This window comes from Spongiibacter marinus (genome assembly GCF_016906995.1).
Classification (GTDB): Bacteria; Pseudomonadota; Gammaproteobacteria; order Pseudomonadales; family Spongiibacteraceae; genus Spongiibacter; species Spongiibacter marinus.
Genome location: NZ_JAFBBD010000002.1, coordinates 147,667 through 378,352, shown reverse-complemented (window position 1 = coordinate 378,352; position 230,686 = coordinate 147,667). Strand labels below are relative to the sequence as shown.

Genomic DNA, 230,686 nt, shown 5'->3' with positions numbered 1-230,686 from the left:
GGCTATTGTCACCGACATCGAAGGCACAACCAGCGCCATAGACTTCGTTACCCAAGTGCTGTTCCCTTACGCCCGCAAACATCTGGGTGACTTTGTCGTCGCGCACCATCGCGAGCCGAAAGTCAGCGGAATACTTAAAGAAACCGCCCGCATTGCCAAACTCAATGCAGATGACCACTCGGCCATCATCCGTGTTCTGGAGCAATGGATAGATGAAGACCGAAAAATAACACCTCTGAAAAGCTTACAGGGCCTAATCTGGGAGCACGGCTATGCGAATGGCGACTTCCGCGCCCATGTCTACAGCGACGCTGTCGCCGCCCTGACGCAGTGGCATAAACAGGGCATCGCCCTCTATGTTTACAGCTCGGGCTCGATCCTCGCTCAGAAACTTTTTTTCGGGCACAGCGAGGCAGGTGACCTTCGCAAGCTGTTCAGTGACTACTTCGACACGACCACCGGCCCCAAACGCGATGCCGCCTCCTACCGGGAAATCAGCCGCGCACTGGACATACCAGCCGCGCAAACGCTCTTTTTGTCCGACATTGTTGAAGAGCTCGACGCCGCCGCCCAAGCGGGCATGCGCACGGTCTGGGTTCAGCGCAGCGGTGACCTTGTCGGTCACGCAACACATCAGTGCGTTAGCCACTTTGGCCAAATCCAGTTGAATTAAGGCTAGGTCCCTCGCCGCTGCTTGCGAACAAGCGGCGGCTCCCTCCCCCCCTTTGCTCAGTTCGTTACAGCACAGCGAAAAAGTGACACAAAAAGTTGACGTTAACGTAAACGTAATCTATAACATGCAACACAACCGCCTGAACCCATTTCAAAATGACGCAACAGTACAGCATCTCCGACCTCGCCTCGGAGTTTGACATTACCACCCGCAGTATTCGCTTCTACGAAGAGAAGGGGCTCCTGCGCCCCATACGCAGGGGCCAAACGCGAGTGTATAGCAGCGCTGACCGCACCAAGCTGAAACTGATTCTGCGCGGTAAACGGCTAGGCCTGTCACTGGAGGAGAGCCGCGACATTATTGAAATGTACGCCCCCCAGCGCGACAACAGCCCGCAGTTGCAAAGACTGATCGACAAAATTCGCGAAAAGCGCCAGCAGCTAGAGCAACAACTCAACGATATTCAAACCCTATTACAAGAACTTGATGCCGCAGAGACGCGATGCCTTGACGCTTTAGACAACGCCTCGCCTGACCAGAGCATCACTGCTAAGGAGCCCTGATATGAGCACCGCCTACCCCAGCCTTAACTTCGACCTCGGCGAAGACATCGATATGCTCCGAGAAACGGTTTATCGCTTTGCACAGGCCGAAATTGCCCCGCGGGCAGAGAGCATAGACAAGGACAACCAGTTCCCCTTGGACCTGTGGCGTAAATTCGGCGACCTGGGCCTGCTGGGTATCACCGTCAGCGAAGAATACGGCGGCAGCGATATGGGCTACCTGGCGCACGTTGTGGCGATGGAAGAGATCAGCCGCGCCTCGGCCTCTGTGGGCTTGTCCTACGGCGCGCATTCCAATTTGTGCGTAAACCAGATCTTTAAAAACGGCAACGCGGCTCAGCGCGAGAAGTATCTGCCCAAGCTATGCAGCGGCGAGCATATCGGCGCGCTGGCGATGTCAGAACCCAACGCCGGCTCCGATGTGGTGAGCATGAAACTGCGGGCAGAGAAAAAAGGTGACCGCTATATCCTCAACGGCAACAAAATGTGGATCACCAACGGCCCCGACGCTCACACCTATGTGATCTATGCCAAAACTGACCCACAGGGCGGCTCCAAGGGAATCAGTGCCTTTATTGTCGAGCGCGATTTCCCGGGCTTCTCCCGCTCCCCCAAACTCGACAAGCTGGGTATGCGCGGCTCAAATACCTGCGAGCTGGTATTCCAGGACTGTGAGGTCCCTGCAGAAAACCTCATGGGCAATGAGGGCGACGGCGCGCGCATTTTGATGAGCGGCCTGGACTTCGAGCGCACGGTGCTGTCTGGCGGGCCCACGGGGATTATGCTGGCTTGCATGGACGTCGTGGTGCCCTACTTACACGAGCGCACCCAATTCGGCCAGAGCATTGGCGAGTTTCAGTTAATGCAGGGCAAGGTCGCCGACATGTACTGCGATCTCAATGCCAGCCGGGCCTATTTGTACACTGTCGCAAAAAGCTGTGATCGCGGAGAAGAAACCCGCAAAGACGCCGCCGCCGTCATTCTGTATACCGCTGAAAAGGCCACACAAATGGCTCTGCAAGCCATTCAAACTCTCGGCGGCAACGGCTACATCAACGACTACCCGACAGGCCGCCTACTTCGCGATGCCAAGCTTTACGAGATTGGCGCAGGCACCTCTGAGGTTCGCCGTATGCTGATCGGTCGAGAACTGTTTAACGAAACCCGCTAAGTGATTGGAGACCTGCTATGACCGTGCTTAACACCCGTGTCGACAAACACAGCGCTGAGTTTCAGGAAAACTACCAGGCCCTGGCCAAAGAGGTCGAGGCACTGCGCAACAAGTCGGAAGAAATTGCCCAGGGCGGTGGTGAAAAAGCGCGTGAGCGCCATCACCAACGCGGAAAAATGCTGGCCCGCGAGCGTATCGACGCCCTGCTGGACCCCGGCGCCGCCTTTTTGGAAATCGCTCAGCTGGCGGCTGAAGGAGTCTACGGCGAGTCCGTACCTGCGGCGGGCGTCATCGCCGGTATCGGGCAGGTTTGCGGCATCGAATGTATGATTGTCGCCAATGATGCCACGGTTAAAGGCGGCTCCTATTACCCCCTGTCTGTCAAAAAGCACCTGCGCGCGCAGACGATCGCCGAACAAAACCACTTACCCTGCATCTATCTGGTGGACTCCGGCGGTGCCAACCTGCCCCGCCAGGATGAGGTTTTTCCAGACCGCGAACACTTCGGCCGTATTTTCTATAACCAGGCGAATATGTCGGCGAAGAATATTCCTCAAATCGCCGTGGTGATGGGCTCCTGTACTGCCGGTGGCGCCTATGTGCCTGCCATGGCTGACGAAACCATTATTGTTAAGCAGCAGGGCACCATCTTTCTGGCTGGCCCCCCGCTGGTAAAGGCAGCAACGGGGGAAGTGGTCACGGCCGAAGAGCTTGGCGGCGCCGACGTGCATTGCCGTGAGTCGGGCGTTGCTGATCACTACGCGGAAAACGATGAGCATGCTCTGCAGCTGGCCCGACAGGCCGTCTCAAAGCTGAATCGCCAAAAACCGCAACAGCTAGAGCAATGCGAAACCAAAGCACCGCTCTACGCCGCCGATGAACTCTACGGCGTTATTCCCAACGATAGCCGCAAGCCCTTCGATGTGCGCGAAGTAATCGCGCGTATTGTTGACGGTTCCGACTTCGACGAATTTAAGGCGCTGTTTGGCAGCAGTTTGGTCTGTGGCTTCGCGCGGCTATACGGCTACCCGGTGGGCATCGTCGCGAACAATGGCATTCTGTTCAGTGAATCTGCACAAAAAGGCGCCCACTTTATCGAGCTGTGTGCACAGCGCAAGATCCCGCTGATCTTCCTGCAGAACATCACCGGCTTTATGGTAGGAAAGCAGTACGAAGCCGGCGGCATTGCTCGTCACGGCGCCAAAATGGTGATGGCAGTCGCCTGCGCCCAGGTTCCAAAATTCACCGTCGTTATCGGCGGCTCCTACGGAGCGGGCAATTACGGTATGTGTGGCCGCGCGTATGAGCCGCGCTTTATGTATATGTGGCCCAACGCGCGAATCGGCGTGATGGGCGGCGAACAAGCGGCCGGTGTACTGGCCGACATTAAACGCGCGCAATACCAACGCCAGGGCGAGAGCTGGAGCGATGAACAGGAGCAGGCCTTCAAACAGCCGATCCTGGATAAATTTGCCGAGCAGAGCCATCCCTTCTATGCCTCGGCACGATTGTGGGATGACGGCGTTATCGACCCTGCGGATACCCGCCGTGTGCTGGGCATGAGTTTGTCTGCCAGCTTGAATAAAACCATCGACGACAGCCGCTTCGGCGTCTTCCGGATGTAGGAGTGCAGCCCATGACAGATGCGACCCTTATCTGCGACGTCGACCAACGCGGCGTCGCGACTCTTACGCTTAACCGGCCAGCACTTCACAACGCCTTTGACGATAGCCTTATCGCAGAGATACATGCCGCACTGACGACGCTGGCGGCCAACCCCGCGGTGCGCTTGTTGATATTAGCCGCCAACGGGAAGAGCTTTTCTGCCGGTGCCGATGCCAACTGGATGCGGCGCATGGCCAACTACAGCGTAGAGGAAAATCTGCGCGACGCCCGCGCATTAGCGGCCCTGCTAGATGCGCTGAACGGCTTCCCCCATCCGACCATCGCCCGGGTAAACGGCGCGGCCTTTGGCGGCGGTGTCGGCCTGGTCAGCTGCTGCGATATGGCGATTGGAAATACGCGAGCAAGCTTCTGCCTGAGCGAAGTAAAGATTGGCCTGATCCCCGCGACCATCAGCCCCTACGTGATCAACGCTATCGGTGGGCGCGCCGCGCGCCGCTATTTTCTTAGCGCCGAGCGATTCGACGCCAACACCGCCACCGAACTAGGGCTGCTGAGTGAGTGTGTCGATGACGACCAGCTCGACGCCCGCCTGGAGCAACTGGTTGCACAGCTGCTCGCCAATGGCCCCTCCGCCATGCGGGCGGCGAAACAGCTAGTGTTGGACTATCAAAATTGCGAAACCAATAGCGCGCTGATCGAAGATAGCTGTCAGCGCATCGCCGATATTCGCGTCTCCCCCGAGGGGCAAGAAGGCCTGACCGCCTTCCTGGAAAAACGCCAAGCTGCTTGGCATAGCGGAGAGTAAAATGTTCAATAAAATCCTGATCGCCAACCGCGGCGAAATCGCTTGTCGGGTCATCGCTACAGCCAAACGCCTGGGCGTAGCAACCGTTGCCGTATACAGCGATGCCGACCGCAACGCCCAGCACGTTGCCCAGGCCGATGAGGCCTACTATATCGGCCCTTCAGCCGCGACTGAGTCTTACCTCTGCGCTGACAAAATTCTCGACGTCGCACAGCGCAGCGGCGCCGAAGCCGTCCACCCCGGCTACGGTTTTCTGTCGGAAAACGCTGACTTCTGTCGAGCATGTGATGCCGCTGGCATCGTCTTTATTGGGCCGCCTGTCAGCGCGATTGAGGCCATGGGTTCCAAGTCGGCAGCGAAGGCGATTATGAGCGAGGCCGCCGTGCCGCTGCTGCCAGGCTACCACGGGGACGACCAGGACGACGCACTGCTAAAACAGGCGGCGGCCGATATTGGCTACCCGGTGTTACTCAAGGCCAGCGCCGGTGGCGGCGGTAAAGGCATGCGCATTATCTGGCAAGCCGAGGACTTTGACAGCGCTTTGGCGGCCACCCGCCGCGAGGCCATCAATGCATTTGGCGATGACAAAATGCTGGTGGAAAAATACCTCACCGGCCCTCGCCACGTGGAAATTCAGGTATTTTGTGACGGCCACGGCAATGCCGTTCATGTGTTTGAACGCGACTGCTCGCTGCAACGCCGCCACCAGAAAGTCATTGAAGAGGCGCCGGCCCCGGGCATGAGCGCGTCACTGCGTGAGGCGATGGGCGACGCCGCCGTGCAGGCCGCAAAAGCGATTGGCTACCGCGGCGCAGGTACGGTGGAGTTTCTGCTTAACAGCGACAACGGTTTCTATTTTATGGAAATGAATACCCGCCTGCAGGTAGAACACCCCGTCACTGAAATGATCAGCGGCCAGGACTTGGTGGAGTGGCAGCTTCTGGTCGCCAGCGGCGAGCCACTGCCCTGCCAACAACAGGAGCTGCAAATTCGCGGACACGCCTTTGAAGCCAGGCTCTACGCCGAAGACCCCGAGCAACAGTTCTTGCCGCAGACGGGACGCTTGAACACCCTGCACTTTCCCACTGAAAACCCCCATACTCGCGTCGACTCAGGGGTCATCGCTGGTGATACCATCAGCATGTACTACGACCCCATGATAGCCAAATTGGTCGTGTGGGATGAAGACCGCGAGCGTGCGCTCAAACGCTTACAACGGGCACTGTGTGAATGTCATATTGATGGCCTGACCACGAACAGAGACTTCCTGTATCAACTGGCCAGCCACACTGCCTTTGAAGCCGCGGACTTTGACACCGGCTTCATCGACAAACACTACGACGATATGCGCCGCGACGAGCAACAGCGTCAAGCGGAGCAACAGCCCCAGCTACACGCCCTAGCCGCTCTCCACTACCTGCTTTGCGAAAGCACTCAGTGCAGTAGCGACTCACCCTGGAAACAGGACAGTTGGCGCTTGAACCTATCCCGCTCACGTGAACTCGCGTTAACGATCGACGGGCAGCGAGTCAATGTTGGCGTCAGCCACCTCAGTGCTGGCTGGGCCTTAACCATAGATGGCCAGCGCTTCCACGTGAACGGTAACCTCGATGGCAGCAGTGTGACGGTGGAAATCAATGGTTGTAGAAAACAGCTGCGCCGCAGCACCAAAGACGATTGTCTGTTGTTCACCGAACGTGGCCAGGCATTGCGCTGTGAGCCCCATCGCTATCAAAGTGCCAGCGACGAGCAACATGGCGGGCTGCTAGCGCCGATGAATGGGCGCATCGTCAGTCTGTTGGTAGAGCCCATGCAGTCAGTCCAACAGGGCGATGTACTGATGATTATGGAAGCCATGAAAATGGAGCACAGCGTGACCGCGCCATCAGCCGGCCACGTTGCTAGCTTCCACTTCGGCGAAGGTGACCTGGTTGAAGGCGGCGCCAGCTTACTCAGTTTCGAGGAGGCCTAGCCATGCTCCCCAATAGCGTAAAGCTGGTAGAAGTCGGCCCCCGCGACGGCTTACAGAATGAAAAACACGCCATCAGCGTTGCCAACAAAGTGGCTTTGATTCAGCGGCTTGCAAACGCTGGCGTCAAGCATATTGAAGCCGGTAGCTTCGTGAACCCCAAGTGGGTGCCGCAAATGGCCAACAGCGAAGCGGTGTTTGCCGCCCTTCCCGACGACGGGGTCTGTTACAGCGCATTGACGCCCAACCTGCAGGGACTCGACCGCGCGCTCGCCGCTGGGGTAAAAGAAGTAGCGGTATTTGCCGCCGCGTCGGAGGGCTTCTCGCAAAAGAATATCAATTGCAGTATTGCCGACAGCCTCAAGCGCTTCGAAGCGGTAATGCAAAGCGCCAACGACGCCAAAATACGCGTGCGCGGCTATGTATCCTGCGTGCTCGGCTGTCCTTATGACGGCAGCGTTTCACCACAGAAGGTCCTCGAGGTGAGTCGGGAAATGCTGGCGATGGGCTGCTACGAAATATCGTTGGGCGACACCATTGGCGTGGGCACCCCCGCGTCGATGAACCGTTTACTCGACGGCTTGCTTGCCGAAATATCACCCGAGCAGCTCGCCGTGCATTGTCACGACACCTATGGTCAGGCGCTGGTCAACATTTACGCGGCAATGCTGCGCGGCATTGCGACCATCGATAGTTCGGTTGCCGGCTTAGGGGGCTGCCCCTACGCAAAAGGGGCGTCGGGCAATGTGGCAAGTGAGGATGTTGTGTACCTGCTCAGCGGCCTCGGCATTCACCACGGCATTGACCTGTCTGCGCTTATCGATGCGGGTAACGCTATCTCGGCGACCTTGGGCCGCCCCAACCAATCCCGAACCGCACAAGCGCTGACGGACCAATCAGCGTAGCTGATCAGTAATTGTCAGTGGTGATGGTGCTCCATTGACTGACCAGCACCATCAGTCGCTCCCGAGTGACCACCGTGCGAAGCAAACAGGGTCGACGCAGAAAAGACCGCCCACAGAATCATGAATACCGCAACGGTATTTCGAAAGAAGCTGTTGCGCAGCCATGCCAGCGCACTGCGCTGTGCGGCACTGACTGCCAACATCGCCGGAAGCGTGCCCAGGCCAAAGAAAAACATCAGTGCCGCCGCCTGCGACGCGCTGCCACTGGTACTGGCCCACGCCAGGCTGCTGTATATCAGCCCACAGGGCAAAAAGCCCCACAGTACACCCAGCGCCAGCGCTTTGGGCAAACGATCAGCCGGCAATAGTTTCACGGTAAGCGGCTGGATACGACGCCAAATTTTCGCGCCGCCGCGTTCAATAAGGCCACCACCCCGCCACCAGCCTGCCAGTGCGACGGCGACCATAATCAGTAGCACGCTCGCCAATAATCGCAACGCCTTGCCAACGACCATAAACTCCGCGCCGAGCCACGCGGCAATACCGCCGCCGATCGCGCCAATAAGGGCGTAGCTGCTGATTCGACCAAATTGAAAGCCCAACATTAAGATTGGCGATCGCCCCGCGCTGGACGCCGCGCTAAGCGCGCTGATGGCACCGCACATTCCCAAACAGTGCGGGCTGCCCATCAAGCCGAGCATAAACGCCGCGGTGTAATTGATGTTACTGGGATCAATCATCGTTTTTGTCAGCGCGCTTCTTGCGGCGTTCGTCATCGTAGAGAATCCGCTGCGCCTCGCGGTCAAGATCGTCAAATTGACGATGATTCACCGCCCAAAAAAAGAGCGCGCAAATGGCGACGAAAAACACCAACGCGACCGGAAGTAGAATATATAAACTAGACACTGGCCAACTCCACATGCTGAGTATTCAGCGATCGCTGTTGTTCTTGTCTATCCAAACGCAGGGCATTTAACACCACGACCAGCGAGCTCAACGACATACCGATTGCTGCTAACCACGGCGGCACCAAGCCCGCTGCGGCTGCTGGCAAGGCCGTGCCGTTATACAGCAAGGCCCAGAATATATTTTGCCGAAGAATACGCCCCATCTTGGCGGATTTGGTAAACAACAACTCGATCAAGCTTAAGCGATCGCTCAATAGTGCCACATCTGCACAGGAGCGCGTCAGATCACTCGCCCCCGCCATCGCGACTGAGACATCGGCGGCGGCAATAACCGGCGCATCATTAACGCCGTCACCGACCATAAGCACCGTGCCGCCCATTGCCTGCAGTGAGCTAATACGGGCCAGTTTATCGGCAGCCGTGCAGCCCGCTTGATACTCATCAAAGCCCAAAGCGTTGGCGAGAACGGCGACTTGATCAGAGCTGTCACCGCTTAACAACACACTGCGCACACCGCGCTGCTTTAAAAAGGCCAGCGCCTGCGCAGCGCCTTCACGCAGGGTGTCTTCAAGGAAAAAACGCGCCGCAAGTTTGCCGTTTTTAGCAAGGTACACAGTCATCAACTCATCGCTGTCACCTTGCTCGGCAAAGCCGCAAAACTCACGTCGGCCAATTTTATAGCTGTCGCCATTAATAACGGCGCTAATTCCCTGCCCGGCCTGCAAATCGAGCTGACTGGGCGCCAGCGCTGTCAGTGTATAGCCTGCTGCACCGAGGGCATCGACTGAAAAAGCCTGCGCAATCGGGTGGCTGGATGGGGCTTCAAGTGCGGCGGCAATACTCAGTGCCTGGCATTCGTCTAACTCGCCAGCAAGCTCCACTTTCAACAGGCGAGGACGGCCCTCGGTAAGCGTGCCGGTTTTATCAAAAATAACATGGCTGATGCCTGCCAAATTCTCAAGCACCGCCGCATTGGCAACCAAGGCCCCGCGGCGACGCAGGCCGCTGACCGCCGCAGAATAACTGCTGGGGGTTGCCAGCGACAACGCACAGGGGCAGCTCACCACAAGCACCGCAAGCGCGGTGAGAAAAGCGCTGTGGCCAGGGTTGAAAGACCAATAGGTATAGGCCGCCGCTGCGCAGAACAACACAAACAAGGTGAAGTAGCCACTGATCCGGTCGGCGAGCTCTGCTATCGGGGGTTTAGCAAGGCGCGCACTGTCGAGCAACTGATCAATTTGCGACAAGCGACTTTGCTCTGGGTGGCCCTGAAGGCGAAGACACAAACTGCCATCAATATTGTGGCTACCCGCCAGTACGGTATCGCCGGGCACTTTACTGCGCGGCATAAACTCGCCGGTGAAGGCGCTATCCTCAACACTACTCTGCCCGCTGACGACCACACCATCCACGGGCACCAGCTCACCGGGCTGCACCAGCAGCTCATCGCCATCCTGGAGTGCCGACAGCGCCACCCACTGGTTTGCACCGTCGGGCGCAACTTTCCTGGCGGTGAGGGGAAGTAATGGTCGAATTGAGGATTCGCGGCGCAACTGCACCGCATTTTGCAGGTAGCGGCTGAGCAGCAAGAAAAAGCAAAACATGCTCACCGTATCGAAATAGACGTGACCTTCCCCGCTTACCGTCGCCCTTAGGCTGGCACCATAGGCGGCGAGCATAGCGATGGAAACCGGCACATCCATGCCCGCTCGGCCTGCCTTGATACCCCGCCACGCGCCGGAAAAAAACGGTTGTGCGGAATACAAAATCACTGGCGTGGCAATCGCCAAACTAAACCAACGCAGCAATTGACGGATATCGGTGTCGATGCCCTGAAAGTCGCCAGCGTAAAGTGCGATGGCAGTCATCATTAACTGCATCATCGCCACGCCAGCCAAACCAAGGCGCCTTAACAGGCTTTTCTGTCCTTCTTGCAGTTGCTGGAGATGGGCCTCAGCAGACCAGGGTTGAACGCCGTAGCCGAGCTGATGAACCGACGCAAAAATCTCACTGAGCTGAACCTGGGCGGGACACCACTCTACTGTTGCCATGCCGCGCTGCAAATTGACACGGACTGCGTTGACACCATCGATTGCACCGAGGCGGTTTTCGATCAACCAGGCGCAGGCCGCACAATGCATATCACTGACGCTGAGCTGGCTCTGCCAACATTCGCCATCGGGGTGGGAGAACTGCTCGAATACGGCGGGAGAATCGTATTGCAGATAATCTTCAGCGCTGGCCGCAGGGCGGTTAGCTTGCTGGTCCCGCATGCGGTAGTAGTCGTCCAGACCCGCTCCCAATATGCATTCCGACACTGCGACGCAGGCCGGGCAGCACATCAATCGCTCTTGGCCATCGATAATTAAGCTATAGCGGCCTTTCGCTGGCAACGGCTCACCGCAATGAAAGCAGCTTGTCTCAGCCACCGATACGGCTCACCAATAGGGCTTCCCGCCGGCTATTCAGATCGACCTCTCCCTTTAAGCGCCAACTTTCTGCCTCGGGCAAACCGACACTCTGTAAGGTCAGATACCAACGTCCCTGCACAAGCGTATCGACATCAACGCGATAGCCGCCCTGAGACTCACGAGACAACACCACACTGTGATCAAGCTCCTGGCTGGTCGGGTGTTGTAACAGCAACTGCACATGGTCTGGCCATGACACGGTATTGCCGGAGAGCTCGAGGAGAATACTGCCACCCGAAGCAAAATCGATCGCCGCCGAAATATTACTCTCCGCGGCGCGGCGATCCTGAGACAAGCGCTGGTTAATCGCCAAACCTTCTTTGTAGTAATCGTCGGCAACCAAGTTATCGGCGTGCTTCATCGAAATGGCGACGGTGGACAGCCCCGCCACCACGACAGCGCCTGGCAGTACAATTAAGAACCACGGCCAAAACTGGCGATACCAAGGGGTGTTAGCGGCGGCATTCATAGGCACAATTTAACCTTAACGCTGAGGAACCGGACCAAAGAAACTGCTTTCAACTTCGGCAACACTGCTCTCCTTGTCCATTTGCCGTACGCTGATCGTGATCGGCGAACGACTGGAAGGAAGGCTGTCTGCGCGAGCCTGCAGTCGCATTGGTAAGTCTAAGAGCTCTCCGGATTGTAAACTGATTTCCTGCTTGTGGAAGTTTTCGAAGTTTATCTCACTCTCGACAACGACCTGATAGCGATGCTCCTGCTGTGTTTTATTCGCGATCTTTACGGTGTAGCTATTTTCAATCATGCCGTCCTGCACTTCGGTGAATAGCGCCTGACGGTCGCGCAGCACGCTTAATTCAATCACATCGCGATCAGCAATATTATAGGCTAACAGCCCCACCATCAGCGTCATCGCTACCACATAACCCAGCAGGCGCGGACGCATGATATGGGTCTTCTTGCCCTTTAAGCTATTTTCCGTTGCGTAGCGAATCAGCCCGGGCTCGTAACCCATTTTATCCATTACCGAGTTACAGGCATCCACACACAAGGCACAGCCAATACACTCGTATTGAAGACCATCGCGAATATCGATCCCGGTAGGACAGACTTGCACACACAATTGGCAATCTATGCAATCACCCAGGCCAACGCCCTGGGATTGCGCTTCCCGTTTCCGTGAGCCACGGGGTTCACCGCGCTTACTGTCGTAACTGATGATTAGCGTGTCGGGGTCGAACATCGCTGATTGAAAGCGCGCGTAGGGACACATATACATGCATACTTGCTCACGCATCCAACCGGCATTGAGGTAGGTCGCGGCGGTAAAGAACGCGATCCAGAAGAAAGCCCAGCCATTCGCTGAGAGGTCAATAAAGTCGACGGCAAGCTCTCGAACGGGGGTAAAGTAGCCAACAAAGGTGAAGCCGGTTAAAAATGCAAAGCCCAGCCACATAGAGTGTTTGTACGCCTTCTTGCGCAGCTTTTCGAGGGACCAGGGCGCCGCGTCAAGCTTGATACGCTGGTTCCGCGTTCCCTCAGCCTTCTGTTCCATCCACATAAAGATGCTGGTCCATACGGTCTGCGGGCAGCTGTAGCCGCACCACACTCGACCAGCGAGGTTGGTGACCGCGAAAAGACCGAAGGCAGCGATGATCAATACCCAGGCCAACATCGTCATATCTTGTGGCCAAAAGGTGAGCCCGAGAACATGAAATTGCCGCGCGGGCAGGTCAAACAGGACCGACTGACGGCCATCCCAATTTAACCAAGGTAGAATGATATAGCCCAACAACAGCGGCCAACCGGTGAATACGCGAATGCGCTGATAAAACCCTTCAATTGCGCGAGTGTATATTTTTTCTCGCTTTTGGTAGAGATCGATTTCCCCAACTTCCGCAGGGACTACAATTTCTACCGCTAGGTTTTCTGGCTTTGTTTCACTACCGCCAGCCGGTTGCCGCTCCTGAGTGTTCATAGCAGATTATGGTTCCTCTTCTGCAAGCTGATAAACATAGGCACTGAGTAGGTGGATCTTCGCTGCGCTCAAATTGTCAGCATGAGCGGGCATTTTTCCTGACCGGCCATTGGCGATACTGTGGATAATCTTGCCGGTGTCACCACCGTACAGCCAAATGTCGTCATTCAACCGAGGGGCACCCATAGCAATATTGCCCTCGCCCGATGCACCGTGACAGCCTGCACACAGCATGGTGAACTTCTCGCGCGATTCGGCATGCTCCGCCGAGGCACTCGCCTGAGCATCGCGTAAGCTTTGCACGTAAGCCCCCATCGACTTGACACCCTCGGCGCCGAGTACCGACTGCCAACCAGGCATCATGCCACTACGACCATCGCGAATAGAGTGAGCAATTTGATCCGGACTGCCTCCGTACAACCAGTCGTTGTCGGTCAAGTTCGGAAAGCCGTAGCTCCCTTTTGCATCATTGCCGTGGCAAATCGCACAGTTGTTGGCGAACACCCGTTTGGCAATACGCATCGCTTTGGGGTCGGCAACCAATGCCTCGGCATCTTTCTGCATAAACTCAGCGTAGAGCGCTTCGTTCTTTTGCTTTGCCGCATCCACATTGCCCTGCCACTGCGAAACCGACGTCCAATTCAACAGGCCGGGGAATTTGCCCATGCCAGGGTAGGCCAACAGGTAGCCCGCACCGAACACCATGCTGAGCACAAACATCTTGATCCACCAAGATGGCATAGGATTATCGTATTCCTCGATACCATCGTAAATGTGACCTGTTGTCGCACCGTCTTTATGTTGATTGATCTTGCGATTTGACAGCAGAAGCCATGCCAAAAGCACATAGGAGACTGCCGTTAGGACAATGATCCAGCCACTCCAAAAATCACTCATCTCGGCTCTCCTGCTTTGCTTTACCTTCGTCTACAAATGGCAGCTGAGCTGCTTCGTCATACATCGATTTACGGCTTCTTCTATACACGTTGAAACACACACCCATGAAAGCCAGGAACAGCAACAACGTTGATAAAGCACGTAGATTGTCTTGATCAAACATACATCCTCCTCAACGCTTGTACTTGATAAGTGTTCCCAGCTGCTGCAAGTAGGCAACCATGGCGTCGATCTCTTTCTTACCTTCCACTTGGGAGGCCGCTGTGGCGATGTCGTCGTCGGTGTAGGGCACACCCACTTTGCGCAGCGCTCGCATTTTCTTCCCAACTTCATCGCCATTGATCTCGTTCTTAAACAACCAGGGATACGACGGCATAATGGATTCGGGCACGACATCGCGCGGGTTATACAAGTGAGCACGGTGCCACTCGTCGCTATAACGTCCACCTAAGCGCGCCAAATCGGGCCCTGTTCGCTTGGAGCCCCACAGGAAGGGGTGTTCGTAAACAGATTCACCAGCAACAGAGTAGTGTCCATAGCGCTCTGTTTCAGAGCGCATAGGGCGAACCATTTGCGAATGACATACGTGGCAGCCTTCACGGATATAGATATCTCGGCCGGTTAGCTGCATCGCGTTTAATGGCTTCAAGCCAGCAATCGGCTCTGTCGTTTGCTTTTGGAAGAAAAGCGGCACGATCTCCACCAAGGCTCCAAAACTAATGGCGACAATGATAAAAATAATCATCAAGCCGATATTTTTCTCGACGACGTCGTGATTCATGCTTCAGCCCCCGCAGTATTTGCCACCAGTTCCTTAGTTTCTTTGCTGGAAATGGTTTTCCAAACGTTCCAAGCCATCAACAACATGCCGACCAGGAACAGGAACCCACCAAACAGTCGCACTACGTAGCCAGGGTGGCTGGCGATAACCGATTCAGCAAAGCTGTAGGTCAGGCTGCCATCGGCGTTGTAGGCGCGCCACATCAGGCCCTGAACAATGCCGTTTACCCACATGGATGCGATGTAAAGCACGGTACCGATGGTGGATAGCCAAAAGTGTGTATTGATCATATTGACGCTGTACATTTGCTTGCGGTCAAAGAGCACGGGAATCAAGTGATAAACCATGCCGATGGAGATCATCGCCACCCAGCCCAATGCGCCGGAATGCACATGACCAATCGTCCAGTCAGTGTAATGAGAAAGAGAGTTAACGGTTTTGATCGACATCATCGGACCTTCAAACGTCGACATACCGTAGAAAGAAAGCGACACAATCAGGAAGCGCAGAATGGGGTCAGTGCGCAGTTTGTGCCAGGCACCACTGAGGGTCATCATACCGTTGATCATACCGCCCCATGAGGGTGCCAGCAGGATCAGCGACATCACCATACCCAGGCTCTGTGCCCAGTCAGGCAGCGCGGTATAGTGAAGGTGATGAGGGCCAGCCCAGATGTATACAGAGACCAACGCCCAGAAGTGAACGATCGATAGCCGATATGAGTAGACCGGACGCCCAGCCTGCTTAGGAACGAAGTAGTACATCATTCCCAGGAAGCCTGCCGTCAGGAAGAAGCCCACAGCATTGTGCCCGTACCACCACTGGATCATGGCGTCGACAGCACCGGAGTAGGCCGAATAAGACTTGGACATGCTCACTGGAATCGCGGCGCTATTGACGATGTGAAGCACCGCAATGGTCACGATAAACGCGCCGTAGAACCAGTTCGCCACATAAATATGCGACATCTTCCGACGCATGATCGTGCCGAAAAAGAGTACCGCATAGGCCACCCAAACCACGGCGATAAGCACATCTATCGGCCATTCAAGCTCGGCATACTCCTTAGCGGAGGTAAGCCCCATGGGAAGCGTAATCGCTGCCAGCAAGATGACCAGCTGCCACCCCCAGAAGACGAACGCCGCGAGGCGGTCCGACAGTAGCGCCGTTTGACAGGTGCGCTGCACCACAAACAGCGAAGACCCCATCAGAGCACAGCCACCAAACGCAAATATAACCGCGTTAGTATGCAGGGGTCGCAGTCGCCCAAAACTGAGCCAGGGCGTGTCGAAGTTGAGTTGCGGCCAAACCAATTGCGCTGCGATGAGAACGCCGACGGTCATTCCGACGATGCCCCATACCACAGTCATAATGGTGAATTGCCGCACCACTTTGTAGTTGTAAGTTGGATGTTCTTGCGAAGATGTCATGACAGTTCACGAACCTCAGGTGGACTATGCGCGAACCGGCAACCAGCGCCGTTCGGGCAGACATGATGGAGGTGGGTATTGTCCCAGCAGGTGGGGGCCGCAATGCTGACCCAGATCAACAGAAAGCTAAACAGGCCTGCGACACTATGCCGCAGAAAATTTACCTTCCTACCGACTCATTTATGCCGCTAATCAGTGAACACCGGTGTCATTCCCATATCCCAGAGAATAACCACCGCGCCCATTAGCGCCATAAATATCACCATACAGATTGCGACTACCGCCGAGGCGTACAAAAAGCCGCGCTCTTCAGGAATTCCCATCGCCAGCGGAATACCTAAATACAGCAGGTATACAGACCAACCCAAGGCCAGAATACCCAGGGTCAGATCAAACCAGAAAAGAGGAAAGAAACCGCAAAGCCCCGCAATGAACAGCGGAGTTGCCGTGTATCCAGATAAGACGATGCCCTTGAGCACCGACGAGGAAGCGCCATAGGTCTCGGACATCCAGTGAACGAAATATCCGATCACTGCCAACGAGCCCAACATCGCAAAATAGAAGGCAATGACAATCTGCAGAGCACTCGCCTGAGTCAGGCGCACCACCTCGCCATCGCCCACCGTCCAACCCACTTGGCTGGCACCGTAGTACCACGCAACGCATGGCCCAATGGCAAGAATGATGGGGTAAAGCAGCTTGGCCGCCAAACCCTCATCGCCGGCATCGGCAACCATGCGCCACTGCTTACGGGGACTGAACAAAAAACCTAGGGGATTGCTAATTATTGCACTCACGGCCTACTCACTCTTTCCGGGGAGATTTATTGAAAGTTTACCGCCCAACGGGCGGCTCCGGTTGATCTGAGTCAAGCCTGTGCCACTACGGCACAATGACAGCCACAATTACGGCTGAAGGTTTGCGGCTGCCTTAAGGCCTTCGACATCGAGATCGCTAATTTCCTTATTGTCGATTCGAATTAAGTCTTGTTTTGCAAAACGGCTGAGAACGCGGCTTACGGTCTCGACAGTGAGCCCCAGAAAGCTGGCAATATCCGCACGCGACATTGGCAATCTAAACGCGGATGCCGACAATTTACGGCGCGCCTGGCGAGCAGAGATGCTCACTAACAGCGATGCGACACGCTCGTCAGCCGTATTTTTACTGAGCAAGGTAATGTGTCGCTGATCATCAACGATCTCGCTACTCAACAGCTTGAAAAAGTGTCTTTGGAGATTGGGCAACTGGCCGCTGAGATCTTCGATCTGAGAAAAAGGAATTTCACAAATCGCCGACACCTCTAATGAAACAGCGGAACTCGCGTAGCGGTTTTGACCAATACCATCCAAGCCAACAACTTCACCCGGAAAATAAAAACCGGTGACCTGCTCCTCTCCAGCATCGGTAATGCTATACGTTTTTACAGCACCAGAGCGCACGGCAAATACAGACGTAAACGCATCGCCTTCACGGAATATATGACGGCTCTTTGGCAGGGGGCGACCGCGCTGCACGATATTGTCCAGCTTAACAATTTCATCGCTTTCCAGAGCCAGTGGCAAGCAGATGCCACTTAATCGACAATTGTTACAGCTAACAGCAGGGTTGTGGGGGCAGGCTTTGGAGGCTTCCGCGCGTCGCATGTGGTCTCCTTACACATGTCGGGGGGTGATTACTGCCGCCATTGAACGCCTTATCTCCGGGTGGGTCAAGTCTACTTTCGGCGTAGTCGCGATAAAGTTACTACACAATAAAATAGCGCGCCAAAAGCCTGTAAACCGCTACAAGGTTTTGGAATATGCTCCGCGGTGCAGAGACAAACTTTCATCAAATAGCATGCAAACATTTCGTAAAACTGCCCGCCCCGCTTCCGTTATTTTTATCCCCTCATCGCTGAGTAACAACACGCCTGAATTGTGAAATTCTTCTAGCGACGGCAGGACGGCAGCAAATTTTTCTCTAAAGCTGACCTGATAGCGACCGTGCAACTCCTTAAAGTCCAGCTTTAAGTTACAGGCCAACTGCATAATAACGTAGCGACGAAGCATATCTTCTGCTGAAAGCTCTAACCCGCGAGCCACCGGCAGTCGCCCAGCGTCAATCTCGGCGTAGTAGGCTTCAAGATCCTTCTCATTCTGGGCATAGCAGCGCCCCAGAGAGCTTATCGCGGACACCCCCATCCCCAATACATCGGGTGAATGGCAGGTCGAATAGCCCTGGAAATTTCGTTGCAGACGGCCCTGCTGCTGATAAATGGCCAGCTCGTCATTGGGCTTAACAAAATGATCCATACCAATATGCAAATACCCCGCAGCTTGCAATCGCTGGCTCGCCAGAGCAAAAATTTTCAGTTTCTCTTCGCTATCTGGCATTGGGTATCTATCCACCGACTTTTGCCATTTAAAACGCTGTGGCATATGGGCGTAATGGTAGATGGCAATTCTATCTGGCGACATGGCAATTAATGCGTCCAGCGTCGCTTTAAAACTTTCCTCGGTCTGTAATGGCAGGCCGTATATTAAATCTGCACTCACCGATCTAAATTTAAAACGCCGCGCCAATGACACCAGCTCGGCGATCATATCTTCACTCTGTACGCGATTAATGGCCTGCTGCACATCGGGGTTCGTATCTTGCACACCAAAGCTGACACGGTTAAAACCCAAGCCTTTAAGCAAGGCCAAATAATCCTCATCGACGCAACGCGGATCCAACTCGATGGAAAACTCCCGGTCGTCACTGTCATCGAGATTGAAGTGACTGGCAAGTTGATGCACGAGCTCGGTCATTTCCGCTTTGTCCAGGTAGTTTGGCGTTCCACCCCCCAGGTGAAGCTGACTTACACGGCGGGACACGCCCACATGCCGCGACAGGAGCTGTAGCTCTCTGTTTAAGTGGTCCAGATAACGACGACTTGCTCGCGGGTCTTTGGTAATAATTTTATTGCATGCACAGTAGTAGCAGAGGCTTCGACAAAACGGAATGTGCACATATAAGGACAGCGGCGATGGGCTATTTCTTGCATCGTCAAGAAAGCGCACATAATCGCGATCGGTAAACGCTTCGCTAAAGTTCAGTGCCGTAGGGTACGACGTGTAGCGCGGCCCCTGCACCGCATAGCGGCGCACCATATCAGTGGCGTTATCAAATTCTCTTGCGATCGCAGTCGGCATGGATATTCCCTTCAATACTACTGTTTGAATGCACCAGAGTAAGACGCATGCTCAGGCTTAAATGTCGATAGATAATCATCTCGCTCGTGCTGACCAATCGGCCCGATGACGGCATCTATCTCGCGCTCAATCGCCTGCCAATCAGCGTCGCCAAACAACTCTCCGGCCATCTGAAAGATGCCTCGCTCTTCATGAATGTGCGATATCTGACGACTGTGATAATGCTTACTTAAGCGAATAATTGCCGGCCGGACAGGCTTTTCACTCAGCCGCAATTCAGAAAATATCAGCGACAGCTGATCACTCAAGGCCTCCAGCATGCCGTGGTCTCGCAATACATTTTCCACGGCGTAGTGATTCACTCCGGGCTTGGTGAGCAGCTGTCTAAAAATGATATCTTCAACAGGGTGGTGCCATACTTCGGGGTAGATCTGGATGTAATCCAGGCAACGCATCATTGCGTCGACATCCGCCGGCGCATCATGTAAGCCAAAGTAGCTCTCAATTTGATGATTGAGGTCATACAGCATTCGCTGCATGCGCTGATGATCCGTTTCCAACTGCAAAAAAATGGGATGCATGGCCCGCTCCATATTATTCTAGCCAAGGCATCATAATATGCGGCAACGCCATTCCCATTGACCTGAATCAACAGCAATGAGGGAGATCAGCTTATCGGCGCGACAAGCTCACAGAAAAGCGGAAAAAAGCCGGGCGGTGATACCCGGCGAGGGTGGTTCTAGGCTTGTTTGGGGCCACCATTTTCACCGGGCCAGCGAGAGCCGCCAATGGTGTCGGCAAAGGGCATAAAGCCCTCGGGGTCCAGCGGGCCTTCGAGCGTAATGCGACGGTCGAGGAAAATCGGTGTCCACAGCCATGCCTCGGCCTCCGTTCGCATAGGCAGTTTGCTGGCCAGAGGGTCCCAAGGGCTGTCATTTAGCGTGACCTGGCCCTGCAATTTCTCGATATGCGCCGTGCCGTATTTTGCGTAAACACGCACAACGTGAGGTGGGAAGTCCCAGCTGGGGTTTTCCATATCCACACCGCGCAGGTGCTTTATCCACCACTCATTCGTTTCGTGCTCCGGGGGAATCTCGCCCTCACCGGTCACCTGCCCCTTAAACTCCAGAAAGGTATATCCGCGGTGGCTCACCTTTGCTGATACGTAGTCCATCAAGCGGAAGTACTGGGTCTCCCCATAATACTTCGGCTGCCCCCAGCGCTCGTGACTTCCGTAAATTGCCGCCTCCTGATCGATGGCAATACCCAGAGTGTACTCGCCTTCAATGCCATTGTAGTTAGCGTCAACATTCACCACGCAACCATACTCGGGCTCATTTAATACCGGGAAGTTATAAATAGTAATGGTCACGCCCGGTTCTTTACCTGGCTCAATACCGGGCGGTAAAAGTTTCGCTATCGCCTCAGCGTCCGTTTTATAGCGAATTTTTAGCATCGGCCAGTTGAGAATATCGCCGGGCTTACCCATAGGGGCGTTGGAGTCAGTCATGGTAGTTATTCCTCGTTATTATGGTTTTGGGACGGGTTGAGCACCGCGATCTACGCCGCGTAAAATTGCTCAAACCACTTACGGTATTTTGCGATCGGGCCGTCGCCATCACACAGCGTGGGGTGCTCCAGATACACTTTGTTTTCCCAGATAGGGATATCCTGACCGACTTGGCGAACGATCTCGTCGCGGAAGGCATTGGCGTATAGGGTGTGCTCACCACTCTGCTGTTTTGGCATAGAGAAGTTAAAACGCATGTGAATGTTCTGGTCGTCGATAGGTGTGATGGTGCCCATCATGACAATATCGAACATGCGAGAGAATTTTTGGTAGGTTTGTCCCGGGCCAAATGAATAGGTTTCCAGACGCCCCTGGTCATAGTTCTCGCCACTCAGGTCTACATTACCCTCTTCATCGATGGCGTGCTGTAGGCTGTCCATCAGCGTGCTGCGTTTGTAACCGTCGATGGTGACGTGGCCATCCGGCATTTCCGGAGACTCATGAACGGTCACAAAATGCGCGATGTCCACGGCATTTTCACCGGTCTCCTGAATGATCGAGTTAATCTGCCAATCGAAGACATCCATCTCCGTCCACTCGTCGGAGTGCAACTCGGCGTGGCGCTCAACCTCCCACAGCGGCGCCACCCCTTGGGGGTGATACCAGGCCCAAATCATTTGATTCAGCTCCACCACAGGGTAGTTGCCAATTGCCTGCTTGCCATCGACTTTAGGCGGCATATTTTTCGCGTAGGGCACCTTGGTACAAAAGCCCTCGCCGTTAAATTCCCAGGCGTGGAAGGGACAGGCGATGCTCTCCCCCTTTACCTGACCACCGTGCCCCAGATGAGCACCCAAGTGCGGGCAGTGGGCGTCTAGCAATACTGCCTCACCCGATTCCGTGCGAAACAGCACCAGGTCCCGGCCGAAATACTTCAGCGGCTTCACATCCTTAGGGGCGAGCTCTTTGCTGTACTCAATGGCAAACCAGCCGCATGGGATGGGCTTCTTATATCTATTATTCATTCTCCCTCCTGACCCTTCTCTCAAAAAGGTAACCGTGATGTAAAAAAAGTATACGGTTTCCCTATTTCGGTCAAGCGAGAGCAGCGGAGAAATGATTACTGATTGGTAAGGCGGGAAAAGAAAAGTGCTGACATCGGTCTACCGATGCCAGCACAGCGGCGCTTTCAGGCAAGCATGCTGCTTTTTATAAAGGCGAGTAATTGACGATAACGGGTTTCTGAATCGTAACTTTCATCGTGCACCCAGTTCAGCGTGATGGCATTGAACATGCCCACGGTCATTTCCGCACAGAAAGCCGGACTCAGCTCCGGCTTTAAGGCCTGGCGATTGTGCTCATACAAACGCAGGAAGCTACTGTTAATAAAGGCCAACTGCCCCGCGCCCTGGCTAATATTCGCCGACATTGCGCCGACTGAATAGGCGATCAGCTCACGTTCGATACCGCCCGCCAACTGCTCGCGATTGATAAACACCTCAATGATGTGACCGAGCTGTTGCTCAAAAGATTTACCGCTGGCCAGCACATCGTCAATCAATTGATCGGTGCGTTGCAGCAACTCCTCCTGACACAGCTCCACCATTAAGTCATGTTTGGTCGCGTAGTAGTTGTAAAAGGTTTTCTTGGCGATATCCACGCAATCACAGATCGCGTCGATGGTCAGCCCGTCTACCCCATGGCGGCCGATCAAGCGCAATGTCTCTTTACGAATGGTCTCGCGCACGGCCTTTTTTTTGCGCTCTCGCCGACCAAGCTGGCTCGCTGGCACCGATGATTCTCCCATCTCTGTCAAAGCGTCGAATGGTAGCGTAAGCCGGTCCGTCAAGCGAATGCCTCCTACAGTACGTTTGGCGGCGTTGGCGTTACGCCATTGAGAATGCCCTGGGTGCGCTCAATAAAGGCGGCCCGGGACTTCTCCGACATTGGGGTAATCCAAAACTTGTCTTCGCGCAGCCCGTTGAGCGCAAACGCAGCAACTTCTTCCGGCTCGGTGGTTTTCAACTCCATATCGTATTGCGCCATGATCGCCTTCATATCATCGACCGAGTGAATACCAGAATCGGGCTTATTCGGGTCGACGGGCAAATCCTCAGGACGATTGCGTTCAGAATTAAAGATGCCGGTATTCACCACATGTGGGCCGGGAAACAGGGCATTGACCTTCACCGGCGATTGCTGGGCCTGCAACTGAAAATGCAGGTTTTCCGTAATCGCCTGCGCCGCTGCCTTGGTCGCGGTGTAGATCGGCGTATCCGGTAACATTAAGAACGCGCCATTCCCCGAGCCAGTCACCACAAAGTGCGCCTCTTCGCCCTGCTCCACCAAGCGGGGGACAAAGGCGTTAATGGTGTTGATCAAGCCCCAGGTATTTACCCGGAAGCCCCACTCCCAATCATTGGCGCTGTACTCCCACATATTGCCGCCTTCGCCCGTCCCCACACCGGCGTTGGCAAAAACGAGGTGCACCCCGGAAAAGTGGGTAAACGCCGCCTCGGCAAGAGCAGCCATCGACTCTGGCTGCGTAACATCGGCGCGTTGCGCCAAACACTGGGCTCCGCGCTCCTCCAATTCCGCTTTGCAGCGCTGCAAAGCATTTTCTTCGATGTCGGCAATCACCAGCTTGGCTCCCTCATCGGCCAGCGCGAGCGCCAATGCGCGCCCCACACCACTGGCCCCGCCGGTGATTACCGCTACCTTGTCTGTAAAGTTTTGCATTACCACTCCTTATTGTTATCGCCGCGACGCGCGGTAAATTAAAAATAATGTCACTTGAGAATAAAAATACACGGTAGTATATTTTTTCGCAAACACCGATATTTTTGCGAGCCGTTGCGGCGGTGCAAAACAATAAAGATAAGGAGTGTACGCAATGCAAACCACCGAACAGCGTGAGCTGCCCCCGATCGAATCTATCTTCAATCCCAATTCCATGGAATATGCCTTGGATCCCGGCCCCCAGTGCAAGGCGCTTTCCGAGCGCGGTCGCTTGGTGTGGTATGCCCCCTGGATGTGCTGGGTTATGACCCGCATGCCCGACATTATGGATTGCTGGAAGAATGAGTACCTGAGCTCAGACTTTTACGACTGGGAGTTTGCGCCGCCACGGCCACTGGAAGAAAACTGGAATAACTTCGAGCGCGCCCTGGTGGGCCACAGCCTGCTGGCTGACCCGGACCACCACCGCCTTATTCGCAAAATCACTTCCCCGGCGTTTTCTCGCAATGTTGTTGATAACATCAACCGACGCATCGAGCCCGATATCGTCCGCCTTTTCGAGGGCTTAAAAGACGCCGATGAATTCGACTATATTGAAGATGTCGCGCGGCACATCCCCTTTATCTCCATCACTCGCATGGTGGGTATTCCAGAAAAATACTGGCCCCAGATCAAGCAAACGGTGCTGACCTTTACCGAAACCTGGAACCCGACTATCTCCGACGAGCGCCGGGAAAAAGCCCAGCAAGACAGCAACCTGGCCATCGATATCTTGCTGGAAGTCATCGCCGAGCGCCGCCTGTCACCCGTAGGCGAAGAGGACTTCCTCAGCGCGCTGCTGCAAGTGGAAGCGGAAAACGACGACTTCGACGAGTGGGATATCGTTACCCTGATCCTGGCATTGATTGGCGCTGGCGCCGACACTACGTTGATGGCGCAGCAGTGGTCAGCCTATGCCTTTTTGAAGAACCCAGATCAGATCCCCCTGGCATTGGAGTCTACCGCCACCTTCTCTAACGCCTTTAGCGAAATTATGCGCTGGGCAGGCAACTCGAAAATGGGCTTTGCCCGCTACGTTCCGGAAGACCGTGAACTACTTGGACAACAGGTGAAGAAAGGGCAAATGGTGTTAATGATGCCCCACCTAAAAGATCACGACCCCGATTTTTTCGACGACCCCTATCGCCTGGATGTACGCCGCGAGTTCAATCCAGACGTACTCTTTGGTTATGGCCCTCGCTATTGCATCGGTGCCGCGCTGGCAAAACATCAGTTGTACTTGAGTATGCGCGAGTTTTTCCGCCAGTTCCCCAACGCTACATTAGCAGAGGAGCCCGAGCGCGACCTGGAGGACCACAACTCCATTAGCTTTAAATCCCTGCGGGTAAAAACCAACCGCTAAGCCTCTGCGGTGGTGCCAAAGTGGCGCCACCGCAACGCGCCCGCTATTCTGGCCACTACAAACAAAAAACAGCAATGTGTGGTAGCCAACGCCAATGACCCCAGTCCGCTCTAATCATGTCGGCATAGCCCTCCTCCCGCTATGCTTGGTTCTCGGCCTGCTTGGTCTCAATGTCTATCTCTATGGCGATGCCGGTATAGAAGGCCCCAACCAGCTGGCACTGCTGCTGGGGGGCGGCGTCGCGGCCGTTATCGGCCTGCACCGCGGTCGCCCCTGGCAAACCCTGCAAGACGGCATGCTGAAAGTGATCAGCGTTGCGATCATCCCCATCTTAATGCTGTTTATGATTGGCGCGCTGTCCAGCACCTGGACGGTCGCCGGTATCGTACCCACGCTTATCTACTATGGATTGCAGCTGGCCGACCCCAGCTGGTTTTATGCTGCCGCGGCAATTGTCTGCGCCATTGTGTCAACGGCCATTGGCAGTTCCTGGACCACGGCGGCCACCATCGGCATTGCCATGATGGCAACCGGGGTGGGACTCGGTATGAGTGAAGCCATCACCGCTGGCGCCGTCATCTCTGGCGCCTACTTTGGCGACAAGCTCTCTCCCCTTTCCGATACCACCAACCTGGCCGCAGGTGTGTGCAATGTCGAGTTGTTCAGTCACGTGCGCTACCTCGCCCTCACCACACTACCCTCGTTTGCCATTGCCCTGCTTATTTTTGTTGGGCTGGGTATACACCACAGCAGTGGAAGGGAGGTCGCCGAGACGCAAGCGATTATGAATGCCTTGAGCACCAGCATGACCCTGTCGGGCTGGCTATTGCTTGCGCCGCTGCTCGTCGTTGTCATGATCGTAAAACGCGTTCCGGCGCTGCCCGTGATGTTTATTGCAACGCTCATCGGCACGGTGATCTCCGCCTATGTGCAGCCGGAATTGGTCTATCAAATTGGTGGCGAGCGTTCGGCAAGTGGGCTGTACAAGGGGCTGGTGCAAACCATTGTAGGAAGTAGCGAGATCATCACCGGTCACAGCTTTAGTGATACCTTGCTGGCCAGCAGCGGCATGGCAGGCATGCTCAATACAATATGGCTTATTTTAAGCGCTGTGGTTTTCGGTGGCATGATGGAAGCCTCGGGCTTGCTCGGCGACATTACAAGCGGACTAAAAAGACTGGCGCGCAGCCGGACGTCGCTCGTGGCAACCACGGCTGGCAGCTGTGGGGTGCTCAATCTCACGGCGGCCGAGCAGTATCTGACCATTCTTATTGGCGGGCGAATGTACGGCGACATGTACGCCCAGCAGGGGCTGAGTCAGCGCAACCTCAGCCGCACGCTGGAAGACGCCGGAACCGCCACCTCAGTACTGGTTCCCTGGAACACCTGCGGCGCATTTCATGCCACCGCCCTCGGCGTTGCAACGCTCAGCTACCTGCCCTTTTGCTTTTTTAATTTGATCAGCCCCTTTATGTCGATGCTGTATATGCGCTTCAACATTGCCATAGAAGAGGCTTAGTCGCAGCGCGTGTAACTTAGGCAGCGCTCTCCCAGCCACTGCCAATACACGGTAAATATACAGCCCCTTGGCAAGGCCAAGCCCAGCGCGGAGCGCGGCTTGAACTGGAGCGTGCGCCGCTCCGGATCGACCGCGATAACACGCACTTCGGAAAAGTCGATGTAGCGCTGCAAGCGAGGGAACAGCGCTTTGTACAAGCTCTCTTTGGCAGAAAACAGCAGCGTTAACGCGCGATCGCGAGGCAACATAGAGAGCCGCTGCCATTCCTTGTCATCACCCACCAAGCGCCACAATTCGTCAATAGCATCGCTGGCGACTAATGGCTCAATATCGATCCCCAAATGCCCTCCACGTCCGACCACGCACAGCGCGCTGTCGTCGCAGTGGCTGATGGAGCCGGTAATCCCCTGCGGCCATATGACCTCGCCGGTATCTCGCCTTGCCGGGCTGTGATTCTCTACGTTTTCTATACCCAGCGCATAACAAGCAGCATAACGACCGGCAAGGAATTGCGCCTGGCGCGCGGCCGACACCCGCGCCAAAGAGGCTGGCAAAGCAATTCCCCAAGAGGTCAACAGGTCTGGGGTATAACGGCTTTGTTTAAAACGACAATGCACCGCGTTAACTGCCAATTCGGGCATTGGCAGCAGCGAAACCTGCTCGATAAATCCACCTGCGGGCAGGGGTGATGACAAGCTCAGCGTGTCCGCGCCACTATTGCGCAAGGCTGGGCTCGGTAAGGTCGCGATCAACAGCGGGGCTTGGCTCACTGACGGGGGTCAGGTAACCCCATTTGGACAACTGCGCGATGGCCGCCGCCACGCCATCTTCGGCGCGAATTTGCGCGCCCACCGTGGCTGCGCGCTGACGCAGCGCCGCGTCGGTTGCCGACTCAATGGCCTGCTCAACATCCGCGACATTCAAGCTCTTGCGATCCAGTGAACGGGTGGCTACCCCAAGTTGCTGCAAGCGCCACGACCAAAATGGCTGGTCGCCAAAAAACGGCATAATTATCGACGGAATCCCCGCCCTTGCCGCCGCCGCCGTCGTACCCGCTCCGCCGTGGTGAATGGCCGCCGCCACTCGCGGAAACAGCCAGTCGTGCGGCGCCGATGTCAGGCAGTACACATTGTCGTCGTCGACATCTGCCAAGCCTCCCCAACCGGTGGCAAAAATGGCGCGGCGGCCACTATTTCGCAGCGCCTGTAAAAACACCTCACTGAGCGCCGCACTGTCATCACCGAGCATACTGCCAAAGCCGACATAAATGGGTTTGTCCCCGGCGGCTAAAAAGGCTTCCAGTGATTCCGGCGCCTGCCACGTCTGAGCTTCGTCGAGAAACCAATTACCCGCTACCCGCACCGACTCTGGCCAATGACGCGATGGCGGAATAATGCTCGGGCTAAACCCATACAACACATGGTGAGTCCGACGCCGCCGGTAAAACGGCCCATACCAGGGTAGCGGCGCCAAATCGAGTTTTTGACGAACCTGACGGTAGGCCGGGCTGAGCATCTGCCACGTCAGCACGCGACAGGCGTGATACAAGCCTTGGTTTACCATACCGGGGCGCGGGCGGCGCGGCGGTGGCAACATCATCGGCGGAATATCAGGACACGGTGTCACCGGTTGCAAGTGGGTCTCGACCACCGGAATGTCATAGCGCTCGCCAATAGCGGCGGCCAGCGAGGCCACCATGCCACAGCCCAACAATAAGTCAGCCCCGTTCGCCGCCTGCGTGGCCTGTGTGACCCAGTCTGCAGACATTGCCAACAACTCCCGCCGCGCGGTGCGCAAAAGCGCAACGGGGTTCAGGCCGCGCTGAAGCACCTCCGGGTCCTTGGCCATCAGCTCCAAAAAGTCGGCGGTCAGCGGCGCGTAATCGAGGCCATGACGACGCACCAACTGTTCACAGCTGTCGCCTGTGACAATGGATACTTGATGCCCCTGCGCCTGCAAACCCAAGCCTAGCGCGACAAAAGGGCGGACATCTCCCTGGGTGCCGATGGAGAAGATCGCGATTTTCATGCTTATCAACCTGCCAGCGCGCGCGCAACGAAGGGTCCGATTACTGCCAGCGGTTCCGCGTCCAGCATTTGCTGGTGATGGCATTCCACCGGATAAATATTGAGACCCGCGACGGCGTCCTGCCAGGCATCTGGGCGGTGGTGCAGCTCCTGTGACGTGGCAGTTTGCACCGCTTGAAAAAAGTGCAACTCCACATCTACAGGCCGCGGCTGGAAGTTCTGCAGCAGCTGCAGGTTATTGCTAATCACCGCACTGACATCGTCAATTAAGGCGCTTTGTTTACCCTGCAACTGTTTAACAAATTCCAGGTTAAGCACGTCGTATTCCCGGCACAGGAGTTCACTCAGCTCCTCCATGGTATCGGGCAGCTCGCCCTCCACCGCGATGTCGAGAAATTCCAAGATGCTGCGTACCTGACCGGCCTTGTCGTCACGCTGCTGCGACACGAAGGGGTAGGAATCCAAAGCGCCAAGGAAGCTCACTGACTCGTCCAGCTCACGCAGCTGACGCGCCATTTCCTGAGCGATAACGCCGCCCATCGACCAGCCCAATATACGGTAGGGGCCCTGTGGCTGGCGGTCCCGCATCAATGCAATGTAGTCTGCGGCAATTTCCTCGATGCTCGCAGGAAGCTCCTGCCCGCCAGAGAGGCCACGCGACTGAATGCCAAACAAGGCCGTTCCGTCAGGCAGGTATTGATTTAGCCCCGCAAAGCCCCAGCTCAGGCCGAGTACTGGGTGAATACAAAATAGCGCGTCACCCTCGCCACGCGCGGCTAAAGGATTGAGGGCTTGCACGCCTGCCAGGGGATCTATTTTATCACCGCGCTCCAGCTGCTCCGCCAATTCAGCGATCGTCGTCGCCTCAAAGATGGCCGCGAGGGGTACGTCTTTACCCACGACATCACGCAGACGCGATACCATGCGCGCCGCGGTAATCGAGTCAGCACCGAGGTCGAAAAAGCTATCGTGGATACCGATACGCGGCAGTTTGAAGATCTCACACCACAGCTCTGCCAGCTGCGTTTCCAGCGCGTTACGCGGCGCCGTGTATTCGCTAACAAGTTGCCACTGAGGCTCAGGCAAGGCTTTACGGTCCAGCTTGCCATTCACATTCAGCGGAAAATCATCCAGCACCTGATAGTGAGAGGGCAGCATGTATTCCGGGAGACTGCGCTCGATCTGCTGGCGCAGTGTGGCGGCCTCCAACGCGGTGTGGTGGGCATCGAAGCCCTCCTCACCGAGCAGGAACGCCACCAGCTTTGGTACGCCAGCGGGGTCGTTACGCAACACCACAGCAGCACGACGCACACCCTGACAGCGGATCAACTGCGATTCAATTTCTTCAGTCTCTACACGAAAGCCGCGAATTTTAATCTGGAAGTCGTTGCGCCCCAGGTATTCCAGTGCACCGTCGTCACGCCAGCGCGCAAGGTCACCGGTTTTATACAACAAGCCCTCACCGTGGGGATTGGCAATAAAACGTTCGGCGGTTAAGTCGGGACGTTTGTGGTAACCCAGCGCAAGGCCCTCGCCGCCAATATACAATTCCCCGGCAGCGCCATTTGGCAACAACTGAAGATCGTCACCCAGCACATAGACCTGCGTATTCCAGATTGGACGGCCAATGGCCGGCGTGCCGCCCTCCAGCTTGTCCAGGATCATCATCGTGGACCAAATCGTTGTCTCTGTCGGGCCGTATAAGTTGATAATCGGCGCTCCGAGCTTACGCATTTTGCGCGCCAGCTCCATCGGCAGCGCCTCACCGCCCACCAGTGGTTGAACACCCGTAAAGGCCTCGGCATTATCTTCAAGCAGCGCCTGCCAGTGCGAAGGTGTCGCTTGAATATGCGTGATCGCCTGCTCGTTCACCAGCGCGGCCAGCGCCGCCGGGTCTCTGGCGATGTCGCGGGTAGCGACATGGACTTGAGCACCGGCAAGCAGTGGCAAAAACATCTCTAGCACAGCTATATCAAACGACACGGTCGTTAGCGCCAACATCCGCTGCTCGGGCTGAAGTGCCAAGGCATCCTGCATGGCCAGCAAAAAATTCATCAAGCTGCGATGGCCAATCACCACGCCCTTGGGGCGCCCCGTCGAACCGGAGGTGTAAATGATGTACGCCGGACTGTTTGCGCCAATATCGGCAAGGGGCACATCGTCGCCGGAAAAGGCGTTTAAGTTGAGCTCTTCCCACAGCAGCGTTTGTATTTCACAGTCAGGCAACTTTTCGGCGGTCTCAACGCTGCTGAGCAGCAGGCTGGGCTTGGCGTCGTCCAATATCATGGCCAGGCGCTCAGCGGGGGTTTCCGGATCCAGCGGTAAATACGCCGCTCCGCATTTCATAATCGCCAACAGCGTCATCGGCATTGCCGCGGTGCGCGGCAGGGACACGGCCACCAACTTACCCGGCCCCACGCCCAATACATTCAATGCCCGGGCCAATTGATTGACCTGTTGCCCGAACGCTGAATAACTCAGCGTTTGCCCGGCGTCAGATACCGCGGCGTGGCTTGGGAAAGCGGCGACACTTTTGTCAAACAACGCTGGCAAGTGGCTGTCCGGCAACGGCTGCTTGGTATCGTTCCAGGCCTGCAGCTGCAGGTGCCGCTCCTGCTCGGAGAGCAGGTCAAAGTCACCGATCGCGCCCTCAGGGGCGGCAATCATCGCTTCGATTAATCGCGCCAATCGATCGCGGTGCTCATCGAGCTCTCGCTGACTGTAAAGCGCGGGGTTAGCGTCAATCACCACATTCATGCCCTGCTTCGCACCGCGATCAAACACAAACACTGTCATGTCTTCTACGGTGCCATTCGACAGGTTGTGTGCACTGCACTCGTGGCCACCGAAGCCCAGGTCGTAATCAAAGGGTTCAATATTCACTCCCATCCAGGAGATCTGCTGCCCCTGTGCAAGCAGGCCGAGATCACGCCGCAGCTCCTCATAGCGATACTGCTGGTGGCGAAGCGCATTCCTTACGGTTTTCGCTGTTTGCCCAAGCAGGTCGACAAGGCTAGCATCGTCGGCCATCGCCAGGCGAATCGCCACGGCGTTGGCCATCATTGCCGGGATGCTGCGCAGCGTGCGGTTTGCTCGTGCCGTAACCGGCATACCGAAGACCAAGTCCTGCTGACCCGTCATGCGGTAGGTGTAAACCGCGAGCATGGCAATTAATAACTGCGGTACTGAGCCGCCATATTGCTGGGCGATGTCGCGAATTTTCGCAGAGTGTTCTAGCGACAGGGTAATACCGCTGCGCCGCAGGCCACCACTGCGCTGGGCATTGCGACGCGACAGCGAAATTGCATCGGGCAGGCCACTCAGTTGTTGCTTCCAGTAGTCTCGGTCACGCTCAAAACGTGCAGATTCGCGATAGAGCTTTTCCTGCTCCAACTGGGTTACCAAGGGTAAAAATGGCGACTCACCTGGCTCCTCGCCACTGAGCAGCGCATTATAAATTTCCGCCATTCGGCGCGCGATCAGACCGCCACCAAAACCGTCAATGGTGATGTGGTGGCAGCGGTGGTACCAAAAAAACCGTTCATCCTCGACCTTGATTAGCGCGCTGAACCACAGTGCATCGTCTGCGAGGTCTGCGGGGCGGCGCAACTCATCGTTCATCCACCGCAATGCACGCTGCTCGGCGTCGGCATGGCTACTGAAGTCGACAACCGGCAACTCTCCCATATAGGCCTCTGCCACCAATTGGCGAGGTCCATCGGCGGTTTCAATAATCTGTACTCGCGTTGACTCCGCCTCTTGGGTCAAGATGGAAGTCGCCCGGAGAAATACCGCGGCATCAATATGGCCGCGGATATCGACATACTCGGCAAGTTTATATACCGCATCGGCGGGGCCAATCTTTTCGCCCATCCACATACCGCGCTGCGCTGTTGCAATTGGCAACAGTTGGGGAACCTGCGTCAGAGGCCTGACGGGTGAGGCTGGCAACTCAAGTGCGCCGCCTGTGGCAACTTTACCCCGGCTTATATGCAGCTCGGCTTCAAGGTCCTTTCTCAGGTACGGGTCTCGCGAATTTTGCGAGCGGGGTAACTTTTCCATCTTCTTCGTCTCTCTGGCTAGGTATCGCACTAAACAGGAAACCTACCGACGAATCGGAAGCAGCCCCTGCTTAATTTTTTCATTTTTATTTCGGCTGTTAAGCAGCCGCATTTTTATATGTGTAAATCGCTAAGACACACAGAGATGATAAGGACATCACTAAACGACCAGCGTGACTTAAGTCACACCTAAGAACATGGGGATAAGAATTTTTACTTATATTTCAATACTTTGCAGCACACTGAGACACGAGTGTGACATAGTCAATTCGCGCCTAATGTGTCATAGTGTTTTTTTGAGCAATAAAACACTTGCCATACAGTCGCTTACAAATAGCTATAGGGGTTTATGCGTATATGAGTAAATAACGCCCTGCCGATGGCGCATATTTTTTGTCAATGAGGGGAAATATCTGCGGGAGAATAAGGCCTGTTTCCAGGCCTTGAGGGAATGACGGGGGCACCCCTTATCAAGCGGCGCCCAGTTCTCGCTCCACTAACCTATCCAGATGCTCGGCGTAATCGCGCAAAACCGGATTAACGGGCCGCCCGGCAGTGACCGCTCGCATACTTTCAGCGCTGGCGCTGCGCGACACGGCCAGTAACGGCGCTAGACTCGCCATCACGGCGTCGGGGCTCTCTCGCAACGCGGAATAATCCACCTCGACCGTCTGGTCGCTCGGCATTGCCGCCAACTCGCGACGGTAGGCCGCCACTTGCTTGGCCACCGTTCGCGCCAGCAGCGGCCTTGCCAGGCGGGCAATGGCACGGCGGCCAATCAGCTTGCGTAGCCCCCGCAGTCCGAGCCATACGATATAACCGGCGCGATAACTACGGCGCCCGTCACCACGGTCCAACAGCATTTCAAGATAGTGTTGAGGCCCCTCTAAATAGGAAAGCAGCGCGTTTAGCATGCTATTGAGCACCGCGATAGGCTCACGGCTGATGTAAATAAACCTCGCCTCGGGGAATCGCTCCGCCATCCAGCGCGCATTGCCGGTGTCCCAGGGGTTCTTAAGCAAGACCGCCTCACTACCGGCATGCACGGTCAACAGCTTTCGGCACATTTCCTCAAAAAACGCGGCGCTGTGCTCGTTGAGCTTAAAACTGCCGAAGCGGCGTCTGAGCAGGTAGCCGTACTCTTCAACTTCCTCGGCGGAAACGGGCACCGAGTCGATATTGCGGTCTTTAATCCCGAGCGCGGCGAAGCAGGCATTCAAGCGCTGTGCATCTTGTTTCGCACCGCCCTGCTGATGGTTGCGAAGCAGACGGTCATAGTAAAAAAAATCGTAAAGGGTTAACTGTGCCAGAGGAAAGGCCCTGGCCACACTGTCGTAGAGAAAGGTAGTGCCGGAACGGTGCAAGCCCATAATAAAAATGGGCTTCACCTTTTTCTCAGCAAGATCAGCTTTCAGTGGTGCATCTTCATCGCGTACTGGGAAATGGGGGTCAACGGGATAACGCATGTGGAGTCTCTCGGGCTATTAAACAGCGCTGTTTCACGCTTTGGGCGGCAATGTATAAGAATAGCGGTAAGAAAATCCAAGAACGGATAGACGTTTTTGGGCGCCAACAACAAAAAGCGGGCTTTTTTTACCCGCTATAACACACAGTAATAGTGGCGAGAAGCAGCTCCTATAATTCAGCGCTGCGGCGAAGAAGGTGATAGTAAATACGCACCGCCTCAACATAACTGGCAATAGAGACGCGCTCATCGGTACCGTGAATACCCTTCATTTCTTTCGGGCCAACCTCTACTCCGATAAAACGATAACTGTTTTCCGACACCTCCTCGAAATGTCGGGCATCAGTCGCCGCCACCACTAATCGCGGTGCGACTAGGGTGCCAGGGCTCACTTGTCGGACGAGATCGGCAAGTACGTTGAAGCCTGCCGAGTCGGGCGAGGCCACCGCAGAGGGATTGTTCCCGAAGCCGCCGTAGGTCTCAATGCGAATGCGAGGATCATCAATGATCTCCGCCACCTTCTGCTGCACGCCGTCAATCGTATCGCCCGGTAGAATGCGGAAGTTCACCACGGCATAGGCAATAATCGGCAGCACATTGTCCCGCACACTGCCCTGCAACATGGTAACGGCCGTTGTTGTCCGCATCCCGGCGTTGATCGGCGCTTGACTGCTCAGTACTTTTTCCAGAAGCGGCTCAAACAACCAGTTATTCGCAAACAGCAAGCGTTGGTAAAAAGGTACGCTGTCACCCAAATAACGAATAAAGTCCACCGTATATTGCATATCAGCAGGTAGCGGATTGGATTCAAGGCGCGCCACTGCCGCCGCAACAACGCCTGCCGCACTCTGCTGCGGCGGCATGGAGGAGTGGCCACCGCCACCGTCGGCACTGAGCTTCAAACTGACATAGCCCTTTTCCGCCGGGCCGATCAATGCGACGCGCTCCGCGACACCGGGTAGCATGTCCTTGGCGATCACCCCGCCTTCATCTAATAAGAAGGCCAGCGACTCGCCGCGCTCAGCCAACAGCGCCGCCATGGCCTGCGCGCCCTTACCACCCACCTCTTCGTCGTGACCAAACCCTAAATAAACCGTGCGCGGCGGAACAAAATCCTCTTCAAGCAAACGCTCGGTGGCCTCTAAAATACCGATGACACTGGCTTTATCATCGATTGCTCCCCGCCCCCAAATGTAACCATCGGCGATGGTTCCCGCGAAGGGAGGATAGCTCCACTGATCTTCAGTACCCGGTATCACGGGTACCACGTCTTGGTGGGCGATCAGCATAATGGGCTTTAAGGCTTCACTGTTGCCCGACCAGCGAAACAGCAAGGTACCGCCCGGCAGGCGCTGGTGGGGAATTTGTGCAAACACCCTGGGGAAACGCTGTTTTAAATACGCCTGAAAGTCTTCAAATGCCTGCAGGTCTACGGCATCAGCATCGATATTCGAAATGGTGGGAAAACGCAGCGCTCCGGCAAGCCCCGCCGCCAACTCCGCCTCTGACCAATCAACGTCAGCCAAGGTTTCGCTCGCCTCAAATTGAGGTGGCTCGAATTGCAGTGTGCGAATTACCAGCACCGCGGTCAGTAGCAGCACTGCACCAAGCAACATGCCAAATATACGCTTCATAGTCCCTCGTCCATTTCTCGTGGCCGGCTGTCGGCCGCGTCCATCTTTATCAACGCGAGTGCCCGTAAATGGCCTAACCATCCACGAGCCTGGCGGCATTACGGTTTATTGAAATTGGTAGCTAAACTCTACGCCCACCTCGCGCGGCGTTCCGGGAACGCGATTGGCAACACCGATCACGCTGGTTACTGCGATCCCGCCAACAAAGTAGGGGTCATCTTTTAGGTTATTCACGTAGGCCGATACGCCCATCTGTTCATTGATCTGCCAGCGCGCCCTGGCATTGAAAAGCTCGTACTGACCGATGGTCGAGCTCGCGTATTCACCGCTGAGGTAATCAGTACCGATGAATATTTCATCGGAATAGTAGTACTGCAGCTGTGGAATAATCAGACCAATCGGCGAGTGCCAATCATATTGCACGACAACGCCGCGAACATTTTGCGGCACCTGGGGAAACGCCTCGCCGCTGCGGTCAACAATCGCAAAGCCATCAGCGGTATTGGTACCCAGGTCATAGTCAATAAAGTCGCCGTCGGTATACCCGGCATTGGCATTGATGGTGAAATCACCCAGTAGGGCGGTAATCTCAAATTCAAATCCGTCGACCACGGCCTCGCCCGCATTGCCGGTAAACTGCACCACTTCTGTTTGAGTGGTGCCGCGCTCATAAAGCGCGACCTGTAGATCGGTGTAATCCATCTGGAACACCGCTACATTGAAACGCAGGCGGCTATCCAAGGCGTCTAATTTAAAACCGATCTCTTTGTTGACGACAATCTCAGGCTCAAACTGCTTGATCGACGAGTCGGTCTGCGTCGAGCGCACATCCAAACCACCCGACTTAAAGCCCTTGCTCACTGTGGCATAGGCGATAAAGCTGTCGAGATTCAGGGACTCAAGCAGTTCATCATCAGCCAGGTAATTGAGCGTGACCGCTGGCGTAAATTCCGAGAAGCGCGTATCACCGCGCAGCGGCGCCGCATACAGCAGAGGAACCGAGGGCGCCTCATAGGCAAAATACTGCGCCAGCGGCACCGGCGAAAAAATACCGTCCATCACATGGGTGACGGGAAGCAATATTGCGGGGTTGCTGCCGATCTGGGCATTGAGCCGACTCGCGTATTCATCGTAGTCCGGCGTGCCTTGAATTTGCACCGTACTGCGCTCTTCTTCGGTATAGCGCAAACCCAATGTCAGCTGCAGGGTCTCGGTCATATCCCATGTTCCCTGCGCAAACACTGCCGCAGTGGTGTTTTCGTAGTCGGCCAAGGCAACGGCGTTGGCCTGCACGGGCAACACCAGGGCATTGGGAAGCGGAATGCCCAGATCAACCGCAGCGCCCGGCCCTACCGCCACCAAGCCGTTGTCGCCCACCTCGGTGCCATCAATGCTATTGTCCAAACTCTCCTCGGCGTAGAACACACCAAAGGTGTAGTTCAAGGTATCGTCCCAGGCGGTGCCGTTGAATTTCACCTCCTGACTGAATTGCTCACGCACAGCATCGCCGACCGATGGATCATCAGAGCCATTGAGTACCTGATAACCGGCATCAGGACCAACCGCCACTGCACGAATCGCCGTGCCATCAGAGTCGCCACTAATTCGGATATTGTCCTGCATCGCGTAGCTGGTAATGCTCTCTACATCTATTCCCGCAATCGAGCCGCGCAAGGTGAGTGCCAGCATATGGTTGTCGATCGCATAGACCGCATCCTCCGCGGTTTGACTGACCTTAAAGGTTTTCGCTAATTCAGAGCTCTCGTTACAGGCGGCCTGTAAATCCGAACCATCAGCCCCTCGGTAAATGCCCTGCGCAAGAATGGCACTGCTGTTTTGAAAAACGCAGTTGTAGGGGGAACCGCGCTCATCGATACGACTTAAAAAGCCGAAGACGTCGACTTCGAACTCATCGTTGACATACCAAATCAGCCGCGATGACACCGCCATGCGGTCCTGGTCAAACAGCGCATAGTCAGCGGCGACATTATCGATTGAGCCATCGCTGCGCTTGGCATTCACCGCGACACGCATAGCGATGCTGTCGCTGAGCGGTAGGTTGGCATCGAGCTTGACACTTTTCTGCCCGTAATTCCCCGCGCCAAGTTTTGCGCCAAATTCAAAGCCGTCGGTAAACGGTTTTTTCGAATCAACCAGTATGGCGCCACCAATATTGTTCTTGCCGAACAGCGTGCCCTGAGGGCCGCGCAATACCTGTATCGACGCCACATCAACCGCATCGAGCAGCTGGGCATCAGAGCGTGGCACGTAGACGCCGTTCAAGTACATGCCCACCCCCGGGTCCAGCACGGGATTACCCGAGCGCTGGCCAATGCCGCGAATAAAGACCGCCGGCGCTTTGTAGTTAGTCTGCGAGAACTGCAGACTGGGCGCCAGTGTTTCCACGCCTTCAATATCGCTGATACCCATTTGCTCAAGCATATCCGAGCCCAACGCCGATACCGCCAGCGGGGTATCCTGCAAGCTCTCTTCGCGCCGCCGAGCGGTGACCACCACCTCTTCCAGCATGGCGCGATTTTCAGTTTGCGCAAAACTCGGCGCGACGCACAACGTCGATAGCGCAGACATCGCCAGCGGGAACAACACAGCTTTGTTCGTTTTCATTTACAGCTCTCCAGCATTCCATGGAACATGGTTATATTTTTTTTATTATTGGCAAACCCTGCGTGGCAAATCCCGTGCCATCGCCTATGCAACCGCTTCTACGTTCACCGGCACACCGTTCAGCGCCGCATTTCCCGACAGGCTGTCAATAAACTGCTCGTCAGTAAGGTCGTTAACACTCACCCCGGCATTGGCCTCTGCGCGGCGCCAGGCCGTGCCACTGCGGTGATGGCCCCAACCGTGTGGAATGCTCACCACACCGGGCATCACCTCGTCGCTGACTGATGCCGGTAACTCAACACTGCCAACCCGCGAACTGACTCGCACGGTGTCATCGTCGGCAATATTCAAGCGCCGGGCATCATCGGGGTGAACCAATACCGTGCAGCGCGACTTCCCTTTCACTAAGCGCTGGCTGTTATGCAACCAAGAATTATTGCTGCGCACATCCCGGCGGCCGATAAGTAAGAATGCTGCCGCGCGCTGTTGCTCGAAGAAGCGTTGCTCAACACGGGGCAGGTCAGCCAGGAAAAACGCCGCGCTCAAGTGAATACGCTTATCTTTATGATAAAGCCCCTTCGGCAACTGCTGCTGCAGCGGCCCCAGATCAATACCGTGTGGCGCGGATTTCAGTTTAGACAGCGTCAGTCCCTTAAAGGGATGCAAACCTGCGCCGTAGGGGCCCCGGCGCAATAGGAAGGCCAACAGGCCGCTTGGCCCGAGGCGTTGTTCAACGCGGCGGCTCAGCCGTTCCTTCATCGAGCGAGGCGGTGCCAGACGGTCCCGCAGGCCCAACAAAATTTGCCAATCGTGGCGGGCTTCAGCACCGGGAGGGAATAATGCTGGCGCGTAGCGAACATTGTTGCGCACCGCCAACAGATTGAAAATCACATCGAAATGCTCGCGCTCAAGCGGGCTGACCGGCGGCAAAATAAAATCGGCATGGCGGCTACTTTCATTCAGATAGAAGTCTACCGACACCAGTAAGTCCAAGCTGGCAAAGGCCTTATCTAACTGGTCGCCATTGGGCGTAGACAGTACCGGGTTTCCCGCGATCAGCACCATGCCTTTAATCTGGCCTTCACCGGGGGTGGTAATTTCCTCTGCCAGCGTGGAGACCGGCAGCTCGCCATTAAATTCTGGTAGCTGGCGAACCCGGCTGTGAAAGCGCCCCATGTTTCCGCGCCCGGTCTGGGGCAAAATGTCGGCTGCGGGCGTGGTGAACATCAAGCCGCCGGGGCTATCGAGCGTACCGGTAAGCACGTTGAACAGCATAATCAAGTACTGACACAGCGCGCCAAACTCCTGCACCGACACGCCCATGCGCCCATACAACACCGGCGCCTCGGCCGCACAAAACTCGTCCACCAGTCTGCGAATATCAGCGGCACTGATGCCAATATGTTCCGCCACCCGCTCGGGAGTGTAGGCATCAAAATGCGGTTTGAGCGCCACTGGGTCGCTATCGAGCAAACTGCGATAGTGGCCGGACGTCACCTGCGCTGAGGCAAACAAGTGATTCAACATCGCCAAGAGCAGCAGTACATCGCTACCGGGGCGTATAAAGTGATGCTCATTAGCCAGCTCTGCCGTTTGGCTTCGCCGCGGGTCAATCACCACCACTTTGCCGCGCTGCCTTACCTGCTTTAGCCGTCCGCGCACGTCCGCCACACTCATAATGCTGCCGTTCGACGCCAGCGGGTTACCGCCCATAATGACAAAATAATCACTGCGATCGATGTCGGGAACAGGGATGCGCAATTGATGCCCGAACAGTTTCCAGGCGACCATATGGTGGGGCAGTTGGTCTACCGACGTCGCCGAAAATTTATTGCGCGTTTTCAGCGCGCGCAAAAAGCCGCCGTTGAGCAGGGTTCCACCCAGATTATGCACATTTGGGTTGCCCAAATAGACCCCAAGTGCATCCTTCCCATGCTCCTGCTGAAGACTGCGCATACGCTCGGCAACTTTATCCAGCGCCTCCTCCCACTCCAGCTCATGCCACTGGCCATCGCGCTTTTCCATCGGCTTGCGCAGGCGATCGGGATCTTCATACAGGTCTTTTAGAGCCAGCGCTTTGGGGCAGATATGGCCGCGACTAAAAGGGTCGTTTTCATCCCCTTTTATCGCGATAATCTGCTCCTCTTCCAGCGTTATCGCCACACCGCACATGGCTTCACAGAGGTTACAGGTTCGATAAAACGTACCGGATCGCGGCATAACAGGCCTCTCTTGCACACGCTTATTATTATCTGCGCGCCATCGCGCACAATGTATTCAGTGAATACACTCTAGCAGCAAGCGCCGTAAACTGCACTCACAGGCCACCCAGCGATAGCTGCTGTTGCATAACACGGTCGCGAGAGGACCAGCCCAGCGCGAATTGGTAGTCACCGGCCGCCATGGCCCAGTCTTTGGCGCTGTCATCCCAATAGCTCAAATCCCGTGAGCTAAGCTGATAGCGCAGGCTTGCTGACTCGCCCGGTGCCAACCAATGCTTGGAGAAGTCTTTTAGCGCCCACGGCGGCTGCTCAATACCAGCAGCCGGGCTTGGCAGGCCAACATATAGCTGCGGCACCACCCAACCGGCGCGGTCGCCGATATTGCTCGCCCGCGCCGTTACCACGACCCCACCCTCGTCGCGGATAACTCGCAAGTCCGTCAACGAATACTCGCTATAAGACAAGCCGTAGCCGAAGGGGTAGGCGGGCTCTCGCGATTGCTGATCAAACCAACGATAGCCGATAAAAACGCCTTCACTATGCTCCGCTTGATTGGCAAGGCCCGGGTAGCGCCAAGGGTCTCCGGCAACAGGGTTGTCCAGCTCCTCCTCCGGAAAGCTCAGCGGCAGGCGGCCGCCCGGGTCGGTATCGCCAAACAGCAGCCGGGCAATGGCACTACCGCCCTCCTGCCCTGGGTACCAGACCTGCAATAGCGCGTTAACCTGCTCGCGCCACGGCGTGAGCACCGCCCCCGAATTTTGTAACACCACCACAGAGTCGCTATTTGCTGCCGCCACCGCAGTGATTAATGCATCCTGGTTGTCGTGAGACACCGGCAGCAACGGCGCGCCTAACAGCAGCGGCGCAAACAGTTGATCAAGTACCTCGCGTATTGGCGAACTGGCAAATACCGGATCTATCAGCTGATCCAATAAGGTGGGGGCTCCCCCTTGGAGGTTGTTTAGCAATAGGGAGTCAGGCGCATCGGCGAGTGTGCAGTCGAGTGCCAAACAAAAACGGTCGCTGCCCTCGGTTGCCAAATTGCTGGCAAACACCAATGCGACATCTGCCTCGGCGGCGCCCGCTACTGCGGCAGCGATATCACTACCGTCATAGTAAGAGACCGCTACGTCGTCGCCCGCCCGCTCCGTTAACGCCTCGAGTGGCGTTTTAAAACGAAATGGCGTCACGAAAGAGGAACCACCGCCGCTCGGGCGCGTTTGCGCCGACGCGCCGATCACCGCGATGCGGCGAACATCGTCGTTCAACGGCAACACCCCTTCGTTGCGCAGCAGCACCGCCCCTTGCTCGGCAACATCTTGCGCCAATACCGCATGGGCAGCCTGGTCGATATTGTCGTCGTTGCGCTGATAACGGGGGCGGTCAAAAAAACCGACGCTGAACAAGCGCCGAAATATCTGGGTAAGATTGTCGTTCAGAACCTGCTCAGGCACCGCGCCAGACTGCACAGCCGCCTGCAACAAAGGCTGGGAGAAAAATACGCCGTAGGGCATTTCGATCATGGGCGAGGCATTTGCAGTTTGCACCGTATCTTTCTGGGCAAAGAAGTAATCGGTGACTAAAAAGCCGTCAAAACCCCATTCATCGCGTAATACGCTTTTCAACAAGTACTCTGAAGAACACGCTGGAGCACCGTTCACGTAGTTATAGGCGCACATTACCGAAGCAACATTCGCTTCCTTCACCGCGGCTTCGTAGGGCGGCATATACAACTCGCGCATACTGCGCTCATCCACCACCGCATTCACTACCGAGCGGCCACCCACCACCGCAGCGACGGGCGGCACACTAACGATGCCTTCTTGGGTGTTCATCAAATAGTGTTTGATATTGGCCATCACGCCCTGGGCTTGGCTACCTTTCACCCACTCGACAACCATTCGTGTTGCCAGCAGGGGGTCCTCGCCAAAGGTTTCGAAACTGCGCCCCGCCAGCGGGTTGCGCACTAAATCGGCCACCGGCGCATGCACGAGATCATTACCCTTGTTACGCACTTCATTGGCGATCGCTGCACCGGTTTCATGCGCCAGCGCCGGGTTAAAACTTGCCGCCAAGGCCAGTGGTATCGGCATCGCCGTGGCCGGACTTCCGCGCACGCCAACCGGGCCGTCGCTCATTCTCAGCGGCGGGATGCCCAAGGCATCGATACCATTAACGATGCCGACATAGGGGTCGCCACTGGCCGAGGCCTGGGGATCGTCGCCCGCGAGGTAATCGATTTTTTGCTCCAGGCTCATTGCAGACACCAACAATTCCGCGCGCTGCGCGGCTGATAGCGAGGCGTCACACCACGGTCGTTCACTAAGCTCGCCGCAATGTTGGCTTATTGGGTCTGGCGTTGTTGTTTCAGAGGGTGAAGAACTGCCCCCGCAAGCGACTAACAGGGCGCTCACAGCGGCGAGAATTACTAGCCCATTAACCGGGAAGCCACACTTCATGGGAACACCACCTGGCTGTCGCCCGCTGGCATACTCAATACAAGCTCGCCGTTACGCACCTGCCAGCGACTGCCCTCAACCTCAACGCTCTGGCCATCATCCAGACCGGTGAGGCGAAGCTGGTAGGGACTATCGCTACTGAGCACAAGACGTTTATTGTCGCGCTCAGCAATACCGGCCTCGCGCAAATTGATCGTTAGCGCTGCCACCTGAACTAGGCTGGCCCGCAGCTCTCCGGTCGCCGCCTCTGCACTCCCTCGCTGCCACAACTGACTGTCGCGCACGGCTGGGCTCAAGGTCGTCGCATCGGGAAAAATCAACTCGCCTACGCTGGGCTCCAAAGAAATACTGGGCTCGGGTAAGGCGCCGGACTGGGCGCGAATTTCGGCAAACTCGGCGCCTGCAACGGCCTCAAGTTCTTCCAACCACCACGCCCCAGTAGGCCCGATGCCCCAATCGGCATTCACCTTATCTGGCTCCCAGCGATAAACCAGCTCACCGGGAGCAGCGCGACGCTGACCCTCTGATGCCTGCCAGTCCACCATCCACTGTGCGGCTTTTTCAAAGGCAGAGTAGCCGGCATCTTTCAGGGTCCAGACAATATGGTCCTCCACTAAGTAGTGGTCGAAGACATAGCGATAGCCGAAGTCGCGCATGCCGTCTGCCGTGGCGCGCGCATCCGGAAAGGGCACAAGTTGGTCAAAGGTGCCGTGGGCCTGGTAGTACCCGTTCCATTTCAGGTTCTCCATCAACTCCGGCCCCTTGGGCTCGACGCAGCCGTTATTATCCAGCGAGCACGGCAACAGATTAGCGTTGGCATGGGAGCCGGCAAGGATCACCCCGCCAAAAAACACCTCAGGGTATTTCACCATGAGATTGATCGAGCCAATCGCACCCATCGAGTAGCCGGTGGTAAACACGGCTTCGCTGTCGATATTGAAATGCGCCGCCACATCGCGCCACACCTCCCAGAAATCCAGCTCTGCGGCGGTCTCATAGTAACCGGCTGAACCGCGGCCCAGCGGCGTGACACACACCGACTGGCGAAGATTTTCGCAGGCCGATAACAAGTAGTTCGGGACGCTGGCACTGTATTGGTTGTGGTTCTGCGTAAAGCTGTGCAGCAACCAGGTAAACAGGCTCGGCGACTCAGAAGATGGCGAGTAACTGCTGGGAATATAAATCCCGTAGGGCTGAACAGCATCGTAGTAACCGGGGTCGGCAACCACCCCCGCCTCGCTGCGATCAACACCCGCCGCGAAGTTGCCATCCCCGAGCTCGGTACCCGCTACCGAGGACAGATACCAGCGATTACTGTAGCCATAGCGCAGCGGCTCGGGCTCCGTCTCGCCCATTCGCGCCCAGTCAATTTGCTGGGAAAAGGCGGAAACATCGCCCGTGTTCAGCGCCGTCGACTGACTTTCATCAAACCAGAAATTAAATAACGCCGGCTCATCGTCGTAGTCGCGAAAAGCCAGGTTAAATACCGGCGGCTGATGAGGTAGGCTGCGAAAGCCCGCGTTATCGTTAAGGAAGCCACCTTCGCCATTGTTGATGCCCGAGGCAACGTACAGCGTCCACGGCTGACCCGTCGCCAAGCTGCTCTGCGGCAGCGCCGCAATAAACGATCGCGACGCCATATCCACAGTGACCGGCGCCACAAACTGCGGGCCACTGCCATCTTTATAATCAATAAAGGCCCCATTCGCCGATAACATAAGTAGAGCATCGACCCCGGGGCTGCGCAGGCCTGCAATACCCGGCCACTCGTCGCTACCCCCTTCCTGGTTGTCGATGGCAAAGGCCGCCACCGGCACGCTGTGGTCTATTAGCGTCTGCCAATCTACCCGGAAAAATAATTCGCCATTTTTTCGGCCCAACGCCACAACGAATAAATCGGCGCCGTTACCCGCCATATTTGTCTCAGGGTAATGCAGGCTACCGCCGGTGGGCGTACCAATGCGATAGAACGGCACATTGGGGCCCTTGGCGCCATTGGCGTCGTAAATAAAGTCGGTCCAGTAATAGGCGCCGTGGGCATAGCGGCCCGTGCCGGACGTTCGCGGCGCGCCCTCTTCAAAGGGCCAGCTTGCCGGTGAGTGGAGCTGGGGTATGTCCCCAAACGCCGCCGCGGGCGCGCCACTGGGTACAGCACCACGAGTCAGGGCTGTGTCTAACGCTGACGAAACGGTATTTGATGATGAGGAGGACTGCCCACCGCAAGCGGTTAGGCCGAACAGCAGTGCAGCAAGCACCGACAACTGAGCGCGCATACGCAAAACCTTTTGTCACATTATTGTTATTAATGTGATCTTACGCTGCTCCGCCTGCCGCCAGCAAAACCCAAATGGACGAGTCGCTTAGCTGCTGATGTGCCCCTGCTGCGGTCGCAGCACAATGTCCTCGGTAACGACATTGCGATCCATCGCGTAGAGGTGCCAGAACGCGCGCGCAACATCTTCAGCTGGCATCAGGGCCTGCTCGGCGATACCGCTATTTTCCCACGACGGCGACCATGTTGGTCCCGGCGAAACGCTGCATACACGAATATTTTTACCGCGCATCTCTTCACGCAAGGCCTTGGCAAAACCCAGTACGCCATGTTTGGCTGCACAGTAAGCGGACACGCCTGCATAGCCTTCCAGCCCAGCGGTAGAGGCCATATTAAAAATATCACCGCTTTCTCGCTCCAGCATGGCCGGCAAAAATTGGCGACACATCAAAAAGACACTGCGTAAATTACTGGCGATAATCCGGTCAAAGTCCTCTACGGCCATGTCCGCTACCGGCTCTCCGTGCCAGCTGCCCGCATTATTTATCAGCACATCGACGGCGCCCATATCGCGCTGTAGCTGCTGGCCAAGACGCTGCACAGCCGCCGCATCGCTCACGTCACAGGGGTAGATTTCAACCCGTGCGGAACCGCTACACTGCGCGGCAACCTGTTCCAGTTTATCGGCATTGCGCGCCACTAATGCCAACCGCATAGCGGGCTTCTGGCGGCTAAACTCCCGGGCAATTGCTGCGCCTATACCCTGGGAGGCACCGCTTATCAGCAGCAGTGGCGACTTGTTCTCAGAAACGCTTCCTGTCATGTTATTTCCTGTTTGGCAGTCCTGCCGAGCGCATTTGCCCCCAAGCAGCAGGCCACGAATGATCGACAATATTGTTAATAACAAAGCTATCAAACTCTTCATCTTAATGGCGGGCTTTTTTGTCGCCAATGCATTAATTGCTGAGTTTATTGGCGTTAAAATTTTCTCGCTGGAGCACAGCCTGGGGATTGAACCACTGTCGCTGAGCCTGTTCGGCGTCGACAACCTCTCCTTCAACTTAACCGCCGGGGTGCTGCTGTGGCCCTTTGTGTTTGTGCTCACCGACCTGATCAACGAATACTACGGGCAACGCGGCGTGAAGCTGCTCTCCTACCTCACCGTCGGCCTGATTCTATACGCCTTTGCAATGTTCTACGTGGGCATTGAGCTCACCCCTGCCGACTTTTGGCCCCAGTCTCATATCAGCCCTGCACTACCCAGCGCGGAGCAGCAGGCAATTGCCAGCAAGGTCTCCGATTATGACTACGCCTACCGGCTGGTTTTCGGCCAAGGGCTGTGGATCATTATCGGCTCTTTGGTGGCATTTCTTATCGGCCAAATTATCGACGTCGCGGTATTTCACCGCATCAAAGCCAGTACCGGCGAGCGCTTGATCTGGTTGCGCGCGACGGGCTCCACACTCGTGAGCCAGTTTATCGACAGCTTTGTTGTATTGTTTGTTGCCTTTTATCTCGGCGCCGATTGGGGACTATCGCTGGTGCTCGCCATCGGTGTCGTGAACTACCTGTACAAATTTACCATGGCCATTGCGCTCACCCCGGTAATTTATGCGGCGCACTACGCCATCGACCGCTACCTGGGTGAGCCCCTTGCCACAGAAATGAAAATCGCCGCACAGCGACAAAATTAAACCGCAAACTTTAAATTACTGTTAGATAGATGACAGTGACAACATACTATTGCACACTAGGGTGTCGACGAGTTCTTATTGCTTAGAATTTGTCCACTGCGATCGCAGTGCGCCAGGAAGGCAAAACCATAACAACCCGGGTAATACGTATGAACGCCAAGCTCTCTATCACGCTTCTCGCCGCCGTGCTGCTCGCCGCATGCGGCGGCTCAAGCTCATCATCGAGTAACAACAATAACAACACCAGCCAACGCGGTATTCCCGAAACCCGCTTTGCCATGGCCAACGGCTGCTACTCTCTGCAATCCAATGCGACCAAGCAATACGCTGCTCTCAGCGACAGCACCTTGCGCATGGACAGCGCGAAAACCAGCGCCGAACGCTTCTATATGAGGCCGGCAACTCTCGGCAAATACTTGCTCTATACCAGCGACGAGCGCTTTATTACTGCCAGCGGCGGCAATATCACCGCCGCGACGGAGCCCAGCGACGACGCCATCTGGACCATTGAGCGCGATGCCAGCGCCAAAACCTTTAGCCTGCAAAGCCACAGCGGACAAACACTGAGCGTTGCTGCCGATGGCGCGCTAAGCACAGGCGACGCCGGCGGCGCAGCCAGCCAATTCCTGTTTGCCCCCACAGCAGGTTGCAGTGGCTACCCGGAAATGCCCACCTCGGTGGCTGGCGAAACCTTCAAAGGTCGCGGTATTGACCAACCCGCTATCGGCTTTGCCGACATCCACAATCACATGGGCATGAGCAGCGAGCTGTCCTACGCCGGTGACGTTGGTCCCTCTGCTGGCGGCGTACTCTACGGGGAGGCCTTCCATCGCTTTGGCGTTACTCACGCACTCGAAGACTGCGAAGAACTCCACGGCCCCAACGGTATTCGCGGTCCCGACCTCATCCTGGAAACCGGCGCATCGCCCAACCATGAAACGCAGGGCTGGCCGACCTTTGTCGACTGGCCGCGCAACAAGTCCCTGTCTCATACCGTGCTGTATTACCGCTGGGTGGAGCGCGCCTGGCTGGCCGGATTGCGTTTGATGGTCAACCACGGCACCAATATTGCTGGTTTGTGCACCGTGGGCTCTATTTATTCACTGACGCCCGATGCCGACTGCAACGATATGAGCATCGCCATCAAACAAATCAAATACATGTATGAAATTCAGGACTACGTCGACGCCCAGCACGGCGGCCCTGGTAAAGGGTGGTACCGCATAGTTACAAGCCCCCAGCAGGCACGCGAGGTGATTAACGAGGGTAAGTTAGCAGTGGTACTGGGAATGGAGGCCGCACAGGTCTTCGACTGCGGCATGACCATGATCGCGGGCAATATCGAAATTCCCAAGTGTGATGAAGCACAGATCGACGCCAAGCTACAGGAGCTGTGGGATCTTGGCGTGCGCCATCTCTACGCCTACCACGATATCGACACAGCGCTGGGCGGCACCGGCCTGTTCAGCGACATTATGAACTTCCTCAATTTGTTGGATACCGGCTCTTTCTGGAAAACCTCTGAGTGCCGCGACTACCCCAGCGAAGAACCCACCGTGCGCGATCCCGGCCTCGCCATTGCAACTGCGCTGCCTGGCAGCGGCAATGACCCGCTATCCAGCATGGTACTCGACATCACCGGCGGCGCATTACCAATCTACCCCGAGGGGCTTCGCTGCAACGCCCGCACAGTAACCGAGCTGGGTAACTATGCGCTCAACGCAATGATGGATCGCGGCATGGTGATGGATATCGACCACGCCGCCTACCACAGCAAGGATATTATGCTCGACCTTGCGGAACAGCGAACGCCCGCCTACCCGATGGTATCGTCACACGACGCCCACGGCGGCCTGACCAGTGATCAGGCCGCGCGCATCCTTAAAAATGGCGGCGTAATCTACCCCTACAAGGGCAATGGTGTTAAGCACAAAGAGTTTATGGAAAAGCTGAAATTCTGGCGCGAAAAAGCCGGTGTTAGCGACTCCCTGATGGCACTGGGTTATGGCGCTGACGGCAACGGCTTTGGCGGCCACGCCGGACCACGCGGTGGCGACTCCGAACCAGTGCAATATCCCTTTGTACTGTTCCAGGGTGACGACTGGGGGCCACAGTTCCAAGGCGCCGAGCCCGTCACCGTGCAAATGCTGACCATTCCCGAAAGCGGTAAGTACTGGCATATCGATGAAGTGGGCATGGCCCATTACGGCCTTGTTGCCGACTACGTTGAAGAGGTCCGACTCGAGGGCGGTCAAGAAGCTATCGATGCCCTGTTCAACTCGGCGGAGGCCTATCTACAAACCTGGGAGCGCTCATACAATCCGCGCAATGCGCAGTAGGCTGCCACCATGCGCACAGTTGCATTAGTTCTCAGTAGTGCGGTGGTGCTGGTGGCGCTGTGGTGGGGGCTGAAACCCACCACCTCAGCACCGAGCGAACCACAGTTGCGACAGTATTCACTGGTGTTCAGTGGCCAACAGTACCAAGGCCCGGCAACGCTCACCGCTTATGCCGGCGACACGTTACGTTTGAACGTCGTCAGCGACAGCGACGATGCGATGCACGTACACGGCTACGAAAAACACCTGGTGCTGCCAGCCGGCGAACTGACCACACTGGAGTTCACCGCCGATAGCACCGGTCGTTTTATGCTTGAGCTACATGGTAACGACCTGCAGTTTGGCACCTTGGAAGTGTACCCTCGGCAGTGAAAATTCGACTCGCAACGGCTTTCGCCGTCAGTGTGGGCAGCACCGCCGTGCACGCCCACTCCTTCGCCCAGCCCTACCAGTTACCCATGCCCTACTGGATGTACATCTACGGGGCAATGGCAGCGCTGGCACTTTCCTTTGTTGTGCTGGCGTTTTTCCTGAGAGAAACCCCCAACGCTCAGCAACCGCGACACCTGCTGCTTGGCCAGCTCAAGATGCCGTGGCTGCAGCGGCTGTTTCAGACCGCTATGTTTGCCAGCATCGTGTTGGCCATTGTTGCCGGCCTCATCGGTAATCAGGACAGCTATCGCAATATCAACATGACCTACTTCTGGATCGTGTTTGCCCTGGGCGGCTGCTATTTGAGCGCGCTGGTGGGTGGCTGGTACGACGCCGTAAACCCCTGGAAGGTGTCTGTAGAAGTGCTGTCAAAACGCTGGCCCGTTTTTGGCAGCGGCTACATCGCCTACCCAAAGCGCCTCGCCTACTGGCCGGCACTGGCCCAGTACATGGTGTTTATCATTATCGAGCTGTTCGGCGATACACGGCCGTTTTCACTGTCAGTCATTCTGCTCGCGTACACGGCCTTAACCCTGCTGGGTAGCTGGCTGGTCGGGAGTCGCCAGTGGTTTTACTACGCCGACCTGTTCTCAGTGCTATTTCGTGTGATCGGCCATATGGCACCGCTGCAAAAAAATGCTGAGCAGCGTTGGGTGCTGCAGTGGCCGTTTGCCGGCTTAATCGGCCAGCGCGCCACGCACCCGAGTTTGCTGATCTTCATTCTGTTTATGCTGTCGTCCACCGCCTTCGACGGATTAAAAGAAACGCAGCTGTGGTTCAACCTATTCTGGAAAGACCCTTGGAATATTCTCACCCCGCTGCTCGGCGAGCACCCAATCTACGCCTACCCCTATTTGCGGCCCTGGTTCATCGCGTACGAAGTGTTTTGGTTGCTGCTGTCGCCACTGCTGTATTTGGGATTGTTTCTCGGCTTTTTATGGCTGGGCAAGATGCTCAGCCGCAGCGACCTCCCACTCACTGAGCTTACCGCCCGGTTCAGCTATAGCCTGCTACCCATCGCACTGGTCTATCACATCACCCACTACTACACCTTGCTGCTGAATCAGGGGGTGAAAATTCGCGGGCTGATCTCCGATCCCTTTGGCTGGGGCTGGAACATTTTTGGCAATGCCATTACTGGCCGCCTGCCTATCATTCCCGATATGGGCGTGGTCTGGGATAGCCAGGTTTGGCTGATACTGATCGGTCACGTGGCCAGCGTTTGGTTGGCTCATGTCGAAGCTCTGCGCTGCTTCAATAGCCGCCGCCAGGCCACACTCAGTCAATTCCCGATGCTGGCACTGATGATTGTATTTACCGGCTTCGGCCTGTGGATTCTGGCGCAACCCCTTAAGGGCTAAACGCTGCGGAAATAATGCGCCAAATCGCCCTGGGCGTTCGACCTCGCGCGCTGAAAGGCTTATAGTGCGCGCCTCTCTGCTCATCGATTTACGCACTGCCACGCGCAGGCTCAGGATACTCTGTTGATCTCTACTGCAAACATCACCATGCAATTTGGTGCCAAGCCGCTGTTTGAAAACATCTCAGTGAAGTTTGGCAACGGCAACCGCTACGGGCTTATTGGCGCGAATGGCAGCGGCAAATCCACGTTTATGAAAATCCTCGACGGCAGCCTCAAGCCCACCTCTGGCAATGTGTCGTTAGATCCGAACGAGCGCATCGGCAAGCTGCACCAAGACCAGTTCGCCTTCGAGCAGTATTCAGTGATCGATACCGTGATCATGGGTCACACCGAGCTTTGGGAAGTGAAACAAGAGCGCGACCGCATTTATTCGCAGAGCGAAATGTCAGAAGAAGACGGAATGAAAGTCGCCGAGCTGGAAACCCGTTTCATGGAAATGGATGGCTACAGCGCCGAGAGCCGCGCCGGTGAAATTTTGCTGGGCGCGGGCATCGACCAAAGCCTGCACTTCGGCCCAATGAGTGAAGTCGCCCCCGGCTGGAAATTGCGGGTATTGCTAGCGCAAGCCCTGTTCTCCGACCCCGATATTCTGCTGCTGGACGAGCCCACCAACAACCTCGATATCAACACCATTCGCTGGCTGGAAGAGCTACTGAATGAGCGCAAGAGCACGATGGTGATCATTTCCCACGACCGGCATTTTCTCAATGCCGTTTGCACGCACATGGCGGATATCGACTATGGCGAGCTGCGCGTCTACCCCGGTAACTACGACGACTTTATGATGGCGGCGACCGCGGCGCGCGAGCGCTTACAGGCCCAGAATGCGAAGAAGTCTGCACAAATTGCCGAACTTCAGCAATTTGTAAGCCGCTTCTCCGCCAATGCCTCCAAGGCTAAGCAGGCGACCTCCCGCGCTAAGCAAATTGAAAAAATCCAACTGGATGAAATCAAAGCCTCCAGCAGGGTCTCGCCCTATATCCGCTTCAAGCAGGAGAAGAAGCTGCACCGCCAAGCGCTGACGCTTGAGAGCGTTGGCCACGGCTTCGATGACAAGCTATTTAGCGACGCCACCATGATTATTGAAGCGGGCACTCGCCTGGCAGTCATCGGTGAGAACGGCGCCGGTAAAACGACTTTTTTGCGCTGCTTAATGAAGGAGTTAGCAGCCAACGAAGGCAATATTAAGTGGGCCGAAAATGCCAGCCTGGGCTACTGCCCTCAGGACAGCAGCAATGACTTTGACAACGACCTCAATCTGTTCGACTGGATGGCGCAGTGGCAAAAGCCCAGTCACGACGACCAGATTGTGCGCGCAACGCTTGGGCGCTTACTGTTCTCTTCCGACGACTTCAAAAAGCAGGTTAAGGTCTGTTCAGGCGGTGAGAAGAACCGCCTGCTATTTGGCAAGCTGATGATGATGGACTGCAATGTTCTGATTATGGACGAGCCGACTAACCACTTGGATATGGAGTCGATTGAAGCCCTGAACCTGGCGCTGGAATACTTTGAAGGCACACTAATCTTTGCCAGCCACGACCGCGAATTCGTATCGTCGCTGGCCACCCGTGTTGTTGAAATCAAAGACCAGAAGCTCAACGACTTCCAGGGTAGCTACGAGGAGTACTTGGCCAGTCAGCAGCTCATCGGCTGAGCGAGGACGAGTGCCTACCTCGCCGCGCAGTCCAGCAGTGATGCCATCACTTTGCGGGGCTGCGCGGGCAACATAAACACCTCGTCGAGCAAGCGCTCGTTAATCACCGCCGCAGCACCGCCCTGGGCGACGAGCCGGCCATTGCTTAATACCCAAACCTGATCGGCAAAACGGTGCGCCAGCACCAAGTCATGAATCACACAGGCAATAGCAAAGCCGCGATCTCGCAGCGACTCAAGTAAGGCCATCAGCGCAAATTGGTGATTCAAATCCAAGGCATTGAGCGGCTCATCGAGAAACAGATAAGCGGGGTCACCTGCCTTTAATGATGGCAGCAACTGCAACAGCACCCGCGCTATCTGAACCCGCTGACGCTCGCCGCCAGACAGGGACAAATACTGGCGATTAATAAGCTCAGCGGCCGAAAAGTATTGCAGGCAGTGTTCGATATCCTCGTCGTTGGCAGCGAGTAAACTCCCCATTGCCACAACATCCCTGACCGTGAACGGAAAGAGCAAGCTTTGCTCCTGGGTCAACACTGCCCTGCGCCGCGCTAAAGACGCTGCACTATAGGTGGATAGTAATTGCCCATCTAAACTCACTGTTCCGGTATCCGGCCGTTCACCACCGGCTAACAAATGCAGCAACGACGATTTACCCGCGCCGTTGGGGCCAACAATGGCCAGCAATGTTCCCGGCGCTAACTCGCCGCTGACATCGTTTAGGATATGTTTGCCTTTTTGCGCCCACCCCAGTCTCTCTGCCAGCAAACTCATAGCCGCCTTCCCTGAGAAATCAGCAAATACAGGAAATACGGTGCGCCAAGCAGGCTGGTAATAACGCCCACAGGCAGCTCCGCAGGCGCAACCACCGTCCTCGCCAGCGTGTCGGCAGCCAATAGCAACAATGCACCTAGCAGGGCACTGCCCGGCAATAGCCATCGATGTTGAGGGCCGATAAGCATACGAAGCAGGTGTGGCACCAATAGACCAACAAAACCGATAACGCCGCTCACTGCCACACAACTGCCAACAATTAATGCCGCCAGTATAACGGTGCGACGCTGTAACTGGCGGGGGTCAATACCGAGGTATTCGGCGCTGCGATCACCCAACTGCAAGACATCCAATTGCCGAGCACTTCGTGTTAGCAGCAACAAGGCGGGGATCAATACACTGCAACACACGGCAATTTGCGTCCACAGCGCGCCGCCCAGGCTACCCATTGTCCAGAAGCTGAGGCTGCGCAATTGCTGGTCATCGCTCAAATACGTGAGAAACCCAATAGCTGCACCACAAAGGGCGTTTATCGCCAACCCCGCCAGCAGCAGCGCCGCAACACCGCCGCCGCTGCGACGAGCAAAAAGAAATATAACGATGCAGCAAATCAAACCGCCGCTAAATGCGGCGATGCTTATGCTGTACAGTCCCAGCAAACCCCAGCTGGACGGAATGGCAATTAAACTGATGGCCACGGCGAGCGCCGCACCGTTGGCAATGCCCAGCAGGCCGGGGTCAGCAAGCGGGTTGCGAAACAAGCCCTGCATCGCCGCGCCCGATGCGCCGAGTCCTGCCCCAACGATGGCCGCCAAACACAAGCGCGGTAGCCGGATATGCCAGAGTATGGCGGCCTCTGGATTCTGCCACGCCCGCCACTGCCAGTGCTGCCACTCGACACTGGCCGCACCGACGAAGGCAGCCAGCATCAACGCAGCCAATAAGCAGGCCATTAATAAGCCCAGCACGCGATACGCCGCATTTGGATGACGCGTTTCAGTAATCGCGCTGGGCATCATTTTCGGGTTCGCCGTGTAGTGCATTGAACAGAGTGGTGGCGGCGTCAGCCGTACGCGGACCAAAACCCAGCAATAGCAATGCATCCATGCTGAGAATGCGCCGCGACTCAGCGGCCGGTGTTAACGCCATCCCGGGCTGGCGCAACAAGCCGTCGACACCACCAAACTGCTCCAGTCCCTGGTCAGTCACCACAATCCAGTCTGGCGCTGCACTCACTAACGCCTCTGCCGTCATGGGTTTGTATGCGCGTATCGCGTCGGCAACATTCCGCCCGCCCATCAGTTGAATCATGCTGTCGGCAGCGGTATTACGCCCCGCTATCATCGGTGCGCCACCACCGTGATTCATCACAAACAGCACCCCAGGGCGATGCGATAACCGCTGACGCCGCTCGGCAAGCGCGGCGAAATCCGCTTTGAGCGTTGCAATAATATCCTCGCCGGCGGCCACGGCTCCCAGCAACGATGCTAGCCGGCGAATCTTGTCATACAACTGCTCAGGTGTCGGCGTTGCCTCCACTAGCTCCAGTTGCTGACCAGCGGCCTGGATCTGCTGCTTTACTGCAGGCGGGCCAATGTCGGCATTCGCGATGATACGATCTGCCGACACCGACAATACGCCCTCGGCGGACAGGGCGCGAAGGTAACCCAGCTGGGGTAGCTGACGCACCTTCGGCGGGTAAACGCTGGAGCTATCTACTGCCACCACGCGATCACCGGCGCCGAGCGCAAATACAATTTCTGTTACATCTCCGCCCAAGGTGACCAGGCGCTCACTCGCGTTACCCAGACTGGAGAGCAATGCCGCGCCAAAGGCCAGTGCCACGGCGCGCTTATTTATTCTCATTAAACATTTCCCTTTGGTGCAATAATTGAACGCGCTCGACCTGCGCTTTTTGCAGGGCATCGAGCAGACTGACCAAGGCCTGTAATGGCGCCTGCTGGTCGCCGGCGATGAGCAAGGTGGCATCCGCACTCGCCTGATAACGCGCCAGAAGTTTGGGCATCAGCTCTGCGGTGGTGGAATAGCGGCGCTCGTCCAATACATAAACGCCTGTCGCATCCACGCTTAACTGCAGCGGGCTATCGGGCATCGGCGACGACTCGCTGCCCTCGGCCTCCACCAGTGCTACGGGCATTGGCGCCACTGCAGCGCCGGCAGTAAGTAAGAAAAACAACAGCAGAATGAAGAGAATATCCATCAACGGCATCAGCTCCATCGCTGCGGGCTCTGCAGAGTCAGGCAGTTTGATCATGCAAGCTCCACGCGCAGCGTCGGCGCTGCCACTTTGGCTCCAGCCATATCCAGCGATCGCTGATTGAGTTTTGCGGCCCAGTTCTGCAGTACCACTCGGCAAACACTGTTTTGCAATGCTGCCAGCACGGCGGCAAGCAGTGCGATGGACAAACCCACAGCGGTCGTTGTTAGCGCCTGCCACAGGCCATCGGCAAGCAGTGCGGGATTCACCGCGCCGCGGTGTTCACTAAGGCGGTGAAACGCGGCCATCACACCGATGATGGTGCCCAGCATTCCCAGCAGCGGGCTTACCGTGGCCAGGCCACGCAATACGTTTTGACCGCGCAACCACTGCGTGGAGAGCATTTGTAAATGCAGGGCCAGCACTTCATCGCGCAACGCTTTGTCACACTCGCGGTTACTGTCTAGCAAATTCAGGGCATCACTATAGGTTTGTTGCCGATGCCAAACTGCCCACACCGCAAAACACAGGCGCTCTCCCGCTACAGCGAACAACAGTAAGGCGCAGCAGATTAACGGCCACGCGAGTACGCCGAGAGTATCAATGGAAAACATTGCCATCATCAGTCAGCCAAGGTCTGCAACAATTCGCGCCACAGCGGCAATTCGGGTTGACCGGGTTTGCGGCGCCCAAAGAATGTGACGATCAGTTCACCGCCCGCGCCATAGACCTCCAACGCGGAGACCACACCATCGACGGTGGGCTTGCGAGTAAGCCAGCACGCGGCGACCGCATCTTCCTTAAGGTGAAGATTGAAACGTGGATCCAATACGTTAAACCACCCCGGTGTCGCGCGCAGATTAGTAACCGGGCCACTGTGAATCTGAATGCAGGCGCGGTTGCCTACAAACACCATAATTTCACATTGGCTATCGCGCGCCGCTTCAAGCAGACGACAGGGAGATTCTGTGCTGAGCGGCTTCGCAAGATCGTCGCTGACCAAGCGCAAGGCCTGCTCACGCTGCACCTTGTAGGTCGCGAGTAAGGCGTGAAAATCGTGGGTGTCTTTCAGCGCCCGCCACGCGCTCTCGAGTCCCTGAATATCAATGTCACTGTCAGCGAGAGGCGGCGACGGCTCGGGGTAGGCCTCCAACGCCAGCTCTTCAACCTGAGGGCAGTCAGAAAATTTGCTGACCAGGGCTCGATACGCGGCGGCGTCCGAAGCGTCGGTCAAATAGATTTTGTGGGCCGCGGTTCCCGAACGATCAAAAAACTGCAGACTGTGACGGCCAGATTCCTCGACCGCGAAAATACTCGACCAATGGTGCATGAATAGTCGCAGGTCAATCTCTTCGTTTACAGCAAGGCCCATGCTGCCGTTGAAACCGATTTTTTGGTAGCAGCCTTTGCGTTCATGCACACAGTGTTCATTACGGGTCAGGGCCATTACCTCGCCCAGTGTTTTTACCTCTTTCAGTATCGCCTTCGCATCATTGCGTAAACGTGTGACGCCAAGGCCAATACGACTGGCGACCAACTCCGCCTCTGACACTCCCAGCGATTCAGCGGCATTGCGCGCACGAAGTGTTTTCCCTTGTTGCTGCAGTGCTTCGTAGCGCTGCAGCAAACTCTGGCCGTCCTTTACTAAGGTATCCATACACCCTCCATATCAATTGAGTAAAAATTCGATGGGTACTCGCATCCACTGTCCCTGCATGGGGCCTGGGGCAAAGCGCCACCGAGATACCGCGGCAAGCGCGGCCTTATCCAGCAAACCAAAACCAGAAGACTCAGCCACCTTCACATCGCGCAGCGCACCACCACTGTCGATCAACACATGCAGAACCACCATGCCCTGCATACCCAGCTCAACGGCACGGCGCGGATAGCGCGGCGCTCGTCGCTCAACCACCTCAGCCTCGGCCAACGCGGTGGGCGTCGACGCCTGATTTTGGGTTTGCTGTTGCGCGGCAACGGCATCGGCTACCTCGCTTTCCTGCGGTGAGGCTTGTGATATTGGTTCGCGCTGCTGAGTTTGTTGGGCCTCACGTCGGGTGCGCCGCGGTGCCGGTGGTGATCGATGGCGGGCGGGCTGTGCAAACGATTTTTCTCGCGGGGGCGCAGCGAGCGCTTGTTGAACCGGCGGCGACGCCTGCGATGCTGGCTCGTTTGCTGTTGCGTTATCCGCCGTGTTTTCTGATTCCGGCTGAAATGATGGTGACACCAGATTTACACCCACGGGAACAGCGACGGAAACCGGCGCCGTGTCGGGTAGCAACGCCGGCGCAAGTACGTGCATTAGCCACAACGCCGCAAGTGCGCCAGCGGCACTAAGCCCCTGGCACACCCGCGCTGGGTAGGTGCCCGACGACACTACCATTGATAACTCACTCTCGCCGTTAGGTTACGCTCCGGCGCGGCAGTGAGTGCAACGGGCCGTTGGTAGGTCTCGTCGGTAAGGTTGTTAACGCCGAGATCAACCGTCAGCGACTCCACCGGTGACCAGCGAGCATAAACATCGTGAACCTGGTAGCTATCGCGCCGCAGCTCGTCCTGTGGCACCTTGCTGGTGGAGTCAGCAAAGCGACTACGCAAACCGATCTCGGTGTTAATCGCAGCGACCTCGTAGGCCAGACTGATCGCGGCGGTACGCGGCTGATTGCTAACCAGATACTCGTCGGTTCGGCTGTTCTTACCCGTGCTATATGCCACACTCAAACCCAGTTGCCAGGGCCCAAGTCGGTAGTCGGCAGTGGCATCCCAACCCCGAATAACCGCATCAGAAATATTGCGAGATTGTGTTGTGCCGCAACAGGGTTGACCAGAAAACGGCGGAACGAAGTTCACCTCCAGGTCGATGTAGTCTTCGGCATCAACATTGAAGTAAGCCGCTTTAACATTCAGGGCATCCCCCTCTCGCCAAACATTTTGAAAGCTCAAGCCCATCCCCAGCTCTGCGGTCAAATTGGTTTCCGGCTTTAGGTTTGGGTTAGGCACAAAGCGGTTACAACCGCCCGCACCGGGAATGTTTAAGCAGAAGTGATTTCCCGTCGCGTAAATTTCGGTCATCGTCGGCGCGCGAAATGCCCCGGTATAATTGGCAAACAGCAGCAGCCAGTCCTTTGGCGCAAGGCTGACACCAAACCTTGGCGACCACTTGGACGCATCAATTGAGCTCGCCGGATCCGGATCACTCGCACTGCCCGGCAGAGGAAATGGCAACGGCCAGCCCGCGCCACCCGATACAGCCCCCTCGCCCTGACGTTTGGAGCGGTAGCGGTCGTAGCGAGCACCGGCGAGCAGCAACCACTGCCCCGCCGCATTCTGCCACTGCCACTCTTGCTGGGCGTACACGGCGGCAAAGTCCGCCTTGGCGTCGGGGATACCGTTGGCTTCACCGTTTGCGGAATCTGAACCGCGCTGCTCCTCTCGGTAGGCCTCAATGCCATACACCGTGACGCTGTCACCCGACTGCCACAGCTGTTTGTTTTCCAACTTCACACCATCGGTGATCAATTGACGTCGACGCTCGTCACCCTGCGCACCCATGCCGGTGGCGACGGTCAGTGTTTCCTCCAGGTCCGTGTCTACGCGATAGATCTGAGCGTCGAGATTAACGCCCTCGTGGTCTGGGTTCTCATAGCGATAACCGAGGCGCCACAAGGTCGAGTCAATGCGTTTATCCACCAGCTCCTCACTGTGATCGTCGCCAACTCCCAGCTGGGGATTGTTAGGCTCTTCAGCGTCGCCGCGATAGTGCTGGGCACTGAGTTTCAAGCTGTGAAAATCTGCCAGTGTTATGCCCAGCTTGAACAAGCCGCTGAGCACCTCATCATCGGCCGGCAGTGTGCTGCCGTCAGAAAGATCGACGTCACCCGACTCGCGTCGACTCACTGACAGCAAACCATCCATGGCGGCGGTGCGACCAAATACACTGGCGGTCTGGCTGCGTTCGTTGTCGACAGACTGATAACCCGCCGCCAGCTGACCGCCGACCTGCTCGCCCGGCGCCAGCAAATCCACCGCGTCGACCGTTTCCATCGCCACCACACCGCCGAGCCCGCCGGAGCCATAGAGCATGGAACTCGCTCCGCGTATCACCTCCACCCGCCGCAACAGCGCGGGGTCGACAAAGAAGGCACCGTCGTGCCCGGATTCAAAACGCTGGCGAACACCGTCGAGCAACACGAGCACGCCGTCGCTGTCGTAACCGCGCATCACCAGTGTTTGACCATTGCGGCGCGCACTGCCCGCAACCTCTACCGACGCCAGGCTATCGAAAATATCGGCCACTCGTGAGGCAGAGGCATGCTCAGCCGAACGCGCATCAACAACGTTGCTCATCAGCGGCAAGCGATGGCTGTCGCGCGCTGAGCGGGTGGCGTACACGGTTAATTTATCGGTGCTAAGCAGTGCCGTATCGGCGGGCTCACCTTGACTATCGGCGAGCACAGGAAGAATAGTAAGACTGCCTGCCAGCAGCCCCAGTCGCGCAATTCGCATAGTTGCTCCAAATACGATGGCGTTGCTGGCGACGTGCTGGCTGGCCTAATTTTGAGATGAAATTACTTGGTTAAAATCAATTTTCCCTGACGAGTAATTCGCAGTTGATATTGCTCGCCGGCGTGCAAAATACGCAACGGGCCTTCCTTGCAAAGCAACTGCGAACTCTGCACAACGTTGTCACGAATCGTGACATAGCGCTGGCTTGAGCGGCGATCCGGTTCCACATCAAACTCCCTAAACGTTAATGCGAACTATTATCATTTAATTTGTAAGTGGCGTCAACTCCCCAACCGCGCCCTTGCCTTTTATTTTGGCCGGGCTATGCTGTCAGCTCACTCATCGACTTCCCGGCAACCATGAAACGCAAGCTCAAGACCTGCACAACACCACTCAAATTTCTCTCCTAAGCCGGGGAGTTAGTTCGCTCTCCGGCATGAAGGCAAACACCTTGTTTTCACCATTGGAGGGTCGACATGTCTTCTCGCGAGACTACCCAAACTACCAAGCGCAACATCGCCGACAAACGTGAATCGCTGCTCCCTGTACAACGCTTATCCGGGCTTCTGTCCGACACGCCAATTTTCAGCCAGCCCGCTGAGTTACTGGCAATATTGTGCCGGCTCGAGCAGGCATCTGTGGGAGATAACCGGGTACAACTGGGTGATCACGTTCTACTTGAATGCGGCGAATTTAACGAATTACTGTGCGTCAAATTGGTGTTACCAAAAGACGTGACACTCAGGCACTACCACCTTTCTGTGTTTTCGCCGCTGGGCAGGGCCGTTTACCAACAGCCACTCGGCGCAGAGCTGTCCATCAAGATGGCCCGCCGCTCGGTAACGTTCCGACTGCTGCATTTCTACCGCTAATCATCGATGGAGGGAAACCCGTTATGGAGCGTTTATCGCGCCGCACGCTTTTTTATTCATACATGAATGCGATCAGCAGCGCTCGCAACGCGGCGCAGCATGGCGCTGGATCGTGGGAGAATAAACATGGCCAAAGAAAAGCCGAAAAAAACCGCCCAAAAATCGCTGAAGGATAAACGCCGCGAGAAGCGCGAAAAACGCAGAAACAGCGATTAACTCAGCCATTCGGCGCCGCCCCGCGGCGCCGTTATTAAAGCCGATACTTCAGGCTGACATCTAACTGACGCGGCGCAATTGCCTTTCCAAAATGCGCGCCACTGAGTGTGGGAATATCGCCGCTGCCTTCCAGCGCATGTTTGTCACCGGCATTGCGCAAAAATGCCTGCAATGACCACTGCTCGTCGTCATCGGCGACGCGCAGGCGCAGATTATAGGTACCAAACTCACTTTGAAAATCTATCGGATCCTGGTCGGCCTGCAGGTACTTATCGTCTTCATATAGCACGTCGACGCCAAACAGCACGTTCACCGGCCATTCACCGAGGTCATGAAAATAATTCACGCTGAAATTTGCTTTCCACAACGGCGCATTCGCCAACGGTCGCCCGGTTAGGTCACAGGGCGTGTCTTCACCAGCGGGACAAGGGCCATTTTCATAGTCGGTAAAACTGGCATCAAGATAGGCAACGGCGAGGTTGCCTGAAATACCCCAGGGCGTCACGAAGGCCGATTCCAACTCGGCACCTTTGGAGATCGCCCCCGCTGCATTGGAGATGCGACTGACATTGCCTTCAAAAATAGTAAGCTGAAGGTCTTCGAATTCCGTGTAAAACGTGGCGAAATTGAGTGAAGCTGCGCCACCGAAGAAACGGGCTTTCGCGCCTAGCTCATAGGTCAGCGAGGACTCAGGTTCTACTTCGGTTATTTCAGCGCGAACCGCAGAACCACTGTAGCCACCGCTTTTAAACCCCGCCGCCGCGCTGCCATAAAACGTAATATCGTCACCCGGAATCCAACTGAGCGACAACTTGGGGCTAACATCTTCATCGACGCGTTTATCGATAAGGCGATATTCCTCAGCGGTGACCAGCTGAGTAAAGATGGGGCCATCGATATCGGTGCCCGCGGTGAACATTTGCAGCTGTTGGTCGACGTCCTTCTCTTCACGCGACACACGAATACCACCGGTTAACGTCCACTCCGGCGAAAAATGCCAGCTTGCCTGCGCGTAAGCCGCCGTACTGAGGTTTTCCTGGTAGCCGTCAATCAACAGCCTCTCTCCCGGCCCACCGCCAATCACTGAGGCCAAAATGGGGTCGAGACTCGCCAGCAGTCCACTGGTTGCCGATAGTCCTGTCAACAAATCTTCAGGATTCGGCGCGGCGTCGATAATCACGCGAATACGGGTATCGCTGGTGGCGGCGTAAATACCCGCCACGTAATCAAACTTACCGTCAAACATGCCCAGCGGAGAGACAATGCGCAGCTCGCTGCTCAGCTGTTCATAATCCTCAGCGTTCAAAAAATACAGCAGAGGAATAGGTGAAAAATCCAAGTCGCTATTGGACTCCTCTGCGATGGTGGTCAGCGAATTTATCCAGGCAAATTCATGCCCCCACAGCTGGGCGTTGAACCGGATATCGTATTTATTGCCATTTTGGTAAGTCTCAGCAGGATAGTCCTGCGAGCTCAACTCATTGGAGGGGTCCAATTCAACACGCGGGTCATAGAACTGCATCAGCTGAAACTGCTCGGGCGTTGCGATTTGCACCTGAAAACTACCGAGACGAAACTCCTGATTAGTATCGGCCGCGGCGAAGGTAACATCCAGCCAGTCGGCAATATCCCAGCGCAGCTGCACGCGACCAATACGCGCATCGACACTGCCCTCATCGCGGTCCAGGGTGGTGTTGTACACGGCGCCATCGCGCTGGTTAATTAAGCCAGAGGCGCGTAATGCCAGCCTGTCGTTAATAGGAATGTTCGCGGTTACGCTGTATTTATCGAGGTCTTCTTCGCCCGTTACCAGCTCACCTGAGAATTCCAACTCCTGGCTGGGCTGGTTGGAGCGAATACTGATCGCACCTGAGATCGTATTTTTACCAAAAAGTGTGCCCTGAGGGCCTCGCAGAATTTCCACCGAGGCCACATCGAGAAAGGCCGCATCAAGAAACGCCAGGCGGCCGAGGTAGACCCCATCCAAAAACAGGCCAGCCGATTGTTCAAAGCCTTTATCAAAGGGCGAGCCCAAGCCCCGCACCTGCAGGCTGGTAAAAGGCGCATGACTAAAAACGCTGAGATTAGGCGTGAAGTTGGAGATGTCTTCCATATTGCCAATATTGGCATCTGCCATCATTTCCGCCGACATCGCCACCACCGATATCGGCACCTCCTGGAGGCTTTCTTCACGTTTTTGCGCGGTAATAACGATCTCTTCGAGCACCGGTGAGCGCGCCATCAAGTCTGTGCTCAACAGACAAAATACACTAGCAAGCAATCGCTTCTTCATCATTTATCCACTGGCCTCAGTCTTATCGCGCTGGCGGGCGCATCACCAATACCGGTGTATTGGCTTTGTATTGTTCATAGTCCACTTGACCACCCCACTTATCGTCGGCGCGTTTCTCAAGCAGCGGTACGCCGCTAATACGCGTGAGCAGCACCACGACAAACAACGGCGAAATCATCGTCACCCACTGCCAGCCCTGCAAACTGGGAATCGCCACAATCGCGACACCCAGCCAGAGCACAATCTCGCCGAAGTAATTGGGGTGGCGCGACCAACGCCACAGGCCAACATTTATAAATTTACCGGCGTTCTCTGCTTGCTGGTTAAAACGGGTTTTCTGCGCGTCGGCGATCGCTTCTATCGACAAGCCCGCCAGCCACACCAAGCCACCAGCAATCGCCCAACTATCGATGTCAGGCGCTCGCGAGCTGGTGATCGCCGCGAGCGCTGCCGCCAGAGTGACGAACACCCAAAGTCCCTGCAGCGTCCAGGTAACCAAGAAGCGAGACCAAATAGGTTTAATTTCATCGAAGCGGCCATCTTTACCCGCACGTTTTACTCGGCGAAATAAGAAAGGCCCGAGGCGCAATGCCCAAATGAATACCATTGCACTGAGCAGTATCGACCGGGGAGCGGCCTCTGCCAATGAGGCCGACGACGCCAGCAGCGCAAGCGTAATAACAGCCAGGTAGGTAAGACTGCCGGTAAGGTCGTAGTAGTGCTCGGTTTGGAAAATATACGATGGAACAAAAATCAGCCACTGCACGAAAAACGCCAACCCCGCGCAGGCCAACATCAGCGGAACACCGGCAACCTCCAGGCCACCATCGCCGCCAGCAAGGGCAATTGCCACGGCAATCAGCACCGACACCAGGATCACCGCCAGCGCAATTAATTTCTTCTTCATGGAGCATCTCCTTCAGCTATCCACCGGCTGAGCACCAGACGTTAACTACATGCATACTTCTATGATGAACGATTAAGCTGCCTGCTCCTGGCAGTGACTACGCTGCCAAATGACGCTGCCGAAACATCGCGGTTCAATGGGATATTGAGCGGCTTACCCGTGGGCACAGGCGCACACCGAGCGACCAATTCTCCTGACACCTCGACTTTTATTCTTCGTCATTATTTCTGAAGCAAGGCTCGCACATCATTTGCCAGCGAACCGGCAAATGCAAGTAAGTTACTCAATGCAAGATGCGTGCATTAGGTAAGCCAGCCAAAGAAGGTCTACGTACGCAGCGATAAAATGGATGCGTCCCGCCTAGGGAATAAGCCGATAAAGAGACAGCGCATTGCCGTAGGGCAAGGGGTTAGGAATGAGTAAGCCTTTCTCACTGACGAGTATGTCTGTCGGTTCAAAAAGCGGTGGGCGACCCAGGCGTAACTGGCTGGGGCTATCAAAGCTGAGAGGCTCGCTGCGACTAAGCAAGTCGCCGTCCTGACTGACCAGCGCGACAGCGCCCTCACTGAAAAAACTGAGCAACAGTGCATCGCCTGCGACACTCAAGTCGTCGGGAATGCTGGTGAACTGAAACAGCTCTTCCGGCTCGCCGGCGGAGCCATCAGCGGCAATGTCTACCCGCAGTAGCACACCGAGTGCTGGCGGCAGTAGTCGGCTTGCCGTAATAAACAAACTGCGCCCGACACTCGCAATACCATTGGGTTGATAGCCTGTTAGCGAGATCCAGTCGCTCTGCTCAACAACCTGCATGGCATCACTGGCTGAAAACTGAACCCTAACCACCTTGGGGTCAGGCAGCGTCAAACCCAGTTCAAGCGGCCCGTTAACAACATATAGCTCCCCACTCGGCCCGGCAGCCAAGCCATTGGGCATAGTCAGACCGAGCGGATGGATAAGAGAAAACTCAGGGGCTTCGGTAAGCCGCGCGGCCCACAATCCGCCGTCGTCGAATACGTTGACATAGAGCGTGTCGCCACGCTGAGCCATACCACCAAAACCACTGCCACCGTCTGTACCCACCGAACGAGGCAGCGCGCGAAACTCACCAGACTCTTTTACCACTTCATAGATATTGGCGTTACCCGTGACAAACAAACGGCCACCGTCGGTAAAAAACACATTCTCCGCGCCGGGGATCTCCAATAAACGCTGCTTGCTGCGGCATTGTGCCGTGACACAGCTCGGCGTGAACGTCGTGTTTGCGCTGCCACCGCCAGTGCTACTGTCATTACAGGCGGTCATCATTAGCAAACTTAACAGCAAGAGTGGGCTTTTCATGCGGGCAGCTCTCCTTCCGTTTCCTGTGCAGCTGGGCTGCTGGCGGCAAATTGCACATCCTGTTGTTCGGCAAGCATCTCGCAACTGCCGCACTGCACCTCAATTTTCAGGGCCTGCCCACAAGATTTATGCGTTAGCGTCAGAACCTCGCCCTGTGGCCGCCAGTCCACCGCCCACTGCCGCAAGGCAATGATGATTGGATACAACGACAAGCCTTTTTTGCTCAGTTGGTACTCATAGCGCGGCGGATTGGTCTGGTAACTTTTGCGCTCAAACACATTCACTGCAGACAACAGGTTGAGGCGGTCCGTTAATATATTCGATGCAATACCCAACTGTTTCAGAAAACCGTCGTAGCGGCGCGTGCCGAAAAACGCACAAATCAGTATGAGTAAGGTCCAGCGATCGCCGATCAGATCACTAATCCCCGCCATGGCCAGATCCTCTTCACCGGTAGACTGAGAAACCCGCACACGCCGTTGACCGCTGAGCGACTTAATCGCGGCGATTTGTTGCTCGGTATCTCGCGCCACGGTGGGCAAAGCCATTGAACCCAGGGTTATTGGCTCATGGCAGTGTCCGCACACAGCAACGGGGTGCATCGGCTGCCCACAATGCGTGTGCAGCAATGTGTAAGGCAGGGCATCGCGATACGCAGCCCCGCCCCACTCCAACTCCCATTGCCATGCCAATAGTGAAACGGGAAACAACGCCCGGCCTTTCTCGCTGAGGCGGTATTCAAAGCGGCTGGAGCCTTCGCCGTAGGCATGCTTTTGCAGCACACCCTCTGCAACAAGGGCATTGAGCCGGCGACTCAGGGTCGCTCGGCTGGCTCCGGTGTGACGCCGAAACTCTTCAAACCGCTGGCGCCCCAAAAAGGCATCGCGCAGGATCAACAACGACCAGCGGTCGCCGATCACATCCAAACCCTGCGCAATACTGCTGTTAACAACTAAGTGATTGATATTCATAGATTCTCTATACCCGAGAAGCAGCAGTATAGGGCCAAAGCCACCGTCGCAACAGTCGAAAGCATTGACAGCACAAATTTCAGTATCATAATGCAACTCACTATATCGATTGATTTGGCAAGCCCAACAAGGAATACCGCTGTGACGATAAGCTATAAAAACACCGTCAAACACACGCTCAAACCGAGCCTACACCCCTACCTCAACGGTGCCTGGACACCCAACTTTGACGAACTCACAGCCACCGACCTCGAGGTGATTGGCACCATTCCCAGCGATATCGACGGTGTTTATATTCGAAATACCGAGAATCCCGTCCACGAAGCTATCGGCCACTATCACCCCTTTGACGGCGACGGCATGCTGCACGCGATGGTGTTTAAAGACGGGAAAGCTGAGTACAGGAATCGCTTTGTTCGCACCAAAGGCTTTGACGCGGAAAAAGAAGCTGGCGAGGCCATTTGGGCGGGCATTGCCAATAACCCGAAGGAATCCAAACGCCCTGGCTGGGGCGCCCAGGGCTATTTAAAAGACGCCTCATCGACGGATGTTGTGGTCCATGCCGGCCAGGTTCTATCCACCTTCTGGCAATGCGGCGACGGCTACCGCCTCGATCCTTTTACCCTGGAACAGCACGGTGCAGAGCGATGGACGCCACTGGACGGCATCTCTGCCCACCCAAAAGTGGACGAGCGCAGTGGCGAAATGCTGTTTTTTAATTACTCCACCTATCCGCCTTATCAACACTATGGCGTGGTGGACAGCAACAACAAGTTGGTGCACTACACACCTGTACCAACACCGGGGCCGCGCCTTCCACACGACATGGCGTTCACGGAGAACTACTCCATCCTGGTCGACCTGCCGATGTTCTGGAATCCCACTCTGCTCGAGCAAGGCAAATATCACGCGGAGTACCACCCCGAGCTACCCACGCGCTTTGCCATTTTGCCGCGCTATGGCACTGCCGAAGACGTCATTTGGTTTGAAGCGTCGCCCACCTATGTGCTGCATTGGATGAACGCCTACGAAGACGGCGATGAAATTATTTTGGACGGCTACTTTCAGGATGACCCAGATCCAGCGCCGCTGCCGGGCCTACCGCCGGCTGCGGGTAAAATGATGGCCAACATCGACCTGTGCTCGCTAAAAACACGGCTGCATCGCTGGCGTTTCAACCTGAAAACCGGCGAGGTCAAGGAGCAACATCTGGACGAACGCGCCCTGGAATTCGGTACCTTCAACCAGCGCTATGCCGGCATCAAGTCCCGCTACCTTTACTCCGTATGGAACGAGCCCGGCATGTTCCTATTTTCCGGCCTGGTCAAACACGATCTGGAAACCGGCGACAGTTGGGAGCTGCCCTTTGGCGAACAACGCTACGGCAGCGAAGCGCCGTTCGCGCCCCGGGTAAATGCCAAAGACGAGGACGATGGCTACCTGGTGAGCTTTATCACCGACATGAAAGCCGACCGCTCTGAGTGCGTGTTGATCGACGCCAAAGACATTGAAGCGGGCCCCGTTTGCCGGATTATTCTCCCCCACCGCATTTGCAGCGGCACCCATGCGACTTGGGCCGACGGTAATACCGTGCGTTCATACCAAAACCGCTGAAGCGCTGGTAGTCTGTATGCTCGTGCCGTCATTAGGCGGCCATAACAACCAACAATAAAGAGTGGGGAACATATGGACGCAGCATTCTGGGACGGCCTTCGCGCGCCGGGTATTCCAAATACCGTAGATACTGAAGCCTACAACAACGTGCTGGAAATCATCGAGCAGGCCTTTGCCGAGCACGCCCAGCGCCCTGCTTTTACGGGTATCAATCACACATTGAGTTACGCCGAGATTGATCAACTTAGCGACGCTTTCTGCCGCTACCTTCAGCACCATACCAATCTTAAACCCGGCGACCGCATCGCCATCCAAATGGCCAACCTGTTGCAGTACCCCGTGGTGATTTACGGTGCGCTGCGCGCTGGCTTGGTGGTGGTGAATACCAACCCACTCTACACCGCCAGGGAAATGCGTCATCAATTTAAAGACTCGGGCGCCAAGGCGCTGATCTTCATGAGCACATTTGGTGACAGCGTCGCAGAAGTCATCGCCGACACCGACATTGAAACGGTGATTGTCACCAATCTCGGTGACCTGCTGCCCACCGGTAAACGCCTGCTTTTCAACTTTGTTGCCAAGCACGTGAAGAAGATGGTGCCAAGCTACCACCTGCCACAACAACTGCAGCTGCGCGACGTGTTAGCACAAGGCAAAAAAGCGCCGGCACGCCAACCCGTTTCGCCCAAGCGCGACGACTTGGCCATGCTGCAATACACCGGTGGTACGACCGGCGCCGCAAAAGGTGCAATGCTCAGCCACGGAAATTTGGTGGCCAATATGATACAAATAAATGGCATTCTGGAGCAGCACAACGAACACGGGCAGCCGCTGTTTGATAAAACCAAAAGCGAGAACATCGTTGCGCCGCTGCCGCTGTACCATATATATGCGTTCTCCATGCACCTAATGTCAGCGGCATATAATGGTCAGCACAATATTCTTATCGCTAACCCACGCGACGCAAACACCTTTGTGCGCGCGCTCAAGCCCTGGAAAATCAACATCTTTATTGGCCTGAACACGCTGTTTGTTTCACTGCTCAAACACCCCGAGTTCCGCAAGCTCGACTTCAGCGGGCTGAAGGCCACGAACTCAGGTGGCACAGCATTGGTTCCCGACACGGCGAGCCGCTGGCGCGAACTCACCGGCTGTAATATTGGGGAAGGTTATGGCCTAACAGAGTGCTCGCCGGTCGTTAGCGCCAGTGGCGCAGGCGCCTTCATTAACCCCGAATCAGTGGGGCTACCGGTACCCAACACCGCCCTGAAAACCGTCGATAGCGACGGCAACGAAACGGCACTGGGCGAACCGGGAGAGCTGTGCGTGAAAGGCCCACAAGTCATGCAGGGCTATTGGCAACGCCCGGATGCCACCGCCGAGGTTATCGATGAAGACGGCTGGTTCCACACCGGTGATATCGCCACCATCGACGAGCAGGGTATTGTGCGCATCGTCGACCGCCTCAAAGACATGGTGCTGGTATCAGGCTTTAACGTCTTCCCCAATGAAATCGAGAACGTGGTACTCGAGCACCCTCAGGTGGAACTGGCTGCGGCCATTGGTGTGAAAGACGAAAAAACCGGCGAGGCCGTCAAATTGTTTGTGGTACCCACCGACCCAACGCTGACGAAGGAAACACTGCTGAGCTATTGTCGGGAACAGCTAACCGCCTACAAAATTCCTAAGTACATCGAGTTTCGTGACGAGCTACCGATGACGCCGGTGGGTAAAGTTCTGCGCAAGGAGCTGCGCAAAGAAACGGAAGAGGCCTGACGTTCATGAGCCGCCCACGGGTCTACATTTTAGGGGGAACGCAAAGTGATTTTGCCAACAACCTCTACCGCAGTGGCGGTGATATCGCATCGCTCTTTATCAATACCGTGCGGCAGGGGCTCGATGCCTGCGCGCTCGACCCCGCAGACGTAGAGGTGGGGCACGTAGGCAACTTTGTCTCATCGCTGTTTACCGGCCAGTCTCAACTGGGCGGCTTCTTCGGTCATGTCGATCCCGCTATGGCAACCCTGCCCGCCTCTAGCCACGAGGCGGCCTGCGCCTCCGGCTCTATGGCGCTGCTCGCGGCAATGGCAGACCTGCAGGCTGAGCGCTACGACGTGGCCTGCGTAGTTGGCATCGAAGTTATGCGCAATGTGCCCGGGGACGATGCCGCCAACAATCTGCGCCCCGCCGCCTGGGCGAGCCAGGAATGGCAGGACACACCCTATGTGTGGCCCTGCGCCTTCGACAATATGATTGATGAGTACCAACAGAGATACGGCCTGGATAAACAGCACCTCTACGCCATTGCCCAGCAAAATTTTGACAACGCTAAGCTCAATCCCAATGCCCAAAGCCGGAACTGGCAGTTTGGCCCAGACAGCTTCAGCGACGACGACACCGCTAACCCAAGGATCAGTGGCAATATTCGTCGCCAGGACTGCGGACAAATTACCGATGGGGCGGCGGTGGTGTTTTTGGCCAGCGAACAGCGCGCGAGGGACTATGCCAAGCAGCGCGGTATCGCCCTGGAATCGCTGCCGTATATCAAGGGCTGGGGCCATATCAATGCCCCCATCGCCTTCGCCGAAAAACTGCGCTTGGGCGCAGGCCAGCCGGCCATCTTCCCGCATATACAGCAATTGTTCTCCCAAACCCTGCAACGGGCAGGCATGACAAGTATCAACGACGTCGACGGCCTGGAAGTGCACGACTGCTTCAGCATCACCGAATATATGATTATCGACCACTGCGGTCTGTATTCGCCGGGGGAAGCGTGGAAAGCCATTGAAAATGGCGATATCGCCCCCGGCGGCAAGCTGCCGGTGAACATGAGTGGCGGATTAATCGGCCTTGGGCACCCGGTTGGGGCCACCGGAGTACGCATGGCATTGGACGCCAGCAAACAGGTTCGTCAGACCGCCGGCGGCTACCAAATAGCGGGAGCCAAAAACATCATGACCTTCAACCTCGGCGGCAGCGCAACCACCTGCGCCAGCCTAATTATCGGTCGTGACTAGCGGCTATATTGAGCAGGCGATAGCGCTTTGATATAGTTATTCGCCTCGTCGTTGCCACGCGATTATGCACTCGGAATGTAGCTCAGCTTGGTAGAGCACTGCCTTCGGGAGGCAGGGGTCGGAGGTTCGAATCCTCTCATTCCGACCAATCCCCGAAAGACAAACACGCTTAGTGTGCCAGCCCCCATCTGATTGATTACGGGTGTCATTCCACCCCGAAAGCACCGCCCCTCTTCTGTTTCCTGAACACGACACATCGATGGCTAAGACAGCCACGCCGTTCATCGACGATCGACTCACGGTAACAGTTTGCTAGGGTGCTTCGCGTATATGTTCGTATTGCCATCACCGCCGTACTTGTCAGACTGGCTACACAGTGAAGGCTCTTGTTACAAAATATACGCGAGTAGGAGTTTAGTCTTGGTGGATCACCCAAATAGCGACCCTGCTGTACAACGCTTTTTACAGTCTATGCCCGCCAGTGCGGCGAACAGTTTCAGCACCGAACAGCTGCTCGGGATTCAACAGGCGATTGCCGGTCGGCAAGGGGGAAAACTCCCTGTCGACCTCCGCCTGACACTGAAATTACCGCTGATACCGAGCAGTCTTTTTATCGTGTTGTTGGCGGGGCGAAACCAGCGCACGCTATCGCCGCGCGAGCAAGCCGCGTCGGCAATGGCATTTCTATTCGTGGCGGCGATGGCGCTAACTGTCGCCGTAAGCGTGGGGCTATTGCTGCTGTATATTGCCAAGTCTGCTGTTGGCATCAACATTTTTAGCGAGCAGTCTCTGGGGCTCTGGGACTGGCTTAGCAGTTGGTAAACAACACCATCTGCATGCCGTTGAGGTCGCACAAGGCTATGCCTCATCTTTCTCCCAGGCTTTTATTTTTCGATAGATTGTCGATGCACTCACGCCAAGGCATGCCGCAGCAAGCGGGATATTGCCATCACACTGCTCAATCGCCGATTCTATGGTTTCTTTCTCCACCATCCACAATGGACGAATACCCGGCTTAGCCGCTACGACGCCTGGCGGCATGGAGTCGGTACCCGTTAACGATTGCGGTGCAGGAGACGAAGTCGTCAGTGGCGTTGGCACAACGCTGCTCGTCACCACTCGCAGCATTTCATCATTGACGAATTCTTCATCGTGGACCACAACGATATTTTCGATAACATTTTGTAATTGGCGAATGTTGCCAGGCCACTCGTAGCTGAGTAACAGCTCCATCGCCGCATCGGTAAACCCACGAAATACTTTGTTATTTGCCGCGGACTTCTCTGCCAGAAAATGCGTCGCCAAGGCGATAATATCCCTGCCCCTGTCACGCAAGGGCGGCAACTTAACCGGAATAACATTTAAACGATAGTAGAGGTCTTCCCTGAACTGCCCCTGTCGAACAGCGTCTTCTGGATCGCGGTTTGTGGCGCACACAATGCGTATATCTGAGTGCATCATTTTTTGGCCACCGACTCGACTAAACGTCCCGGTTTGCAAAAAGCGAAGCAGTTTTGCTTGCAAGGCCAAATCCATTTCGCCGATCTCGTCGAGAAACAGGGTGCCACCATTGGCTAATTCGGCCGCACCTTTGCGCTGGGACACCGCGCCGCTGAAGGCGCCTTTTTCATGGCCAAAAATTTCCGACTCGAATAACTCAGCGGGGATCGCCGCGCAGTTAACGGGAATAAACGGCCCAGAAGCGCGCGAGCTGGCATCGTGCAGCGCTTGCGCACACACTTCCTTGCCGGTGCCACTTTCGCCAGTGACAAACACACTCGCCTTACTGCGGGCCGCGCTGTCGAGAAGCTGATAAATGCTCTCCATTACCGAGGACTCGCCGACAAAATGCTCTCTTACAGCTCGGATTGGCCGGGGTTTTGATGCCGCCGTGGCACCAGCAGTGACTTGTCCCTGATCTAAGGTCGACTGCTGCGCGGCATCGGCAACAGCGGCGATCAGTCTGTCCTTGGAAAACGGCTTTTCTATAAAATCGAAGCCGCCATCGCGCATCGCCTCAACGGCGATATCGATGGAGCTGTTAGCGGTAATAATGATCACCGGAATATCGGCACGCGCTTTGGTAAAGCGCATTACCTCCATACCACTGATGTCGGGTAGGCAGACATCCTGCACCAAGATATCTGGCATCTTTTCCTTGATAGCTACCAGGGCGGAATGGCCGTCAATAAAATGCGACACCGCATAACCAGCGGCCTCGAGGTAACTGCTATAAAGGGCCCCGCTGGACACACTGTCTTCCACAACATATACCAGCTTTTGCGATCCCTCAGACATTGAATGCCCTCCGCAGATTTTTAAAAAATAACACGACTACAGCAGCTCTACCTGAACTTTCTGACGTGTTTCATGACACACCGCCAGCAACTGTTCGGCAAGTTCGATGATTTGCTCTCGGCCACTTGGTGGCGCTTCATTGATATAGCGGGCCAGACACGACAGGTGCTTGGCGCCGTACAACTCCGCCGAGTTTTTTAGAATATGCGCCACGGCCATTACTTCAGTCTCTGAATTATGATCGATAGCGGTACTTAAACGCGCCGACAATACTGATAATTCGTCAATAAACAGCCCAAACAAACGCGCAACTGTAGCCGGGTCGAACTGTTCCTGCATATCGCGATGCACTGCTACATCGAGCAACGCTTCGTCACCGCCGAAGCCGGCTATGTCATCGCCCTTGATGGATGACTCACTGTCGCCCGATTCGCTCAGTACGGACACCAGCGCCAGCTTACTGACCGGCTTCGCCAACATCGCGTCAAAGCCCGCTGCGTCCATTACCGCGCGGTGCCCGCTCCCTTGTTCGCCGCTGAGCGAAATAATCATGGCATGCTGGTTAGGGCCCGACTCCCCTCGCAGCGCAACGCATATCGCCGACCCCTGCAGCCCCGGCATGTGCTCGTCTAACAACAGTGCGTCGTAACGCTCGTGTTGCGCTTTTGCCAGTGCGCTGCTTCCATCATTGGCGGTATCGCAGATGATGCCCTCAGCCTCAAGCATGGCCTTTACTGCCAATAAGCCGGGCAAGCTATCATCGGCGACCAAGACTTTGCGTGTCACTAGTGAGTGGCTTTGCGGTCGGGCCATCATTTTTTACCTCTGCGCTGCGGTGGCGAAAATAATTTTCTTCCATGACCACGCAATATCGGCACCAAGTACTTACAACAGCAACTTTGTTATAACTATCATGTTGTTAGCCTGCTTTGCGGCGAACGACAGCCAGAACAGCGACAATTTTTATCACCAACATCCTATATTGCTTTGCAAAATGCAAACTGTTCTGCAACTCAGCAATATGGCCAGCCAGGCGGAAATTGACTGCGCCGACCAGATATCAAATACTCAGATTACCTTTCGCGACTACGTAAATGCTTATGACTGACGATCGTCCCTCAAAGCAGCCGCAGGCTGGCAGCAGAAGTATTGAAAGCTGGGCTGAATTTGAGATCGACCACGAGGGCACCATTACCCGCATTCTGCACCGCGGCCCTATCGATACACTTCGGTCTCTCGCGTCAGTCAGTCCGGGAGACAAACTACGTGACCGCCTGCCCAGTGCTGCGCTGCATTCACTCAAATCCGGGGCGGCGGCTGGCGTCGCATCGCAAAGCTTTGCCGCAACCATGGATGGCGAGCCGCTTATCCTCCACCTTACGGCCTCTGATGAGCCGGCGGGGCGTTTTCTACTGACGATCTACCCCGATCGATTGGGGCTGAGTCGTATTCAACGCCAGCAAAAGCACCTGGAAATCATCTCCCGCTCACTGTACGAGTCCAGCCTCGACGCCATCATTACCATTGATGACAAGAGCGTCATCCATGAATTTGGCAGCTCTGCGGAACAACTCTTTGGCTACACCCGGGAAGAGGTGGTCGGTAAACATGTGGCGGACATCGTCATTCCCCACGGCATGAGAAAATCTCACAACGAGGGCATGGCCAACTTCAATAAGACCCGGCAGGGGCCTGTTCTGAATACGCGGATAGAAGTAGAAGCTATCCGGCGAGATGGCAGCCTCTTCCCCTGCGAGCTAACCGTTGTTCCCACTGCCGAATTCGAAGGGCAAACCTTCTTTACCGCAACCATTCGAGACATTACAACGCGCATCGAGCGGGAAAAAGCGCTTACTCAGGCAAGGGAAACCGCAGTCGCAAGCAGTAAGGCTAAATCCAGCTTTCTCGCGCATATGAGCCACGAGATTCGCTCGCCCCTGAACGCCGTTATTGGCTGTATGGACCTGCTGCTTGAAGGCGATTTATCCACCGAGCAACGCATGCTGGCAGAGACCTCACTTGCGGCAGGCAATAGTTTATTAAGCGTCATAGAAGACGTGCTGGACTTTTCAAAAATCGAGTCCGGGCAACAAGAAATTCACTCCAGCAAGTTCAGTTTATTAGAGCAATGTGAGCGCGTGATGGAGGTATCAACCATTCGCGCGGTAAATAAAGATATCGAGATCTCCGCCTGCATCGACCCCCGCATACCGAAAACGGTAATCAGTGACCTGAGCTTTGTACGGCGTATCGTCACCAACCTTCTCGATAACGCGATTAAGTTCACTGACTCTGGCGGCGTAAATCTAAAAATCTCTCAAACCGATGAAAAACTGGCTGACGGCCGACTCGGACTGGTACTTGAAGTGCGCGACTCTGGGGTTGGGATTTCAGAAGAGGATCAAGAGAAGTTATTTAATGAATTCTCTCAAGTAGATAATAGTGACAGCGCCGTTCACGGCGGCACGGGCCTTGGCTTAGTCATATGTAAAAAACTGACTGAATTGCTCGACGGCAGAATCTCGCTGACGAGCAAAAAAGGCGAAGGCTGCCGGTTCCGCGTTGAGATACCGGTCAATGCAAGTAGCACTAGCCTTCCCAGCCTGGCAAAGCCAAAACGCGCACCAGGCAGGCTGTTTTTGCGGAGCGACAACAAAACACTGCTTGCCAGCATACTGCAACAAGCGGACTGGCTGGGCATAGAAGCCATCGCAATTCGTGCCTTAGAGAACCTTCCGAAATTATCTGCACGCGACATACTGATCGTGGACATGCGCTGCTTTGCCACACCGGAAAAATTGAGCACGTTATTGATGGCGCAGCAGATCCCCATTCAACAAGTGGTGCTGTACAACCGCAATTTTTCGGCGGAACTCTTGCAACACAGTAGCAAGGCCGGCTTCCAACATATGATGTATCGCCCCTTTCGGCCGAGCCAGCTCCTTGCCATTCTCGACGGCGACGCCGAATCGGAGCCCGCCGATGAACACACCACCGACGAAATAAACCCAAGCCGGCACAAGCTCCTACTCGCAGAGGATAACGAAGCAAACCAGTTAGTCGCGAAGACTCTGTTGTTGCGCGCCGGCTATCAAGTCGACATCGTCGCCAACGGCATTGAGGCATTAATGGCCGTAACCAGTGGCCGCTACGACTTGGTGCTAATGGATTTGCGCATGCCTGAAATGGACGGTTTAGAGGCAACCCGACACATCCGCCAATTGCCCGGTAAAGAGCGCAACACCCCAATTATCGCAATGACCGCCAATGCCTTCGATACCGATGTAAAGCGCTGTGAAGACGCGGGCATGGATGGTTTCCTGTCTAAACCGGTAAACCGCGATGAATTGCTGAACACACTTGAGTCCTGGCTGCCTGTTGAACAAACCGCTGCGTCCAGCTCCCAAGATGACGTGGGCAACACCGCAACACTCACTGCAGCCCTGTATGCCGCGGAGATAGACACCACGATCCTTGAACAACTCGTTGTCGATACAGGGTTAGAGACCGCGCTCATTATTTTAAAAATGGTCGTGGAGCAGCTTGATAAGTTGCAGTCTCTGACTGCAGCGATTGCGGACTCCGTCGATCAACCAGCACTCGCCGGGCTTCGCGACGCCGTGCACTCCGCGAAAAGTAATCTTGGTTATTGCGGCGCAACGTCGTTGCAGGACTATTGTTTGCAGATCGAAAAATGCTGCGATGCTGAAAATACCCAGCTTCTTATGGAGCTACTTTCGGTATCCGGCGAGAAATTCTCGTCGGGCAAAGAGGCCCTCAATCATGCGGTCGCTGAGTTAGAAGCGCGGTCATTCTAAGCCTAATGTTTCTCGCAGTGCGGCTTAGCATCACCGGCAAGCCAGTTGCATTGCAAAATGCAAATCATGCTGGCTATCGAACCACTCTCTGCGCCGTTAAAAACCCACCTAATCCTTTGACAAGCACTTATAAATCATAGACTTAAAATAATTTTACGCGTCTGGCACAGGCATTGCCCCTTTAGCTCTAAACAGCCGAGAGGATGCCAGCATGCGCCATCACACCGTTTACAACAAATCGCTCAACGCCCAGCTACGCTGTGTAAAAAAAACAGACCGTATATTGGCAGTGGCAGCCGCGTTAGCCTTCGCTCCGTGGCTTTTCGCTCATACTCTGTTTCGCCTGATTAAAGGCAAAAAAATCGTTGACCGCGTTACCTTGCACAGCGCTGCCGGTGATGGCGTGCCCGCCCTACTGCTGCACGATCAGGCAAACCTCAGTCGCCTGCCGTTGCTCCTAAACGTCATTAAAGGCGAGCTGGCACTGGTCGGTTACCGAGCGCGCACCGAGCAAGAGCCCGCTGCAGCGGGTACCGAAACCCTGAATCCAGGTATGTTTTCACTGTTCGAACTGCGACGAATTTCTGGTATCGACTTTATCGACGAAGAGGCCTGCAATCTCGAATACGCCGACAAGCAGGGATTCAAAACAGACGCTGCCATCATCGGCAAATCGCTGCTAGCAGGCCTGTTGTACAGCGGCGGCAAAACTCTGAAAGACGTCGACAGTTTTACGATTTTTGGCGTAAACATCGCCAACATCTCAATGGAAAACGCACTTTCGGTGATTAATAAGCACGTGACACATCGACATCGTGCGACAGTTTTCTTCGCGAACGCCCACACCTTAAATCTCGCCTACAACAACAGCGAACTGCGATCACAACTGAATCAAGCAGACTATATGCTGCCCGATGGCAGCGGTATCGAAATGGCCTGTCGGCGCAACGGTATTCGCCGTAAGGGCAATGTAAACGGCACCGATATGCTGCCTTTGCTGTGCGAGCAACTCGCCCAACGCGGCCAGCGCCTGTTCATGCTCGGCGGTGAAGACGGAATTGCCGATGCCGCGATGCAGGCAATGTTGAAGCAACAGCCACACTTGCGAAGCGCCGGCACACAGCACGGCTATTTCGACAAACAGCACTGCCAGGACATCGTCGATAAAATTAACGATAGCGGGGCGGACGTGCTGCTGGTCGGCATGGGTCAACCCCTCCAGGAACAGTGGATTATCGCCCACCGGGAGCAACTGAATAGCCCAGTCGTCATCGCCGTTGGCGGCTTATTCGACTTCTATGCCGAGAAGGTATCCCGGGCGCCCCTGTGGCTGCGTGAGCTGGGTATGGAATGGATCTGGCGGCTACTACAAGAACCGGGCCGGATGTGGAAGCGCTACATCATTGGCAACCCTCTGTTTCTACTCAGGCTGCGGCAGGCCAGCTAGAGCTAAGGATCGCACCACATCGTATACCGCCACTGCGGTGGCGCACCCTCCAGCAATATGATTCGCAAAATGCAAACGCAAGGCACGATTTGCATTTTGCAATTTCCCGCCGTCGACAAAAAACACTATCCTACTGTTTTCAAAGCATATTTTTATTCACGCCAGCTGGCACGCCCCCTGCAATATTCAAGATATGCCGTCTCACAATAGCAGTGAGATCAACCCAATCAGCAGCAGGAAAGCGCTATGAACATTGCCAAATGGACCCTATCTGCACACCGCCTTTTCACGCCGCGACGCTACCGCCGCGCCGTCCTCGCCAGTGTCGCATTAACACTGGCGGCCTGTGCGTCGATGCCGGATATTTCGACAAGCCTGCCTGAGCGCGACACGCCAGAGGTGGAACAACGCCACGAGTTTAGCAGTCGCATGGCGGTGAATACCTGCTCGACCGATGGCAGCGGCATGGCGCTGAACAGTGCGGACTATCGTGTCGATGAACCCTTAGCGCAGCAGTGGCGAAATCCCGGTACCCCGCGATCGTTAAACAGCCAAGGCCGGCGCTTGCTGCCACTGTCACCGGGCGACAGAATCGAAATTCGCATCCATGAAGGGGAGGAGTTCAGCGGCGAGTACTTGGTTAACCACGATGGCAATATTGAGCTTCCCTACCTCGCCCCGGTGCAGGTGGTTGGACTGGACACCGAAGAAGTGGAGAACCGCCTGCGCATCATGCTGGTTGCCCAACAGATGTTTCTCGCCCACACCCTTCACATCAGTGTGCGCCCGCTTCAGTGGGCCCCCATTATGGTTTCGGTGTCAGGCGCGGTATTTGAGCCTGGCCGCGTACTCATCAACGACCTGATTCCCGCGCAGACCGACGACAGTAAAATTCGCATCAGCGGCGACTACCCCACCAAACGCTATCTCAGTGAAGCCATACGCGCAGCAGCGGGTGCACGCCCTGACGCGCGTGTAGACAAAGTTTTGCTGATTCGCGACGGCTGGCAGCAAGAAATCAATCTCGCAGGGATATTTTCGGGCCAGCACACCCACGACGTGCCGTTGATTGCAGGCGATCAAGTGATCGTTCCCTCAGCAGGCTGCATGCAAGCCGAGCTGATTCGCCCGAGTCAAATCACGCCAAAGGGAATACGGGTGTTCATTTCAAATTTGACCAATCCAGCAAGCAACAACGCCTCTGCCGCCGTAGGGAAATACAGCAGCAGCATGCCCTACGGCACGCGGCTACACCAGGCTGTGGTATCGGGCAACTGCAGTGGCGGCACGCAATTCACCAATGCCTCACGCTACGTCGTGTTGGTGGGCACTAACCCCATCAGTGGCGAGAGCGAAATTATGAAACGCAATGTCGAAGAACTGCTGCGCAATCCAGATTCCGACGATATCAATCCCTATTTACTACCCAACGACACCGTTAGCTGCTATGACTCTACAATAGGGAATTGGCGTGATATCGCCAGAGCGATTGTCGACGTCGCCACTCCCTTTTCACTCTTTTGATCTGCGCGGCTGAGAAGTGACATGACACCGACGATACAGCCAAATCAAGAGCTGCAACTCTACAAGGCGCCCGCTGACAAACCGCGCTGGACGCGATACATCGTGGTGGGGGTGATCTCCTTTGCAATGATTTGGGGAATGGTATTTCTCTACATTGCCTCGGCGCCCCAGTACGTCAGTAAATTCGCGTTTATGCTGCCGGGCAAGGCAGTATCCACCAAAGTTAATTTGGAAAGCATCGGTGAGGCCAGCAGCAGTAGTAGCTCACCGTTTGGCACCAGGGGTGTTAACCCGAGAGTGAATTACAAGGAAATCCTGCTGAGCACCAGCGTGATTGGTGGCGCGGCGAAAGCCCTGAATATCGACTACGCGGATTTTCGCAAGCCTGTGGTAAAGCTCGTAGACGAGACCACCATTATCCAAGTGGCAACCAAAGCGGGCTCTCCCCGCCTCGCACAGGACCAGGCACAGGCGCTAATTTCGGCGTTTAACACCCGAATAGAAATCCTCCGCGCTGATGAGCTCGACCGCCGCGAGGCAGGTATTGCGCAAGCGCTAAAAAGCTATAAAGAGCGATTGGAAGCCGCGCAACGCGCCTTGGTATTGCACAAGCAAAGCTCTGAATATGTGTCTGGTCGTCAGTATGAAGAGCTCAGCCTGCGCCTAGAGCGTTTGAAAGAAGAGCAAGTACGAGCCGAGGCCGAGCGCGACCGAGTCAGCAATTACGTCGACCAACTTTCTCGCAACTTAGGCATTACTCCGCAGCTGGCAGCGAGCGCGTTTATCCTGAATGCCGACCAACAGTTTCGGGAGCATTTAGAAAATTATCAAAACGCGACAACAACGCTGGCGGTGTATCGCTCAAAGTGGGGACAGGCTCACCCTCAGGTGGTAAAAGAAAGCGCGAGACAAGACAACACGCTCAAAGCCCTGCAACAGCGCAGCTTAGAATTGGTCGGCCACAACGACATGGGCACCATCAAGCTGATCAGCATGAATGATGCCGGCAAACAGAGCGCTCTCTTTCAAGATTTGCTGGTGTCCTTCGCCAAAATTGAAGGCCTCATTGGCAAAATTCAACAGCTCTCAAGTGCTATCACTAAGCATGGTCTGAACTTAAAGCGCTACGCTGAAGAAGCAGCGATCCTTGAGAACCTCGAGCGCGACTATCAAATAGCCGAAGCGGTTTATACCTCGGCGATCACGCAGATCGATACCAGCAAAACCGATATCTTTGCGTCCTACCCGCTAATTCAGGTACTTGCAGCCCCTTCTCTTCCCAGCCAACCGGCGTCACCCAATAAATTACTGGCCATTATTGGCGGTGTGCTGGGTAGCGGCATGGCTTTATTCGGATTATTTCTTCTGTGGAAACGCAAGCAATTGCTCCAGAAAATATTATCGAAAAGTGGATTTGGTACGCTCTAATTCTTACCTATCCCTTTTACGCCCTCGGCGCGGTATACATTATTGCGCCGGTGCTCGGTTGGATTCTGCTCGGCTACTGGGCCTACAACCTGTGGCTACCTGCGCCGATGCGCGCCAGATCGATTCAAGTTGAACCGCACCCCGTGGTTATACTGTGGGTGGTCGCCATGCTGGTGATGGAAGTGGCCTTGATTATGGGGCATTTGGATTTCTATCTCGGCCTGCCCGCGATGATCAAGTCCACGATCGGCTGGGCAAAGGGCTGGGCACTACTGGCCATTTTCATACTAATTGGCGCCACCTTACCTATCCGTGCAGAGCTGGTTTATCGCGCCTGCTGCGTTATTTGCCTGCATACGCTGTTGTTAATTCCGCTATTTGTTATCGCCGCGTATACCCCCATTCCGGGCACTATCTATATTTCGCCACTCAAAGCAATTGGTGGCCCCGGCCCGGAGTTCTTCGAGTTCCAGCTCTATGGCATTAACCCCGAATCCCTCGGCCCCCGCTGGCGCTTTTTCACCCCCTGGGCACCGGCTGCCGGCCTACTGGCCAATTTCTACTTAGTCTTTGCACTGCAGGAAAAAAATATCCGCTGGCGCTGGATCGGCATTATCGGCAGTGTCGCGATGGTGCTTATGTGCCAGTCTCGCGCCGGACTGGTTGCAATGCTTTTCGTATCGCCAGCGGTCTTTTTCATTTCCCGCCTCAACTCACCGGCACTGTGGCTAACTGGCGGTGTGGGCATATCAGCAGTGGCCGTTGTAGCCACCCAACTCATGGCCTTCGCTGAAAGCTCCATTGCGGAATTCAAAGCTGCCCGCGCAGGCTCGAGCCGAGTCCGCTCGGCGCTGGCAAGAATTGCAATACAGCGCTGGCGAGATGAAGCGCCTGTTTGGGGACACGGCGTTGTAGAAAGAGGGCCTCACCTGGTGGAATATATGCCTATTGGCTCCCACCACAGCTGGTACGGCCTACTATTCGTCAAGGGCGCCGTTGGCTTTCTGGCGTTGCTGATTCCCATGCTTGTCACCCTATTACTGTTACTCATGCAGGCCCAGCGGTGCTGCGTATCTCGCGCGGGCTTAGCCTGTATGCTAATACTCATTATGTTCAGCTTTGGTGAAAACCTGGAAATTCTTGCGTATCTGTTTTGGCCGGCGCTGGTGTTAATCGGCATCGCCTTTCGCAATGACACCATCGCACAAAGTATTCTCCGCCAGCGTTCTTCGGCAACGCATCACTGATTAGGAACCAAGAAAATGGCTGCCTTCGACACCCTGCTAATCGGCTATTACGGCATGCAAAATACCGGCGATGATATGCTCATGGCCGCCGCTGCCGAGGGCGCGCGCCGTCGATATCACAGCCGGCATATTGCCGCCACTGGCGCCAGCGGCAGTGAGGCCTTGCAGCAACTGCAGCTAAGCGCCGTGCAGGCAAAAAAGCAACGCTTCAAAGGCCAGGACCGGCTGCTCAAGTATTGGGCCGCGGCGCGCAGCGAGCACATTATCATCGGCGGCGGATCTGTCTTCCATACCGCAAAAGATATTGCGCAAAAAACCCACTATTTAAAACTCGCTACCAGCAACCAGCATTGTGCAGCAGGCGTCGGCCTGGGCCCATTCAATGACGTAGCGGCAGAAAAAGCCTGCGCAACATTCCTAAATGCCTGCACCTTTACCGGGCTGAGAGACAAAACCAGTCTCGATATCGCCCGCAGTATCGCTCCCAACGCCAATACCGCACTGACCTTCGACCTGGCCCCTAGTATGATCAGCCAGCCCGCGTTCCAGCAGGCGCTAATGCCCGAGCGCGACAACGCTATCGGCGTTGCCCTTTGTCCCGTCGAACGGCTCACCGGCGATGAGAACGCTGAACATGTGCGCAACCAGATACTCGCCGACGCCTTGATTCAACATCATCGCGAAACCGGCGCGGAGATACGCTTGATCGACTTCAATGGGCACCCCACATTAGGAGATCAACAAGTACACCGTGATTTATGCGCGCGACTTGGCGAGACGCCCTGCAAGATTATTCCCTACAACCCAACCCCCTATGAGGCCGTTAGGGAAATCAGCAAGCTATCAATGATCGTGGCGATGCGACTCCATGCGGCGGTCTTTGCCTACCTCAGCAATACCCCGTGTATTTCCCTGAACTATCACCGCAAATGCGAAAATTGGTGCCGCGATATTCAGCAATCGACTGACTTTGCCATTGATAGTCGGCATGTCGACAAAGACTCGCTAAGTACCGCAATAGCGACGATACATCGGGGCGACTATGTCCCGCCCCGTTTGCCCCTTGCCGACGCGGAAAAAATGGCCCTCAGTAACTGGACTCACTAGCCATGACGACCTCAAATGTTGACAGCAGCACAGACAAACAACCTCGGTTTTCCGTTCTTATTCCCTTGTACAACAAGGCTGCACACATTGGCGATGCGCTGCGTTCCATACAGGCGCAGAACTACGACAACTTGGAAATTATTGTTGTCGATGACGGCTCCAGCGACGATGGCCCGGAGAAAGTTCGCAGCATGGCGACATCGGACTCGCGTATTCGCCTTATCGAACAAGAGAACGCCGGTGTTTCCGCCGCTCGAAATACTGCCATCAGTGCAGCAACCGCCGACTACCTGTTGTTTCTGGACGCCGATGACCTATGGAAACCCGGGTTAATACAAGAAATCGAGGCGCTTATTCACCTATTCCCCGAATGCGGCGCCTACTCAACGGCCTACTCCCACTATTACGAAAACAGCGGAACAGAGCGCCCCATCCATCCGCGCTTTCCAGCGAGCACAAAAAATCACAGCCAGTTCAGCTATGATTTTTTCGAAGTCGCCAGTCGGGGCGAGCTACCCATTACCCCGTCGAGCTGCTGCATTCCAAAATCCGTATTCGAGGAGATTGGTGCATTTCCTTTGCACGAGCCAATGGGAGAAGATCAGGACCTTTGGGTGAGAATCGCCTATAAATACCCAATGGCCTTTTCCCGGTCATACAAAGCACTCTACCGACAGGATGCCGACAATCGTGCGTGTATTAGTAATCCCCCCGATCAGGAGTGCCCATTCAGCCTGCGCCTGCGAGCCACAGCCGAGGCAAGCAACGATCCGCGAAGCAAGGCAATGCTACGGCTAACCGCTAACCATATTCTTCACATCGCGCAGCTAAACATACAGGCCGGCGAATATGATAAAGCGCGGGCCTTACTACGTGACAAACGTTGCTGGCTACTACCAAAACGGAAATTGAAATGGGAACTTGCCTTGCTACTGAAGCGCTAGCCTGCACCGTCCATTGGCGGGCGCTATTTAGCCACGGCGTTACTTTTTGTGGGGCAAACTATTTTCGCAATAAATGTGCGGCGTAATCCGGGAAGTGGCTGTCGACAGCGCACTGTTGTGGGGAAGGTTTTTGCGGACAGCTTTGCACAACGCTTCCAGCTGCTGCGAGGGAGAGCCGCCCGGTTCAGCCTTTGCGATACTGCGTAACAATCGCATGATTATACGATAGCCATAAAAGCCAATGACTTCGCTTAATCGCGGCTTGAACATATCGCGCAGCGGGCCAGCGCTGTAGTGGCGAATATAGTCATCCATCTGCGGGCAATAATTATTATTCCAGCGCGACGAGATACGCTGAAACCGGCTCTCCGTTTTCAGGAAATGAATAATGTGCCCGTTTTCGCCCCAGCCCACCTCATCCTCTTCTGGCAGTGTCATTGTCATTGCGGCGATTACACGGTTTAGAAACGCCAGTGATTCGGGCCCAGCGCGAAATACCAACACCCCAGAATTAATACGCCCCGAATACCCGTTCGCCGCAAATATCGATTTTCCGACGGACATAGCCTCGCTAAAGTCAGGGGCGTCTGCACGCGGCTGCGCATCGGCATCTATAAACATGACCTCGGCGTAGCCGCAATGCAATGCGTCTCGAATCAAGTACAACTTTAGCCAGGCCACCTCATTGCACAGCGAGTGCACACTTGGCTTGGTAACGGCTAGGTACTCCGCGCCGACACGCTCGGCGTATCGCCGCTGAGCAGCAATGCACTGCCGATAGCGCAAGTGATAACCGTTAAGGGCCAACGTGAAGATTAAGCGTGGTTTATTCATAGTGGTCATCCAGAGGCGGTGGAGTACGACGGCCAATATGTGCCGGCTCGCGAATACTGCGGCTGGAAAGCTCTACACAGAACTGACCCCAGAAAAAAATACCCAGCAGTTTCGCACCCTCCTCTAGCTGCAATAGCGCAACACCATTGCTGATACCACTGTCGATCAGTACATCAACGCTAACGGAAATACCCCAGCACATCGCCGCAGTCAGTGCATAGCGTCGCGACCGGCCGACAACCCCACGAAACAGCCAAAGTAGAAGAAGTGCTAACAAACCCAACGTCGCTTGGAAACAGGCTCGGATAACATCAACCAGAATACTGTCGGTTGTCATCGGCGCAGAGAATAAATCATGCAAAAGCAATAACAGGGTATAACTTGCAAACCAAAAGCTGGCGCTACTGCGACAATGGAAGCGCTCATCCTGCCGCCGTAGATACACGGCAAATAGCAATATGGCGGCACTCATACCCAAGACTATGGTACTGAGTTTCGCCAGCAAACCATCGTACCAATCCGCTTGGCCTCTGCTGCCGGTGCGGCCATCTATGAGCGCCTCTGGCGACACGCCCAGGGTATTCGACAGCATCAGTACCGAGAATAAAATCGCCAGGCTCAATGTCAGTGGCCACAAGGAGGGCAAAGCGAGCCACCGCCGATAATGCGGGGCGCGCCTAACAACAAGCTTTGTTAAGGACTCCATTTGTAGGCGCACCTATGACGGCATTGACGACATAATCAGTCGCTCAACGGTGTCGTATCCGCGAGTGGGAAGAATCAGCAACAGCGATGCGCACCCGGCCGTTAGCACCGTTTTTAAAGGATCCCTAAGCGAGATCGTCCAGTCACTGCGCAGTGATTTCACCAATAACAGCGCCGCATTCTTCGCATCTCTCGATTGAATGGCACGCCGGCAAAGGTAGCGATACTGGTAGGCACGCGCCAAGCCTTCATGGTCGTTAAAAAATGATGGCGACAGTGCGCGATTTTTGTCGACATTGCGCTCCCAGGCGGCCAATTGCTTGACCCAGTTCGCCGATAAGCCGTCTCCATTTACGCGGTAGTTCGTTAAGGCCTCCGCCAGCCCCTCGAATCGCCACGACGTCGAGAGCGCAATCCGTAACCAGCATTCCACATCCTCGGACTGTCTAAAGGATTCATCGAAGAATTGCGGGTCGCGATGGCCAACAGCGGCGTTCGTGAAGGCGATGTCCTTAAATACGCCTGCGCGGAAGACGGGCGCAGAGCCATTGCCCACCGGGTTTCTACAAAATATATCGACTGCCGTGACGCCCGTTGTTTTCGGGTACTGGCCGATCCCCATATCGACACTGGCTTCGTTCATAAACCGCGATGCACTGTAGCTAACACCGATTTCAGGGTCGGACAGGAGATGATCTACGTGCCTGGCAATTTTCGTTGAATGCCAACTGTCGTCAGCGTCTAGCAGGGCAATAAATGCGCCGTGCGCGTGGCGAATACCGGTATTGCGCGCACCGGCCAAGCCCCTGTTTTCTTGCTGAATAACCACAATGCGCGAGTCCTGGTAGCCCCGCACGATGTCGGCACCGTTGTCCGGAGACCCGTCATCCACCGCAATTATCTCCAGGTGTGGATAGCTCTGCGCAATAACAGAGTCAATACATTCGCGAAGATAGGCCGCTGCGTTATACATTGGAATAACAACGCTCACTAAGGGCTGATCGCGGTGTGCTGAGTGATTATTTTTCATCGCTGGTTCCTCATTCGCTATTACTGGCAGTGCCGGGCAGATACCCGACGGCCCGCTCTTCAATACGCCCCGCTTCCCGACAACACCGCAGGTACTGTTTTCAACGCTATTCGCAAATCAGTGGCCAGGCTTTGTTGGCGGATATACTGCAGATCCAGCTCCACCTGCTGATCAAAATTCAAATCCGCTCGGCCAGACACCTGCCATAGGCCTGAAATTCCAGGTAATGCCTTCAAACGTCCGCGCTGATACTCGCTGTATTGAGCCACTTCTGCAGGCAGTGCCGGGCGCGGGCCGATCATCGACATTTCGCCGCGCAGTACATTAATCAGCTGCGGTAACTCATCGATTGAGTATTTGCGAATAAACTGCCCTACCCGTGTCACGCGAGGGTCGTTTACGAATTTCTTGCAGATACCATCCCGGTCACCTGACATTGATTCCACTTGTCTATGCAGTGCTCTGTCAGTACACATCGACCGAAACTTATAAATTGAAAACTGCTCGCCATTCTTTCCGACACGCTGCTGACGGAAGAAAATTGGGCCGCGGCTTTCAAAAAGAATGGCCGCCGCTGTGACGACGAGTAGCGGTGACAGCAGCAATAGCAATCCGCCACTTAATACAATGTCGTAGCTACGCTTATAACCACTGCGTAGAAATTTCCGCAGAGATAACCCGGCGGGCATGAACAGGCTGGAAATAAAAATTAGGTAGGCACTGGAGACCTGATTCTTTATTGCTTGCATATCAATTACCCCGTTGGTGTTCGCTTTCCAGGGAAATTGCAACCGCTATGCCAAACAAAAAAATAAATTAACTTTATGTTTTTATTATATTTTTTAAAAATTATCGCTAAATAGCTTTACCGCTACTGCAAAGCTATTCGCATTTTGCAAGGCAGCTTGCCGACTAAAGCGACGATCATCAGGGGAAAATAAAAAGGGGTAAGCACGCCGAGCGCAGTGGCGCTATGCGGCAGATAAGGGCGCGCGAATAACACCGCGAGGTGCGCGGTGTATCATCACGAGTACCGCCCACGCGCCGCCGAGATAGCAAATAATCATTGCCAGGGCGACGGCTTGCGCTCCCAGAAAACTCGACGCCGCGATCACCGCACAAAACAGCGCGGTGAAGGCCACGGCAATGTGATTTTCACCGCGTAAGTTGTCAGCCGCACGAAAATACATACTGGCAGACTCAAACACCATTCGCGGAACCGCCGACAGACACAAAAGCGCAACAAGCACACTGGCTGGCGCCCATTTCTCGCCGAACAGTAACGGCACGTATAACGGCGCCAATAGTGCCTGGCAAAGAATCACTGGCGCGATGAGTCGCATCGCCGTTTTTAAACTTGAGTAATAACTCAGTTCCAGTGCACCACCCTCGCGACGGGTATCACACAGTTTCGGCAGCAAGGCAGTATTAAAGCTGTTTGTCAGCGACAGACTTATTCCCAGACCGGCATTGCGCGCAAAGGCATAAAGCCCAAACAGGTCAGCTGGTAACAGGCGGCCGAGGATAAATAAGTCAAATTGACCGCGGCCGTTTTTTAAGCACTCTGCGAGCAATACCCCTCCGGAATAGCGTCGCGCGGTCACCAGTTCCTGCAATGAAAATTGCAGCTTCGGCACCCAGCGGATGCGCCGATTAATCACCACTACCCACACCACAGCGGCGAATAACTTCGGCCAAATGACCGACCAGACACCGAATCCGCTCAGCGCCAGTGCGGCACTGATCAAGTTATCCATTGTCACCGTGGCCCCCATAATCAGACCCGCTTCCTTCATCCGGCTATCACGCTGCAAGAGGTTAAATTGAACCATCGCAAAGGGGTAAATTAAGTGACTAAAAGCCAGCGCCTGTAACAGCGAGGCCAAAACGGGAGATTGGTAAAGGTCGGCGATAAGGGGGGCGAGGAAAAACTGCAGCGCAAACATCACAATGCCGATAGACAGGTTAAGCCAAAACACCGTCTGCGAAACCCGCCCCAGTTTGTGCTCCTCGGCTTTGACGATTAGATTGCCAATGCCATTGGCAGCAAGAATTCTCACAATCTCCGCGGTCGCTAGCGCGAGCGCTGCGAGTCCGTAGTCCTGCAAACTCAAGCAGCGAGCCAGGATGAGTGTCGTGATCAATCGCGACACGCGAACCATCAGTTCGCCGGTTGCCAGCCAACTGAGATTACGCCGAAAACTGCTTGCTGATTTCATGCCCTTGCCCTGAAACACCACTAATAAATGACTGGTCCGTTTACTCAGCAAAAACCAGGCCAACCTTTTCCTGATTGAAAATTGGCGCTAAAGGCCATTACCACGGGCGTTGAACCCGAAACGTCCGGCAAAATGCTAGCCAAGCGCGGATAAATCTGGCTTGATTCGCATTTTGCGAAGCAACCTACAACGCGAACAGGGTCGTATCGACGCAAAGCGTGAAAGGCCATTTCGTCTAAGCAGCGATGAGCGCCTGCTAACAGCGTGCTATCCACCCGAGCAAACCTCTATTAGGACGTTCCAATGATTGAAAATACGGCCAATGCATCCAACAAGCTGCCCGCAGATGCCATTTTCATCATCGTTACGCTGTTGGCAGCCATCAGCTGGATCTTCTCCAAGGAAGCCGTCGCTATCATGCCGCCGCTGCTGTTCATGTCGGCACGCTTCCTTATCGCCGCCGTCATTCTGGCGATGGTGGCAAGAGCGGAGTTGCGGGTTCTCAGCCGCGCGCACTTTATTCGCTGCGTGAAGGTCGGGGTGGTCTTTGGCATAGCCATGAGCCTATGGGTCGAAGGGCTCGCGGCCTCCAACCACGTCGGTGAAGCGGCGTTCATCGTCAGTTTGGGCGTCATTCTAGTGCCGGTCATTGCGGCGCTGTTATTCAAGGAGTCGGTTCCGCGCAGCACCTGGGTCGCGCTGCCAGTTGCCTGTGTTGGGCTCGCCCTCCTTTCTCTGAATCAGCAATTGCGGCTAGAGTTATCGCAACTGCTATTACTCTGCGCCGCGGCGCTATTTGCGCTGTATTTCAATTTGAACACGCGCGCGGCCAATCCGATGTCACGCGCCGATAAACACGGACACGCTCAACACGTTCCAAAGGTGCCGGTATTGGCACTAACGACCTTGGTATTGACCACCGTCGCGGCGGTTACCGGACTACTCTCAACACTACTCGAGACCTGGCACATCAGCGTATTGGCCGGGCAACCGATGGTCTGGTTATGGGTCACGCTCTCCGCAACCGTTGGCACGGCGCTGCGCTTTTACCTGCAAACCTACGCACAGAGCCTGTCGCCGTATAGCAACGGCGTTATTATCATGGTGCTTGAGCCTGTGTGGACGGCGCTGATCGCGGCGGCATGGTTTATGGAGCGCCTTAGTGCAACGCAATTGCTAGGCTGCCTGATGATATTCCTCGCGCTGATGATTACTCGCTGGCGAGCACTCCAAGGTTTACTGAAATCTGTTTTTCGCAAACGCCGAAGCCCTTAACCCACTCTGTGTTGAGCCGCATCAAGATACTTCCGGCGAAAATGCGCTAAAGTGCGCGTTTACTCACTTGCCGCTGAAGAGATTGTCTATGTCACGAGGCATGAAGATTTACGCGTTTTTTAGCGCCGCGCTCGCCCTCACCGTAATGGTAAATATCTTTTACGAGCCCTCAGAGGTTCGCGCATTGAATGCGGTGTTGAAGCAAGACGCCAAACTCAATAGCTACCCCTACCGCTTTCGCGTTTTAGCGGTAAAAAATGGCGTCGCGGTAATGACGTCACCTCGCTCAGCAGATGTGCCAGTGCCCGTCATCATTAAGGTTATTGACCCTTCTTTGCAGAACGTCTCTGTCAGCGAAGAGCGTTTTTTTGAGGCTCAGCAAACCTTGGCCGACCTGCAAGCCTACGCCAGAGAGCAGGTTATGGCTCAGGAGGGCATCAGCCGCGTTATCTGGAAGCTTGACGAGGAGTGGCTGCTTAGCCACGGCGTTAAACTGCCCCACTAAAACCCTGCGCATCGAATCGTGCGCACACACCAGTAGCCTGAATATACTCGACTATACTGTTACTCGTTAGCATCGGTGGGCACGCCGTTTTTCCCACCATACCCAGTGACATTTATGCAGAGGAAGACATCATGTCGAAGAAAGCGAAAAAGAAAATCACCAGCCTGAAAAAAGCCATCAAGCAGCGTAAATCGAAAATCGCCAAGCACGAAGGCAAACTCGCCAAACTCAAGAAAAAGCTGAAGAAGGCGGCTTAGCAACAACAGATCAGGGGCGTAAAGCAGCCCCTACCATTGCGCCGTTTATGGCGCTGTCGGCTCGCAACAAAACACGGGGATATCTCGGTCAGTTCGCGCCTGGTATTCATCGAAATCGGGATATAAGCTAACTAAGTGAGGCCAGAGTTCCCGCTTGGTATCAGCGTCCACTTCTCGCGCCGTGTAGGCGAGTCGCTCGCGCCCAACTTGAATCGTAATCGCAGGGTTCGCCTTGATATTGTGATACCACAAAGGGTGCGATGCCATGCCTCCTTGGGAGGCGACCAGTAGCTTCTTGTCACCCAGCGGCAGATGGATCAGTGCGATCTCTCTGGCTTTACCCGTTTTTTTGCCCGTCATACCAACGAGACAAATGGGATAACCGCCGGGAAAGTTTTTCATCAACCTCCCGCCACTTTTCTTATACACCCAGACATTGAAACGGGTGTAGTGACGCATAACGGTCTTTATTGCGCCGGACCAGCTCTCTGGAATACTGGCCACATCCTCGCGCCGTGTTTTTACATAGTCGAATTTCATATTCTGCCTGCCCCTATTTTATTGTTATTGGCCATGGGTCTTTTCACCTCAGAGAGTCATCGGTGCAGCTCTTCCATCAATTGGTCTTTTTCCTTCCACAGTGCGCTAACCCATTGCTGGAACTCATAGCGGAAGTCCTCATCGTCGCTGTAGCTACGACCCAAAAATTCGCTGGGAATCTCTCGTTTCTGCACGCGAACCTTAACGTTATCCACCCGTCCGCAAAGGAAGTCGCCAAAGGACGGCTGTGTATGGCCGGGATAAGCAATGGTAATATCGACCAAGGTTTTGACACTTGAGCCCATTGCTCCCACAACAAAGCCGATGCCACCTGCCTTGGGTTTTAGCAGCCATTTATAAGGGGACTGCTGCGCGTCATGTTTGGCAGGGGTATAGCGCGTACCTTCCAGGAAATTGAAGACCGACACGGGTAAATGCTCAAACTTCTCACAGGCGCGGCGGGTGCTTTCAAAGTCTTGGCCACGCTTTTCTGGGTGCTTCTCCAGGTATTCCTTGCTGTAGCGTTTCATAAACGGGAAGTCCAACGCCCACCAGCACAAGCCTATTACCGGCACCCAGATGAGCTCCTGCTTCAGAAAGAACTTGAGCATTGGAATTTTTCGATTCAGCAAATGCTGAAGAATAAAGATATCGGCCCAGGACTGATGATTAGAGGTCACCAGATACCACTGGTCCTTATCGAGTTGTTCAATACCATCCACTTCCCACTGCATGCGCTGGGTTAAGCGCATCCACTGAGAGTTGATCGCGATCCACAATTCGGCGATCCACACTGCCGCCGCCGTGCAGCGGCGTTGAAAGCCCACTAGCGGCACAAGAAAGCGAAGTAGCGATACCGCCATCAAAAACGGCGCCAGTACAACGGTATTCATGGCCAACAGGCACGCAGCGAGAAATCCCTTTACCACAGGCGGTAAAAAACCGAGCATCCGTCCTTCCCCTCTATTGTTGTCATCACCCCAGCTATCACCCTAGTTGTCACTGGGTCGCGGCCGTATTTTAGGGTATCCCCGCGGGGGAAGGTAGCGCTGCTAACATCACCGACCTCGGCAAGCCCCTAGCTCTCCATCAATAACGCTCGCATTGCCACTGCCGCGGATGACAGCTGCTGTCGTCGGCGCCTGATAATACCCACTCTGCGCTCGATGCATCGCCCGCTTATCGGCTTACAGCAGGCGCCCAATTGATGCATCTGCTCCTCACACAACGCGGGTACTAGCGCCACCCCCAGACCAGCGGCCACCATTGCACCCACGGTAGTGAGCTGGAACGCCTCAAAGATCGCCGGGGGCGAAAGTGACTCCCTGGCAAAGGCATCTTCGGTCCAGCGGCGGGTGCTGGAGCCCCTGTTCAGGGTAATCACCGTATCGCCGAGCAGGTCTTTTATCCGCAGACGACTGCGCGTCAGTAAGGGGTGTGCCTCTGGGAATACCGCCACAAAGCGGTCGGTGAAAAGCGCTTCAAATTCCAGCCCTTCGCTATCGTCTGGCTCAAAGGCCACGCCAAGTTCAACACGGCCAGCGCGTACCGCTTCAATAAGCTCTTCCATCACAATATCGCGCACCGCGATATCAATATTGGGGAACTTCTGCCGGTAGGTCGCCAACACAGCAGGCAGGCGTGTGCTGGCAAACGAGGGCATTGCCGCGATGGTCAACTTGCCCTGTTGTAAGCTATACAAACGCTGCAAGTCGGTAAAGGCATCGGACCAGTCCCGCAGCAGGCGCTGAGCGGTTGGCAAAAATGCACTGCCCTCGGGGCTTAAACTCAGCGACCGGGTCGAGCGCAGAAACAGGCTTCCACCCACTTCATCCTCGAGGTTCTTCACCGCCATGCTCAGCGCCGGTTGCGATATATTCAATTGTTCGCATGCCTGCGCGAAGCTGCCTGTCTCGGCCACAGCGACGAAGGCGCGCAACTGTTTTACACTTACATTCATAAGAAAATATTATTAATTAATAATTATTATCAATTTGATAAAAATATCTCAACAAGGCAGTCTACGTCAATTACCCTATCACTCGCTCCAGCTATAGAGACATCGAATAATGAAAAACTGTCTTTGGGAACCTTCGGCGGCGCGCATTCAGCGCAGCCAATTGAGCCAATTCTTGCAGCAGCTCGACCGAGAGCAGCAACGCCAGTTCGACAACTACGCCGACCTGCACCGCTGGTCGGTGGAGTCCCCCGAGGCTTTTTGGCAATCGGTGTGGGACTTTTGCGATATTCGCGCCTCACAAACGAGCGACCAGGTTCTGGTAGACGGGAACCAATTTCCCGGTGCGCGATGGTTTCCCGATGCTCGCCTGAATTTCGCTGAAAACTTGCTGCGTAACCGCAGTGATAAAACCGCGCTGATTTCCCGGCTGGAGAACGGCCGGCGCGAGACGATCAGCTACGCCGGCCTCTACCAACAAGTCAGCCAGTTAGCCCAGGCGCTGCGCAATGCCGGTGTTGGTCGCGGCGACCGCGTTGCCGGCTTTATGCCTAATATCAGCGAAACCGTCATCGCCATGCTGGCGAGCGCCAGTATTGGCGCAGTCTGGTCATCGTGTTCCCCGGACTTTGGCATTAATGGCGTGATGGATCGCTTTGGCCAAATCCAACCCAAAGTACTGTTTGCCTGCGACGGCTATTTCTACGGCGGAAAAACCCTCGACAGCTTACCCCGCGTGTCGCAGATCAAGGCGCAGATCAGCAGCATAGAGACGCTGATCATTGTTCCTGTCAGCCGCACCGCCGAGGAAATATCGCTGCCCGAAGGGGCAACATTGTGGGCGGAGACACTCGCCGCGTATTCGCCGAACGATATTGAGTTCGAGCAGCTGCCCTTCGACCACCCGCTTTACATCATGTATTCGTCGGGCACCACTGGGGTACCGAAGTGCATCGTCCACAGCGCCGGCGGCAGCCTCATTCAGCACATGAAGGAGCACCGCTTACACACTGATCTGGGCAGTGAGGACACGCTGTTTTACTTTTCCACCTGTGGCTGGATGATGTGGAACTGGCTGGTAAGCGGCCTCGCTTGCGAAGCGACCCTTGTTCTATACGACGGCTCTCCCTTTTACCCACAGCCGCAATCGCTGATGGACATGGCCGACGAGGAAGGCATTTCTATTTTTGGCACCAGCGCCAAGTACATCGAAGCGCTACAAAAAGCCGGGGTAAAGCCCGCTGAAAGCCATCAACTCAGTGCTTTAAAAGCCGTGTTATCAACCGGTTCGCCATTGTCCGACGAGAGCTTTCGCTATGTGTACCGGCACATTAAACCGGATATTTGCCTGTCATCGATTTCCGGCGGCACGGACATCCTGTCTTGCTTTGTTCTCGGCAATCCCTGCCTTCCCGTCTATGAGGGTGAGATTCAGTGTCTCGGCTTGGGTATGGCAGTAGAGGTTTGGGACGATGATGGCAACGCCGTTGTCGGTGAAAAGGGCGAAATGGTCTGCACTCGCCCCTTCCCCAGCGCCCCCATCGGGTTTTGGAATGACCCCGACAATGCCAAATACCGCGCGGCCTACTTCGACACCTACCCCAATGTCTGGGCCCACGGAGATTACGGCGAGATCACCGAACACGGCGGCATGATTATTCACGGCCGCTCCGACGCCGTGCTCAACCCCGGCGGCGTGCGCATTGGTACCGCGGAAATTTACCGCCAAGTTGAAAAGGTTGCCGACGTTGTCGACAGCATCTGCATCGGGCAACAATATCAAGGCGATGTGCGAGTTGTACTATTTGTAGTGCTGCGTGAAGGCTGCACGCTGGACGACTCCCTGCGCAATACCATCCGCAATACCATTCGTCAGGAAACCACGCCGCGCCATGTACCGGCAAAAATTATCGCGGTGGCAGAAATTCCACGCACGATCAGCGGCAAGATTGTCGAGTTGGCGGTGCGCGATGTGGTTCATGGTAAAACCGTGAAAAACGTCGATGCTCTGGCCAACCCCGATGCGCTGGCCCTCTTCAAAGATTTGCCAGAACTCCAGTAACGCGAGGTCGCCCTCTACAAAATACCCGGAAATACCGCTTTGCGGTGTGCCGGGTAATTGTCGAAGGTCTGCCGATACCACTGGTGATTACTGAGAGCACGGGGAAGCAAGTTCGCCAAGGTCCACAATAGGAAAACGGCCCCCGCCGACGACCACGTTGCGAGCGCCCAACCACACCACACCATGATTTCTCCCAGGTAATTGGGACACGACACCCACTCATACAACCAGCCACGCGGTATTTTGTAACCGCTCTCTCCCGGTTTGCGCAGCGCGGCCAACATGGCATCGCTGCGACGATTGACGTAATAGCCGACGAAAAACAGCGCAACACCTAAGATCAAGCGCGGGTCGGTAATCCATGCCGCGGTGTAATCCATCGCCAACGACGACCAAGACAGTATGCTGGCATTGAGAAACGAAATGCCAAAGTTGGTGAACAGCGCGATCAGCGGCAGTAACAAGGGAGTTTTATCGCCCGGCTTAACGCTGCGCTTAAACGGGTAGATAAAACTGCGCTGGAAGTAATGTACCTGCCACAGCGCAAACAGTAATAACGGCACGGGCTGCCAAGCGTTGTCACCCAGAAAATAGATCACCGCAAAGCCGATTGACGACGGCGCCTCCATGATCACCCATGCCACGCGCGTCGGCACTCCCGGCCCCCACCACCAGGCGCGATCCTCGGTATCGTGGCGACCGTACGATGCCTTAATAAAAAACTGCAGTACCACAAATACCAACACCGACATTGCCGCGTAGGCCATTAGCAGGCCGTCGTGCCACTGTATAACCGTCATAACAACCTCACACCACATAAGTCTTCAGACTGGCGCCATAGCTCCGCTGCCAACGCCGGATCCTGCGCTGCCGCCACCGCCGCCACCTTGGTGGGCGGGCCGCGAAATTCAAAGGGGCCGGCTGGGCCGATATAGTCACCACCGCTCACCGCTGGCGAGGTCGCCGCATACAGCGTTGGCCAGGCTCCCTGCTCTGCTGGCTGCGCCAAAATTCGATTACCCAAATACGCAATCCACTCCCACAGACGCCGCCGCAACCCCGCCGGCGCATCGCTGGCATAGGCGACGTTGGTTGCCGCATAGCCCGGGTGGGCGGCAAGACTGAGGGCATCCATGCCCGCGGCGTCAAAGCGACGCTGTAACTCCAGTGCAAAACTCAGATTCGCTAATTTGGCTCGCCCGTATGCCGCGACTTTGGAGTAAGGCGTGTGCTGCCAATGCAGATCATTCATTAGCAACTGCCCCTTGCGCGCAGCGAGGCTGGAAACCGTGACCACCCTCGCCTGTGTCGCCGCGCGCAGTGCCGGCAACAGTTGCGCGGTAAGTGCAAAATGACCAAGGTGGCTGACAGCAAACACCATTTCGTGGCCGCGCGCATTGCGCAGCAGCGGCAGGCCCATCACCCCTGCATTGTTTACCAAACAGTCGAGTTGCCCATGTGTGGACAAAAACGCGTCAGCCGCACGGGCAACTGAATCCAGGTCAGACAGCTCCATGGTTATCGCCGATAGCTGCGCGCCAGGCACAAGCTGCTGAATGCGCTGCAGCGTTTGATCGGCCTTTTCCTGGCTGCGGCAACTGACGACTACCCGCGCTGAGCGCGCCGCCAACTGCGCCGCCGTTTCAAAGCCGATGCCGCTATTCGCGCCAGTGATCAGCACAGTTTTGCCCGACAAGTCGGCAATTTCATTCGGGGTCCAGTGCGCCATGAATTCCTTTTCCTCTATAGTGGTAGCCTCAACGACGCGCGACATCTTAACCGGAGACTCCATTGGCACGCTCACACTGCGACGCATGCAACCGCCCAACGAAAACCTGCCTGTGCGACGTTATTGTCACGCGCCGCTGTGCATATGAGCTGATTATTCTACAAGACCCGAAAGAGGCACGGCATGCTCTCTCCTCGGCCCCGGTACTGCAGCGCTCCATACAAGATAGTCGATTAGTCGTCGGCGAGTATTTTCAGCCCGAGGCCTTGTTGGGCCCAGACTGGCGCAAGCAATGCCTGCTAATCTTTCCCGGCGAAAACCCGCTCAGCGCGGCGCAAGCACAGCAACGTCAGTTCTCCCAAATACTGTTGCTCGATGGCAGCTGGCGAAAAGTACGGCGACTGTTGCACTTGAACCCCTGGCTCACAGAGTTGCCCTGCCTCGCTATTAGCCCTTCGGCGCCCAGCCAATACCGCATCCGAAAGTCCCCCCGCAGTGACGGTCTATCAACCATCGAGGCCGCGGTGGCCGCGCTGAATGCGCTTGACCACAGTAGCAACTATACCGACATCCTCGCCGCCTTCGATCGAATGATCGATTACCAAATTGCCGCCATGGGCGCCGCCACCTTTCGCAAAAACTATCCCGCCTAACCTCGTCTAACCCAGCCTATTTCTTCCTATGCACGCCTTGTATGGCGAGCGTGGCGTCGACGCCGCGACGTTGACTTATGTAACGCAATTATATATCTTGCCGAGCAACTTATGTAAACCAGTTACAAAAAATAACGAGACATTATGCAGTCGCACTGTTCACAAGCTCGCCGTAAAGGCAAAGGCCTCGCCCGATGAAAGTACTGGTAACAGGGGCGTTTGGTAACCTGGGGCAATTGGTGGTGGAACAGCTATTGGCCGACGGCCATCAGCTGCGCTGCTGCGACCTGGATGCGCCACAACAGCGGCAATTAGCCAAACCCTATCAAGCACGCTGTGAAATCCTGCTGGGCGATATCACTGATAGCACCCAGCACGCGGCGCTAGTCGACGACATGGATGCCATCGTCCACCTCGCCTCAATACTGCCCCCCTTAACCGAGCGTGCACCCGCTGTCGCTCATCGGGTAAACGTCGACGCTAGCTGTTCACTTATCGACCAGGCGCAAGCGCAGTCGCGGGCCCCGCTGTTTATCTTTCCATCGTCGGTAACCGTGTTCGGGCACTCACAACGCCAGGCGCCACTGCGCCATTGTGCAGACCCGGTGATCGCCACTGACCAATACACCGAGCACAAGCTGGCAGTTGAGCAATACCTTCAGCAATCGGCTATTCCCTGGGTGATTATGCGAGTGGGGGTTTCGGTAGATGCTCGCACCACGCGAACAGAGCGCGAGGTGCTTCGACAGCTGCTGGAGATTCACCCTGACACGCCGCTGGAATACATTCACCCCCGCGATGTCGCGCTAGCGATTAGTCGAGCACTGAGCTGCCCCGCCGCGCAAGCCAAAACACTTTTACTCGGTGGCGGGGAACGCTGCCAAATCAATCAACGGCAATTCATCAATACCGCGTTTCAAGCGCTGGGATTGCCACTACCAGAGGGTATTCACGGACAGGCAAATTTCTACACCCATTGGATGGATACGCGCGAGTCCCAGGCACTGCTGAATTATCAACGGCACAGCTTCGAAGACTACCAGCAGGAAATGCACACGCTCTTTGCCAGCGTCAGGCGTCTACTCTGGCCACTTCGGCCGATATTGCGGCCGCTTCTGCCAACGGTACTCAAGCAACTTTAACCCTTAAACCTATGCAGATAATGATAAAGGTGTGTTCTATGAAAACGCAGAAAAACCACCGCCTTCCTCTCACACTGGCAGGACTCATGGCGGCAACCCTGCCCCCCGCCGTGGCGGCGAACCAAGGCAGCTCCGCGGGCGTGATTGAAGAAGTGATCGTCACCGCGCGAAAACGCGCTGAGAGCATTCAGGAAACGCCGGTCGCCGTCACCGCGATCACCGGGGACTCGCTACGTGAGCAGGGCATACTCGGCGCTCAGGAGTTGAGTAAGTCGGTGCCCAGCCTGCAAATCAATAACAGCACATCGCCACAAATTTTTATTCGCGGCATCGGCCAGCGAGCGCCCTTTGCGCGCTTCGACCCGTCAGTGAGCGTGTATTTAGACGGTATTTTCATCCCACGTCCGGATGGCCAGCTTTTGGATACCATCGATGTAGACAGCGTTCAGGTTCTGCGTGGGCCGCAGGGAACGCTGTTCGGTAAGAACAATACCGGGGGTGCCCTGGTCTTCACCCTGACAAAACCGGGAGAAGAATTCGGCGGCTATATTGAGGGCAGTCTCGGTAACTACAATGAGCAGCGCCTGCAGGCCGCGGTCGACTTACCCATCAATGATGAATTGCTGACCCGCATATCGGTAAACACCCGCCGCCGCGACGGCTTCCTGAAGGACGCCACCGGCCGGGAAAATCAGTCGATCGATCGGCTGTCTGCCATTTTCCAAACGCGCTGGCTGGCAAGCGATGATTTAACCATCGACGGTTTTGCCTTTGTCGGCCGCACGCGGGAAAATTTCCCCTCGTACAACTGTCGGATTGTCAACGAAGATGCCCTCTTTGTGAACGGCCTCGGCATACTTTGGCCCGGTGACACAGACCCAAACAACCCCTCGGCCTACAAAGACAATTGTGAGGCAAACTCCCGCGAGTCACAGGCAGACCTGCACACCAATCAAGGCGATAGTCAGCGTCAGAAAAAAGACCAAGACGAGCTTATGCTCGGCCTGACCTTTGACTACCAGTTCAGTGCAGACCACAGCATGAAGTCTATTCTGGGCTACCGCGACGCAACGAAATTCAACCCGCAAACGACCGCAGACGAAGGCGGGCCAGCTGAGTTTTTGCGAGCAGACCTACTCGACGACAGCCTGCAAGAATCGCTTACCTTTGAACTGCAATTCAACGGCGTTTTGTTCGACAGTGTCGACTACGCGGCGGGTATCTTCTGGCAAGACGAATACAAGTCCGAGCGCTTTAACACTGCCAACCCACTCGTCGGTGCCGAGCCCACCAAATTTCTTGGTTTGGCAGCTGGCCAGCAAGGTGTAGACATTGGCGTTGTCGGTGACTTGCTCAACACACTGACTGGTCTTGTTCCCGGTGGCACACTACCTTTGGTCGCGGGCGCACTGCCATTGGCAACCGTTCAGGACTTTGAAATCGACGGTGAAACCTTTGCTGCGTTTACTCAAGCCACATGGCACATCACCGACAACCTAGAGGTTACGCTGGGCGGGCGCTACACCGAAGAGACGCGCGACTCCTACTTGGTTACCCGCAGCGCCGACCTCGCTGAAGTGACCTCCATCATTTCTAGTGCAGACCCACGCTTTGTTCCGGTATTGCCAGATATGGGGGCCATGGCATTTTTGGGGCGTTGGTCACAAGACCCACTCACCATTGCCAACAACATCTTGCGCGAACGTTTCACTGGCGATATTCGAGCGCCCTTAGGCGATGCGAAAATCGACCAGCGAGAAGACACCTTCCGTCAATTCACACCGATGGCTTCTGCCGCCTATATCTTCCCCGAGGAACTGCTTGACGGCAGCATCATCAACTCGGCGATGGTTTACGCAACATGGAGCAACGGTTTTAAGTCAGGCTTCCAGGAGCCATTTGGCTTAGACGGCCTGAGCGTAGTTGAACCCGAAGAGCTCGAAAACCGCGAAATCGGTATCAAGATCGATGCGCTAGAACGCTCTCTGCGGATCAATCTTGCGGCCTACTCCATGACGTTTGAGAACATGCACCTAATCACTGTAAATGTTGATTCGAACAACACCTTGGTAGTTGGCTCGCAAAATGCGGGTGAATCAGTAATCGAAGGTGCCGAACTGGAGGTAATGTGGTTCCCGTCAATGAATACCATGGTCAACTTCACTTACAGCAACAACAATTATCGCTATGAAGAATTCATGGATAACGACCTGAAATCCCTGGCGCTTCGTGGTGAGTTTGTTCCCATCGACCGTTCTGACGAAGAATTTGCAGTATCGCCGGAAGAAACAGCGGCACTGGGTATCCAGTACACGCTCAATACCGAGTTCGGTCGCTTCGTGCCCCGACTAGACGCCAGCTATAAGAGCGATATTTACCTCGGCCTGGACCGAGGCGCGTGGGAGGCGTCAAAACGCAAGGAAGCACTCACGTATGCCGATGCCTATGTGCTCTTCGACGCGCGCCTGAGCTGGAGCAACGACGCCGATGACCTGAGCATTGCCGCCTATGTGAAAAACCTGACCGACGAGCGCTACGACATTGGTGCGGTAGCCGCCGGAGACAGTATCGGCACACTCACTACTGTGCTCGGCGACCCGCGCACCTACGGCATAGAACTTCGTAAAACCTTCTAACCTTCCTGTTATTAGGTGGTGTCCGGCCCACCCTCCGGCCACCGCCCTTTTTTTACGAGCGAATTGATGAACTCTTTTACAGCTAAAACGGCCTTGATCACTGGCGCCGCCGGTGGCCTCGGCAGTGCGCTGGCGGCGCTTCTGGCCAGTAAAGGCTGCCACCTCGCACTGGTTGATATCAACGGCGACGCACTCAAACAGTTAGCGGATTCACTGGAGGGACAAGGTGCCACAATTTCTTGTCACACCGCCGACCTCTGCGACCGCCATCAGCTGATTGATCTAGTCGATGCACTGAAAGAGCAGTACACATCGCTTGATATTCTGATTAACAACGCAGGGATAACTCTGCAGAAGAGTACTGAAAATCACCGCCAAGCGGATTGGGAAAAGGTCTTCCAACTGAATTTTTTTAGTGCTGTGTTTCTCAGTCGAGAATTGCTGCCGCTGCTCAGAAACAGCGGACAAGGACACATCGTCAACCTATCTAGCATGGCAGCATTCTTCGGTCTTCCCAGCCAGTGTTCGTACAGCAGTAGCAAAGCGGCCCTGCAAAAATTCAGTGATTCGTTACGCGCGGAACTGAGTGGCGAGGGAATCGGCGTCAGCTGTATTCATCCGGGAGCCATTAAGACCGATATGATTCTGGCCACACTCAAAGAATCGGACGATGTACAGCAGGCAGAGAAAAATATGCGACTGGCGCAGCGCGTTGGCGTGAGTGCACACTACGCCGCGCAGCGCATTGTAGGCGCGATAGAGCGCAACAAGCGCAGTATTTGCATTGGCGTCGACGCGAGGGTATTTAAAATTGTCAGCGGCGCATTTCCCGGCCTGTTATCACAGCTGCTGGCAAAAACATTTGCTCGCCTAAGCTAAGCGACAGGTCGCTTAGCAGCGATGCAGGGCCGCGCTACCTATCATGGCATTTTCCACAATGCCAATGCGGTCCTGCCCCCATAGCACTAACTCGCCATAGCGAAAACTCGGCACGCCCCAGCAACCCATGGCATACATCTCTTCCAGGTTTTTTTGCACCGCGCCCCGCCAGTGGTCATTGCCGAGTTGCTGTCGCGCCGTCTCCCAATCCAAACCACAGCGCTGAATAATACGCTTCAATCCACGATCGCTGGCGGCATCAATGCCTTGAGCATTTACGCCGCGGGCAAAACTAAGCAAAAACGGTAGCAAGCGTCCGCTAGACTCCGCGTAGTCACAAAGTGCATAGCAACGCTCCACGGCATCGCCCAGCGGGTCGGCAACAAAACCGTACTCCAGGCCCTGCTTTTCCGCCTCCCGAACCGTGTCATGAAAAATATACATTTTCTTGTCAGGAGGTACAGGCATCCCGCGCATCATCATCGGCAGCACCGGCTTCACCTCAAGCGCGATGCCGTAGTGCTCACTCAGCTGCGCCGCCTTCTCTAGCGCCAAGTATGAATAGGGGCTGCGCGCAGACCAGTAGAGCACTAAGGGCAGATCGGGATCGACAACATCGGCGCGCTCACCGCGACAAAAACCGCTGTAGCTGCGCGTATACACCGCCTTTTCATCCGGCCGCTTTGCGCCGCCTTCGGTAATAAGCCGCCGTTCAAGGTGATCCAGCCGGTCCACGCCCCAATACCATTCCGGCGCACAGTAAATCATCGCCCCAGCGTAATGCCCCAGCGTTTGTAAGCGTTGAGAATTTTCCGCCAGGCACTGACGGGCCCAGGAATCCAACGCGAGTAATTGCGTCGGCATCCGTCCCTGCCAGAGCGCCGCCAGCAGGCCGCGCGCTTGCCGCGGAAAATCGTCTACGGGTAACGATAGAAGGGATACCGCCGTATGGTCGATAGCGGCCTGCTCTAACGCGGGCAATTGTGAGGGAAAGTCTAAGTTGTATAGCCTGGCAAGATGTTCAGCGTCGCGACAGGCATACTCCCGCCACATGGTTTTTTCCGGGTACATGTCCTCGGGCGACTCGACGATCACCCACCACTTTACCTCGACATTAAAGCGCGAGCAGACATCGTCCATCACCTGCAATAGTAAATAGCTGTAGGGGTCATCAACGCGAATGAACACATCGAGCGTATGCGGCCTACCTGCCAAACGCCGCTTCGCGCTGTGGTAGCCCCGCCGCAAGGAAAGTAAGGACGTACTTGAAAGCACCCGGGCAAGGTGGGGCATTAGCGGGTTCATGTCACGACTCGGCTTGCTGAGCTAGCGGAAATTGCACGCCACAGACGCGGTTGCGGCCAGATTGCTTGGCAAGATACAACTGCTCATCGGCAATTTTGAGCAGGTCCGGCGGCTCCAGTGCATCGCACTCGGCGGTGGTGGCAACCCCGAGACTCACCGTTACCGTTGCCGCCGTTTTCGATTCAACGTGGGGGATCGCCAGCCCTTCAACGGCCTGACGCAATTTTTCGGCAATATGTTTGGCGCCCTCCAGGTCGGTATCCGGTAACAGGCAGACAAATTCCTCACCGCCGAAACGGGCGAGCATATCGCGTCCGCGCTCAACACTGGAAGCCAACGCCGATGCTATTGCCTTCAAACACTGGTCACCGTCCAAGTGGCCATAGTGGTCGTTGTAGAGTTTGAAGTGATCAACATCAACCATCAGCAACGAAAGGGGCGACCCTGAACGGCGACATGCCCGCCACTCGGCATCCAGCCGCTCATCGAAAATGCGTCGATTGGGCACGCCGGTCAAACCATCCAGGGAAGCAAGCATGCGCAGCGCATCGGTTTGCGCTTTCAGTGTGAGCTGCGTTTTTACCCGAGCTCTAACCACTGCGGGGTTTACTGGCTTGCTAATAAAGTCGACAGCCCCCACCTCCAGGCCGTGGGTCTCCTCTTCGGGGCTATTTTGCGAGGTCACAAAAATCACAGGAATGTCGGCGGTATCGGCATCCTCTTTCAAGCGTTGGCAGGTTTCCAGGCCATCCATACCCGGCATGATCACGTCCAGCAATACCAGATCGGGCTGTTTGTCTCGACACAGCGCCAGCGCTTGCTCGCCACTCGTCGCCATGAACACTTCGTGATCGTCAGCGAAAATCTGATAGAGGGTCTGGATATTCACCGGCTGGTCGTCGACGAGCAGTAGCTTTGGCAGCGACCGCAACATCGGCTTCACCCAGTCGAGTGCCTTTTCCGTCATTGTTTACAGCTCCGTATTACTGTTTTGTGCGTCGAGCTCTGCCTTAACACGCTCCAGCGCAGCAAGGGCGCCGGCAAAATCGAGACTCGCTATGGATTCCGCCAGTATCTCGGCTCCGGCGACCGCTGCCAAGCCCCCTTCCGCGCGGAGCGTATCGTGCACGGCCATCGCGCGCATATTACTGTCCCGAAGGAGGGCTTCTAGCTCCTCACAACCCTTGAGTAGCTGCGCGGCATCCACCTTGGTATGCCCTTCATCGCCCGCACTGGGCGCGGGCGTCAACTGGTTCGCCAACTCACTAAAAACGGCACACGCGCGTTTTAATTCGGCGTCTGCACGCTGAAGATCCTCAGCAAGGGCATCGGCACTTGCCCCCTGTTTACAAGCATCCTCAAGATCACCCAGCATCTGCGCCAGCGCCGAAGCCCCCAGCGTGGCAGCAACACCGCGCACGGTATGCAGTTCACGAGTTGCCAGCGGCGCGTTATTTCCACGCAGACTTTTCTCAACCAGTTTGAGATCGCCGCAATGCCTGTCGGCAAATCGTCGCGCCTGTGTGGCCAGCAAGCCGCGATTATTCCCCATGCGCAGCAAGGCTTCCTTAAAATTGAAGCCCTCCGGTGATGCTGGCAAATCGGGCTCGACACGCTCAACCACAACTGACTCATCGGCCACTGCCTCTCGCCCCGCGGCCTTTAACACGGCATCAACCAATTCAGACAGCTCAAAAGGCTTGCCTACATGATCATTCATTCCTGCGTCTAAGCAGGCCTTGCGATCAGATGGCAGGGCGTTGGCGGTCATCGCGATGATGGGCAAATCTACCAGACCCATTTCCTGACGAATCTTCCTGGTCGCTGTCAGGCCGTCCATCTCAGGCATTTGCAAATCCATCAATACAGCATCAAAGGGCGATGCACTCGTGCGTATTTGCTCCAGCGCCTCCAAGCCGTTTTCAGCCAACTCGATCTCAGCGCCCTCCAATGCCAGCAGCTCCCGCGCCACTTGTTGGTTGGTGAGATTGTCCTCCACTAATAACAGGCGCATACCTGCCAGCGAACCCTTCGCCACAGGCCTGACAACCTGGTTCTTGTCGCTGTCATCCACCTCGGAGACTGCCTCTACCGGCTCCGCCCTCGCCGGCAAGCTCGGTGCCACAGCATGTGTCAGCGCTTCGCTAACCGCATTGAAAATATCTGAGGCGGTTACCGGCTTCATCAAAAAACCATCCATCGGGCTGCCGCCCTCGCGCTCTTCCTGCGCGTATACATCTTTCGCGTGGGCGGTCACCATCACCAGTTTTGGACAGCGCTCACCCTGCTCGCGGCGGATCGCCTCAGCGGTTTGCCAGCCGTTCATGCCCGGCATCATCCAATCGATAAACACCACATCGTAAGGCGTCGAGGCAGCGCGGATTTTTTCCACGCCGGACTCGCCATCCGCCGCTTCGTCGCAGTGCCAGCCCATCGACTCGCAACTGGTAGAGATGATCTGTCGCGCGTTGGCGTTGTCATCAATACACAGTATACGAAGACCCTGTAAACCCTGAGAGAGTTCACGCGCACGCGGTGCCGAGCGCTCTGCCCCTTCAACATTTTCTAACAACAGGCTAAATGAAAACGTACTGCCGCGGCCTTCCTCACTGTCGACTTCGAGTTCACCACCCATCATGCGGATCAAGCGCTGACAGATCACTAGGCCGAGCCCCGTGCCGCCATATCGACGGGTCGTTCCCGCCTCGGCCTGAGAGAAGGACTGAAAAATGCGCTGCTGCTGTTCAACCGACATGCCAATACCGGTGTCACGAACGCTGAAACCCAAAACAATGCGCTGGCGCTGCTGGTGCTGCACCACCACACTGATCATCACTTCGCCGCTATCGGTGAACTTCACGGCATTCCCGGCGAGATTGATAAGCACCTGCTTGATACGCAGGGCATCACCACACACCTGACTGGGAATGGCCGGGTCCACATTGAAGAGTATTTCCAGTTGTTTTTCGTCAACATTCATACTCAGTATATTGGCGATATCGCGCAAGACCTCGTCCACGCTAAAGGGGTGAGGGTCCAGCAACAGCTTACCGGCCTCGATTTTGGAGAAATCCAGAATATCGTTGATGATCCCCAGCAAGGCCTCGGCAGCGCCACTGGCCTTTTGCACATAATCGTGCTGCCTTGCATTGAGGCCGGTATGATCCAATAGGTTTAGCATCCCCAGCACCGCATTCATCGGTGTGCGAATTTCATGGCTCATATTGGCGAGGAATTCGCTCTTTGCTTTGCTGGCGTCCTCCGCCACCGCCCTGGCGTGCTCCAACTCGCGCTGTTCTTGCTTGCGGGTGGTTAAGTCCACGGCCACGCTGAGGAAGCCCAGTACATCCCCCTCGTCGCTGAGCATCGACACGGTTTTTAATAACACTGGGAACTCTTGCCCATCCCGTCGACGAAATACCCACTCTCGTTCATCGCTGAAACCCGCCTTTAAAAGCGAATAGGTATCGAGCTCACCGCCCTGCTCAATCGCCTTGTCACGCAGGGCCTGGTTAAATTCGTCGCCGACAAAGAAGCTGTTGATATAGCGCTGGCCTACCACCTCTTCTTGGCGATAGCCGAGCATTTTTTCCGCAGCGGAATTAAACAGGGTGATTTTGCCCCTGGGGTCGCTGGCGATAATTCCGTAGCCGGCCTTTTCAAGAATTGCCCGCTGAGTTGCCAAGGTCTCACTCAGGTCCTTGGTACGCTGGGCCACCACCTCCTCAAGGGACTCATTGAGCTGGCGCAATTTGCTGCGCGATTCCTTCTCCTGGCTGATATCCCGGACGATCATCGCCGCGCTGGTTATTTTACCCGCGACCTTCACAGGCGAGACATTAATAGCGACCTCAATACGGTTACCCGATTTATCTTTCCGGTGCGTTTCCACATGCGGCACAGGCACACCCGCGCGCATCTGCTTTAGAAAAAGCTGCTCTTCATCTCTGCAGTCATCCGGCAAAATCAGTGACGCCGTCGTCTTCCCTACCACCTCGTCTTCGCGATAGCCGAACAGCAACTCTGCCGCTGCGTTCCAGCTAATCACCACGCCATCCAGGCTGACCGCGATCACGGCATCGTTACTGCCATCAATAATCGCGACTCGCTCCGCATTTCGCTCAATGGCTTCGTCGCGTCGGCGCATATTCACAACGAACTGAAGAAGTAATATGAAGGTGATCAGCGTAAAGCACACAAAAACCGCCGCATTAAAACGCAGCATGCGAAATACCGCATCATCAACCAGCGCTTGATCGGCGGCGACAACCAACGTGACCCAATGGCGGTCATCGTAGGTCAATCGCTGTTTCAGTGAGTACCAAGTGGCTTCCCCACCGCGCTCACGATAGGGCCTCAGGCCATCGGCCATCGGCGCATCGAAGGCCTGCCCCCACTGATAGGACGGCCCAAGTTCGTAGGCCAGGGTTTTTTCACTGTAGGGATGCAACAAAAAATGCTGCTCTTCATCAAGGAGGTAAACTCGGTAGCCCTGCGGCAGATCTTCCCGGATCAATCGCTGGCTATAGCTAAAATCCAGATTCATCACGACCACGCCAAACAAACGCTGTTGCGCGTCGAAAACCGGCGTCGCTATTCGCAGCGTGGGCCAAAGTGGGCGCTCGATCTTCCCGCGCTCGCGGTTAAAATTAACCCGCGAAAAATACACCTCGCCTTCATTGAGCTTGCTCGATTCTTTAACGTAGTCACTGTGGCCTTTTTGCTGCAACTGAGACTGGGGAATAATTTGAACGGACTCGCCATCACTGTCGACGCGCACTAATTCCCGCCCACCATCATCCATTCCGATAAAGCGCAGCTGACGCACCTCACCGCGGCTGTACATGTAGGCACTAAAAATCTCTTGTAAGCGCTGCTGCCAGTCTTGCAGGTTGCTGCGGGTGTCGGGGTCTTCCCCGGAATTTTCCAAGGCGCGCATAATGCCAGAGATGGGCGGCGTGTTCGCCAGGAAAAGCGTGTCGCTTTCGTACTGACCTATGTGATTATCCAGCGCTCGCGCGCGGGCATCGAGAAGGCTGCTCAACACCTCACCAACCGCCGACACTTCCTGTTGATAGGCACGACGCTCCGCCAGCGGAAACATCACAACAAATACACAGAGGAAGACCAGCAGCACACCGGCGAGTAATCGCGGGCCAAGCGTGTTGTAGATGTCCTTCAAGCGCTTAAAAATCAACATGCGTCCTTTTGATATCGCGTTTCATCCGTAGGGGTCACAACGGGATGTTACCGTCATTCTCGCACACCCTCCTTTAAAACATAGTGCACCGCCGCACAGCAGAGCTGTATTCGTATTGGCCCCTAGCCTTCTACCGATATTGGTAAGAATCAGCGCGATAACGCTCACAATAACAACGCCTTGAATTCAATCGGCGCTGTCTTCCCGTCGTCGCTCCAGCACGCGCCGAGCCCTTGCGACAAAGGCCGCGTTGGCCTGCGGGTGTGCCGGCTCTCCGAGGTGCTGACGCCACTGCTCACTCAGGGCCTCCATACCGGCAACCCGGGCATGGTACTTGTCGTTCGCCGCAACAAGCTGCCACGGTACCGGCTGGGAGCACTGCTTCAACATGTACTCATAGGCCTGGCAATACTGATGATGAAACGGAAAGCTATTCAGGTCAGCATCGGTGATTTTCCAGTGTTTCTCCGGGCTTTCCAAACGGGTCAACAGACGATTGCGCTGCGTTTCTTTATCGATGTAAAACAGCACCTTAACCACCATAATCTGGTCGTCAACTAACATCCTTTCAAATTCGGCGATCTCGCGACACGCACGCTCCCGCTCGTTGTATCCGTGCTCGACATGTTCCACCAGAATACGCCCGTACCAAGAGCGGTCGAATACACACAATTGTCCGGAGGTGGGCAGGCGCCGCCAAAATCGCTGCAGGTAGTGCTGACCCGCCTCTATGGCATCCGGGGGCCCAATGGCATGGACCCGCACCCCTCGGGGGTCCATATACCGCAGGGCACGTCGCAAAAAGCCCCCTTTTCCCGCCGCATCCGGGCCCTCCACCACGAGTATTGCACGGCGTCGGCTTCGGTATAATTGCAGCTGCAAAGCCATTAGATCGAGCTGGAGTTGGTCGCGCCGCTGACGGTAGAGTTTCTTTTCTAAAACAGGGTGTTGTAACGACGACAAGTCAATTTGAGTCAAAGAGCGCCCTTCCCTTAATTAACCACCATAACGTTGCTTCATTAGCGGGTCTTCGGGGGACTTCAAAAAGTCCGCTGCCAAGCAGTCTAGCAGCGCTTTATGCTCAAGGTCTTGTAGCCAATGCTGCGGAATATCATCGAGGCCGCGCCAGGCACCCAATAGCTGCCCCGCTAACGCGCCGCAGCTGTCACTTAAACCACTGTGATTAACCGACAGCACCAGACCAGAGGCAAAGTCCTCGGCGCACAGCAGTGAGTACAAGGCAACGGAAAACACGTCCAGGGCCATAGAGTCGCCACAGAGGGATTCTGCGGCACTGGCCGAGTTTGGCTGGGCATTGGCCAACTCAACGGCATGATCGATAGCTCGGCGCAAGGCTTGGCTGTCCTTGTTGGGGCGCAGCTGCTCGTCGATCCGCGCCAGGCACGCCTCAGGCGGGTGACCATACAACAAGCCAAGCAACAGTATGCCCAGCGCGCCGCCGGTTAAACGACCATTAACGTGGCCATCGCTGAGGGCGCTGATATCGGCGCTGAGTGAGAACATTTCAGCACGCAGCGCCTCTCCCCAGAATTTGCGCGTATCACTAACGAAGTGCACAGCAAGGGGCGCAATTCGGCTCAAACCGGCACCGAACTGGTATTGGTTGTCAGCCGTTACGCCGCCCTGCTGACTTTTACTTAACACCGCCAGAAAGCTATCGCGCGCTGCTCGCTGACTGTAGAGCCCGCGCTCTGCCAATAAGAAACTGCGCTGCTGCCCTGTGGTGGTTGTGGTCTGCGTGGATAGCCAACGTAAGTCCGCGCGATGAATAAAACTTCGCAAATCTGGCTGCTCGCCTCTCGCGCTCGCCACGCGGTAGCGGAGTATGCCTTCGGCGGTGAACATAAGGCGTTGCGTGTCGTCAGTGACCGCTCCCTTCCTTCCGTAGGCCGGCATATAGTCGAGTACGCCCCGCTTTCCGTACTGCTGCACAATATCGTCGAGACTAAAGAACTGCACCGGGGCGCCCAGCGCGTCACCTACCGCCCCGCCCAGCAAGCATGCTCTTTGGTAGTCAGCACTGTTTGCTGCCCAGTGCTCGCTCTGTTCGGCCATCTTTTCGCCTCACCTTTTTCCATCCTCTTACCAGTGTAGGCGCAAATACTGCGGCTTGCGGCTGAGACACAAATCGACCGAGGCGAGCACTAACTTGATTTACCGGTCAGGAAACCAAATATCTGTAAATTGCGTAAACGATGAAAAACAACACGAGACAAAAACATGATTTCCAAGGAAGCCAATGCCGTACACAGCGCATTACTGGAAGCGGGCCTAGAAACACCGATGCGCCCCCAAAGCTCACTGAATGACGACCAAAAAAAGCAGCGGATCGCCGACTTGATGCTGGGTGTTATGGAAACCCTCGGCCTCGATCTCAGTGATGACAGCCTTGAAGAAACCCCATCGCGGATTGCGAAAATGTATGTAGATGAAATTTTTTGTGGCTTGGATTACAACAACTTCCCCAAAATCACCAATATCGACAACAAAATGCGTGTCGAAGAAATGGTAAAGGTTAGTGGCGTTAGCGTAACAAGCACCTGCGAGCACCACTTCGTTACTATCGATGGCGAAGCCACAGTCGCCTATATTCCCGGCGAGAAGGTGATTGGACTGTCGAAGATTAACCGTATTGTGCGTTTCTTTGCACAACGGCCGCAGGTGCAAGAGCGCCTTACCCAACAAGTGTTGGTCGCTCTGCAAACACTGCTGGAAACGGAAGATGTTGCCGTTACCATCGATGCGATTCACTACTGCGTGAAAAGTCGCGGCGTCATGGACACTAACTCACGTACACAAACCACTGCCCTGGGTGGCAGTTTTAAAAGTGACCCAAGCACGCGAAATGAGTTTCTAAGCCAGAGCTGCCGCTAATGCGGCAGCCGTCTTCACACCGCCTTAAATTAAATGCTCGTCGCTGAGCGGCGCTATCGCGATACGCATTTCCGTCTCTTCACTCTTAACTGGCTGGCCCAGCATTTCGTCATAGGCACTGCGCTGAATTAGAAAAAACGTTTGGCAACGGCAGTCGGCCAGGCGTCTTCGCAGGCTAGTTATGTCCCGCGTTACCATTCTCTTGCCGCGCTCATAGACCGGGAAACTTCCGCCGTCAATAATCGCCGAAAGTACATACATACCGCCATCGAGAGAATGCACCTCGATCTCAGATACAGGGTAATGATTCAGGTCGTCAAATTCACATTTCGTCATAGGTCACCTCCGACTAGGTATACGCAGGCAAGGTAAAAGGTGTTTCGCTACCGGTGTGAACACACTGCTATCGATGGCGGCCGCTATGGCATAATTGCCGCGACGTAAACGAGGGAGAAAACCAAATGGCCATGCCAACGCTGCGCGATGCAACCTTGACCGTGGACGGGCGAGTCGCACTATTGTGTTTCCAGCGCGACGACATCCGCAACGCCCTAACGGGCAGCGCGCTCATCGACGACATCTGCGATACCGTCACTTGGGCAAATCAAAACCCCGCTATCTCCTGCTTAATTCTCACTGGTGAAGGCCGCGCCTTTAGTGCTGGCGGCAATGTAAAGGAAATGCGCGACAAGCAAGGTATGTTTGGCGGCAACCCCGCTGAGATCAGCGCCAGCTATCGCAACGGCATTCAACGCATCTCAAGAACAATGCACAACGCCGAGGTGGTTACCATCGCTGCGGTAAATGGCGCTGCGGTCGGCGCTGGCTTTGACCTCGCCTGTATGTGCGATCTGCGTATCGGTTGTAACAGTACCCGCTTTGGTGAAACCTTCATCAATTTGGGGATCATTCCCGGTGACGGCGGGGCCTGGTTTCTGCAGCGTTTAGTGGGCTACCAACGTGCCGCCGAGTTGAGCTTTAGCGGACGTATTATTGAGGCAGACGAAGCACTCGCTCTGGGCCTGTTATTGGAAAAGGTCTCAGACGACACACTCTTGTCCTGCGCCCAAGGCTATGCAAACACCTATGCCAGCAAGCCGCCACAAGCACTTAGGCAAACCAAACGTCTAATGAAGCTTGCACAACGCCAGGAGCTGGACGATTTCCTGAGCGTTTGCGCCGATGTTCAGGCCCAGTGCCACCAAACAGAGGATCACATGGTGGCGGTAAATGCATTTTTTGATAAAACCAAGCCCGAGTTCAGCGGCCGCTAATTAGCACTTGCTGCTAGGCCCTAGCGCGCTGGGTTGACATCGATGCGATCGACAACGCCCTCGCGCTCGTCAAACACTTCCATGCTGACCGTAAAGCCCCATAGCTTAGATAAATGCTTCAGCACTTCTTTGGCATCGTCGGTAAGCGGTCTGTCGCGCAGCCGGGTGTATCGCAGCAGCAGCGAGCGGTCGCCCATGTGCTCATAGCGAAGTACCTGGATGTCCGGCACCAAAATATCGCGATTGTATTGCCGTGATAGCAGGCGCCGGACGTCACGGTAGCCCTCGTCATTGTGAATTGCCGCCACCTCGACAAAGTCGTTTTTCGCTTGATCTGCTATGGCAAAAAGGTGGAACTCGCGGATTAATTTTGGCGACAAATACTGCGCGATGAACGACTCGTCTTTGTAGTTACGCATCGCAAAATCAAGCACTTCGCGCCAATCTCGCCCCGCAATATCGGGAAACCAGGCGCGGTCCTCAGCATCCGGCGACTCGCAGATACGGCGCAAGTCGCGGAACATGGCAAAGCCGAGGGCGTAGGGGTTAATGCCGCTGTACGCGGGGTGATCAAAGCCCGGTTGCATGACCACATTGGTATGAGACTGAAGAATCTCGAACATAAAGCCGTCATCAACCAAACCGCGGTCGTACAGGGTGTTGAGCAAGGTATAGTGCCAAAACGTCGCCCACCCCTCGTTCATCACCTTAGTCATACCCTGCGGGTAGAAATACTGCGCCAGCTTACGCACGATTCGAACGATCTCACGCTGCCACGTTTCCAGGGTGGGTGAATATTTTTCGATAAAGTACAGCAAGTTTTCCTGAGGCTCAGGGGGAAAATTTGCTGCCTCAGCGGGGGCATCGTCATCGCCCTGCTTTTCTTTGCGCGGCAATGTTCGCCAAATATCATCAAACTGCTTGCGCGCATGCTCCGCGCGCTCGTGCTGACGACGCAATTCATCCTGCGCTGAAAGTGGTGAGGGCCGGTGGTAGCGGTCCACGCCATGATCCATCAAGGCATGACAGGCATCGAGGGTTTCCTCCACACGATCAATGCCATATTTTTGCTCGCACTCAAAAATATACTTACGAGCAAATACCATGTAATCAACAATCGCATCGGCGCTGGTCCACTGCTTAAACAGGTAATTCCCCTTAAAAAAGGAATTGTGTCCATAGCAGGCATGGGCAATGACTAAGGCCTGCATCGGCATACTATTGTCTTCCATCAAATAGGCAATGCAGGGGTCAGAATTAATCACCAGCTCATAAGCCAAGCCACGCATTCCGCGGCGATAGGCTTCTTCGTTACGAATAAATTCCTTGCCGTAACTCCAGTGGGTGTAGCTGATAGGCAAGCCCACGGACGCGTAAGCATCGAGCATTTGCTCAGAGGCAATCACCTCAATTTGATTAGGGTAAGTGTCCAAGCCAAACTCTTTGGCGATGCTCGCTATCTCGCGGTCGTAGCTGCGCAGCAGATCAAAATCCCAGTCGCCGCCCCGGGACAATACGCGGTCTTTCACCGTCTCGCTCACGCCGCCTCCCGCTGGAATAATTCCCGCAGTACGGGATAGACATCGCGCCGCCCCATTACTTTGGCGACCGCAAAGTTTTCACTGTGGATTTGGCTGTAGGCGGCACCCAGCGGCGTGATGCTACTGGCATTGTCCGGCACCTCTACGTAGGCGTAGTAGCGACAGTGCGGCAAAATATCGTCGCGCAACTTAGCCGCGCTGCGTTGCGGATCGCTGCCAAAGGCGTCGCCATCTGACACCTGCGCGCCGTATATATTCCACTGGTCTGGCGCATAGCGATCTTGAATGATGTCTTCGGCCAAATTAAGCGCCGACATCACCACCGTACCGCCGGTTTGCGGGTCGTGAAAAAACGCGTGTTCGTCAACTTCTTCGGCGTTTGACGTATGCCGAATAAATACCAGCTCGACATGTTCATATTTTCGATTGAGGAACAAATACAGCAAAGTAAAAAAGCGCTTGGCCAGGTCCTTTTTTTGTTCCGACATCGACGCCGACACATCCATCAAACAAAACATAACCGCGCGACTAATTGGCTTGGGCTCCTTAACTTTATGCCGGAAGCGGAGGTCGTACTCATCCAAAAAGGGAATGCGATCAATGCGGTCTTTTAAGTCTTGAATTTCTTGTGGATCAGCACCCCTTTCCTCAAGCTCACGCAGTTCTCGTTTCAGCGGTGCCGCCAGTGCGATCTTCCTGGCCATGGCATTTTGCAGGCTGCGTCGCACCGACAAGTTAGACGGCACCCCCGACGGGGTATAACCCGCGCGACGAAAAGTGAATTGTTTAGCGTCACCCAGCACATTACGCGCTAAACGTGGCAGTTCCAGGTCGTCGAAAAAGAGGTTCATAAACTCCTCTTTTGACAGGGTAAACATAAAGTTATCCTGTCCCTCACCGCCTTCACCCTGGCCGTCCCCGCCCTCGCCTTCGCCGCCACCTTGGGGTTTAGCGATGCGATCTCCGGGGGAGAAACTGTGGTTGCCTGGGTGAACCATCTCCCGGTCGCCACCCTGGCCAATACGGAACTTCGGTTCGGAAATATCTTTTACCGGGATTCCCACCTCGCCACCGCGCCCCATATCGGTGATGGAGCGCTCGGCGACAACGTCTGCCACAGAGCGCTTAAGCTGGGATTTATATCGCCTGATGAACCGCGCGCGGTTCGTCGCATTTTTGTTGCGGTCGTTCAGGCGGCGGTCAATAATCATCGACATATTCGCACCTTGCTTTCGACGTGGCAGTGTTAACTAGCCAGCTTTGCGTACGCGCAGATACCACTCTGACAACAAACGTACTTGCTTGGGTGTGTAGCCCTTCTCGACCATGCGGGTAACAAAGTTTTCGTGCTTTTTCTGGTCCTCATCGGAGGCTTTGGCATTAAAGGAAATGACCGGCAGCAGCTCTTCAGTGCTGGAGAACATTTTCTTCTCTATCACTTCGCGCAGTTTTTCATAGCTCGTCCAGTTCGGGTTGCGGCCCTCATTTTGAGCGCGAGCACGCAGCACAAAGTTAACGATTTCATTGCGGAAATCTTTCGGATTAGCGATCCCGGCGGGTTTTTCAATTTTCTCCAGTTCACCGTTTAAGGTGGCACGGTCGAAGATCGCGCCGGTTTCCGGATCTCGGTAATCTTCGTCCTGAATCCAGTAATCCGCAAAGGTCACGTAGCGGTCAAAAATGTTCTGACCGTACTCTGAATATGATTCGAGATAGGCCGTTTGAATTTCTTTACCCACGTATTCAGCGTAGCGCACTGCGAGCCAGCCCTTGATAAATTCTAGGTAGGTACGCTGCACATCCTCAGGCAGCTGCTCGCGCATAATGCGCTGCTCAAGCACATACATGAGGTGCACGGGGTTAGCCGCTATCTCGGCGTTGTCGTAGTTAAATACCGCCGACAGTACCTTGAAAGCAAAGCGCGTTGACATCCCGGTCATGCCCTCATCAATACCGGCATAGTCGCGGTACTCCTGGAAGGACTTCGCCGCCGGGTCGGTGTCTTTCAGTGACTCACCGTCGTAAACACGCATTTTGGAATAAATGCTGGAGTTCTCCGGCTCGCCAAGGCGCGTCAAAACCGAGAACTGCGCGAGCATTTCCAGCGTTCCCGGTGCACATGGCGCATCGGCCAGGGAGCTGTGGCGCAGCAGCTTCTGGTAAATTTTTACCTCTTCTGACACCTGCAAACAGTAGGGCACTTTGACGATGTATACCCGGTCGAGAAATGCCTCATTGTGCTTGTTGTTGCGAAAGCTCTGCCACTCGGATTCGTTGGAGTGAGCAAGTATTACGCCCTGAAAGGGAATGGCGGAGAAGCCCTCGGTGCCCTTGTAGTTTCCTTCTTGCGTCGCCGTCAGCAGGGGATGCAGCATTTTGATAGGCGCTTTGAACATCTCGACAAACTCAAGCATGCCCTGATTCGCCAGGCACAGGCCGCCAGAGTAGGAATAGGCATCGGGATCGTCTTGCGCGTAGCTCTCGAGCTTGCGAATGTCCACCTTGCCGACCAGAGTGGAAATGTCCTGATTGTTCTCATCGCCTGGCTCGGTTTTGGTAATCGCCACTTGCTTTAACACTGAGGGCTGAATACGCACAACGCGGAACTGGCTAAGGTCGCCTTCATACTCGTCCAGACGCTTGATCGCCCACGGTGACGCGAGGCCACTGAGATAGCGTTCGGGAATACCGTACTCTTCTTCAAGCTGCTTACCGTCGCGCTGGGGGTCAAACAACGACAGCGGCGACTCGTTAATGGGCGAGCCTTTCAAGGCGTAGATCGGGTAGGCTTCCATCAATTTTTTCAGCCGCTCGGCGATCGACGATTTACCACCGCCTACCGGGCCAAGCAGATATAGCACCTGTTTGCGTTCTTCCAGGCCCTGCGCGGCATGTTTGAAAAATGCGACGATCTGCGCGATCACATCTTCCATGCCGTAAAACTCTTCAAAGGCTGGATAGCGGGCAATCAACCGATTGGAAAAAATTCGTGAAAGCCGAGGGTCACTGCGGGTATCTACAAGTTCTGGCTCGCCAATGGCTGCCAGCATTCGCTCAGCCGGGGTGGCGTAAGCAAGCGGATCGCTGCGGCAAAGCTCGAGGTAGTCAGTCAATGACATCTCCTCGTCCTTCGCCTTCAGATATTGCTCGCGGACGTTATCAAGGATACCCATCGGTGCAATCTCCTTTCTGCGTTAACGCCACGTCGCTGACATTCCACTCGCGATGTAGCGCGACGACAGTTTCATGTGTATGCGTCTTCACTCTACTCTGCTACGCAGAGATCATCTACTTCGATCCACAAAAAAAGACTACGCGATTACCGAAGTGTGGCTAGTGCATGTGCCAATAGAGTGCTTGGGAAAACGCTCGGCCTACAACTAGTGTAGACCGTAAAAACGCAGGGAAAGTGCCGCAGTAAAATTTACTGCGGGCGGAGGAATGCTAGTGTTCTATTTGACCGAGATTGGCATGGATTACCGCGCCACTAATCACCGGAGAGCGCGCACAAAAATACAAGGTATCGGCGATTTCTTGTGGATCTATCAAGCGCCCAGCCGACACATTGGCGGTGATTGCGGCAATCACCTCTGGGTCGTTGTTGATGTGCCCGCGCAGCATGGCGGTATCGGTAAAACCGGGACAAACACAGGCACTGTGGATACCGGTGCCGGCCAAGTCCTGCACCGTTGCTCGCATCAGCCCCACCAGACCATGTTTACTGGCCACGTAGGAAGCGCAGCCGCGCACGGCTTTTTCAGCGAGGGTTGACCCCACATACAAAATTGATGACCCCGGTTTCATATAGGGAATCAGCACGGCATTGAGCTGCTGCGGAGCGACCAAATTGATCTGCAGTACCGCGGCAAAATTCTCGGCGGCTAGCGTGGCAACGGTATCGCTGTCTTGCCGCGCAGCATTGTGGATCAACACGATTTCGTCGGCACTTTCTGCAGCAATACTGAGCGCCTCCGCGGCCATACCCTCTAGCCAATCGATGCGCCCCATGTCCACCGACAACTGGAGAACGCCCTCAATGTCCAGCGACCGCCGCGACAGGTTGATTACCCGGTACCCTTCCGCCAAAAAGCGCTCCACTGTCGCGCGGCCTATGCCCTGGCTTCCACCACTGATTACTACTAATTTATTCACAATACCTTTCCATTCACAGTCGCCGAATCAATCGCGAGTCCAGCTTGCAGAGCCCCACTGACCCGGGCCCGAGGAAACCTTCATCACCAACTCGCTGATCTCATTGCCATCAATGAAAGGGGCGTCGTCGAGCAGGCGCTCCAGCACATAGCGAGCAAACTCTTCAACCGTGGTGTTGCGCAATGGCAGCAGTAAGGTGTCGGCCTTTAAAAACAGCAATTCCTCACCGTTAAATTCGGCGCGATAGTACTTGCCCTGTTCCTCAACCCGCATATACGGCGACTGCGCGGGCAGCAGCGTGTACTCATCTAACTCTGCGCACAGCTTGCGCAGACGTTTTTTAATCTCCACATAGCTAAAGCACATACCGTCCTCACCCACCTCCGCGGTCAGGTCGAGGCTAACCCGAAAATTATGGCCGTGCAGCCGCTCGCGGTCGGTCGCCGAAAAGATAGTAAAGTGGGCGCCGGAAAACTTCAGATCTTCCTTGCATATTTCAATACAGGTATGTCGCTTGATGGGCATCCGCCCCTCCTTATTCTTTGGTGTCGCTCTGGCGTTGTTGCCATTCGGCCGCTGCCAGCAAAATTTCTTCCGCCAGCTGCTGCTCGCCCCGGTCCAGCGCCGCCACGCGCACATCGGCCTCGCGTTCATATAAGGGCTGGCGTTCGGCGTAAAGGGCCGATAAATCTGTTCCCGGTGCACAGGCAACGCCGCGCTCGGCAAAATTCCCCAGCCGCTTGGCCAGTTCGCTCTCTGTAACATCAATAAAGACCACAGGCCCCAGACGGTGCAGTTTCTTCATCACCGGCTGGCTGTATACGGCGCTTCCGCCGGTTGCGAGCACCACCCCGGAAAAATCCTCCGCCAATAATGCACGCTCCTCGGCTTCACGCAGGCCTAAATACCCTCTTTGCGCTAGCAACTGCGCCAGTGTCTGGCCTTCACGCTGCTCGATAAGCCGATCGCCATCCACAAACCTCAACCCGGTGCGCCGGGCTATATGCCGCCCAAGCGTGGACTTACCACAGGCGGGCATACCAATAAGACTAAGGGAATTGATCACTGAACTCGCTACCGCTACTAATCTGCTATCTAGAGTGCCACAGAGCGCGAAGCACACGCAAAACAAAGCGCTGTTGCCCCGCAGTGACTTTAATCAAGCCCCTGAATCCTGTAGCATTTCGGCTCTACACAGCACAGGCTCAAGCATGCAAACCCTGCACATTACCCGCCCCGATGATTGGCATATCCACCTGCGCGATGGCGATGCCCTGACACAGACAGTTAGTGACGCGAGCCGCTATTTTGGCCGCGCCATTGTGATGCCGAATCTTACCCCGCCGGTTCGCAAGCTCGATGAAGCACGCGCCTATCACGAGCGCATTCTCGCAGCGATACCTGCCGAGCGAGCGAGCTTCACCCCACTAATGGTGCTCTACCTTACAGACCGTACCCAGCCAGCCGATATTGCCGAGGCCAAGGCATCTGGCCTGGTTTATGCGGCGAAGCTATATCCCGCGGGCGCCACAACCAACTCCGACGCTGGCGTCACCGACGTCGATGGCCTGTGGCCGGTGCTGGATGAAATGGCGAAGCAGGGTATGCCACTGCTGGTCCATGGCGAAGTCACCGATGCCGATATCGACATCTTCGACCGCGAAGCAGAATTTATAGAGCGCCACCTCAAACGTATTGTCGCCGCCTTTCCCTCGCTGAAAGTCGTTCTGGAGCACATTACCACCGCCGATGCCGCCGAATTCGTCGCCAATGCCGGCGAGAACGTCGCCGCAACAATTACCGCCCACCATTTGCTCTACAATCGCAACGACATGCTTGCCGGCGGCATTCGCCCGCACTATTACTGCTTGCCCATTTTGAAGCGCAACCGCCACCAACAGGCGCTTATTGCGGCGGCAACCTCGGGCAGCCCGAAATTTTTCCTCGGCACCGACTCCGCCCCCCACGGCCGCCATCGCAAAGAGGCCGATTGCGGCTGTGCCGGTTGCTATACCGCCTACGCGGCCATAGAGATGTACGCGGAAGCGTTCGAGGCAGCCGGTGCACTGGATAAGCTAGAGGCCTTTGCAAGCTTCCACGGCCCGGACTTCTATGGTCTACCCCGCAACCAGGATCAAATCACCTTACAAAAAGCCGACTGGCAAGCCCCTGAGGCACTGCCATTGGGGGACGATACGGTACGTCCGCTCCGCGCCGGAGAAACCCTGCGCTGGCAGGTAGCTTAAGTAATGAATGGCGATAAAAGCTTGATTGCACAGCGATTTCGCGGGTTTCTGCCTGTCGTTATTGACGTTGAAACCGGCGGTTTCAATTGTCACACCGACGGTATCTTGGAAATTGCTGCCACCCTGCTAAGAATGGATGACGCGGGCAACCTCGAGCCCGATGAGACACTCAGCTACAACATCGAACCCTTCGAAGGCGCGAATTTAGAGACCGCCGCCCTTGAATTTACCGGTATCGACCCCCATCACCCTGACCGACAAGCCGAAAAAGAAGTCACTGTGATGGGCGAGCTGCTGAAGAAAATCCGTCAGCAAGTTAAAGCCCACGACTGCACACGCGCAGTACTGGTGGGACACAACGCCCACTTTGACCTGGGGTTTGTAATGGCCGCGATTAACCGCTGCGGCATAAAACGCAACCCTTTCCACCCGTTTTCGGTGATGGATACGGCTAGCTTGTCAGGCCTGGCATACGGACACACAGTACTGGCCCGGGCCTGCCAACTGGCCGATATTGAGTTTGACAACAATGAAGCGCACAGCGCCGCGTACGACGCGGAAAAAACCGCAGAATTGTTTTGCCAGATCGTTAACCGCTGGCAAGACCTTGGCGGCTGGCGCTGGACATAAATTAAGTTATTGGAACTCCGGCACAGATCGGCGTCCAACACCGTAGAGATAACGCGGGCGAAAATACGCCCTCGACACCGTAAACACCCACTAAACGTCAGGAGAGACCCACATGGCTTTTGAATTACCTGCACTGCCTTACGACAAAAACGCACTTGAGCCCCACATTTCAGCGGAGACTCTGGACTTTCATCACGGCAAACACCACAACGCCTACGTGACCAAGCTGAACGAACTGACGGCCGGTACCGACAACGAAGGCAAGTCACTGGAAGAAATCATCAAATCGGCAAGTGGCGGCCTGTTCAACCAAGCAGCCCAGGTTTGGAACCACACTTTCTACTGGAACAGCCTGAGCCCCAATGGCGGCGGCGCACCCACTGGCGAGCTGGCAGCAGCCATCGACGCTAAGTTTGGCTCCTTCGACGAGTTCAAAGCCGCTTTTAACGCTAGCGCGGTCGGCAACTTCGGCTCTGGCTGGACCTGGCTGGTAAAAAACAGCGATGGCAGCCTGGAAATCGTTAACACCGACGACGCTGACACCCCTATCGCTCGCGACGGTCAAACGCCATTGTTCACCGCCGATGTTTGGGAGCACGCCTACTACATCGACTACCGCAATGCGCGTCCCAAGTACCTTGAAGGCTTCTGGAACTTGGTGAACTGGGAATTTGCTGCCGCTAACTTCGCAGCCTAATCCCCGCGACACTGCGTGTTGCAAAACCCCACTTCGGTGGGGTTTTTTGTATCTGGCGGAAACGCCTCCCGCGCCCCCTCACCTCACCACTCCGTCGCCACAACAGCATTTAGCGCGGGCGTCCTGTACACGCGCTTACACCCTCGTCACCAGGACAGTCACCCACAAAAAAGCCCGATCACCTTGCGGTCATCGGGCTTTTTATCGGAACTTGCGGCTCGCGCCGCAAAGTCGCTGTATTACAGCTTGTCAGAGTTCTCTGACAGGTAAGCCGCTACACCAGTCGGTGATGCGTCCATACCTTTGTCGCCTTTATTCCAGCCAGCAGGGCAAACTTCGCCGTGCTCTTCGTGGAATTGCAGTGCCTCAACCAAACGCACCAGCTCATCGACGTTACGGCCGAGAGGAAGATCGTTAACCAGCTGAGAGCGAACCATGCCTTCTTTGTCGATCAGGAACGCGCCGCGGAATGCCACGCCACCTTCAGCTTCAACGTCATATGCACGGCAAATGTCGTGACGCACGTCAGCAGCCATGGTGTAGGTTACAGGACCGATGCCGCCATCTTTGATGGCAGTGTTGCGCCAAGCGTTGTGAGTGAATTGAGAGTCGATCGATACACTGATCACCTCAACACCCAGCTCGCGGAATTTGTCCATACGGTGATCCAGAGCGATCAGCTCTGAAGGGCAGACAAAGGTGAAATCCAGCGGGTAGAAGAACAGAACCGCGTATTTGCCTTTAGCCGCTTCGCTAAGCGTGAACTCATCAACGATCTCGCCGTTGCCAAGTACTGCCGCACATGTGAAGTCAGGAGCTGGTTTACCTACGAGTACACCCATGATGTTTACCTCCGGTTGTTTTCATTAGACAGTGCAATCACGCACTCTTAAAAAGGAGTAGACCGGCAATCATACACGCCGTCACAAACCAATCCCATTGAAAATTCTAATCGCCCCCATAGCCTGCAACTATGGCAATACCGACTAAAAATACCAAAAAGACAATTGACAAGCATTCTCATTTTCATTAACTTTAGAATCCTGAACACAACGACACCACACAGGTTCCAGCAACATGTACGTTTGTCTCTGCAAAGGCATTACCGATACACAAATTCGAGAAGCGATGGACAATGGCACCAGCAGCTTCCGTGAATTACGCCGTGAACTTGACCTCGCCAGCCAGTGCGGAAAGTGCGGTTCCCTGGCTCGCAGCGTTTTTGACGCCCATCTCAGCAACTATGACGAATCCCTCTGTTACGCCGTCGCCTAAGCCGAAAAGCAATTGAGAACGATTGGCTTTACCCTTCTAAGATACCATTTAAAATCAACAACTTAGCTTGACTCACCCCCATAGCGCGTCCACACTATTGGCTATTCATACGCCACGTTAATTAAGGACACAGCAATGAAAGGTGACGCTCAGGTTATCGCCCATCTCAATAAGGCACTTGGCAACGAACTGGTCGCCATCAACCAGTATTTTCTGCATGCGCGCATGTACGAGGACTGGGGCCTGAAAGAGCTCGGCGAGCACGAATACCATGAATCCATCGACGAAATGAAACACGCTGACAAGCTGATCAAGCGTATTTTATTTTTGGAAGGCATCCCCAACCTGCAAGACCTTGGCAAGCTGATGATCGGCGAAAACACCAAGGAAATGCTCGAGTGCGACCTCAGCCTGGAGCTGAAAGCCGTACCAGACCTGAAAGAAGGTATTAAATACTGCGAATCAGTTGGAGACTTCGGCAGCCGAGAGCTGCTTGAGGAAATCCTGGAGTCTGAGGAAGAGCATATCGACTGGCTGGAAACGCAACTGGGCCTTATCGAGAAAGTGGGCATCCAAAACTACCAGCAATCCGTTATGGGCGGCCTTGGCGACTCATAAGCCGCCAAGTCACACCGCAAAGAAAGAATGGCCCGTTCCTTATTGGAGTGGGCTTTTTTTTTGCGCGTTAACTCTTCGGCTTCACCGGCGACACATGCATGCCGATCTCAGCGGTGAAGACGACCGTACCATCTTCTTCTTTTACCTCGACCTGCACAGGTACTTCACCTTTTTCACCCACCTCTATCTCGCGCATACTCGCGTAGCCGCGCAGCACCCCTTTCGCAGGCTTTAAATAACGTACCGTCATTCCGGCGGGGATCCAACGCATACCATTGGGCATAGAGACTTCAGCGGTGATGCCGCCAACGACTTCGGCCAGGTTACAAAGCGCGATCGCATGAACCGTGCCAATGTGATTGTGAATAGAGCGACGCTCACGAATACGCACAACGCCATAGCCAACGCCCAGCTCTTCAAAACGCGGAGAGATCGTAGAGAAGTAAGGCGCTTTCAGGCATATCGCCTTAGAGAAAGCCAATTTGCCACCGGGATACGCTGACAATTTACGCCACATTTTCAATACAGAATTCATAATACTGTCTCCAGAACAAGGCCATCAGACTAGCACCACGGCTATTGCAAACCATTGACTGAAGCGCCTATCCGCTTTGTATTTAAAGCCAAGATTTTTCTGACGCGAACCTACAAACTCCCGCGATGAAGACAACGCAACATCGCAGATAAATCCGGCTACCCCAAATTCAAAGCACAAATAAAAATGCCGCGACAAAGTTCCCCTTGTCGCGGCACACTTATCCACACTCTTTGAGCGATCAGAAGTTTACACGAATACCCGCATAAGCGGTGCGCGGTAGATTGACTCTAGCGCCAGCTGGACTGCGCGCAACAATGGCTTGCTCGTCGAGCAAGTTGTCGACTCGAGTGTAAACCTCAACACCCTGAGCGATAGGCATACTGGCAGCCAAATCAACGGTTACATAGTCCTCAGTGCTGCGATATCGCTGATCGACATTCCGATTACATTGATTATCGACACACATCTCATCAACGTAGCTAGCTGATAAGTAAGCCTTCTTGCCATCCTCGGCCTCGACGCCCACGCTAATGTTCAATACATTTTCAGGGAGGTAAGGAAGGTTGTCCCCCTTCAGAACACTGCCTGTATCAGAATCCTGGGTAACTTCTGCATCAGTGTAGGTATATGCCATTGTAAGAGGCACCTGAATGCCTCGCACCTCCGCAAGCACACTGCGCAAACTGACCTCTAAGCCTTGAATTTCTGACTCACCAAAGCTCTCGGTCCCTGAATTCGCGCCATTGCTACATGGGTTAGCAACCGAGCAATTATTAACGGTATTTTCATAGTCGCTGAAAAATGCAATCACGTCTGCAGAAAAGCGGTCTGCGCGGTAGCGAGCGCCAAACTCGTAGTTCACACTTTCCTCTGCGCCAGTGCCTCGGCTTGCACCACCTCCTGGAGGGGCAAAGCCTTCGTGAACACCCGCCAAAATCTGCCAGTTGTCAGACAAGCTATAGGTAACACCCAAGCCCGCCATTATCTCATCGACAGAATTGTCGCGTCGGCTAGCAACCGTTGTGCGCTGGAGATCCCCGTAACGCGTTTGTTTGGTGTCGATATCCTCACGTCTAATTGACGCTGTCACATCAAAATCACCGATTGTAATGCGATCAACAAACCAGAGAGAAAGAGTTTCCGCCTCCCCTACTCGGTTATTGCTAGAGCTAGGCTGAATAATGGAGTCAAACTGCAAGCTACCATTGACCTGATTGAAGACCGTCGTCGGTTGGAAGCGGTCGACTTCGTCCTCATGACGACGAATACCCAGTACCCAGTCATGGCTAACACCCATTGCCTCAGATTGACCGGTCAGCTCGATCTGAACACCCCGCCCAAAGTACTCCCGTGCATTGTCTTTTACGCGCACATCCGCGACGTCCAGGCTACCTTCTAAAATGCCAATGGCTGCAGCATCACCCGCATTTGCCTTGCTTATCAGCGCCGATATGCTGTCACCCCCGACGCGATCTAATTTGAACCAGCTTCGCTCAAAATTGTTGCGGTATACAATACTGTTGAATGCGACAGACTCGCTCAACGCAATGTTGTAGTTAATAGATATACCCGATTGACGGGTATTCATTTGATCCTGCTCGGTGAGTCCATAGCGACGGAAAGGGTCTCGTTTAAACTGTTGGTCGGTCACCCCTAAATATGTCGCGTTCGACTGCTCTTCCGTATAGTTCAGCTTTAGGTCGAGCTGCTGCGGGTGCTCGGCCCCTTCAGCACTGCGCCAACGAAGTTTGGCAACATAATCTTCTTTATCGTAGCCAGTGTCGCGATTGGAACGATCGATGTCTTTGAAACCGAGCGTTTCTTCTTGATAGCTTTCAAGGAGGAAGCCCCACTGACCTTGCGTTGCCCCGTAATGGACGTGGGACTTCTGTGCACTGTTTTCGCCAATTTCAACGTTAACAAAGCCTTCAGCCTCTTCAGGAATCGGTGTTGAAATTAGATTGATCGCCCCTCCTACAGTGAAAGGACCGTACCTGAGCAGTTCAGGGCCCTTGAGCACCTCAATAGCCGACATTCTGCCACTGGTAGGGAAGTAATAGGCTTCGGGAGCCGCATAGGGAGCGGGAGCGATCAAAACACCGTCTTCCATGAGGGTGACTTTTCCACTGCGACCGCTACCTGAGCCGCGAATACCGATGTTGGCGCGCAGACCGTAACCATCTTCTTCCTGGAAATAGACACCTGGAACCTGTTTCACCATGCGGTGTATATCTGAGTACTCAAACTTTTCTAGCTCTAGCTCATCCACCACATATGCCGAGCCCGCTACTTTTTCGACGCGCTCACCGATAATAGAGACGTGCTCTATTTTAAGATTTTCGCGAGCCTCACTTTGATCATTAATGGAGCCCCTAGTATCAATAACCTCACCAACTGCCATCATCGGCACGGTCGTTATTGCTATTGCTAGCGCCGTTTTTTTCATTTCGGTGTATCTCCAATCTCGATAGGCAATGCTGCCCGCCCCTCTTTGTGGGCCTAGCAGGTTCTAATTCGAGGTGGATAATAGCAAGCAATAACTCAAATAAAAAGCATTCTCATTACCAATTTCATAAACGCCGTTCCTCTCCCCGTTATCCCCGATGTCTGGGCACAAAAAACCCGGCGCTAGGGCCGGGTTTTCAAGAGGCGTACTTGCAAGCCAAAAGGCGTTAACCTTCCGCGGCCTCGCCAGCCGAGGTTTCTTTCAGCAGGGTTTGCAGCTCGCCGCTCTCATACATTTCGCAAATAATGTCGCAGCCGCCAATCAGCTCGCCCTTAACCCACAGCTGGGGGAAAGTCGGCCAGTTAGCATACTCGGGCAGTTTTGCACGAATATCGGGGTTAGACAAAATATCCACAAAGGCGAATCGCTCGCCACAACCCATCAGTGCCTGAGAGGCGCGTGCAGAGAAGCCACACTGAGGCTGATTGGGTGACCCCTTCATATAGATAATGATGGGGTTATTTTCGATTTGCTGTTTAATTGCGTCGATCGTATCCATTGAGTACCTGCCGTATCGGCGTCCGGCAAACCGATGAGTAAAAGCCCGGACCATTTCAGAGCGCTATTCTAACAATTCCCGGCGCGAAAAGTCATGCCTGCCCCCAGCCACCCCCGCCAGGCGTGGCAATGCGCAAGCGGTCACCGGGCTTTGCCAGCGCACTTACTTTTGCCGGTAAGCGCTCGCCATTCAGGCTGTTTTCCCCGCAGCGACCCGCGTCACCCCCATGCAAGCCCCAGGGCGCGACATAGCGGCGCTCGGTAAGCAAGGTAAAGCGAGCGGTCGCCAGGAATTCAAACTCGCGCACCAGGCCGTCGCCTCCGCAATGCCGCCCGCCGCCACCGCTGCCGCGGCGCACGCTGTATTGGCGAATGCGCAGCGGGTAGTGCATTTCCAGGCTCTCCACCGGAGTGTTCAGCGTATTGGTCATATGGCACTGCACACCACTCAGTCCAGCGCCCTCGGCATGACCGCCGCTCCCCCCCGCCAGGGTTTCATAGTAGTGCCAAGGCTCGCCCTCTAACGAGCCCATAGCCACATTGTTCATGCTGCCGTGCGCCGCGGCGGGAATACGCTCCGGCAGCGCCTGCGCGAGCGCGCCCAATACTGCGTCGCACGCGCGCATAGAGGTTTCCACATTGCCCGCCGCCACGGCCGCCGGCCGCCGTGCATTCAGCAGGCAACCTTCGGGAACACGAAGACTAATGGGACGGAACAAGCCCGCGCATACCGGCGCCTCATTGGGCATCAGACATCGAAACGCGTAATACACCGCCGCCGCAGCCACAGACCGCGGACAGTTAATATTGCCCGGCACTTGTTCAGCGGTGCCGGTGAAGTCCACCGTCGCCCGGCCGTCCCCCAGGGACAACAACACCTCAATCGTCAGGTTTTTCTGACCAAAGCCATCATCGTCCATAAGGTCTTGAAAACGGTACTCCCCAGCCGGTAATTCGCTTAAGCGGGAGGTCGCCAACTGCTCGGCATACGCCTGTAACTGGGTAACGGCCGCAGGAAACGGCAGCGGCAACGCCTCAACAACCTCGGCTAAGCGCGTCAGGCCACAGCGGTTCGCGCTAAGTTGGGCGACAAAGTCGCCGTGCTCACCCTCACCAAACCATTCGTCCAGCAGGTGTCGCTGAACAACACCATCTCGCTGCAATAGCGTGGGCGGGATCACAACGCCCTCTTCATCCAGGCTTTTTGACAGGGGCATCGAGCCCGGCGTTGAGCCGCCAATATCCGCGTGGTGGGCGCGGTTCACAACAAACGCCAGCAACTCGCCGTGCAAAAAATACGGCGCAATGACCGTGACATCGGGTAGGTGGGTGCCGCCAAGAAACGGGTCATTCAGCACCAACATATCGCCTTCTGACCAGTCACAGGCGCCGACAATATCGGCCATCGCATAGGCCATACTGCCGAGGTGAACGGGAATATGCGCCGCTTGTGCGCACAGCGCGCCACCGGCATCAAAGATGGCACAGGAAAAGTCGAGCCGGTCTTTAATATTGGGTGAAAAAGCCGCCCGCTGCAGTACCGCCCCCATTTCCTCGCATACCGCTTCCAGGCGACTTACGAAGAGCCCAAGTTTCACTGGGTCGAGCTGGGCGGTGTGAGTCATACCATCATCCTGTTAGGGCTAGCAAAACACTATTATCCCCAAAGCCACCAACATTCGCCAAACGCACCTGAAACAAAAACGGCCCCGAAGGGCCGTTAAGTCGATTATGTGTCAGTCCATGACGACCTAGAAGTTATAACGCGCGCTAAAGCCAATGGTACGTGGCTGGTTGACGTGGTGACCAACGCGGGCATTGCCGCCGCGCTCGGTATCCAAGGACAGCTCAGCACGTTCATTGGTTGCATTGCGCACAAACAATGCGGCATCCCATTGATCGTTTCTCGCACCCAGGCGCAAGTTCACGATCTGATAGCCACCCTGCTCGCGATCATACTCGTAGGTCGGCTGGGTCAAAGGGCCACCCACATTGGAGTACAGGCTGGCAACACCGCGCCCACCATTTTCCTGATCCGCAAGCTGGGTGTAGCGCGAACCGACGTTTTGATAGGTGGTATTGAAGTAGCCTTCCCAGGTTTCGAATACCGGGAAGTAATAGGTAGCCGTCGCGGCAAGCTCAAAGCCCGGCGCCGTTGGCAACTCATTACCTTCGCGAATGCCGCCAACAATGCTCGTCACATTGGCGTTGTCGGTAGAGGTAACATCCGAATCGATCTCGGCGCGCACGTAGCTGGCCGACAGACCAAACTCGAAATTGCTCATCGGGCGCACGAAGAACTCAACTTCCACCCCGGTGCTGTGGGCCTCAGGCACGTTGTAAACGATCCGAGAGGAACAGGTACCCGCGTTTACGGTTGCCTGCAGATCTTTAATGTCGCTGTAGAATGCCGAAACGTTAAAGGTACCCGCACCGCCGAACAGGCGCATTTTACTGCCCACTTCATAGTTCGTCAGTGTTTCATCTTCAAAGTCATCGCGACCGCCAAATGTGGCTTTATCGGCAGGTGAACACAACGGTTCATTCAGCGGGTCGTTAATACCCCCCAAACGGAAGCCCTTCGACACCTGCGCATTGAGCATCACATCGTCATTCATGTCGTAGCGCAGCATCACCCTCGGCGACACACCGTCCGACGACACATCGCTCTTCTGTCCGAGCACGCTGGCGTTGTAGATACCATCAAAGTTCAGCGTACGCTTTTCCTCGTAGTCGAAGAAACGGGCGCCAACCACGATCATGGTTTTGTCGTTCAGGTCATAAGACACCTCGCCGAACACCGCGTACTGCTCCAGCTCGTAGGGAATGTCTGAGTAGAACAGTTCATCAACCGCATTCGCGCCCAGGGTCTCGCCGGGGTCGGTGGAATCGGGCGCCGTGGTGCGCGCGCTGGCGTCGTAACCGGCCACTTGCAGAGACTGGCCATAGCGACGCTCGATATCGCTATAGAAGATACCCGCCACCCATTGCACGGGGCCATTCAGGCCACTCAAGCGCAGCTCCTGGGTCAGCACCTCAGCTTCGGTTTCGTCATACAGCGGTGCATCGAGGGTATAAACCGCCTCGCTTTCACCGAAGGAGCCGCCAGTGATACTACCGTTCAGGGCCGTGGCATCGCGCAGCACCAACACATCGCGATCGGTATACGAGGACACCGACGTCAGCGTCATATCTTCAGTCAGATCAATGGTGGCGGTCAGATCAACCAGCAAGAAGTCGTCCTCAAAACTCTCTTCAAGCTGAGTAAACTGCTCGTAGTCGCCCAGGCGAACGGGCGGGCGGCTGGTGGTGTAGGGGTTGGCCAACATGTTGTAGTCGTCTTCGCGATTGAAGCCGTCCATGTCGATGCTCTGGAAAATAACCCGTGGCGTGATAACCACGCTGTCAGATGGCTGAAAGCGCAACGCGATGCGACCACCACTGCGGGTGCCTTCGTTAACATCGTCGTTCGTGCTTCCGTCGGGCTGCAAGGCATCGATGTAACCGGCGTATTGCTGAGCGTAACCCACGGCGCGGAGCGCCAAGGTGTCGCTAAGCGGAATATTGATATGCCCCTTAATATTGCCGCCTTCACTGCCTTCATCGACGGTTTCACCGCCCACTTGTACAGAGCCGCTCAGCTCGTCGCTGTTGGGCGCATTGCTGATATAACGCACCGTGCCCGACAGCGAGCCGGAGCCGAACAGCGTGCCCTGCGGCCCGCGCAGCACTTCCACACGATTGATGTCGTAAAAATCCAAGTCGGGCGTGAACAGCGACATCGAGATCACTGACTCGTCAAAGTAGACCCCAACCTGCTCTTTAACGCCGGGCTGGTCGCGAACAATTTGCCCAGCAGAGATACCGCGGATCGAGACCTGGCTCTGACCCGGCCCCAGGTTTTGGATCGAAATACCGGCCACGTTTGTCGCCATCGACTCAAGATCCGTCGCCCCACTCTGTTTTAATTTTCCCTCTGTCATCGCCGCAATAGAAAACGGCACATCCTGCAAGGTTTCCGACTGCTTCCGCGCGGTTACCAGCACCTCTTCCAGAACATTGCCGTTGTCCTGGGCCGAAACGGCCACTGGCAACGCCAACATGGCAAGGGCAAGCTTTGATCGTTTGAACATACGCTTGTGTGTCATCTGTAGAAGTCTCCCCGACTACAATTATTATTGGCACCAAAAACACTGGCGCAGCATTTTGAGTCAATCTACTTATAGCAAACATCTCGGAGATTGCCGTATTGCACTTTTACGGCCCCCATGTTTTCAGGTAAAACATTAACAATAAATTTCCCCCCATCCAAGCCGCACCCGCTTCGCCCAAAACCACGGCTGACCAATCGCCCAGCGCCATTGACAAATTACCGCGGGCTATGGAATTTACAAAAGCTTCCTTATATGATTACTCCCTTAATTCTCGGGCAGCAGGCGCTGCCCTTTTGCGTTTTGGGGTTCGCTCAAATACCCCGCTAGAGGAGATACGCTGCAATGACATTGCCCGCACTGATGAATACTTACGGCCGCCTGCCTGTTAGCTTTGTGCGCGGTGAAGGTGTTCGCCTGTTCGACGAGCAGGGCAAGGGCTATATCGATGGCATTAGCGGCATTGGTGTCAATGCACTCGGCCATGCCCACCCCGGCGTTACACAAGCCATTACCGAACAAGCGGGCAAGCTGCTGCACACCTCCAACTTGTACAATGTGCAGCGCCAACAGCAGCTGGCCGAATCTCTGCGCGATGCCAGCGGCATGGACAACGTATTTTTTGCCAACTCCGGGGCAGAAGCCAACGAAGCGGCCATTAAACTGGCGCGTATGCACGGCCACCAGCGCGGTATCGACATCCCCCATGTTGTGGTGATGGAGCAGGCCTTCCACGGCCGGACTCTGGCCACGCTTACCGCCTCCGGCAACCGCAAAATTCAGGCGGGCTTCGAGCCGCTGGTGCGCGGCTTTATCCGCGCGCCCTTCGGCGATATTGCGGCCCTGGAAAGCATTGCCAACAACAATGACAGCGTAGCCGCCGTGTTACTGGAGCCGATCCAGGGTGAAGGCGGCCTGCACGTATTACCGGAAGGCTTCCTGAAACAACTGCGCGAGCTATGCGACCGCAACAACTGGTTGTTAATGCTCGACGAAGTACAAACAGGCAATGGCCGGACCGGCAAATATTTCGCCTACCAACACGACGGCGTACTGCCCGATGTTCTGGTTACGGCCAAAGGCCTGGGCAACGGCCTGCCTATTGGCGCCTGTCTGGCACACGGTAAAGCCGCGTCGCTGTTTCACCCCGGCAACCACGGCTCTACCTTCGGCGGCAACCCACTGGCCTGCGCGGCGGGACAAGTGGTCGTAGAGACCCTCAATACCGAGGAAATGCGCAACCACGTCAGCGACATCGGCGACTACTTACAGGCTGGTCTGCGCGAGCGTTTAGCCGATGCCGAGCACGTTGTAGAGGTGCGCGGCCGCGGCCTGATGGTGGGCGTTGAATTAAACAGCCCCTGCGCAGGCCTTGTTAAACAAGCGCTCGACCAGGGCATATTGATTAACGTTACTGCGGAACGGGTCGTGCGCCTGCTTCCCCCTCTTATTATTAGCCGGCAGGAAGTCGACGCGCTGCTCGACATCCTCTGTCCACTGATCCTTCAGTGGCCCGCCCAGTCCGATGCCGCGTAAGGCAGCAATCGATGCAGCAAAGGTAGCCACTTATGGCCTTGAGACACTTTTTAACCCTTAACGACCTCAGCCCCGCGGAACTCGACCACGTCATTGCGCGGGCAATTGAGCTGAAAGCCGAGCACCGCGAGCGCCGCCAGGGCGTTCAATTTCCCAACTACGTGCTGGGCATGATCTTTGAAAAAGCGTCTACCCGCACGCGCATTTCTTTCGAGGCGGGCATTGCCCAATTTGGCGGCCACGCCATCTTCCTGTCACCGCGCGATACGCAATTGGGACGCGGCGAGCCGACTGAAGACAGCGCACGCGTGATCTCGTCAATGTGCGACATCGTGATGATCCGCACCTTCGAACACAGCATTATTGAAAAATTTGCCGAGTACTCGTCAGTGCCGGTCATCAATGCCCTGACTGATGACTACCACCCCTGCCAGCTCCTCGCCGACATTCAAACCTTTGTCGAGCATCGCGGCAGCATTAAAGGCAAACAAGTCACCTGGGTTGGCGATGGCAACAATATGTGCCAGTCCTATATCAATGCCGCAATCCAGTTCGACTTCAAACTGAAGATCGCCTGTCCCGAGGGCTTTGACCCGCGCGCGGACCTGGTCGAGGCCGCTGGCGACCGCGTGGAAATTATTCGCGACCCCGCCGAAGCGGCAAAAGGCTCCGACCTGCTGGTTACCGATGTCTGGGCATCCATGGGCCAGGAAGAAGAAAAGGCCGAGCGCCGTCGCAAACTGGCGGGATACCAGATCAATGCCGAACTGATGTCCCATGCCAACCCTGACGCGCTGTATATGCACTGCCTCCCCGCCAAGCGCGGTGAGGAAATTAGCGCCGAGCTGATGGACAGCCCCGATACCGTGATCTGGGACGAGGCAGAAAACCGCCTGCACGCCCAGAAAGCACTGATGGAATTTTTGCTCACCCAGTAGATTGTTGCTTGCGGCGAGGCGTATCGGCCCGCCGCATAGCAAGCGAAGGAGCAGTCTTGCTAAAAATTCAGGACATTCACTGCCGCTACGACACCACCCCCGTCGTCAATGGCGTCAGCTTTCACGTCCACAACGGTGATATATGCAGTCTGCTAGGGCCTAGCGGCTGTGGCAAAACCACTATCCTGCGCGCGATTGCCGGCTTCCAGCCGCTTCACAAAGGGCAGATCCTGCTCAACGAGCAAACCCTCAGCCAACCCGGCATGCAGCTACCACCCGAGCAGCGCCACATCGGCATGGTATTTCAGGACTACGCCCTGTTCCCCCATTTGAATGTTATCGACAACATTCGTTTTGGCTTAAAAAAACTGCCGCATAAAGAGCAACAGCAGCGCGTCCGCCGACTGCTTTCCCTCGTTCGCCTGGACGGCGTGGAAAAACGCTACCCACACGAGTTATCCGGTGGCCAGCAACAGCGCATTGCACTGGCCCGCGCGCTGGCCCCCAACCCTCAGCTGTTGTTGATGGATGAGCCCTTTTCCAACCTCGACGCCGAACTGCGCAAGAAGCTCAGCCTGGAAGTCCGGGACATTTTAAAAGAGCTTGGCATTAGCGCTATTCTGGTCACCCACGACCAACACGAAGCCTTCGCCTTTAGCGATCAGGTCGGTCTGCTGCACGGCGGTCATCTGCAGCAGTGGGATACGCCCTTTAATCTCTATCACGAGCCGACCAACCGCATCGTTGCCGACTTTATCGGTGAAGGCTGCTTCCTGCCCGGGCTGATCGGCACCGAGTCCAACACGGTGAATACCGAGCTCGGCGCGCTCATTGGCAACCGTGCCTACCCCTGGCCTACCGGCACACCGGTGGATGTGCTGCTGCGCCCCGACGATATCGTGTTGAGTGACTTCGGCGGCTTACGGGCAACGGTAGAGCGTAAAGTCTTTTCAGGCAGCGCCACGGTCTACACCCTGCGCCTGCCCACCGGCAGCGTGGTAGAAGCCCTGCTACCCAGCCACCGCGACTTCCAACTCGGCGAAACGGTACAGATCAGCACCGAGCTGGAACACCTCATCGCCTTCGCCCAGGAAGGTGCAAATTTTGAGCACGCCCCCCGGCCTCATAGCGGCGCTGCATAAAAAATTTTTTGTTATAAACATTCCGTCTAGCGACAGTGGTCGCGGCAATTTTAGTCGCCACTCGGCGCTAAAGCCCGCCCCGCGGGCACTTGCGAGCAAGGCAAATTTCACCCCCTGCTTACCCACACTTTATCCACAGCTCATTCACATCATATGGTGCTTGCACCCACCCGAAAACCGCATTATCTTGTATCCCGATTTTCAAAAAACCCCATATATGGGTGGCGGCGTCAACATTCACCTAGCATTGAATAACGCCTGAGATCAAGCTGTAGACAAAAAAAACCTCGCCCGAATACGGGTAAATAAGCCAAGCAGCGCCCCGCAAACATCCGTTTTTTTGCGGCATTAACACCAACAACACGCGATCAGCATAGCAAGGGCCCTAAATACCATGCAGACCACCCAAGATAGCAGCACCAGCAACGCGCCGGTTCCTCCTACCGCCCCTAAGCAAGACGAGCTCAGTGCCACCGCACCCGGGCAAATCCGCGTTATCAAACGCAATGGGTCAGTGGTGAGCTACACCGATGACAAAATCAGTGTCGCCATCACCAAAGCGTTTCTGGCTGTAGAGGGTGGCAATGCCGCGGCCTCGACCCGTATTCATGAAACCGTAGCCAAGCTGACGGATCAGGTTTCCGCCACCTTCAAGCGCCGCATGCCCACGGGTGGAACCATCCACATTGAAGAGATTCAAGATCAGGTCGAGCTGGCCCTGATGCGCAGCGGCGAGCACAAAATTGCTCGCGCCTACGTACTGTACCGCGCGGCCCGCGCCGAAGAGCGCGCCCAGCACAGCCCGGAAGTGGCCGAGAAAACCCACCCCAGCATTCGTGTTAAACGCGCTGACGGCAGCGAAGTACCGCTGGACCTGGGTCGCTTGGAATTTATTGTGAACGAGGCCTGTGAAGGCCTGGAAGATGTCTCTGCCAATGCCGTGCTCGACGAAGCGCTAAAGAGCCTGTTTGACGGCGTGTCCGAGAAAGAGATCAACACCTCGCTGGTCATCGCCGCCCGCGCCATGGTGGAAAAAGAGCACAACTACAGCCTGGTTACTGCCCGCCTGTTGCTGGACAAACTCCGCGCCGAAGCGCTGAGCTTCCTCGGTGTGGCCGAAAGCGCGACCCAGCACGACATGGCCGTTTACTACCCCAAGGCACTGCCGGTTTACATTGAAAAAGGTGTCGAGCTGGAGCTGCTGTCGCCCGAGCTGCGCGACTACGACATGGCCGCTCTGGGCGCGGCCATCAAGCCCGAGCGCGACCACCAGTTCCAATACCTCGGTTTGCAAACCCTCTACGACCGCTACTTTATTCACAGCAATGAAGTGCGTATCGAGCTGCCACAAATTTTCTTCATGCGCGTTGCCATGGGCCTGGCCATGCGTGAAGAGAATAAAACCGCGCGCGCGATCGAATTCTATGACCTGCTGAGCTCCTTCGACTACATGAGCTCCACCCCCACGCTGTTTAACGCCGGCACACTGCGTCCCCAGCTCTCCAGCTGCTACCTGACCACCGTACCCGACGACCTGCACGGCATTTACGGCGCTATTCAAGACAACGCCATGCTGTCTAAATTCGCCGGCGGCCTGGGTAACGACTGGACGCCGGTACGCGGCCTGGGCGCTTACATTAAAGGCACCAACGGCAAGTCACAGGGCGTTGTCCCCTTCCTGAAAGTGGTCAACGACACCGCCGTTGCGGTTAACCAGGGCGGCAAGCGCAAAGGCGCCGTCTGCGCCTACCTGGAAACCTGGCACATGGATATCGAGGAATTCCTCGAGCTGCGCAAAAACACCGGTGACGATCGCCGCCGTACCCACGACATGAACACCGCCAACTGGATTCCCGACCTGTTCATGAAGCGCGTATTCGAAGACGGCGAATGGACACTGTTCTCACCGAACAATGTGCCCGATCTGCACGACCTCTACGGCAAGGCCTTCGAGGAGCGCTTCGAACAGTACGAAGAAATGACCCGCACCGGCGAGCTCAAGCTCTACAAGCGTGTTAAAGCGGCTGACCTGTGGCGCAAGATCCTGTCTATGTTGTTTGAAACAGGCCACCCCTGGATCACCTTCAAAGACCCCTGCAACCTGCGCAGCCCGCAGCAACACGCCGGTGTGGTGCACTCGTCTAACCTGTGTACCGAGATCACACTCAACACCAACAAAGACGAAATTGCCGTATGCAACCTTGGCTCGGTCAACCTTGCCCAGCACATCATCGACGGCGAGCTGAACCTGGCCAAGCTGGAAAAAACCATCAAAACCGCTGTGCGCATGCTCGATAACGTTATCGACATCAACTACTACAGCGTGCCGCAGGCCGAAAACTCAAACCTGAAGCACCGCCCTGTGGGCCTGGGTTTGATGGGCTTCCAGGACGCGCTGTACAAACAGCACATTGCCTACTCATCAGACGCGGCAGTGGAATTCGCCGACCGCTCTATGGAAGCGATCAGCTACTACGCTATTAAAGCCTCTAGCGACCTGGCCGTTGAGCGTGGCAGCTACCAGAGCTACGAAGGCTCGCTGTGGAGCCGCGGCATTCTGCCCATCGACTCACTGAAGCTGTTGGTGGAAGAGCGCGGCAGCGACTACATCGAAGTCGACCACAGCCAGACTCTGGACTGGGACAGCCTGCGCGAAGTCGTTAAGCAACAAGGCATGCGTAACTCTAATGTGATGGCCATTGCCCCAACTGCCACCATTGCTAACATCACCGGTGTGTCGCAATCGATCGAGCCGACCTATCAGAACCTCTACGTGAAATCGAACCTGTCAGGCGAATTCACCGTGGTGAACCCGCACCTGGTTAAAGACCTGAAAGCGCGCGGCCTGTGGGATGCCGTTATGGTTAACGACCTCAAGTACTACGAGGGCTCACTGCAGAAGATCGACCGCGTACCCGACGACCTGAAGGCCATGTACGCCACCGCCTTTGAGGTTGAGCCACGCTGGTTGGTGGACTCGGCAAGCCGCCGCCAGAAATGGCTGGACCAGGCCCAGTCACTCAACCTGTACATAGCCGGTGCATCGGGCAAAAAGCTCGACATTACCTACCGCATGGCGTGGTTCCGTGGCCTCAAAACCACCTACTACCTCCGTGCATTGGCAGCCAGCTCTACCGAGAAATCCACGGTAAACCAAGGCTCCATGAACAAGGTATCGGCAAGCGCCGCCGCACCATCGGCGCCACAGGCCGCGCCCGTACCACAAGCCTGCTCGCTGGATGATCCAGATTGCGAAGCTTGTCAGTAATAGAACTAGCTGCACCCGGGGCGTCACCGCGCCCCACCCAAATAGCAGCGAACGAACACACACTTAATACCGAGGTAACTCACTAATGCTTAGCTGGGACGATTTCGATAAAGACGACGCACAAGAAGCGGCAAAACCTCAAACCAAAGAAGCACCACAACAGGCCGCCCCACAGGCTCCGGCACCTGAAGCGCCCAAGCCTGCCGTAGCCAGCCAAGCGGCTCCCGAGCAGCCCGCTGCACCGGCCGCCAGTGCACAAGCCGTTATGGAAAAAGCCAGCGCCTCACTCGACAACCTCGACGTTGCCGCCGGCCTGGAAGACCTGGAAATGGGCGCTGCCCGCCTGCGCGTTGAAGACAAGCGCATTATCAACTGCCACCTGGACCTCAACCAACTGGTGCCCTTCAAATACGACTGGGCATGGCAGAAATATCTGGACGGCTGCGCCAACCACTGGATGCCGCAAGAAGTTAACATGACCGCCGACATCGCCTGCTGGAAAAACCCAGAAGGCCTGACCGACGACGAGCGCCGCATTGTTATGCGCTCGCTGGGCTACTTCTCTACCGCCGACTCACTGGTTGCCAACAATCTGGTACTGGCCGTTTACCGCCACATCACCAACCCTGAGTGCCGCCAATACCTGCTGCGCCAGGCTTTTGAAGAAGCCATCCACACCCACGCCTACCAATACTGTGTAGAGTCACTGGGCATGGACGAAGGCGAAGTCTTCAACATGTACCGCGAACTGCCCTCCATCGCCAAGAAAGCGGCCTGGAGCCTCAAGCACACCCAGGCACTGGGCGACCCCAACTTCAAAACCGGCACCCCGGAAGACGACCAGGAACTGCTGCGTAACCTGATTGGTTTCTACGCCGTTACCGAAGGCATCTTCTTCTACTGCGGCTTCACCCAGATTCTGTCTATGGGCCGCCGCAACAAAATGACCGGCGTTGCCGAACAGTTCCAGTACATCCTGCGCGACGAGTCCATGCACCTGAACTTCGGCATCGACATGATCAACCAGATCAAACTGGAAAACCCACACCTGTGGAGCGAGCAATTCCAGGAAGAAGTCACCCAAATGATCGTGGAAGGCATGCAGCTGGAAATCGAATACGCCAAAGACTCCATGCCCCGCGGCGTACTCGGCATGAACTCAGCCATGATGGAAGAATACCTGCAATTCATCGCCAACCGCCGCCTGTCGCAGCTTGGCCTGAAAGAGCAGTTCCCCAATGCACAAAACCCCTTCCCGTGGATGAGCGAAATCATGGACCTGCGCAAAGAGAAAAACTTCTTTGAAACGCGCGTGATTGAGTATCAAACAGGTGGGGCGTTGAGCTGGTAAGGCCAACACAGTAAACACCCCAAGGCCCTCATCTGAGGGCCTTTTTTATTACCCCCAAAACACCTTAAATACGCCCACGACTTACCTCATCCAGCCAGAGCTGGCATTGCGCCCACTCGTCGGCGAGCCGAGGGGCGATACATATATCTGCCCCATCCTTGCTGCTTTCACCGAGCCTGGGTTTCGCCCTTGCTGGGCGACCTACTTATTATTTGCGCAAAAAAATAAGTAGGCAACAACAATGCGTTTTCTGCATTGAGCGCCGCTTGTCGGCGACCCGAAGGGCGAGGCATGTAATGCCGAGTAAAAGTGCGCCCCGCATCACTGTCGTCGGCGATCGCCGCCGATACCCTGCGCGCGGCGCGACCAGCACGGGCGCTGCGGAACTCGCCTGACGGCTCAGACAGTCCTCGCGCAATTCCCGTACTGGCCGCGCCGTGCTCGGCAGTGCTGAGGGGAATATTAACCCCTGCCAACGTCTGGCTGAGTGGATAATACTTGCGGGATTCGCGCTACGAATTTATGGTAAACGCATAACGCAGTTAAGGATGTACTGCCCTACTACCCAAGGATAGGTGTGCAATTCCAGCTACTTTCTTGCCACTCCCCCTGTAGAAACGGTACGACCTACTTAACAGGCTTAACTGCACAAAAAATGACCCTGTTAATGGGTTTTGAGGCGATTTATTTTAGAAATAGTCTTTACCCTACAATGGGATAGGCCTTCGCCGGGCGGAATCCAAAGCGTGATAGATGGCCCCCCGATAATATTTATTATGAGGCCGAACTGAACTCATAAGCAGTCTGTAATGACTAGTTCATAAAGGAAAGTCATGAATTCGATAATCGATAAATTGTCAGACCCCGGAAATTGGGTGGCAGGAATACTATTTAGTTTGATTGCCGCAATAATCTACAAACTAGGCTCAATGTTGCCAAGTGTCGTCAGAGGCTATAGCCGATCGCGAAGATTGATAAACATTAATCAGGTTAGAAAGCAAAGAGTAAACCCTTTGGAAGTTACATACGCAATTGGAAAAGCTAATGCTCAATTTGTTGCCTTTCTGTTGATGTGCTTTTTTTATCTCGCGGCTTTGCTGGTTTCAGAGACATTACGTGAAATAGCTAATCAGTCCATCATTCTAGTGCTAATCTTAGCATCCCCCATATTTGTCTTCGAAATTTTCTGGTTATTCCAAGACTCACGTGCAAAACGGCTGGTAACAGAACATGGAAAAATTTTAAATTATAGACAGCGTCAAGCCATAACAAGGCGTGTCAATTCGCACCCTTAGGGAGCCGGGAACCTCCGGACGCACGTCGCGCTGACGTTAAGTGTCATGGAGAACAAGGAGAAAAAGGTGAGTAATTGGTTCGAAACCAATGCAACCAAATCGGTCATTGTTCACACGAAATGAACTCATGCATTTTAAAAGTTCACATGAGTCCATTGACTTGCCCGGTCATAAAGCATTTGGCCTTGCTGATTCAACAAGTTACGACTCCCTCACTCAAGAGTTCGCCCAAAATATACTATCTGCCAGCGAAGGGGTGCTAGAAGAAATTTTCGCGCTACGTGGCATAAGCGTAGAGAAGGTCCCTCATTCAATGCATGCATGGACAGGGAAATTTCCCATATAAAGGTTAATAAGTGACGGCAATATGCATCCTGCGGGTGCTTTACAACGGGAATCTTCGAGGGTCTATATGAGGGAGAAAATTTTTAACTGCTTTCTCTACACTGATGGTGAAAAAATTAGTCAGCTCGGTGTGGCAGCGCATGAAATGGATGGCTCTGATGAAGAAAAAATGGAATTCCTTAGAAATTCCGTGTCTAGCGACTGCTTGATAGCAGATATTGCCAACGTACGGTCGTGTGCAATTGGGACTTCCGACAGCATATTTAAGTACTCTTCCTACATGGCGCTAGTGAGGGCTGGGCGAAGCATGGAAATCTTCGAGGAATTCTTCTCTCGCCATAATGCTTCTGAAAGCCCACTTTGCTGCATTACTCCAATTGTAAATGGTGAAGCGCAAATAGATGTCATACACGGGCATGAGCCATTCTATGTCAGCTCATTCGAAGATCACCCAAAACTCGGCAAAGGTAAAATGGCAGATTATCTGGAGTCTTACATCACGCCAGCTGGCTTTGATATGCCCCGATTGCTAAACGACGATTATTTTAATGCCATAAAGCTTCTTTTTAACGCAAAGCACTATGTATCGTGTATGAAGCTTCTTGTCTCATTCATCGATACGGTCGCATATCTCGAACTCGGTGATATTGTTGGAGGTTTCGTCCAATGGCTACAAAAGTATGCATCAATTGAAGAACTTGGGATTACAGAGCAGCAGTTGTGGGAGCTTCGGAATTCCATTCTCCATATGTCCAACTTGGATTCCAGAAAGGTTCTATCTGGAAAAGAAAAGAGAATTAGCTTTTGCATCGCTAGAAGTGGATACTGTAGTGGTCAAGTAAAACTGGCCACGGGTTTGTAAGTTTTCCAGTACATACTTTCTGCCACATTTGGCGGCAGGTCATCGTTGTGTCGATGCGGCCTGATTCCGCTGTAGTAGCCAATCACATAATCCGTGATCGACTGTTTCGCTTCAGCAAATGAGCGGTATCCCGTTTCCGGAACCCACTCAGTTTTCAGGCTGCGGAAGAACCGCTCCATGGGCGCGTTATCCCAGCAGTTACCCCGTCGGCTCATGCTCTGCTTAATCTGGTAGCGCCACAGATTTTGCCGGAAGCGCAGACTGGTGTATTGAACGCCCTGATCTGAATGGAACAACAAGCCATTAGGCCTTCCTCTTGATTCATAAGCCATCAGCAACGCCTTGCTGGTTAGCTCGCTATCAGCCTTTAGCGACAGCGCCCAGCCAACCGGTTTCCGAGCGTATAGATCCAGCACTACCGCCAGATAGGCCCACCGTTGTCCTGTCCAGATGTAGGTAATATCACCGCACCAAACCTGGTTGGGTTTACCCACAATGAACTGCCGATCCAGTGTATTCGGAATGGCCACATGCAGCTTATCAGCCCTTTTATAGGCGTGTTTGGGTAGCTGATTGCTCACCAGCCCCAACTCCTTCATCAAGCCACTCGCCACATATCGTGTTAGCTTTTCGCCTCGTTGGCTGACAATCGATGCAACCGTCCTAGCGCCTGCCGAGCCACCACTTAGCAGGTGTGCGCTGCGCACCATTAATTTGAGCTTGCGACGATAGGGAGCATCGCCTTTTGGTCGACTGCGCCAATACTTGTAACTGCTACGCTGAATATCGAATGTTTGGCACAGTAGCTTTACAGGGTAGCTCTCTTGAAGCCGCTGAATTATCGAATATTTTTCAACTCGTCTGACATCAAGAGAGCCATACCCTTTTTTAGAATGTCTTTCTCTGTTTCAAGGCGCTTAACTTGCCGCTCGAGTTCTCGAATACGGCGCTGTTCCAATGTCATTGGAGAGGCATCGTAGCTGCCGCCAGAGCGCTCTTGCTTGAGTTGACGAACCCATTTATCCATCGTGGACTTACCCACGTTCATGGCTTCGGCAGCGTCTTTCACTGAATAACCCTGGTCAACGACGAGTTGTGCGGATTCGAGCCGAAACTCGGGGCTGAAGGTTGGGCGTGATGGTCTGGTCATGGGGGCACCTGTAGTCGAATGAGGTGATGCTATCACCTCTAATCAGGTGGCCAAATTCACTATGCCACTACATACATTCCGATCGCGGACCTAGACACTCAATACTTCAACTTTAAAGATTTAATAGATGAAATAGCGAAGGCATTATCTCGTTGGGTTAAGACATTCCAAGAAACCCCCGACAAGATGCTTGTATTTATCGAGCGATATGACCGAGTAATTTCAGATTCAAGAAACGCCATTATGCATGCCAAATAAACACCCGCAAAAATACGTGCCGGTCGGACAGTTTGTACCGTGTTGTTTTGAGATCAATAAAGCCAGAGTCATTGACCCTAGCCGCCATCCATCTATAACTGCCGCACCCCTATAGTCCTCGGGTAATGTATGCAAGGCTGGCGGCTCACTGAATCAAAACGGAATGTCGTCATCCGCGTTGCTAAAGGATTGGTCATATGGCGTGTTGTCTGCCGGTGGGTAGAGTTCACTGTCAGCGGCACTGGCGTCTGACTGGATTTTCCAGCCGACCAAATTATTGAAGTAGCGCCCGTTGTACTCGCGCCCGCGAATGTCGAAGCTCACGGTGACGCTCTGCCCAACACTAAGGCTGTCCAGTAGGCTGATCTTTTCTTTCAGGAATTCCAGGCTGATATCCTGCGGGTAGTTGCCGTCTTCGACGGTAACCACCATTTCCCGCTTGCTAAAACCGCTATTGAAGGTCTGCGTTTCCTGAATCAGCTTAATTTTGCCGGTGAGTTCGTATGACATGCTTCTCTCTCGGGGGTTGCGTGTGTGCCACTAAATGGCCAAACGCATTGTACCAAGGCCCCATTGAATCACCAGACTTGGCGTCAATGGGGCAAGCGTGATTAATTACCGCCCTCTGGCTACCCCCTCTGGCTACCCCCTCTGGCTACCCCCTCTGGCTACCCCCTCTGGCTACCCCCTCTGGCTACCCTCTCAGTCCAACCCCAACCACGCTTTGAGGCTGTTGCCGATATCGATGATTTCCTCCATACAGACTTCATGCTGCATGGGGTAGCTGCGGTAGGTGGGTTTAAAGCCCATGCTTTGCAGGATTTGATCGGCGGTATGGCCCATCACTTCGGGCACCATTGGGTCTTGGCTACCGTGGAAAATATGGATAGGCAGGGCTTTATTGGCCTCGGAGAGCGTTACTTCCTTGGCGGTGGCGAAGTAGGTAGACATTGTCAGTAAACCCGCCAGCGGTTTGGGATAGGAAAGCGCGGTGTGGTACACCACTGCCCCGCCCTGGCTAAAGCCTGCCAATACGATGCGCTCGCTGGGAATACCGGCATCCAGTTCACGCTGAATTAGCTCGCGCACGGCCGCAGAGGAGGCTTCTATCTGCTCGGTATCAATCTCGCGCTCCAGCGACATGGCGAGTATGTCGTACCAGGCGGGCATGACCATGCCGCCGTTGATTGTGACGGGAATCTCAGGCGCATGGGGGAAGATAAAGCGCACGCCGTGATTTTCCGGCAGGCCAAGATGAGGCACCACCGGTACAAAGTCGTGACCGCTGGCACCCAGGCCATGTAGCCAAATAACGGCAGCATCGGCCTTCGTTTTCGGTTCTATTACTTCACATTTGAGCAAGGTATAGCTCCTGAGTCTGAATACACTATCGGCAGAACGGCCTATACACCGCTGATAGTAATTGTTTGATCTATTTGAGGAAAAATAATAACAGTAAGAGCGCCGAAGCGCCCTTAAGGCGTTGGCGGCTAGAATAAAAAGCGAATCGCAGCGTTGACCGTATCAACGTCAACATCTTCATATTTAGTGAACTCCAGGCCGAACTCAATACTTTGACCTGGCTTAAAGCTGAAGCCTGCACCGTAGAGCATGCCGTTGCCTTCGTAATCACGCGAGCCAAACGCGTGTACCGTACCCTCACCATCCCACTTGTGCATACCAACGCGAGCATACACAGAAGCCTTTTCGCCGAGAGGAGCGATGACACGTCCGGACAAGGCAATGGTGCTGGCTTCGACTTCTCCGGTAACCAGGTCATGTTCAAAATCTGCACTGCCAAAATCAACATAAGCTGCTTCAAGAGCAAAATTAGGAGACGCTTGGTACCCGAGAATCATTGAGAAGCCGGTCGATTCGTCGACATCCGCCATACCGTCATCTTCATAAGTCGCCTGACCTACCGAGACACCAAGATACAGTTGTTCCGCATGAACCCCCAGGCTAGCGAATGCAATAGAAGCGACTAATAGACTTTTACGTAGCATAGAAAATTCCTTTTTGTTTTATTCATGCTCGGCAACCCGCTGCCGGGCGACGATAAACTATCAATTTTTGGTGGTAATGGCGAGGCGGTAGCAACAGCGTTTACCTTGCTACAACGATGCCGCAACCCGCTAGCGCACACCTAGGAAATAAGTGCCATAGCAGTCAAACAGCAATTTGTGCCGGCCAATTTGCGCGGCATTTATCAGTGTTCTAGCATGTTGCGCACTGTAGCCTGCGCGCCTGACATGGCCCGGCAGCGCCTACTAAGCGAGCTGTGACAACAAGGAACTCACTCATGCTACGCCACCAGAACGGAAGCCTGCTCCAGCTTGAGGATGCAGAGATTTACTATCAGGTATCGGGCTCGCCAACCGGCCACCCGCTTTTGCTGCTTCATGGCGGCCTGGGTAGCCTGGAAGACTTTTCAGCGATCGCGGGCAGCATACCTGAGCACTTCTTTGTCATTGCCGTGGACCTTCGCGGCCACGGCCGCTCCACAATAGGGAGAAAGCCCCTTAGCTACTTACAACACCAGTTGGATGTTCAGGCCCTTATCGCTCACCTAAATCTGAACGAGTATTCAATATTGGGATTCAGCGACGGCGGTATTGTCGGCTATCGCTTGGCCATCGAGAATGCCGCCATCAGAGCCCTTGTCACGGTAGGTGCTCAATGGCGAATTTCAGACCAAGATGCCTGCTATGAAATACTCAGCGGGGTAACACCTGAAACATGGACAGAGATATTCCCCGACGCGCCTCGGAAATATTCTGAACTGAATCCACACGGCAACTTTGCCGAGTTGGTTCAGAGCTGCACCAGGCTCTGGACGGACCTTGATCCCGCTGGCTATCCGGGAGATGCCATTGCCCGTATTCAGTGCCCGACGTTGATCCTTCGCGGTGATAGCGACTTCCTACTTTCTTTGGAAGAGGCAGCAGACGCACAAACCATGATCAATGGGGCATCACTTGGGAATATCCCCTTCTGCAGCCACGCAGCCATCGAAGAGTCGCCCGATATTGCAGCGCGCTTGATCTGTGACTTTCTGAGCGCGCCCAGAAAACGCCATACCGATACCTAGAACAGCCGTACTCGTTTCTTTGTGGGCCCTAGGGACGAGCCGAAGGAGAGCAATAGTCAGCAAACAGCTTTTGCATTTTCTCCAAACGAATATAGCCTTGCAGTGTTCCCAGCAGTTGTCCCTGTGGGCCGAATATCAGCGTCCACGGTGTGGCGGGCACGTCGCCCACAACGTTCATCAAACTAGGCGTTGCACTCAGAGCAGGGTACTGAACCTTAGCGCGGCGCACCTCCTTGCGAAGACGCAACACATCGCCATTTACGCCGACAGACACAGGTTGAAGGTGATCGCCGCACTGCGCCTGAAGGCGATTAAGCACTTTCATTTGCCGATAGCACCACGGGCAGTCTGGCTCAAAGAAGCTCATCAACACCACTTTGCCACGGTACTCGCTCAATGCATGCTCGCCGTCGCCACGCAGGCTCGGCAGCGCGAGGTCTTGCAATGCAGCCTGAGCCAGGGAGTTCGCCCCCAGGCTCAGTAACAGCAGAATGCGAAGGGCAGCGCGCATCAGAAGGTGTACTTCACACCGGCGTAGGCTTCGCGGCCACGCAGCGGCCCGTAAATATGCGCGACATCGTATTCCCCGCCCTCATAGAACAGCGGCGTTTCCATGTCTTCCGCTTGCGTGTATCCAAACAAGTTACTCACCCCGGCATAAACCTGCCACTGCTCGCTGAGTACTTTGGCGACCCGCATATCTACCGTCCAATATGACTCGGCGTCTTGCGACTTCGCTTCTGTACCTGCGGCATCAAAGCTTGGGCTTTCCGGCACGCCATACTCACTAAGGTCGCGACTGCCTACCCACGTCGCCGAGGCATAAAGATCCCAGCCCGCAAACTCCCAATCTGCGCTCAGCACAATGCGCTGCTCCACAGGCACCACACCATAGGAGGATTTGAATTCGTCTGAGTAATCGATGTTCTCTGCTGTCGCCATCAACGCCAGGTCATCGCGCACGTTCCAGGTAAGCGCAACATCGGCGACCAGGACACTGGCATCGTTTTCGGACTGGGTAAGCACGGGCACACCCGCATTGTTCTCATCGAGCGCGGCAAGATTTTCCACATTGGTGTGAGACAGTGAGCCCGTAACGGCAAGGGCCTCGGCCTCGTAGCTCAGGGCATAATTGTATGAGCTGGAGCGCTCAAGCTCGTCAATTTGGATATCAAACCCGACGCTGGCATCCAGAATGCCGTGGTCGCTTTCGAAGAACGACAGTGGCGCTCGATAGCCCCGGCCAAAGGAAAAACGCGACGTCCATTGGTCGTTGTGGCTGTAGCGCATATCGATACGCGGGGAGGTAATACTCTCGTCGATCTCGGTACCCGGCTTTGAGGCATCCACAAAGTTCGCTTCAACCTGGTCAAAACGCAGCGCCATCGCTATTTCAAGGTTTTCTGTGGCCGACCAGGTGTCTTGCACGTAGAAGCCTTGCGTATCGTAGTCAAAACTGTCTGATACGTAGGCTGGGCTGGTGCTATTGGTCTGTGATCGAAGCTCTTCCGCCCGATTGTCGGCCCCCACAGTAAGTAAATGGTCATCGCTCACTGCCCAGTGAAACCGCGCATCCAGGTAGGTCATCTCGTCGTCGGCTTCATAAATAAAGCCTTCATAGAACGAGTCCTGCGTGTGCTCGTTGTGCGCAACCGAAAGTTGCATATTCAAATCGCTGCTAAACTCGTGCAGCCAGCTCAGGTAGACCTCGTCTCGGTCAGACTGAATCCACTCGGTGGTCTCCCAGCCTCGGCCAATATAATCCTTGCGTACATCGTCATCGACAAACAAACTGGCTGAGGCGAAATTTGGATCGCGATGGTAGTCGGCTTTCACCTGCCCAATGCTCGTACCTGTTGGGCCGCCAAGAATTTCAGATTCGGTGTGATTCACGCGCAGGCGAACATTGTCACGCGTACCCAAATCCTGGGAGAGGTACATGGTCAACGAGGTGTTCTCCAGCTCGGGGTTCTCGCTTACACCATTGTCATCACCGTCATATTGATCGCGTGTGTCGTACTGCCCGATAAGCGTAAGTCGGGTGGTGTCTTCGTTCGCCAGCGCCGTCGCCACGACACTGCCTTTTCTATATCCAAGCTCGCCGGCAGACAGGTCCAGCTCAACGGCGTTCTCCCTCGCCTCTTTGGTGACCAGGTTTATCGTACCGCCAATGGCCTCAGGCGCTATTAATGAGGCCCCTGCGCCGCGAGCAATTTCGATATTCCCAATACCGGCGGATGCAGCGGCATCCAATCCGTAGAATCCCGACATCATCGTATAGGTGGGAATGCCATCCACCAGAATGGTTGTATGCTCTCCGCGCAACCCGTTCAGCATGACTCGCTTAACACCGCACATAGAGCATTCATTATTAACACGAACGCCCGGCGCCTCCGCGATGGCCTCCGTAAGGCTTGCCGCATTCATTTTTTCTATGGATATATTCGAGATGACTTCCGTCTTCTGAATAACGTCCTTCAGCATACCCGCCTGATACAGGCGCTCGCGCAACCCCGTAACCGTCACCTCTTCCAACACGGTGTTGTCTGCCAAGCTAGGCGCCGCTAACAGCGCGCCAATTGCCGACCCTAAAAATACGTTTTTCATAGCGTTCCCTTTCAATATCGGCGATGGCCCAGAACACCATCACGCCGCGAATAACGCTAATGATAATGATTTTTATTTGCGAAATAAGATAAAGCGTCAATTTCTTGATCCAGATCAAGAATTGGCGCATTCCATGCGACTTATTGTCCGATCAGAATCAGTTTTCCGGTCTCCGGGTCGCGATATACAGTGCCCAGTGACTCGTAGCCGCTGCCGTCTTGCAACTGTGATTGCATACTTTCCGGCGCCTGGGGCAGCTCTTCACCCAGTGATAAATCCCGTTGCTGGCGTGTGCTGTCAAAGTGCTGCTGTAGCTCGGGGCTATAGGCCACCAGCGCCGCGATCAGGCCGCAGGCAAATACCAGAATGATGTCCACCAGGTTCGCCATAGGGCCCAGTGGGTCGTCGTCGTGCTCAAAGAAGTGACTGCGCCGCCAATCATCCATTACGCTATTCCCCTGCGTTTGTCGACGGCGTTAATACCAGCAACGCTCGGTCGTACCAGCGGCGGCGCAAGCGGCCAAGTACAAAGCCGATCATGCCCGCCAACAAACCGATAACCGTGGTATCAAAAGCCGTGATCATCGCCGTGGTAAGCACCTGCAAGTCGCCCTCACCCAACGCGGCCAGCCCTGGCCCCAATGGAATCAGTGTGCCCATGAGGCCGAGCATGGGCGAGAGTCGCGTGACAAAATCTGCTCGCTCGATGCGCCGCCGCCCCGTTTCCAGTAGCGCGGCGCGGCTCATGCGGGCAATGCCGCCAAAGCGCTCACCCAGCGCCAGGCCACACTCAAACACGGCCACTGCCAACATAAGCAACAGTGCCCACACCACAGGCTCTAACAGCAGGCCAGATAACGTATGTAAAACATCCAGCGATAAACTCGAAAACATAGCGACTTTCCTTTTCTAAAGGTTACGCATTAGCGCGAAAACCGCGGCGAATACCCACGCCAAATATCACGACGACGATTGCCAGCAGCCAATACCATGTTGGCGACATGCCACTGCGCGCCGACTCAGCCTGCTCACCGTCACCCTTCGCTGCCGACGACTCCTCGGCATGCTGGTCTGGCGCTAGCTCGCTAGGCGCCACTTGCACCTCACGAATGGTGCTGGGCTGGGCAGCCGGTTGCTCGGCCGCCGTGCGGCTGCGCGCCAACACGGCCTCAAGCTCCGCAGCGCGCTCGACGCTGAGCTGAGCTTTTACTAGCTCATACATTGGGTGATTGGCATGGGTGTGGCCGCTGCCGGGGTTGCCGTGCTCAATAATATTGCTGGCAAACTGCTGGGCGAGCTGGGCGGTGGTTTGTTCATCGGCCTGCCAAAACCCTTTGTCGATAGCCACCAACATCACCGCCAAAATATTGGTTTGCACATAGCGCTTATCACCTTCACTCAGGAAGGTAGCCAGCCCAAGGTCGCGGCTGTCGTCGATGTAAACGTCTTTTAGTTCGTTCCACACCGCGTCGCTGATTAACTCCGGGCTGGTGACTTCCCAGCCCCAGAGGTATTCGACGAATTCACTGCCCATGGTGCGCGCACCGGCGTAGCCCTCTTCCATTAGGGGTTTGATCCATTGAGGATTGAAGAAGCGACCGCGCAACTCGGTGGCGAGCGTTTTCTGTAGGCTATCCATGCGCAGCGCATCGCTGCGGGCATGATTGATCACCGCACTTTCCGGCTGGCGACCGGTGACGGTTTCCACTGCCAAGTTAAAACCGCCGAGGTAGTCGAAGGCATCGTTATTGTCGATCAAACCATAGAGGTTACTGGCGCGCCCGAGAAAGGTTTTGGATACACCCGCCAGCTGATCGCGAAACACCTGCTGCGCCGCCTCGCCCTGTAAACCCACGCCGAAGGCATGCCCCATACGCTTAAGGTAGACCTCGCCCAGTTCTTTCCGGTCTTGCCAGGCACCTGAACGCTCAACCAGTCGGTTAATACCTGCGCCGTAACCGCCCGGTGCAATACCAAAGACGCGCAGGCTGGCTTGCCGCCCCACTTCACTGGCATGCATCCCCGGCTGCGCGGCGAGCATCGCGCGCGCCTCTGCCACCCAGTTAGTCGCCACTTGGTTTTTCTCCAGCGGCTCGCGACCACCAGCTGCGGTGTCGTCGATCAGCGCGAGCGCGGCGTTGAGGGCGGGCCGTAAATTCGGGTATCGCTCTGCGATGGTGTCGCGGCTGGCATCCAGCGCCATTAACACGGCGCGATCAAGCAAGGCCATATGTCGCCCGTATAAATCGCGAAACAGCCCAGAGGCGGTAAACAACACGTCCATACGCCGGGGCTGATCGTCTCCCAGTTCGATGCGCTCCAGCCCTTTTACAATGCCGCGACTGTTCCACACCGGCCGCATACCCAGCAGTTTGAGGCCAAAGGCCACCATCGCCCCCTCGTCCCGCACCGCATCCGAGGCCCAAAGAATCACGCCCTGTTTATTGGCAGAGCCCGCTTCGCCGTATTTGGCGGCAACGCGCTGGGCGTTTTCACGCAGCAGAACCTCGTCGCTTTGCTCACCGCGAAGCACCTGATCAGCCAACTGGCGCCCAACCTGATAGCCGAGCTTGCTGGGAATAAGACTGCCGTCCAGGGCGTGGAAGTTGCGTCCCGTGGGCAGGGCCTCGGGAGTTCGAATCGGGTCGTTGCCTTTACCGGGCGCAACAAAGCGCCCATTTAAGCCATTGAGTAGCGCGGTCATCTCGGCTTTGGGAGAACGCGTCAGGTCTCGCCGCCACACCGCTTTTTCAGCCTCAGTCGCGCCGCTGTCCGCCATCGAAGCCAACATGGTATCAACGCCGGCTGGGCTCCAATCGCGACCCAATACATGCAGGCCCAGCGGCATAAAGTCTTCCTGAACATGGGTCAGATAGTGGCCGACTTCGTGGAGAAAGAGTTCTTCATCGATCTCTTCAAAGCCGATACCTCGCACTTTTAGCTCTTCGTCCATCGACGCTTCCAGCTCATCGCGCAGACCATATTCATCGATTTTCGCCCTGAGCTGCGCCAGCGCGCCGCTGCGGGTGAACGGGTCACTCGCGGCCTCGGCGCTCTCCACTAACTGCCGCACTTCCAATAGCTCATCGTAAAGCTCAGTAACTGCCAGAGGGGGCGTTAAGTGATCCACCATCACCGCCAGGCCACGACGCTTGGCTTGAATCCCCTCGCCAACACCATCGACGATATAGGGATACACCCCCGGCAGATCACCCGCGATAATGCTCGGGTAGTCGTCTTCCCCCAGGCCCACACCCCGACGCGGCAAAAACTCGTAAGTGGAATGACGACCCACATGCACCAGCGCATCGGCGCCAAAGTCATCCTGCAAGTAGCGATAGAACGCCAGGTACTGATGCGGCGGCGGAAAACTCAAATTGGCGTGCAACAGCTCTTCATTCAGTTCCCAGCCTCGCGGTGGCTGCGGGCCAACGAAGACATTGCCAAAGCGAACGCCGGGCACCAGCAAACGCTCGTCCCAGACCATTACCTTGCCGGGGGCATCGCCCCAGCCGCGAATGCCTTCAATGCCCAGCGCAACCAGCGCCGCCACCCGCTCCTCGGTGGCCTGCCATGACGCTTGACCACCACTGGCCACGGCATCAATCTGCGCCTGGTATTCGCGCTCTAACTGCTCCAATAAATCCAGCGCCCGATTGCGGCTTTTTTGACGCACACCATCGAGGGCGTGGTGAAGATTCGTGACGGTATTGTGCATACTCTCGGTGAGTAGCGTTAAACGTTTCTGGCGCAGGCGAAAATCCTGAAGTGCGCTGAGCCGCTCAAGCTGACTCACCATGCGCTGGTGTAACTCACCCAGCGGACCAGCCACCATTTCCTGCTGTACAACCTTGGGCAGCGTGGCAAACCACTTCCGATAGTCGTCTGCACTCAGGCTGGCGACCTTGCCAGACATCTCCGCCAATGCCTGACGGTCTTCGGGTAAATTCACGCCCCTTTCCTGCAGTAAACTCAGCAAGGCCTCGGTACTCTCTGGGAGCTTTCCGGTGTGATAGCCCGCAGACTGCAATGCCTGCAGCATTTCCAGCAAACTGTCCGGCACATTGAGATTATCGGCGCCGATATTGTGGCGACCGGGAGGATGGTTGTAGTAGACAATGGCGATTCGCTTATCTGCGTTGCGCTTGTTTTGCAGCGCCAACCAACGCTCTACCCGCCGCAGTTGCCGGGCCAACTCAGCGTCCACCACTTTGCTGCGACGCAGCTTGGCACCGGTGGCCGGGTCGATACCGGAGTCTGACGCCAGCGAGAGAATTTGCGCCTGTCCAATGCCCTGGAGTTCGGGCATGGCCAAACGGTAGTGCACCGAGTCTGCGGGCAAACCCTGAGCGGAAAGCTGCCAGTCACTATAGCCCCAGTCCAGCACTCGCAGGCCTTTCAACACGGGCAGGTTAAGCGCTTGCAGTGCATCGAGAACCGCTTGGCGACCTTCACCGCCGCCGACGACAAAGTCCTGGAGAGAAATAATGACCGAGGGCGTGGCCGCGCGCTTACCGGCCATTAGCGTTGCGATGGTATCTACAGCGTCGACGCTGGGCTCACCCCATGCCGCCAATAACGAGACGCACTGCCACTGCTGGTTTGCGCAAATAGCGCGATGCAACGCCCATTCACCGTTGAGGTCGCCGGTGTTGTGGTCGAGCACCCAAACAATGGGTTTATCGGCAGACATTGATTTATCCAGCTCGTCCCTCGTCAGCCAACGCTCCCCTTGTTTACCGTGTAAGGCCAAACGCAGCGGCGCCTGTTCTTGCAGCGGCGGTGCCTCGCCTTTATCCAGCAGCGCAATCAACGACTCGGCATTCACCGCCGAGCGGTGAATCCAATACGCCCGTGCCTGCAACCACGCGCTGTAATCGGGAAATTTTTGCTGGCTGGCCGCCAGTGACTCAGCATCCAGCGCCAGGCCCTCGCTGCCCACAAACTGCTGACTAACGGCGCTGGAAAACAGCTGCCCATTGGCATCGCGCTGCAGCGCCATAAGCCGGTTGTCACTGTGCAATACAAAGCGGCGTTGACCGCGCGGATACGCCATTGCCAGCAGGCGTTCGACGGATTCGCCGAACACCCCCGCGAGAAGTAAGGAATGATGACTCAACAGCAGCTGCTGTAAATCTGCGTCGTTCAGTCGCTCTACTTGGCTAACAGTGCGAATCGCTATATCCGCCTGCGGCTTCTTATCAAGATAGCGGTGAGCACCCGCCACCAGCACCGAGGAAGAGCGATCGGAGACGATCACCAGACTCGCCTGCGCCGCCGAGCACAACACACTCGCTGTCAGCGCCAGGAGGAATACCAGTAACGCCTTAGTCCAGTGCCACTTGTTAAGATGCTGATTCACCCGAAGTCCCTTCCTGTACGGCAGCCAAAGTAAGGCCGTGATACCGCGTGCAAGTGGACGTCTCGACAACTGGCATAACCAGCTATTGCGCTCGCATGCCCACCCGCATGTGATTGATAAAACGCGGTTGTCGAAAAGGGAGGAATTTAGAAGGGAAAACTGACCCTGCTACGTCGCCCACCGCAACTACGCACTGTGTTCAGGCCGGTCTCCGGGCTTACAGAAGTGGATCTCTCCAAATGTTTGACGCCTTCCCGTCGTGAGACAGTGGCCGTGCCAAACTACTTCTGATTACCGTTGCGGGGGCAGCACAGGGCTAGCATGCATGGCCAGAATCAGCACAGTATGCGCACCTGTTTCCCGTTTAACCCAAGTAAAACAACAATTGGGCACCTGGAACAGGGAGCGATCATACCGACTTAATTAACTCGGTCAAGACAAAGGCGCGGGCACTAAGTACCGGGTAGCAGACGCCAGGCGATATTTAATCGCGCGAAATTTGTGTGGGTCAGCCAATGGCTTGCGAGATCAATACTCTGAGTTTTTCCTCGTAGCCGCTGCGCAGTTCGCGATACATTTCCTCACCAAACATCTGGCTCAATGTCGGCTCGGAAACCAAAAAGTAATTCATCGCCCCGAGCAGCTGATACACGGTAATTAAGGCCTGGGCATCGGACGCAAAGGTGGACGGCGAGGCCTGCTTGGCCAACGCGATAAGCGACTCCAAAAATGGCCGCAGGTACCAAACATTGGCAGAGGTTGCGCGGTGTTTGTTGTCCAGGAGTTCGCGCATTAGCAGCTGCGTTTTGTGGGTCTGCCCTTCCAGCAGGCGGTAAAAGCGTATCAGCGTGTCTTCCAAGGCACTGCTACCCTCGCCGCTTGTGGCATCGCGCGCTGCCTCTAGTTCTGTCATCAACTGGTCAGAAATTCCTTTCAGCACTTCGCCGTATAGCTTTTCCTTGCTGCCAAAGTGGTGAAGCAGGGCCTGCTTGGTATAGGGCAACTCGTCGGCAATGGCCGCGATGCTGGTGCCATAGAAACCGCGCTCGGCAAACAGACGTGTTGCCACCGACAAAAATTGCTGTCGCGTATCCGCTGCCTCACTCATCACCATGCGCTCCTACTGCCTTCATCAAACGGGCTGTTTGCCACCCTTTATCGCCGCTTGACAGCTTACCATGTGGTAAGTATGGTTTCACTTACCACATGGTAAGCCACGTAAATCGCAAGGGGTCGCAGCGTGAAACACACAACTGAAATCCACCGCATTAACGAGTTGCTGAAACTCAATGAAGAAAAGTCTGCCTTTCTTGACGACAGCGTTAGCCATAACCCTGTTGAGCACTACTATTCGGCGTCGATTTTCGAGCGGGAACAGGCCGCCATTTTCCGGCAACTACCCCAGCCTCTGGTGCACAGCAGCGAGCTGAAAGAACCCGGCGCTTTTCTGCGCCGCACACTGGCCGGCTTACCTCTGCTGATCACCCGCGATGCCGATGGCCACGTGCATGTTTTCTTAAATGTTTGCCGCCACCGGGGCACGCGATTGGTAGATGAACAATCTGGCTGCAAACACCGCTTCACCTGCCCCTACCACGCCTGGACCTGGGACAACCGCGGCGAGCTCATTGGCGTACCCCATCAAAAGCTGGGCTTCCCCGAGCTGGACCGCGCTCAGCACGGCTTAAAACGACTTGGTTGCAGCGAGTTTGGTGGTTGGCTGTGGGTAAATCCGGCCGGCGAAGAAGCGCCGGATATCCCCGCCTTTTTGCAGGACTATGCCCCGGACTTTTCATGGTTTGGCGGCGAGTCGCTGCAGCTTCTCCACGTAGAGGAGCAAACCCGCGAGGTGAATTGGAAGTTGTTGGTGGAGGGCGGCATAGAGGCCTATCACTTCCGCGTGGCCCACCGAAACACCATCGCGCCTTACTTCTTCGACAACTTATCGAGCTACGAAAGCAGCGGGCCGCACCTGCGCTCCATACTTGCCAAGCGCTCAATGGCCGACTTGCGCACGCAAGCTGAAGCTGACTGGCAGCTGCGCGACCATGCTCAGGTGGTCTACACCTTGTTCCCAACCACCCAGCTCCTGGTGCAGTCTGACCATATTGGATGGGTGCACTTTGAGCCACTCAGCGCGTCGTCCACCCGCATGCGGCTGTGTACACTGGTGCCGGCAAACCGCGTCGAAACGGACAAAGACCTGGCGCACTGGGCGAAAAATCATGCGATAACCGTGAAAACGCTCAGCGAGGATTTTGCAATTGGCGAAAGCATACAACAGGGGCTGCGCTCAGGCGCAAACGAAGCACTAAACTTCGGTCGGTTTGAAGGGGCACTGGCGGTATTCAACCAGCAAATCAATGATCGACTCTCGCCAAAATAGCGATAACTCAGGGTTGCGATAAGAACGCAGCCTCTGTTTCCGAGGTGATATGAATACACGCGCTCGTAGCTATTTGCACATGCCGACCATCCCCCGCGAGTTTATCGCGCAGATGGTCGAACACCTGCAGCCACAGGAGCTGACAAATTCCTCACTGAAGGGCTTGGTATCCGACCTGCTGAGTAAGAAAAAAGTCAGCATCAACGAATATCGCAGCTTGCACCGCTGTCTGGCCGAGCAATTAGATGACGAAATGCTGGGCTTTCTGCCGCGACCCGTGCCGCGAGGAAGCCTTAATACCCTGAGCCATCTGCTGGTGCACAGTCCAGACCTGTACAGCGCCCTGGAAAACTACAATCGCTTTTACAGCCTGTTTCCCGATGCCGAGCAAACTCTGTTGGACTTGTCGCAGTTACGCAGCCAGCACTGTATCGAGCTCAGGCGCATTAACGGTCGTACGACCAGTCCTATGTTTCAACAAACCATCATGATGGCGCTGGTGAAGATTCCCAGCTGGCTGGCGGGGCAACAATTGCCCATTCGCTCGCTGCACTTCCAGTTTGACGCAATGCCCTTCGACCGCGAGTTTGCCTATCTTTATGGCGCCGTACCGAGCTTTGGTGCGGCCTCGACACGCTTGCAATTTCAAGCGGCGGCGCTGGCCTTTGCGGTGCGGCCATCGCTGAATGCGGATGACTACAGCAAGCGATTTATGGAGCATTTTCTGTACTGGTCTGACGATGATGACCTCACCCGGCGGGTGTACGCAGAAATCTCTCACCGCCTTGGGAACGATGACGCAGACGTGATTGCAATAGCGGGGATACTGGGTGTGTCGAAACACACCCTGGCCCGCCACCTCAAAGCCAGAGGCACGAGCTACTCGACCATTCTCGCTAAAGTGCGCCGTGACAAAGCGCTGTATCAGCTGGTAAATAGCGATGCCTCTATCGAAGCAATTGCCGAACAGCTCGGCTACACAGAAACCGGATCATTCAGCCGCTCTTTCAAAAGCTGGATGGGGATCAGCCCCGCCGACTATAGAAAGATCGCGCAGCAAAATGCGACGAAATGCTAAATTCTTGCAACGCCTAAACATTCTTCCCGCAGCCACTGCCGCCTACACTGCATCAAAGGCTTACCTAAGGGCCAACAAATATCGATTCAGAGGAAAAGGCAATGACGACATCCAAGCAAGAAAACTTTGACAGCTACGTGTCTTCTGAGACCGCTCGCAAGTACAAAAAATCGGCCTCCGATGCATTGAGCAAAGTAGATCGACACATGCTGGATAAACAGTTGGCCGCAGTTCAACGCGATGGCTACGTTATTATCCCCAACGTCCTGTCTGCTGAACAACTGCATGAAATTCGACAAGAGGTGTCTCCCCTCCTGGACAGCACGGGCCGCAATGACTTTGAGGGAGCGCTAACCCAGCGACTGTATTCCGTTATTGCGAAGACTTTCGTTTGTAACCCGTTGGTAGAGCATCCACTTATTCTGGCGTTACTCGACAGCCTCTTTCAGCCGGGCTATCTCTTGTCACAGTTACAAGTCATCAATATTTTGCCGGGAGAGAGCCAGCAGGCGATACACACCGACGATGCTTTTTACGCTCTGCCGCGCCCACGGCAGGCACTAGGCGCCGCGACTGTGTGGGCGATAGATGACTTCACGACAGAAAATGGCGGCACCGTGGTGATTCCGGGGTCTCACCAATGGGGAGAGGGTGGCCCCAGCGACGAGCAACTGTCCCGGCAAATTCACTGCGAAATGCCCGCAGGCTCAGTGGTGTTTTTTCTCGGAACCCTGTGGCATGGCGGCGGCGCGAACCGTTCCTCGTCCTCACGGCTGGCTATCACTGCGCAGTATTGTGAGGGCTACTGCCGTACTCAGGAAAACTTCAGCTTATCTATACCACTGAAGCGCGTGGCAAAATGTTCGGAAGATATTAAACGGATGCTGGGCTATTCAATTTATGGCCCATTTATGGGCATGGTCGATGGCAAGCATCCAAAGCGATTATTAGAGGGCCTGGCGTAATTTACTCGGTGATAGAAGCGCCGACAGTGACCGGCGCTTTTTCAGTTAGCGTTTGCTCAACCGTATCACTGATAGGCTCGCTTACCTCTTACCGGATAGTTGTTGTCCGGGTCTCGTATCCAACGCAAACCGGATACCAAGGTGCTTATCTCTGGGCGAACAAAGGGGTTATTTGAGATATCCACCACATGTAGCTGGCCCTCAGCATTGATAACGAATATACCGGGCTCCGCAAAGGGATGGTCGGTTTCCTGCGCTGATCGCGGGTCAGAAATATACAGGCCCAGGGCCTGCATTTGCTCAACAGACAAGCCGGTGTACAGGGGGAAGTTAACCTTGAGTTCGGCTTTGTGCGCTGCCAGCTGCTCAGGGCTGTCGGCGGACACCGCGGCAATATCTACCCCACTATTTTTGAGCGTCTCTCTGACCTCCTCCAGACTGTTCAAGTACCGCGTACACAGAGGGCAATGCTTGCCGCGATAGACGACAATCATCATCCAGTCACACCCATTCTGTGGCGTAGTAATATCGCGAGTCGTTTGATCTTCGGCGATAACGTGTATGCTCGGAAAAGGCATACCCGCTTCGAGTTTAGGCGTTGTCATAATGGCATCTCCCAGGTAAAACCATTAAAGGTGAGTGGCGAGGTGGCGTTGAAAACGCGTAAAGTCACTGTCGATATCAGGCGCCTTCATCACATCGTGCGCAGAGAAAGTAGGCAGCGGCGTCGCGGCAAAAAATTTCATATTTAAATGAACCGGCGCGAGTAAATCATCGACACTCATGCCGCTAAAAAATGGCTCAGCGGGATCGTCGAAGGCCTCTTTTGGCGCATTGAACGTCACCGACAACATGTAGCGTGTATTCGCCAACACTCCCCCAGTGCCATAGTTGCGCTTGGGATCAGCGGCGCTGCGGCCGTCCCCTTCGCACAGTCGCCCATCCATGCCTGCGGTATACACCTCGTCCATGTACTTTTTGAAAGACCAGGGTACCCCCATCCAGTTCGCGGGGAATTGCATCAGTACAACATCTGCCCACTGATGGTTAGCCACCTCCTCGTCAACATTGTAGCCATCGGCAACAACCGTCTGGCGCACGGCGTCGCCGCGCTCGCCAAAGTAGGCTGCAGCGGCGCCAACGAAAGCCGCGTTTAACTCGCCCTTTGCGAAGTCATAGGGCTGATGCCCATTGATAATCAGAATATTACTCATGAAACCCTCCAGTCAGGTCAGGACTTGATTAAGCCAAGCAATGAGAGGACGATATCGACAGTGGTTACCAAAAACAACCAGTTACCTTTTGGTTACCTTTGCATCAGCCCAACGGGTACAGTTGGGCGAAGAACGGGGAAAGCACACAATGAAAGCACGGGTGAACGTTGACGAACGAGGCCGCCGAACCGCCAGTGATGCCTGCCTGGAGCCCTGCTCGATTGAGCGCGGCATGAGGGTGATTGGTGGAAAATGGACTGGCTCTATTATTTATCACCTAAAAGACGGTCCAGTACGGTTTAATGACCTGGTACGAATGCTCGGCGGGGCAAGTAAGAAGATGATAGATCAACGCCTGAAAGAGCTTGAAGCGCGCAATATGGTGACGCGTACCGTGATCAGCGAGCGCCCGATCGCCGTCAATTATGCGCTGACAGACTTCGGCCGCAGTGCGCTGAAAATTTTGGACGATCTGCGAATATGGTCGGAGTCCAACAATATTACTTAACCACCATCGCGAATGGGTCTGCAGCGGCCACACAGACGCCCAAACACAACATCCACTATGTCTACGGGATTAAAATGATTAAACACATCGTACTACTCACGTGGAAGCCCGAAACCACGAAAACTGAAATAGACGCCGTTAGCCAGGGGCTAGCCCGACTTCCAGAAGATATTCCAGAGATCGTCTCCTACCACTTTGGCCCCGATGCAAAGCTGTATCGCGGTAATGCCGACTACGCGTTGGTGGGTGAATTTCACTCGGAGGCGGACTTAAAAACCTATGTTACTCACCCCAGCCACCAGCGCTTTATGAAAGAGGTGGCAAACCCCATTCTCGACACCTTCCAGTCGGTACAGTTTGAAACGCCCTAAATTCCCGTGCTAGCTAGCTGCCAGACCTAGTTAGCCCTTCTACTCAGAATAAGCGGGAGCTTTTCTGGCTTTGGTAGCGGAACAAACTGAAACTTCACTTCGAAATTTTTCGGCAATTCAAAAGTGAAATTCAGCAACATGTGATGCATGAATATCTTTCCCAGCATGACGCCAAAATGCATACCTATACACTTATGCGCACCGCCACCGAACGGGAAATAGGCAAAGGGGTGAGATTTTTTTTCATTCCTCTCGCTGGAAAATCGGTCCGGGTCAAAAGTTGTTGGGCTGGACCAATATTTCTCTGAGTAGTGGTTGTGAATCGCTGCCATCATCACCGGCGTATGCGCAGGAACCTCGTAACCACCTAACTGGGTCGGCCGAATACTGCGACGAATCAGTATCGGAATGGGTGGATGCAAGCGCATACACTCATAGAAGCCATTCTCAACATCGCTCATAGCCTCCAGGCTATCAAAATCGAGTAGCGATTTGTCGAGCGCAAGACTCTGCTTTCGCGCCCTTTCCTGCCAGTGTTGATTAGCCGCATAGTAATACACCAGATGATTCAGTACGCTTGTCGCGGTATCGTGGGCAGCAAATAATATAAATGCGGCATGATCACTGATTTCTTCATCGCTAAAGGGCGTGCCATCTTCCTTACACTCTTTGCTCATTAGTGTAAGCATGTCGCTCTTGTCGCTATGCCGCCTTGCCGGTATCAAGCTGGTAAAGTAATCCCTCAGGTAAGCCACCCCTTTTTTTGCCTTGTAGAAGGGGGTACCCGGAATATTCTTTTTTACCGGGTCGTTAAAACCAGCCTGGATGTTTAAGAACGCGTCGTTGAGCTTCTGATACTCCTCGCCGACATCATCAACACCGATGAATATTTCAGCACCTATACGCAGCAGTATTTCTTTGATCTCTGGATAAAATTCCAGCGGTTTGTCGTCGTTCCAGCCGTCTATAAACAGCTTTACCAGCTCATTAATCTTTTGCGCGTAAGCCCTCATCGACTCCGTTTTGAAGCATGTTTGCAGAATGCGCCGCTGCATTTTATGCACATCGAAGTCATACGCGAGTACGCCACCATCATAGAAGTGGCGCATCGTTTTTTGGTACCCCATTTCGGTAGACCAATTCTGATCCCTATCTAAAAACACCCGCTGGATATCATCTGCCCCCAATAGCAGCAGGCCTTTTTGGTCGCCAAACTGTATGCGCGACACTTCTCCCCACTTTTCGTAGTGCTCTTTGATTAAACCAGGGAAGTCCACAAAACCCCTTATGCCTCTTCCCACAAGCGGCAAGCCATAGCTCCCCGGTATATGCCTGATCCGAACACTGTCTTTTGCGCGGCGATAGCCGGTCTCCAGGTCGAGTTTTTCTACAGATTCCATAACAGCCCCTCGCCGCCAACTGAGTTACACATGTGTGCAACTTAGTTTGCTATGGTAAAGTTGTAAAATTAAAGATATGTAAGGGAAGGCGTCTTGGCGTTAACAGAAAAGCAAATTCAGCGAATCGAGAATCGCAAAAAGCAGTCTCGCGACAAGATCACCTCAAGCGCTTTAAAGCTCTTTGAGAAGCAGGGCATTGCCAATACAAGCGTCGTCGATATTGTCAAAGCATCAGGCGTAGCTCACAAAACCTTTTTCAATCACTTTAAGAACAAAGATGAGCTCATGATCCACTTGGCGACGGAAGCCGCCACGATTGGCGACGTCTTTTTCGCAGAGGCATTAGCCGTCAGTGACGAGCCCAGACTTCAGATAGAACATGCCTTAATGGGGATGGCGCAAGCCTTTGTGCCGGTGAATCAGACTTACCGCGAACTCATCAATTATTATTTTATTTCAGGTAGCCATCGCGACATGCGTAATCAGCAGCGCAATCATTTTCAAGACAACATTAGAGCCATTCTGACGACAGCTAAAGAAGACGGTAAGTTAGTCGACGACAATAACTTCGAAACCTATATGGATGTATTGGTAGGCGTTTTTATCTCCCTCATTATCAGCTGGAATATTGAAGACGCCTTCCCCATCGAGGCGCGTATGGAGGGCGCTTTGAAACTGGTGAACGACAGCATTTTCAGAGCCATTTGAACAGCGAAGATGAAAACCGACGCAGACCATAGAAATGTCTGCGCCAAGTTTATTCACCACCGACTAGCTCAATGCCTTCGCCAGCGGACGATCCACTCTCACTTTGAACGGCATTTGAATTTCATAGGTAACACCTGCCACGCGGGTTGGAATGGGCGAGCCGGGTTCCAATTCCGGCGGCAACAAGCCTAAAGGACGGCTGCGCTGCCCGGATACGTATAAGCGGTCCCCAGTAGGGGCAATGGCAATGCCGGTCACCTCGGTAAGGCTAGGGTTGCCGGGAAGCTGTAACAGCGGAATGGTGGTTCGGTCCGGCAACAGCACCATGCAGCGCATAAAACCGCCGTCTTCCACCACCAGCATTTCACCGTCCAGCGTCATGGCAATATTGTCCACCCCCGTCAGCGGCTCTTCGGCATTGTCGAAGGGGGAGCCTGCCACGTCATCGCGAGGGGCGTAGATGCTCTCGATGGTTTCGCCGTCAATATCAATGGCCCAGATATTGTCGTCACTCTTCGTGGAAAAAAAGATAAAGCCATTGAGGTACCAAACGCCTTCATTGCCACCAAAGATCGTGGCGTCGACCTCACCCACCGTGGCAGGCTGAGCGCGGCCGTCGTCAATGGCATCGTTCCATACAATCGGCGTCGGGCCAGCACGCGCGGCATCAATGCCGGCAGGCACATACAGCACCTGCAGTTTCCCGGCAGCCATGTCAGGGCGTTCATTGGCTACCGGCCAGCTGCTGCTCGTCCAGGCGGTGCGGTAGAAGCGGTCGGTTTCGGTGTCGATATCTTCGGTGTGGTAAATCGCTCGGCGCTCGGCATCAACCGCCACCATTTCGTGTGCTTTGCGGCCGAAGCACGGCAGCTCAACCGCCTCGCCGCCGTCGCGAAGCGGACTGCACTCAAACATCTTACCGTCCCAGATTTCCTCGCCGTTAATCCAGGTTCCCCAGGGGGTGGCGCCGCCAGAGCAATTCGTGGTGGTACCGCGCTGGCAGGGGTAGGCATCGACAAGATTACCCGCCGCATCAAAGCGCAAGGCACTGACCCCGCCGCCGAAAAATGGTGGCAAGAACGCGGCGGTATCGCGGTCTAGATTGCGTCGGAATTCACCAGTCGGGTCCTGGTCACGGATCGTTGTCAGGTCGCGCGCTTCGGAGTTACTAACATAGATCCAACCACCGTCGTCGGTTCTGAAGGTGCCGCCGCCGTCGGGGTCTGAATGCCAGAAGAACAGCGGGTCAACACTGGGTACCGGCGGCTCGCCAAATACCGCCAACTGACGGGAGGTGAACCCCAAGGGCAGGCGAATGCCGTCGTCATTGGGCTCTTGCAGAGGGCCAATGTTGCGAAATTTACTGGAGAATGTCGCACTACCATTGCTGCTGGAACTGGACGAACTGCCACCACAGGCGGTCAACCAGCTTGCCGTGGCAACACTGCCTGCCGAGAACAACAGGTTGCGCAGAAATAGTCGCCGCGACCAGCCCTTGCGCTCCGCTTCTTTTAGTAATGGATTCATCCAACCTTCCCCTCTAATTTTCTATTACTTGTATTTTCTATTACTCGGCCGCAGCGCCCAGCGCTGAAAAATGGCGGCCGTGTGACACCGAGATGACAGCCCTATAGGTTTTAGCATAGTTATATGACAGCGAAATAACATTCCGGGCTGACCCTCAGGCCAGCAGCGCCTCTGCACGCAACAGATTACGCACCCAGCGGTGGGCGAGATCATGGTCCAGACGCGGATGCCACGCTGCAGCGACGGTGATCGACGGCATCGTTGCCGCAATCTTTACCTCACTCAGCGGGCCAGACATTACCGACAGCAGCCGGCGCGGGATCATCGCGATGAGATCGCTAGCCGCCAGCAAACTCGGCAACACCGCAAAATTGGGCAGCGTAACCGCCACTTTGTCGAGTAACGGCGAGTGATGCAGGTCGCGGAACAAGCCTCCCTCAAAAGCAAACCCCGTGGGCGAAACAATGACATGGTCATAACCCAAAAACGACTCTGCGGAGGCTTGCTGGTCTGCCAGCGGGTGCCCCTGCCTTGCCGCTGCGATGTAAGGGTCGGTAAAAAGCTCTTCGCTGGAAAAGTCGGCCGGCAGGGCCTGCGGAAAACTCAACATCAGATCCAGCTCGCCGCCGCGAACGCGCTCGGCAGCCGCCTTGCTGTCCAGATCGAACAGGGCAACTTTTACCTTTGGCGCGAGGGCGCGAATCCGCTGAACCAGTGGCACTATCAGGGCGATTTGCAGGTAGTCATTCGCGGAGACCGACAATGTGAATTCAGCTTCCTCGGGGACAAACACCGGCGGTGCAATCAACTGCTGAGCATCGCTGAGCAACTGTTTGATGGCAGGGCGCAATGACTCAGCACGGGAGGTTGGCGTTAACCCCCGAGGGTTGCGCACAAACAAGGGATCGTCGAACAAATCGCGCAGTTTTTGCAGTGTGTAGCTGACGCTCGGCTGGGTGACATGCAATCGCTTTGCCGCCTGTGAAACACTGCACTCATCCAGAAGCACATCCAGTACCTTCAGGGCATTCAAGTCGGCCTTCAAGATATCGTTCATTTTTATATCTTTTATAAAATTTAATAATTTGATTTATACCATGTGCATTTCTATAGTCCAGCCACGCTCCACACCTCTAGCCTTTTTGGGAGTCGACGATGTCCTCGCGCAGCCAACATGCCTCAATTTGCCGAATGTGCCATGCCGCCTGTCCGGTCATTGTGGAAATGGAAGACGGCCTGCCCGTTAAGGTGACTGGCAACAAGGCCAGCCCCACCTATCACGGGTTTTGCTGCAGTCGCGGCCAGGCCTCGGTGGAGCATATTCGCCACCCCGACCGCTTGCTCCACTCACTGAAACGCATGCCCGATGGCCGCTTTGAGCCCATCGCGATTGAACAGGCAATGGATGAGATTGCCGAAAAATTGCAGGCCATCGTCGACCAACACGGCCCTCGCGCACTGGCCGCTTATTTCGGCACTTACTCCGGCCCCTACCCTGCCGCCGGTACATTGCTTGGCTCACTGGTGGCCTCGCTGGGATCACCGATGATTTTTGCCAGCGCCACCATTGACCAGCCAGGCAAAGATATTGCCAACGCCATGCTCGGCCACTGGAAAGCCGGCCCCCAGGCCTTTGCCGACTCCGATGTTTGGCTGATGCTTGGCGGCAACCCCATGGTGACGATTGCCGGCGGCGTGCCCAGCCAAAACCCCGCGCGACGCCTCACCGACAAGATCAAAGATGGCATGACGCTCATCGTGGTCGACCCGCGTAAAACCGAAACCGCCGCGCGCGCACAAATTCACCTGCGCCCAACGCCCGGCGAAGATGTCGCGGTGCTGGCGGCAATGCTGCATGTCATCATCAAAGAGCAGTTATACGACGACGCCTTTGTTACTGAAAACGTGAAAGGCTTTACCGAGCTGAAAAATGCCGTTGCCCCCTACACCCCAGAGCATGCGGCTGCCCGCGCCGACGTTCCCGCTGAGCAAATTGTTGAGGCTGCGCGGGTATTTGCTATGGCTAAGCGCGGCGTCGCCACGGGCCTAACCGGCGCCAATATGTCCGGCCACAGCTCGCTGACCGAATATTTACTGCTGTGCCTGAACACCTTGTGCGGCCGCTTCGTGCGCGAGGGCGAGCCCGTCGCCAACCCCGGTGTACTGCTGCCGCGGGCAACACCCATTGCCGAAGCGGCCGACCCCGCCCCCTATCACAATGTTGGCGAAGCATTGCGCGTGCGCGGCCTTTCGCAGAGCGCGGCAGGCATGCCCACCGCGGCATTAGCAGACGAGATTTTGCTGGAAGGCGAAGGCCAGGTGAAGGCGCTTATCGTCAACAGCGGCAACCCCGTGGCGGCCTGGCCCGACCAGCAGAAAACCGTGGCGGCGATGAAAAAGCTCGAGCTGCTGGTTCACGTGGATATCAAAATGTCAGCCACCGCCAAACTGGCCGACTACATTATCGCCCCGAAAGTCAGCTACGAAGTGCCGACCATTTCGCTCGCCGTCGAGCACCTGGAAAACTTCTCTTACCACTGGGGGCTTTGTGAGCCCTTCGGCATGTATGCCCCGGCTTTGATGGACACACCCGAGGGCTCCGACTTAATCGAGGAGTGGGAGTTTTATTACGGCCTGGCCCAGCGTTTAGGCATTGGGCTATTCAGCTTCCCAATGCAATCGCGCACGGCGACGGTGCGAGAGGAGCGCGACTTTGTGATGCTGGATATGGACAACAAACCTACCAGCGACGACATGCTGGCGCTGTTGTGCAACCGCTCTCGCATTCCCTTGGATGAAGTGAAAAACCACCCGAACGGCGCGCTGTTCCCCGAGAAGATTGTCGCCGCCGCCAAGCGCCCCGACTGCACAGCCAGACTGGATATTGGCAACCCCGATATGATGGACGAACTTGACGCCGCAGTGGCGGCCAGGCCGCGCGATGACCGCTTTCCGTTTACGTTGGTGTCGCGCCGAATGAAAAACGCCTACAACTCATCGCTGCGGGATCTGCCACGCTTGGTGAAAACCAAACGCCCGTACAATCCAGCCTACTTGCACCCGGATGATCTCGCCGCACTCGGCCTCGATGATGGCGATTACATTGAGATTCGCTCGGCGCATGGGGCGATTGTTGGCATTGCCAACGCCGATAAAACGCTGAAACCCGGCGTACTATCGATGGCCCATGCCTACGGTGACGGGGCGCTTTCTGAAAAGGCGAATGTTCCTGAACAGAAGGATATTTTGTTCCGTGAGGGCAGCAACACCTCGGCATTGATCAGCACGGATGATGACTACGACCGCATCTCAGGCATTCCCCGTATGAGCGCCTTGCCGGTTGCCATTCAGCCCTACCACAGTCACCCCGTCCCCCGTCAGCCCTCTCCGCAATAGCGGGTGGAGTGCGGCACTATTTCGGGAAAGCAGGCGGCCGCGGCTGCGCCTCTGGCCAGCGTTGCGGCTGACGCTTAAATTCGCTGAGGTCGTAGCCCATCTCGGCGATGCGCACCAGCAGCTCCTGATAACGCGTCTCCGACAGCTGTGGTGAGCGCGCCATCAGCCACACGTAGTCGCGCTTCTCGCGCCCGATAATGGTTTCTGAGTAATCCTCAGAGATATAGGCCACCCGATAGTCTGCCTTGAACGGCCAAAGGAATTGCATCTTCCACTGGGTGTTCGCCGTTCCCTCCACCACGGTTGCCGAAGGGCGATACGTTTTGAGCGGGGCATCGAAACTGCCATCGCGAAAATGGTAAGCCACGGCGATACCGCCGTCGTCCTTAAGCTGGTAGCTCTCTATCCCGTTGTGAGCATCGCGCTCGGGGAACAGCGGAATAAAGCCGATCACATACCAGTCTCCCATAAAGCGCTGAAGATCGAGCGAAGACGGTGCCGGGAGCGCGTCACGCGCCGTGGTGCAAGCTGAAAGAATCGTCATTGAAAGTCCGAGGATGGCCATACGTAACATGTCACACTCCTTTGCCAGTGAATGCCTGCTGTACGTAATTTGACCAAACTCAGAGCATTGAGAAATACGCTCGTATTAACACCGCCATCTGCTGTTAACTAAGGGGTATGTGAATACTTGCCTACGTAGACTGCCAGCTTGCCGGTATTTCCGCCCTCTGCCAGCGTCGCTAGGGCTTTGGGCGCATTTTCCAAACCGTGGAAAAGCTGATTTTGGTTTACCAGTTTTCCAGCCAGAAACCACTGCTCAAGCTGCCGCAATATAGCAGGCACCTCAGCCATGTGGTCCAGAATTAAAAAGCCTTCCATGCGCAAGCGGTGCAGCGTCACCAGCGGTAAATTCTTCACGCCGTAGCTGTCCTGCTTGCCGTATTGCGACACACTACCCGAGGCAACAATACAGCCGCCGATAGTCATGGTGGGCAGCACGGCATCAAGGATTTCGCCACCGACATTGTCGAAAAACAGCTCCACGCCGTCGGGGATCATTTCGCGAATGTCGGCGGTCAAATCGCGACTTGCCCGATAATCAACGGCGCCGTCCAAGCCCAGCTGCTCGGTGAGGAATTCACATTTACGGCTGCCACCAGCGATACCAAACACCTGAGCTCCGGCAGCCTTGGCCAATTGCGCAGCCATTAACCCAGTAGCACCCGCCGCCCCGCTAATCAGCACCCGCTGCCCCGCTTGCAAACGGCCGACCGTCATCAAGCCAATATGCGCAGACCAGGCAGTGAGCCCCAGCGTTCCCATGTAGGCATCCAATGGAATATCAGTGTGGGGAGAAAACCTCAGCGTAAAGCCGTCGTTAAGCAGCTCATCACCGCTTACCACCTTGTAATCGGCCCACGACTGCAGACTCATCACATAATCACCAAGCGCGAAGTCGGGGTGGCGCGACGCGACCACTTTTGCGATCACATTACCGCGCATCAATTCGCCCACCTGCAACTGCGGCAGGTAATCGCGCTTCTCGCTAAGCCACAGTAAATTGGATGCATCGAGCGACAATAGGCAGGTTTCCAGCAGAAGCTGTCCCTCCCCCAACTCGGGTAACGGCTCGCTCACCCAGCGCAGCTCGTCGCCAGCCAGGGTGTTGTCGAGATAGCGGGCAATACGCCAGCCGTTGCAGGATTCCGGTGACATGATTCATCCTTTTTTAGCTATTGTTAACGATGCCAGCGCACTATACGTGGCGCATAAAATTGCCCGCAATGTGTATCCACGACGAATCTACCCCGCAACGACGACAGCATTGCCCACCGTGCGCCTGGGCTGCACCGCCCTGTTTCAGACTGATAAACTGCATCTCATACCCAACGGAGCGATAGCCGCGATGAAACCCCACACACCGGCCCCTACATGCAGCGAAGACACCGGGCAACGCCCCCGTGAGCGGCGTTTCCAATTTTCCAGTAACCGCGGCAACGCCACCCATCGCGTGCGCTATGTTGAATCCGGTGGCGGCAACGCGGACCAGGCATGTCGCCTTTGCCAGCCAACACTGCCTCCCAAGGCACGGTAGGCGGCGAAAAGTTCCCCCCGAGTGCTTGCAGAAAAAACACGGAAAACAGCCCCAAATCCGCCTCGCTACGACATACGTAACAGTATTTTGCGCTGTAAATAACAAGATAGTTTGGGGGATTTATGAAAAGAACCACATTTGCGCTGCTGTCGATGATGGCGGCGAGCGGATCTGTACTTGCCGTTGAAAACTGGCAGGGACTCTACACCGACCTACGCGCAGGCGCGGGTTTTAATCCAGGCGACAATGGTGAGTTGGAATTTCGCCGCGCAGATGGCAGCGACAACCGCGCCGCAATAGACGGCGCCTTTGGCGATAACTTCAACGGGGAATTTAACGCAGGCAGCTTACTGGGCGCGGCGATCGGCTATAAATTCCAGCAAGATCGCTGGGTCTATGGCGCCGAATTCAGCCTTTCCTCGGCCGATTTATCGCAGGATCAAAGCGCCTTCTCGGCCACGCCCGCCAGCTATGTCGAGCGCCGGGAAATCGACCTACTCACCCATGCCTCGTTCAACATCGGTTATGCCAGCGAGCTGCCTATTCTGCCCTTCTTCCGCTTGGGCGCGTCCTATGGCGACGTCGATTACAGCTGGCAGGGTAACTCCGGCGCTTTTCGTGGTGACAACGGCAAGGACGACCGCAATATTGGTTACCACGTTGGTATTGGCATTGAAGTGAAGCTTAACGGGCCGCTGTCGCTCACCTTCGAATATCAATATGTCGACCTCGGCGATGCTGACTTCTCCACCAAATTCAGCGGCGAGCAGGACTTACTGGGGCAGAATAACGGCGCCTTCAACGCCTTTGGCAATGCCGCCTCCGGGGGCACCAACGCACGGGGCAGCGACGACGACTTCGATTTTCAAACGGTCGGGGCGGCGCTGCGCTACCGCTTCTAAGGCGTCTCTCCAGGCAGCGTGTCACGAACCGGCACGCTGCTTGGCCACCCACCTCACATGCCTGGCTATCGCTTCATCATCACGCAAGGCCTCTATGCTTGAAAACCGTTGCCCTAGGGTCAGCTCATCATAAAGCTGGTGGATACCGCTGTGGCATGGGCGACAAAGCCATACCCCGGTGTTTAATTCATTGCGGTTAAAGCGCTTGTAAAAGCGTGGCCGACGGTGGAGTTTTCGAGGGATCAAATGATGAAAGGTCAGCGCTACCTGCCTTTCGCAAAGCTGACACGGTTGTTGGGCGGGGCGGCGGCGAGGCATTGATATTTAACCCCGAAAAAAAGCCCCTGGGGGAGGGGCAAGAAGCAGGATCATGAAAAGCAACTACTCTTATGCGAAATCCGCCCCTTTGGATCACCATTAACAACGTGTGCTAACGCACAACTTGCCCAGCGCGACGACAAGCGCCCACCGCTACTGCACTAAATTGTCTACTCGGTCACTTACACAGCGCGAGGCAACTCTTAGTATTGCCGCCTCTATTTTCCAGGCTGGCCCAGTGACTTCTCAAACAACATCTCAGCACCATATCGCCCATCTGCACGCTTTTCGCGGTTTCGCCATTTTGAATGTGATCGGCGCCCACGCCTGGACATCGCTAATGTTCCGGGTTGGGGGCTACGAAATGGCCGACAGCATGCGGCCACTGTATTCATTGATCCAGACCGTTTTCCACGATGCCACGCTGTATTTTGCGGTGATATCGGGCCTGTTGTTTACCAAAGTGTTGCGCGGCCGACCCTGGGCAAACTTTTACCGCGCCAAGCTTAAGAATGTCATCCTGCCGTATGCCGTTTTGAGCGTGTTCTTTTTAACGGCGCTGTGGGATTGGTATGTTGGCTACGCTGCCGACAACGGCTTGCCCACCGACTACGCCACCGCCCTGCTACGCGGCTTGCTACTCGGGCAAACACTGCCCCAGTTTTGGTATATCCCGGTGCTTGCCGTGCTGTTTGTGATGACGCCGGTATTGGACGCACTTATCCAACACCCACAACGTCGCTGGCTGGCCGTAGCGCTGGTTATTCTGCCTTTGTTTATCTCGCGCACGGGCATGGCAAATTCAGTCAGTGTGCAGACGATTGTCTATTTTAGCGGTGCCTACCTCTGCGGTATGTTGATGGGCCAACACTATGAAGCCGTTCAGGCTGCCATCACCCGCAACACTCTCAATCTACTCTTACTGGTATTGGCAAGCTCGGCGGCACTATTCGCTCTCTATGCCAACGGCTATAAAAGCAGTAGCTGGCTGTCGTACACCGAAAGCCTGTTCTACATACAAAAACTGGCGATCACCGCGCTGATTCTGCATACCTTCCTCTGCCTGGAGGGCGGGTTACCAAAGCTGCTGCACACGCTGGGCGACTACGCGTTCGCGATTTACTTCTTGCACTTAGTATTTATCTTTTTACTGGCACAACTGCTCGTCGAGCCACTGCGAGCGCATCTGCACAGCGGCTGGATGTTCGCCGGGGGGCTCTTGGTCATGGTGGGCAGTGCGGCATTGACCCTGGGCGCCAGCGCAATGTTAAAACGCTTGCTCGGCAGGTATTCAAGGATGATCATAGGAAGCTAACGCAGCCAAAACGTAAGCAAGGGAGTTGCTATGCGCTATGTATCGCGCGGCCTTGCCGCTTTCATGATCGCCCTGATGGCCGCACTCAGCGCGCTTGCTGAACCGCCAACACCAAGCCCGCAAGCCTACCGCGATGGTTTACATTGGCTGCCAGACCTACCCTACGGCGACCACCCTCGTCAGCGCATGGATATCTATTTGCCCAGTGTGACTCAGGGCGCACCAGTGATCGCAATGGTGCACGGCGGCGCGTGGCGTTTCGGCGACAAACGTCACCGCGCCGTGGTTAAGCACAAGCTGGCTCACTGGTCATCAAAGGGCTTTATTTTTGCGTCGATCAACTACCGGCTTTTGCCGGATGCCGACCCAGGCGTTCAGCGCGACGATATCGCCCGCGCCCTCGCTCACTTGCAAACCACCGTTGGTCAATTGGGCGGCGACGCCGAACGCCTGATATTGATAGGGCATTCTGCCGGCGGCCATCTTGCCGCTTTACTCGCCGCACGCCCCGATATTGCCTATGCCGCTGGCGCCACGCCGTGGCGAGCGACCATCGTCCTCGACAGCGCCGCCGTCGACCTGGAAACGCTAATGGGCGCACCGCATGCCAAACTCTACGACGCCGCTTTTGGCGATGAGCCCAAGCATTGGCAGCGCCTGTCACCGCTTCGCCAATTACAGCCTAACGCCAGCGACTTTTTGCTGATCTGCTCCCAGCGTCGCGACAATGCCTGCCCCGCCGCGCAGCGTTTCGCTACCGCAGCAGAGGCGGCCGGCAGCCACGCTGAGGTCAGCCCTCAGCCATATACACACACGGGAATCAATGCGCGCCTGGGCCAGGCAAACGACTACACAAGCGCGGTAGATGCCTTCATTCAAAGGCAGTTGTCGGGGAGCGATAAGCGCTAGTCGAAATCCACGGCGCTGTGACGTTCTGCCATTTGCTCCTCCTCCGGCCCCCACACGCGGTTTACGCGGCGACCGCGCTGCACCGCCGGGCGCTCAGAAATTTGCTCGGCCCAACGCACAACATGGGTATATGAGGTGACATCGAGAAACTCTGCCGCATCGTAGAGGTGGCCCAGCACCAGGGCGCCGTACCACGGGAAGGTGGCAATATCAGCAATCGTGTACTCGTCGCCGCACAGGTAGGTATTCTCAGCCAGACGCTTATCCAGCACATCCAACTGGCGCTTCACCTCCATGGTGTAGCGTTCAATGGGGTATTCCAGTTTCTCCGGAGCATAGGCGTAGAAGTGACCAAAGCCACCACCCAGGAAAGGCGCACTGCCCATTTGCCACATCAACCAGGACTGACACTCGGCGCGCGTCGCCACATCTTTCGGGTAGAAAGCGTCAAACTTTTCAGCGAGGTAAAGCAGGATCGCGCCGGATTCAAACACCCGCGTTGGCGGCGTTGTGCCGCGGTCCAATAAGGCCGGTATTTTTGAGTTGGGGTTGATGTCGACAAAGCCACTGGAGAACTGGTCGCCCTCCATAATATTCACCAGATAGGCGTTGTATTCAGCCTTACTGATACCCAGCTCAAGTAGCTCTTCGAGCATCACCGTCACTTTCACGCCATTGGGGGTTGCCAGCGAGTAAAGCTGCAAATCGTGGTTGCCGCTGGGCAGGGCTTTTTCGTGCGTCGCACCGGAGATCGGCCGGTTAATATTGGCAAACTTGCCGCCACTTTCACTGTTCCATGTCCAGACTTTGGGGGGGACATAGGGCTTGGATTCCGACATACACACATTCTCCACGTTGTTGTAGTAATGGCTCACCGCAGCACCTCGCGTTGAGCCTACCTTGCCACAATAGATGCAAGAGTACATAGCTTGTTACATCTCTTGTACTCCGGCTTTCTGCTATGACCGCGTGTCCATGACCGTGTTCATCGGCGAGCGCTGACGCCACAAACCCTGGTGAACGGCCAAGGCGGTAATAATCATGCCCGCGCCCAGTAGCATCGCTGGCGTGATCGGCTCGTCGACAACCACACTGCCAATGGCCAGCGCCAGCACCGGCGACACCAGCGGGATCAACGACACGGTTTCCACTGGCATGACTTTCAGAATGTAGTAATAGGCAACAAAGCCGACCAGCGACGCAAACAGAGCCAGGTACAGCAGGGATGCCAGCGACACAGCACTGAACACCAGTGGCTCAAAGCCAACCCACAGCCACCAGCTCAACAACATACCCGGCAACGCGAAGGCCATTGCACCCAGCGCCTGCTCCACAGGCGACACAACGATGGTGGCATTGAGTTTTTTCACCCACACCGCGCTGCCGGAGAACAGTAAATTCAACAGCAGCATTAGCGCGATACCGGTGTAGCTGTCGCCGGTGATTACCACATCGTCGGCCAGAATACACAGTAAGCCCAGCGCTGCCAGCGCAATGGCAAACAGTTTGCGCGGCACCAACATACGCTCACCCAACACCGGCCACGCCAGCGCCGCCGTGAAAAACGGCGACAAGCCAAACATCAGTGCGATCAGTCCCGAGGGAATATATTGCGCAGCCAAGTACACCAACGCCATATTGGGAAACAAGCTGATGGATGCGGCGAAGTAAAGCTTCCAGTGGCGGCGAATATTTAAACCCGCCACACCAAACAGTGTGCACAGTGCACTGCCGACAAAAAACGCAATAAGAATACGCAGGCTCAACGCTGCGATGGGGGCCAACGAATCGCCACCGAGTTTTATCGACAGTGGCGTTGTCGCCCAGATAAGAATAACCAGTAGATAGACAAACCGTACAAGCATGGCGCTTTACTCACGTATTTGCCGAGACATTTCCCCGAGGCCCACAACGAAAAAGGCCGCAGATGAAATGTCTGCGGCCTTTTGGAATTGGGTATTTTCTAACCTTGTATCAATTCTCCGCCGCACACCATCGCGCCACACGCACAATACGGCGCATGGCAGCGAGAAATTTGGCGAAACACCACTGATACATAATTTACATACTATATTCGTTAGCAACGCCATTACTATATGCCAGCGGCTTCCGTCGGCGCAAGACCTCTGAAGCACAAAGACAACTAACGATGATGGCATGCCGCTTACGCCCATCGCCAACGGCAGCCCCCAGCCCCTATCCACCCGCCCCCGCTTCCATCATCTGACACGCCATTCTTAACGCAAGAAACGAACAGGCCACACCGAGAAACCGATGACTTTTTTCATCATTAACATCAATATTGATGAAATAAAGAATCAACACAACAAAAGGACAGATAGCATGGATTAAAAATAAACATAAAAATCAATAGGTTAAGAAAATAACGAGTTTGGCATAGCTATTGCTATTACCGCTCTAACGATAAGATTAATTCAGTCTAAGGTTTGTACCATGAAGGTTTCTCGCTTCCGCTCTGCCCGCCAACTACTCACTGGCGAAGGCGCAACCGAACAATTACCCCAACACCTCAGCGCGCTGAATATCCACTCCCCCTTGCTAGTGACTGACAAAGGTGTGCGCGACTCCGGCAGCCTGACACTAATCAGCCAACACCTGACCGAGGGTAGCTTCAGTATTTTTGACCAAGTGCCGCCAGAACCAGAGGTGGACATTGTGAAGGCCTGTGCAGCCGCTTTTAAACACGGCCAGCACGACGGCATCCTGGCAGTGGGCGGCGGCAGCGCGATGGACATTGCCAAGTGCACCGCGGTGTATGTAGACCACGACGGTGAGCTGGAAGACTTATTCGGCGAAGACCAGGTACGCCAGCGCCGTGTTCCCTTGATCGCGATTCCCACCACCGCAGGTACGGGGTCAGAAGTGACCAACATCGCTATTTTGTCGGACCCCGAAGCCCAACTTAAAAAAGGCATTGTCAGCGACCACCTACTGCCCGACTTGGCGATAGTCTCCCCGGAAATGACCCTGAGCTGCCCGCCCACAGTAACGGCCGCCAGCGGCGTTGATGCGCTGGTGCATGCCCTGGAAGCCTACCTGTCGAACTTTGCCAGCGATATCACCGACGCCCTCGCCATTAAAGCGATGACGCTGATCATTAACGCCCTGCCCAAGGCCTATGCCCAGGCCGACAACCTCAGCGCCCGCGAAGCAATGGCCACCGGCAGTCTGCTGGCAGGCCTGGCCTTTGGTAATGCGGGTGTGGGCGCGGTGCACGCCCTCGCCTATCCCCTGGGCGGCCGCTACCACATCTCCCACGGTGTCAGTAACGCCCTGCTGCTACCCCACGTGATGGAGGTGAACAAAATGGCCTGCATTGAACGCTTTAGCGATATCGCCGCGGCCTTCGGCGCGCCGGTTCATCAACTCAGCCACCAGCAAGCCGCCGACTATGTGCTAGAGCGTCTTTACACGCTGTGCAGCGATGTGAACATTCCCGCCCGCCTTCGCGACCTGAGCATTCCTGAAGCCGACTTACCCCAGCTGGCAGAGGAGGCCTTCGGCGTAAAGCGCCTGCTGCGCAACAACCCCCGAGACCTGAGCGTCAGTGAGATCCTCGGCATTTACCAAGCCGCGTACTAAGCGCCTCACCGCGATCCAATAAAACAATAAAGGGACTCACCATGACTGCATGGCAACAACGACGCGACGGCGATGAATCGCCGTACATTCCCCTTGGCCCTTTCAAGCTAAGGCTGCCATTTATCCACTATCGCTTTGAGCTGCCCGACTACCTGCAGGGCCTGCTGATGTGCGCGGTAGATCTCGCGGCCATCCCGCTGATGGTCGAGCTGCTGGGCATGCCCTTTGAAGCAGCAATCGCCATCGTGATGCTCAACGGTCTGTTCTATCTGCTTCACCACCTGCTTGGCGACCCGGTAATCCCCGGCTGGATCACGCCTGCCATTCCCTTGCTGATCGCCTATGTGGAAACCTTTGCGCCGGGCAGCGACCGCGTTCACGCCTTGATCGCCTTTCAGATGATGCTGGGGATATTCGCACTAACGCTGGGAAGAACCCGGCTAGCGGCAAAGGTTGTTCACATGATCCCCGCGGCAATCAAGTCGGGCATTATCATGGGGGCGGGCATTGCCGCCATCGCCATTGTCTTTAAAGAAGGCGGCCGCTTTGACCAATACCCCATCACCATCAGCATCGCGGTGGGCATTGCGTTTTACCTGATTTTTTCCAAGCACTTTGCCACGCTTCGCCAACGCAGCCACGGCTGGGCCAACCTCGCCAAGCTGGGGATTTTCCCCATCATTGCCCTGGCCGTAATCGTTGCGCCGCTGGCCGGCGAAGCGCCGTGGCCCGATATTACCTGGGGCTTTACCCAACCCAACTTCGCACTGATGTTCAGTGACTACACCGTGTTTGGCCTTGGCCTGCCACCGCTAGCCATGTTCGTCACTGCCCTGCCCACCGTTCTCGCTGCCTATATCGTGTTGTTCGGCGATGTACTGCAAAGCAAGGCAATTCTCGCCGAGGCCGATGCGGTTCGCCAAGACGAAAAAATCGACTACGACCCCAACCGGGCGCACATGATTTTTGGCGGGCGCAATTTTCTTATGAGCATACTCGGCCCCGATGTGGTGATGTGCGGCCCGCTGTGGGCGGCAATGCACGTGGTTATTGTTGAGCGCTACAAACAGGGCAAAGCGTCAATGAACTCCATCTTCGGCGGTTCGGGCTCCTTCCGCTGGGGAACCAACACCGGCCTTTTGCTGCTGCCAATTGTCAGCCTTGTGCAACCCATTCTCGGTATCGCACTGGCGCTTACCTTATTGATACAGGGCTTTGTCAGCGTACGCATTGGTGTGATGGAAGCGCGCAGCCAGCGCGACCTCGGCATTGCCGGCGTCATCGCCGCCATCTTAACCATTAAAGGCGCCACCTGGGCGTTTGCCGCTGGCATCTTACTCACCGCGCTGATCTACGGCCGCAACTTTTTCAAAGGCGACGTCGACACCACGTTCACCAAAGACCAAAACGAGGTGAACAATGGATAAGCTTGAGTTAGCGCTGCTGCAGCCAGTGCTCGACACCCTGCAAGACGGCGTGTACATCACCGACGAAAATGGCCTGACGCTCACCATAAACCGCGCCTACGAACGAATTACCGGCATCCAGCGGCACAAAGTCGTTGGTAAACATATGACCGAGCTCGTCAAAGCGGGGTATATCTCCAAGTCCGTTTCGCTGGAAGTGATCCGCGAGCAGGAGCCGGTAACGCTGGTGCAAACCATTCACGACAGCCGCAAAATTGTGGTGAGTGGCAACCCTATGTTCAATGAACAGGGCGAGCTGCAATATGTGATTACCAATGTTCGCGATATAACCGAGCTACTGAATGCCAAGCATGCCCAGGAGCAGCTTGAGCAAATTATTAACACCCGTCAGGAATACAGCCTAAAAGCGCCGGATACGGCCTTGGATAGCAGCATTATTCTCAGCAACCGTTCCCAGGCGTGCTATGAGCTTGCGGAACGCATTGCACCAACACTGGTAAAAGTGCTGATACAAGGTGAGACCGGTACCGGCAAAACACTGCTGGCACAGTTTATCCATCAACACAGCGAACGCAGCGACGGGCCGTTCATCTCACTGAACTGCGCCGCCATGCCAGAAGGTTTGATTGAAGCCGAGCTGTTTGGCTATGTGGCCGGTGCCTTTACCGGTGCCAGTAATCGCGGCAAGGACGGGCTGCTGGATATTGCCCATGGCGGCACGCTGTTCCTCGACGAGATTGGCGACCTGCCGCTGGCGCTGCAGGCAAAACTGCTGAAAGTTGTTGAGGAAAATCGCTTCCTGCCGCTGGGCGCCACCCGCTTTAAAGATACCAATATTCGGTTGATCACCGCGACGCATCACGACTTGAAAGAGGCCGTTGCCCGCGGTCGATTCCGCGAGGACCTCTATTACCGCCTGTGTGTTGTGCCCATTACCCTGCCGCCGCTGCGCCAGCGCAAAGACGAGATCATTCCGCTGCTCAACCACTACCTGCAATTTTTTGCCGAGCAATACCAGGTCACCAAACAACTGGACCCGGAAGCCGTTGAGCGACTGATCAATTACTCCTGGCCCGGCAATGTTCGCGAATTGATGAACCTTACCGAGCGACTATTGCTCAGTGCCACGGGCGAGACCATCGGCCCCAACGACCTGCCCGCTGAGGTGCAACCCACGCTTCAACCTGGCGAGCCAGGCATTGCCGGCACTCTGAAAGAACAAGTTGCCGCACTGGAAAAACGCCTGATCACCACCGCACTGCAACAGCATCGCACCACCCGTGCAGCAGCGGCCTCTTTGGGTATAGACCAATCCACGCTGGTGAAGAAATCCCAGCGCTGGAAGACCGACGTGAACCAATAACTCAGGATGTGAACGTGAATTTAGCCAATACGCCCTTTTTCAAAAATCAGTGTTTTATCGACGGTCAATGGCTGTCCAGCAGCGATACCGCCGCTGTTCACAACCCGGCAAACGGCGAGGTCATTACTCACGTACCAATGATGGGTGCGGCAGACACTGAGCGCGCCATTCAGGCAGCCGAGCGCGCGCAGCGCGAATGGCGTCAGCGCAGTGCAGACGAGCGAGCAACCTTGCTAAAGCGCTGGCACCAGCTTGTGGTGGAAAACAGCCGTGGCCTTGGCGAACTGATGTCACTGGAGCAGGGCAAACCCGTCGCGGAAGCCGAAGGTGAAGTCCTGTACGCCGCCAGCTACATCGAATGGTTCGCCGAGGAAGCCCGGCGCCTGTATGGCGAAACCATCCCCGGCCATCAGGCTGACAAACGCATTGTGGTCACCCGCGAAGCCGTCGGCGTTTGCGCGGCCATCACACCGTGGAATTTTCCCGCAGCAATGATCGCCCGCAAAGTGGCTCCGGCATTGGCAGCGGGTTGTTCAATTATCGTAAAGCCCGCTCTGGAAACCCCGTTGTCGGCGTTTGCTCTCGCGGCCCTGGCCGAGCATGCCGGCCTGCCCGCGGGGGTGTTTAACGTGATTAGCGGCCACGCGCCCGATATCGGTAATGTCCTTACCGCCAGCCCTGTTGTACGCAAGCTCAGCTTTACCGGCTCGACGGCGGTCGGCGCAAAACTGATGGCCGACAGCGCCGCCAACCTGAAAAAACTGTCACTCGAACTTGGCGGCAATGCACCGTTCATCGTATTTGACGACGCCGACATCGAGCATGCCACCGACGAGTTGATTAAGGGTAAATTCCGCAACGCCGGGCAAACCTGCGTCTGCCCCAACCGGGTATATGTGCAGCGCGGCGTCTACGCCAAATTCAGCGAACGCCTGCAGGCAAAAGTCGCCAACCTGCGTGTTGGCCCGGGCTCGGAGCCCGACACCGATATCGGCCCATTAATCAGCCGCGACGCCGCCGACAAAGTGAAGGCGCAGATCGACGATGCCCTTGGCAAAGGCGCAGAGCTGCTGTGTGGCGGCGAACGTCACGAGCGGGGAGACAACTGGTTTCAACCGAGCGTTATCGGCAATGCCAATCGCGACATGCTCTGCGCCCGCGAAGAAACTTTCGGGCCACTCATCCCCCTGTTCCCCTTTAGCGACGAGGCCGAGGTGATCGCGGCGGCAAACGCTACCGAGTTTGGTCTGGCCGCCTACCTATTTTCAAACAACATACACACCATTGAGCGCACCACAGAAGAGCTGGAGTACGGCATGGTCGGCATCAACACCGGCATGATCTCCACCGCTGTAGCCCCCTTCGGCGGCATTAAGTCCAGCGGTTTCGGCCGCGAGGGTTCGCACTTTGGTATCGAGGATTACACCGAACTGAAATACCGGTGTTACCACATTGCTGCGCGGTAAGCCGCCTGCAACGAGGAAGGCGGTGCACACCGCACCGCATAGATAGGTCATTGAATGACGACAATAAACAGCAAAAGGAAGCATAGTATGATCAGCTCTCTGCACAACACACGCAAACGTTTCGCTGGTATGGCACTGGCGAGTTGTATCGGTTTGTTCGGCGCCGCCGCTAGTCATGCGGCCGGCGACATCGAAGCGCTGCAGAAAAAGTCCCCCAACAACTGGGGCAAATGGGGCAAGGAAGACCAGATCGGCGGCCTCAACTACCTCGATGGCAAACAAGTATTACGCGGGGTTGCCGAGATAAAAACCGGCGAACGCTTCACCTTGCAGCTGCCCATGACCCACGGTGTTGGCCCGGTCTTCCCCGGCCGCGTACCGGTTATGCACTTTATGTCTCAGGATGAAAGCATCTACTCATCCAATAAAATTAACGAACTGCCCGGCGGCGTGAAGTATTCTGACGACGCTGTATTTATGTACCTGCAAGGCACTACTCACGTCGATGCCCTCGGCCACGCGTGGTATGGCGACAAGGTGTACAACGGTAAGTCTGCCGACACCACCACTCACGGCCACAGCTTTGTGGATATTGGCACGCTGGGTGAAGCCGGTATTGCCGGGCGCGGTGTACTGCTCGATGTTGGCCGCGCAATGGGTGATAAGAACCACCGCCTGGCACCAAATGCCTGCATTAACCTCGACGATATCAAGGCAACCGCCAAGCGCCAGAAGGTCGATATTGAGAAGCGTGACATTCTGTTGATCCGCACCGGCTCTATGGGCCGCTTCTACGACGAAAACGACAAGCAAAACTGGAATGCGCAAACCGAACCCGGCCTGTGCTACAGCACCGCCTTGATCAAATGGTTAGACAAGATGGAGATCCCCGTGATCGCTGCCGACAACCTGGCCATTGAACGCGCCAACCAAGTCATCGATGGCGACAACTATGTCATTCCCCTGCACGGCGCGCTGATCCGCGACCTGGGTATTGTGCTGTCAGAAATCTACTGGCTGGACGACCTGGCAGAGTCCAGCGCGAAAGACGGTCGCTACAGCTTCTTCTTCAATGCTGCGCCACTGAAAATGAAAGGCGGCTCCGGCTCTCCCGTTAATCCCATCGTTATTAAGTAACACCACCCTTCCCTAGTGCCCGCCTGTGCGGGCTCCCCTTCGGGCAATGGCCTCGGTCACTGCCCTGGGGAACGGCTGCGCCGGAATTTTGCTTTTGGCCGAAAAATGCCTGCGGGAAAGGTCAGCACGATATCGAGATAACTGCCGAATAACGGCAAAATAACAAGGACACTCACATGAACAAACATACCCTACTCAGCTGCTTAGGCAGCAGCCTCCTGATAGCGGCGCCAGCCTCGCAGGCCCTGGAAATTAACGCCGACGACTGGACCCTTAGCTTCGGCGGCTATATCAACACCCACCTGGTGTATGCCAAATGCGACGACAACGCCCCAACGGTGGCGGGTAACGCCTTGCTGTGCACTGGCGAAGATGCCAGCGCCGTTTCCAACGGTTACAGCCCGGCAAGCTTTCAACTCAGTGCCAGTACCCAACGCAACGGCTTCGACATTCGCGCGACGGTGGCCATTGAACCGGGAACCACTGACAACGCTGCTTTCAATGGCAATGGCGACGGTGAAGCCTGGCGCGCTTTTTTCACCGTTGGTAACGATGAAGTGGGCACATTAACGGTAGGCCGCGCCTATGGCGTCTACGGCATAGACGTGCTGGTAGAAGACATGTCTCTCGCCTCGGTGGGGGCACCGCTCGCCGTAAAAAGCCCACTTAACACCAGTCTGGGCGGCGCCGGTTACGGCTATATTTTTGCCGACCGCCTCTCGCAAATCACCTATGACTACAAAGCCAGCAACGGCGTGAGTACCGCCATCGGTTTATACCAGCCACTGGATTTAGTTTCTTTTGGCGGCAATGGCTATGTTGGCGATACCGGCAGCCAGGAACCGGGCCTGCACGGCAAACTGCGCTTTGACCACCAGTGGGGTTTTGTCTCAACCACCTTCCTTCGTCAAAGCGTGGATGTTGCCAATGGCAACAACTACGAAGCACTGGCCGTCGACCTCACCGCCGCCATCAGCCTGGGGAATACCCGTCTCATGGCATCGGCATTCGACGCGACCGGCGTGGGCTACTACGGGCTGTTTATCGACGCCGCGGACATCAATGGTGAAGCGCGAGATACCCAGGGCTGGTTTGTGCAGCTCAGCCACCAGATCGGCGACACCAAACTCGGCATTAACTACGGTGAATCCAGTGTAGAGCTGGCACCCGCCGACACGGACACCCAGCTCGACACGCAGGCAAAACTCACTCTCGGCGTTTACCACACCCTGCTGCCAGGGCTGGTGCTTGCTGGTGAATACTCTGAGCTGACGGCGGACAACCACCGCTCTGAAGAGATGGAAAACCAAGCCGTAAGCGTGGGCTTGGCGCTGTCATTTTAAAGACACAGCCCTGGCCAATGTCTTAGTCCCACCCGATGCACGCGGATCTCTCCGCTGTGGTCTTTGCGGCTGCGATGCAGCCGCCTTTTTTCAACTTCCAGCCAACTGGTTACTCGGCGTAGGTCTCATTGAGATAGTCGATAATGTCTGTCGACTCAAACATCGCTACCCCCGTGTTGGGGTCGACCAGGTACGGCACCTGACTGCGACCGGTTAGCTCCCGCAAACGCAGCCGGTTATCACTGGTTATTGGCGCATCGGGGAAGAATTTTTCGCGCACGATCGGCGGCCCCATTTCCTGCCAACGAGACTTGGCGAAATTGCGCAGGCGGTAAGGGATCTCCAACTCGCTTAAACGCTCTCTAACCAAACGCGCGTAGGGGCTGGACTCAAAGCTATACAATTCCAAAGGCTCAGCGGGCGCTGTGGACTCCGCCGCATACATACCGCGTGGTTTTGGCGACGATCGCAATGCCGTTGCCGCCAGCGACGACAACATATCCACCTGACGCAATACTCCCCGCGAGGCGCGGCGGCGACCACCACCATACTGGTGGTAGAGATAGTCGATGATCTCTGCAGACTCCAGTAGCACCACATCATTGTTGGGGTCGACCAGCAGCGGGAACTGGCTGGCACCGCTCAAGTCGATCGCGGTGCCACGAAAGCGCATGCCGCCTTTCGGGCAAGGGTAGATCATCGCATCCAGGTCCAGCTCACACAGTACTTCCCGAACGAGCCGACAGAATGGACAGCCCTCATACTCGTAGAGCTCAAGTAATTTTTCCGGCTTGCTCGGGGTCGATGCAAAGGCGGCGGTGCCGCGCCAGGCACGACTGGAACTGGCAAAAACAGATGTCGCGATATCGAGCGCTTTCATGACGGCTTCCTCATAAAATTTGCCCGCTACCCTAGCACAGAATGCCTACAGGAAGGCGACACCACTATCGCGCTTTGCGACGCTTGCCCTTACCGGCTTTACCGCTTTCTTCACCCGGCAGCTGCGCCTCTAACCACAATAAGGTATCGAGGTAGCCAACAAACTGTTTCAGGTAGGCCGGCGAGCGTTCGCGCATATTGGTCAGCGAGCGAATAGCCAGCATTTGCGGGTTGAGAGGGCCGGGATCTTGAGGAGCGTTTTGAATGGCCTGATCAATGCGCTGCTCGATATCCTGATGGCGCTGGCGGCTGCGCAATTGGCGCAATGCGCGCAGCTCTTTTGGCGGCTCGCTGGTCGCCTTATCGGGTGGATGGCTCTGGGAAGCGCCCAACAGCGAAAATTCCTGCTGGCGGAGCAAGGCACTGATCGGCGAACTTGCTTCGTCGCTGGCGGCGTCATCCGGGGTGTCTCGGTTTAGCTGGGCTTGCAGAGCTCGCAGGGCTGAAGCCGCCCCACTGCGACGAGTCGCCAATTGCTGGCGGTGAGTCGCCAGCACACCAGCCAGGCGGCTCGGCTGCTCGCTGAATTGCTCACAGTCGCGCCGGTAATCAGCAAGCATTGATGCCGCGCGGCGCAATAGTGGCGCCTGCACTGACGGTCGCTGCGGCTGCGCCTTCTCCAACAGACTTTCCACGCCGCGCAGGCGCGGTGGGTCGAACTGGGGGCACTGCCCTTGCAGCGTCGCCAGCGTTGCCTGCAATTCAGCCAGTGGAATACCGAGAGCGGGAGTCACTTCGCCTCCTGCTTCACGCGGGGGACGGGCGCCATTTCCACGCGGCGGTTTTGGGCGCGACCATCTTCGCTATTATTGGCAGCCACCGGTTGCTGGTCGCCAAAGGCGGCGGCAAACACGCTGTCGGCGGGCATGCCTTCGTCGATCAACGCGCGGGTAACCGTTAGCGCTCGCTGCGCAGACAGCTCCCAGTTGTCAGAGAACTGCAAGTTGCCCTGTTGAATGGGCAGGTCGTCGGTGAAGCCGCTCACCATCAGCAGCTGATCATTTTCCTGCACAAACAATTTGAGCGGCGGGATCAGGCTGCGCAGCAGTTCTCGGCCTTCTTGCTGGAGTTCCGCCGAGTTCAGCGAAAACAACACACTGCCGCTTATGCCAATGCGGCCATCGCGCAGGGTCACTCGGCCACTGGCCAAGGGCGCGGCAAGCGCTTCTTCCAACACGGCGCGGCGCTGTTGCTCCACCTCCCGCTGGGCGACTTCTTTTTCCAGGCTTTTCGCCAGCTCCAGCTGAAAGCCCAGCGCCCAAATGAGCAGCAGCACGAACACGCCCACCATGCCGGTCATCAGGTCGCCAAAGATCGCCCAGATTGGCGGTTCTTGGCTCAAGCCGTCGTCAAGTTCGCGACTCACGCCTCGGCCCCTTCGGCATTCATATTCAGCTCAAGTTGCTCGGCACTGTCGGTAAGGGCTTGCAGGCGCGCCAAAATATCCTGATGGGTGAGCAGGTTGTGGTCGATAATTTCCCGCGCCTGGGCAACGTAGTAACTCATTTGCTCATCGCTGCGCTCGCCGCTTTCCTTGAGGGTTTGTTCGACACTGGCCAGCGCCGCCAGCAGTTCGCCGTTACTGTCACCAAACTGCTGCACCGCGGCGGCAAAGGTGTCGCCCACGCCGGACAGCTCCAGCGCGCTACCCGCCAGTTGGTCGCCAAGCTCGGCCAGCTGACCGGCGCGCTGCTCAATGCTGTCACCCAAACGCTCACCCAGCTGCTTGAGAGTATCGCCGCTGTTAGCGAGCAACTGCTCAACCGCTTCGCGCTGCGCATGACTGTTGTCGCGCAGGCCATCGGTCAAATTGGCCAGCTCCGACATTAACTCACGGCGCTCATCGAGCAGGCTATTATCGCGTTCAATGTTCTTGGTAATTTCGCCGCGTAATTGCTCCATCAGCTCTGCCGCTACGCGGGGCGCCTCCGACGCGGATTCGATCAGATTGGCCAGCGGCGCCTCTAATGAATTGCCCAGTTCGGCCAATTGCGTCGCCACCGCGGCTTGCAAGGTTTCCAGTCGGCTCACGGCGGCATCGCCGCGCTGCGCTTCCTCGTCGCGCAGCTGTTGCAATTGACCTTGCAGGGCATCAATCAGTGCACTGCTGCGCTCTGCCACATTTGCTTGCCAGCGCTGCTCGGCGGCCTGTTGCTGGCTCAGTTGCTCGGCAATGGCTGCCTGCAGCGTTTCCAGACGGCTTACCGCGGCGTCGCCGCGCTGCCCTTCTTCATCACGCAGCTGTTGCAACTGGCCCTGCAGGGCATCGATCAGCTGCGTACTTCGCGCCGCCACACTTTCCTGCCAGCGCTGCTCAGCCGCTTGCTGTTCTTCAAGTTGCTGGCGCTGCTGCTCCAGTAACTGTTGGTTGACGCTGTTCAACGCCGCATTGCGGGTTTCGGCATCCTCGCCCAGGGAGCGGGCCACTGCCGACAACATGGTTTCGGCATTGGCAAAGGCCGCCTGCCACTGCTGTAACCGCTCGGCTTCGGCATCGCGCTGAGCCTGTAGCGCCTCGGCACTGCGCTGGGCGGCATCGTCCAGCAACTGGCGGCTGTCGCGGGCCATCTGCTCGGCGCTACTGCTGAGGCTTTGACCCACCGCATCGGCCAATTCACGATTGGCGCGCTGCTGATTTTCCAGGCCTTTTTGCCAGGTGCTATCAATGGTGGCCGCGCTTTGTTCAAGCTGGCTAGACATCGCTTCAAGGCGCGCATTGGCCGCCTCGTCAAACTGTTGGTGGCGCTGCTGTAGGTCGCGCTCCAACCCTGCCAGCAGCCCCTCTACAACCGGCTTGATAGTTTCGCCAGCCTGACGACCGCTGTCCGCCAAACTGCGATTGAGTGACTCGGCCACCGCATTGGCCAGTGATTGAAAATCCTGTTGCACGCTCTGCTGAAACTGCTGCTGGTTGTCGAGCAATTGCTTGCTGAGCTGCTCGCCCATCACACCGAGGCGCTCACTCAGTGCCGTGAGCTGGCTGGCAACGGTGGGCAGCGCATCGGCTTGTTGTTGCAGGGCCGAATAGGTTTGTTGGCGCTGATGACTGAGAGAGTAATTACGGAAGCGGCTGTCGCGCTGTTGATCCAACTCGCGGGATACGTCAATACGCTCGCGCCGGCTGAGCGTAGCGATAAAACCCAACATCGCCGATGCCGCCACACCGGCCACAGAGGTACCAAAGGCCATGCCCAGACCCTTGATCGGTGTGGTCAAGCCGTCGCGAATAGCGCTTAGCTCGGTGCTACCCTCCAGCGCCTGTACCGCACCGCCCAGGGTTTCGACCATGCCGACGAAGGTGCCCATCAAACCCAGCATGACCAGCAGGCCAACCAGATAGGGCGTGAGCACGGGTACCGGCAGCCCTACATATTCCCCTTCGATACGCTGACGCACCGGGTTGCGCAGCGACGCGGGCAAGGCATCCAGCCAGCGATTCAGCTCCACATCGCCGCCCTGCGCCAGGGCCGCGTGCAGCGCGCCGGTGGCCTGCTGATAGCGCAGCAATTCTGCCCCGCCGGTAAAGTAGGCCAGCGCGATGAGTAACATCACTACCGATGCCAGCAAGTGGCCGGCGGCAACAGCCACCCCCATCCACAGAATAACCAGCGCGCCAAGAATAAAGGCAGCCAGGGAAAGCAATCGTGTCATGGAGTGTCCTCGTGTTCGGAGTTCAGGGCTTCCAATAGGCCCTGTAGCGGCTGCAGGCGCAGCGCGAGTTCAGCAAGTAGCAAACTCTGCATGTCGGTATGAAATTGCCAGAGCCAGCCCCCGTCCGCGAGCCACTGCTCACTGGTAGTTGGCTGCTCGGTATCGGCATCGATGTTTTGTTGCTCACTGCGCAGCGCGAAAAAATGCTGCGCCAGTAATTTAGGTAAGGCAGAAAGTGCACGACGGCTGTATACCGCCAGCGTGCCCTCCATCATGGTATCCAGCGCGGCCAGCTGGGCCAGCGCCTCGGAGCGACCCGCCAACAGCTTGCGTAACTCGCCGCGCAAGCTGATGACCCGATGGTCAATTTCACTTTGATGCAGGGCATAAAAGCGTTGATAAGGCGCGTACCCGGCGGCATCGCTGCCAAAAGTGTCGGCGTTTGGCGAGGGTAGAATAAATCCCGCCGGGCTGTTGGCCATGGCCTCCGGGTCGAGGGTGAAACTCGCGGAGATCGCCTCAATCATGTCGGCGCGACGCGCCATAAAAAGGGCTTGGGCATCATCGCCAGCGGCTTCGCCGGTCGCCTTCACGCGTCGCAAGCCGCGCAGTGACTCCGACAGGGCAATCGCTCCGGAGAGGTCAATCAATTCGGCCAGTTTGTCGGCAAAACCCGCGCGCGGCGCAGCACTCGCCGCCACACCCAAGGCATTGAGGGTATGGGCCAGTCGCGAAGGTGTCGGCGGGGCGTGCGCGGCGGCCTTGGGCATAGAATCCTAGTGCGAGTTCTCATCGAACACGATGAGCGAGTTTATTCGGGACAGGCCATTCTGCCAGCGTGACAAAATTTAGAGTGGTCACTGACGCCTGTTACAGGCCACAGCGGAACGGCGTTGCTTCTACTTTTTTGGCTATGCTTTTGCATTTTTGCGCCCCATTATCGCCATTTTACCGCCCGATTCAATACAACTGCACAGGCGATGTATTGGCTTTTCTGCCCCTTTTAGACGATTTTTTGCGCCAGACAGCCCCACGGGAATTCCGTACTATGGCGGAATTACCCGTAACGGAGCAGTCAATGAGTACCACAGCTGGCGCGAGCATTCTGTTTATTCCCCACGGCGGCGGCCCGCTGCCCCTGCTGGGCGACCCCGGCCATGCCCGGCTGTGTGCCTTTCTAACGCAAATGGGGCAAAGCCTGCCAAGGCCACAAGCGATTGTACTGATCAGCGCGCACTGGGAGGCCGAGCAAGCCCGGATTACCAGCGCCGCTCGCCCCGAGCTGATTTACGACTACAGCGGCTTTCCGCCGGAATCTTATCAACTGATGTATCCCGCCTCAGGCCATGCGACGCTGGCTTGCGAGCTGCAGCGCGCCCTCAGCAACGAAGGACTAATCGCTCATCTTGATGCAACGCGCGGCTTCGACCACGGTATGTTTGTGCCGCTAACGCTGATGTACCCCAATGCCGATATTCCCGTTGTGCAGCTTTCGCTGTTGAGCAGCCTCGATGGCGCAGAGCATATCGCCATGGGACGCGCCTTACGGGTATTGCGTGACCGCCGACTATTGGTGTTAGGCAGCGGCGCCACCTATCACAACCTGCAAGCCTATTTTGCCGGCACGATGGACCGCGACGCCCACCACCAGTTTGAAAACTGGCTGGCGCAACAGTGCTGCGACGAAACGCTCTCCGACGATACCCGACAAACTGCACTTGCCCACTGGCAGCGCGCACCGGGGGCACTGCACTGCCACCCTCGCGCGGAGCATTTAATGCCACTGCAGGTCTGCGCAGGCATGGCCCATGGCCCCGCTCAACGAGTATTTTTTGACGAGGTCATGGGCGAACTCAGCAGCGCATTTTTGTGGCAATACTAGGGCTGGCTCACCCTCATCGCACTGCACCTGCTAAGGGCAAATGGCGCCTGTCCTTTGGATCGTCACTAATGAACACTTGTTAATTTATTTTTATCCGCCAGCCGACTACACTGGGCCTCGCCATCGATCGTCACAACAATAAACACAGGACCCCGGCTATGCCAAAACTCAGCGACCCCCTTACGCTTCCCTGCGGCGCAACACTGCCCAACCGCTTGCTGAAATCTGCGATGACAGAGGGCCTCGCCGACGAGCACGATCACGCCACCCCGCGGCTCGCCAGACTTTACCAAGCATGGTCGGAGGGCGGCACAGGCACCCTGGTAACCGGTAACGTGATGGTCGACCACCGTTTTTTAGAGCGCCCGGGCAACGTGGTAATCGACCACAACGGCGGCGAAGAGCAGCTGAAACACTGGGCAAAAGCCGGACAGGTCGCCGGTAACCAGTTGTGGATGCAAATCAACCATCCGGGGCGACAGTGCCAAAAGGTCGTATCGCACCAGCCACTGGCCCCCTCGGATGTGGGCATTGATCTGGCCGGCATGTTCGGCAAACCCCGCCCCATGACCGAAGACGACATCGAGCGTGCAATCAGTGGCTATGCGCGCGTTGCCGGCATCGCCAAGGAAACCGGCTTTAGCGGCGTGCAGATTCACGCTGCCCACGGCTACTTGATCAGCCAATTTCTGTCGCCGCTGGCAAACCGCCGCCAGGATCAGTGGGGCGGTAGTCTCGAGAATCGCGCTCGCTTCCTGCTGGAGGTCATTCGCCGCAGTCGCGAGGCGGTCGGCCCCGAATTCCCGATAGCCCTGAAACTCAACTCCGCCGATTTTTCCAAGGGTGGCTTTAGCCACGACGAAAGTCTGCAAGTCGCGGCCTGGGTGTCGGCAGCCGGCATCGACTTGCTGGAGATTTCCGGAGGCACCTACGAAAAACTGGCACTGATGGGCGACCAGGAAGAAGGCGCCGCCGCCAGCCAAGCGCGTGAGGCCTACTTTTTGGACTACGCCAACGGCATTCGCGACGTCACCTCAATACCCTTGGCAGTGACCGGCGGCTTCCGCAGTTACAACGCCATGCAAGCTGCACTGGATAGTGGCGCGATGGATGTGGTGGGCATTGCGCGGCCTCTGTGCATGGAGCCCGATGTAAAACCCCTGTTGCGTGGCGAAAAACTCGGTTTTCGCGCCTGGGAAAAAGAGCTGCGCATCGGCCCCGGTTGGCTCGGCCCCAACAGCCCCAACCGCACCCTTCGCACCCTTCGCACCCTTCGCACCCTGAATTTTGGTCTGGCGACCCAGTGGTACTACCAACAAATCATCAACCTCGCCGAGGGCAAGCCGCCAGTCGAAGACACCGGCCTGCTGCGCCGCGCCGCCAAGCACATGATTGGTGAACGCAAATTGGCGAAGCGCCGAGTGGCGCGGAACAGCTAGGGCGATTGCAGCCATCTACTCAGGCTGCACCGCCGACTGCGCATAGGGTTTTAAGGGCGGCTCTTCGGTCACCAGTGATAGGTCGGGGAAGCCCTGACCGCCTTCGCTGGTAAACACATCGATAAAATCGGTAAGCAGGCTTGGCGATAGCGCCGGCTCGGGTAAAAATGGCAGTAAACCACATATCTCGCCGCCGGCCCGCTCTGGACTGGCTGGCCCACCGTTGGCCAGGGCGTCTAGCACCAGCTCGTAGGTCGCACGATCGGTCAAACCGATCGTCGCATGCTCGACAATGCGTCCCGGGCAAACATCTTGAATCAGGATATTGGCAACCCTGGGGTTGTCCTGCTGCCAATCCAACGCCGCCGTTGGCACTGGTGACACCGGCTGCACCAGCTCGTCAAACTGGGTGTAGATATTGGTGTAATCAATATCACCCGGCGTTTCATCGTCGCTATTCAGCGCCTGCATATAGTTCGACTCTTGTCCGAACTGAAAAAACACTGCCGGCATGGGCAGGCCGAGTGCCGTTAATTGCGCAAATTCCAGGCCGTGGTTAGGCGTTGCCAGAAGAATCATGTCCTCAATCTTGTCGCGCAGGCTCGGCCACCAACGCACTGCCCAGCGCGGCCCCATACCGCCCTGACTATGACCAACAATGGATACCTTGCGCCCGGAGTCGGCAATTTGATCAATCGCATTCACCACATATTCGGCGGCAATCTGCGCATCACTTAACCCGCGGTTGGGGTAGGTCACAATACAAACATCGTAACCCTCGCCCAACAGCAGGGGCTCGTAATTCCACGTCCACTGCTCTTCGCCGTGGGTAAACGTGCCGTGCACCAGCAGCACAACAGGCCCGCTCTCGGTGAAGGGGTTACAGACCAGCCCCTCGTTGAGCACCGACATTTCTGTTTCAAAGGTCGGCTCAGAAAAACGCTCACCGGAGGAACCGGAGCCCGACGAGGAGCCTCCACAGGCGGTTAATACCGCGATGAATAACAACCCCAGTGTTGTGAGACGTCCTTTTTTCACATGGTCAAACATGGCTTACCCTCGGTAGGTTTAGCGCTTGGCGCTGCGAGATCGCTCATTGTTTGGCAAGGCGCGCAGCTGATCAATCGTCCGTTTTACATAATTATAGAGAGACGCTATGAGCCTACCACGCAAGGATGTCGAATTTTTAAGCCAGGGCACTCGCTGCCTCGCATGGCATTACCCCACGGCCACACCACAAGCCTGCATTGTGATGGCGCACGGTTTGGGCGGTACACGGGATGCGGGCCTGGAGCCCTACGCCCAGCGGTTTGCCGACGCGGGCTTTGCAGTGCTGCTATTTGACTACCGCCACTTTGGCGCCTCTGACGGTGAACCCCGGCAATTGCTGTCTGTTTCCAAACAGCTGCAGGATTGGCGCGCCGCCATCAGTTTTGCTGAAACCCTGCCCAATGTTGACGCCAAGCGCATTGCGCTGTGGGGCAGTTCGTTCTCGGGTGGGCATGTGATCAGTACGGCGGCCGCCGATAAGCGTGTGGCCGCCGTGGCCGCTCAGGGGCCGATGATGGACGGTCTGGCCTCGGTAGCGGCCATGCTCGGCTATGCAGGCGTCGGCCGGCTACTCAAACTCAGCGCCTACGGCGTGGCCGACCTGGCCAAATCCGCCCTTGGCGGCTCACCGGTGATGGTGCCCATTATCGCTAAGCCCGGTGGCTTTGCCGCCATGAGCAGCCACGACGCCTGGAGTGGCTACCGCGCTATTCAACCCGATAACTGGCAAAATGCCATGGCTGGCCGCCTGGCCCTGGCGCTAGGCACCTATCGCCCCACACTCAAGGCAAAGCAAGTCCATTGCCCTGCGCTGATTCAAGCCTGTTTGCGCGACACCGTGGCACCGGCTTCGGCAGCGATCAAGCTGGCGCATAAGCTCGGCGCGAAAGCCACGCTCAAACAATACGATATCGGCCATTTCGATATTTATGTTGGCGAGGCGTTTGAACAGGCGGTGAGTGATCAGATCGCCTTTTTCCAAAAGCACTTAAACGGCACTCAATAACCAACCTGCACCGGCGTCAACGCGCTCTCGCTGCGATGCGCCGGTATTCTCGGTAACTCGGTGTCCAGAAGTTGCGCTCTATATCTGCGCGTAACTCTTCGTCACTGCGCTCGCGGGCCAGGCCCTGCGCCTGAGCCACTTTGGCAACGGCAAAGGCGATGGCACGACTCAACTCAGCGAGCTCGGTTAGCGGCGGCAGCACCCTATTACGTTTATCGTGATACTGGCTAGCGGCCTCGGCGAGGCAACGACTGGCGGCCATTAACATTTCGTCGCTGACGCGGCTGGCGCGACTGGCCACCACTCCCAAGCCAATTCCAGGGAAGATATAACTGTTATTGCACTGCGAAATCTCGTAGCGCTGCTGCGCGTATTCCACCGCTGAGAACGGGCTGCCGGTGGCGACGATAGCCTGCCCATCGGTCCATTCAAGAATCTGCTGCGGCCGCGCCTCAACATGCTTTGATGGGTTACTTAATGGCAGGATGATGGGCCGCTCACAACGCTGGTGCAGACGGCGAATTGCCTCTTCGGTAAACAGACCAGGCTTGCCGGAAACACCTATCAGCACACCTACATCGATATTACTCACGACATCCAACAGGCTGGGATAGTCGCCATCATACTGCCAGGCCGATACCGCCGATTCGGGCTGAGCCAGCGCCGCCTGAAAATCCAACAGCCCGTCCATGCGCTGCATAAGTAAGCCAAAGCGGTCGATCATGTAGAGTTGGGCGCGAGCTTCGGCGTCGCTCAAGCCCTCCTCCACCATTGCACGAATCAATTGCTCGGCAATGCCACAACCCGCCGACCCCGCACCGACGAACACGATATTCTGATCCCGCAGCCGTTCGCCCTTGCGCTTACACGCGGAAAGTACCGTCCCCAGGGTCACTGCAGCAGTTCCCTGAATATCATCGTTAAAGCAACAAACACGCTCTTTATGCCGCTGTAAAATCGGCATGGCATTGGGCTGAGCAAAATCTTCAAACTGAATCAGCACACCTGGCCAGCGCTGTTGCGCCGCGTCGATAAACTGGTCGACAAAGGCGTTGTACTCATCCTTTTCAATACGCGGGTGACGCATACCCATATACATGGGGTCGTCGAGCAATGTTTGATTATTCGTGCCCACATCCAACACAACCGGCAATGTGTACGCGGGGCTAATTCCACCGCAGGCGGTATACAAAGATAGTTTGCCTATGGGAATACCCATTCCCCCAATGCCCTGGTCGCCCAGACCCAACACGCGCTCACCGTCGGTGACCACCAGCACTTTTACTCGGTCCTTACTGACACTGTGCAAAATGTCATCCAAGTAGTCACGGTCTTCATAGGAGACAAAGATGCCGCGGGCACTGCGATAAATGTCGGAAAAATGCTCGCAAGCCTCGCCTACCGTCGGGGTGTAGATAATGGGCAACATCTCTTCAAGGTGATCATTCAGCAGGCGATAAAACAGGGTTTCATTGTTGTCTTGCACCGCCCGCAGGTAGATATGTTTATTGATCGGCTCATCGAAGCTGCAGTACTGCATATAGGCACGTTCGACTTGCTCGTCGATATTTTCGTAGCGCGGCGGCAACAGCCCCATCAAGTTAAAGCTGCGACGCTCCTTTTCAGTAAATGCCGAGCCTTTATTTAGCAGCGGGGTTTCCAACAACATGGGGCCTGCGTAAGAGATATACAGCGGTTTCTCAGAATTCATAATGGACTCGTATCGGAGGGGTATAAACAGCTTCTCGGCGCGCCATTCTACACATGAATAACGCCAATCACAAAATAAATACCACTAAAGTCTATGCGACGATTGCCAAGCTCGCACAGGGTAACACGCCCCATGCAAACTGCTATGCAAGCTGCGACGCAAGCACAAAACCGGCAACGGAATAAAATAAATACTCTTTATTTTCAATGACTTAAACATGGAGCAAAACTTGCAACCAATTACCTCAGGAAATTCACACTGCGCAGTAGATATGCGCGCCGGAGCGTTTTGGATGCGTAACATTGCGAATCACCCCAGCCCGATTGAGTCGTCACGCATACTCATTATCGATGACTCTCCCGTAGAGCTGTTCCGAATGGAGGCCTTACTAAGGAGGCATCACTTTGAAGCCCTGTGTTGTAACGACCCCAGCAAAGCACTGCAAATTTTACTGACTGAGCATATCGACATTGTGCTTTGCGACTGGCAAATGCCCAAGATCACTGGATTAGCGCTCTGCCAAACCATTAGTCAGAGCCCTGCAATGGGCGCACCCTACTTCATTATGCTGACGGGGCGGAAAGACCGGGCAGACATGATCGCAGCCATGGACGCGGGCGCCGACGACTTTATCTGCAAGCCTGCCGCCAGCGAAGAACTTCGCGCTCGCATTCAGGCAGGCTTGAGACGCTTGGACAAGGAGCGTTCCATGATGATGCGCCAGCAACCGCTACTTCTCTGCGGCGAATAAATACACCATTAACGCCTCGCGCTGCGCTTCATTTAAATTTAACTGAGGCATCGGTGGTGTCGGCGTTATAAAAAAGCTCATCAAGCTCTGCGCAGAATAACGCTCCGCCAACCCTTGCAGGGGGCGCAATCCTTTACCCTCATGACACTCGGCGCAGGCATAGCGTTCATATAAGCTACCACCCATTGCCACAAGCCGCTCGCGATCGCGCTGACTGTAGTCGCGCAGTGGATCGGTTTGGTCGTGCTCAGCACGGGTATTAACCGCTGCGCGACTGGCTTCACCGCGGTGCACACGATAGACCCGGCCACTGTAATCATCGGAGATAAATATCTCTCCGCTTGCCGCCTCCACAACATCCACTGGGCGACCCAGCAAGCTGTCGGCCTGCAGGAAGTTACTTAAAAAGTCGCGCTGGACAATACTGCCGTCTTGCTGCCAGTGAAGTGACACCACTTTGTAGCCATCTGGCTCACTGCGATTCCAGGAGCCGTGCAAGGCCACAAGGGCCGAGCGCGCGTAAGGCCCGTCCTGGTGCCGCAAAAAACGAATACCGAGGGGGGCATTATGCGCGGGGAAATTATGGGCAGGCGGTCTGTTTTGCGGCAAACCTTGCGGAATTTTCTCACCGAAGTCCGGGTCCAGCTGATCCGCATTGTAGTAGGGCCAACCATAGAAGCCGCCCTGCACCACCTCATTCAGCTCGCAGGGCGGGAAGTTGTCACCCAATAAATCGCGGCCATTATCAGTGGCAAAAAGCCGCTGATCCCAGGGCGTCCAGTCAAAGCCAACACTGTTGCGTAAACCGCGCGCATAGATTTCCAGACCACTGCCATCCGCTTGCATGCGCATGATCGTCGCGCGTTGCGGGTCACTTTCTTCACACACATTACAGGTGGACCCGGAGCTAAGATACAGCCAGCCATCTGGGCCAAACGCTATGGTTTTTGTCCAATGGTTGCCGCCATCGCCAAATCCGCTCACCAACCGTTGGTAATCGCCTTGAATGCGGCCATCACTGTCCAGCGCCACGCGACCAATTGCATTCGACTCGGCAACATATAAGTGATTTTCTCGCAATGCCAGACCATGGGGACGCGTCAGCCCCGCCAGCACGACCTCTTGAGCGTCGGGCAAGCCATCACCATTGTGGTCTGCAGCAAGACGCAGCACTTCACCGGTGCGCGGGCGACTGACAAAAAGATCGCCACCTGAGGTGATGGCAAGAAAACGAATATTTCCAAGACCACTGGCATACACATCAACGCGATACCCCTCCGCGACTGTCAGATCAGTACCGCCATCCATCGGCGCGGCATCGCTGTAGCCAACGGCCGCATGCAACAGCGCCCGGGAGGCCGTCGCCATACCCGGCGAGCCAAATTGAATCAAGACAAACGGGCTGGCGACAATCAGGATCAGACAGAGTAACAGCGCAGAAAAAACAAAGACCAACGTGCGTTTCAAAAGTGTATTTCCCCTTAGTGTATATTTCGGCTCAACAGCGCCTTATGACGTCTCACCGACTTCACCAGTGGCGTGTGGCAGCGACGAATCGGGCAGTTGAGCCAACGACGCGTCAACCAGATCCTGAAGCTCTCGCAACACCACAGTGAACACCGACAAATCCTCGGCCGCGGCAATTCTGACACTGTCGATGATGGTATTGTAACGGCTCAAGCGCGACTGATTGTCAGTTTGCCAGCTATCGAGTATGTCAGACAAACTCCGTTGCGCGTCGCTCAACAGGCCAATGCTTAGCTGGCGCAACAATGACTCCAGGCTATCCACATAGGACTCCCGCGCCAGGTCCTGCCAACGCCCACCCGGCTGCCAGGAAATTAGCACCTGCAGCGCCCAATCCATTTGCAAGGTTTCTAGCAGAGCGAACTGCAACTTGCTGAAACGCTCCGCCGGGCAATTAACTTCCAAGGCGGCATCCACGCAGCCTGGCAGCATAAAATAGGCATCAAATGCCGCAATCGTGGTCGCCAATTCTTCCGGCACCCCGGCATCTATCCAGCGCGCGCTTCTGCTGCGGTATTCCTCTGCCCATACACCGCGCAGATTCTCCACCACGCACGGCATGAGCGCGGCGAAGCCCGGCTGCATTTTTTCAATCAATCGCGACGGCTGTATATGGTGGATATTTCGCAAAAACCAGCGCGTGCTGCGTCGCCCAAGACGCATAATCTGGTGAAACAAGGCGTACTGCACGGTGCTATCGACACCTTGATCCAACGCTTCTACGCGGCGCCACAGCCCTTCAATACCAAATAACTCGACGACGGTGACAAACGCACAGGCTGTCTCTACTGCTGTTGCCCCCAGGGAGATTTCCTGACGATGGATGTAGCGAAAGCCCATGATGTTCACCAGCTCATTGGCCAACTGCGTGGCAATGATTTCCCTGGCCAGACGGTGGTCGCGAATCTGTGAGGCATAGTCGCGACGAAGACGCTGAGGGAAGGCCCTGTATACACGCTCAAGCAACCAGGGGTCGTCGGTATCCGCCAGCGCCATCAACTGTTCCTTAAGCTCAACTTTGGCGTAGGAAACCAGCAGCGCTAGTTCCGGTCGCGTCCAGCTTTTCCCCTCGCTGTGCAGCTCGTTAATACGCTCGTTATCAGGCAAAAACTCCAACTCTCGATTCAGCGCCCCCGTCTCTTCCAGGTGCTCAACAAAGCGAAGGTAGTCGTGGTGGTGCTTGTCTCGGCTATAGCTTGCCAGGCTGATTGCCAGGGTCTGACGGTAGTTGTTATGCAACACCAAGGACGCCACATCATCCGTCATATCGGCAAGCAGCTGATTGCGCTGCTTGGATGTTAAGTCCTCAGACTCGAGCTGTGCATTGAGCAGAATCTTTATATTTACTTCGTGATCGGAACAATCCACACCAGCAGCGTTATCGATAAAGTCGGTATTACAAATACCGCCATTGCGGCAAAACTCCAAACGCCCGAGCTGGGTAACGCCGAGATTTCCGCCCTCACCAAATACCCGGCAACGCAGCTCGCTGCCATTTATCCGCAACGGGTCATTGGCGCGATCACCAACATCGGCATGACTTTCTTCCGCGGCTTTAACATAGGTGCCAATGCCGCCGTTCCAAATCAGGTCTACCTTGGCCTGCAGCAGGCGGCGAATCAGTTGCGTGGGAGTGAGTGCGGCGTCGTCACAGGCTAGCAGCTGCTGCATTTCCGGCGACAATGGCACCTGCTTGGCGCTGCGCGAGAAGACGCCACCGCCCGTCGAGATCAATTCGGTACTGTAGTCGGCCCAACTCGACCGAGGCCGCTCAAATAGGCGTTTGCGCTCCTGCCATGAAGCTTCTGCATCGGGCGCTGGGTCAATAAAAATATGCAGGTGGTTGAAGGCGGCAACCACCTTCAGCGACTTGGACAACAACATGCCGTTACCAAATACATCCCCGCCCATATCGCCGATACCGATCACCGTCACGGGATCGCGCTGCACATCGATGCCGAGCTCACGGAAGTGCCGCTGCACCGCGACCCAAGCACCCTTGGCGGTAATTCCCATCGCTTTGTGGTCGTAGCCGTTACTGCCCCCGGAGGCAAAAGCATCGCCCAGCCAAAAGCCGCGACTGAGGGCAATATCATTGGCAATATCGGAAAAACTCGCCGTGCCCTTATCCGCCGCAACCACCAAGTAGGGGTCGTCGTCATCGCGGCAAACGACAGACTCGGGCGGCACCACACGATCACCCTCGCGGTTATCGGTAATATCCAACAGGCTGCCAATAAACAATTTGTAGCAGGCCACGCCCTCGGAAAACAGCTCCTCTCGCGACTCAAGCTGCGCCGAGCGTCGGGCGACAAAGCCCCCTTTAGCACCGGTGGGAACTATGACGGCATTTTTCACCTGCTGCGCTTTTACCAGCCCCAGGATTTCGGTGCGGTAGTCCTCCAGACGGTCAGACCAGCGTATGCCACCGCGCGCAACTTTGCCGCCCCGCAGATGAACGCCTTCCACACGCGGCGAAAACACAAATATCTCGTACTCAGGGCGAGGTGCTGGCGCAAAACTAAGATCGCGGGTGCTGATCTTCAACGCAATACAATCGCGGTATTGCAGCGCGTCATCCTGTTGAAAGAAGTTACACCGCAGCGTGGCGTCGATACACTCAAGGTATTGCCGCAGCACCTGGTCCTCATTGAGGTTTTGCACTTCATCCAGCGCATGAAGAATGCCGTCTCGTAGCTTATTTTCGCGCTCTTCACTGCTTTTTTGCGCGCCGCGCCTCGGGTCAAACAGGCAGCGAAACAAGGCCATTAAATCCCGAGTAATATCGACATTACTGCTCAATACCGAGGCGATAAAGTCCAAGCTCAACAGTGAGCCGAGCTGCTTGATGTAGCGCGCATAGGCGCGAATCAGCGCCACAGAACGCCAGTCCAATCTGGCGCCAATGACTAGACGATTGAAGCTGTCATTCTCGGCCTTGCCCTGCCAGATCGCGCGCAAAGCGTCTTCGTAGCTGTCGCGCACTGACTCCAGATTAAGTTTCCTACCGCCGCCCAGGTCGTGCTCCAACACGAAGTCGTGCATCCAGATATCGCTTTCACCGTCGGGGCAAATTTGATACGGGTGCTCCACCAATACCCGCGAGCCCATTTTTTCCAACATCGGCAATATATCTGATAGCTGCAGCGATTCTTCGCGATGAAACAGCTTTAAGCGCAAGCGATTATCGTCACTGCCGGCCTGATGAAAAAGGCTGATGCTGATATCACTGCTGTCTGTAAGGCGCCGACAGAGCTCAATATCATTCACCGCCAGCAGCGGCGAAAAACGATCCCGATAAGCCGCAGAAAATGCCTGCTGGTATTGCAGGGCTAACGAGCGACCGGTTTCCTCGCCATGGCGCTCAATACACAGCTCGGTAAAGCGCTGCCGCCAGTCCCGGCACAATTCAATAATCTCAGTTTCCAGGGCTCCGCGATCAAGCTGACGAAATTGCTGATCGTGAATGCGGAAAACCAACTGCATGCGCGCCAGCACCGATTCCGAAAGAAACTGCGTGGACAACTCACAATCGCTACTGCCAATGGCTTGCCCAAGCAGTCGTTCGATGTCCTTTTCCATCTTCACCGCTTCGCGCGGCAAGTAAACGATGCAGCTCACGAATTTTTCAAAGCGATCAACGCGCAGCACCAATTTCACTGCGCGCCGCTCGTAAATTTTCCAAATTGCCAGGAGCGCGTCGAGCAGGTCGCTTTGCTCAGCCTGAATGAGCTCGTCTCTGGGGTGGCGCTCAATGATCAGCGCGAAGGTTTTGCCATTGTGGCTGGCGCCATCAAGCTGGGAGTGGTGTCGCAACCATTGCGCCTTGCTGCGCAGTAGCGGTATTCGCTCGACACTGTGGTAGTACATACCAGCGGTATACAGGCCGAGCACCCTTGTCTCACCAACCGCCTGGCCCTGCTCATTGAAACGTTTTATCACGATATAGTCGGCGTAAACGTGGCGGTGTACCGTCGATTTTTGCGAGGTTTTCGTAAACGCCAATGCCGATCGCTGGGCGTAGAAGTCGGCAAAGCCCTGGCACAATTCAGTCAAGGCAACAGCGGGCAGTGGCGCGCGCTTACCCATTAGGCCCAACTGATTATCCGGTACCTCGGCAATGTAGGGTTGATCATTTTGGCTGGAGAGAAGAAAGTCCGACATCCCCAAAAACGTGAAATTGCCATCGCGCAGCCAACGCAGAAACACGGCCTCTTCGTTATCCTCCCCAAAGGTTCGCTCACTTTCGTCGATACAGGCCTGCAAACGCTCAAGCATCGCCGGGAAGTGCTCGACAACTCGCTCAACGTCGTCACTGGCGGTGCGCAGATCGGAAGTCAATGCATGAAGCACGCTCTGATCACTGCAGGTGTCTATCAATACATAGCCGACACTTTCGCAACAGGCGTCACTATTGCGACTCGTCGAGAGCGACTCCAATATTCCCTCAGGGCTGCGTTCAACCCACATTAAGTTGCTCTCAAACACGTGCACATTTAGGTTGGAGTTATTCAACGCGATACGCAGAGAATCAACGAGAAATGGGCGATCGGGCTGGCAGTAGTAGATTACGGTGTGCTTACTTAACCAACCGTCGCTTTCCAGGTCCGGATTAAAGACTTTGACCAATGACTCCGATTCAGCGCGCTGGGAGACAAAGTCATACAAGCCATATAACAAACCGAAGTTAGCATCAGCTTCCCAACTCAGCTGGCTCTCGTCAGGGTGAACATGTACCACCTGATCGAGAAACTGACGAAAAACCTTCGCGTCACTCCCATCCAGCTGTTTATCCGCAACCGTTGCGATACGCTTGAGTAATTGCTGCCTAATGTTCAGGTTAGTCATATCAACGGTCTCACTCTGCAAAAAAGCAAAGCGGCCTGCCAGACACGCCGCTCAACCTGAGTCTAGCAGCTGTCTGGCAGGCCGCCCGCCAAGCCGCAAGCGCCGTCACACATGGCAGCAAAGGCGCATTAGTATTCGCGAATAATCACCCGCGTGTTCCAGTCATTGCCCTTACCATGAACCCGGTGGTTTTTGTGGGGACGGTGGCCGCCCTTGTGATAGTGCCGGTCGTAGCGGCTGCTGTGGTGACGCCAATAGTCGCGTTTGTGATGGTGTTTGCCATAGTGGGGGCGGCTGTAATCGTAAGCGCCATCATCGTAGCCATCTCGATAGCCGGATCGATAGGCATGCTGATAACCGCGCCGGTAATTAGGGTGCTTCGCCACCCGGTGACCACAATGTGCATGGTGACGGTGCACATATCTGGCGTCGCTATCGTGCGCGGCGTAAACCACTGCGGCACCCAGCAACACCGCAGCAGCAACCTCAGCATTGTCGGCACGCGCCTGGCTTGGCAATGCCATTGTGCCGACCAACAATACGACCACCGCCGCCAATAGATGGTTTTCTGACGACACTCTACCTGTCTTGTTCATCGCTATATCCTCCATTAGAGTTTTTAGCCTAATCAGGTTTGCCTTAACCCCAACTGAAGCACCTGACCTCCACACTTTTGTGCCTGCCGGACCAGGCCCGCCCTCAGCGCCACTCGGTTCACAACACCGCCCACTTGAGCGAGGGACTACGCATTTAGCGTCGCAATTTGCGAAAAACCGATAGAGCTTCCCGCCAAAAACCCCAAAACCATGAAATAAAAGGATTTTTTAATTGGTATCAATTTTGCGATTAGTAGGACATCTGCCAACGAATAAGTGATGACCAATATGAAACGCAAAATTCTGGGCCTTGTAAGCCTGCTTTCATGCACCACCTCGCTGACGTATGCCCTGCCCTTTGAGCGCTGCCCCGGAGAGGCCTTTCTTATTCAAGACAGGGTGGCGCAGCTGTACAGCGTCGATCTCGCCACCGGCTTCAGTAAGCCGCTGAGCACGCCGGGTTGGACGAGTGCCAAAATGAATGCCCTCGCCTTCAATTTAAGTGACAGCTATCTCTACGCCTACAACTACGAAACGGGCTCTATCAGCCGCCTTGGCGCTGACAACAGCGTGGTGGAACTCAATGCCAATATGCAGGGCTTAAGTTTCTTTGTCGGTGATATATCGCCCACGGAAAACGCCTACTACTTCTACCGAAGCGGTAGCGATTACGGTCTGTATCGGCTCTCGTTGGACAGTCTCAGCGATGACTATCTATCGCTGCAGAAAGTTATTTCCGGCGCGGCACTGAATCTCAAGATTTACGATATGGCCTTCCACCCCAGCAACGGCATGGTCTATGCCGTGGATAACCAAGGCGCACTTTGGAAGATAGATATTTCGAACAACACCGCTGAAAAGCTCGGCAATACCGGCGAATCAGGAACGTTTGGCGCCGCCTATTTCGACGTTGATGGCAACCTCTATATTTCCCGCAACAACGATGGCCTCATCTTCCAAATTGACGTTTCACAAAGCACGCCGAAAGCCGTTCGCTTTGCCTCTGGCCCGGCCTCCAGCAACAACGATGGCGCCCGGTGTGCGCTGGCCCCTATCGTTACCAGCGGCATCGCCATCGCGGATTTCGGCAGCGCTCCGGACAGCTACGCTAGCTCGCTGCAAAACAACGGTGCCCGCCATGCCAAGGGCAACGGTGAGCTCTATCTGGGCGCGAGCATCAGCTACGAAGCCGACGCCAAGCTGTCCGAGCTAGGCAACGCGACAACCGAGAATGATGGCGTTGCCTTTCTTAATACGCCTCTGCGTGGGAAAAGCGCATTAGTGTCAGTTGAAAGCAGCGGCGCAGGTTTGCTCAGTGCCTGGGCGGATTGGAATGGCGACGGCAATTTCAGCGACGACGAACAGTGGTTGGTGGACCATCCAGTCGCGGCCGGAACGGCAATGCTCTCCTATACCGCCCCCACCGATGCAGCGATCGGTGAAAGCTGGATGCGCTTTCGCTTGAGTACCACACCCCGGCTGACCAGTCAGGGTGGTGCACCCGACGGCGAGGTGGAAGATTACGCCATTGAGATTGCTGAACAGCCCGCCACCACCATTTTTTACCCCGGTGAAAATGACCGCGCGACACTGGCCTTTGAGGATAATTGGCCGCTGATGGGCGACTACGATATGAATGATGTAGTCATTCAATATCGCTTAGCCAAACGCCAACTCGGCAACTCGCTGACCCATATCGAGATAGAAGGGGAAGTCGTCGCCCATGGCGCGAGTTACCACAATGGCTTTGCTTTTCGCCTTCCCGGACTTAACCGCGACGATGTTATCGAAGCACTGAGCCACCTATCGATCAACGGCCTTCCACAAGCCAGCGTCATGGAGCCAGATCAAGATGACGCCATCGTGATCATCGCAGAGGACCTTCACCAATACACCACCCCGGGGGAAAACTGCCGCTACTACCGCACCGAGCCCGGCTGCGGCTCGAACATACAAATGCGTTTTAGTGCCACGATCACGCTGCAAACAGGCGTGCCATCAGAGCGCCTTGGCGACTTCCCCTTCGACCCATTTCTTTTCGCCACGCCAGGCTACGCAAGAAACTATCTGTTTGGAGAAGCACCGGGACGCCGCTTCGAAATTCATCTCAGGGGTATGGCCCCAACAAGCGCCTTTCAACAGAATTTTCTTGGCAGAGGTGACGACGCCAGCAATACCAACGTGTACTACGTCAACCAAAACAACATGCCCTGGGCAATGAACATACCGGCAAAATGGGATTACCCCTCAGAGTACATGGACATTCACTACGCCTACCCCAAATTCCACGACCACATACGCTCGTCGGGAAAAGAACACCTGGACTGGTACAACCGTGAAAACGCCAACACCAAAAACATTTTCAACCGCTAAACACGGCGACACACCGAGGTCACTATTATGAGCAGCCACTCACTTATCGCACCACTCTGCCTTAGCCTTGCCATTACCGCCTGTGGTGGTGGAGGTGGTGGCGGCGGTGGAAACAATACGGCAAGTACTGCCGACAGCGACAGCGCAAACATCACCCCAGCGCCCGTTCAGCAACCCGTCGTTGTCGACGAACCGCAGCCGCCCGCGGAAACCACCGCCGATTTACAAGTGCCCGAGGGCTTTGATCTTCGCCAAGACTACACGCTGACCGTCACCAGTTACATTGGCGACAGCGGCGGCAATGAATTCCTGACTATTTGCCGCAACTACAGCGAAAATGCCGACGGCTTCGACGTCGACTTAAAAAGCTGCCTATTGAAAACCTACGTCGCAGGAAACAGCGATTACACCGTGCAAGCTCGCAATACTGACGACACCTTGCTGGTGAGCATCTGGAAACTCGATACCCCGGATCAGACCCAGCATCGCGTCTGGCAGCGGCAGTACCGCGATGAGGAATTTATTGAAATTCGCTAAGGCCAGTCCCCCCTACATGACAAAAAGTTATAGCACCGGCACTTGAAGTATTTTTACACTATGGTGTAAAAATACTTCAAGGTAGAAAAACTACTTATAACAATAATTAAACGGCGGCGTATTACCGCCCGCCAATTCGCCGGAGAGTCATCGTGGATTATTTTGCACGCCCTAGCCTCAGTGCTATCGCCGGGGGCATCGCCCTCGGCCTAAGTATTAGCCCGTTTGCCAACGCCGAGTCAGCCGCTGACAACACCTTACAAAAAGGTGTGCTGGAGGAAGTGCTGGTGACAGCGCGAAAGCGCAGCGAGAGTATGCAGGACATCCCTATTGCCGTTACGGCAATTAGCGCCGACAGTCTCCGCGAGCGCGGCATTAGCAACACCAGCGAGTTAACCAAGTCGGTTCCCAGCCTCGAGATTCGCAAGGGCCAGGCCAACCAAATTTACATTCGCGGCATTGGTGAACGCACCGGTTTTGCCCGCGTTGATCCCACGGTAGGCGTGTATTTAGACGATTTATTCCTACCCCGCTCAGACGGCCAGCTACTCGATACCGTCGACATCGCCAGCATTCAGGTATTGCGTGGCCCACAGGGAACTCTCTTCGGGAAAAACACCACCGGTGGCGCCATGGTGGTCAGCCTGCAAAAGCCCGACGCCGAGCCCGCAGCGTATGTGGAAGCAGGCGTCGGCAACTACGCCCAGCGACGCTTGAAAGCCGGTGTAAACTGGCCAATCGGTGATCACTTTTTCACCCGCGCAGCGATTAACATCACCAAAGACGATGGCTACTTCGAGAATGTCGCCACCGGCCAGAACAACCCCACCAATGACCGCCAGTCGCTGTTGCTGCAAACCCGCTGGGAAGCCAGTGAGCATTTCAGTCTGGATACCCAGGCATTTCTGGGGAAAATCCGCGAAAACCTCAGTGGTATCAACTGTTCTGTGCCCAGCCAGGAGGCCCTGTATATACAGGGCCTTTGGGTTGCCCACCCCGGCGACACGGATCCTGCAAATTTGCGGGCCTTTCAGGAAAACTGTGACGCCAACTCCCGGGAGCGCCTGGGCGATTTAAAATCGAACCAGGGTCCCAACCCGCGCTTGCAGAAGGATCTTGATACCGCGCTGCTCGCGGCGACCGCTGACTGGCAGATCAGCGACACCCTGAGCCTGAAGTCCGTTATCGGCCTGCGCGGTGAGAAGGAAGGCCCAATACAGGCCAGCGATCCCGATGGCGGCCCCGCGCTGTGGAGTAGCTACATTAATACCGAGGACAGCGACCGGCGTTCCTACAGCTTTGAACTGCAGCTCAATGGTTCAGCCTTTGAACAACGCCTGCGCTATACCGCCGGCCTATTTGCCATGCAGGAAACCAACAGCGAGAACTTCACCGTCTCTAACAGTATTCGTGGCATCGACTCGCAGACCCTGGCAGAGCTTGCCCTGAGCCAGTCGCCCACACGCCCCGTGCCGGGCGGCACCGTGCCCTTGGTCGGTTTTATCGGTGCCCCGCTGGTGGTTTCGGACTTCGAATTGGAAAACACCACCCTCGCCGCCTTTACGCAAGCCTCCTTTGATATCAACCAACAGCTAGAGCTCACATTGGGCTACCGCATTACCGAAGAGCAGCGACAATCCGAACTCAGCACCACCGAGGCCGACATGGCGGCAATTGAGCAGCGCCTGCTCGGCAGCGGCCTGTTTGGTAACGGCACTAATATCGGCGTGTTTGGCCCCGGTGCCGGCGGCTTTTTCCCCTACCTCGGCCCCCTGGGCTGGCGAGACGATCCAGTGAGCATTGCCGCGGCCCTGTTCCCAGACGCCGACGGCGATGCCCTTCACGACTATCCCTTAGACCCGAATACCCGCCGCAAGGATATCGGCGACGAAACCTTTCGCCAGGCCACGCCAATGGTGTCATTGGCCTACACACTGCCGGACCACTGGCTAGACGGAGAGTTGCTCAACAGCGCATTGTTTTACGCCACATGGAGCCGCGGCTTTAAGTCGGGCTTTTTCGAGCCGCGGGGCGTCGACGGCCTGCAGCGGATCAACCCGGAGGTCGTCACCAATAACGAGATCGGCTTTAAGATCGATGCCTTTGAGCGCAGTGTTCGTATTAACGGCGCGTTCTACCACATGGACTTTGACGACCAACAACTCATTGCCGTCGGCTCAGACTCGGCACAAAACGTTGTTGTGGTATTCGGCAATGCCGGCCAGTCTGAAATACGCGGCGCGGAGCTGGAACTGTTATGGCTTCCCAGCTCGGCACTGCAAATTAACGCCAGCCTCAGCATCAATAACTATCGATACATAGAATTCACCGAGCTGGACCTGCAGTCGGCCATCGTTGGCCAGGAAAAGTTCGTCGATCGCAGCAATGAGACCTTTCCTGTCTCCCCGGACAAGTCAGCCTCGCTTGGCGTGCAATACACCTGGTCCGGCGACATCGGCATAGTGACCTCTCGCCTCGACCTCAGCTACAAAAGCGACGTTTTCTACGGTTTTGACCCGGCATCCTATGCCGCCTTCAAAGACTCACCGGAAAAGGCCGGCCAGCCCGCCTATGCACTGCTAGATGGCCGCCTGACCTGGCAAAACCCGGCCGGTGACTTAAGCGTATCGGCCTGGGCCAAGAACATCACCGACGAGCGATACCGCATCGGCGTCGTCGCCGTTGCCGACTCATCCGGCACCTATAACCAGGCCTGGGGCGAACCCCGAATGTTCGGCCTGGATCTTCGACAATTGTTCTAACACTGGCAACACACTACTTATAACAAGGAGAAAACCATGCAAAGCTTCAAAGAAAAAGTCGTTGTCGTTACCGGCGGCGCCAGCGGCATTGGCCGCGCACTCGCCAATGCATTTTTAGAGGAAGGCGCCAAAGTGGTGATCTCCGACGTGGAGAAAACCGCACTGGATAAAACGGCAACCGAGTTAGCCGCCAAAGGGGGTGTGGTGCGCGCTGTTGTCACCGACGTATCCAAACCCGAGTCGGTCAATGCTCTGGCCGATGCGGTGTTCAGCGAATTTGGTGCCTGCCACGTGCTGTGCAACAACGCCGGGGTTAGCGTGCCCAACAATAATGTGTGGGACACCACGCCCAACGACTGGCAGTGGGTATTAGGCGTGAATCTGCGCGGCATCGCCCACGGCGTTCAGGCCTTTGTGCCACGCATGCTGGAGTCCGGTGAAGAAGGCATTATTATGAACACCAGCTCTGGGGACGGCGGCATTTCACCGCTGGCAGACCAATCTGTCTACGCCTCGAGCAAAGCCGGGGTGTCGATCATGACGGAGTGTCTAAACGCACAGCTTGTCGGCCAGGAAAGTAAATTGCGCGCCTGCATCTTCTATCCGTCCGGGGGTATCTTGCCAACGGGCATCTGGACCACGCGCCGCAACCGCCCCGCTGAGCTAGCGCGAGAAAAGCCTGCCCCCGAAGGCGCAGAAATGACCTTCGACGAGTTTATGGAGGGCATGAAGCAAATCGGCGTAGACCTGCCAGTACAAGACCTGGACGAATTGGCACGGTTTGCTCTGGATGGGCTGCATCAGGGCGACTTTGTGATTATGATTGGCCGCGAGTCGATGGAAGACACACTGGTGGAGCGCGCGCGCAAACTCGCTCGTGGGGAATGCCCGATTGAGCACGGCCTGCACGCATAGTTACTGAAACCACGCCCACCCCAGGTGTAAGAATGCCCCATGTGGATGCGCCGCCGGTGCGCCCACATGGGTAACCACAGCAACCGGGAGGGCGCCATGTTAACGCGCGTAGAACACGATTTTGGCCGCGGCCCCGCGGCCTGGCTCCACGGCGGAAAGGGCGAGCAGCCGCTGCATTTCGCTGCCGCTAACGGCTTTCCCGTTGCCAGCTACCAGTTCTTTCTACGCCACTTTGCCGACGACTTTTCTCTGCTTGGCATGGAAAACCGCGGAGCCTGGCCGCATGCGCAGCCACCGCGAGGTTTTAACTGGCAAGATCACGCCGACGACCTGATTGCCTTTCTCGAGCACCAACAAACAGCCCCGGTCGTGGCACTGGGACATTCCATTGGCGCATCGGTAAGCGCCCTCGCCGCCGCGCGTCGGCCTGATTTATTCAAGGCACTGGTGATGTACGACCCCGCCACATTGCCCGGCCGCCTACTGCCTAAGTTTCCAAAGCTGATTTCCCCGTGGGTCACACGCCATATCGGCCTCGTCAAACGCACACGCGGGCGGCGGCAACAGTGGACTGACCACCGCGAGTTCATCGACTATCACGCGCAAAAACCTATATATAAGCGCTTCTCTGAACAGGCTTTTGTCGATTACGCCAACGCTGTACTTAGCCCCGTCGACGATGGTTACCAACTGAATTACTTACCGGCGTGGGAAGCACACAACTTCAGCCATGTTGACTCCCCCTGGCAGGCGTTGAAAACCATTAAGGTGCCAACGCTGTTGCTGCGCGCCGAACACAGCTACCTCTACCCACCCAGCGTATTTGAGTTTCACGCGCGGCGGTGCTCGCCCTGCGTCGACCACTCTGTGATCGCCGGCGTCGGCCATATGGCCCTGCAAGAGGATGACGAACAGGTTGCCGCCATAACCCGGCGCTGGTTGAGCGAGCAACAATTGCTGTAGATCAACGCTGTCCGCACTTGGCATTCTTTTTATGGCGCCAGCCTTGCTACACTGAGCCACTTTCCACAGCGAGGTGAGCCATGACGACCATCATTCCGCAGTTCATCAACGGCGAGTACCTGCCGGGACAATCCACTGAGTCGCAAAGCATTGTCGACCCCGCCACACAGCAGCACCTTGCCAACCTTCCCTACAGCAGCGAGGCCGATATTGAACGCGCTATTGAAGGCGCCGAGAAAGCCTTTGCATCGTGGCGGAAAGTGCCAGTACCCGAACGCGCACGGCTGATGTTGCGCTATCAGCACCTGCTAAAAGCCCACCACGATGAACTGGCGGAAATTCTGGCCCAAGACAACGGCAAGACCTTTGAGGATGCCAAGGGCGATGTCTGGCGCGGCATTGAAGTTGTCGAGCAGGCCTGCAATATCCCCAGCTTACTGATGGGCGAAACCGTTGAGAATGTCGCCCGCGATGTCGACACCTACAGCATCACCCAGCCACTGGGAGTGTGCGTAGGCATTACGCCGTTTAATTTCCCAGCGATGATTCCACTGTGGATGTTCCCGCTGGCAATCGCCTGCGGAAACACCTTCATCCTCAAGCCCTCTGAACAAGTGCCAATGACCGCACTGCGACTTGTTGAACTCTTTGAAGAGGCGGGCTGCCCTGCAGGCGTCTTGCAAATGGTGCACGGCGGCAAACAGCAGGTCGATGCATTACTTGATGCGCCACTGACCCGAGCGATTTCGTTTGTGGGATCGGTTCCCGTCGGTGAGCATATTTATCGCCGCGGTTGCCACCAGCTCAAACGCGTGCAGTGCATGGCCGGTGCGAAAAACCACATGGTGATCATGCCCGATGCCGACAAAAACACCGTGATCAATAATTTGCTGGGCGCAGCTGTCGGCGCCGCGGGTCAGCGCTGCATGGCAATAAGCGTGGCGGTATTCGTGGGCGATGCGATTCAGTGGCTGGACGAACTTACTGAGAAACTCCGGGCAATTCGCCCCGGACATTGGAAAGATCCCGAGGCCGGCTACGGCCCCTTGATCAGCCCGGCAGCCAAACAGCGCGTGGAGGCCTTAATTGCCGCTGGCGTGGATGAGGGGGCAAACCTGAAACTCGACGGCCGCCAATGCCAGGTTGCGGACTTCCCCGACGGCAACTGGCTTGGCCCCACGGTATTTGCCGATGTCACCACCGACATGCGCATCTATCGGGAAGAAATTTTTGGCCCGGTACTGTGCGCCATGCAGGTCGCCAACCTCGACGAAGCGCTGGCACTGGTCAACAGCAGCCCCTTTGGCAACGGCACGTCGATCTTCACCGCCTCTGGCGCCGCGGCTCGCCGCTACCAAAGCGAGGTTGAAGTGGGCCAGGTGGGTATTAATATTCCCATTCCCGTCCCGCTGCCGTTCTTTTCATTCACTGGTTGGAAGAAGTCATTCATGGGCGACCTGCATGCCTACGGCAAACAGGCGGTGCGCTTTTACACTGAGACGAAAACCATCACCGCGCGCTGGCCTGAAGACGACGCCAGCTCAAGCGCGCCGAATATGACCATTTCTCTGAAATAATTAGAGGGGTCGCCAAAAAGGCGACCCCGCTAAAACAAGATGAGCTTTACTTGATTTTCAAATTCAGCGAGCAGGCGATCGCCCTCGCTGGGTGAGTCCCGCGATACATCGAGAATGTCGGGGATCAAACTGAGGCCCAGTGAAATAATGGCGGCCACAGCGGCATACTTACTTTCGAGGTCAAAGCGTTCAAAGAGCCCACGCCGATGGAAGTCGGTCGCCATGTCCTCAACAATTTCCCGCACCTCATTGCGAATCGCACCTCGCAATAGCGAAGAACTCCCCGCCCGTTCTCTGGCGATCAAAATAAACAGCGGTTCATTGCCGCGAATATACCCAAACGCCGCCTGCACTGACGCCTCGATAACCGCTTCCTCTGACTCCGCGTCCCTGACGCTACTCAACACCTCGCGCAGGGTGCTGCCCACTTCATTAACGAGCGCTAATCCCAGTTCCTCCACCGAGGAAAAGTGGCTGTAAAACGCCGGGGGACTCAAACCACAGGCCTTGGTGATTTGTCTCAGGCTGATACCAGACAAACCACTCTGATCTTCCGCCAAAAGGTTCAGGGCCGCATTCATCAACTTTTCCTTGTTCCCCTTGCGGCTCTGTTTGGGCTTGCTCTCGCTCATTTTCTCCTCAACTGTGAACGCATTTTTACAAATGTTAACACCATCACACGACTAGCGCCCAACAACATTCACACAAACCGTTGATAACACAACAAAAATAGCCCATTTCACGAAGCCACCAGTGCCTCGCATAAAATCTTGACACCCGTTAAGTTAATGAACTAAAGTCCATCTTAACACATGTTAACTTTAATGCGAGGCGATTTCGGATGTCTGCAAGCACTACACACTGGCGCGACCCCAAGCGCTATATGTGGGCCTTGGGCCTATTGGTTCCCCTGTTCCCCATTGTTGGCGCCGCCATCTACATGACAACGGGACAAATTTGGGGCTGGTGGTTTGCTCCTTTCATGGTGTATCTGGTGATCCCGATGATGGATTTCGTCATTGGCACTGACCGCTCAAACCCACCAGAGAGCGCTGTTGCGCAACTCGAGGCCGACCCTTATTACCGCTACATTGTTTACGCGTATATCCCGCTGCAATACGTGGGCACGTTAATCGCCGTGTGGTTTGCCTGCACCGAACTTGGCCCCTGGGGTATCGCTGGCGCCCTGTTAAGCTGTGCTTACGTAAACGGCATCGGCATCAATACCGGTCATGAGCTTGGCCATAAACGCGACGCTCTCAGCCAGTTTTTGGCGAAGCTGGCACTGGCCCCCGTCGCCTATGGCCACTTTTATGTCGAGCACAACTTCGGTCATCACCGCAACGTCGCGACTCCCAAAGACCCCGCCAGCTCAAGGATGGGAGAGAGCTTTTGGCGCTTTCTGCCCCGCACCGTCATTGGCAGCTTGCGCTCAGCATGCGAAATTGAAAAACAGCGCCTCGAGCGCAAAGGCCTCAGCTTTTGGCACTGGCGCAATGACGTGCTTCAGGCATGGTCAATGACGATTGTACTGTTCGCGGCATGCACGCTCTGGCTGGGCTGGCCTGCTCTGGCGTTTCTGGTGGTTCAAGCAGCCCTCGGCGCGTCATTGCTGGAAGTCATCAACTATGTTGAACATTACGGCCTGCTGCGCCAGCAAGATGAAAAGGGGCGCTATGAGCGCTGCCTGCCCAAGCACTCGTGGAACAGCAACCACATCGTTACCAACCTGTTGCTCTATCAGCTGCAGCGCCACTCCGACCACCACGCCCATCCCAACCGAGCGTTTCAGGCCCTGCGGCACTTTAGCGACAGCCCACAGCTACCCTCTGGCTATGCGTCGATGATGATCCTCGCCTACTTTCCGCCACTGTGGTTCCGAGTGATGGACCCGAAAGTTGTCGCTCACCATCAGGGCAATCTCAGTCAGGCGCATTTGCACCCCAGTAAGGCGCAGAAGCTGAAACGCCGTTACCCAACGTCAAGCAATCAGGGCCTAGCGGCCTAATCAACACGAACACACCTGTCGCCGCCGCTTAGGCGGCGCCTCAGTTTGTAATGGAGAACCATAATGATAAGAAAGACTGCACTATACAGCGCGCTATCTATCGGACTCTGCCACAGCCCGCAGCTTTTTGCCGCACAGCTGGAAGAAGTTATCGTTACCGCGCAGCTGCGCGAGCAAAGCCTGCAAGACGTACCGGTTTCGGTCAGCGCTATCGGTGGTGAGAAATTAATGGAAGCCGGGCTGGCAAAAATTGAAGACCTGCAGGCCTACGTCCCCAACTTTACGATGACCGAATCCAGCATCGGTACCGACATTTATATTCGCGGTATCGGCTCTGGTGAAAACCAAGGCTTTGAGCAATCGGTTGGCATGTACGTAGATGGCGTGTACTACGGCCGCGCCCAGCTGGCGCGCGCGCCCTTCCTCGACCTCGAGCGTGTCGAAGTATTGCGTGGCCCACAAAATATCCTGCTGGGTAAAAACAGTATTGCCGGCGCCATTAATGTCGGCACCGCCTCGCCCAGCCAGGAACCCGAGCTGTTTATCCAGGGCACCTACGAGCCCGACCTCGGTGAGCGAGTGATAGACTTTGTAGCCTCTGGCCCACTGACCGACGCACTGAGCATGCGCTTTGCAATGCGCCAGCGCCAGATCGACGGCTTTGTGGAAAACCAGGTTCTCGACCGCGATGAGGCCGAGCGCGACGAGGCAACCTATCGACTGAAAGTCGGCTGGGACCCAGGCGATGACTTCAAGGCCATGCTGAAACTGGAAATCGGCAGCTTCGATGTGGTGGGTCGTCAGTCGGAGATTATTAACGATACGCCCTCTGACTCAGACATCTTTATCTTCACCGGGCGCACTTATGGTGAGATTCTCAACAACACCGTATTCCCGGACTTCGGCGCCGCCAGCGGCGTTTTCGCTGCCCTGCCAGCGCCGGTGCGCAACCTGCTGCAACTACAGGACAACGGCTCTATTCTGAATATGCAGGCCGATGACTCGGTGCTCGACACCAAGGCCGATCGCAAGCGCCACGCCAACGGCGACTTCAGCTATAACGATACGCAAAACGTCACCCTGAATATGGACTGGTATAAAGATGGGCACACCTTCTCGTCGATTACCGCCTACATGGCTTACCAGTACGATGAGGAGTGTGACTGCGACTTTACCGGCTCACCCCTTTTCCAGGTGGTTATGGAAGAGGAATACGAGCAGTTCAGCCAGGAGTTTCGCTGGATATCCCCGGCAGGCGAGAACTTCGACATGATCGCTGGCACGTACTTCCAGTACAACGATGTCTACTTTTTCGACTCCATTGTTCTGCCCTCCACGCTGGTTCCCCAGCTGATCAATGCTGCCGACCTGCTTGAAGGCGGCGCACGCGGCGACATCGACCCCGGCGCCAATGGCAGCAGCGGCTTTGAACTACTGGGTATAGGCGATGCCGGTAACTCGCTGATCGATATTCGCTCACCGCGCGATTTCAAAAGCGACTCGATTATTGCCTCGGCCTTTATGCAAGGCACCTGGATTATCAACCCGAGTTGGCGCCTGACTCTGGGCGGCCGCTATACCTACGAGAAGAAAAGCGGCAGCAGAAAGCTAGAGTTCGGGCTGCCGGATGGCTCTCGCCTGCCGATTGGTGAAACCGATACCGCCGCCGCCGTGACCTTTGCCGCCGAACGCCACGACTTAAAAGGTAAGCGCACCGAGTCACAGTTTGCACCGCTGGTAAATATTCAGTGGGACATCAACGACGCGGCAATGAGCTACTTCTCCGCTCGCCGAGGCTTTAAATCGGGCGGCTACGATGCCCGCTCCAACTCCTCGCCCAGTGCCGACCCCACACCGAGCAACCCCAATGCCGTTGGGCCTAACCCGCAGGTGTTAATCGGTAGCTTCGAGTATGAGGAAGAGCGCGCCACGTCCTACGAGTTAGGTTTGAAAACCACCTTGTTCGACGGTGTTGCCGAGCTGAATACCGCACTGTTTTACACCCAGTTCGACGATCTTCAGGTCAGTGTGTTTGATGGCACCCTGGGCTTCAATGTCGGCAATGCCGCCAGCGCTGTGACCCAGGGTATTGAATTCGACGGCCGTATCGCACTGAGTGAAAACCTGATGCTTGCCGGTGGCTTGGCGTTTTTGGACTTTGAGTTTCAAAACCACGAATTCGGCACCTGTATTCAGGACCAGATTCCCGACAACCCCAATGGCATCAACTGCGATTACTCCGGGAAAACCAACCAGTATGCCGCCGACTTCTCGGGCAACTTATTGCTCGCATACGAAAGCGCACTGGGTGACAGCTTAATGCTGCGGGCAAACCTGGATGCCATCTTCAGCGACGAGTACCACCCATCGCCAAACCTGGATGAGCGCGTAAAACAAGACGCCTTTATTCAGTACAACGGCCGGGTATCACTGTCTGCGGCAGACGGCACCTGGGAGCTGGCGCTGCTGGGTAAAAACCTCACCGACGAGCTGATAGTGCTGTACGCAGTTGACACCCCTGTGGCCAAGAAAGTCATCGCAGGCACCACCAGCCACCACGGCTTTACCAACCCACCACGGACGCTCGCCCTGCAAGCCTCCTATCGCTGGTAAGCCGCAGACAAGCTCAACGCAAACTGTCGTTGAGCTTGTCTAATACCTTCTGACCGGGGCAAAGCTCTGCCTCGGTCAAGGCCTGCAACGGTGTCTTGCTGGTACCGATAATTTCATGCAGGTCCTGAGAATCCTCATCCATATACAACAGCCCGGTGAGAATTTGCTCTTTGGCTCGGTAATCCTTTATCAAGCGCAACGCCGAGCGCCGGCTGTTTAGGTCCAGCTCTGGATCCGCCTTGCGAAGCTGCACCACTGAGCCGTCGTGCAGCGTTACCGCCTTGCTTTCACCTTCGGCATAACTGGCCGAAATTTCCTGCTTAAACGGAACATAATCCACCGTCCCCGTCGCCGCCAAGTGATCCCGCACATACTCATAACCCTTGGTCGAAGCCGGATTATTATTAAAGGTGACACAGGGTGAGATCACATCGATAAAGGCAAAACCGCGGTGACTGATCGCTGCCTTGATCAACGGCACGAGTTGCTCGCGATCCCCCGAGAAGCTCCGCGCAACAAAGCTGGCACCGAGCTGCAGGGCGATGCTGGCCAGGTCGATGGCCTCAAAGGGATTGGGCTCCCCCTTTTTACTGGCCGAGCCAACATCGGCGGTCGCGGAGTCCTGCCCCTTTGTTAAACCGTAGCAGCCGTTGTTCTCGACCACGTACATCATATTCACGTTGCGACGCACGGCGTGAGTGAACTGCCCCATACCAATGGATGCTGAATCGCCGTCACCTGAGACGCCAACGTAGATTAAGTCGCGGTTCGCCAGGTTCGCACCTGTCGCGACCGATGGCATGCGGCCGTGAACCGAGTTGAAGCCGTGAGAATTGCCGAGAAAGTAGGTGGGTGTCTTCGAGCTGCAGCCAATACCGGAAAGTTTGGCCACCTTGTGTGGGGCGATGGATAACTCGAAACAGGCCTGCACAATCGCCGCGCTAATCGAGTCGTGGCCACAACCCGCACAGAGGGTCGACAGCGCGCCCTCATAATCCTTGCGGGTAAAACCCAACTCGTTAATCGGCTGCTCCGGATGGCGGAAACTCGGGCGTAAATAGGTCATTACACGGTCTCCTTGGCGGCGCGCAGCGGCTGTACTTTGTTCTCGTCAAGGTGGCGGCAAATATCGCTCTCAATCTGCCGAGCAGTAATCGGCATACCGCCGTAGTTTAAAATAGGCACTAAACGACGCGGCGATACCAGGCATTCGTTGACGATTAAGCTGCGCATTTGCGCGTCACGATTTTGCTCAATAATAAAAAGTTGCTTGTGGCTATCAATAAACGCGGCCACACCATCGTCGAAGGGAAAGGCCTTTAACCGCAGCGTGTCGACGGCGATCCCCGCTCGCGACAAACTGTCTACCGCCTCTCGCGCTGCCTCGTGGCTGGTTCCGTAGTAAATCACCCCTACATCTGCAGCGCCGCTCGCATTGCACGCCTCCGCTTTGGGCACCTTGGTGGATGCCGTTTGCCATTTCTTCAGCAGGCGCTGCATATTCAATTCGTATTGCGCACTGTCTTCGGTGTACACGGCGTACTCGTCTCGGGAGGTGCCGCGAGTGAAGAATGCGCCCTTCTCGGGGTGGGCACCGGGATAGGTGCGATAGGGAATACCGTCGCCATCGGTATCGAGATACCGACCAAAGCGTTCCGACATCGCCTCTAGTTGCTCGCCGCTGTACACCTTGCCACGCCGGTATTCGCGCTGGTCATCCCAGCTCAACGGCGGCGACATACTGTCATTCATGCCCAGATCCAAATCGCTCATCACAATCACTGGGGTCTGCAACTCTTCGGCTAAATCGAAAGCCTCCGCCGTCATGGAAAAGCACTCCTGCGCCGTGGCCGGAAACAACAGCACGTGTTTGGTATCGCCGTGGGAGGCATAGGCGCAAGCCATCACATCCGATTGCTGTGTTCGCGTCGGCATACCGGTAGATGGCCCGGCTCGCTGAACATTAATAAGCACACAGGGAATTTCGGCAAAATACGCCAGCCCCAAAAACTCACTCATTAGCGAAATTCCCGGGCCACTGGTTGCCGTAAATGCGCGGGCACCGTTCCAACTGGCACCAATCACCATGCCAATTGCCGCCAGCTCATCTTCAGCCTGCACAATGGCGTAGTTCTTATTGCCGCTGGCAGGATCAATGCGCAAGCGCTTGCAGTATTTATCAAAACCATCGACGACCGAGGTCGAGGGCGTAATGGGGTACCAGGCCGCAACGCTTGCGCCACCATAGATGGCCCCCAACGCCGACGCCGTGTTGCCGTCGATAAGGATCGCGTCACCGACGGCGTCGCGACGCTCCACGCGAATACCCAGCGGGCAGTCGATGTTCTCCGCAGCGTAGTGGTAACCCAGCTCCAGGGCCCGCACATTGGAAGTAATCAGCTTTTCCTTGCCCTGAAACTGGTCGGCCACCAGGCCGGTAAGCACATCAAACTCGATATCCAGCAACGCGGCGAGCGCCCCCACATAGACCACATTACGAAACAGCTGCTGCTGACGCGGATCGCTAAATTCCCGACGGCACAAGTCGCGAAGCGGAATACCAATGAAGGTAACATCACTGCGCAGTAAACGCAGGTCGAGAGGCTTGCTGGAGTCATAGAGGAAGTAACCTCCGGACTCTAATTCTTTGATGTCTTTCGCCATGCTCTGCGGATTCATGCAGACCATCATATCGATGCCACCACGGCGACCGAGAAAGCCCTTCTCGTTCACCCGCACCTCGAACCAGGTCGGTAGCCCCTGAATATTAGAAGGAAAGATGTTTTTGGGGCTTACCGGCAGACCCATACGAAACAGCGCCTTGGCAAACATATTGTTGGCACTCGCCGAGCCGGTGCCGTTAACATTGGCGAATTTGATGACAAAATCATTGACCGCTTCAATACGCTTCATGGCTGTACTTCCTCGCCGGCTTTGCTGACGCTGTAATAAAACTGCTGCATATCCCAAGCCGCAGTAGGACAGCGCTCGGCACACAAACCGCAGTGCAGGCAGACATTTTCGTCTTTAACCATGGCCCTGCCAGTTGCGAGGTCCTCGGATACATAAATGGCCTGATCAGGGTTGTTCGCAGGCATCCGCAGTTTCTGACGCAGTGTGCTTTCTTCGTCGTCGTTAACAACAAAACTCAGGCAACTGGTTGGACATATATCCAAGCAGGCATCACATTCAATGCACAGTTTCTCGGTGAAGACAGTTTGCGCATCGCAATTCAGGCAGCGCTGCGCTTCGTGAAAGGCTGTTTCGGCATCAAAGCCTAACTCAACCTCCAAGCTGCGGTCGGACAATGCCTGATCCAGGTTGGCATGGGGAACACGATAACGGGCGTCATCTTCAATTTGATTGTCGTAGCTCCATTCGTGAATACCCATCTTCTGGCTGACCAAGGTCACCCCCGGCGGCGGGCGCTGTGTCACCGACTCGCCGCGGCAAAACAGATCAATAGAAATCGCCGCTTGGTGGCCGTGGGCAACAGCGGTAATCACATTTTCCGGCCCAAAGGCAGCATCGCCACCAAAAAACACATTGGGCAGCGTCGACTGGAAGGTGTCCTTATCGACAACGGGCAATTGCCACTGATCGAACTCAATACCAATATCGCGCTCAATCCAGGGAAACGCATTCTGCTGACCGATGGCGACCAGCACATCGTCGCAGGCCATATCGACAGGCGGCTCGCCGGTGGGTATCAGTTGCCGCTTGCCGTCTTCGTACACGGCCTTCACTTTCTCAAAGCGCATGCCAACCAGCTTGCCGTCTTCAACAAGGAACGCCTTGGGGACATGGTTATCGTAGATCGGAATGCCTTCCTGCTGGGCGTCTTCCTTTTCCCAGGGTGAGGCCTTCATCTCTTCAAAGGGGCTGCGCACCACCACGCGCACGTCTTCGCCTCCCAAACGCCGGGCGGTTCGGCAGCAGTCCATGGCGGTATTCCCGCCGCCGAGTACCAGCACTCTGCGCCCAACTGTCTGCACATGACCAAACGCCACACTGGCCAGCCAATTGATACCAATGTGGATATTCGCGTCGGCGGCTTCGCGACCAGAAATATCTAAATCGCGTCCCATGGGCGCGCCGCTGCCAACAAACACCGCATCGTAATCGCCCTGTTCAAGCAGCGCTTTCAAACTGTCGACATAGTGCCTAAAGTGGCTGACCACCCCCATATGTAAAATGGTATCGACCTCTTCATTCAGCACCGACTCAGGGAGCCGGAACGCCGGTATCTGGCTGCGCATGAATCCGCCGCCCGCTGGCTGCTCGTCAAATAAGTCGATGTTGTAACCAAGGGGCATGAGGTCGCGGGCAACTGTCAGCGACGCTGGCCCGGCACCCACCAAGGCTATTCGCTTACCGTTTTTCTTTTTCGGGATGATCGGCAAGCGGTCCTGTATATCCGCCTTATTATCGGCAGCCAAGCGCTTTAACCGGCAAATGGCAACGGGCTCTTCTTCCACCCTGCCACGCCTGCACGCGGGTTCACAGGGGCGGTCACAGGTGCGCCCAAGCACACCGGGAAAGACATTCGACTCCCAGTTAACCATATACGCATCGGTATAGCGCTGAGCCGCGATCAGGCGAATATATTCGGGAACGGGGGTATGGGCAGGACAGGCATATTGGCAATCCACCACCCTGTGGAAATACTCCGGGTCTTTTACATCGGTCGGTTTCAATGTTCCCCCTAAATACTATTCTTATTTGGGTTTGAGGAAGCAAAAACGTCTTGTTAGTGGCGATTACAGCATAGCGGCATTAAAAATTCACCAGAAAAATACCGCCATAAATGGCGATAACCGATCAATTTTTGAGGAGGCACCCACACAACTTCTGTAAAGCATGAGCAGCGCTGAACTTTCTGGGCTAGGGTTTACCTAACAGGGTGTGACGCAAAATTAAGCTGTCACCAACAGCAGGGAGGCGACAATAAAACCTACGCAATGCTGGAGAGAGCAATGATGACCCAACAAGATAAAGCCCCTTTTTATAAACCTCTGGCAATCGCCATTACCAGCGCCATTCTGTTGAGCGCCTGCGGTGGAGGCTCTAGCGGTTCTGGCGGCTCAAGCACCACGACATTCTCTGTGACCGATGCCCCGGTCGATGATGTCGAGGCAGTAAAAGTCACGTTCACACGCATTGACCTGAAAGCCGCGTCTGGCTCCGAAAATGATGTCTCCATCACCTTCGATGAGCCCGTTACCATTGAAAACCTGCTCGACCTTACCGGTAACGCTTCAACACCTATCCTCTCAGAGGCAAGCATCCCTCCCGGCGACTACAACCAACTGCGTATTTTTGTTGATGGCGGCTTCCCGAACTCAACCGTCACCCCAGAGGGCGGCAATGAAACCGACCTGTATATTCCGGGCCAACAAAATGGCAACCCCAACGGCAACCCACAGTTTCTGCGACTTGTGTCAGGTTTCACGATCGCCGCGGGAAGCAAGTCAGATTTCACTATCGACTTTGTCTTACGCAAGGGCCTGACCAAACCGGCAAACCAAGACTACTATCTGCTACGGCCTGCATTACGACTGGTAAATAACCTCGAAGTGGGCAGCATCAGCGGCTCTGTCAGCTCGACCGTGGTCAATCACCCCGAATGCCTTTTAAACGAGGGCAATGGTGCGGTTTATCTCTACGATGAGGACCTGACAACGGGTGATGCTATGCCGGAGGACTACTTCGATAGCGAATTGGCAACCGGGGTGCGACCTATTGCCAGTGCCGAAGTGGGGCAGAACGAAAGCGGCGAATTTACCTTCACCATCGGCTTTGTCGAAGCACGCGAAGCGGCTTACAGCGTCGCCTACACCTGCGAACCCGCAAATGACGAGCCAGGTACTGATGACGATATAGATTTCACGGAAGTGCAATCGACCACCGTCACTGCTGGTGAAGAAAGCACGGTTAGCTTCACCGTGGAGCCCGAAGTCGCCGTTGAAGAGCAACCTTCTCAGGAAGCAGAATCAAACCCTGTTTAGCGCCGCAACCAACCCCGTGCTCTTGGCTTCTAACCCGGAGCACGGGCGAGACTCAGCTGGACTTCTTAACAAACTTACTAATAATCACAATGCGCGTGCCATTGACACGCCCTTCAATATGCTCGGGGTTATCGCTAAGGGAGATATTGCGAACGGCAGTGCCGCGTTTGGCGGTGAAACTGGTGCCTTTGACGTTAAGGTCTTTGATCAGGGTAACGCTATCGCCGGCCTGAAGTACCGCACCATTGGCGTCAACAGTTGTCACCTGGTCGCTATAGGCTAGCCCTGCATCGGCCCATTTCTGCAGGGGCTCATCAAGAAACACCATATCCAGCAGGTCTTGCGCCCAGGGCTCGCTACTCAGGCGATGTAACATTCGATAGGAAAGCACCTGAACGGCGGGTTCAGTGCTCCATACACTCTGATTCAGGCAGTGCCAACGCGCCGCCTGCAGGGCATCGTCACCGGCAATCTGCGCAAGGCATTCACCACAAACCACCACCGACGCTGGCTGCTCCGAACCGCTAACCTCATACTCGCTGAGCCCATCACTACTGCCACACAGCTCGCACTGTCCCTGGCTGCGCTGCATCAACGCCTGATCAATTGCCATGATTGCCTCCAAGCAAAAGCCGCGCATTATAAACGATCTGCAACCGCTGCGGTGAAGGTAGTGACTATCAGCCGGCCGCGCGGTCGCTACTGTCTGCGTCAGCACTTGCGTCGACAGGAGTCAGCACCGGCGCATCGTGTTTTTTAACATGGCTCGCACCGATAAACTGGCCCCCCGATTCAATGGCCAGCTCACGCACTCGGATATCGCCATTCACCTGCCCTGACGCCACAATTTCAATGTAGTCGGCATCAACCTTGCCATCGAGCCTCCCGCTCACCAGCACGCGCTTGGCTTTTATATCGCCCTTAAAATGCCCGCTCACACCGATGGTCACATCAGCCTGCGAGGTGATATTGCCGTCTACCGAGCCATCTAAGTGAAAGCTGTCTTTTAACTCGAAGTCCCCGACGAAATGGGTCCCCGCAGCGATAATCGTCGTTCGGGTAGGGCTATCTGATCTCTTACTGTTTTTGCTAATGAGTCCCACTTTATCCTCTCCTCGCGCGTGAAAAGCCCGTCATAATTTTCCAGCGACCACTCCATAAAACTTCTCGGAGCGAGACGCCGATGCAAGTGGCGAACTTCGTAGTGCAAATGGGGAGCGCTGGACAAGCCTGTATTCCCGCTGTAACCAATCAGCTCTCCCTGCTTTACATAGTCGCCAACAGCCACTGTCGACTTACTTAAATGCCCGTATACCGTGGTAAAGCCAAAGTTATGACTCAACTTCACCATCTTTCCAAAACCGCCATCGTTGTACCCTGCCCACTCCACAACACCATTGGCCGTTGCATACACCGGGGTACCAATGCGGGCGCGCAGATCGGCCCCGCCATGCAATTTCATTTTCCCCAATACCGGGTGCTTTCTCATACCGTAGAAGCTCGTGACCTTGGCCTCTTCCAGCGGGTAGCCACTGGGAATGGCGGTGAGCATATAGCGCTTTTCCTGCGCTGTTTGGCTTGCGGTATCCAAGCGAAATTCAATCTCGGCATCCGGATTAGGAGACAGGCCCATCATCGCCTCAATGCTGCCTAATTCCTCGCCCATCATCGACAGGGCTGCCACTTTTTCTTCAACGGAATTTTGCAGTCGTTGCTGCTCTTGCAGTAAAGCCGTATTCTCTGCGCGAATTTCAGATTGCTGGACATGAAGGCGAGAAAGCTCCTGGTCCATTGCATCGAGCTTATTGCTGAGTACGTAAATAGCCAGCACACCGCCGGCAAATAACAGTCCAAGCACAGCGACAAAGCCCGTGGCAAAGTGCTTAATAAATTGCGGTACGCGATAATGCCGCGTTCGCTCAAAACTCGTAACGGTTATTTGGTAGTGATCCCGCATAGCCAACCTGCCATCGCTGCACCGATTTAGGGCGCAATTAGTAGGGACGCCCCGGAGTGTGCGCCCGCTCAAAACGGTGAGCGAGATGCGCAAAATGAGGCAATACTACACAAAGACTGACCAACGGGACAATCTTCGCGACCACCACCCGACAGATCCACGGCCGTTGCGGTGCGCTTTCGCCCAACAGCAACGCACGATATGTGCCAATAATGACAGAACGATTACTCTCATCTATGAAGCAACTGCCATTGGTCACCAACCCTGTTTACAGCTATTCCTTTGATCAAAAGCACCGCTTTCCGATGGAAAAATTTGGCCTGCTAAATCAGTATTTAGCCGGTCAACATATTCTCTCTGCAAGCAACGTCCATCGGCCGGGAAAAGCCCGACCCGAGCTGTTGCAACTCGCTCACTGCAGTGACTACATCAAGCGCTTCACCAGCAATACCCTGGACAAACAGGCCTCACGGCGCCTGGGACTGCCCTGGAGCCAGGGCTTGGTTACGCGCAGCTGGATCTCACCAAATGGCAGCTTTTTGACCGCGCAGTTGGCCCTGCGCCACGGCATCGCCTGTCACCTTGCCGGCGGCACTCACCACGCCCATCGCGACTTCGGCTCTGGCTTTTGCGTATTCAACGACTTGGCTGTCGCCGCTAAAGCCCTGCTTGCTCAGGGCCGGGTGAAGCGCTTGTTGATCTTTGATTGCGACGTTCATCAGGGCGATGGCACGGCCACCATTCTCGCCGACGAGCCCGCCGCCTTTACCTGCTCCGTACACGGTGCGAAAAATTTCCCCGCGCGCAAAGCCTGCAGCGACCTGGATGTTGAGGTGGCCAGCAACTGTGAGGACGACCAATACCTGAGCATCGTCAGCGACACCCTGGAAACGGCATTGGCCAGCGCCCGCCCGGAGCTGGTGATTTACGATGCTGGCGTGGATATCTATGCCGGCGACCCATTGGGCCTGCTAAAGGTCAGTGAAAACGGCATTCGCCAGCGCGACCGCATGGTCATCGAGCGCTGTCGCTCAGCGGGCATCCCGGTGGCAACGGTCATTGGCGGTGGCTACGACGATGATCGCAAGGCACTGGCCAGACGACACGCCATCGTTGTTGAAGAAGCCCAGCGCCGCTTTTTGCAAGAGCAATAAAAAGGGCGGCTAACAAGCCGCCCTGCAGGGGGTCGCCGAAACGCTTAGGGGATCAAACCACCCAGTAGACCTTTCAGGGTATCTGTCAGCAGTGCCAGCGGGTCTGCCCCCGGCTGCTGGGAGACTGCCGACTGAAGCTGATCCACTGCCGAACAGAGTACCGCTAGCGGCGTCCCCTCTAGCGGGCACCCGCCACCACTTAACGCCGACGCAATGGGATCCAGCAGCAAGTCCAGGGGCGTGCCAGTCAACCCACCATCACTACCGCCGCCCTGCAACGCCGCCGCCAGTGACTCGAGTGGAGCAAGCAGAGCATCGAGAGGCGTACCCGTGGGACCAGCGCCAGAACCGCCGCCATTCACACCGTCGCTCAGCACCTCACCCAGTGGGGTCAGAATAGTATTCACGCCAGCGAATAATTGTGCTGCGGCACCACCAAACAACTGATCAAAGGTGGGTGCCAGCACAACCGCCAAACCACCGAGAAGCTGTGAACTTAACGCCTCGACACCGCTATTGATCTGGTCGGACACAACACCCTGCTGCCCGGCCTGCTCTTCGATAAACGTGACTGGAACAATGCCGGTCAGTACATTTTTTAGCAGGTGCTCAACGGTCTGCGACACGCGAAATGCCGTCAATACGCCGTTGCCACTGTCCAGGGCCACCACGGTATTATCAAGGTCGGCGAAGGTCACACTCAGGGTTGTCAGTGCGCCACCCAAGACCGGCGCCGACATCACCTCGGCCGGCAAATTGCTCAAACCTTCTTCGAATGCATCGCTTAACTGGCCGGTGAGTACGGTCAGTGCGGTCAGGTCGAGATCGCCATCAGCACTGCCACCACCACCGGCATTCAGCAGCGGTGCAAGGGCTTCACCCAAGGGAGCCAGAGGCGTTCCGGCAAGTGGATTGTCACCGCCAGGGCTAGCGCTACCGTCGCAATCGCCCTGCCCTGCAAGCGACATTAACAACCCCGGCAGATCAGCCAGTAGCTCGCTGCTCGCCAGCTGCACATTCTCCGCCGCTGCCGCAAAGGCTTGCTGCGGATCCGCCGCCGACTCGGGGTTTACGGCGGCGAGCACTGCGTCCAGAATATCTACAGTATCTTGCGCGACGACTTGATCCAGACAACTGATGCTGGCTTCTAACGGTGTGCCTTCAGCTGCCGACGCCAAGCCACCAAACACCTGCTCAGACAGGGGCTGCTGAATCACATCCAGCGGTCCTTCTACTCCCTGATAACGGGTTGTCTCATCTCCGCCATCATTTGAGCCGCCGTTGTCGGAACCCGACCCAGACCCGCCGCCATCGTTACCCCCATCACCGGAGCCGCCGTCATCGGCGCCATTACCGCCATCGGGAATACTACTGGGGTTATTACTGCTACTGCTGCTCGAGCCTCCGCAGGCACTAAGTGCCAAACTGACACTGAATGCCAGTATAAAGGCGCGATTTAAAGAGGATAATTTCAACATAGGCTTTACTCCGTTAAGTCGCCATGGGTGCAGAAAGACACTGCATACGGCGCTACGCTTTATTCAACCAATACGGCACTTTTTTTGATGTACGGAAAAACCGAGTTATTCATAGTCGCGGGCAAAAAAAAGGCGACCTGTTGGCCGCCTTTTCATCACTGACGCGAAGCGCTTAGCCCAGACCGCCCAACAGGGGGCCCAGAATGGTGTCGAGCAAATCTGTCAACAGATCCAGTGGGTTACCGCCACCACCAAGACCGGATAACAGGCCATCAACCACGGTGCAAAGCGGGTTCAGAGGCGTTTCTGCCAAGGGGCAAGAACCACCGCCGCCCAATGCTGAAGCCAGCGGGTCGAGCAACAGGTCAAGCGGTGTGCCAGTCAGGCCGTCGCCACTACCGCCACCAGTCAGGGCAGCAAATACACCTTCCAGGGGTGCCAGCAAGGCGTCGAGAGGTGTGCCAGTTGGGCCAGCGCCAGAGCCGCCTGAAGCCAGACCGCCAGTGATCGCCTCACCAATCGGTGTCAGCAGCATGTTCAAACCGCTAAACAGTGGATCCAGAGCGCCACCGAACAATGCACCGAATGCAGGGTCCAGCACCGCGCCAAGACCGTTGTCCAACTGCGCTGTTACCTGACCGATACCATCTTTAATCTGGCTGCTAACCGCACCCGGTTGACCAGCTTGCTCTTCGATGAACTCGACAGGAACAACTTGAGTCAGCAGGTTACTTAGCAAGTTATCCAGCGTCGTCGCGATAGCGCCAGCCGTCTCGTCGCCAGAGGCATCGTCGAGGGCACCAATAGTCGTGTCCAAATCGTTAAAGGTCGTTTGCAGGGTAGTCAGCAGACCACCAAGAACTGGCGCGTCAGCCACTTCTGCGGGCAGATTGGCCAGACCTTCGTTAAATGCTGAAGACAGTTGATTAGTCAGTGCTTGCAGCGCCGTCAGATCCAGATTTTCACCATTACCAAACCCACTACCGCCTGCAGCAGTTAGCAGCGGAGCCAACGCGTCACCCAGCGG

Annotated in this window: 187 protein-coding genes, 1 tRNA gene and 1 riboswitch (1 of these 189 cut by a window edge); of the genes, 80 read left to right on the top strand and 108 right to left on the bottom strand. The window is 55.7% G+C overall.

Annotated elements, in window-relative coordinates; translation table 11 throughout:
* The 7 genes from mtnC to HNR64_RS04195 form a co-directional block, all read left to right on the top strand.
* On the top strand, positions 1–673 hold the 3' portion of the coding sequence (mtnC, locus tag HNR64_RS04225; RefSeq protein ID WP_204995297.1) for an acireductone synthase. The gene continues 8 nt to the left of window position 1, outside the view; 673 of the gene's 681 nt are visible here — the last part of the coding sequence; its start codon lies beyond the left edge, outside the window; the stop codon is at positions 671–673.
* A gap of 155 nt (positions 674–828) precedes the next feature.
* Positions 829–1,236 carry a MerR family transcriptional regulator gene (locus HNR64_RS04220; RefSeq protein WP_204995296.1) on the top strand — a complete coding sequence of 136 codons (408 nt, stop codon included), beginning with the start codon at positions 829–831 and terminating at the stop codon, positions 1,234–1,236.
* Between the two features lies 1 nt (position 1,237).
* Complete coding sequence (locus HNR64_RS04215) at positions 1,238–2,407, top strand: isovaleryl-CoA dehydrogenase (RefSeq protein WP_204995295.1); 1,170 nt, start codon at positions 1,238–1,240, stop codon at positions 2,405–2,407.
* Between the two features lie 17 nt (positions 2,408–2,424).
* A complete protein-coding gene (locus HNR64_RS04210; RefSeq protein ID WP_204995294.1) occupies positions 2,425–4,032 on the top strand; it encodes a carboxyl transferase domain-containing protein in 1,608 nt (535 codons plus the stop codon).
* Positions 4,033–4,043: 11 nt separating this feature from the next.
* Complete coding sequence (locus HNR64_RS04205) at positions 4,044–4,838, top strand: enoyl-CoA hydratase/isomerase family protein (RefSeq protein ID WP_204995293.1); 795 nt, start codon at positions 4,044–4,046, stop codon at positions 4,836–4,838.
* A 1-nt stretch (position 4,839) separates the two neighbouring features.
* Entirely contained in the window at positions 4,840–6,810 is a 1,971-nt protein-coding gene (locus HNR64_RS04200; protein ID WP_204995292.1) for an acetyl/propionyl/methylcrotonyl-CoA carboxylase subunit alpha, read from the top strand.
* Positions 6,811–6,812: 2 nt separating this feature from the next.
* Positions 6,813–7,712 (top strand): hydroxymethylglutaryl-CoA lyase, encoded by a 900-nt coding sequence (locus HNR64_RS04195; RefSeq protein WP_204995291.1) that lies wholly within the window; start codon positions 6,813–6,815, stop codon positions 7,710–7,712.
* A 14-nt stretch (positions 7,713–7,726) separates the two neighbouring features.
* On the opposite strand, the gene HNR64_RS04190 is transcribed toward HNR64_RS04195, so the two are convergent.
* The 17 genes from HNR64_RS04190 to HNR64_RS04110 form a co-directional block, all read right to left on the bottom strand.
* Complete coding sequence (locus HNR64_RS04190; RefSeq protein WP_204995290.1) at positions 7,727–8,452, bottom strand: sulfite exporter TauE/SafE family protein; 726 nt, start codon at positions 8,450–8,452, stop codon at positions 7,727–7,729.
* On the bottom strand, positions 8,445–8,618 hold the full coding sequence (gene ccoS / locus HNR64_RS04185) for a cbb3-type cytochrome oxidase assembly protein CcoS (RefSeq protein ID WP_204995289.1): 174 nt from the start codon (positions 8,616–8,618) through the stop codon (positions 8,445–8,447). Before ccoS ends, HNR64_RS04190 begins: the two co-directional genes overlap by 8 nt.
* Complete coding sequence (locus tag HNR64_RS04180) at positions 8,611–11,049, bottom strand: heavy metal translocating P-type ATPase metal-binding domain-containing protein (RefSeq protein WP_204995288.1); 2,439 nt, start codon at positions 11,047–11,049, stop codon at positions 8,611–8,613. The genes ccoS and HNR64_RS04180 overlap by 8 nt, the downstream gene beginning before the upstream one ends.
* Positions 11,042–11,560: a FixH family protein gene (locus HNR64_RS04175; RefSeq protein WP_204995287.1), complete on the bottom strand. Its 519-nt coding sequence runs from the start codon at positions 11,558–11,560 to the stop codon at positions 11,042–11,044. Before HNR64_RS04175 ends, HNR64_RS04180 begins: the two co-directional genes overlap by 8 nt.
* 15 nt (positions 11,561–11,575) lie before the next feature.
* On the bottom strand, positions 11,576–13,030 hold the full coding sequence (gene ccoG, locus HNR64_RS04170) for a cytochrome c oxidase accessory protein CcoG (RefSeq protein WP_204995286.1): 1,455 nt from the start codon (positions 13,028–13,030) through the stop codon (positions 11,576–11,578).
* A 6-nt stretch (positions 13,031–13,036) separates the two neighbouring features.
* Positions 13,037–13,927 (bottom strand): cytochrome-c oxidase, cbb3-type subunit III, encoded by an 891-nt coding sequence (ccoP, locus tag HNR64_RS04165; RefSeq protein ID WP_204995285.1) that lies wholly within the window; start codon positions 13,925–13,927, stop codon positions 13,037–13,039.
* Positions 13,920–14,090, bottom strand: a complete 171-nt coding sequence (locus HNR64_RS04160) for a cbb3-type cytochrome oxidase subunit 3 (protein WP_204995284.1) — start codon at positions 14,088–14,090, stop codon at positions 13,920–13,922. The genes ccoP and HNR64_RS04160 overlap by 8 nt, the downstream gene beginning before the upstream one ends.
* A gap of 9 nt (positions 14,091–14,099) precedes the next feature.
* On the bottom strand, positions 14,100–14,708 hold the full coding sequence (ccoO, locus tag HNR64_RS04155) for a cytochrome-c oxidase, cbb3-type subunit II (protein ID WP_204995283.1): 609 nt from the start codon (positions 14,706–14,708) through the stop codon (positions 14,100–14,102).
* The gene (ccoN, locus tag HNR64_RS04150; RefSeq protein WP_204995282.1) at positions 14,705–16,138 is read right to left on the bottom strand and encodes a cytochrome-c oxidase, cbb3-type subunit I; all 1,434 of its coding nucleotides are present in this window, start codon (positions 16,136–16,138) and stop codon (positions 14,705–14,707) included. The genes ccoO and ccoN overlap by 4 nt, the downstream gene beginning before the upstream one ends.
* 188 nt (positions 16,139–16,326) lie before the next feature.
* Entirely contained in the window at positions 16,327–16,935 is a 609-nt protein-coding gene (locus HNR64_RS04145) for a Yip1 family protein (protein ID WP_286694508.1), read from the bottom strand.
* A 108-nt stretch (positions 16,936–17,043) separates the two neighbouring features.
* The gene (gene fnr, locus HNR64_RS04140; RefSeq protein WP_204995281.1) at positions 17,044–17,781 is read right to left on the bottom strand and encodes a fumarate/nitrate reduction transcriptional regulator Fnr; all 738 of its coding nucleotides are present in this window, start codon (positions 17,779–17,781) and stop codon (positions 17,044–17,046) included.
* 138 nt (positions 17,782–17,919) lie between these two features.
* Positions 17,920–19,311 (bottom strand): oxygen-independent coproporphyrinogen III oxidase, encoded by a 1,392-nt coding sequence (gene hemN / locus HNR64_RS04135; RefSeq protein ID WP_204995280.1) that lies wholly within the window; start codon positions 19,309–19,311, stop codon positions 17,920–17,922.
* Between the two features lie 17 nt (positions 19,312–19,328).
* Positions 19,329–19,892 carry a hemerythrin domain-containing protein gene (locus HNR64_RS04130; protein ID WP_204995279.1) on the bottom strand — a complete coding sequence of 188 codons (564 nt, stop codon included), beginning with the start codon at positions 19,890–19,892 and terminating at the stop codon, positions 19,329–19,331.
* A 158-nt stretch (positions 19,893–20,050) separates the two neighbouring features.
* Entirely contained in the window at positions 20,051–20,821 is a 771-nt protein-coding gene (locus HNR64_RS04125) for an acetoacetate decarboxylase family protein (protein WP_204995278.1), read from the bottom strand.
* Positions 20,822–20,871: 50 nt separating this feature from the next.
* Positions 20,872–21,846: a Rieske 2Fe-2S domain-containing protein gene (locus HNR64_RS04120; RefSeq protein WP_204995277.1), complete on the bottom strand. Its 975-nt coding sequence runs from the start codon at positions 21,844–21,846 to the stop codon at positions 20,872–20,874.
* 164 nt (positions 21,847–22,010) lie between these two features.
* A complete protein-coding gene (locus tag HNR64_RS04115) occupies positions 22,011–22,613 on the bottom strand; it encodes a TetR/AcrR family transcriptional regulator (protein ID WP_286694504.1) in 603 nt (200 codons plus the stop codon).
* 68 nt (positions 22,614–22,681) lie between these two features.
* The gene (locus tag HNR64_RS04110) at positions 22,682–23,560 is read right to left on the bottom strand and encodes an SDR family NAD(P)-dependent oxidoreductase (protein ID WP_204995276.1); all 879 of its coding nucleotides are present in this window, start codon (positions 23,558–23,560) and stop codon (positions 22,682–22,684) included.
* A gap of 154 nt (positions 23,561–23,714) precedes the next feature.
* Here HNR64_RS04110 and HNR64_RS04105 point away from each other — a divergent pair, with 154 nt between their 5' ends.
* Both HNR64_RS04105 and nhaC read left to right on the top strand, forming a co-directional pair.
* Positions 23,715–24,962 carry a cytochrome P450 gene (locus tag HNR64_RS04105; RefSeq protein WP_204995275.1) on the top strand — a complete coding sequence of 416 codons (1,248 nt, stop codon included), beginning with the start codon at positions 23,715–23,717 and terminating at the stop codon, positions 24,960–24,962.
* Positions 24,963–25,056: 94 nt separating this feature from the next.
* Positions 25,057–26,481, top strand: a complete 1,425-nt coding sequence (gene nhaC / locus HNR64_RS04100) for a Na+/H+ antiporter NhaC (protein ID WP_204995274.1) — start codon at positions 25,057–25,059, stop codon at positions 26,479–26,481.
* Here nhaC and HNR64_RS04095 read toward each other — a convergent pair.
* The 10 genes from HNR64_RS04095 to HNR64_RS04050 form a co-directional block, all read right to left on the bottom strand.
* Positions 26,478–27,251, bottom strand: a complete 774-nt coding sequence (locus tag HNR64_RS04095; RefSeq protein ID WP_204995273.1) for a 4'-phosphopantetheinyl transferase family protein — start codon at positions 27,249–27,251, stop codon at positions 26,478–26,480. The two genes, nhaC and HNR64_RS04095, sit on opposite strands and share 4 nt — an antisense overlap.
* Positions 27,196–28,509: a glycosyltransferase gene (locus HNR64_RS04090; protein ID WP_204995272.1), complete on the bottom strand. Its 1,314-nt coding sequence runs from the start codon at positions 28,507–28,509 to the stop codon at positions 27,196–27,198. Before HNR64_RS04090 ends, HNR64_RS04095 begins: the two co-directional genes overlap by 56 nt.
* Before the next feature lie 5 nt (positions 28,510–28,514).
* Positions 28,515–32,570, bottom strand: coding sequence for a non-ribosomal peptide synthetase (locus HNR64_RS04085; protein WP_204995271.1), 4,056 nt, complete (start codon positions 32,568–32,570; stop codon positions 28,515–28,517).
* A gap of 469 nt (positions 32,571–33,039) precedes the next feature.
* On the bottom strand, positions 33,040–34,035 hold the full coding sequence (locus tag HNR64_RS04080; protein ID WP_204995270.1) for a sulfotransferase: 996 nt from the start codon (positions 34,033–34,035) through the stop codon (positions 33,040–33,042).
* A gap of 169 nt (positions 34,036–34,204) precedes the next feature.
* Positions 34,205–35,668, bottom strand: coding sequence for a M20 family peptidase (locus HNR64_RS04075; RefSeq protein ID WP_204995269.1), 1,464 nt, complete (start codon positions 35,666–35,668; stop codon positions 34,205–34,207).
* A gap of 105 nt (positions 35,669–35,773) precedes the next feature.
* On the bottom strand, positions 35,774–38,293 hold the full coding sequence (locus HNR64_RS04070) for a TonB-dependent receptor (protein WP_204995268.1): 2,520 nt from the start codon (positions 38,291–38,293) through the stop codon (positions 35,774–35,776).
* Between the two features lie 84 nt (positions 38,294–38,377).
* Positions 38,378–40,513, bottom strand: a complete 2,136-nt coding sequence (locus HNR64_RS04065; RefSeq protein ID WP_204995267.1) for a molybdopterin oxidoreductase family protein — start codon at positions 40,511–40,513, stop codon at positions 38,378–38,380.
* A 97-nt stretch (positions 40,514–40,610) separates the two neighbouring features.
* Positions 40,611–42,974, bottom strand: coding sequence for a beta-glucosidase (locus HNR64_RS04060; protein WP_204995266.1), 2,364 nt, complete (start codon positions 42,972–42,974; stop codon positions 40,611–40,613).
* Positions 42,971–45,247 (bottom strand): hypothetical protein, encoded by a 2,277-nt coding sequence (locus HNR64_RS04055; RefSeq protein WP_204995265.1) that lies wholly within the window; start codon positions 45,245–45,247, stop codon positions 42,971–42,973. Before HNR64_RS04055 ends, HNR64_RS04060 begins: the two co-directional genes overlap by 4 nt.
* An 87-nt stretch (positions 45,248–45,334) precedes the next feature.
* The gene (locus HNR64_RS04050) at positions 45,335–46,069 is read right to left on the bottom strand and encodes an SDR family oxidoreductase (RefSeq protein ID WP_204995264.1); all 735 of its coding nucleotides are present in this window, start codon (positions 46,067–46,069) and stop codon (positions 45,335–45,337) included.
* Between the two features lie 58 nt (positions 46,070–46,127).
* Between HNR64_RS04050 and HNR64_RS04045 the strand changes: the two genes are divergently transcribed.
* The 5 genes from HNR64_RS04045 (at position 46,128) to HNR64_RS04025 (ending at position 52,788) form a co-directional block, all read left to right on the top strand.
* Positions 46,128–46,940, top strand: a complete 813-nt coding sequence (locus HNR64_RS04045) for a queuosine precursor transporter (protein WP_204995263.1) — start codon at positions 46,128–46,130, stop codon at positions 46,938–46,940.
* A gap of 149 nt (positions 46,941–47,089) precedes the next feature.
* Positions 47,090–49,279 carry a peptidase M19 gene (locus HNR64_RS04040; protein WP_204995262.1) on the top strand — a complete coding sequence of 730 codons (2,190 nt, stop codon included), beginning with the start codon at positions 47,090–47,092 and terminating at the stop codon, positions 49,277–49,279.
* A gap of 9 nt (positions 49,280–49,288) precedes the next feature.
* On the top strand, positions 49,289–49,651 hold the full coding sequence (locus tag HNR64_RS04035) for a cupredoxin domain-containing protein (protein ID WP_204995261.1): 363 nt from the start codon (positions 49,289–49,291) through the stop codon (positions 49,649–49,651).
* Positions 49,648–51,072 carry a hypothetical protein gene (locus HNR64_RS04030; RefSeq protein ID WP_204995260.1) on the top strand — a complete coding sequence of 475 codons (1,425 nt, stop codon included), beginning with the start codon at positions 49,648–49,650 and terminating at the stop codon, positions 51,070–51,072. Before HNR64_RS04035 ends, HNR64_RS04030 begins: the two co-directional genes overlap by 4 nt.
* Positions 51,073–51,195: 123 nt before the next feature.
* The gene (locus tag HNR64_RS04025) at positions 51,196–52,788 is read left to right on the top strand and encodes an ABC-F family ATPase (RefSeq protein ID WP_204995259.1); all 1,593 of its coding nucleotides are present in this window, start codon (positions 51,196–51,198) and stop codon (positions 52,786–52,788) included.
* Positions 52,789–52,802: 14 nt separating this feature from the next.
* On the opposite strand, the gene HNR64_RS04020 is transcribed toward HNR64_RS04025, so the two are convergent.
* From HNR64_RS04020 to hemP, 9 genes are all read right to left on the bottom strand, one after another.
* Entirely contained in the window at positions 52,803–53,564 is a 762-nt protein-coding gene (locus HNR64_RS04020) for an ATP-binding cassette domain-containing protein (protein ID WP_204995258.1), read from the bottom strand.
* Positions 53,561–54,583 (bottom strand): FecCD family ABC transporter permease, encoded by a 1,023-nt coding sequence (locus HNR64_RS04015; RefSeq protein ID WP_239547568.1) that lies wholly within the window; start codon positions 54,581–54,583, stop codon positions 53,561–53,563. The genes HNR64_RS04020 and HNR64_RS04015 overlap by 4 nt, the downstream gene beginning before the upstream one ends.
* Positions 54,561–55,430: a heme/hemin ABC transporter substrate-binding protein gene (locus HNR64_RS04010; protein ID WP_204995257.1), complete on the bottom strand. Its 870-nt coding sequence runs from the start codon at positions 55,428–55,430 to the stop codon at positions 54,561–54,563. Before HNR64_RS04010 ends, HNR64_RS04015 begins: the two co-directional genes overlap by 23 nt.
* Positions 55,417–55,839 carry an ExbD/TolR family protein gene (locus HNR64_RS04005; RefSeq protein ID WP_204995256.1) on the bottom strand — a complete coding sequence of 141 codons (423 nt, stop codon included), beginning with the start codon at positions 55,837–55,839 and terminating at the stop codon, positions 55,417–55,419. The genes HNR64_RS04010 and HNR64_RS04005 overlap by 14 nt, the downstream gene beginning before the upstream one ends.
* Positions 55,836–56,405 carry a MotA/TolQ/ExbB proton channel family protein gene (locus HNR64_RS04000; RefSeq protein ID WP_204995255.1) on the bottom strand — a complete coding sequence of 190 codons (570 nt, stop codon included), beginning with the start codon at positions 56,403–56,405 and terminating at the stop codon, positions 55,836–55,838. The genes HNR64_RS04005 and HNR64_RS04000 overlap by 4 nt, the downstream gene beginning before the upstream one ends.
* Positions 56,405–57,439 (bottom strand): hemin-degrading factor, encoded by a 1,035-nt coding sequence (locus HNR64_RS03995; protein WP_204995254.1) that lies wholly within the window; start codon positions 57,437–57,439, stop codon positions 56,405–56,407. The genes HNR64_RS04000 and HNR64_RS03995 overlap by 1 nt, the downstream gene beginning before the upstream one ends.
* 12 nt (positions 57,440–57,451) lie before the next feature.
* Positions 57,452–58,162: an energy transducer TonB gene (locus tag HNR64_RS03990; RefSeq protein ID WP_204995253.1), complete on the bottom strand. Its 711-nt coding sequence runs from the start codon at positions 58,160–58,162 to the stop codon at positions 57,452–57,454.
* The gene (locus HNR64_RS03985; protein ID WP_204995252.1) at positions 58,156–60,285 is read right to left on the bottom strand and encodes a TonB-dependent hemoglobin/transferrin/lactoferrin family receptor; all 2,130 of its coding nucleotides are present in this window, start codon (positions 60,283–60,285) and stop codon (positions 58,156–58,158) included. Before HNR64_RS03985 ends, HNR64_RS03990 begins: the two co-directional genes overlap by 7 nt.
* A 62-nt stretch (positions 60,286–60,347) precedes the next feature.
* Positions 60,348–60,512, bottom strand: a complete 165-nt coding sequence (hemP, locus tag HNR64_RS17445) for a hemin uptake protein HemP (protein WP_084498074.1) — start codon at positions 60,510–60,512, stop codon at positions 60,348–60,350.
* 249 nt (positions 60,513–60,761) lie between these two features.
* Between hemP and HNR64_RS03975 the strand changes: the two genes are divergently transcribed.
* Positions 60,762–61,157, top strand: a complete 396-nt coding sequence (locus tag HNR64_RS03975; protein WP_204995251.1) for a GreA/GreB family elongation factor — start codon at positions 60,762–60,764, stop codon at positions 61,155–61,157.
* 250 nt (positions 61,158–61,407) lie between these two features.
* Here the strand turns inward: HNR64_RS03975 and HNR64_RS03970 are convergent, their stop codons facing one another.
* The 4 genes from HNR64_RS03970 to HNR64_RS03955 form a co-directional block, all read right to left on the bottom strand.
* The gene (locus HNR64_RS03970; RefSeq protein WP_204995250.1) at positions 61,408–63,669 is read right to left on the bottom strand and encodes a TonB-dependent receptor; all 2,262 of its coding nucleotides are present in this window, start codon (positions 63,667–63,669) and stop codon (positions 61,408–61,410) included.
* A gap of 19 nt (positions 63,670–63,688) precedes the next feature.
* Positions 63,689–64,573 carry a DUF1295 domain-containing protein gene (locus tag HNR64_RS03965; protein ID WP_204995249.1) on the bottom strand — a complete coding sequence of 295 codons (885 nt, stop codon included), beginning with the start codon at positions 64,571–64,573 and terminating at the stop codon, positions 63,689–63,691.
* Positions 64,574–64,933: 360 nt separating this feature from the next.
* On the bottom strand, positions 64,934–65,911 hold the full coding sequence (locus tag HNR64_RS03960; RefSeq protein WP_204995248.1) for an SMP-30/gluconolactonase/LRE family protein: 978 nt from the start codon (positions 65,909–65,911) through the stop codon (positions 64,934–64,936).
* A complete protein-coding gene (locus HNR64_RS03955; RefSeq protein ID WP_204995247.1) occupies positions 65,908–66,882 on the bottom strand; it encodes a winged helix-turn-helix transcriptional regulator in 975 nt (324 codons plus the stop codon). Before HNR64_RS03955 ends, HNR64_RS03960 begins: the two co-directional genes overlap by 4 nt.
* 141 nt (positions 66,883–67,023) lie before the next feature.
* On the opposite strand from HNR64_RS03955, the gene HNR64_RS03950 reads away from it, so the two are divergent.
* From HNR64_RS03950 to HNR64_RS03930, 5 genes are all read left to right on the top strand, one after another.
* Positions 67,024–68,496, top strand: coding sequence for a carotenoid oxygenase family protein (locus tag HNR64_RS03950; RefSeq protein ID WP_204995246.1), 1,473 nt, complete (start codon positions 67,024–67,026; stop codon positions 68,494–68,496).
* Between the two features lie 72 nt (positions 68,497–68,568).
* Entirely contained in the window at positions 68,569–70,272 is a 1,704-nt protein-coding gene (locus HNR64_RS03945; RefSeq protein ID WP_204995245.1) for an AMP-binding protein, read from the top strand.
* A gap of 5 nt (positions 70,273–70,277) precedes the next feature.
* The gene (locus tag HNR64_RS03940) at positions 70,278–71,513 is read left to right on the top strand and encodes an acetyl-CoA acetyltransferase (RefSeq protein WP_204995244.1); all 1,236 of its coding nucleotides are present in this window, start codon (positions 70,278–70,280) and stop codon (positions 71,511–71,513) included.
* A 71-nt stretch (positions 71,514–71,584) separates the two neighbouring features.
* Positions 71,585–71,661: transfer RNA gene (locus HNR64_RS03935), tRNA-Pro, on the top strand.
* Positions 71,662–71,936: 275 nt separating this feature from the next.
* Positions 71,937–72,335: a hypothetical protein gene (locus tag HNR64_RS03930; protein WP_204995243.1), complete on the top strand. Its 399-nt coding sequence runs from the start codon at positions 71,937–71,939 to the stop codon at positions 72,333–72,335.
* A gap of 36 nt (positions 72,336–72,371) precedes the next feature.
* Here the strand turns inward: HNR64_RS03930 and HNR64_RS03925 are convergent, their stop codons facing one another.
* Together HNR64_RS03925 and HNR64_RS03920 are read right to left on the bottom strand one after the other, a co-directional pair.
* The gene (locus HNR64_RS03925; protein WP_204995242.1) at positions 72,372–73,811 is read right to left on the bottom strand and encodes a sigma-54-dependent transcriptional regulator; all 1,440 of its coding nucleotides are present in this window, start codon (positions 73,809–73,811) and stop codon (positions 72,372–72,374) included.
* A gap of 36 nt (positions 73,812–73,847) precedes the next feature.
* Complete coding sequence (locus tag HNR64_RS03920) at positions 73,848–74,597, bottom strand: response regulator (RefSeq protein ID WP_204995241.1); 750 nt, start codon at positions 74,595–74,597, stop codon at positions 73,848–73,850.
* Positions 74,598–74,911: 314 nt separating this feature from the next.
* Between HNR64_RS03920 and HNR64_RS03915 the strand changes: the two genes are divergently transcribed.
* The 7 genes from HNR64_RS03915 to HNR64_RS03885 all read left to right on the top strand — a co-directional run bounded on the left by HNR64_RS03915 (position 74,912) and on the right by HNR64_RS03885 (position 85,326).
* Positions 74,912–77,629: a response regulator gene (locus HNR64_RS03915; protein WP_204995240.1), complete on the top strand. Its 2,718-nt coding sequence runs from the start codon at positions 74,912–74,914 to the stop codon at positions 77,627–77,629.
* Between the two features lie 211 nt (positions 77,630–77,840).
* Complete coding sequence (locus HNR64_RS03910; RefSeq protein WP_204995239.1) at positions 77,841–79,076, top strand: WecB/TagA/CpsF family glycosyltransferase; 1,236 nt, start codon at positions 77,841–77,843, stop codon at positions 79,074–79,076.
* A 246-nt stretch (positions 79,077–79,322) separates the two neighbouring features.
* The gene (locus HNR64_RS03905) at positions 79,323–80,600 is read left to right on the top strand and encodes a polysaccharide biosynthesis/export family protein (protein WP_204995238.1); all 1,278 of its coding nucleotides are present in this window, start codon (positions 79,323–79,325) and stop codon (positions 80,598–80,600) included.
* 21 nt (positions 80,601–80,621) lie between these two features.
* Positions 80,622–82,028 carry a GumC family protein gene (locus HNR64_RS03900; protein WP_204995237.1) on the top strand — a complete coding sequence of 469 codons (1,407 nt, stop codon included), beginning with the start codon at positions 80,622–80,624 and terminating at the stop codon, positions 82,026–82,028.
* Entirely contained in the window at positions 81,968–83,275 is a 1,308-nt protein-coding gene (locus HNR64_RS03895; RefSeq protein WP_204995236.1) for an O-antigen ligase family protein, read from the top strand. The genes HNR64_RS03900 and HNR64_RS03895 overlap by 61 nt, the downstream gene beginning before the upstream one ends.
* A gap of 15 nt (positions 83,276–83,290) precedes the next feature.
* Positions 83,291–84,382, top strand: coding sequence for a polysaccharide pyruvyl transferase family protein (locus tag HNR64_RS03890; RefSeq protein WP_204995235.1), 1,092 nt, complete (start codon positions 83,291–83,293; stop codon positions 84,380–84,382).
* Positions 84,383–84,384: 2 nt separating this feature from the next.
* Positions 84,385–85,326 carry a glycosyltransferase family 2 protein gene (locus tag HNR64_RS03885; RefSeq protein WP_204995234.1) on the top strand — a complete coding sequence of 314 codons (942 nt, stop codon included), beginning with the start codon at positions 84,385–84,387 and terminating at the stop codon, positions 85,324–85,326.
* 39 nt (positions 85,327–85,365) lie between these two features.
* On the opposite strand, the gene HNR64_RS03880 is transcribed toward HNR64_RS03885, so the two are convergent.
* The 5 genes from HNR64_RS03880 to HNR64_RS03860 all read right to left on the bottom strand — a co-directional run bounded on the left by HNR64_RS03880 (position 85,366) and on the right by HNR64_RS03860 (position 90,114).
* Entirely contained in the window at positions 85,366–86,160 is a 795-nt protein-coding gene (locus HNR64_RS03880; RefSeq protein ID WP_204995233.1) for a glycosyltransferase family protein, read from the bottom strand.
* Positions 86,153–86,806, bottom strand: a complete 654-nt coding sequence (locus HNR64_RS03875; protein ID WP_204995232.1) for a hypothetical protein — start codon at positions 86,804–86,806, stop codon at positions 86,153–86,155. The genes HNR64_RS03880 and HNR64_RS03875 overlap by 8 nt, the downstream gene beginning before the upstream one ends.
* 72 nt (positions 86,807–86,878) lie before the next feature.
* On the bottom strand, positions 86,879–87,895 hold the full coding sequence (locus tag HNR64_RS03870; RefSeq protein WP_204995231.1) for a glycosyltransferase family 2 protein: 1,017 nt from the start codon (positions 87,893–87,895) through the stop codon (positions 86,879–86,881).
* Between the two features lie 59 nt (positions 87,896–87,954).
* Positions 87,955–88,644: a sugar transferase gene (locus tag HNR64_RS03865; protein ID WP_204995230.1), complete on the bottom strand. Its 690-nt coding sequence runs from the start codon at positions 88,642–88,644 to the stop codon at positions 87,955–87,957.
* A 222-nt stretch (positions 88,645–88,866) separates the two neighbouring features.
* The gene (locus HNR64_RS03860; protein ID WP_204995229.1) at positions 88,867–90,114 is read right to left on the bottom strand and encodes an oligosaccharide flippase family protein; all 1,248 of its coding nucleotides are present in this window, start codon (positions 90,112–90,114) and stop codon (positions 88,867–88,869) included.
* Between the two features lie 303 nt (positions 90,115–90,417).
* Here HNR64_RS03860 and HNR64_RS03855 point away from each other — a divergent pair, with 303 nt between their 5' ends.
* The 3 genes from HNR64_RS03855 (at position 90,418) to HNR64_RS17310 (ending at position 92,151) form a co-directional block, all read left to right on the top strand.
* On the top strand, positions 90,418–91,389 hold the full coding sequence (locus HNR64_RS03855) for a DMT family transporter (RefSeq protein ID WP_204995228.1): 972 nt from the start codon (positions 90,418–90,420) through the stop codon (positions 91,387–91,389).
* Between the two features lie 88 nt (positions 91,390–91,477).
* Complete coding sequence (locus HNR64_RS03850) at positions 91,478–91,894, top strand: hypothetical protein (protein WP_204995227.1); 417 nt, start codon at positions 91,478–91,480, stop codon at positions 91,892–91,894.
* A 131-nt stretch (positions 91,895–92,025) separates the two neighbouring features.
* The gene (locus tag HNR64_RS17310) at positions 92,026–92,151 is read left to right on the top strand and encodes a hypothetical protein (protein ID WP_275587302.1); all 126 of its coding nucleotides are present in this window, start codon (positions 92,026–92,028) and stop codon (positions 92,149–92,151) included.
* A gap of 45 nt (positions 92,152–92,196) precedes the next feature.
* Here HNR64_RS17310 and HNR64_RS03845 read toward each other — a convergent pair whose 3' ends face one another.
* The 3 genes from HNR64_RS03845 to HNR64_RS03835 all read right to left on the bottom strand — a co-directional run bounded on the left by HNR64_RS03845 (position 92,197) and on the right by HNR64_RS03835 (position 94,651).
* Positions 92,197–92,691, bottom strand: coding sequence for a nitroreductase family deazaflavin-dependent oxidoreductase (locus tag HNR64_RS03845; protein ID WP_204995226.1), 495 nt, complete (start codon positions 92,689–92,691; stop codon positions 92,197–92,199).
* A 56-nt stretch (positions 92,692–92,747) separates the two neighbouring features.
* Positions 92,748–93,641 (bottom strand): acyltransferase, encoded by an 894-nt coding sequence (locus tag HNR64_RS03840; protein WP_204995225.1) that lies wholly within the window; start codon positions 93,639–93,641, stop codon positions 92,748–92,750.
* 128 nt (positions 93,642–93,769) lie between these two features.
* The gene (locus HNR64_RS03835) at positions 93,770–94,651 is read right to left on the bottom strand and encodes a LysR family transcriptional regulator (RefSeq protein WP_204995224.1); all 882 of its coding nucleotides are present in this window, start codon (positions 94,649–94,651) and stop codon (positions 93,770–93,772) included.
* Between the two features lie 109 nt (positions 94,652–94,760).
* Here HNR64_RS03835 and HNR64_RS03830 point away from each other — a divergent pair, with 109 nt between their 5' ends.
* Positions 94,761–96,710: an acetoacetate--CoA ligase gene (locus tag HNR64_RS03830; protein ID WP_204995223.1), complete on the top strand. Its 1,950-nt coding sequence runs from the start codon at positions 94,761–94,763 to the stop codon at positions 96,708–96,710.
* A 14-nt stretch (positions 96,711–96,724) separates the two neighbouring features.
* On the opposite strand, the gene HNR64_RS03825 is transcribed toward HNR64_RS03830, so the two are convergent.
* Both HNR64_RS03825 and HNR64_RS03820 read right to left on the bottom strand, forming a co-directional pair.
* Complete coding sequence (locus HNR64_RS03825) at positions 96,725–97,510, bottom strand: DUF1295 domain-containing protein (protein ID WP_204995222.1); 786 nt, start codon at positions 97,508–97,510, stop codon at positions 96,725–96,727.
* Entirely contained in the window at positions 97,507–98,439 is a 933-nt protein-coding gene (locus tag HNR64_RS03820; protein ID WP_204995221.1) for an oxidoreductase, read from the bottom strand. Before HNR64_RS03820 ends, HNR64_RS03825 begins: the two co-directional genes overlap by 4 nt.
* Positions 98,440–98,501: 62 nt before the next feature.
* Here HNR64_RS03820 and HNR64_RS03815 point away from each other — a divergent pair, with 62 nt between their 5' ends.
* The 4 genes from HNR64_RS03815 (at position 98,502) to HNR64_RS03800 (ending at position 103,749) form a co-directional block, all read left to right on the top strand.
* Complete coding sequence (locus tag HNR64_RS03815; RefSeq protein ID WP_204995220.1) at positions 98,502–99,092, top strand: tRNA-uridine aminocarboxypropyltransferase; 591 nt, start codon at positions 98,502–98,504, stop codon at positions 99,090–99,092.
* Positions 99,093–99,286: 194 nt separating this feature from the next.
* Entirely contained in the window at positions 99,287–100,234 is a 948-nt protein-coding gene (locus HNR64_RS03810) for an NAD-dependent epimerase/dehydratase family protein (protein ID WP_204995219.1), read from the top strand.
* Positions 100,235–100,272: 38 nt separating this feature from the next.
* Positions 100,273–102,870, top strand: a complete 2,598-nt coding sequence (locus tag HNR64_RS03805; protein WP_204995218.1) for a TonB-dependent receptor — start codon at positions 100,273–100,275, stop codon at positions 102,868–102,870.
* Between the two features lie 66 nt (positions 102,871–102,936).
* The gene (locus tag HNR64_RS03800) at positions 102,937–103,749 is read left to right on the top strand and encodes an SDR family NAD(P)-dependent oxidoreductase (protein ID WP_204995217.1); all 813 of its coding nucleotides are present in this window, start codon (positions 102,937–102,939) and stop codon (positions 103,747–103,749) included.
* A gap of 12 nt (positions 103,750–103,761) precedes the next feature.
* Here the strand turns inward: HNR64_RS03800 and HNR64_RS03795 are convergent, their stop codons facing one another.
* From HNR64_RS03795 to HNR64_RS03775, 5 genes are all read right to left on the bottom strand, one after another.
* Complete coding sequence (locus HNR64_RS03795; protein WP_204995216.1) at positions 103,762–105,054, bottom strand: DsbA family protein; 1,293 nt, start codon at positions 105,052–105,054, stop codon at positions 103,762–103,764.
* A gap of 1 nt (position 105,055) precedes the next feature.
* On the bottom strand, positions 105,056–106,021 hold the full coding sequence (locus HNR64_RS03790; RefSeq protein ID WP_204995215.1) for a diguanylate cyclase: 966 nt from the start codon (positions 106,019–106,021) through the stop codon (positions 105,056–105,058).
* A 3-nt stretch (positions 106,022–106,024) separates the two neighbouring features.
* Positions 106,025–110,254: a response regulator gene (locus tag HNR64_RS03785; RefSeq protein ID WP_204995214.1), complete on the bottom strand. Its 4,230-nt coding sequence runs from the start codon at positions 110,252–110,254 to the stop codon at positions 106,025–106,027.
* A gap of 186 nt (positions 110,255–110,440) precedes the next feature.
* Complete coding sequence (locus HNR64_RS03780; protein WP_204995213.1) at positions 110,441–111,232, bottom strand: polyphosphate kinase 2 family protein; 792 nt, start codon at positions 111,230–111,232, stop codon at positions 110,441–110,443.
* An 18-nt stretch (positions 111,233–111,250) separates the two neighbouring features.
* A complete protein-coding gene (locus HNR64_RS03775; RefSeq protein WP_204995212.1) occupies positions 111,251–112,330 on the bottom strand; it encodes an ADP-ribosylglycohydrolase family protein in 1,080 nt (359 codons plus the stop codon).
* A gap of 165 nt (positions 112,331–112,495) precedes the next feature.
* On the opposite strand from HNR64_RS03775, the gene folE reads away from it, so the two are divergent.
* On the top strand, positions 112,496–113,149 hold the full coding sequence (gene folE / locus HNR64_RS03770) for a GTP cyclohydrolase I FolE (RefSeq protein WP_204995211.1): 654 nt from the start codon (positions 112,496–112,498) through the stop codon (positions 113,147–113,149).
* A gap of 24 nt (positions 113,150–113,173) precedes the next feature.
* Here the strand turns inward: folE and HNR64_RS03765 are convergent, their stop codons facing one another.
* Positions 113,174–113,485, bottom strand: coding sequence for a DUF6482 family protein (locus HNR64_RS03765; RefSeq protein ID WP_204995210.1), 312 nt, complete (start codon positions 113,483–113,485; stop codon positions 113,174–113,176).
* A gap of 125 nt (positions 113,486–113,610) precedes the next feature.
* Between HNR64_RS03765 and HNR64_RS03760 the strand changes: the two genes are divergently transcribed.
* The gene (locus HNR64_RS03760; RefSeq protein WP_204995209.1) at positions 113,611–114,423 is read left to right on the top strand and encodes an enoyl-CoA hydratase-related protein; all 813 of its coding nucleotides are present in this window, start codon (positions 113,611–113,613) and stop codon (positions 114,421–114,423) included.
* A 20-nt stretch (positions 114,424–114,443) separates the two neighbouring features.
* On the opposite strand, the gene HNR64_RS03755 is transcribed toward HNR64_RS03760, so the two are convergent.
* From HNR64_RS03755 to HNR64_RS03730, 6 genes are all read right to left on the bottom strand, one after another.
* Positions 114,444–115,964 (bottom strand): SpoVR family protein, encoded by a 1,521-nt coding sequence (locus tag HNR64_RS03755; protein ID WP_204995208.1) that lies wholly within the window; start codon positions 115,962–115,964, stop codon positions 114,444–114,446.
* Complete coding sequence (locus tag HNR64_RS03750) at positions 115,961–117,181, bottom strand: YeaH/YhbH family protein (RefSeq protein ID WP_204995207.1); 1,221 nt, start codon at positions 117,179–117,181, stop codon at positions 115,961–115,963. The genes HNR64_RS03755 and HNR64_RS03750 overlap by 4 nt, the downstream gene beginning before the upstream one ends.
* Before the next feature lie 33 nt (positions 117,182–117,214).
* Entirely contained in the window at positions 117,215–119,137 is a 1,923-nt protein-coding gene (locus tag HNR64_RS03745; protein WP_204995206.1) for a PrkA family serine protein kinase, read from the bottom strand.
* A gap of 271 nt (positions 119,138–119,408) precedes the next feature.
* Complete coding sequence (locus tag HNR64_RS03740) at positions 119,409–120,116, bottom strand: SDR family NAD(P)-dependent oxidoreductase (RefSeq protein ID WP_204995205.1); 708 nt, start codon at positions 120,114–120,116, stop codon at positions 119,409–119,411.
* A gap of 27 nt (positions 120,117–120,143) precedes the next feature.
* Positions 120,144–120,641, bottom strand: coding sequence for a 6-pyruvoyl trahydropterin synthase family protein (locus HNR64_RS03735; protein ID WP_036256633.1), 498 nt, complete (start codon positions 120,639–120,641; stop codon positions 120,144–120,146).
* A 10-nt stretch (positions 120,642–120,651) separates the two neighbouring features.
* Positions 120,652–121,182 carry a shikimate kinase gene (locus HNR64_RS03730; protein ID WP_204995204.1) on the bottom strand — a complete coding sequence of 177 codons (531 nt, stop codon included), beginning with the start codon at positions 121,180–121,182 and terminating at the stop codon, positions 120,652–120,654.
* A 145-nt stretch (positions 121,183–121,327) separates the two neighbouring features.
* Between HNR64_RS03730 and pyrC the strand changes: the two genes are divergently transcribed.
* The 3 genes from pyrC to HNR64_RS03715 all read left to right on the top strand — a co-directional run bounded on the left by pyrC (position 121,328) and on the right by HNR64_RS03715 (position 123,689).
* Positions 121,328–122,362 (top strand): dihydroorotase, encoded by a 1,035-nt coding sequence (pyrC, locus tag HNR64_RS03725; protein ID WP_204995203.1) that lies wholly within the window; start codon positions 121,328–121,330, stop codon positions 122,360–122,362.
* Positions 122,363–122,365: 3 nt separating this feature from the next.
* Positions 122,366–122,992, top strand: coding sequence for a ribonuclease T (gene rnt, locus HNR64_RS03720; RefSeq protein ID WP_204995202.1), 627 nt, complete (start codon positions 122,366–122,368; stop codon positions 122,990–122,992).
* Between the two features lie 112 nt (positions 122,993–123,104).
* The gene (locus tag HNR64_RS03715) at positions 123,105–123,689 is read left to right on the top strand and encodes a superoxide dismutase (RefSeq protein WP_027874454.1); all 585 of its coding nucleotides are present in this window, start codon (positions 123,105–123,107) and stop codon (positions 123,687–123,689) included.
* A 239-nt stretch (positions 123,690–123,928) separates the two neighbouring features.
* Here the strand turns inward: HNR64_RS03715 and HNR64_RS03710 are convergent, their stop codons facing one another.
* Positions 123,929–124,531: a peroxiredoxin gene (locus tag HNR64_RS03710; RefSeq protein WP_027874453.1), complete on the bottom strand. Its 603-nt coding sequence runs from the start codon at positions 124,529–124,531 to the stop codon at positions 123,929–123,931.
* A 235-nt stretch (positions 124,532–124,766) separates the two neighbouring features.
* Here HNR64_RS03710 and HNR64_RS03705 point away from each other — a divergent pair, with 235 nt between their 5' ends.
* Positions 124,767–124,964, top strand: coding sequence for a bacterioferritin-associated ferredoxin (locus HNR64_RS03705; protein WP_027874452.1), 198 nt, complete (start codon positions 124,767–124,769; stop codon positions 124,962–124,964).
* A gap of 135 nt (positions 124,965–125,099) precedes the next feature.
* Entirely contained in the window at positions 125,100–125,582 is a 483-nt protein-coding gene (gene bfr, locus HNR64_RS03700) for a bacterioferritin (protein ID WP_027874451.1), read from the top strand.
* A 67-nt stretch (positions 125,583–125,649) separates the two neighbouring features.
* On the opposite strand, the gene HNR64_RS03695 is transcribed toward bfr, so the two are convergent.
* The 5 genes from HNR64_RS03695 to HNR64_RS03675 form a co-directional block, all read right to left on the bottom strand.
* Positions 125,650–126,117: a hotdog fold domain-containing protein gene (locus HNR64_RS03695; protein WP_204995201.1), complete on the bottom strand. Its 468-nt coding sequence runs from the start codon at positions 126,115–126,117 to the stop codon at positions 125,650–125,652.
* Positions 126,118–126,358: 241 nt separating this feature from the next.
* A complete protein-coding gene (locus HNR64_RS03690; protein WP_204995200.1) occupies positions 126,359–128,566 on the bottom strand; it encodes a TonB-dependent receptor family protein in 2,208 nt (735 codons plus the stop codon).
* A gap of 226 nt (positions 128,567–128,792) precedes the next feature.
* Positions 128,793–129,125 (bottom strand): Grx4 family monothiol glutaredoxin, encoded by a 333-nt coding sequence (gene grxD, locus HNR64_RS03685; RefSeq protein ID WP_204995199.1) that lies wholly within the window; start codon positions 129,123–129,125, stop codon positions 128,793–128,795.
* 91 nt (positions 129,126–129,216) lie between these two features.
* On the bottom strand, positions 129,217–130,749 hold the full coding sequence (locus tag HNR64_RS03680; protein WP_204995198.1) for a hydantoinase B/oxoprolinase family protein: 1,533 nt from the start codon (positions 130,747–130,749) through the stop codon (positions 129,217–129,219).
* A gap of 126 nt (positions 130,750–130,875) precedes the next feature.
* Entirely contained in the window at positions 130,876–133,272 is a 2,397-nt protein-coding gene (locus tag HNR64_RS03675; protein WP_204995197.1) for a TonB-dependent receptor, read from the bottom strand.
* 348 nt (positions 133,273–133,620) lie between these two features.
* Here HNR64_RS03675 and HNR64_RS03670 point away from each other — a divergent pair, with 348 nt between their 5' ends.
* The 6 genes from HNR64_RS03670 (at position 133,621) to HNR64_RS03645 (ending at position 144,012) form a co-directional block, all read left to right on the top strand.
* On the top strand, positions 133,621–134,811 hold the full coding sequence (locus tag HNR64_RS03670) for an acetylornithine transaminase (RefSeq protein WP_204995196.1): 1,191 nt from the start codon (positions 133,621–133,623) through the stop codon (positions 134,809–134,811).
* A gap of 32 nt (positions 134,812–134,843) precedes the next feature.
* Positions 134,844–135,749, top strand: coding sequence for an ornithine carbamoyltransferase (argF, locus tag HNR64_RS03665; protein ID WP_204995195.1), 906 nt, complete (start codon positions 134,844–134,846; stop codon positions 135,747–135,749).
* A 56-nt stretch (positions 135,750–135,805) separates the two neighbouring features.
* On the top strand, positions 135,806–136,891 hold the full coding sequence (locus tag HNR64_RS03660; RefSeq protein WP_204995194.1) for an ABC transporter ATP-binding protein: 1,086 nt from the start codon (positions 135,806–135,808) through the stop codon (positions 136,889–136,891).
* Between the two features lie 394 nt (positions 136,892–137,285).
* On the top strand, positions 137,286–140,159 hold the full coding sequence (locus HNR64_RS03655) for a ribonucleoside-diphosphate reductase subunit alpha (RefSeq protein WP_204995193.1): 2,874 nt from the start codon (positions 137,286–137,288) through the stop codon (positions 140,157–140,159).
* An 85-nt stretch (positions 140,160–140,244) separates the two neighbouring features.
* The gene (locus HNR64_RS03650; protein ID WP_204995192.1) at positions 140,245–141,510 is read left to right on the top strand and encodes a ribonucleotide-diphosphate reductase subunit beta; all 1,266 of its coding nucleotides are present in this window, start codon (positions 140,245–140,247) and stop codon (positions 141,508–141,510) included.
* 1,707 nt (positions 141,511–143,217) lie between these two features.
* Positions 143,218–144,012, top strand: coding sequence for a hypothetical protein (locus HNR64_RS03645; protein ID WP_204995191.1), 795 nt, complete (start codon positions 143,218–143,220; stop codon positions 144,010–144,012).
* Here the strand turns inward: HNR64_RS03645 and HNR64_RS03640 are convergent.
* The 4 genes from HNR64_RS03640 to HNR64_RS03625 all read right to left on the bottom strand — a co-directional run bounded on the left by HNR64_RS03640 (position 143,985) and on the right by HNR64_RS03625 (position 147,426).
* Positions 143,985–145,162 (bottom strand): IS3 family transposase gene (locus tag HNR64_RS03640; RefSeq protein ID WP_420853744.1). Its coding sequence is split into 2 segments (ribosomal slippage): positions 143,985–144,895 and positions 144,895–145,162, totalling 1,179 coding nucleotides; the frame shifts between segments, so codons are not numbered across the junction. The two genes, HNR64_RS03645 and HNR64_RS03640, sit on opposite strands and share 28 nt — an antisense overlap.
* Positions 145,163–145,573: 411 nt before the next feature.
* Positions 145,574–145,930: a DUF3127 domain-containing protein gene (locus HNR64_RS03635; protein ID WP_204995189.1), complete on the bottom strand. Its 357-nt coding sequence runs from the start codon at positions 145,928–145,930 to the stop codon at positions 145,574–145,576.
* 192 nt (positions 145,931–146,122) lie between these two features.
* The gene (locus HNR64_RS03630; RefSeq protein WP_204995188.1) at positions 146,123–146,782 is read right to left on the bottom strand and encodes an alpha/beta hydrolase; all 660 of its coding nucleotides are present in this window, start codon (positions 146,780–146,782) and stop codon (positions 146,123–146,125) included.
* A 128-nt stretch (positions 146,783–146,910) separates the two neighbouring features.
* On the bottom strand, positions 146,911–147,426 hold the full coding sequence (locus HNR64_RS03625) for a porin family protein (protein WP_204995187.1): 516 nt from the start codon (positions 147,424–147,426) through the stop codon (positions 146,911–146,913).
* A gap of 296 nt (positions 147,427–147,722) precedes the next feature.
* On the opposite strand from HNR64_RS03625, the gene HNR64_RS03620 reads away from it, so the two are divergent.
* Positions 147,723–148,511, top strand: coding sequence for an alpha/beta fold hydrolase (locus HNR64_RS03620; RefSeq protein WP_204995186.1), 789 nt, complete (start codon positions 147,723–147,725; stop codon positions 148,509–148,511).
* Positions 148,512–148,539: 28 nt separating this feature from the next.
* Here HNR64_RS03620 and HNR64_RS03615 read toward each other — a convergent pair whose 3' ends face one another.
* The 6 genes from HNR64_RS03615 to HNR64_RS03590 form a co-directional block, all read right to left on the bottom strand.
* Positions 148,540–149,022 carry a TlpA family protein disulfide reductase gene (locus tag HNR64_RS03615; RefSeq protein WP_204995185.1) on the bottom strand — a complete coding sequence of 161 codons (483 nt, stop codon included), beginning with the start codon at positions 149,020–149,022 and terminating at the stop codon, positions 148,540–148,542.
* A complete protein-coding gene (locus tag HNR64_RS03610; RefSeq protein ID WP_239547566.1) occupies positions 149,022–151,118 on the bottom strand; it encodes a TonB-dependent receptor plug domain-containing protein in 2,097 nt (698 codons plus the stop codon). Before HNR64_RS03610 ends, HNR64_RS03615 begins: the two co-directional genes overlap by 1 nt.
* A 140-nt stretch (positions 151,119–151,258) precedes the next feature.
* Positions 151,259–151,564 (bottom strand): DUF2149 domain-containing protein, encoded by a 306-nt coding sequence (locus tag HNR64_RS03605; protein WP_204995183.1) that lies wholly within the window; start codon positions 151,562–151,564, stop codon positions 151,259–151,261.
* A gap of 4 nt (positions 151,565–151,568) precedes the next feature.
* On the bottom strand, positions 151,569–152,012 hold the full coding sequence (locus HNR64_RS03600; RefSeq protein WP_204995182.1) for a MotA/TolQ/ExbB proton channel family protein: 444 nt from the start codon (positions 152,010–152,012) through the stop codon (positions 151,569–151,571).
* Between the two features lie 22 nt (positions 152,013–152,034).
* Positions 152,035–156,480, bottom strand: a complete 4,446-nt coding sequence (locus tag HNR64_RS03595; protein WP_338061807.1) for a cobaltochelatase subunit CobN — start codon at positions 156,478–156,480, stop codon at positions 152,035–152,037.
* Positions 156,481–156,664: 184 nt separating this feature from the next.
* Positions 156,665–156,892, bottom strand: a riboswitch (cobalamin riboswitch).
* A gap of 96 nt (positions 156,893–156,988) precedes the next feature.
* Positions 156,989–157,588 carry a TetR/AcrR family transcriptional regulator gene (locus tag HNR64_RS03590; protein WP_204995181.1) on the bottom strand — a complete coding sequence of 200 codons (600 nt, stop codon included), beginning with the start codon at positions 157,586–157,588 and terminating at the stop codon, positions 156,989–156,991.
* A gap of 132 nt (positions 157,589–157,720) precedes the next feature.
* On the opposite strand from HNR64_RS03590, the gene HNR64_RS03585 reads away from it, so the two are divergent.
* The 3 genes from HNR64_RS03585 to HNR64_RS03575 all read left to right on the top strand — a co-directional run bounded on the left by HNR64_RS03585 (position 157,721) and on the right by HNR64_RS03575 (position 160,909).
* A complete protein-coding gene (locus HNR64_RS03585) occupies positions 157,721–158,866 on the top strand; it encodes an SRPBCC family protein (protein WP_204995180.1) in 1,146 nt (381 codons plus the stop codon).
* Positions 158,867–158,915: 49 nt separating this feature from the next.
* The gene (locus tag HNR64_RS03580; protein ID WP_204995179.1) at positions 158,916–159,944 is read left to right on the top strand and encodes a helix-turn-helix transcriptional regulator; all 1,029 of its coding nucleotides are present in this window, start codon (positions 158,916–158,918) and stop codon (positions 159,942–159,944) included.
* 101 nt (positions 159,945–160,045) lie between these two features.
* Positions 160,046–160,909 (top strand): phytanoyl-CoA dioxygenase family protein, encoded by an 864-nt coding sequence (locus HNR64_RS03575; protein WP_204995178.1) that lies wholly within the window; start codon positions 160,046–160,048, stop codon positions 160,907–160,909.
* Positions 160,910–160,974: 65 nt separating this feature from the next.
* Here the strand turns inward: HNR64_RS03575 and HNR64_RS03570 are convergent, their stop codons facing one another.
* Together HNR64_RS03570 and HNR64_RS03565 are read right to left on the bottom strand one after the other, a co-directional pair.
* Entirely contained in the window at positions 160,975–161,514 is a 540-nt protein-coding gene (locus HNR64_RS03570; protein ID WP_204995177.1) for a redoxin domain-containing protein, read from the bottom strand.
* Between the two features lie 24 nt (positions 161,515–161,538).
* Positions 161,539–162,123 carry an NAD(P)H-dependent oxidoreductase gene (locus tag HNR64_RS03565; protein ID WP_204995176.1) on the bottom strand — a complete coding sequence of 195 codons (585 nt, stop codon included), beginning with the start codon at positions 162,121–162,123 and terminating at the stop codon, positions 161,539–161,541.
* Between the two features lie 148 nt (positions 162,124–162,271).
* Between HNR64_RS03565 and HNR64_RS03560 the strand changes: the two genes are divergently transcribed.
* Together HNR64_RS03560 and HNR64_RS03555 are read left to right on the top strand one after the other, a co-directional pair.
* On the top strand, positions 162,272–162,631 hold the full coding sequence (locus HNR64_RS03560; protein WP_204995175.1) for a winged helix-turn-helix transcriptional regulator: 360 nt from the start codon (positions 162,272–162,274) through the stop codon (positions 162,629–162,631).
* Between the two features lie 74 nt (positions 162,632–162,705).
* Positions 162,706–163,002, top strand: a complete 297-nt coding sequence (locus HNR64_RS03555) for a Dabb family protein (RefSeq protein ID WP_204995174.1) — start codon at positions 162,706–162,708, stop codon at positions 163,000–163,002.
* A gap of 26 nt (positions 163,003–163,028) precedes the next feature.
* On the opposite strand, the gene HNR64_RS03550 is transcribed toward HNR64_RS03555, so the two are convergent.
* Positions 163,029–164,402, bottom strand: coding sequence for a cytochrome P450 (locus HNR64_RS03550; RefSeq protein ID WP_204995173.1), 1,374 nt, complete (start codon positions 164,400–164,402; stop codon positions 163,029–163,031).
* A 93-nt stretch (positions 164,403–164,495) separates the two neighbouring features.
* Between HNR64_RS03550 and HNR64_RS03545 the strand changes: the two genes are divergently transcribed.
* Entirely contained in the window at positions 164,496–165,110 is a 615-nt protein-coding gene (locus HNR64_RS03545; protein ID WP_204995172.1) for a TetR/AcrR family transcriptional regulator, read from the top strand.
* Positions 165,111–165,173: 63 nt separating this feature from the next.
* Here the strand turns inward: HNR64_RS03545 and HNR64_RS03540 are convergent, their stop codons facing one another.
* A complete protein-coding gene (locus tag HNR64_RS03540; RefSeq protein WP_204995171.1) occupies positions 165,174–166,637 on the bottom strand; it encodes an alkaline phosphatase PhoX in 1,464 nt (487 codons plus the stop codon).
* A gap of 154 nt (positions 166,638–166,791) precedes the next feature.
* Positions 166,792–167,694 carry a LysR family transcriptional regulator gene (locus tag HNR64_RS03535; RefSeq protein ID WP_204995170.1) on the bottom strand — a complete coding sequence of 301 codons (903 nt, stop codon included), beginning with the start codon at positions 167,692–167,694 and terminating at the stop codon, positions 166,792–166,794.
* Between the two features lie 98 nt (positions 167,695–167,792).
* On the opposite strand from HNR64_RS03535, the gene HNR64_RS03530 reads away from it, so the two are divergent.
* Positions 167,793–170,033: a molybdopterin-containing oxidoreductase family protein gene (locus HNR64_RS03530; protein ID WP_204995169.1), complete on the top strand. Its 2,241-nt coding sequence runs from the start codon at positions 167,793–167,795 to the stop codon at positions 170,031–170,033.
* Positions 170,034–170,049: 16 nt separating this feature from the next.
* Here the strand turns inward: HNR64_RS03530 and HNR64_RS03525 are convergent, their stop codons facing one another.
* Positions 170,050–170,607 (bottom strand): lipocalin family protein, encoded by a 558-nt coding sequence (locus tag HNR64_RS03525; protein ID WP_204995168.1) that lies wholly within the window; start codon positions 170,605–170,607, stop codon positions 170,050–170,052.
* A gap of 98 nt (positions 170,608–170,705) precedes the next feature.
* Positions 170,706–171,752, bottom strand: coding sequence for an MDR family NADP-dependent oxidoreductase (locus tag HNR64_RS03520; protein ID WP_204995167.1), 1,047 nt, complete (start codon positions 171,750–171,752; stop codon positions 170,706–170,708).
* Here HNR64_RS03520 and HNR64_RS03515 point away from each other — a divergent pair.
* From HNR64_RS03515 to HNR64_RS03500, 4 genes are all read left to right on the top strand, one after another.
* Entirely contained in the window at positions 171,751–172,131 is a 381-nt protein-coding gene (locus HNR64_RS03515) for a hypothetical protein (RefSeq protein ID WP_204995166.1), read from the top strand. The two genes, HNR64_RS03520 and HNR64_RS03515, sit on opposite strands and share 2 nt — an antisense overlap.
* Positions 172,132–172,253: 122 nt before the next feature.
* Complete coding sequence (locus HNR64_RS03510; protein ID WP_204995165.1) at positions 172,254–173,033, top strand: outer membrane protein; 780 nt, start codon at positions 172,254–172,256, stop codon at positions 173,031–173,033.
* 556 nt (positions 173,034–173,589) lie between these two features.
* Positions 173,590–174,666, top strand: coding sequence for an acyltransferase family protein (locus tag HNR64_RS03505; RefSeq protein ID WP_204995164.1), 1,077 nt, complete (start codon positions 173,590–173,592; stop codon positions 174,664–174,666).
* A 30-nt stretch (positions 174,667–174,696) separates the two neighbouring features.
* Complete coding sequence (locus tag HNR64_RS03500; protein WP_204995163.1) at positions 174,697–175,575, top strand: alpha/beta hydrolase; 879 nt, start codon at positions 174,697–174,699, stop codon at positions 175,573–175,575.
* Here the strand turns inward: HNR64_RS03500 and yghU are convergent.
* Together yghU and HNR64_RS03490 are read right to left on the bottom strand one after the other, a co-directional pair.
* Entirely contained in the window at positions 175,572–176,414 is an 843-nt protein-coding gene (gene yghU, locus HNR64_RS03495; protein WP_204995361.1) for a glutathione-dependent disulfide-bond oxidoreductase, read from the bottom strand. The genes HNR64_RS03500 and yghU overlap by 4 nt on opposite strands.
* A gap of 120 nt (positions 176,415–176,534) precedes the next feature.
* Positions 176,535–177,440, bottom strand: a complete 906-nt coding sequence (locus HNR64_RS03490; RefSeq protein WP_204995162.1) for a DMT family transporter — start codon at positions 177,438–177,440, stop codon at positions 176,535–176,537.
* Positions 177,441–178,029: 589 nt separating this feature from the next.
* Between HNR64_RS03490 and HNR64_RS03485 the strand changes: the two genes are divergently transcribed.
* The 6 genes from HNR64_RS03485 to HNR64_RS03460 all read left to right on the top strand — a co-directional run bounded on the left by HNR64_RS03485 (position 178,030) and on the right by HNR64_RS03460 (position 185,914).
* Positions 178,030–179,178 (top strand): iron-containing alcohol dehydrogenase, encoded by a 1,149-nt coding sequence (locus HNR64_RS03485; protein WP_204995161.1) that lies wholly within the window; start codon positions 178,030–178,032, stop codon positions 179,176–179,178.
* A 41-nt stretch (positions 179,179–179,219) separates the two neighbouring features.
* Positions 179,220–180,605 (top strand): hypothetical protein, encoded by a 1,386-nt coding sequence (locus HNR64_RS03480; protein ID WP_204995160.1) that lies wholly within the window; start codon positions 179,220–179,222, stop codon positions 180,603–180,605.
* Positions 180,598–181,968 (top strand): sigma-54 interaction domain-containing protein, encoded by a 1,371-nt coding sequence (locus HNR64_RS03475; RefSeq protein WP_204995159.1) that lies wholly within the window; start codon positions 180,598–180,600, stop codon positions 181,966–181,968. The genes HNR64_RS03480 and HNR64_RS03475 overlap by 8 nt, the downstream gene beginning before the upstream one ends.
* Before the next feature lie 14 nt (positions 181,969–181,982).
* Positions 181,983–183,434 carry a succinate-semialdehyde dehydrogenase gene (locus HNR64_RS03470; RefSeq protein ID WP_204995158.1) on the top strand — a complete coding sequence of 484 codons (1,452 nt, stop codon included), beginning with the start codon at positions 181,983–181,985 and terminating at the stop codon, positions 183,432–183,434.
* Positions 183,435–183,521: 87 nt separating this feature from the next.
* Positions 183,522–184,571: a cyclase family protein gene (locus tag HNR64_RS03465; RefSeq protein ID WP_204995157.1), complete on the top strand. Its 1,050-nt coding sequence runs from the start codon at positions 183,522–183,524 to the stop codon at positions 184,569–184,571.
* 176 nt (positions 184,572–184,747) lie between these two features.
* Positions 184,748–185,914, top strand: a complete 1,167-nt coding sequence (locus tag HNR64_RS03460; protein ID WP_204995156.1) for a porin family protein — start codon at positions 184,748–184,750, stop codon at positions 185,912–185,914.
* Between the two features lie 109 nt (positions 185,915–186,023).
* Here the strand turns inward: HNR64_RS03460 and HNR64_RS03455 are convergent, their stop codons facing one another.
* The 5 genes from HNR64_RS03455 to HNR64_RS03435 all read right to left on the bottom strand — a co-directional run bounded on the left by HNR64_RS03455 (position 186,024) and on the right by HNR64_RS03435 (position 191,274).
* The gene (locus HNR64_RS03455; protein WP_204995155.1) at positions 186,024–186,794 is read right to left on the bottom strand and encodes a glutathione S-transferase N-terminal domain-containing protein; all 771 of its coding nucleotides are present in this window, start codon (positions 186,792–186,794) and stop codon (positions 186,024–186,026) included.
* Positions 186,795–186,858: 64 nt separating this feature from the next.
* Entirely contained in the window at positions 186,859–187,587 is a 729-nt protein-coding gene (locus tag HNR64_RS03450; protein ID WP_204995154.1) for a DUF2894 domain-containing protein, read from the bottom strand.
* Complete coding sequence (locus HNR64_RS03445; RefSeq protein ID WP_204995153.1) at positions 187,584–188,219, bottom strand: OmpA family protein; 636 nt, start codon at positions 188,217–188,219, stop codon at positions 187,584–187,586. The genes HNR64_RS03450 and HNR64_RS03445 overlap by 4 nt, the downstream gene beginning before the upstream one ends.
* Positions 188,216–190,504 carry a DUF802 domain-containing protein gene (locus HNR64_RS03440; RefSeq protein WP_204995152.1) on the bottom strand — a complete coding sequence of 763 codons (2,289 nt, stop codon included), beginning with the start codon at positions 190,502–190,504 and terminating at the stop codon, positions 188,216–188,218. The genes HNR64_RS03445 and HNR64_RS03440 overlap by 4 nt, the downstream gene beginning before the upstream one ends.
* Complete coding sequence (locus HNR64_RS03435) at positions 190,501–191,274, bottom strand: DUF3348 family protein (protein ID WP_204995151.1); 774 nt, start codon at positions 191,272–191,274, stop codon at positions 190,501–190,503. The genes HNR64_RS03440 and HNR64_RS03435 overlap by 4 nt, the downstream gene beginning before the upstream one ends.
* A 308-nt stretch (positions 191,275–191,582) precedes the next feature.
* Between HNR64_RS03435 and HNR64_RS03430 the strand changes: the two genes are divergently transcribed.
* Positions 191,583–192,386: a DODA-type extradiol aromatic ring-opening family dioxygenase gene (locus tag HNR64_RS03430; protein ID WP_204995150.1), complete on the top strand. Its 804-nt coding sequence runs from the start codon at positions 191,583–191,585 to the stop codon at positions 192,384–192,386.
* A gap of 158 nt (positions 192,387–192,544) precedes the next feature.
* Positions 192,545–193,825 (top strand): NADH:flavin oxidoreductase/NADH oxidase family protein, encoded by a 1,281-nt coding sequence (locus tag HNR64_RS03425; protein ID WP_204995149.1) that lies wholly within the window; start codon positions 192,545–192,547, stop codon positions 193,823–193,825.
* A 15-nt stretch (positions 193,826–193,840) separates the two neighbouring features.
* Here HNR64_RS03425 and HNR64_RS03420 read toward each other — a convergent pair whose 3' ends face one another.
* A complete protein-coding gene (locus tag HNR64_RS03420; protein WP_204995148.1) occupies positions 193,841–194,875 on the bottom strand; it encodes an esterase/lipase family protein in 1,035 nt (344 codons plus the stop codon).
* 106 nt (positions 194,876–194,981) lie between these two features.
* Here HNR64_RS03420 and HNR64_RS03415 point away from each other — a divergent pair, with 106 nt between their 5' ends.
* A complete protein-coding gene (locus tag HNR64_RS03415) occupies positions 194,982–195,881 on the top strand; it encodes an alpha/beta hydrolase (protein WP_204995147.1) in 900 nt (299 codons plus the stop codon).
* Positions 195,882–195,897: 16 nt separating this feature from the next.
* On the opposite strand, the gene HNR64_RS03410 is transcribed toward HNR64_RS03415, so the two are convergent.
* Entirely contained in the window at positions 195,898–197,592 is a 1,695-nt protein-coding gene (locus HNR64_RS03410) for an NAD-dependent malic enzyme (RefSeq protein ID WP_204995146.1), read from the bottom strand.
* A 292-nt stretch (positions 197,593–197,884) separates the two neighbouring features.
* On the opposite strand from HNR64_RS03410, the gene HNR64_RS03405 reads away from it, so the two are divergent.
* Positions 197,885–198,343, top strand: a complete 459-nt coding sequence (locus HNR64_RS03405) for a response regulator (RefSeq protein ID WP_204995145.1) — start codon at positions 197,885–197,887, stop codon at positions 198,341–198,343.
* Here the strand turns inward: HNR64_RS03405 and HNR64_RS03400 are convergent.
* The 3 genes from HNR64_RS03400 to HNR64_RS03390 all read right to left on the bottom strand — a co-directional run bounded on the left by HNR64_RS03400 (position 198,323) and on the right by HNR64_RS03390 (position 205,314).
* Positions 198,323–199,810, bottom strand: coding sequence for a PQQ-dependent sugar dehydrogenase (locus HNR64_RS03400; RefSeq protein WP_239547565.1), 1,488 nt, complete (start codon positions 199,808–199,810; stop codon positions 198,323–198,325). The two genes, HNR64_RS03405 and HNR64_RS03400, sit on opposite strands and share 21 nt — an antisense overlap.
* A gap of 42 nt (positions 199,811–199,852) precedes the next feature.
* Positions 199,853–204,718: an NAD-glutamate dehydrogenase gene (locus HNR64_RS03395; protein WP_204995144.1), complete on the bottom strand. Its 4,866-nt coding sequence runs from the start codon at positions 204,716–204,718 to the stop codon at positions 199,853–199,855.
* Positions 204,719–204,846: 128 nt separating this feature from the next.
* Positions 204,847–205,314, bottom strand: coding sequence for a hypothetical protein (locus HNR64_RS03390; RefSeq protein WP_204995143.1), 468 nt, complete (start codon positions 205,312–205,314; stop codon positions 204,847–204,849).
* Between the two features lie 279 nt (positions 205,315–205,593).
* On the opposite strand from HNR64_RS03390, the gene HNR64_RS03385 reads away from it, so the two are divergent.
* From HNR64_RS03385 to HNR64_RS03360, 6 genes are all read left to right on the top strand, one after another.
* On the top strand, positions 205,594–207,687 hold the full coding sequence (locus HNR64_RS03385) for an LruC domain-containing protein (RefSeq protein ID WP_204995142.1): 2,094 nt from the start codon (positions 205,594–205,596) through the stop codon (positions 207,685–207,687).
* A 27-nt stretch (positions 207,688–207,714) separates the two neighbouring features.
* Positions 207,715–208,224, top strand: coding sequence for a hypothetical protein (locus tag HNR64_RS03380; RefSeq protein ID WP_204995141.1), 510 nt, complete (start codon positions 207,715–207,717; stop codon positions 208,222–208,224).
* 152 nt (positions 208,225–208,376) lie between these two features.
* A complete protein-coding gene (locus tag HNR64_RS03375; protein ID WP_204995140.1) occupies positions 208,377–210,986 on the top strand; it encodes a TonB-dependent receptor domain-containing protein in 2,610 nt (869 codons plus the stop codon).
* A gap of 36 nt (positions 210,987–211,022) precedes the next feature.
* Complete coding sequence (locus HNR64_RS03370; RefSeq protein ID WP_204995139.1) at positions 211,023–211,901, top strand: SDR family NAD(P)-dependent oxidoreductase; 879 nt, start codon at positions 211,023–211,025, stop codon at positions 211,899–211,901.
* A 66-nt stretch (positions 211,902–211,967) separates the two neighbouring features.
* Positions 211,968–212,864 carry an alpha/beta fold hydrolase gene (locus HNR64_RS03365; RefSeq protein WP_204995138.1) on the top strand — a complete coding sequence of 299 codons (897 nt, stop codon included), beginning with the start codon at positions 211,968–211,970 and terminating at the stop codon, positions 212,862–212,864.
* An 80-nt stretch (positions 212,865–212,944) separates the two neighbouring features.
* Positions 212,945–214,441: a CoA-acylating methylmalonate-semialdehyde dehydrogenase gene (locus HNR64_RS03360; RefSeq protein ID WP_204995137.1), complete on the top strand. Its 1,497-nt coding sequence runs from the start codon at positions 212,945–212,947 to the stop codon at positions 214,439–214,441.
* Positions 214,442–214,470: 29 nt separating this feature from the next.
* Here HNR64_RS03360 and HNR64_RS03355 read toward each other — a convergent pair whose 3' ends face one another.
* Positions 214,471–215,073 (bottom strand): TetR family transcriptional regulator, encoded by a 603-nt coding sequence (locus HNR64_RS03355; protein WP_204995136.1) that lies wholly within the window; start codon positions 215,071–215,073, stop codon positions 214,471–214,473.
* Positions 215,074–215,282: 209 nt separating this feature from the next.
* Between HNR64_RS03355 and HNR64_RS03350 the strand changes: the two genes are divergently transcribed.
* Both HNR64_RS03350 and HNR64_RS03345 read left to right on the top strand, forming a co-directional pair.
* A complete protein-coding gene (locus HNR64_RS03350) occupies positions 215,283–216,449 on the top strand; it encodes an alkane 1-monooxygenase (RefSeq protein WP_204995135.1) in 1,167 nt (388 codons plus the stop codon).
* 63 nt (positions 216,450–216,512) lie between these two features.
* Positions 216,513–219,062, top strand: coding sequence for a TonB-dependent receptor (locus HNR64_RS03345; protein WP_204995134.1), 2,550 nt, complete (start codon positions 216,513–216,515; stop codon positions 219,060–219,062).
* Positions 219,063–219,075: 13 nt separating this feature from the next.
* Here HNR64_RS03345 and HNR64_RS03340 read toward each other — a convergent pair whose 3' ends face one another.
* The 3 genes from HNR64_RS03340 to HNR64_RS03330 are packed head-to-tail and all read right to left on the bottom strand — an operon-like array spanning position 219,076 to position 223,759.
* Entirely contained in the window at positions 219,076–220,128 is a 1,053-nt protein-coding gene (locus tag HNR64_RS03340; RefSeq protein WP_204995133.1) for a 2-oxoacid:ferredoxin oxidoreductase subunit beta, read from the bottom strand.
* Positions 220,128–221,975: a 2-oxoacid:acceptor oxidoreductase subunit alpha gene (locus tag HNR64_RS03335; protein ID WP_204995132.1), complete on the bottom strand. Its 1,848-nt coding sequence runs from the start codon at positions 221,973–221,975 to the stop codon at positions 220,128–220,130. Before HNR64_RS03335 ends, HNR64_RS03340 begins: the two co-directional genes overlap by 1 nt.
* Positions 221,972–223,759 (bottom strand): FAD-dependent oxidoreductase, encoded by a 1,788-nt coding sequence (locus HNR64_RS03330; RefSeq protein WP_204995131.1) that lies wholly within the window; start codon positions 223,757–223,759, stop codon positions 221,972–221,974. The genes HNR64_RS03335 and HNR64_RS03330 overlap by 4 nt, the downstream gene beginning before the upstream one ends.
* Positions 223,760–224,038: 279 nt before the next feature.
* On the opposite strand from HNR64_RS03330, the gene HNR64_RS03325 reads away from it, so the two are divergent.
* The gene (locus HNR64_RS03325) at positions 224,039–225,070 is read left to right on the top strand and encodes a DUF4382 domain-containing protein (protein ID WP_204995130.1); all 1,032 of its coding nucleotides are present in this window, start codon (positions 224,039–224,041) and stop codon (positions 225,068–225,070) included.
* 52 nt (positions 225,071–225,122) lie between these two features.
* On the opposite strand, the gene HNR64_RS03320 is transcribed toward HNR64_RS03325, so the two are convergent.
* The 3 genes from HNR64_RS03320 to HNR64_RS03310 form a co-directional block, all read right to left on the bottom strand.
* The gene (locus tag HNR64_RS03320; RefSeq protein ID WP_204995129.1) at positions 225,123–225,683 is read right to left on the bottom strand and encodes a PhnA domain-containing protein; all 561 of its coding nucleotides are present in this window, start codon (positions 225,681–225,683) and stop codon (positions 225,123–225,125) included.
* Between the two features lie 67 nt (positions 225,684–225,750).
* Complete coding sequence (locus tag HNR64_RS03315; protein WP_204995128.1) at positions 225,751–226,173, bottom strand: polymer-forming cytoskeletal protein; 423 nt, start codon at positions 226,171–226,173, stop codon at positions 225,751–225,753.
* Positions 226,077–227,027: a M23 family metallopeptidase gene (locus HNR64_RS03310; RefSeq protein ID WP_204995127.1), complete on the bottom strand. Its 951-nt coding sequence runs from the start codon at positions 227,025–227,027 to the stop codon at positions 226,077–226,079. The genes HNR64_RS03315 and HNR64_RS03310 overlap by 97 nt, the downstream gene beginning before the upstream one ends.
* A gap of 212 nt (positions 227,028–227,239) precedes the next feature.
* Here HNR64_RS03310 and HNR64_RS03305 point away from each other — a divergent pair, with 212 nt between their 5' ends.
* On the top strand, positions 227,240–228,181 hold the full coding sequence (locus HNR64_RS03305) for a histone deacetylase family protein (protein WP_239547564.1): 942 nt from the start codon (positions 227,240–227,242) through the stop codon (positions 228,179–228,181).
* Positions 228,182–228,225: 44 nt separating this feature from the next.
* Here HNR64_RS03305 and HNR64_RS03300 read toward each other — a convergent pair whose 3' ends face one another.
* Both HNR64_RS03300 and HNR64_RS03295 read right to left on the bottom strand, forming a co-directional pair.
* Positions 228,226–229,659, bottom strand: a complete 1,434-nt coding sequence (locus HNR64_RS03300; protein ID WP_204995126.1) for a hypothetical protein — start codon at positions 229,657–229,659, stop codon at positions 228,226–228,228.
* Between the two features lie 172 nt (positions 229,660–229,831).
* The coding region (locus tag HNR64_RS03295) for a hypothetical protein (RefSeq protein ID WP_204995125.1) at positions 229,832–230,686 on the bottom strand (855 nt) is incomplete at its 5' end.

Bases quoted from the DNA above. Each gene is read 5' to 3' on its own strand.
- HNR64_RS03690 (WP_204995200.1), bottom strand. From the start codon at position 128,566: ATGAAAAAAACGGCGCTAGCAATAGCAATAACGACCGTGCCGATGATG.
- HNR64_RS03590 (WP_204995181.1), bottom strand. From the start codon at position 157,588: ATGAGTGAGGCAGCGGATACGCGACAGCAATTTTTGTCGGTGGCAACA.
- HNR64_RS03355 (WP_204995136.1), bottom strand. From the start codon at position 215,073: ATGAGCGAGAGCAAGCCCAAACAGAGCCGCAAGGGGAACAAGGAAAAG.
- HNR64_RS03645 (WP_204995191.1), top strand. From the start codon at position 143,218: ATGAGGGAGAAAATTTTTAACTGCTTTCTCTACACTGATGGTGAAAAA.
- HNR64_RS03765 (WP_204995210.1), bottom strand. From the start codon at position 113,485: ATGACGAAATGTGAATTTGACGACCTGAATCATTACCCTGTATCTGAG.
- HNR64_RS03860 (WP_204995229.1), bottom strand. From the start codon at position 90,114: ATGAAATCAGCAAGCAGTTTTCGGCGTAATCTCAGTTGGCTGGCAACC.
- HNR64_RS03480 (WP_204995160.1), top strand. From the start codon at position 179,220: ATGACTGCATGGCAACAACGACGCGACGGCGATGAATCGCCGTACATT.
- HNR64_RS03970 (WP_204995250.1), bottom strand. From the start codon at position 63,669: ATGATGAAGAAGCGATTGCTTGCTAGTGTATTTTGTCTGTTGAGCACA.
- HNR64_RS03810 (WP_204995219.1), top strand. From the start codon at position 99,287: ATGAAAGTACTGGTAACAGGGGCGTTTGGTAACCTGGGGCAATTGGTG.
- HNR64_RS03845 (WP_204995226.1), bottom strand. From the start codon at position 92,691: ATGAAATTCGACTATGTAAAAACACGGCGCGAGGATGTGGCCAGTATT.
- argF (WP_204995195.1), top strand. From the start codon at position 134,844: ATGGCCTTGAGACACTTTTTAACCCTTAACGACCTCAGCCCCGCGGAA.
- HNR64_RS03960 (WP_204995248.1), bottom strand. From the start codon at position 65,911: ATGAAAAGCCCACTCTTGCTGTTAAGTTTGCTAATGATGACCGCCTGT.
- HNR64_RS03430 (WP_204995150.1), top strand. From the start codon at position 191,583: ATGAGTACCACAGCTGGCGCGAGCATTCTGTTTATTCCCCACGGCGGC.
- HNR64_RS03335 (WP_204995132.1), bottom strand. From the start codon at position 221,975: ATGAAGCGTATTGAAGCGGTCAATGATTTTGTCATCAAATTCGCCAAT.
- HNR64_RS03565 (WP_204995176.1), bottom strand. From the start codon at position 162,123: ATGAGTAATATTCTGATTATCAATGGGCATCAGCCCTATGACTTCGCA.
- HNR64_RS03525 (WP_204995168.1), bottom strand. From the start codon at position 170,607: ATGTTACGTATGGCCATCCTCGGACTTTCAATGACGATTCTTTCAGCT.
- HNR64_RS04105 (WP_204995275.1), top strand. From the start codon at position 23,715: ATGCAAACCACCGAACAGCGTGAGCTGCCCCCGATCGAATCTATCTTC.
- HNR64_RS03610 (WP_239547566.1), bottom strand. From the start codon at position 151,118: ATGAAAAACGTATTTTTAGGGTCGGCAATTGGCGCGCTGTTAGCGGCG.
- HNR64_RS04060 (WP_204995266.1), bottom strand. From the start codon at position 42,974: ATGAAGTGTGGCTTCCCGGTTAATGGGCTAGTAATTCTCGCCGCTGTG.
- HNR64_RS03805 (WP_204995218.1), top strand. From the start codon at position 100,273: ATGAAAACGCAGAAAAACCACCGCCTTCCTCTCACACTGGCAGGACTC.
- HNR64_RS03410 (WP_204995146.1), bottom strand. From the start codon at position 197,592: ATGAATTCTGAGAAACCGCTGTATATCTCTTACGCAGGCCCCATGTTG.
- HNR64_RS04125 (WP_204995278.1), bottom strand. From the start codon at position 20,821: ATGACTGACTCCAACGCCCCTATGGGTAAGCCCGGCGATATTCTCAAC.
- HNR64_RS03520 (WP_204995167.1), bottom strand. From the start codon at position 171,752: ATGTCACCGGAATCCTGCAACGGCTGGCGTATTGCCCGCTATCTCGAC.
- HNR64_RS03625 (WP_204995187.1), bottom strand. From the start codon at position 147,426: ATGCTACGTAAAAGTCTATTAGTCGCTTCTATTGCATTCGCTAGCCTG.
- HNR64_RS03600 (WP_204995182.1), bottom strand. From the start codon at position 152,012: ATGTTTTCGAGTTTATCGCTGGATGTTTTACATACGTTATCTGGCCTG.
- HNR64_RS04215 (WP_204995295.1), top strand. From the start codon at position 1,238: ATGAGCACCGCCTACCCCAGCCTTAACTTCGACCTCGGCGAAGACATC.
- HNR64_RS03905 (WP_204995238.1), top strand. From the start codon at position 79,323: ATGAACATTGCCAAATGGACCCTATCTGCACACCGCCTTTTCACGCCG.
- HNR64_RS03370 (WP_204995139.1), top strand. From the start codon at position 211,023: ATGCAAAGCTTCAAAGAAAAAGTCGTTGTCGTTACCGGCGGCGCCAGC.
- HNR64_RS03985 (WP_204995252.1), bottom strand. From the start codon at position 60,285: ATGCGAATTGCGCGACTGGGGCTGCTGGCAGGCAGTCTTACTATTCTT.
- HNR64_RS03605 (WP_204995183.1), bottom strand. From the start codon at position 151,564: ATGGATGATTGGCGGCGCAGTCACTTCTTTGAGCACGACGACGACCCA.
- HNR64_RS03310 (WP_204995127.1), bottom strand. From the start codon at position 227,027: ATGCGGGATCACTACCAAATAACCGTTACGAGTTTTGAGCGAACGCGG.
- HNR64_RS03325 (WP_204995130.1), top strand. From the start codon at position 224,039: ATGATGACCCAACAAGATAAAGCCCCTTTTTATAAACCTCTGGCAATC.
- HNR64_RS03490 (WP_204995162.1), bottom strand. From the start codon at position 177,440: ATGCTTGTACGGTTTGTCTATCTACTGGTTATTCTTATCTGGGCGACA.
- HNR64_RS03870 (WP_204995231.1), bottom strand. From the start codon at position 87,895: ATGAAAAATAATCACTCAGCACACCGCGATCAGCCCTTAGTGAGCGTT.
- HNR64_RS03515 (WP_204995166.1), top strand. From the start codon at position 171,751: ATGATTCATCCTTTTTTAGCTATTGTTAACGATGCCAGCGCACTATAC.
- HNR64_RS03945 (WP_204995245.1), top strand. From the start codon at position 68,569: ATGGACGCAGCATTCTGGGACGGCCTTCGCGCGCCGGGTATTCCAAAT.
- nhaC (WP_204995274.1), top strand. From the start codon at position 25,057: ATGACCCCAGTCCGCTCTAATCATGTCGGCATAGCCCTCCTCCCGCTA.
- HNR64_RS03880 (WP_204995233.1), bottom strand. From the start codon at position 86,160: ATGAATAAACCACGCTTAATCTTCACGTTGGCCCTTAACGGTTATCAC.
- bfr (WP_027874451.1), top strand. From the start codon at position 125,100: ATGAAAGGTGACGCTCAGGTTATCGCCCATCTCAATAAGGCACTTGGC.
- HNR64_RS03320 (WP_204995129.1), bottom strand. From the start codon at position 225,683: ATGGCAATTGATCAGGCGTTGATGCAGCGCAGCCAGGGACAGTGCGAG.
- HNR64_RS03840 (WP_204995225.1), bottom strand. From the start codon at position 93,641: ATGCTCGGTTTTTTACCGCCTGTGGTAAAGGGATTTCTCGCTGCGTGC.
- ccoN (WP_204995282.1), bottom strand. From the start codon at position 16,138: ATGACATCTTCGCAAGAACATCCAACTTACAACTACAAAGTGGTGCGG.
- HNR64_RS03305 (WP_239547564.1), top strand. From the start codon at position 227,240: ATGACAGAACGATTACTCTCATCTATGAAGCAACTGCCATTGGTCACC.
- HNR64_RS04160 (WP_204995284.1), bottom strand. From the start codon at position 14,090: ATGTTTGATCAAGACAATCTACGTGCTTTATCAACGTTGTTGCTGTTC.
- HNR64_RS03365 (WP_204995138.1), top strand. From the start codon at position 211,968: ATGGGTAACCACAGCAACCGGGAGGGCGCCATGTTAACGCGCGTAGAA.
- HNR64_RS04070 (WP_204995268.1), bottom strand. From the start codon at position 38,293: ATGAAAACGAACAAAGCTGTGTTGTTCCCGCTGGCGATGTCTGCGCTA.
- HNR64_RS03655 (WP_204995193.1), top strand. From the start codon at position 137,286: ATGCAGACCACCCAAGATAGCAGCACCAGCAACGCGCCGGTTCCTCCT.
- HNR64_RS03340 (WP_204995133.1), bottom strand. From the start codon at position 220,128: ATGACCTATTTACGCCCGAGTTTCCGCCATCCGGAGCAGCCGATTAAC.
- HNR64_RS04075 (WP_204995269.1), bottom strand. From the start codon at position 35,668: ATGAAGCGTATATTTGGCATGTTGCTTGGTGCAGTGCTGCTACTGACC.
- HNR64_RS04045 (WP_204995263.1), top strand. From the start codon at position 46,128: ATGATCGACAATATTGTTAATAACAAAGCTATCAAACTCTTCATCTTA.
- grxD (WP_204995199.1), bottom strand. From the start codon at position 129,125: ATGGATACGATCGACGCAATTAAACAGCAAATCGAAAATAACCCCATC.
- HNR64_RS03425 (WP_204995149.1), top strand. From the start codon at position 192,545: ATGCCAAAACTCAGCGACCCCCTTACGCTTCCCTGCGGCGCAACACTG.
- HNR64_RS04040 (WP_204995262.1), top strand. From the start codon at position 47,090: ATGAACGCCAAGCTCTCTATCACGCTTCTCGCCGCCGTGCTGCTCGCC.
- HNR64_RS04110 (WP_204995276.1), bottom strand. From the start codon at position 23,560: ATGCAAAACTTTACAGACAAGGTAGCGGTAATCACCGGCGGGGCCAGT.
- HNR64_RS04005 (WP_204995256.1), bottom strand. From the start codon at position 55,839: ATGATCAAACTGCCTGACTCTGCAGAGCCCGCAGCGATGGAGCTGATG.
- HNR64_RS04035 (WP_204995261.1), top strand. From the start codon at position 49,289: ATGCGCACAGTTGCATTAGTTCTCAGTAGTGCGGTGGTGCTGGTGGCG.
- HNR64_RS03975 (WP_204995251.1), top strand. From the start codon at position 60,762: ATGTCTTCTCGCGAGACTACCCAAACTACCAAGCGCAACATCGCCGAC.
- HNR64_RS03680 (WP_204995198.1), bottom strand. From the start codon at position 130,749: ATGACTCACACCGCCCAGCTCGACCCAGTGAAACTTGGGCTCTTCGTA.
- HNR64_RS03965 (WP_204995249.1), bottom strand. From the start codon at position 64,573: ATGAAGAAGAAATTAATTGCGCTGGCGGTGATCCTGGTGTCGGTGCTG.
- HNR64_RS03415 (WP_204995147.1), top strand. From the start codon at position 194,982: ATGAGCCTACCACGCAAGGATGTCGAATTTTTAAGCCAGGGCACTCGC.
- HNR64_RS03615 (WP_204995185.1), bottom strand. From the start codon at position 149,022: ATGCGCGCTGCCCTTCGCATTCTGCTGTTACTGAGCCTGGGGGCGAAC.
- pyrC (WP_204995203.1), top strand. From the start codon at position 121,328: ATGCAAACCCTGCACATTACCCGCCCCGATGATTGGCATATCCACCTG.
- HNR64_RS03790 (WP_204995215.1), bottom strand. From the start codon at position 106,021: ATGACGGAAAAGGCACTCGACTGGGTGAAGCCGATGTTGCGGTCGCTG.
- HNR64_RS04210 (WP_204995294.1), top strand. From the start codon at position 2,425: ATGACCGTGCTTAACACCCGTGTCGACAAACACAGCGCTGAGTTTCAG.
- HNR64_RS03380 (WP_204995141.1), top strand. From the start codon at position 207,715: ATGAGCAGCCACTCACTTATCGCACCACTCTGCCTTAGCCTTGCCATT.
- HNR64_RS03735 (WP_036256633.1), bottom strand. From the start codon at position 120,641: ATGCCCATCAAGCGACATACCTGTATTGAAATATGCAAGGAAGATCTG.
- HNR64_RS03775 (WP_204995212.1), bottom strand. From the start codon at position 112,330: ATGGCCGAACAGAGCGAGCACTGGGCAGCAAACAGTGCTGACTACCAA.
- HNR64_RS03360 (WP_204995137.1), top strand. From the start codon at position 212,945: ATGACGACCATCATTCCGCAGTTCATCAACGGCGAGTACCTGCCGGGA.
- HNR64_RS03675 (WP_204995197.1), bottom strand. From the start codon at position 133,272: ATGACACACAAGCGTATGTTCAAACGATCAAAGCTTGCCCTTGCCATG.
- HNR64_RS03455 (WP_204995155.1), bottom strand. From the start codon at position 186,794: ATGAAAGCGCTCGATATCGCGACATCTGTTTTTGCCAGTTCCAGTCGT.
- HNR64_RS03885 (WP_204995234.1), top strand. From the start codon at position 84,385: ATGACGACCTCAAATGTTGACAGCAGCACAGACAAACAACCTCGGTTT.
- ccoP (WP_204995285.1), bottom strand. From the start codon at position 13,927: ATGAGTGATTTTTGGAGTGGCTGGATCATTGTCCTAACGGCAGTCTCC.
- HNR64_RS04220 (WP_204995296.1), top strand. From the start codon at position 829: ATGACGCAACAGTACAGCATCTCCGACCTCGCCTCGGAGTTTGACATT.
- yghU (WP_204995361.1), bottom strand. From the start codon at position 176,414: ATGTCGGAATCCAAGCCCTATGTCCCCCCCAAAGTCTGGACATGGAAC.
- HNR64_RS03715 (WP_027874454.1), top strand. From the start codon at position 123,105: ATGGCTTTTGAATTACCTGCACTGCCTTACGACAAAAACGCACTTGAG.
- HNR64_RS03750 (WP_204995207.1), bottom strand. From the start codon at position 117,181: ATGTCGATGATTATTGACCGCCGCCTGAACGACCGCAACAAAAATGCG.
- HNR64_RS04055 (WP_204995265.1), bottom strand. From the start codon at position 45,247: ATGCGCGCTCAGTTGTCGGTGCTTGCTGCACTGCTGTTCGGCCTAACC.
- HNR64_RS03420 (WP_204995148.1), bottom strand. From the start codon at position 194,875: ATGTTTGACCATGTGAAAAAAGGACGTCTCACAACACTGGGGTTGTTA.
- HNR64_RS03925 (WP_204995242.1), bottom strand. From the start codon at position 73,811: ATGTCTGAGGGATCGCAAAAGCTGGTATATGTTGTGGAAGACAGTGTG.
- rnt (WP_204995202.1), top strand. From the start codon at position 122,366: ATGAATGGCGATAAAAGCTTGATTGCACAGCGATTTCGCGGGTTTCTG.
- HNR64_RS17310 (WP_275587302.1), top strand. From the start codon at position 92,026: ATGTCGAAGAAAGCGAAAAAGAAAATCACCAGCCTGAAAAAAGCCATC.
- HNR64_RS03440 (WP_204995152.1), bottom strand. From the start codon at position 190,504: ATGACACGATTGCTTTCCCTGGCTGCCTTTATTCTTGGCGCGCTGGTT.
- HNR64_RS04195 (WP_204995291.1), top strand. From the start codon at position 6,813: ATGCTCCCCAATAGCGTAAAGCTGGTAGAAGTCGGCCCCCGCGACGGC.
- HNR64_RS04020 (WP_204995258.1), bottom strand. From the start codon at position 53,564: ATGAGTTTGCTGGCAGAGAGACTGGGGTGGGCGCAAAAAGGCAAACAT.
- HNR64_RS03910 (WP_204995239.1), top strand. From the start codon at position 77,841: ATGCGCCATCACACCGTTTACAACAAATCGCTCAACGCCCAGCTACGC.
- HNR64_RS03635 (WP_204995189.1), bottom strand. From the start codon at position 145,930: ATGTCATACGAACTCACCGGCAAAATTAAGCTGATTCAGGAAACGCAG.
- HNR64_RS03830 (WP_204995223.1), top strand. From the start codon at position 94,761: ATGAAAAACTGTCTTTGGGAACCTTCGGCGGCGCGCATTCAGCGCAGC.
- HNR64_RS03570 (WP_204995177.1), bottom strand. From the start codon at position 161,514: ATGACAACGCCTAAACTCGAAGCGGGTATGCCTTTTCCGAGCATACAC.
- HNR64_RS03820 (WP_204995221.1), bottom strand. From the start codon at position 98,439: ATGGCGCACTGGACCCCGAATGAAATTGCCGACTTGTCGGGCAAAACT.
- HNR64_RS03395 (WP_204995144.1), bottom strand. From the start codon at position 204,718: ATGACTAACCTGAACATTAGGCAGCAATTACTCAAGCGTATCGCAACG.
- folE (WP_204995211.1), top strand. From the start codon at position 112,496: ATGATTTCCAAGGAAGCCAATGCCGTACACAGCGCATTACTGGAAGCG.
- HNR64_RS03350 (WP_204995135.1), top strand. From the start codon at position 215,283: ATGTCTGCAAGCACTACACACTGGCGCGACCCCAAGCGCTATATGTGG.
- HNR64_RS03795 (WP_204995216.1), bottom strand. From the start codon at position 105,054: ATGAACCCGCTAATGCCCCACCTTGCCCGGGTGCTTTCAAGTACGTCC.
- HNR64_RS03800 (WP_204995217.1), top strand. From the start codon at position 102,937: ATGAACTCTTTTACAGCTAAAACGGCCTTGATCACTGGCGCCGCCGGT.
- HNR64_RS03575 (WP_204995178.1), top strand. From the start codon at position 160,046: ATGACGACATCCAAGCAAGAAAACTTTGACAGCTACGTGTCTTCTGAG.
- HNR64_RS03540 (WP_204995171.1), bottom strand. From the start codon at position 166,637: ATGAATCCATTACTAAAAGAAGCGGAGCGCAAGGGCTGGTCGCGGCGA.
- HNR64_RS03890 (WP_204995235.1), top strand. From the start codon at position 83,291: ATGGCTGCCTTCGACACCCTGCTAATCGGCTATTACGGCATGCAAAAT.
- HNR64_RS04085 (WP_204995271.1), bottom strand. From the start codon at position 32,570: ATGGAAAAGTTACCCCGCTCGCAAAATTCGCGAGACCCGTACCTGAGA.
- HNR64_RS04090 (WP_204995272.1), bottom strand. From the start codon at position 28,509: ATGAAAATCGCGATCTTCTCCATCGGCACCCAGGGAGATGTCCGCCCT.
- HNR64_RS03850 (WP_204995227.1), top strand. From the start codon at position 91,478: ATGTCACGAGGCATGAAGATTTACGCGTTTTTTAGCGCCGCGCTCGCC.
- HNR64_RS03385 (WP_204995142.1), top strand. From the start codon at position 205,594: ATGACCAATATGAAACGCAAAATTCTGGGCCTTGTAAGCCTGCTTTCA.
- HNR64_RS03300 (WP_204995126.1), bottom strand. From the start codon at position 229,659: ATGTTGAAATTATCCTCTTTAAATCGCGCCTTTATACTGGCATTCAGT.
- HNR64_RS03915 (WP_204995240.1), top strand. From the start codon at position 74,912: ATGACTGACGATCGTCCCTCAAAGCAGCCGCAGGCTGGCAGCAGAAGT.
- fnr (WP_204995281.1), bottom strand. From the start codon at position 17,781: ATGCGACGCGCGGAAGCCTCCAAAGCCTGCCCCCACAACCCTGCTGTT.
- HNR64_RS03835 (WP_204995224.1), bottom strand. From the start codon at position 94,651: ATGAATGTAAGTGTAAAACAGTTGCGCGCCTTCGTCGCTGTGGCCGAG.
- HNR64_RS03745 (WP_204995206.1), bottom strand. From the start codon at position 119,137: ATGGGTATCCTTGATAACGTCCGCGAGCAATATCTGAAGGCGAAGGAC.
- HNR64_RS03955 (WP_204995247.1), bottom strand. From the start codon at position 66,882: ATGAATATCAATCACTTAGTTGTTAACAGCAGTATTGCGCAGGGTTTG.
- HNR64_RS03460 (WP_204995156.1), top strand. From the start codon at position 184,748: ATGAACAAACATACCCTACTCAGCTGCTTAGGCAGCAGCCTCCTGATA.
- HNR64_RS03550 (WP_204995173.1), bottom strand. From the start codon at position 164,402: ATGGAATCTGTAGAAAAACTCGACCTGGAGACCGGCTATCGCCGCGCA.
- HNR64_RS03670 (WP_204995196.1), top strand. From the start codon at position 133,621: ATGACATTGCCCGCACTGATGAATACTTACGGCCGCCTGCCTGTTAGC.
- HNR64_RS03510 (WP_204995165.1), top strand. From the start codon at position 172,254: ATGAAAAGAACCACATTTGCGCTGCTGTCGATGATGGCGGCGAGCGGA.
- HNR64_RS03695 (WP_204995201.1), bottom strand. From the start codon at position 126,117: ATGAATTCTGTATTGAAAATGTGGCGTAAATTGTCAGCGTATCCCGGT.
- HNR64_RS03580 (WP_204995179.1), top strand. From the start codon at position 158,916: ATGAATACACGCGCTCGTAGCTATTTGCACATGCCGACCATCCCCCGC.
- HNR64_RS03390 (WP_204995143.1), bottom strand. From the start codon at position 205,314: ATGAACAAGACAGGTAGAGTGTCGTCAGAAAACCATCTATTGGCGGCG.
- HNR64_RS04175 (WP_204995287.1), bottom strand. From the start codon at position 11,560: ATGAATGCCGCCGCTAACACCCCTTGGTATCGCCAGTTTTGGCCGTGG.
- HNR64_RS03500 (WP_204995163.1), top strand. From the start codon at position 174,697: ATGCGCTATGTATCGCGCGGCCTTGCCGCTTTCATGATCGCCCTGATG.
- HNR64_RS03555 (WP_204995174.1), top strand. From the start codon at position 162,706: ATGATTAAACACATCGTACTACTCACGTGGAAGCCCGAAACCACGAAA.
- HNR64_RS03900 (WP_204995237.1), top strand. From the start codon at position 80,622: ATGACACCGACGATACAGCCAAATCAAGAGCTGCAACTCTACAAGGCG.
- HNR64_RS03435 (WP_204995151.1), bottom strand. From the start codon at position 191,274: ATGCCCAAGGCCGCCGCGCACGCCCCGCCGACACCTTCGCGACTGGCC.
- HNR64_RS03705 (WP_027874452.1), top strand. From the start codon at position 124,767: ATGTACGTTTGTCTCTGCAAAGGCATTACCGATACACAAATTCGAGAA.
- HNR64_RS03560 (WP_204995175.1), top strand. From the start codon at position 162,272: ATGAAAGCACGGGTGAACGTTGACGAACGAGGCCGCCGAACCGCCAGT.
- HNR64_RS03785 (WP_204995214.1), bottom strand. From the start codon at position 110,254: ATGTTGATTTTTAAGCGCTTGAAGGACATCTACAACACGCTTGGCCCG.
- HNR64_RS03825 (WP_204995222.1), bottom strand. From the start codon at position 97,510: ATGACGGTTATACAGTGGCACGACGGCCTGCTAATGGCCTACGCGGCA.
- HNR64_RS03535 (WP_204995170.1), bottom strand. From the start codon at position 167,694: ATGAACGATATCTTGAAGGCCGACTTGAATGCCCTGAAGGTACTGGAT.
- HNR64_RS03995 (WP_204995254.1), bottom strand. From the start codon at position 57,439: ATGGATACCTTAGTAAAGGACGGCCAGAGTTTGCTGCAGCGCTACGAA.
- HNR64_RS03530 (WP_204995169.1), top strand. From the start codon at position 167,793: ATGTCCTCGCGCAGCCAACATGCCTCAATTTGCCGAATGTGCCATGCC.
- HNR64_RS03940 (WP_204995244.1), top strand. From the start codon at position 70,278: ATGAGCCGCCCACGGGTCTACATTTTAGGGGGAACGCAAAGTGATTTT.
- HNR64_RS04080 (WP_204995270.1), bottom strand. From the start codon at position 34,035: ATGCGTTATCCCGTTGACCCCCATTTCCCAGTACGCGATGAAGATGCA.
- HNR64_RS04120 (WP_204995277.1), bottom strand. From the start codon at position 21,846: ATGAATAATAGATATAAGAAGCCCATCCCATGCGGCTGGTTTGCCATT.
- ccoG (WP_204995286.1), bottom strand. From the start codon at position 13,030: ATGAACACTCAGGAGCGGCAACCGGCTGGCGGTAGTGAAACAAAGCCA.
- ccoO (WP_204995283.1), bottom strand. From the start codon at position 14,708: ATGAATCACGACGTCGTCGAGAAAAATATCGGCTTGATGATTATTTTT.
- HNR64_RS03865 (WP_204995230.1), bottom strand. From the start codon at position 88,644: ATGCAAGCAATAAAGAATCAGGTCTCCAGTGCCTACCTAATTTTTATT.
- HNR64_RS03650 (WP_204995192.1), top strand. From the start codon at position 140,245: ATGCTTAGCTGGGACGATTTCGATAAAGACGACGCACAAGAAGCGGCA.
- HNR64_RS04205 (WP_204995293.1), top strand. From the start codon at position 4,044: ATGACAGATGCGACCCTTATCTGCGACGTCGACCAACGCGGCGTCGCG.
- HNR64_RS04000 (WP_204995255.1), bottom strand. From the start codon at position 56,405: ATGATGGCAATGTTTTCCATTGATACTCTCGGCGTACTCGCGTGGCCG.
- HNR64_RS03405 (WP_204995145.1), top strand. From the start codon at position 197,885: ATGCGTAACATTGCGAATCACCCCAGCCCGATTGAGTCGTCACGCATA.
- HNR64_RS04010 (WP_204995257.1), bottom strand. From the start codon at position 55,430: ATGAGAATAAATAAGCGCGCCGTGGCACTGGCCTTTGGCGCGGCATTG.
- HNR64_RS03475 (WP_204995159.1), top strand. From the start codon at position 180,598: ATGGATAAGCTTGAGTTAGCGCTGCTGCAGCCAGTGCTCGACACCCTG.
- HNR64_RS04200 (WP_204995292.1), top strand. From the start codon at position 4,840: ATGTTCAATAAAATCCTGATCGCCAACCGCGGCGAAATCGCTTGTCGG.
- HNR64_RS03345 (WP_204995134.1), top strand. From the start codon at position 216,513: ATGATAAGAAAGACTGCACTATACAGCGCGCTATCTATCGGACTCTGC.
- HNR64_RS04050 (WP_204995264.1), bottom strand. From the start codon at position 46,069: ATGACAGGAAGCGTTTCTGAGAACAAGTCGCCACTGCTGCTGATAAGC.
- HNR64_RS03710 (WP_027874453.1), bottom strand. From the start codon at position 124,531: ATGGGTGTACTCGTAGGTAAACCAGCTCCTGACTTCACATGTGCGGCA.
- HNR64_RS03990 (WP_204995253.1), bottom strand. From the start codon at position 58,162: ATGGTAGTGTCGTCGGGCACCTACCCAGCGCGGGTGTGCCAGGGGCTT.
- HNR64_RS03465 (WP_204995157.1), top strand. From the start codon at position 183,522: ATGATCAGCTCTCTGCACAACACACGCAAACGTTTCGCTGGTATGGCA.
- HNR64_RS04015 (WP_239547568.1), bottom strand. From the start codon at position 54,583: ATGATGCCCAGCGCGATTACTGAAACGCGTCATCCAAATGCGGCGTAT.
- hemN (WP_204995280.1), bottom strand. From the start codon at position 19,311: ATGCCGACTGCGATCGCAAGAGAATTTGATAACGCCACTGATATGGTG.
- HNR64_RS04190 (WP_204995290.1), bottom strand. From the start codon at position 8,452: ATGATTGATCCCAGTAACATCAATTACACCGCGGCGTTTATGCTCGGC.
- HNR64_RS04130 (WP_204995279.1), bottom strand. From the start codon at position 19,892: ATGCATCCCATTTTTTTGCAGTTGGAAACGGATCATCAGCGCATGCAG.
- HNR64_RS03620 (WP_204995186.1), top strand. From the start codon at position 147,723: ATGCTACGCCACCAGAACGGAAGCCTGCTCCAGCTTGAGGATGCAGAG.
- HNR64_RS03485 (WP_204995161.1), top strand. From the start codon at position 178,030: ATGAAGGTTTCTCGCTTCCGCTCTGCCCGCCAACTACTCACTGGCGAA.
- HNR64_RS04065 (WP_204995267.1), bottom strand. From the start codon at position 40,513: ATGCCGCGATCCGGTACGTTTTATCGAACCTGTAACCTCTGTGAAGCC.
- HNR64_RS03855 (WP_204995228.1), top strand. From the start codon at position 90,418: ATGATTGAAAATACGGCCAATGCATCCAACAAGCTGCCCGCAGATGCC.
- HNR64_RS03760 (WP_204995209.1), top strand. From the start codon at position 113,611: ATGGCCATGCCAACGCTGCGCGATGCAACCTTGACCGTGGACGGGCGA.